General features: G+C 36.3%; 203 protein-coding genes, 4 tRNA genes, 1 rRNA gene, 4 pseudogenes and 1 riboswitch. Of the genes and pseudogenes, 155 read left to right on the top strand and 57 right to left on the bottom strand.

What is annotated here, in order from left to right; all coding sequences use genetic code 11:
• The 7 genes from BWGOE10_RS33165 to dnaA all read right to left on the bottom strand — a co-directional run.
• Positions 1 to 88 (bottom strand): 16S ribosomal RNA (locus BWGOE10_RS33165); the annotation flags it as partial.
• Positions 89 to 331: 243 nt separating this feature from the next.
• Positions 332 to 2,803, bottom strand: a complete 2,472-nt coding sequence (gene gyrA / locus BWGOE10_RS27435; protein ID WP_070145768.1) for a DNA gyrase subunit A — start codon at positions 2,801 to 2,803, stop codon at positions 332 to 334.
• Positions 2,804 to 2,891: 88 nt separating this feature from the next.
• Positions 2,892 to 4,814 (bottom strand): DNA topoisomerase (ATP-hydrolyzing) subunit B, encoded by a 1,923-nt coding sequence (gyrB, locus tag BWGOE10_RS27430; protein ID WP_070145766.1) that lies wholly within the window; start codon positions 4,812 to 4,814, stop codon positions 2,892 to 2,894.
• A 38-nt stretch (positions 4,815 to 4,852) separates the two neighbouring features.
• Positions 4,853 to 5,980, bottom strand: a complete 1,128-nt coding sequence (gene recF, locus BWGOE10_RS27425; RefSeq protein ID WP_070145764.1) for a DNA replication/repair protein RecF — start codon at positions 5,978 to 5,980, stop codon at positions 4,853 to 4,855.
• Between the two features lie 12 nt (positions 5,981 to 5,992).
• A complete protein-coding gene (yaaA, locus tag BWGOE10_RS27420) occupies positions 5,993 to 6,205 on the bottom strand; it encodes a S4 domain-containing protein YaaA (protein ID WP_025146931.1) in 213 nt (70 codons plus the stop codon).
• A 128-nt stretch (positions 6,206 to 6,333) separates the two neighbouring features.
• Positions 6,334 to 7,479 carry a DNA polymerase III subunit beta gene (gene dnaN / locus BWGOE10_RS27415; protein ID WP_070145763.1) on the bottom strand — a complete coding sequence of 382 codons (1,146 nt, stop codon included), beginning with the start codon at positions 7,477 to 7,479 and terminating at the stop codon, positions 6,334 to 6,336.
• A 182-nt stretch (positions 7,480 to 7,661) separates the two neighbouring features.
• Entirely contained in the window at positions 7,662 to 9,002 is a 1,341-nt protein-coding gene (gene dnaA, locus BWGOE10_RS27410; RefSeq protein WP_070145761.1) for a chromosomal replication initiator protein DnaA, read from the bottom strand.
• A gap of 563 nt (positions 9,003 to 9,565) precedes the next feature.
• Here dnaA and rpmH point away from each other — a divergent pair.
• The 10 genes from rpmH (at position 9,566) to spo0J (ending at position 18,622) form a co-directional block, all read left to right on the top strand.
• Positions 9,566 to 9,700, top strand: a complete 135-nt coding sequence (gene rpmH / locus BWGOE10_RS27405) for a 50S ribosomal protein L34 (RefSeq protein WP_000831901.1) — start codon at positions 9,566 to 9,568, stop codon at positions 9,698 to 9,700.
• A 76-nt stretch (positions 9,701 to 9,776) separates the two neighbouring features.
• Positions 9,777 to 10,124, top strand: a complete 348-nt coding sequence (gene rnpA, locus BWGOE10_RS27400; RefSeq protein ID WP_002089963.1) for a ribonuclease P protein component — start codon at positions 9,777 to 9,779, stop codon at positions 10,122 to 10,124.
• A 52-nt stretch (positions 10,125 to 10,176) separates the two neighbouring features.
• Complete coding sequence (spoIIIJ, locus tag BWGOE10_RS27395) at positions 10,177 to 10,944, top strand: YidC family membrane integrase SpoIIIJ (protein ID WP_002089960.1); 768 nt, start codon at positions 10,177 to 10,179, stop codon at positions 10,942 to 10,944.
• The gene (gene jag, locus BWGOE10_RS27390; RefSeq protein ID WP_070145759.1) at positions 10,941 to 11,558 is read left to right on the top strand and encodes an RNA-binding cell elongation regulator Jag/EloR; all 618 of its coding nucleotides are present in this window, start codon (positions 10,941 to 10,943) and stop codon (positions 11,556 to 11,558) included. The genes spoIIIJ and jag overlap by 4 nt, the downstream gene beginning before the upstream one ends.
• Positions 11,559 to 11,786: 228 nt before the next feature.
• A complete protein-coding gene (gene mnmE, locus BWGOE10_RS27385; protein ID WP_070145757.1) occupies positions 11,787 to 13,163 on the top strand; it encodes a tRNA uridine-5-carboxymethylaminomethyl(34) synthesis GTPase MnmE in 1,377 nt (458 codons plus the stop codon).
• Between the two features lie 58 nt (positions 13,164 to 13,221).
• Positions 13,222 to 15,111: a tRNA uridine-5-carboxymethylaminomethyl(34) synthesis enzyme MnmG gene (gene mnmG / locus BWGOE10_RS27380; RefSeq protein ID WP_070145755.1), complete on the top strand. Its 1,890-nt coding sequence runs from the start codon at positions 13,222 to 13,224 to the stop codon at positions 15,109 to 15,111.
• Positions 15,112 to 15,132: 21 nt separating this feature from the next.
• The gene (rsmG, locus tag BWGOE10_RS27375; protein WP_070145753.1) at positions 15,133 to 15,852 is read left to right on the top strand and encodes a 16S rRNA (guanine(527)-N(7))-methyltransferase RsmG; all 720 of its coding nucleotides are present in this window, start codon (positions 15,133 to 15,135) and stop codon (positions 15,850 to 15,852) included.
• Between the two features lie 105 nt (positions 15,853 to 15,957).
• Positions 15,958 to 16,830 carry a nucleoid occlusion protein gene (gene noc, locus BWGOE10_RS27370; RefSeq protein ID WP_070145751.1) on the top strand — a complete coding sequence of 291 codons (873 nt, stop codon included), beginning with the start codon at positions 15,958 to 15,960 and terminating at the stop codon, positions 16,828 to 16,830.
• Between the two features lie 186 nt (positions 16,831 to 17,016).
• Positions 17,017 to 17,778 carry a sporulation initiation inhibitor protein Soj gene (soj, locus tag BWGOE10_RS27365; RefSeq protein ID WP_002016469.1) on the top strand — a complete coding sequence of 254 codons (762 nt, stop codon included), beginning with the start codon at positions 17,017 to 17,019 and terminating at the stop codon, positions 17,776 to 17,778.
• Complete coding sequence (gene spo0J, locus BWGOE10_RS27360) at positions 17,771 to 18,622, top strand: stage 0 sporulation protein Spo0J (RefSeq protein WP_171903152.1); 852 nt, start codon at positions 17,771 to 17,773, stop codon at positions 18,620 to 18,622. Before soj ends, spo0J begins: the two co-directional genes overlap by 8 nt.
• A 20-nt stretch (positions 18,623 to 18,642) precedes the next feature.
• Here spo0J and yyaC read toward each other — a convergent pair whose 3' ends face one another.
• Positions 18,643 to 19,239 carry a spore protease YyaC gene (yyaC, locus tag BWGOE10_RS27355; protein WP_002089953.1) on the bottom strand — a complete coding sequence of 199 codons (597 nt, stop codon included), beginning with the start codon at positions 19,237 to 19,239 and terminating at the stop codon, positions 18,643 to 18,645.
• Positions 19,240 to 19,499: 260 nt separating this feature from the next.
• Here yyaC and BWGOE10_RS27350 point away from each other — a divergent pair, with 260 nt between their 5' ends.
• The 24 genes from BWGOE10_RS27350 (at position 19,500) to BWGOE10_RS27235 (ending at position 38,900) form a co-directional block, all read left to right on the top strand.
• Complete coding sequence (locus BWGOE10_RS27350) at positions 19,500 to 20,357, top strand: mechanosensitive ion channel family protein (protein WP_002089952.1); 858 nt, start codon at positions 19,500 to 19,502, stop codon at positions 20,355 to 20,357.
• A 20-nt stretch (positions 20,358 to 20,377) separates the two neighbouring features.
• Complete coding sequence (locus BWGOE10_RS27345; RefSeq protein ID WP_000436054.1) at positions 20,378 to 20,575, top strand: DUF951 domain-containing protein; 198 nt, start codon at positions 20,378 to 20,380, stop codon at positions 20,573 to 20,575.
• A 115-nt stretch (positions 20,576 to 20,690) separates the two neighbouring features.
• Positions 20,691 to 21,791 carry a redox-regulated ATPase YchF gene (gene ychF / locus BWGOE10_RS27340; protein ID WP_000524664.1) on the top strand — a complete coding sequence of 367 codons (1,101 nt, stop codon included), beginning with the start codon at positions 20,691 to 20,693 and terminating at the stop codon, positions 21,789 to 21,791.
• A 191-nt stretch (positions 21,792 to 21,982) separates the two neighbouring features.
• Positions 21,983 to 22,273, top strand: coding sequence for a 30S ribosomal protein S6 (gene rpsF, locus BWGOE10_RS27335; protein ID WP_001233782.1), 291 nt, complete (start codon positions 21,983 to 21,985; stop codon positions 22,271 to 22,273).
• Between the two features lie 26 nt (positions 22,274 to 22,299).
• A complete protein-coding gene (ssb, locus tag BWGOE10_RS27330; protein ID WP_002113227.1) occupies positions 22,300 to 22,821 on the top strand; it encodes a single-stranded DNA-binding protein in 522 nt (173 codons plus the stop codon).
• 44 nt (positions 22,822 to 22,865) lie between these two features.
• On the top strand, positions 22,866 to 23,099 hold the full coding sequence (gene rpsR, locus BWGOE10_RS27325) for a 30S ribosomal protein S18 (protein WP_000918874.1): 234 nt from the start codon (positions 22,866 to 22,868) through the stop codon (positions 23,097 to 23,099).
• 79 nt (positions 23,100 to 23,178) lie between these two features.
• Positions 23,179 to 24,111, top strand: a complete 933-nt coding sequence (locus BWGOE10_RS27320) for a YybS family protein (RefSeq protein ID WP_070145780.1) — start codon at positions 23,179 to 23,181, stop codon at positions 24,109 to 24,111.
• A 101-nt stretch (positions 24,112 to 24,212) separates the two neighbouring features.
• Positions 24,213 to 26,186: a DHH family phosphoesterase gene (locus BWGOE10_RS27315; protein WP_002068737.1), complete on the top strand. Its 1,974-nt coding sequence runs from the start codon at positions 24,213 to 24,215 to the stop codon at positions 26,184 to 26,186.
• The gene (gene rplI / locus BWGOE10_RS27310) at positions 26,183 to 26,629 is read left to right on the top strand and encodes a 50S ribosomal protein L9 (RefSeq protein WP_002123577.1); all 447 of its coding nucleotides are present in this window, start codon (positions 26,183 to 26,185) and stop codon (positions 26,627 to 26,629) included. The genes BWGOE10_RS27315 and rplI overlap by 4 nt, the downstream gene beginning before the upstream one ends.
• 27 nt (positions 26,630 to 26,656) lie before the next feature.
• Entirely contained in the window at positions 26,657 to 28,018 is a 1,362-nt protein-coding gene (dnaB, locus tag BWGOE10_RS27305; RefSeq protein WP_002016457.1) for a replicative DNA helicase, read from the top strand.
• Between the two features lie 215 nt (positions 28,019 to 28,233).
• A complete protein-coding gene (locus BWGOE10_RS27300; RefSeq protein ID WP_070145747.1) occupies positions 28,234 to 29,523 on the top strand; it encodes an adenylosuccinate synthase in 1,290 nt (429 codons plus the stop codon).
• Positions 29,524 to 29,676: 153 nt separating this feature from the next.
• Positions 29,677 to 29,752: transfer RNA gene (locus BWGOE10_RS27295), tRNA-Lys, on the top strand.
• A 13-nt stretch (positions 29,753 to 29,765) separates the two neighbouring features.
• A tRNA-Glu gene (locus tag BWGOE10_RS27290) sits at positions 29,766 to 29,837 on the top strand.
• 21 nt (positions 29,838 to 29,858) lie between these two features.
• Positions 29,859 to 29,934 (top strand) — tRNA-Asp (locus BWGOE10_RS27285).
• Positions 29,935 to 29,975: 41 nt separating this feature from the next.
• Positions 29,976 to 30,048 (top strand) — tRNA-Phe (locus tag BWGOE10_RS27280).
• 282 nt (positions 30,049 to 30,330) lie between these two features.
• Positions 30,331 to 31,038, top strand: coding sequence for a cell wall metabolism DNA-binding response regulator WalR (gene walR / locus BWGOE10_RS27275; RefSeq protein ID WP_000971867.1), 708 nt, complete (start codon positions 30,331 to 30,333; stop codon positions 31,036 to 31,038).
• A gap of 3 nt (positions 31,039 to 31,041) precedes the next feature.
• Entirely contained in the window at positions 31,042 to 32,877 is a 1,836-nt protein-coding gene (gene walK / locus BWGOE10_RS27270; RefSeq protein ID WP_070145745.1) for a cell wall metabolism sensor histidine kinase WalK, read from the top strand.
• Positions 32,874 to 34,217, top strand: a complete 1,344-nt coding sequence (locus BWGOE10_RS27265) for a YycH family regulatory protein (RefSeq protein ID WP_070145743.1) — start codon at positions 32,874 to 32,876, stop codon at positions 34,215 to 34,217. The genes walK and BWGOE10_RS27265 overlap by 4 nt, the downstream gene beginning before the upstream one ends.
• Positions 34,198 to 35,034 carry a two-component system regulatory protein YycI gene (locus BWGOE10_RS27260; protein ID WP_070145741.1) on the top strand — a complete coding sequence of 279 codons (837 nt, stop codon included), beginning with the start codon at positions 34,198 to 34,200 and terminating at the stop codon, positions 35,032 to 35,034. The genes BWGOE10_RS27265 and BWGOE10_RS27260 overlap by 20 nt, the downstream gene beginning before the upstream one ends.
• On the top strand, positions 35,018 to 35,812 hold the full coding sequence (locus tag BWGOE10_RS27255) for an MBL fold metallo-hydrolase (protein ID WP_002144575.1): 795 nt from the start codon (positions 35,018 to 35,020) through the stop codon (positions 35,810 to 35,812). Before BWGOE10_RS27260 ends, BWGOE10_RS27255 begins: the two co-directional genes overlap by 17 nt.
• 64 nt (positions 35,813 to 35,876) lie before the next feature.
• The gene (locus tag BWGOE10_RS27250; protein WP_070145739.1) at positions 35,877 to 37,064 is read left to right on the top strand and encodes a S1C family serine protease; all 1,188 of its coding nucleotides are present in this window, start codon (positions 35,877 to 35,879) and stop codon (positions 37,062 to 37,064) included.
• A gap of 53 nt (positions 37,065 to 37,117) precedes the next feature.
• The gene (locus BWGOE10_RS27245; RefSeq protein WP_002035001.1) at positions 37,118 to 37,303 is read left to right on the top strand and encodes a CxxH/CxxC protein; all 186 of its coding nucleotides are present in this window, start codon (positions 37,118 to 37,120) and stop codon (positions 37,301 to 37,303) included.
• Between the two features lie 59 nt (positions 37,304 to 37,362).
• A complete protein-coding gene (gene rlmH / locus BWGOE10_RS27240) occupies positions 37,363 to 37,842 on the top strand; it encodes a 23S rRNA (pseudouridine(1915)-N(3))-methyltransferase RlmH (RefSeq protein WP_002123590.1) in 480 nt (159 codons plus the stop codon).
• A 179-nt stretch (positions 37,843 to 38,021) separates the two neighbouring features.
• The gene (locus tag BWGOE10_RS27235; protein ID WP_070145736.1) at positions 38,022 to 38,900 is read left to right on the top strand and encodes a radical SAM/SPASM domain-containing protein; all 879 of its coding nucleotides are present in this window, start codon (positions 38,022 to 38,024) and stop codon (positions 38,898 to 38,900) included.
• 36 nt (positions 38,901 to 38,936) lie between these two features.
• Here BWGOE10_RS27235 and pepF read toward each other — a convergent pair whose 3' ends face one another.
• Complete coding sequence (pepF, locus tag BWGOE10_RS27230) at positions 38,937 to 40,754, bottom strand: oligoendopeptidase F (RefSeq protein ID WP_070145734.1); 1,818 nt, start codon at positions 40,752 to 40,754, stop codon at positions 38,937 to 38,939.
• Positions 40,755 to 40,892: 138 nt separating this feature from the next.
• On the bottom strand, positions 40,893 to 41,876 hold the full coding sequence (gene guaC, locus BWGOE10_RS27225; RefSeq protein WP_000432440.1) for a GMP reductase: 984 nt from the start codon (positions 41,874 to 41,876) through the stop codon (positions 40,893 to 40,895).
• Between the two features lie 275 nt (positions 41,877 to 42,151).
• Between guaC and BWGOE10_RS27220 the strand changes: the two genes are divergently transcribed.
• The gene (locus BWGOE10_RS27220) at positions 42,152 to 43,147 is read left to right on the top strand and encodes a lysozyme inhibitor LprI family protein (RefSeq protein WP_070145733.1); all 996 of its coding nucleotides are present in this window, start codon (positions 42,152 to 42,154) and stop codon (positions 43,145 to 43,147) included.
• A gap of 206 nt (positions 43,148 to 43,353) precedes the next feature.
• The gene (locus BWGOE10_RS27215) at positions 43,354 to 44,799 is read left to right on the top strand and encodes a DEAD/DEAH box helicase (RefSeq protein ID WP_070145731.1); all 1,446 of its coding nucleotides are present in this window, start codon (positions 43,354 to 43,356) and stop codon (positions 44,797 to 44,799) included.
• A gap of 42 nt (positions 44,800 to 44,841) precedes the next feature.
• Here the strand turns inward: BWGOE10_RS27215 and BWGOE10_RS27210 are convergent, their stop codons facing one another.
• On the bottom strand, positions 44,842 to 45,402 hold the full coding sequence (locus tag BWGOE10_RS27210; RefSeq protein WP_070145729.1) for a DUF1836 domain-containing protein: 561 nt from the start codon (positions 45,400 to 45,402) through the stop codon (positions 44,842 to 44,844).
• A 164-nt stretch (positions 45,403 to 45,566) separates the two neighbouring features.
• Here BWGOE10_RS27210 and trhA point away from each other — a divergent pair, with 164 nt between their 5' ends.
• Together trhA and galE are read left to right on the top strand one after the other, a co-directional pair.
• Positions 45,567 to 46,214: a PAQR family membrane homeostasis protein TrhA gene (gene trhA / locus BWGOE10_RS27205; RefSeq protein WP_000995373.1), complete on the top strand. Its 648-nt coding sequence runs from the start codon at positions 45,567 to 45,569 to the stop codon at positions 46,212 to 46,214.
• 184 nt (positions 46,215 to 46,398) lie between these two features.
• Positions 46,399 to 47,415 carry a UDP-glucose 4-epimerase GalE gene (gene galE, locus BWGOE10_RS27200; RefSeq protein WP_070145728.1) on the top strand — a complete coding sequence of 339 codons (1,017 nt, stop codon included), beginning with the start codon at positions 46,399 to 46,401 and terminating at the stop codon, positions 47,413 to 47,415.
• A 48-nt stretch (positions 47,416 to 47,463) separates the two neighbouring features.
• Here the strand turns inward: galE and pelG are convergent.
• A pseudogene (gene pelG, locus BWGOE10_RS30640) lies at positions 47,464 to 47,835 on the bottom strand (exopolysaccharide Pel transporter PelG); the annotation flags it as partial.
• A 303-nt stretch (positions 47,836 to 48,138) separates the two neighbouring features.
• Between pelG and BWGOE10_RS27195 the strand changes: the two are divergent.
• The 4 genes from BWGOE10_RS27195 (at position 48,139) to BWGOE10_RS27180 (ending at position 53,114) form a co-directional block, all read left to right on the top strand.
• Positions 48,139 to 48,729 (top strand): AmiS/UreI family transporter, encoded by a 591-nt coding sequence (locus BWGOE10_RS27195; protein ID WP_000542579.1) that lies wholly within the window; start codon positions 48,139 to 48,141, stop codon positions 48,727 to 48,729.
• A 116-nt stretch (positions 48,730 to 48,845) separates the two neighbouring features.
• Positions 48,846 to 49,724, top strand: a complete 879-nt coding sequence (locus BWGOE10_RS27190; protein WP_131798985.1) for an NAD-dependent epimerase/dehydratase family protein — start codon at positions 48,846 to 48,848, stop codon at positions 49,722 to 49,724.
• Positions 49,725 to 50,109: 385 nt separating this feature from the next.
• Positions 50,110 to 51,180 (top strand): nitric oxide synthase oxygenase, encoded by a 1,071-nt coding sequence (locus tag BWGOE10_RS27185; protein ID WP_070145724.1) that lies wholly within the window; start codon positions 50,110 to 50,112, stop codon positions 51,178 to 51,180.
• 365 nt (positions 51,181 to 51,545) lie between these two features.
• The gene (locus tag BWGOE10_RS27180) at positions 51,546 to 53,114 is read left to right on the top strand and encodes a BCCT family transporter (protein WP_070145722.1); all 1,569 of its coding nucleotides are present in this window, start codon (positions 51,546 to 51,548) and stop codon (positions 53,112 to 53,114) included.
• Positions 53,115 to 53,173: 59 nt separating this feature from the next.
• Here the strand turns inward: BWGOE10_RS27180 and BWGOE10_RS27175 are convergent, their stop codons facing one another.
• Positions 53,174 to 54,472: an MFS transporter gene (locus BWGOE10_RS27175; RefSeq protein ID WP_070145720.1), complete on the bottom strand. Its 1,299-nt coding sequence runs from the start codon at positions 54,470 to 54,472 to the stop codon at positions 53,174 to 53,176.
• 330 nt (positions 54,473 to 54,802) lie between these two features.
• Between BWGOE10_RS27175 and lytS the strand changes: the two genes are divergently transcribed.
• From lytS to msrB, 7 genes and pseudogenes are all read left to right on the top strand, one after another.
• Positions 54,803 to 56,572 (top strand): two-component system sensor histidine kinase LytS, encoded by a 1,770-nt coding sequence (gene lytS / locus BWGOE10_RS27170; protein WP_070145718.1) that lies wholly within the window; start codon positions 54,803 to 54,805, stop codon positions 56,570 to 56,572.
• Complete coding sequence (locus BWGOE10_RS27165) at positions 56,550 to 57,290, top strand: LytR/AlgR family response regulator transcription factor (protein WP_070145716.1); 741 nt, start codon at positions 56,550 to 56,552, stop codon at positions 57,288 to 57,290. The genes lytS and BWGOE10_RS27165 overlap by 23 nt, the downstream gene beginning before the upstream one ends.
• Positions 57,291 to 57,422: 132 nt before the next feature.
• Positions 57,423 to 57,854: an antiholin-like murein hydrolase modulator LrgA gene (gene lrgA, locus BWGOE10_RS27160; RefSeq protein WP_002113185.1), complete on the top strand. Its 432-nt coding sequence runs from the start codon at positions 57,423 to 57,425 to the stop codon at positions 57,852 to 57,854.
• 36 nt (positions 57,855 to 57,890) lie between these two features.
• Positions 57,891 to 58,583: an antiholin-like protein LrgB gene (gene lrgB / locus BWGOE10_RS27155; RefSeq protein WP_002144612.1), complete on the top strand. Its 693-nt coding sequence runs from the start codon at positions 57,891 to 57,893 to the stop codon at positions 58,581 to 58,583.
• Between the two features lie 339 nt (positions 58,584 to 58,922).
• Positions 58,923 to 59,966 (top strand): AI-2E family transporter, encoded by a 1,044-nt coding sequence (locus BWGOE10_RS27150; protein ID WP_070145714.1) that lies wholly within the window; start codon positions 58,923 to 58,925, stop codon positions 59,964 to 59,966.
• A gap of 91 nt (positions 59,967 to 60,057) precedes the next feature.
• Positions 60,058 to 60,525: pseudogene (gene msrA / locus BWGOE10_RS33600) on the top strand (peptide-methionine (S)-S-oxide reductase MsrA); the annotation flags it as partial.
• A gap of 45 nt (positions 60,526 to 60,570) precedes the next feature.
• Positions 60,571 to 61,023, top strand: a complete 453-nt coding sequence (gene msrB / locus BWGOE10_RS33595; protein WP_257209043.1) for a peptide-methionine (R)-S-oxide reductase MsrB — start codon at positions 60,571 to 60,573, stop codon at positions 61,021 to 61,023.
• A gap of 25 nt (positions 61,024 to 61,048) precedes the next feature.
• On the opposite strand, the gene BWGOE10_RS27140 is transcribed toward msrB, so the two are convergent.
• A complete protein-coding gene (locus BWGOE10_RS27140) occupies positions 61,049 to 64,165 on the bottom strand; it encodes an efflux RND transporter permease subunit (RefSeq protein ID WP_070145712.1) in 3,117 nt (1,038 codons plus the stop codon).
• 306 nt (positions 64,166 to 64,471) lie between these two features.
• Between BWGOE10_RS27140 and BWGOE10_RS27135 the strand changes: the two genes are divergently transcribed.
• A complete protein-coding gene (locus BWGOE10_RS27135) occupies positions 64,472 to 65,341 on the top strand; it encodes a TetR/AcrR family transcriptional regulator (RefSeq protein WP_070145711.1) in 870 nt (289 codons plus the stop codon).
• A 52-nt stretch (positions 65,342 to 65,393) separates the two neighbouring features.
• Here BWGOE10_RS27135 and BWGOE10_RS27130 read toward each other — a convergent pair whose 3' ends face one another.
• From BWGOE10_RS27130 to BWGOE10_RS27100, 7 genes are all read right to left on the bottom strand, one after another.
• Positions 65,394 to 66,611, bottom strand: a complete 1,218-nt coding sequence (locus BWGOE10_RS27130) for an alginate O-acetyltransferase AlgX-related protein (RefSeq protein ID WP_070145709.1) — start codon at positions 66,609 to 66,611, stop codon at positions 65,394 to 65,396.
• A gap of 12 nt (positions 66,612 to 66,623) precedes the next feature.
• A complete protein-coding gene (locus BWGOE10_RS27125; RefSeq protein WP_070145707.1) occupies positions 66,624 to 68,018 on the bottom strand; it encodes an MBOAT family O-acyltransferase in 1,395 nt (464 codons plus the stop codon).
• 215 nt (positions 68,019 to 68,233) lie between these two features.
• The gene (locus BWGOE10_RS27120; RefSeq protein ID WP_070145705.1) at positions 68,234 to 69,787 is read right to left on the bottom strand and encodes an ABC-F family ATP-binding cassette domain-containing protein; all 1,554 of its coding nucleotides are present in this window, start codon (positions 69,785 to 69,787) and stop codon (positions 68,234 to 68,236) included.
• Between the two features lie 168 nt (positions 69,788 to 69,955).
• Complete coding sequence (locus BWGOE10_RS27115) at positions 69,956 to 70,894, bottom strand: glycosyltransferase family 2 protein (protein ID WP_070145703.1); 939 nt, start codon at positions 70,892 to 70,894, stop codon at positions 69,956 to 69,958.
• A gap of 87 nt (positions 70,895 to 70,981) precedes the next feature.
• Positions 70,982 to 73,657: a YfhO family protein gene (locus BWGOE10_RS27110; RefSeq protein WP_070145702.1), complete on the bottom strand. Its 2,676-nt coding sequence runs from the start codon at positions 73,655 to 73,657 to the stop codon at positions 70,982 to 70,984.
• 346 nt (positions 73,658 to 74,003) lie between these two features.
• Positions 74,004 to 75,419 carry an oligosaccharide flippase family protein gene (locus BWGOE10_RS27105; RefSeq protein ID WP_070145700.1) on the bottom strand — a complete coding sequence of 472 codons (1,416 nt, stop codon included), beginning with the start codon at positions 75,417 to 75,419 and terminating at the stop codon, positions 74,004 to 74,006.
• Positions 75,420 to 75,513: 94 nt separating this feature from the next.
• On the bottom strand, positions 75,514 to 76,494 hold the full coding sequence (locus BWGOE10_RS27100) for a glycosyltransferase family 2 protein (protein WP_070145698.1): 981 nt from the start codon (positions 76,492 to 76,494) through the stop codon (positions 75,514 to 75,516).
• Positions 76,495 to 76,719: 225 nt separating this feature from the next.
• Between BWGOE10_RS27100 and BWGOE10_RS27095 the strand changes: the two genes are divergently transcribed.
• A complete protein-coding gene (locus tag BWGOE10_RS27095; RefSeq protein WP_070145696.1) occupies positions 76,720 to 77,997 on the top strand; it encodes a glycosyltransferase family 39 protein in 1,278 nt (425 codons plus the stop codon).
• Between the two features lie 76 nt (positions 77,998 to 78,073).
• On the opposite strand, the gene BWGOE10_RS27090 is transcribed toward BWGOE10_RS27095, so the two are convergent.
• The 3 genes from BWGOE10_RS27090 to BWGOE10_RS27080 form a co-directional block, all read right to left on the bottom strand.
• Positions 78,074 to 78,430: a DUF2304 domain-containing protein gene (locus tag BWGOE10_RS27090; protein WP_070145695.1), complete on the bottom strand. Its 357-nt coding sequence runs from the start codon at positions 78,428 to 78,430 to the stop codon at positions 78,074 to 78,076.
• A 6-nt stretch (positions 78,431 to 78,436) separates the two neighbouring features.
• Positions 78,437 to 79,165 carry a glycosyltransferase family 2 protein gene (locus tag BWGOE10_RS27085; RefSeq protein WP_070145693.1) on the bottom strand — a complete coding sequence of 243 codons (729 nt, stop codon included), beginning with the start codon at positions 79,163 to 79,165 and terminating at the stop codon, positions 78,437 to 78,439.
• A 209-nt stretch (positions 79,166 to 79,374) separates the two neighbouring features.
• Positions 79,375 to 79,887, bottom strand: a complete 513-nt coding sequence (locus BWGOE10_RS27080) for an acyl-CoA thioesterase (protein WP_070145691.1) — start codon at positions 79,885 to 79,887, stop codon at positions 79,375 to 79,377.
• Positions 79,888 to 80,186: 299 nt separating this feature from the next.
• Between BWGOE10_RS27080 and BWGOE10_RS27075 the strand changes: the two genes are divergently transcribed.
• On the top strand, positions 80,187 to 81,500 hold the full coding sequence (locus tag BWGOE10_RS27075) for an ArnT family glycosyltransferase (RefSeq protein ID WP_070145689.1): 1,314 nt from the start codon (positions 80,187 to 80,189) through the stop codon (positions 81,498 to 81,500).
• Positions 81,501 to 81,592: 92 nt separating this feature from the next.
• On the opposite strand, the gene BWGOE10_RS34105 is transcribed toward BWGOE10_RS27075, so the two are convergent.
• From BWGOE10_RS34105 to BWGOE10_RS27065, 3 genes and pseudogenes are all read right to left on the bottom strand, one after another.
• Positions 81,593 to 82,399, bottom strand: a complete 807-nt coding sequence (locus BWGOE10_RS34105; RefSeq protein ID WP_410254616.1) for a methyl-accepting chemotaxis protein — start codon at positions 82,397 to 82,399, stop codon at positions 81,593 to 81,595.
• Positions 82,397 to 82,774 (bottom strand): annotated as a pseudogene (locus tag BWGOE10_RS34100) (protoglobin family protein); the annotation flags it as partial. The pseudogene BWGOE10_RS34100 and the gene BWGOE10_RS34105, both read right to left, overlap by 3 nt.
• Positions 82,775 to 83,015: 241 nt before the next feature.
• Positions 83,016 to 83,648: a trimeric intracellular cation channel family protein gene (locus BWGOE10_RS27065; RefSeq protein WP_070145686.1), complete on the bottom strand. Its 633-nt coding sequence runs from the start codon at positions 83,646 to 83,648 to the stop codon at positions 83,016 to 83,018.
• A 496-nt stretch (positions 83,649 to 84,144) separates the two neighbouring features.
• On the opposite strand from BWGOE10_RS27065, the gene BWGOE10_RS27060 reads away from it, so the two are divergent.
• The 8 genes from BWGOE10_RS27060 (at position 84,145) to BWGOE10_RS27025 (ending at position 93,442) form a co-directional block, all read left to right on the top strand.
• A complete protein-coding gene (locus tag BWGOE10_RS27060) occupies positions 84,145 to 85,617 on the top strand; it encodes an O-antigen ligase family protein (RefSeq protein ID WP_070145683.1) in 1,473 nt (490 codons plus the stop codon).
• Positions 85,618 to 85,712: 95 nt separating this feature from the next.
• Positions 85,713 to 86,822, top strand: a complete 1,110-nt coding sequence (locus tag BWGOE10_RS27055; RefSeq protein WP_070145682.1) for a glycosyltransferase family 4 protein — start codon at positions 85,713 to 85,715, stop codon at positions 86,820 to 86,822.
• Positions 86,823 to 86,843: 21 nt separating this feature from the next.
• Complete coding sequence (locus BWGOE10_RS27050; RefSeq protein ID WP_070145680.1) at positions 86,844 to 87,584, top strand: WecB/TagA/CpsF family glycosyltransferase; 741 nt, start codon at positions 86,844 to 86,846, stop codon at positions 87,582 to 87,584.
• Between the two features lie 154 nt (positions 87,585 to 87,738).
• A complete protein-coding gene (locus tag BWGOE10_RS27045) occupies positions 87,739 to 88,938 on the top strand; it encodes an MFS transporter (protein WP_070145678.1) in 1,200 nt (399 codons plus the stop codon).
• A gap of 209 nt (positions 88,939 to 89,147) precedes the next feature.
• Positions 89,148 to 89,864, top strand: coding sequence for a LytR/AlgR family response regulator transcription factor (locus tag BWGOE10_RS27040; protein WP_070145676.1), 717 nt, complete (start codon positions 89,148 to 89,150; stop codon positions 89,862 to 89,864).
• 122 nt (positions 89,865 to 89,986) lie between these two features.
• Complete coding sequence (cstA, locus tag BWGOE10_RS27035) at positions 89,987 to 92,062, top strand: carbon starvation protein CstA (protein ID WP_070145674.1); 2,076 nt, start codon at positions 89,987 to 89,989, stop codon at positions 92,060 to 92,062.
• Positions 92,055 to 92,258, top strand: coding sequence for a YbdD/YjiX family protein (locus tag BWGOE10_RS27030; protein ID WP_070145672.1), 204 nt, complete (start codon positions 92,055 to 92,057; stop codon positions 92,256 to 92,258). The genes cstA and BWGOE10_RS27030 overlap by 8 nt, the downstream gene beginning before the upstream one ends.
• Before the next feature lie 146 nt (positions 92,259 to 92,404).
• Complete coding sequence (locus tag BWGOE10_RS27025; protein ID WP_070145671.1) at positions 92,405 to 93,442, top strand: GGDEF domain-containing protein; 1,038 nt, start codon at positions 92,405 to 92,407, stop codon at positions 93,440 to 93,442.
• Between the two features lie 111 nt (positions 93,443 to 93,553).
• Here the strand turns inward: BWGOE10_RS27025 and pdxK are convergent, their stop codons facing one another.
• On the bottom strand, positions 93,554 to 94,378 hold the full coding sequence (pdxK, locus tag BWGOE10_RS27020) for a pyridoxine/pyridoxal/pyridoxamine kinase (RefSeq protein WP_002113152.1): 825 nt from the start codon (positions 94,376 to 94,378) through the stop codon (positions 93,554 to 93,556).
• A gap of 134 nt (positions 94,379 to 94,512) precedes the next feature.
• On the opposite strand from pdxK, the gene BWGOE10_RS27015 reads away from it, so the two are divergent.
• From BWGOE10_RS27015 to BWGOE10_RS27005, 3 genes are all read left to right on the top strand, one after another.
• Positions 94,513 to 96,084 carry a GAF domain-containing sensor histidine kinase gene (locus tag BWGOE10_RS27015; protein ID WP_070145669.1) on the top strand — a complete coding sequence of 524 codons (1,572 nt, stop codon included), beginning with the start codon at positions 94,513 to 94,515 and terminating at the stop codon, positions 96,082 to 96,084.
• Positions 96,085 to 96,104: 20 nt separating this feature from the next.
• Positions 96,105 to 96,752 carry a response regulator gene (locus BWGOE10_RS27010; RefSeq protein ID WP_002123660.1) on the top strand — a complete coding sequence of 216 codons (648 nt, stop codon included), beginning with the start codon at positions 96,105 to 96,107 and terminating at the stop codon, positions 96,750 to 96,752.
• Between the two features lie 193 nt (positions 96,753 to 96,945).
• Positions 96,946 to 97,572 carry an FMN-dependent NADH-azoreductase gene (locus tag BWGOE10_RS27005; RefSeq protein WP_070145668.1) on the top strand — a complete coding sequence of 209 codons (627 nt, stop codon included), beginning with the start codon at positions 96,946 to 96,948 and terminating at the stop codon, positions 97,570 to 97,572.
• A gap of 63 nt (positions 97,573 to 97,635) precedes the next feature.
• On the opposite strand, the gene BWGOE10_RS27000 is transcribed toward BWGOE10_RS27005, so the two are convergent.
• Complete coding sequence (locus BWGOE10_RS27000) at positions 97,636 to 98,307, bottom strand: transcriptional regulator YeiL (protein ID WP_070145666.1); 672 nt, start codon at positions 98,305 to 98,307, stop codon at positions 97,636 to 97,638.
• A gap of 106 nt (positions 98,308 to 98,413) precedes the next feature.
• Between BWGOE10_RS27000 and BWGOE10_RS26995 the strand changes: the two genes are divergently transcribed.
• Complete coding sequence (locus BWGOE10_RS26995; RefSeq protein WP_070145664.1) at positions 98,414 to 99,109, top strand: YjjG family noncanonical pyrimidine nucleotidase; 696 nt, start codon at positions 98,414 to 98,416, stop codon at positions 99,107 to 99,109.
• A 40-nt stretch (positions 99,110 to 99,149) separates the two neighbouring features.
• Here BWGOE10_RS26995 and BWGOE10_RS26990 read toward each other — a convergent pair whose 3' ends face one another.
• Entirely contained in the window at positions 99,150 to 100,382 is a 1,233-nt protein-coding gene (locus tag BWGOE10_RS26990; RefSeq protein ID WP_070145662.1) for a chloride channel protein, read from the bottom strand.
• Positions 100,383 to 100,701: 319 nt separating this feature from the next.
• Positions 100,702 to 100,806, top strand: a riboswitch (SAM riboswitch).
• 91 nt (positions 100,807 to 100,897) lie between these two features.
• Here BWGOE10_RS26990 and BWGOE10_RS26985 point away from each other — a divergent pair.
• From BWGOE10_RS26985 to BWGOE10_RS26975, 3 genes are all read left to right on the top strand, one after another.
• Positions 100,898 to 102,196, top strand: coding sequence for a bifunctional O-acetylhomoserine aminocarboxypropyltransferase/cysteine synthase (locus BWGOE10_RS26985; protein WP_070145661.1), 1,299 nt, complete (start codon positions 100,898 to 100,900; stop codon positions 102,194 to 102,196).
• Positions 102,180 to 103,085 (top strand): homoserine O-acetyltransferase MetA, encoded by a 906-nt coding sequence (gene metA, locus BWGOE10_RS26980; RefSeq protein ID WP_070145659.1) that lies wholly within the window; start codon positions 102,180 to 102,182, stop codon positions 103,083 to 103,085. Before BWGOE10_RS26985 ends, metA begins: the two co-directional genes overlap by 17 nt.
• Positions 103,086 to 103,225: 140 nt before the next feature.
• Entirely contained in the window at positions 103,226 to 104,521 is a 1,296-nt protein-coding gene (locus tag BWGOE10_RS26975; RefSeq protein WP_070145657.1) for a homoserine dehydrogenase, read from the top strand.
• Between the two features lie 29 nt (positions 104,522 to 104,550).
• Here the strand turns inward: BWGOE10_RS26975 and BWGOE10_RS26970 are convergent, their stop codons facing one another.
• A complete protein-coding gene (locus BWGOE10_RS26970; RefSeq protein WP_070145655.1) occupies positions 104,551 to 105,177 on the bottom strand; it encodes a YczE/YyaS/YitT family protein in 627 nt (208 codons plus the stop codon).
• A gap of 97 nt (positions 105,178 to 105,274) precedes the next feature.
• Between BWGOE10_RS26970 and BWGOE10_RS26965 the strand changes: the two genes are divergently transcribed.
• The 5 genes from BWGOE10_RS26965 (at position 105,275) to BWGOE10_RS26945 (ending at position 109,739) form a co-directional block, all read left to right on the top strand.
• On the top strand, positions 105,275 to 106,252 hold the full coding sequence (locus BWGOE10_RS26965) for a LacI family DNA-binding transcriptional regulator (RefSeq protein ID WP_070145653.1): 978 nt from the start codon (positions 105,275 to 105,277) through the stop codon (positions 106,250 to 106,252).
• An 81-nt stretch (positions 106,253 to 106,333) separates the two neighbouring features.
• The gene (locus tag BWGOE10_RS26960) at positions 106,334 to 107,143 is read left to right on the top strand and encodes an SGNH/GDSL hydrolase family protein (RefSeq protein WP_033710565.1); all 810 of its coding nucleotides are present in this window, start codon (positions 106,334 to 106,336) and stop codon (positions 107,141 to 107,143) included.
• Complete coding sequence (locus BWGOE10_RS26955; protein ID WP_070145652.1) at positions 107,140 to 108,057, top strand: ABC transporter ATP-binding protein; 918 nt, start codon at positions 107,140 to 107,142, stop codon at positions 108,055 to 108,057. The genes BWGOE10_RS26960 and BWGOE10_RS26955 overlap by 4 nt, the downstream gene beginning before the upstream one ends.
• Positions 108,050 to 109,042, top strand: a complete 993-nt coding sequence (locus BWGOE10_RS26950) for an ABC transporter permease (protein ID WP_070145650.1) — start codon at positions 108,050 to 108,052, stop codon at positions 109,040 to 109,042. The genes BWGOE10_RS26955 and BWGOE10_RS26950 overlap by 8 nt, the downstream gene beginning before the upstream one ends.
• Before the next feature lie 19 nt (positions 109,043 to 109,061).
• Complete coding sequence (locus BWGOE10_RS26945) at positions 109,062 to 109,739, top strand: uracil-DNA glycosylase (protein ID WP_070145648.1); 678 nt, start codon at positions 109,062 to 109,064, stop codon at positions 109,737 to 109,739.
• A 43-nt stretch (positions 109,740 to 109,782) separates the two neighbouring features.
• On the opposite strand, the gene BWGOE10_RS26940 is transcribed toward BWGOE10_RS26945, so the two are convergent.
• From BWGOE10_RS26940 to BWGOE10_RS26930, 3 genes are all read right to left on the bottom strand, one after another.
• Complete coding sequence (locus tag BWGOE10_RS26940) at positions 109,783 to 110,073, bottom strand: DUF3817 domain-containing protein (protein WP_002144657.1); 291 nt, start codon at positions 110,071 to 110,073, stop codon at positions 109,783 to 109,785.
• Positions 110,074 to 110,282: 209 nt separating this feature from the next.
• The gene (locus tag BWGOE10_RS26935; protein ID WP_070145646.1) at positions 110,283 to 111,104 is read right to left on the bottom strand and encodes a Cof-type HAD-IIB family hydrolase; all 822 of its coding nucleotides are present in this window, start codon (positions 111,102 to 111,104) and stop codon (positions 110,283 to 110,285) included.
• A gap of 358 nt (positions 111,105 to 111,462) precedes the next feature.
• Positions 111,463 to 112,746 carry a purine/pyrimidine permease gene (locus BWGOE10_RS26930; RefSeq protein ID WP_070145644.1) on the bottom strand — a complete coding sequence of 428 codons (1,284 nt, stop codon included), beginning with the start codon at positions 112,744 to 112,746 and terminating at the stop codon, positions 111,463 to 111,465.
• Between the two features lie 95 nt (positions 112,747 to 112,841).
• Between BWGOE10_RS26930 and BWGOE10_RS26925 the strand changes: the two genes are divergently transcribed.
• From BWGOE10_RS26925 to BWGOE10_RS26915, 3 genes are all read left to right on the top strand, one after another.
• On the top strand, positions 112,842 to 113,834 hold the full coding sequence (locus BWGOE10_RS26925; protein WP_070145643.1) for a potassium channel family protein: 993 nt from the start codon (positions 112,842 to 112,844) through the stop codon (positions 113,832 to 113,834).
• A 6-nt stretch (positions 113,835 to 113,840) separates the two neighbouring features.
• Complete coding sequence (locus BWGOE10_RS26920; RefSeq protein WP_070145641.1) at positions 113,841 to 114,128, top strand: YwdI family protein; 288 nt, start codon at positions 113,841 to 113,843, stop codon at positions 114,126 to 114,128.
• A 63-nt stretch (positions 114,129 to 114,191) separates the two neighbouring features.
• Positions 114,192 to 114,560, top strand: a complete 369-nt coding sequence (locus BWGOE10_RS26915; RefSeq protein WP_002016371.1) for a DUF423 domain-containing protein — start codon at positions 114,192 to 114,194, stop codon at positions 114,558 to 114,560.
• Between the two features lie 31 nt (positions 114,561 to 114,591).
• Here the strand turns inward: BWGOE10_RS26915 and gerQ are convergent, their stop codons facing one another.
• From gerQ to hemQ, 4 genes are all read right to left on the bottom strand, one after another.
• The gene (gerQ, locus tag BWGOE10_RS26910) at positions 114,592 to 115,017 is read right to left on the bottom strand and encodes a spore coat protein GerQ (RefSeq protein ID WP_070145639.1); all 426 of its coding nucleotides are present in this window, start codon (positions 115,015 to 115,017) and stop codon (positions 114,592 to 114,594) included.
• A 27-nt stretch (positions 115,018 to 115,044) separates the two neighbouring features.
• Entirely contained in the window at positions 115,045 to 115,467 is a 423-nt protein-coding gene (cwlJ, locus tag BWGOE10_RS26905; protein WP_070145638.1) for a cell wall hydrolase CwlJ, read from the bottom strand.
• Between the two features lie 164 nt (positions 115,468 to 115,631).
• Positions 115,632 to 116,909 (bottom strand): serine hydrolase, encoded by a 1,278-nt coding sequence (locus tag BWGOE10_RS26900; RefSeq protein ID WP_070145637.1) that lies wholly within the window; start codon positions 116,907 to 116,909, stop codon positions 115,632 to 115,634.
• Between the two features lie 195 nt (positions 116,910 to 117,104).
• Positions 117,105 to 117,848, bottom strand: a complete 744-nt coding sequence (hemQ, locus tag BWGOE10_RS26895; protein WP_002113124.1) for a hydrogen peroxide-dependent heme synthase — start codon at positions 117,846 to 117,848, stop codon at positions 117,105 to 117,107.
• A 277-nt stretch (positions 117,849 to 118,125) separates the two neighbouring features.
• On the opposite strand from hemQ, the gene pta reads away from it, so the two are divergent.
• The gene (gene pta / locus BWGOE10_RS26890; protein ID WP_002113123.1) at positions 118,126 to 119,097 is read left to right on the top strand and encodes a phosphate acetyltransferase; all 972 of its coding nucleotides are present in this window, start codon (positions 118,126 to 118,128) and stop codon (positions 119,095 to 119,097) included.
• 142 nt (positions 119,098 to 119,239) lie between these two features.
• Complete coding sequence (locus BWGOE10_RS26885) at positions 119,240 to 119,656, top strand: hypothetical protein (protein WP_070145777.1); 417 nt, start codon at positions 119,240 to 119,242, stop codon at positions 119,654 to 119,656.
• 40 nt (positions 119,657 to 119,696) lie between these two features.
• Here BWGOE10_RS26885 and BWGOE10_RS26880 read toward each other — a convergent pair whose 3' ends face one another.
• Complete coding sequence (locus BWGOE10_RS26880; RefSeq protein ID WP_070145635.1) at positions 119,697 to 120,542, bottom strand: biotin/lipoate A/B protein ligase family protein; 846 nt, start codon at positions 120,540 to 120,542, stop codon at positions 119,697 to 119,699.
• Between the two features lie 281 nt (positions 120,543 to 120,823).
• Complete coding sequence (locus BWGOE10_RS26875; RefSeq protein WP_070145633.1) at positions 120,824 to 121,516, bottom strand: RsfA family transcriptional regulator; 693 nt, start codon at positions 121,514 to 121,516, stop codon at positions 120,824 to 120,826.
• A 289-nt stretch (positions 121,517 to 121,805) separates the two neighbouring features.
• On the opposite strand from BWGOE10_RS26875, the gene BWGOE10_RS26870 reads away from it, so the two are divergent.
• The 6 genes from BWGOE10_RS26870 (at position 121,806) to BWGOE10_RS26845 (ending at position 127,754) form a co-directional block, all read left to right on the top strand.
• On the top strand, positions 121,806 to 122,030 hold the full coding sequence (locus tag BWGOE10_RS26870) for a DUF1450 domain-containing protein (protein WP_000526076.1): 225 nt from the start codon (positions 121,806 to 121,808) through the stop codon (positions 122,028 to 122,030).
• A gap of 236 nt (positions 122,031 to 122,266) precedes the next feature.
• Positions 122,267 to 123,322, top strand: a complete 1,056-nt coding sequence (locus BWGOE10_RS26865; protein ID WP_002113119.1) for a FecCD family ABC transporter permease — start codon at positions 122,267 to 122,269, stop codon at positions 123,320 to 123,322.
• Positions 123,319 to 124,335, top strand: coding sequence for a FecCD family ABC transporter permease (locus tag BWGOE10_RS26860; RefSeq protein WP_002123700.1), 1,017 nt, complete (start codon positions 123,319 to 123,321; stop codon positions 124,333 to 124,335). The genes BWGOE10_RS26865 and BWGOE10_RS26860 overlap by 4 nt, the downstream gene beginning before the upstream one ends.
• A gap of 15 nt (positions 124,336 to 124,350) precedes the next feature.
• On the top strand, positions 124,351 to 125,163 hold the full coding sequence (locus BWGOE10_RS26855; RefSeq protein WP_000212073.1) for an ABC transporter ATP-binding protein: 813 nt from the start codon (positions 124,351 to 124,353) through the stop codon (positions 125,161 to 125,163).
• A gap of 202 nt (positions 125,164 to 125,365) precedes the next feature.
• A complete protein-coding gene (locus BWGOE10_RS26850) occupies positions 125,366 to 126,304 on the top strand; it encodes an ABC transporter substrate-binding protein (protein WP_070145632.1) in 939 nt (312 codons plus the stop codon).
• 145 nt (positions 126,305 to 126,449) lie between these two features.
• A complete protein-coding gene (locus tag BWGOE10_RS26845) occupies positions 126,450 to 127,754 on the top strand; it encodes an HD domain-containing protein (protein ID WP_070145630.1) in 1,305 nt (434 codons plus the stop codon).
• 39 nt (positions 127,755 to 127,793) lie between these two features.
• Here BWGOE10_RS26845 and BWGOE10_RS26840 read toward each other — a convergent pair whose 3' ends face one another.
• Complete coding sequence (locus BWGOE10_RS26840; protein WP_001147171.1) at positions 127,794 to 127,979, bottom strand: 2-hydroxymuconate tautomerase; 186 nt, start codon at positions 127,977 to 127,979, stop codon at positions 127,794 to 127,796.
• Positions 127,980 to 128,091: 112 nt separating this feature from the next.
• Between BWGOE10_RS26840 and BWGOE10_RS26835 the strand changes: the two genes are divergently transcribed.
• Both BWGOE10_RS26835 and BWGOE10_RS26830 read left to right on the top strand, forming a co-directional pair.
• A complete protein-coding gene (locus BWGOE10_RS26835; RefSeq protein ID WP_070145628.1) occupies positions 128,092 to 128,766 on the top strand; it encodes a site-2 protease family protein in 675 nt (224 codons plus the stop codon).
• Positions 128,767 to 128,791: 25 nt separating this feature from the next.
• Positions 128,792 to 129,301 carry a YwhD family protein gene (locus BWGOE10_RS26830; RefSeq protein WP_002113108.1) on the top strand — a complete coding sequence of 170 codons (510 nt, stop codon included), beginning with the start codon at positions 128,792 to 128,794 and terminating at the stop codon, positions 129,299 to 129,301.
• A gap of 144 nt (positions 129,302 to 129,445) precedes the next feature.
• Here the strand turns inward: BWGOE10_RS26830 and BWGOE10_RS26825 are convergent, their stop codons facing one another.
• Together BWGOE10_RS26825 and BWGOE10_RS26820 are read right to left on the bottom strand one after the other, a co-directional pair.
• The gene (locus BWGOE10_RS26825; protein ID WP_070145626.1) at positions 129,446 to 131,497 is read right to left on the bottom strand and encodes a transglycosylase domain-containing protein; all 2,052 of its coding nucleotides are present in this window, start codon (positions 131,495 to 131,497) and stop codon (positions 129,446 to 129,448) included.
• 101 nt (positions 131,498 to 131,598) lie between these two features.
• The gene (locus BWGOE10_RS26820; protein ID WP_070145624.1) at positions 131,599 to 132,324 is read right to left on the bottom strand and encodes a glycerophosphodiester phosphodiesterase; all 726 of its coding nucleotides are present in this window, start codon (positions 132,322 to 132,324) and stop codon (positions 131,599 to 131,601) included.
• A gap of 152 nt (positions 132,325 to 132,476) precedes the next feature.
• Between BWGOE10_RS26820 and BWGOE10_RS26815 the strand changes: the two genes are divergently transcribed.
• The 4 genes from BWGOE10_RS26815 to speB all read left to right on the top strand — a co-directional run bounded on the left by BWGOE10_RS26815 (position 132,477) and on the right by speB (position 136,133).
• Entirely contained in the window at positions 132,477 to 132,884 is a 408-nt protein-coding gene (locus BWGOE10_RS26815) for a MerR family transcriptional regulator (RefSeq protein WP_070145622.1), read from the top strand.
• A 5-nt stretch (positions 132,885 to 132,889) separates the two neighbouring features.
• The gene (locus tag BWGOE10_RS26810; protein WP_070145621.1) at positions 132,890 to 134,053 is read left to right on the top strand and encodes an MFS transporter; all 1,164 of its coding nucleotides are present in this window, start codon (positions 132,890 to 132,892) and stop codon (positions 134,051 to 134,053) included.
• A 186-nt stretch (positions 134,054 to 134,239) separates the two neighbouring features.
• Entirely contained in the window at positions 134,240 to 135,067 is an 828-nt protein-coding gene (gene speE, locus BWGOE10_RS26805) for a polyamine aminopropyltransferase (RefSeq protein WP_000424696.1), read from the top strand.
• Positions 135,068 to 135,260: 193 nt separating this feature from the next.
• Positions 135,261 to 136,133, top strand: a complete 873-nt coding sequence (speB, locus tag BWGOE10_RS26800) for an agmatinase (protein WP_025147017.1) — start codon at positions 135,261 to 135,263, stop codon at positions 136,131 to 136,133.
• Positions 136,134 to 136,464: 331 nt separating this feature from the next.
• Here the strand turns inward: speB and BWGOE10_RS26795 are convergent, their stop codons facing one another.
• On the bottom strand, positions 136,465 to 137,502 hold the full coding sequence (locus tag BWGOE10_RS26795; protein WP_002034865.1) for a PTS sugar transporter subunit IIC: 1,038 nt from the start codon (positions 137,500 to 137,502) through the stop codon (positions 136,465 to 136,467).
• A 234-nt stretch (positions 137,503 to 137,736) separates the two neighbouring features.
• Between BWGOE10_RS26795 and BWGOE10_RS26790 the strand changes: the two genes are divergently transcribed.
• Positions 137,737 to 138,099, top strand: a complete 363-nt coding sequence (locus tag BWGOE10_RS26790; RefSeq protein ID WP_070145620.1) for a YxeA family protein — start codon at positions 137,737 to 137,739, stop codon at positions 138,097 to 138,099.
• A 26-nt stretch (positions 138,100 to 138,125) separates the two neighbouring features.
• Here BWGOE10_RS26790 and BWGOE10_RS26785 read toward each other — a convergent pair whose 3' ends face one another.
• A complete protein-coding gene (locus BWGOE10_RS26785) occupies positions 138,126 to 139,112 on the bottom strand; it encodes a S66 peptidase family protein (protein ID WP_070145619.1) in 987 nt (328 codons plus the stop codon).
• Positions 139,113 to 139,313: 201 nt separating this feature from the next.
• Here BWGOE10_RS26785 and BWGOE10_RS26780 point away from each other — a divergent pair, with 201 nt between their 5' ends.
• From BWGOE10_RS26780 to BWGOE10_RS26770, 3 genes are all read left to right on the top strand, one after another.
• Positions 139,314 to 139,751 (top strand): DUF1934 domain-containing protein, encoded by a 438-nt coding sequence (locus BWGOE10_RS26780; protein ID WP_000744340.1) that lies wholly within the window; start codon positions 139,314 to 139,316, stop codon positions 139,749 to 139,751.
• Entirely contained in the window at positions 139,751 to 141,421 is a 1,671-nt protein-coding gene (gene argS, locus BWGOE10_RS26775; RefSeq protein ID WP_070145618.1) for an arginine--tRNA ligase, read from the top strand. The genes BWGOE10_RS26780 and argS overlap by 1 nt, the downstream gene beginning before the upstream one ends.
• Before the next feature lie 1,577 nt (positions 141,422 to 142,998).
• Positions 142,999 to 148,257 carry a Cna B-type domain-containing protein gene (locus tag BWGOE10_RS26770; RefSeq protein WP_070168316.1) on the top strand — a complete coding sequence of 1,753 codons (5,259 nt, stop codon included), beginning with the start codon at positions 142,999 to 143,001 and terminating at the stop codon, positions 148,255 to 148,257.
• A gap of 191 nt (positions 148,258 to 148,448) precedes the next feature.
• Here BWGOE10_RS26770 and BWGOE10_RS30630 read toward each other — a convergent pair.
• The 3 genes and pseudogenes from BWGOE10_RS30630 to map form a co-directional block, all read right to left on the bottom strand.
• A pseudogene (locus BWGOE10_RS30630) lies at positions 148,449 to 148,627 on the bottom strand (type I methionyl aminopeptidase); the annotation flags it as partial.
• 327 nt (positions 148,628 to 148,954) lie between these two features.
• Positions 148,955 to 150,352, bottom strand: coding sequence for a M28 family metallopeptidase (locus BWGOE10_RS26765; RefSeq protein WP_070145775.1), 1,398 nt, complete (start codon positions 150,350 to 150,352; stop codon positions 148,955 to 148,957).
• 538 nt (positions 150,353 to 150,890) lie between these two features.
• Positions 150,891 to 151,685: a type I methionyl aminopeptidase gene (gene map / locus BWGOE10_RS26760; RefSeq protein WP_070145616.1), complete on the bottom strand. Its 795-nt coding sequence runs from the start codon at positions 151,683 to 151,685 to the stop codon at positions 150,891 to 150,893.
• Between the two features lie 157 nt (positions 151,686 to 151,842).
• Between map and BWGOE10_RS26755 the strand changes: the two genes are divergently transcribed.
• From BWGOE10_RS26755 to BWGOE10_RS26740, 4 genes are read left to right on the top strand one after another with little or no spacing between them, the layout of a single operon-like run.
• Complete coding sequence (locus tag BWGOE10_RS26755) at positions 151,843 to 152,745, top strand: ATP-binding cassette domain-containing protein (protein ID WP_070145615.1); 903 nt, start codon at positions 151,843 to 151,845, stop codon at positions 152,743 to 152,745.
• Positions 152,742 to 153,476, top strand: coding sequence for an ABC transporter permease (locus BWGOE10_RS26750; protein ID WP_070145614.1), 735 nt, complete (start codon positions 152,742 to 152,744; stop codon positions 153,474 to 153,476). Before BWGOE10_RS26755 ends, BWGOE10_RS26750 begins: the two co-directional genes overlap by 4 nt.
• A complete protein-coding gene (locus BWGOE10_RS26745; protein ID WP_070145613.1) occupies positions 153,477 to 154,607 on the top strand; it encodes a sensor histidine kinase in 1,131 nt (376 codons plus the stop codon).
• Complete coding sequence (locus BWGOE10_RS26740; RefSeq protein WP_070145612.1) at positions 154,604 to 155,206, top strand: response regulator transcription factor; 603 nt, start codon at positions 154,604 to 154,606, stop codon at positions 155,204 to 155,206. Before BWGOE10_RS26745 ends, BWGOE10_RS26740 begins: the two co-directional genes overlap by 4 nt.
• 38 nt (positions 155,207 to 155,244) lie before the next feature.
• Here the strand turns inward: BWGOE10_RS26740 and BWGOE10_RS26735 are convergent, their stop codons facing one another.
• Positions 155,245 to 157,005 carry a M4 family metallopeptidase gene (locus BWGOE10_RS26735; protein ID WP_070145611.1) on the bottom strand — a complete coding sequence of 587 codons (1,761 nt, stop codon included), beginning with the start codon at positions 157,003 to 157,005 and terminating at the stop codon, positions 155,245 to 155,247.
• 170 nt (positions 157,006 to 157,175) lie between these two features.
• Between BWGOE10_RS26735 and BWGOE10_RS26730 the strand changes: the two genes are divergently transcribed.
• Both BWGOE10_RS26730 and papR read left to right on the top strand, forming a co-directional pair.
• A complete protein-coding gene (locus BWGOE10_RS26730) occupies positions 157,176 to 158,033 on the top strand; it encodes a helix-turn-helix domain-containing protein (RefSeq protein WP_070145610.1) in 858 nt (285 codons plus the stop codon).
• Between the two features lie 89 nt (positions 158,034 to 158,122).
• Positions 158,123 to 158,269 carry a quorum-sensing peptide PapR gene (gene papR / locus BWGOE10_RS26725; RefSeq protein WP_002113082.1) on the top strand — a complete coding sequence of 49 codons (147 nt, stop codon included), beginning with the start codon at positions 158,123 to 158,125 and terminating at the stop codon, positions 158,267 to 158,269.
• 16 nt (positions 158,270 to 158,285) lie between these two features.
• Here the strand turns inward: papR and BWGOE10_RS26720 are convergent, their stop codons facing one another.
• From BWGOE10_RS26720 to cls, 3 genes are all read right to left on the bottom strand, one after another.
• Positions 158,286 to 160,931, bottom strand: a complete 2,646-nt coding sequence (locus BWGOE10_RS26720) for a DUF4084 domain-containing protein (RefSeq protein WP_081338225.1) — start codon at positions 160,929 to 160,931, stop codon at positions 158,286 to 158,288.
• 158 nt (positions 160,932 to 161,089) lie between these two features.
• The gene (uvsE, locus tag BWGOE10_RS26715; RefSeq protein WP_070145609.1) at positions 161,090 to 162,043 is read right to left on the bottom strand and encodes a UV DNA damage repair endonuclease UvsE; all 954 of its coding nucleotides are present in this window, start codon (positions 162,041 to 162,043) and stop codon (positions 161,090 to 161,092) included.
• Between the two features lie 33 nt (positions 162,044 to 162,076).
• Complete coding sequence (cls, locus tag BWGOE10_RS26710; RefSeq protein WP_070145608.1) at positions 162,077 to 163,270, bottom strand: cardiolipin synthase; 1,194 nt, start codon at positions 163,268 to 163,270, stop codon at positions 162,077 to 162,079.
• A gap of 387 nt (positions 163,271 to 163,657) precedes the next feature.
• Between cls and BWGOE10_RS26705 the strand changes: the two genes are divergently transcribed.
• The 8 genes from BWGOE10_RS26705 (at position 163,658) to pyrG (ending at position 173,587) form a co-directional block, all read left to right on the top strand.
• Positions 163,658 to 165,769: a heterodisulfide reductase-related iron-sulfur binding cluster gene (locus BWGOE10_RS26705; protein WP_070145607.1), complete on the top strand. Its 2,112-nt coding sequence runs from the start codon at positions 163,658 to 163,660 to the stop codon at positions 165,767 to 165,769.
• Positions 165,770 to 165,778: 9 nt separating this feature from the next.
• A complete protein-coding gene (locus tag BWGOE10_RS26700; protein WP_081338228.1) occupies positions 165,779 to 167,062 on the top strand; it encodes an acetyl-CoA C-acetyltransferase in 1,284 nt (427 codons plus the stop codon).
• A 56-nt stretch (positions 167,063 to 167,118) separates the two neighbouring features.
• A complete protein-coding gene (locus tag BWGOE10_RS26695) occupies positions 167,119 to 167,970 on the top strand; it encodes a 3-hydroxybutyryl-CoA dehydrogenase (protein WP_070145605.1) in 852 nt (283 codons plus the stop codon).
• 72 nt (positions 167,971 to 168,042) lie between these two features.
• Positions 168,043 to 169,173 carry an acyl-CoA dehydrogenase gene (locus BWGOE10_RS26690; RefSeq protein WP_070145604.1) on the top strand — a complete coding sequence of 377 codons (1,131 nt, stop codon included), beginning with the start codon at positions 168,043 to 168,045 and terminating at the stop codon, positions 169,171 to 169,173.
• 22 nt (positions 169,174 to 169,195) lie between these two features.
• Positions 169,196 to 170,335: an acyl-CoA dehydrogenase AcdA gene (gene acdA, locus BWGOE10_RS26685; RefSeq protein ID WP_070145603.1), complete on the top strand. Its 1,140-nt coding sequence runs from the start codon at positions 169,196 to 169,198 to the stop codon at positions 170,333 to 170,335.
• A gap of 64 nt (positions 170,336 to 170,399) precedes the next feature.
• On the top strand, positions 170,400 to 171,029 hold the full coding sequence (locus BWGOE10_RS26680; protein ID WP_070145602.1) for a TetR/AcrR family transcriptional regulator: 630 nt from the start codon (positions 170,400 to 170,402) through the stop codon (positions 171,027 to 171,029).
• A gap of 165 nt (positions 171,030 to 171,194) precedes the next feature.
• Entirely contained in the window at positions 171,195 to 171,722 is a 528-nt protein-coding gene (gene rpoE / locus BWGOE10_RS26675; RefSeq protein ID WP_070145601.1) for a DNA-directed RNA polymerase subunit delta, read from the top strand.
• 257 nt (positions 171,723 to 171,979) lie between these two features.
• Positions 171,980 to 173,587: a CTP synthase gene (pyrG, locus tag BWGOE10_RS26670; protein WP_070145600.1), complete on the top strand. Its 1,608-nt coding sequence runs from the start codon at positions 171,980 to 171,982 to the stop codon at positions 173,585 to 173,587.
• 31 nt (positions 173,588 to 173,618) lie between these two features.
• Here pyrG and BWGOE10_RS26665 read toward each other — a convergent pair whose 3' ends face one another.
• On the bottom strand, positions 173,619 to 174,143 hold the full coding sequence (locus BWGOE10_RS26665) for a DUF2529 domain-containing protein (RefSeq protein WP_070145599.1): 525 nt from the start codon (positions 174,141 to 174,143) through the stop codon (positions 173,619 to 173,621).
• A 202-nt stretch (positions 174,144 to 174,345) separates the two neighbouring features.
• On the opposite strand from BWGOE10_RS26665, the gene spo0F reads away from it, so the two are divergent.
• The 14 genes from spo0F to BWGOE10_RS26590 all read left to right on the top strand — a co-directional run bounded on the left by spo0F (position 174,346) and on the right by BWGOE10_RS26590 (position 187,933).
• Positions 174,346 to 174,714: a sporulation initiation phosphotransferase Spo0F gene (gene spo0F / locus BWGOE10_RS26660; RefSeq protein ID WP_000398592.1), complete on the top strand. Its 369-nt coding sequence runs from the start codon at positions 174,346 to 174,348 to the stop codon at positions 174,712 to 174,714.
• 211 nt (positions 174,715 to 174,925) lie between these two features.
• Complete coding sequence (locus BWGOE10_RS26655; RefSeq protein ID WP_002068568.1) at positions 174,926 to 175,783, top strand: class II fructose-bisphosphate aldolase; 858 nt, start codon at positions 174,926 to 174,928, stop codon at positions 175,781 to 175,783.
• Between the two features lie 349 nt (positions 175,784 to 176,132).
• The gene (gene murA, locus BWGOE10_RS26650) at positions 176,133 to 177,422 is read left to right on the top strand and encodes a UDP-N-acetylglucosamine 1-carboxyvinyltransferase (protein WP_070145598.1); all 1,290 of its coding nucleotides are present in this window, start codon (positions 176,133 to 176,135) and stop codon (positions 177,420 to 177,422) included.
• A 183-nt stretch (positions 177,423 to 177,605) separates the two neighbouring features.
• Positions 177,606 to 178,571 (top strand): class II fructose-bisphosphatase, encoded by a 966-nt coding sequence (gene glpX, locus BWGOE10_RS26645; RefSeq protein WP_002113062.1) that lies wholly within the window; start codon positions 177,606 to 177,608, stop codon positions 178,569 to 178,571.
• 503 nt (positions 178,572 to 179,074) lie between these two features.
• On the top strand, positions 179,075 to 180,346 hold the full coding sequence (gene rho, locus BWGOE10_RS26635) for a transcription termination factor Rho (protein WP_002123767.1): 1,272 nt from the start codon (positions 179,075 to 179,077) through the stop codon (positions 180,344 to 180,346).
• A gap of 443 nt (positions 180,347 to 180,789) precedes the next feature.
• Entirely contained in the window at positions 180,790 to 181,035 is a 246-nt protein-coding gene (locus BWGOE10_RS26630) for a type B 50S ribosomal protein L31 (RefSeq protein ID WP_000643447.1), read from the top strand.
• 110 nt (positions 181,036 to 181,145) lie between these two features.
• Positions 181,146 to 181,730, top strand: coding sequence for a thymidine kinase (locus tag BWGOE10_RS26625; RefSeq protein ID WP_000281086.1), 585 nt, complete (start codon positions 181,146 to 181,148; stop codon positions 181,728 to 181,730).
• A 340-nt stretch (positions 181,731 to 182,070) separates the two neighbouring features.
• The gene (prfA, locus tag BWGOE10_RS26620; RefSeq protein WP_070145772.1) at positions 182,071 to 183,138 is read left to right on the top strand and encodes a peptide chain release factor 1; all 1,068 of its coding nucleotides are present in this window, start codon (positions 182,071 to 182,073) and stop codon (positions 183,136 to 183,138) included.
• Entirely contained in the window at positions 183,138 to 183,989 is an 852-nt protein-coding gene (prmC, locus tag BWGOE10_RS26615; RefSeq protein WP_070145596.1) for a peptide chain release factor N(5)-glutamine methyltransferase, read from the top strand. The genes prfA and prmC overlap by 1 nt, the downstream gene beginning before the upstream one ends.
• A 308-nt stretch (positions 183,990 to 184,297) precedes the next feature.
• Positions 184,298 to 185,158, top strand: coding sequence for a stage II sporulation protein R (gene spoIIR, locus BWGOE10_RS26610; RefSeq protein WP_070145595.1), 861 nt, complete (start codon positions 184,298 to 184,300; stop codon positions 185,156 to 185,158).
• Positions 185,159 to 185,207: 49 nt separating this feature from the next.
• Complete coding sequence (locus BWGOE10_RS26605; RefSeq protein WP_070145594.1) at positions 185,208 to 185,666, top strand: mechanosensitive ion channel protein; 459 nt, start codon at positions 185,208 to 185,210, stop codon at positions 185,664 to 185,666.
• 108 nt (positions 185,667 to 185,774) lie between these two features.
• Positions 185,775 to 186,815, top strand: a complete 1,041-nt coding sequence (locus tag BWGOE10_RS26600; RefSeq protein ID WP_070145593.1) for an L-threonylcarbamoyladenylate synthase — start codon at positions 185,775 to 185,777, stop codon at positions 186,813 to 186,815.
• Positions 186,816 to 186,892: 77 nt separating this feature from the next.
• On the top strand, positions 186,893 to 187,441 hold the full coding sequence (locus tag BWGOE10_RS26595; protein ID WP_002159774.1) for a manganese efflux pump MntP family protein: 549 nt from the start codon (positions 186,893 to 186,895) through the stop codon (positions 187,439 to 187,441).
• Between the two features lie 213 nt (positions 187,442 to 187,654).
• Positions 187,655 to 187,933, top strand: a complete 279-nt coding sequence (locus BWGOE10_RS26590; protein ID WP_070145592.1) for a DUF3935 domain-containing protein — start codon at positions 187,655 to 187,657, stop codon at positions 187,931 to 187,933.
• Between the two features lie 212 nt (positions 187,934 to 188,145).
• Here BWGOE10_RS26590 and BWGOE10_RS26585 read toward each other — a convergent pair whose 3' ends face one another.
• On the bottom strand, positions 188,146 to 188,757 hold the full coding sequence (locus BWGOE10_RS26585) for a flavin reductase family protein (protein WP_070145591.1): 612 nt from the start codon (positions 188,755 to 188,757) through the stop codon (positions 188,146 to 188,148).
• A 160-nt stretch (positions 188,758 to 188,917) separates the two neighbouring features.
• On the bottom strand, positions 188,918 to 189,304 hold the full coding sequence (locus BWGOE10_RS26580) for a DoxX family protein (RefSeq protein WP_070145590.1): 387 nt from the start codon (positions 189,302 to 189,304) through the stop codon (positions 188,918 to 188,920).
• Positions 189,305 to 189,690: 386 nt separating this feature from the next.
• On the opposite strand from BWGOE10_RS26580, the gene BWGOE10_RS26575 reads away from it, so the two are divergent.
• The 19 genes from BWGOE10_RS26575 (at position 189,691) to BWGOE10_RS26485 (ending at position 203,992) form a co-directional block, all read left to right on the top strand.
• Entirely contained in the window at positions 189,691 to 190,188 is a 498-nt protein-coding gene (locus BWGOE10_RS26575; RefSeq protein WP_002016294.1) for a PTS glucose transporter subunit IIA, read from the top strand.
• Between the two features lie 246 nt (positions 190,189 to 190,434).
• A complete protein-coding gene (locus BWGOE10_RS26570; RefSeq protein ID WP_070145589.1) occupies positions 190,435 to 190,875 on the top strand; it encodes a low molecular weight protein arginine phosphatase in 441 nt (146 codons plus the stop codon).
• Between the two features lie 96 nt (positions 190,876 to 190,971).
• Entirely contained in the window at positions 190,972 to 191,415 is a 444-nt protein-coding gene (rpiB, locus tag BWGOE10_RS26565; RefSeq protein WP_000869917.1) for a ribose 5-phosphate isomerase B, read from the top strand.
• Positions 191,416 to 191,481: 66 nt separating this feature from the next.
• On the top strand, positions 191,482 to 192,054 hold the full coding sequence (locus BWGOE10_RS26560; protein WP_002130064.1) for a TIGR01440 family protein: 573 nt from the start codon (positions 191,482 to 191,484) through the stop codon (positions 192,052 to 192,054).
• 253 nt (positions 192,055 to 192,307) lie between these two features.
• Positions 192,308 to 193,549 carry a serine hydroxymethyltransferase gene (gene glyA, locus BWGOE10_RS26555; RefSeq protein WP_002198768.1) on the top strand — a complete coding sequence of 414 codons (1,242 nt, stop codon included), beginning with the start codon at positions 192,308 to 192,310 and terminating at the stop codon, positions 193,547 to 193,549.
• Between the two features lie 271 nt (positions 193,550 to 193,820).
• Positions 193,821 to 194,450 carry a uracil phosphoribosyltransferase gene (gene upp, locus BWGOE10_RS26550; RefSeq protein ID WP_002139017.1) on the top strand — a complete coding sequence of 210 codons (630 nt, stop codon included), beginning with the start codon at positions 193,821 to 193,823 and terminating at the stop codon, positions 194,448 to 194,450.
• Positions 194,451 to 194,825: 375 nt separating this feature from the next.
• Positions 194,826 to 194,939, top strand: coding sequence for a DUF4024 domain-containing protein (locus BWGOE10_RS26545; RefSeq protein WP_000232963.1), 114 nt, complete (start codon positions 194,826 to 194,828; stop codon positions 194,937 to 194,939).
• Positions 194,940 to 194,965: 26 nt separating this feature from the next.
• Positions 194,966 to 195,190 (top strand): AtpZ/AtpI family protein, encoded by a 225-nt coding sequence (locus BWGOE10_RS26540; RefSeq protein WP_001171219.1) that lies wholly within the window; start codon positions 194,966 to 194,968, stop codon positions 195,188 to 195,190.
• Entirely contained in the window at positions 195,190 to 195,582 is a 393-nt protein-coding gene (locus tag BWGOE10_RS26535) for an ATP synthase subunit I (protein ID WP_000567601.1), read from the top strand. Before BWGOE10_RS26540 ends, BWGOE10_RS26535 begins: the two co-directional genes overlap by 1 nt.
• A gap of 7 nt (positions 195,583 to 195,589) precedes the next feature.
• Positions 195,590 to 196,309: a F0F1 ATP synthase subunit A gene (gene atpB, locus BWGOE10_RS26530; RefSeq protein ID WP_000399874.1), complete on the top strand. Its 720-nt coding sequence runs from the start codon at positions 195,590 to 195,592 to the stop codon at positions 196,307 to 196,309.
• Between the two features lie 56 nt (positions 196,310 to 196,365).
• On the top strand, positions 196,366 to 196,584 hold the full coding sequence (atpE, locus tag BWGOE10_RS26525; protein WP_000052064.1) for a F0F1 ATP synthase subunit C: 219 nt from the start codon (positions 196,366 to 196,368) through the stop codon (positions 196,582 to 196,584).
• Positions 196,585 to 196,713: 129 nt separating this feature from the next.
• Positions 196,714 to 197,220, top strand: coding sequence for a F0F1 ATP synthase subunit B (gene atpF, locus BWGOE10_RS26520; protein WP_070145588.1), 507 nt, complete (start codon positions 196,714 to 196,716; stop codon positions 197,218 to 197,220).
• Positions 197,217 to 197,759, top strand: a complete 543-nt coding sequence (gene atpH, locus BWGOE10_RS26515; protein ID WP_070145587.1) for a F0F1 ATP synthase subunit delta — start codon at positions 197,217 to 197,219, stop codon at positions 197,757 to 197,759. The genes atpF and atpH overlap by 4 nt, the downstream gene beginning before the upstream one ends.
• 11 nt (positions 197,760 to 197,770) lie before the next feature.
• Positions 197,771 to 199,279, top strand: a complete 1,509-nt coding sequence (atpA, locus tag BWGOE10_RS26510) for a F0F1 ATP synthase subunit alpha (protein WP_070145586.1) — start codon at positions 197,771 to 197,773, stop codon at positions 199,277 to 199,279.
• Between the two features lie 205 nt (positions 199,280 to 199,484).
• Positions 199,485 to 200,345, top strand: coding sequence for a F0F1 ATP synthase subunit gamma (gene atpG / locus BWGOE10_RS26505; RefSeq protein WP_063222513.1), 861 nt, complete (start codon positions 199,485 to 199,487; stop codon positions 200,343 to 200,345).
• Positions 200,346 to 200,532: 187 nt separating this feature from the next.
• Complete coding sequence (atpD, locus tag BWGOE10_RS26500) at positions 200,533 to 201,942, top strand: F0F1 ATP synthase subunit beta (RefSeq protein WP_070145585.1); 1,410 nt, start codon at positions 200,533 to 200,535, stop codon at positions 201,940 to 201,942.
• Between the two features lie 20 nt (positions 201,943 to 201,962).
• The gene (gene atpC / locus BWGOE10_RS26495) at positions 201,963 to 202,364 is read left to right on the top strand and encodes a F0F1 ATP synthase subunit epsilon (protein WP_000847207.1); all 402 of its coding nucleotides are present in this window, start codon (positions 201,963 to 201,965) and stop codon (positions 202,362 to 202,364) included.
• A 135-nt stretch (positions 202,365 to 202,499) separates the two neighbouring features.
• On the top strand, positions 202,500 to 203,294 hold the full coding sequence (locus tag BWGOE10_RS26490; RefSeq protein WP_070145584.1) for a DUF975 family protein: 795 nt from the start codon (positions 202,500 to 202,502) through the stop codon (positions 203,292 to 203,294).
• Between the two features lie 44 nt (positions 203,295 to 203,338).
• Positions 203,339 to 203,992, top strand: a complete 654-nt coding sequence (locus BWGOE10_RS26485) for a DUF975 family protein (RefSeq protein ID WP_070145583.1) — start codon at positions 203,339 to 203,341, stop codon at positions 203,990 to 203,992.
• A 17-nt stretch (positions 203,993 to 204,009) separates the two neighbouring features.
• On the opposite strand, the gene BWGOE10_RS26480 is transcribed toward BWGOE10_RS26485, so the two are convergent.
• Complete coding sequence (locus BWGOE10_RS26480; RefSeq protein ID WP_070145582.1) at positions 204,010 to 206,739, bottom strand: putative bifunctional diguanylate cyclase/phosphodiesterase; 2,730 nt, start codon at positions 206,737 to 206,739, stop codon at positions 204,010 to 204,012.
• Positions 206,740 to 207,046: 307 nt separating this feature from the next.
• Here BWGOE10_RS26480 and nuoA point away from each other — a divergent pair, with 307 nt between their 5' ends.
• The 15 genes from nuoA (at position 207,047) to spoIID (ending at position 221,448) form a co-directional block, all read left to right on the top strand.
• Entirely contained in the window at positions 207,047 to 207,415 is a 369-nt protein-coding gene (gene nuoA, locus BWGOE10_RS26475; protein ID WP_000179270.1) for an NADH-quinone oxidoreductase subunit NuoA, read from the top strand.
• A complete protein-coding gene (nuoB, locus tag BWGOE10_RS26470; RefSeq protein ID WP_002089729.1) occupies positions 207,406 to 207,924 on the top strand; it encodes an NADH-quinone oxidoreductase subunit NuoB in 519 nt (172 codons plus the stop codon). The genes nuoA and nuoB overlap by 10 nt, the downstream gene beginning before the upstream one ends.
• Complete coding sequence (locus tag BWGOE10_RS26465) at positions 207,921 to 209,072, top strand: NADH-quinone oxidoreductase subunit C (RefSeq protein WP_070168356.1); 1,152 nt, start codon at positions 207,921 to 207,923, stop codon at positions 209,070 to 209,072. Before nuoB ends, BWGOE10_RS26465 begins: the two co-directional genes overlap by 4 nt.
• Positions 209,073 to 209,075: 3 nt before the next feature.
• On the top strand, positions 209,076 to 210,176 hold the full coding sequence (gene nuoD / locus BWGOE10_RS26460; protein ID WP_070145580.1) for an NADH-quinone oxidoreductase subunit NuoD: 1,101 nt from the start codon (positions 209,076 to 209,078) through the stop codon (positions 210,174 to 210,176).
• Entirely contained in the window at positions 210,176 to 211,177 is a 1,002-nt protein-coding gene (gene nuoH, locus BWGOE10_RS26455) for an NADH-quinone oxidoreductase subunit NuoH (RefSeq protein ID WP_002144750.1), read from the top strand. The genes nuoD and nuoH overlap by 1 nt, the downstream gene beginning before the upstream one ends.
• 25 nt (positions 211,178 to 211,202) lie before the next feature.
• Positions 211,203 to 211,622, top strand: coding sequence for an NADH-quinone oxidoreductase subunit NuoI (gene nuoI, locus BWGOE10_RS26450; protein WP_000677191.1), 420 nt, complete (start codon positions 211,203 to 211,205; stop codon positions 211,620 to 211,622).
• Positions 211,619 to 212,143 carry an NADH-quinone oxidoreductase subunit J gene (locus BWGOE10_RS26445; RefSeq protein WP_001012819.1) on the top strand — a complete coding sequence of 175 codons (525 nt, stop codon included), beginning with the start codon at positions 211,619 to 211,621 and terminating at the stop codon, positions 212,141 to 212,143. The genes nuoI and BWGOE10_RS26445 overlap by 4 nt, the downstream gene beginning before the upstream one ends.
• Complete coding sequence (gene nuoK, locus BWGOE10_RS26440) at positions 212,136 to 212,450, top strand: NADH-quinone oxidoreductase subunit NuoK (RefSeq protein WP_000100081.1); 315 nt, start codon at positions 212,136 to 212,138, stop codon at positions 212,448 to 212,450. The genes BWGOE10_RS26445 and nuoK overlap by 8 nt, the downstream gene beginning before the upstream one ends.
• A 29-nt stretch (positions 212,451 to 212,479) precedes the next feature.
• Positions 212,480 to 214,342, top strand: coding sequence for an NADH-quinone oxidoreductase subunit L (gene nuoL, locus BWGOE10_RS26435; RefSeq protein WP_070145579.1), 1,863 nt, complete (start codon positions 212,480 to 212,482; stop codon positions 214,340 to 214,342).
• Positions 214,339 to 215,841, top strand: coding sequence for an NADH-quinone oxidoreductase subunit M (locus BWGOE10_RS26430; protein WP_070145578.1), 1,503 nt, complete (start codon positions 214,339 to 214,341; stop codon positions 215,839 to 215,841). Before nuoL ends, BWGOE10_RS26430 begins: the two co-directional genes overlap by 4 nt.
• Before the next feature lie 7 nt (positions 215,842 to 215,848).
• Positions 215,849 to 217,363 (top strand): NADH-quinone oxidoreductase subunit NuoN, encoded by a 1,515-nt coding sequence (nuoN, locus tag BWGOE10_RS26425; RefSeq protein ID WP_070145770.1) that lies wholly within the window; start codon positions 215,849 to 215,851, stop codon positions 217,361 to 217,363.
• A 215-nt stretch (positions 217,364 to 217,578) separates the two neighbouring features.
• Positions 217,579 to 217,815 carry a DUF1146 family protein gene (locus tag BWGOE10_RS26420; protein ID WP_002016201.1) on the top strand — a complete coding sequence of 79 codons (237 nt, stop codon included), beginning with the start codon at positions 217,579 to 217,581 and terminating at the stop codon, positions 217,813 to 217,815.
• Positions 217,816 to 217,866: 51 nt separating this feature from the next.
• Positions 217,867 to 218,571, top strand: a complete 705-nt coding sequence (locus tag BWGOE10_RS26415) for a YwmB family TATA-box binding protein (protein ID WP_171903151.1) — start codon at positions 217,867 to 217,869, stop codon at positions 218,569 to 218,571.
• A 39-nt stretch (positions 218,572 to 218,610) separates the two neighbouring features.
• Positions 218,611 to 219,915, top strand: a complete 1,305-nt coding sequence (gene murA / locus BWGOE10_RS26410; RefSeq protein WP_070145576.1) for a UDP-N-acetylglucosamine 1-carboxyvinyltransferase — start codon at positions 218,611 to 218,613, stop codon at positions 219,913 to 219,915.
• A 513-nt stretch (positions 219,916 to 220,428) separates the two neighbouring features.
• On the top strand, positions 220,429 to 221,448 hold the full coding sequence (gene spoIID, locus BWGOE10_RS26405) for a stage II sporulation protein D (protein WP_002184544.1): 1,020 nt from the start codon (positions 220,429 to 220,431) through the stop codon (positions 221,446 to 221,448).
• Positions 221,449 to 221,510: 62 nt separating this feature from the next.
• On the opposite strand, the gene BWGOE10_RS30620 is transcribed toward spoIID, so the two are convergent.
• Positions 221,511 to 221,606 (bottom strand): IS3 family transposase, encoded by a 96-nt coding sequence (locus BWGOE10_RS30620; protein WP_353958374.1) that lies wholly within the window; start codon positions 221,604 to 221,606, stop codon positions 221,511 to 221,513.
• Positions 221,607 to 221,619: the final 13 nt, after the last annotated feature.

Below are 221,619 nucleotides of genomic sequence, written 5' to 3'. Positions count from 1 at the left end.
ATCCAAGCTCTTAATCCATTCGCTCGACTTGCATGTATTAGGCACGCCGCCAGCGTTCATCCTGAGCCAGGATCAAACTCTCCAATAAAGTTAGTTTGTCTAGCATCTAAAAATAAAAATTGACGTTTCACGTTGTTTGTTTCGTTTAGTTTTCAAAGTTCAACATCGCGTTTCAGCGACTTTCATAATATATCATAGTATATTATTTTCGTCAACAAGTTTTTTTCGACAACTTGTATCTCTCATTTGCTGACTCTGCCTATTATATACACTTTACTATTGCTATGCAAGTATTATTATAAAAAAATAAGAGGGGGAGAAATCCCCACTCTTATTCTTCAGAAGAAACCTCTTCGCTAATTTCTTCTTCTTCATCCTTTTGTGCTTTTGCTACTGTCGCTACCTCTTGCTCATCCCCTAATCGAATTAGACGAACACCTTGTGTATTACGCCCCATTTGAGAGATTTGATCAACTGGCATACGAATAATAACACCCGCTACTGTAATTAACATAATGTCTTCTTCACCTGTTACAGACTTAACTGCTACTAATTTACCGTTCTTGTCTGTAATGTTACAAGTCTTCAGACCTTTACCACCACGACTCTGTAGTCGATACTCTTCAACCGGCGTACGCTTACCATACCCGTTCTTCGTTACGATTAAGACATTCGTATCCTCTTCAACAATTTCCATACCTACTACTTGGTCCTCTTCGCCTAGTGTAATAGCTTTTACACCAGCTGCATTACGGCCCATAGAACGTACATCCTGTTCATTGAAGCGAATTAACATACCGTTGCTTGTCCCTACGATAATATCTTTATCACCAGATGTTAAACGTACAGAAATTAATTCATCTTCTTCACGAAGCGAAATTGCAATTAAACCGTTCGTACGTATATTTGCAAATGATGAGAGCGGCGTTCTCTTAGAAATACCTTGTTTCGTTGTAAAGAATAAGAACTCGTCGTCACCAAATTCACGAATTGGAATAATAGCGTTGATCCACTCACCCTTATCTACCCCTAATAGATTAATAATTGGTATGCCTTTTGCCGTACGACTATACTCTGGAATTTCATATCCTTTTGTACGGTATACTTTACCCTTGTTTGTGAAGAATAAAATATGATCATGAGTAGACGTTGTTAATAAATGTTCAACAAAGTCATCATCATTCGTACCCATTCCTTGTACACCACGTCCCCCACGGTTCTGTGTTTTGTACGTAGAAGCCGGTAACCTCTTAATATAACCATTATGAGTAAGTGTAATTGCGATATTTTGTTCTGGGATTAAATCTTCATCCTCTATAGCTTCCATACCGCCAATTGTAATTTCTGTTCTTCTCTTATCATTAAAACGTTCTTTGACCTCCGTTAATTCCTCACGAATGATCTCAAGAACCTTCTCTTCATCTGCTAAAATTGCTTTTAACTCTGCAATCAGCTTCATTAAGTCTTGATATTCTTGTTCGATTTTTTCACGTTCTAATCCAGTTAAGCGTTGCAGACGCATATCTAAAATCGCCTGTGCTTGTTTCTCACTTAAGCCAAATCGTTCCATTAAACCTTGTTTTGCAATATCAGCTGTTTTTGAACTACGGATTAACGCAATGACTTCATCAAGATGATCTAAAGCGATTCGTAATCCTTCTAAAATATGAGCGCGCGCTTCTGCTTTCTCTAACTCATAGGCAGTACGTCTGCGGATCACGACCTTCTGGTGCTCTAAATAATAATATAAATTTTGTTTTAAATTTAGAACTTGTGGCTCTCCATTTACAAGAGACAACATGTTAATACCGAAACTTGTTTGAAGTGCTGTATGTTTATAAAGATTATTTAATAGTACATTTGCATTTGCATCGCGACGTACTTCCATAACAATGCGCATACCATTTCGATCCGATTCATCACGTAAATCTGTAATACCTTCAATTTTCTTATCACGAACTAATTCTGCAATTTTTTCAATTAAACGTGCCTTGTTAACTTGATAAGGTAGCTCAGTTACAATAATAGATTGTTTACCGTTGGCTCTCTCTTCAATTTCAACTTTAGCACGAATTATAATAGAACCACGGCCTGTCTCGTAAGCTCTTCGAATCCCGCTTCTTCCTAAGATTAAACCTGATGTTGGGAAGTCTGGTCCAGGAATATATTCCATTAATTCCGCGATAGTGATATCAGGGTTATGACTTAATGCCAACACACCGTCAATTACTTCTCCAAGTTGATGCGGTGGAATGTTTGTTGCCATACCAACCGCAATACCCGTCGTACCATTGACTAATAAGTTAGGGAAACGCGCTGGTAATACAACTGGTTCTCTTTCAGAACCATCGTAGTTATCTTGATAATCAATTGTATTCTTTGTAATATCGCGTATTAATTCCATAGAAATCTTAGACATTCTTGCTTCTGTATAACGCATTGCTGCCGCTGAATCTCCATCAACAGAACCGAAATTACCATGTCCATCAACAAGCATGTAACGTTGACTAAAATCTTGCGCCATACGTACCATTGTTTCATAAACAGCTGAATCACCGTGCGGGTGATACTTACCAATTACTTCGCCGACAATACGCGCCGACTTCTTATATGCTTTATCAGCTGTAATTCCTAAATCATTCATCGCATATAAAACCCTACGATGAACTGGTTTTAATCCATCACGAACATCTGGTAATGCACGAGACACGATAACACTCATTGCGTAATCTAAAAATGAGGTACGCATTTCATGACTAATATTAATTTCTCGAATTCGTGCTTGTTGTTGATTGTCTGACATCAACGAGCACCTCCTCTTACATTTCCGTTACACATACATTGATTTATATGTAGAAGACAGGAATACTTAGATTCCTGTCATTACTCACTTAAATATCAAGGTTTTTCACGTATTTTGCATTTTCTTGGATAAAGTTACGACGCGGCTCTACTTTATCACCCATTAAAATTTCAAATGTTTCATCCGCTTCAATCGCATCTTGAAGGGAAACTTGAAGTAACGAACGTACTTCTGGGTCCATCGTCGTCTCCCACAGCTGAGTTGGATTCATTTCCCCTAGACCTTTATAACGCTGAATCCCAGGCTTAGGTTGAGCTGGTAATTCAGCTAGTATTTTTTCAAGTTCTTTATTATTGTAAGCATATTGAATTTTTTTACCTTGTTGTACTTTAAACAACGGTGGCTGTGCGATATATATATAACCACACTCAATTATTTGACGCATATAACGATAGAAGAACGTTAATAATAGGGTACGAATATGTGCACCATCCACGTCGGCATCTGTCATAATAATTACTTTATGATAACGAGCCTTCTCAATATCGAAATCCCCACCAATATTTGTACCGATTGCTGTAATAATTGTACGCACTTCATCATTAGATAAAATTTTATCTAATCGCGCCTTTTCAACATTAATAATTTTACCTTTAAGTGGTAAAATCGCTTGAAAATGACGGTCACGCCCTTGTTTCGCAGATCCGCCGGCAGAGTCACCCTCTACGATGTAAATTTCACTGATTGCTGGATCTTTAGAAGAACAATCAGCTAGCTTCCCTGGTAAACTTGAAACTTCTAGAGCACTCTTTCGGCGCGTTAGTTCACGAGCTTTTTTAGCCGCTACACGTGCACGTGCTGCCATAGTCCCTTTATCTATAATTTTACGTGCAACATTGGGGTTTTCTAGTAAGAACTTTTCAAACGCCTCTGAGAATACAGACTCTGTAATCGTTCTCGCTTCACTATTTCCAAGTTTCGTCTTCGTTTGTCCTTCAAATTGTGGATTTGGATGCTTAATTGACACGATTGCTGTTAAACCTTCACGAACATCTTCACCAGTTAAATTACTATCCGCATCTTTTAAAATGTTATTTTTACGACCATAATCGTTAATTACACGTGTTAGAGCAGTCTTAAAACCTACCTCATGTGTACCGCCTTCATACGTATGAATATTATTTGTAAATGAATAAATATGATTTGTATAGCCTTCGTTATATTGAAGAGCAACCTCAACCTGAATCCCATCTTTTGAACCGTCAACATATACAGGTTCTTCATGAATCGGTTGTTTTGAACGATTTAAATGTTCCACATAAGATTTAATTCCGCCTTCGTAATGGAACTCTTTCTTTTGCTTATGTTCACGCTTATCTTCAATTGTCAATTTAATATTACGATTTAAAAACGCTAGCTCACGCATACGGGTAGCTAATGTATCAAATTCATATTCTGTTGTCTCTTGGAAAATCTCTGGATCGGGCTTAAAACGTGTTATTGTTCCTGTACGGTCTGTTTCACCTATTACCTTTAAATCTGCAGCCGGGATACCACGTTCATATTTTTGATAGTGTATTTCTCCATCTCGATGTACAAATACCTCTAATTCTGTTGATAAAGCATTTACAACAGATGCACCTACTCCGTGCAAACCACCAGAAACTTTATAACCGCCACCGCCAAATTTCCCTCCAGCATGAAGTACCGTCATAATAACCTCTACAGCAGGACGTCCCATTTTCTCTTGAATACCAACTGGGATACCACGACCATCATCTGTTACAACAATACTATTATCTTCTTCAATACTGACATTAATTTCATCACAATATCCCGCTAAAGCTTCGTCAATACTGTTATCAACTATTTCCCATACGAGGTGATGAAGACCTTTTCCACTTGTAGAACCGATATACATACCAGGACGCTTACGAACCGCTTCCAGTCCTTCTAACACCTGAATCTGACTTTCATCATATGCATTTTCCTGCATTTGCTTTTGTTCCATTGACACAAAGATCACCTACTTTTCCATTTAAACAGAAATTATTTTCTGTCTATTTCACAATCTACCGTGCCGTTCGTTACATGAATTGTTTTCGCTTCTTTCAATGTTTCGTGTTCAATTCCGTCGACACTCGTCGTTGTCACAAATGTTTGCACTTTTCCTTGAATTGTATTTAGCAGATGCGATTGACGATAATCATCTAATTCTGATAACACATCATCTAGTAAAAGGATTGGATATTCCTTAACCTCTGAGTATATCAATTCAATTTCAGCCAATTTTAGGGATAGTGCGGTTGTTCGCTGTTGTCCTTGTGAACCAAAGACTTGAACATTTTTACCATTAACGAAGAATTGTAAATCATCACGATGAGGACCGAGTAAAGTTGTACCCCGAAAAATTTCACGTTGTTTCACAGATTGAAAACTCTCATAGTATACTTCTTTTATTTTCGACAAATCCATTGATTCTGATACATCTACACTTGGTTTATAAACGATTTCTAACTCCTCTAATCCCCTACTAATCCCGCGATGGATTGGAGCAGCCCATTCTTGTAGTAAATGCAAAAACTCAAAACGTTTCCGCAAAATTTTCGCACCATGCTCAATAAGCTGAAGTGTAAATACATCCAACATCGTTTCCTCATTTTTACTATTTCCTTGCATCTTCTTAAGTAAATGATTTCGTTGCGTGAGTACCTTTTGATATTGGCTTAATTCATACAAATAGACCGGAGCTATTTGTCCAAGTTCCATATCTAAAAAGCGTCTTCGTACTTGAGGGCTTCCTTTTACAAGATTTAAATCTTCTGGGGCAAACATAACAACGTTCATTTCACCAATGTACTGGCTTAATTTTTGTTGTTCTAACTGATTCAACTTTGCCTTTTTACCTTTTTTTGAAATATTTAATTCTAAGGATAAAGAACTATTTCGCCTTTGTAATCTACCTTTTATATTACCATAATCCTCATCCCAACGAATGAGTTCACGATCGTTCGAAGTTCTATGGGATTTCGCCATCGCCAATACATAAATAGCTTCCATTAGATTCGTTTTCCCTTGCGCATTTTCACCAATAATTACATTGACTTTATCCTCAAAGGAAAGCTCTAAATGCTCATAATTGCGATAGTTTTTTAATTGTATTTCTGTAATAAACAAAGGGATCCCCCTTTATGATTGAACTTGGAAAGTTCCGCTTCCCGGAATTTCAACAATATCATTTGCATATAACTTTCGGCCTCTTCTATTTTCAAGTTCTTGATTCACGTATACTTCATATTCTTGTAAGAACCATTTTACAGCGCCGCCTGTATCAATTACATCAGCTAACTTTAAAAATTGTCCTAGTGTAATGTATTCTGTTGAAATCTTAATAAGTTTCATAAAATCGCTCACTTTCTGAAAGTGTTCATTCTTTCATTGTACTAAATAAACTAGCATTAGGAAAGTAATACCCTACAAATCAAATAAGGGTCACTAGTACCTTTACACTAGCAACCCTCAACCCTTACTTAGTAAGTACGTACCGGTAAAATTAATTGAATGATGGAATCATCATTCGCTGTGCGAATTAAAAACGGTCTCATCGCTCCAGTAAAACTAACTTTAATTTCTGTACTATCTAAAGCTTTTAATGCGTCCATCATATATTTTGCACTAAAAGATATTTTTAATTCTTCTCCATCTACATTTTCACATTGAACCTCTTCTACTACTTTTCCGATTTCTGGTGCATTCGAAGAAATCTCTAACATCTGTTGTTCTAATGTTGATAATTTAACAACGTTGTTACGACCATCTCTTGCTAATAGCGACGCACGATCAATTGCTTGTAAAAATTCTTTCGTATTTACAAAAATATCAGTCTTACTCTCGGCTGGAATTAAACGCGTTGTATCTGGATAATTCCCTTCTAACAATCTTGAGAAGAATAATAAATGTTTTGTACGGAATAATACTTGATACTCCGTAATAACGATATCTACCATTTCTTCAGATTCATCTAGAATTTTACTTAATTCACTTAAGCTCTTACCAGGAATAACGACATTCGCTTGAAATTCATCGGCAATATTATACCCTTCGATTTTCGCTTTACGAAGTGCTAGCCTGTGACTATCTGTTGCAATGCAAGTTAGCTCGCTGTTATATACCTTCCAGTTTACACCTGTCAAGATTGGTCTTGTTTCAGAACTTGAAACTGCAAATACTGTTTGACGAATCATGTGCTTTAGTAAATCTGTTGGAACCTTAAATACATGATGTTCTTCGATTTGTGGTAATAACGGATATTCAGCAGCATCTAAACCATTTAAGTTGAACTCTGATTTTCCAGATTTTATTTTTGTCATAAAATGATTTTCTACAGAAATTTCGACAGTTTCTTTAGGTAATTTTTTTACGATTTCACTAAAATACTTTGCTTGTAAAATAATACTTCCTGATTGTTCAATTTCTACAATTTCTTTTCCAGCATCTTCGACTGGGATAAATGATTCGATAGAGATGTCTGCATCACTACCTGTTAAAGTAACTCCTTCTTCCGTTGCTACAACTTTAATCCCTGTAAGAATTGGAATTGTTGTACGAGAAGAAACTGCCTTCATTACATCTTGTACACTTCTTACAAGATAGTCTTTTTGTATTGTAAAACGCATAACGAAAAACCTCCGGTAAGTATAAGATTTTATTTATTTAATAAAGATAAAAAAGTAGTAGTAATAGTACTAGGTCCTGTGGATATGTGGATAACCCTGTTTAAAGATGTAAAAACAGTCTATCTACATGTGGATAGACTGTGCGTAAAATAAGCTAAGTTATTCACACTATTCATCTACTACTATTTTAAAATATCCTTAATTTCTTCAACGTGTTTTTGTAATTGAGTATCCGTTTTTAATAGCTTCGAAATTTTTTCGTGAGCATGGATTACTGTTGTATGATCGCGGCCACCAAATTCTTCACCTATTTTTGGCAAAGATGAGTCCGTAAGTTCACGTGATAAATACATCGCAATTTGGCGCGGGAATGCAACGGATTTTGTCCGTTTTTTTGCTTTGAAATCATCTAACTTTACTTGATAGACGCCCCCAACAGCTTTTTGAATATCAGAAATAGAAATAATTCTAGGTATAGAGTTTGGAATAATATTTTTAAGCGCTTCAGCCGCTAAATCAGCATTCATATCTTTATTAATTAAAGACGAATAAGCTACAACTCGAATAAGTGCACCCTCTAGTTCACGAATATTTGAATCGATTTGATTTGCGATATAAAGCATAACTTCATTTGGTATATCAAGACCTTCTGCTTTTGCTTTTTTACGTAAAATTGCGATTCTAGTTTCTAGATCTGGTGGCGTAATGTCCGTAATTAACCCCCATTCAAAGCGAGAACGAAGGCGATCTTCTAAAGTTGGGATTTCTTTTGGTGGTCTATCGCTTGAAATCACAATTTGTTTACTTTCTTCATGTAACGCATTAAATGTATGGAAGAACTCTTCCTGTGTTTGTTCTTTTCCAGCAAGAAATTGAATATCATCTATTAATAAGACATCTACATTACGATATTTATTACGAAAATCGACAGCTTTATTATCACGAATTGAGTTAATAAATTCATTTGTAAATTTTTCAGATGATAAATATACAACTTTTGCATTCGGGTTGTGTTCAATTACATAATGCCCAATTGCGTGCATTAAATGTGTTTTTCCAAGTCCAACGCCCCCGTAAATAAAGAGCGGATTATAGGCTTTAGCTGGTGCCTCGGCTACAGCTAAAGAAGCAGCATGTGCAAAACGATTACCAGAGCCAATAACAAATGTATCAAATGTATATTTTGGGTTTAACATACTCTGTGGTAAGTGATTAGACTCATCATGTGCGTGTTTTTGCTTAACAGAAGGGAGATCTATATCCTCTTCTGCCTGACTTTGGGGAATGATAAAACGAATAGCTAGTTTTGCCCCTGTTAAATCATAAAGTGTTTCGGAGATTAGTTCCGAATAATGAGATTCTAGCCAGTCACGAGCAAATTCATTTGGAGCTGTGATAGTTAATACATCTTTTTTCAAGTTATGAGCAGTTGTTGATTTTAACCAGGTTTCATAACTTGGCTTGCTTACCTTTTTTTCTAATTCTTTTAAGGCATTATTCCATAAATCAGAGATATTTTCCAAAGGTGTCCCTCCTTTACAAAGATGGTAAAAGAATAAGGTTGCGCAATAATTGTACAACCTGCAAATATTTTCAATGCATATTTATACGAAACGTATTTTAAAATATAAAAACGTCGTTAGTATCCGAGAGAGAGTTTTCGACAAAAAAACAAATGTGGACAACTATTTACCCACATGTGATTTAAACTATCCACATGTTATACACAAATTGTGGATAAAATAAAGGTGTGGAAAACTTATTCAAAGTGAAAACACAACTATAATATCAAAAAAAAGCAGCTATAGCAATGAATTTAAGAAAGTTATCCACAAAATCAATACCTTGTGGAATAAACTTGTCCACAATACGATATACTGTGTAAAAGTAAAAAAAGAGTTTGTGGATACAAAAAAGAGAAAATATATTTATCCACAAGGAAATGTAGGGACTGTGAAAAAGTGTGTGAATAGGTTAAAAACGAATATTTGATGAAAATTTCGAGAACCATTGACATTTTCCTATTTGATTTACTATAATTTATTAGACTGTCTTTAACAGATATTCCTCAGGGAGGTGTCATATAATGAAAAGAACTTACCAACCAAATAAACGTAAGCGCAGCAAAGTACATGGTTTCCGCAGCCGTATGAGCACAGCAAACGGACGTAAAGTGCTAGCAGCTCGTCGTCGTAAAGGAAGAAAAGTATTATCTGCGTAGACCACTGATCGTTCAGTGGTCTTTTTTTCTAATAATAATGAGTTTCCGCTGATGAAATACAGGAGTGTCAATTGATATGAAGAAAAAAAACCGTATAAAAAAGAATGATGAATTCCAGGCCGTTTTCCAAAAAGGACAATCGAATGCCAATCGCCAGTTTGTTGTATACAAATTAGATAAAGAAAAACAGCCGCATTTTCGCATTGGTCTTTCTGTTAGTAAGAAAATAGGAAATGCAGTAGTTCGTAATCGAATTAAGCGTATGATTCGCCAATCGATTATAGAATTAAAAGATGAGATAGATTCTGGAAAAGATTTTGTTATAATAGCAAGGAAGCCTTGTGCAGAGATGACATATGAAGAGTTAAAGAAAAGCTTAATTCATGTCTTTAAACGCTCTGGTATGAAAAGAATAAAAAAGTAGCGTAAGGAAATGAATTACACTATATACATACCGAAACAAGGAGGAGCAGGCTTTGAAAAAGAAAATAGGTTTATTAGCCATGGTTATTATGCTAATGGCAATTGCTACCGGCTGTAGTGAAACAAATCAGCCGATTACACCGAAAAGCACTGGGATTTGGAATGAATATTTCGTATACCCGCTTTCTCAGTTAATCACGTATTTTGCAGAATTATTTGGTAGTAATTACGGTTTAGCAATCGTTGTTACAACTCTTATTATTCGTTTTGCATTATTACCATTAATGATTAAACAAACGAAGAGTACGAAAGCAATGCAGGCGTTACAACCAGAAATGGTGAAATTAAAAGAGAAATATAGTTCTAAAGATCAAGCAACACAGCAAAAACTACAACAAGAAATGATGCAGTTATATCAAAAGAATGGTGTAAACCCATTAGCAGGATGTTTACCAATATTTGTTCAGATGCCTATTTTATTCGCGTTTTATCATGCGATTATGAGAACAACAGCAATTAGTGAACATACATTTTTATGGTTCGATTTAGGACAGGCGGATCCGTTCTATATCCTTCCAATTGTTGCAGCTATTACGACGTTTATTCAGCAAAAGCTTGCAATGGCAGGAACAGCTGGACAAAATCCGCAAATGGCAATGATGATTTGGCTTATGCCAATTATGATTTTAGTCTTTGCAATTAACTTCCCAGCAGCACTATCATTGTACTGGGTAGTTGGTAATATCTTTGGTATCGCTCAAATGTATATGATCAAAGGGCCTGAGATTAAGGCTAGTAAGGCAGGAGGATCAAGCAAGTGAGTATAATTACTGCTAAAGGACAAACAGTCGAGCTGGCAGTACAAGATGCTTTAAGACAATTAAATGCTTCGAAAGATCGAGTAGATATAAAAATTATCGATGAGGGTAAGAGGGGATTCCTAGGTTTATTTGGGAATCGCCCCGCTGTAGTAGAAGTTGTATTGAAAAAAGATCCAATCCAAGAATGTGAAGAATATTTAAAAAATGTTATTCAAAATATGGGTGTGGAAGTTGAGATTAGAAAAATTGTAAAAGGACGCGAAGTTGAATTTACAATTTATGGTGATAACATTGGCGTTTTAATTGGTAAAAGAGGTAATACATTGAACTCTTTACAGTATTTAACAAAACTTGTTGCGAATCGTAATACAAAGCAATATATTGGTATTACACTGGATGCTGAAAACTATCGTAGTAAAAGAAAAAATACGTTAGAATCGCTTTCCTATCGATTAGCAAAACAAGTAGTGAGTACGAAAAAAAGAGTTGTTCTAGAACCAATGCCTTCTTTTGAACGAAAAATTATTCACCAAGCATTATCTAATCATCAAAATATCATTACAACTTCTGAAGGGAAAGAACCACATCGGTATGTTGTAATATCTTCCAAGTGACCGGTTACTCAATTGAGTGCCGGTTTTTTTGAGGCGAAAATAAATGTGGATAACTAAAAAAACACTAAACTTATCCACTGTGAATAAGTTTAGTGTTTTTTACATAAGGACATAATAAAATGAGTTATTATTCTTTTGTAGATAGGTTCGTTATGGTATCCTAATAATTTAGTGACGGAAAAAATTCATGTTGAAATAGAGATAAATAAGCAAGTGAGGTGAAAGGACATGGAATTTGATACAATTGCCGCAATTTCCACAGCACTTGGGGAAGGTGCAATTGCCATTGTTCGAGTAAGTGGGGATGATGCGATTGAGAAAGTCGATCGTATTTTTAAAGGGAAGGATTTAACACAGGTTTCTTCTCATACGATTCATTATGGTCATATTGTTGATTTAGATACAAATCAAGTTATTGAAGAAGTTATGGTGTCCATTATGCGTGCACCAAGGACTTTTACGCGTGAAAATATAGTAGAAATTAACTGTCATGGTGGACTTGTTTCGGTAAATAAAGTATTACAGCTTATTTTAGCACAAGGAGTACGACTGGCAGAGCCTGGTGAATTTACAAAACGTGCTTTTTTAAATGGACGTATTGATTTGTCACAAGCAGAAGCTGTTATGGACTTAATCCGTGCGAAAACGGATCGTGCTATGAATGTAGCGATTAACCAAATGGAAGGACGATTATCTAAATTAATCGGCTATTTGCGTCAAGAAGTATTAGAAACATTAGCTCATATTGAGGTGAATATAGATTACCCAGAATATGATGATGTAGAAGAGATGACGCATAATATTTTAATTGAAAAAGCTACACATGTCCGTGCTGAAATTAAAAAGATATTAGAAACATCGAAGCAAGGAAAGATTTTACGTGAAGGTATTTCTACCGCGATTATCGGTAGACCTAACGTTGGGAAATCATCGCTATTAAATAGTCTTGTTCAGGAGAAAAAGGCAATTGTAACTGATATTGCAGGAACAACTCGTGATGTTATTGAAGAGTACGTTAATGTGCGTGGTGTACCACTTAAACTTATAGATACAGCCGGAATTCGTGAAACGGAAGATGTTGTTGAACGAATTGGTGTAGAGCGTTCAAAAGAAATGATGAGCCAAGCAGACTTAGTGTTAGTTGTAGTTAATTATAGTGAGGCTTTAACAAATGAAGATGAGGATCTATTCCGCGCTGTACAAGGAAAAGATTTCATTGTCATTGTAAATAAGACAGATTTACCGCAAGAAATTGATATGGAACGTGTTACAGATTTAGCGGTAGGCAATCGTGTTATTACAACATCTCTAATTGAGGAGAAAGGAATAGATGAGCTTGAAAAGGCAATAGCTGATTTATTCTTTGAAGGAACAATTGATTCTGCGGATATGACATACGTGTCTAATGCGAGACATATCGGATTATTAACACAAGCAGGAAAAACAATTAGTGATGCAATTGAAGCGATAGAAAATGGTGTTCCGATTGATATGGTTCAAATTGATTTAACAAGAACGTGGGAAATACTTGGTGAAATTACTGGTGATACTGTCCATGAAAGCTTAATTGACCAATTGTTCTCTCAATTTTGTTTAGGAAAATAAAGTGAAACTTTAATCAGAGATGCTTTAGCGAGATAGAGGTTATTAGGAGGAATAAACAATGGGATACAATGCCGGTTCATACGATGTCATAGTAATCGGTGCAGGTCATGCAGGATGTGAAGCTGGTCTTGCGGCAGCACGAATGGGCTCAAAAACATTAATGTTAACAATTAACTTAGATATGGTAGCGTTCATGCCATGTAACCCTTCTGTTGGTGGACCAGCAAAAGGGATTGTTGTTCGTGAAATTGATGCATTAGGCGGAGAAATGGGACGCAATATTGATAAAACACATATTCAAATGCGTATGTTAAATACGGGTAAAGGACCGGCTGTACGCGCGCTTCGTGCACAAGCTGATAAATTCTCTTACCAGCATGAGTTAAAGAAAACAATTGAGGAGACACCAAACTTAACGTTGTTTCAAGGTCTGGTAGAGCGTTTAATTGTTGAAGATGGTGTATGTAAAGGGGTAATTACACAAGCTGGTGCTGAATACACAGCGAAAACAGTTGTAATTACAACGGGAACATTTTTACGTGGTGAGATTATTATGGGAGATTTAAAATATTCAAGTGGTCCAAATAATCAGCAACCATCTATTACGTTATCTGAACACTTAGAGGAACTTGGTTTTGATCTTGTTAGATTTAAAACAGGTACACCTCCGCGTGTAAACAGCAATACAATTGATTATAGTAAAACAGAAATTCAACCAGGTGATGATAAGCCACGTGCTTTCTCTTTTGAAACGACAAAATTTATTATGGATCAAATTCCATGTTGGTTAACATATACAAGTACAGAAACACATCGTTTAATAGATGAAAACTTACATCGCTCAGCTATGTATTCTGGTATGATTAAAGGAACAGGGCCTAGATATTGCCCTTCAATTGAAGACAAGGTAGTAAGATTTAATGATAAACCACGTCATCAAATTTTCTTAGAGCCAGAAGGACGTAATACGCAAGAAGTATATGTACAAGGTTTATCGACGAGCTTACCAGAAGATGTACAGCGTGCAATGCTTAGAACAATTCCTGGCCTGGAAAATGTTGAAATGATGCGTACGGGTTATGCAATTGAATATGATGCAATTGTACCAACGCAACTATGGCCAACACTTGAAACGAAAAAAATTAAAAATTTATATACAGCAGGACAAATTAATGGAACTTCTGGTTACGAAGAAGCGGCAGGACAAGGACTTATGGCTGGAATTAATGCAGCGTGTCGTTCTTTAGGTAAAAAAGAAGTTATTTTAGGGCGCGCTGATGCATATATTGGGGTCTTAATTGATGATCTTGTAACAAAAGGCACAAATGAACCATACCGTTTATTAACGTCTCGTGCAGAATATCGTTTATTATTACGCCATGATAATGCAGATCTTCGTCTAACTGAGGTTGGGCGTGAAATTGGTTTAATTAAAGAAGATCGTTATGAGAGATTTACAAATAAAAAACTACAAATTGATCAGGAAAAGGAACGGTTAGAGAGTATTTTTATTAAACCGCACCCTGAAGTTCAAGAATTAATTCGTAGTATTGGTGGAAGCGAATTGAAAGATGGAATACGTGCAAGTGACTTATTACGTCGTCCAGAGATGACATATGAGCATATCCATCTTTTAGTACCAAGTGAATTAGAATTAAATGATGAAATTACAGAACAAGTTGAAATTCAGATTAAGTACGAAGGATATATTGAAAAGTCTTTACAGCAAGTAGACCGTATGAAGAAAATGGAAAACAAAAAAATCCCTGTGGATATTGATTATGATGCGATTTCTAGCCTTGCCTCAGAAGCGAGACAGAAATTGAAAGATGTTCGTCCACTTTCGATGGGGCAAGCTTCACGTATTTCTGGCGTAAATCCAGCTGATGTTTCCATTTTACTTATTTACATTGAACAAGGAAAAATTGCACGAGTATCGAACCAATAAATAGTAAGGAGATATTGCTAGATGAACATAGAACAATTTCAATCTATGCTAGAAGAGAAGGGTATTTCCCTCTCTTCTAGACAGTTAGAGCAGTTCAAAATCTACTTTGAAACGTTAGTAGAGTGGAATGAAAAAATGAACTTAACGGCTATTACGGAGAAAGAAGAAGTATACTTAAAACACTTTTTTGATTCTGTTACAGCAGCTTTTTATTATGATTTTTCGAAACCATTTTCTATTTGTGATGTTGGAGCAGGAGCTGGATTCCCAAGTATCCCTTTAAAAATCTGTTTCCCGCACTTAAAAGTAACAATTGTTGATTCATTACAAAAACGTATTAATTTCTTAAACCACTTAGCGCAAAAGTTAGAATTAAGTGACGTTGCATTTTGTCATGATCGTGCTGAAACATTTGGTAAAAAAGAAGGTGTACGTGAAGCATACGATATTGTAATGGCACGTGCAGTTGCACGTCTTTCTGTATTAAGTGAGCTATGTTTACCACTTGTAAAAGTAGGAGGAACATTCATTGCAATGAAAGGTGCAGCAGCGAACGAAGAAATCGAGAATGGCAAGTATGCTTTAGAGGTACTTGGCGGAGAATTAAAAGAAATGTTTACGTTCCAATTACCGTTTGAAGAAAGTGAGCGTAATATTTTATTAATCGAGAAAAAGCGCAAGACACCAAAGAAATATCCACGCAAACCGGGAACGCCCAATAAATTACCTATTGAAAAATAAATCTTATTAGACGTAAGATTAAATTATATAAATGAAAACGTAAATGTTTCATAGGAAACATTTTATGTAGAACAGTCAATAGGCCTAAAAGGTGGTGGAATATGTATGAAAAATACGTTTTCTCGTTTATTTGGCTTTGGAGATAAAGAGAGCGAATTCGAATTACAAGACGAAAGCCATGAAGAAATAGATAAAAAGGTATATGAAGAAATACAGGAAATTCCGATAGTAAACATTACCCCTAACCGTTATCAACCACGAACAGTTTTTGACGATGCACGTATTGATGAGCTAGCGTTAACGATCCGTACACATGGGCTTATCCAGCCGATTGTTGTGAGACAGTATGAGGATGATAAGTACGAGATTATTGCCGGGGAAAGGCGTTTCCGCGCAGCAACAAAGTTAGGGTGGGAAAAAGTTCCTGCAATAATAAAGAATTTAAATGATACTGAGACAGCTTCTGTAGCTTTAATTGAAAATTTGCAGCGTGAGGAATTAACAGCAATCGAGGAAGCTGTGGCATATCAAAAGCTGATTGAGTTACATAATTTAACACAAGAAGCATTGGCACAACGACTTGGAAAAGGACAATCGACAGTCGCAAATAAATTGCGATTATTAAAGTTGCCTGAAGAAGTCAAAGGTGCATTATTAGAAAAAAGTATTACAGAACGGCATGCCCGCGCCATTATTCCTTTGAAAAATGAGGAATTACAACTGAAGGTTTTACAAGAGATTGTGGAGAAGCAATTGAATGTAAAGCAAACAGAAGAACGAATTGCAAAGTTACTAGAAGAAGTAAAACCAAAGCGCAAAGCGAAGCAAAAAGCAGTAAGTCGAGATGCGAGAATTGCTATGAACACAATTAGACAATCATTACAAATGGTTGCTAACAGTGGTTTGAATGTTAATTCTGCAGAAGAAGAGTTTGATGAATACTATCAAATTACGATTAAAATTCCGAAGAAAAAATAATTACGTGCTAGAGACCTTATCCTATTGGAGAGGTCTCTTTTACTATATTTTCTTGTTAAAGCAAGAAGGAGTTTAGAAATAAATTTTGAAGTTTAATAAGGACGTAAAAGAAAAACTTTTATTTCATGTTACAATAAACATAATTATTTCTAGAATAAGAAAGAAAGGTTGAAAGTAGGTGACATCATGGGAAAAATCATTGCTATTGCTAATCAAAAAGGCGGTGTTGGAAAAACAACAACATCCGTTAATTTAGGGGCTGGATTGGCACAAGTAGGAAAAAAAGTCCTTCTCGTAGATATTGATGCTCAAGGAAATGCAACGACTGGTGTAGGAATTGAAAAGTCTGAATTAGATCAATGTATTTATAATGTTCTTGTAGAAGATGCAGATGTTCAAGGCGCTATACGGAAAACCGCAACTGAAAACTTAGATGTTCTACCCGCTACAATTCAATTGGCTGGTGCTGAAATTGAATTGGTACCAACCATTTCCCGGGAAGTACGCTTGCAAAGAGCATTACAGCCAATTCGTGATGAATATGAGTATATTATTATTGACTGTCCCCCATCCTTAGGGTTATTAACGATTAATGCATTAACAGCAGCAGATTCTGTTATTATTCCTGTACAGTGTGAATATTACGCGCTGGAAGGGTTAAGTCAGCTATTAAATACAGTTCGACTTGTGCAAAAGCATTTAAATAAAAATTTAGCAATTCAAGGTGTATTGTTAACGATGTTGGATGCTCGTACAAATTTAGGAATTCAAGTTATAGATGAAGTGAAAAAATACTTTAGGGATAAAGTATATCGTTCGATTATTCCTCGTAATGTTCGCTTAAGTGAGGCACCAAGTCATGGAAAACCAATTATGCAGTATGACGCTAAATCAAGAGGAGCAGAAGTATATTTAGATTTAGCAGAGGAAGTGATTGCAGGTGGCTAAGGGATTAGGAAGAGGAATCAATGTGTTTTTTCCAGATTTAGATGTGAAAGAAGAAGAAACGATTCAGGAGATTATCGTAACTGAATTAAGGCCGAATCCATATCAACCACGTAAACATTTCAATAAAGAAGCGATTCAGGAATTAGCGGCTTCTATTAAAGAGCACGGTATATTGCAACCGTTAATTGCTCGAAAGAGTATTAAAGGATATGAAATAGTTGCAGGTGAAAGAAGATATCGTGCTGCTAAAGAGGCCGGACTTGAGAAAGTGCCTGCTGTTGTAAGGCAATTAAATGAGCAGCAAATGATGGAATTTGCTTTGCTTGAAAACTTACAACGAGAAGATTTAAATCCTATGGAAGAGGCAATGGCATATCAGATGTTAATGAACGAGCTAAATGTAACACAAGAACAATTAGCAAAACGTCTGGGTAAAAGCAGACCTTATATCGCAAATTATACTCGTTTGTTAAGCCTCCCTTCATTCGTTCAAGATATGATTGCAAACGGTGAGCTTTCAATGGCTCATGGAAGAACTTTACTTACAATAAAAGATGAAGAACAGTTGAAATCTTTATTGAAGCGAATTGAAAAAGAAGGACTGAATGTTCGCCAATTGGAACAAATTGTCCAGGAAATTAATCAACGTGTTTCACGTGAAACACAACAAGTGAAAAAAGAAAGAAATATATTTTTTGTAGAGCGTGAAACGTTTTTAAGAGAAAAGTTTGGTACGGATGTAAAGATCAAAGAAACGAAAAAAGAAAAAGGTAAAATCGAAATCGAATTTTTTAATAAAGAAGATTTAAATCGAATTTTAGAATTATTATCAAAGGAAAATTAAAAAGCAAACCATCTTATTGTTTATAGATGGTTTGCTTTTTTTAATGCAGATAATTTTTGGTCTGTTTCTTTTATACTTTGTGCAATTACATCAGCCATCTTCATGACTAAACTTAGTCTCGTATTTTGAAGTACGAAAAACTCCATGAAACCATTTAAATTTACGATGCCATGTATGTGTAAATCACCAATTTCAGGTAATTTCTTGTTCATCGCAGCTCCAGGTTTACTAGGGCCCTTTCCGGTAGTTATAGAACCGATACTTTGAGATTTCCCTAAACATGCATCAACAGCAATAATAAATGAAGTAGGATTTTCTTTCTGTATATTCTGAATTTTTTCTTCTAAATTTAGTGCATGTATTGGTTCATCTAGTGTGCCGAATACTTGAAGATTTTTGATTTCAATTTGTTCTAGTTTAGTACCGACTAACGGACCAAGTGCATCACCAGTGGAACGGTCTGTTCCGATACAAACGAGAATGAGTGGCATATTAGTCTTAATGGGAATATGAGAAAGTAAGAAATTACTGATTGTCTCAGAGGCTTCTAAGTCATGATGCATAACATTTTGAGTTTCTTTTTCAAAAAAAGGTAAGCGAAAACTTCTAATATTCATGAAGCACCCATCCTTTTAATAAATTTTCACAATATGTTATATGGTGTGTGAAATGGAAAATTATAAGTGCATACTTTTTACAAACTGTGAATGAAAACGGAAATAATAGTACTAGTATATATATATTCGTCTCATTTTATACCTGAATAGAAGTTAACAAATGGAATTAAAGTCATAAATTTTTTTCAGAAATCAGAGAGAGTTCTGATACAATAAGAAGGATAACTAAAAAGAAATTTTAGCTGGAGAGGTAGAGGGACATGGATTTAGCGTTGAAATGGTTTGAGTCCATTGATTGGACGAATATAGGTGTGAAATCACTAAAAATAATCGTTATTTTAATACTTGGTGCAATCGTTGTGCGAGTTGCAAGGGCAATTGTACGAAATGCGTTTCGTATGGGAAGTCGTTCGCCGATTCAAATTTCAGAACGTCGTACAGTTACGGTAGCGAAGTTGCTTGAAAATATTGTGGCATACGTTGTTATGTTCATTATGTTAATTGCGATTTTAGGTGTGTTTGATATTAATGCGTCAGGTCTATTAGCCGGTGCTGGGGTAATTGGTTTAGCAGTCGGTTTTGGTGCGCAAAGTTTGGTTAAAGATGTTATTACAGGATTATTTATTTTGTTAGAGGATCAATTTTCAGTAGGTGATTATGTAAGAATAGGTCAATTTGAAGGAACCGTTTTGGAAATAGGACTACGTACAACGAAGATGAAAAGCTGGACAGGTGAAATTCATATAATACCAAATGGTAGTATTGTACAAGTAACGAACTTTTCCGTTAGTAATAGTGTAGCATTTGTTGATGTATCTATTTCTTATGAAAGTGATATAGTACGAGCGGAGCAAGTTATTGAAGATTTATTAGTGGAATTACCAGAAAAATATGAGAAAATGGTAACAACACCTCAATTGCTAGGTGTTCAAACATTGGCAGCGTCTGAAGTTGTATTACGTGTTATTGCTGAAGTTGAGCCGATGCAGCATGCAGTTATTGCGAGGGCTCTTCGCAAAGAGATTAAAAATCGTCTTGATTTACATGGGATTGAAATTCCATACCCACGTATGGTTTTATATAGTCGCGAAGAATTAGTTAGTGAAAAAGCAATTTAATAGTGGGAGGGATTTAGAGAATGGAGCAAAAGCAATATAACTTGTACGATGTTGTGGAAATGAAGAAAGCCCATCCATGTGGTGAAAATCGCTGGAAGATTATTCGTATGGGAATGGATATCCGCGTTAAGTGCGAGGGGTGTGACCATTCGGTAATGATTCCTCGAAGAGAGTTTGATCGTAAGGTAAAAAAAATACTTGTGAAGCATGAAGAATAGTGAAAAAGCAACAGCTGCAGTAGACAGCCGTTGCTTTTTTTCATTTAGTGGAAACTTGTCATTTTTTTCGTTACTATCTATAATGATGAAAGATTGAGACATAGGAGTGAAAAATATGGGATTAACGGCTGGGATTGTTGGATTACCTAACGTAGGGAAGTCCACTTTATTTAATGCAATTACACAAGCAGGAGCAGAATCTGCGAACTATCCATTCTGTACAATCGATCCAAACGTAGGGATTGTAGAAGTACCAGATGAGCGCTTAAATAAATTAACGGAATTAGTAGAACCGAAAAAAACTGTTCCGACTGTATTCGAATTTACTGATATCGCAGGTATCGTAAAAGGTGCGAGTAAAGGTGAGGGGTTAGGAAATAAATTCTTATCTCACATTCGTCAAGTAGATGCAATTTGCCAAGTTGTTCGTTGTTTTGAAGATGAAAATATTACGCACGTTTCAGGAAAAGTAGATCCAATCGATGACATTGAAACAATCAACTTAGAGCTAATCTTAGCGGATTTGGAATCTGTTGATAAACGTATCGAACGAGTTGCGAAGTTAGCAAGACAAAAAGATAAAGAAGCTGTATATGAGCATGAAATTTTAGTTCGTTTAAAAGAAGCTTTTGAAGAGGGAAAACCAGCTCGTACTGTTGAATTTACAGAAGAGCAAATGAAGATTGTTAAAGGCCTTCATTTACTTACAACGAAAGAAATGCTATACGTAGCAAACGTAAGTGAAGATGATATTATGGATCCTTCTGAAAATAAATATGTACAAATGGTAAAAGAATTTGCTGCAAATGAAAATTCTCAAGTTATCGTTGTATGTGCAAAAATCGAATCAGAAATCGCTGAGTTAGACGAAGAAGAGAAAAAAGTATTCCTTGAAGAACTAGGTATTGAAGAATCTGGTTTAGATCAATTAATTCGTGCTGCATATGACTTATTAGGACTTGCTACTTACTTCACAGCTGGTGTGCAAGAAGTGCGTGCATGGACGTTTAAACAAGGTATGAAAGCACCACAATGTGCTGGCGTAATTCATACAGACTTTGAGCGTGGATTTATTCGCGCAGAAACAGTTTCTTATGATGATTTAATGACAAACGGTTCTATGACAGCTGCAAAAGAAGCTGGAAAAGTACGTTTAGAAGGAAAAGAGTATATCGTAAAAGACGGAGATGTTATGCACTTCCGCTTTAACGTTTAATTTAATATTTCCTAGGAAAAATAAAGATATGAACTTGGCAAATATATTATATGTTTGCCAAGTTTTTTACGTATTGGTGAGTTGATTCATATAACTTACTATGATATAATCTAAACTCGTGAGTAATTACTATAAATTAATTGCTCCTTGCCCATTATGGGCCGTTTAGACCAAAAGGAGGTGAAAGTGTAATGAGAAAGTACGAAATTATGTACATCATTCGTCCTGGCGTTGAAGAAGAAGCTCAAAAAGCTTTAGTTGAACGTTTTGCAGGTGTTTTAACAAACAATGGTGCAGAAATCATTAACACGAAAGAGTGGGGTAAGCGTCGTTTAGCTTACGAAATCAACGACTTACGTGAAGGTTTCTACATGATCTTAAACGTGAACTCTAACTCAGAGGCGATTAACGAATTCGACCGTTTAGCTAAGATCAACGAAGATATCCTTCGTCATATCGTTGTTAAAGAAGAAGAAAAATAATTGATATATAAGGGAGAGTGGTTCGATTGATGAATCGTGTTATCCTCGTTGGTCGTTTAACTAAGGACCCTGACTTACGTTACACGCCCAATGGTGTTGCAGTAGCTACTTTTACGTTAGCTGTGAATCGCGCATTTGCGAATCAACAAGGTGAGCGTGAAGCTGACTTTATTAATTGTGTAATATGGCGTAAACAAGCAGAAAACGTGGCAAATTATTTGAAAAAAGGTAGCTTAGCAGGCGTAGACGGACGTCTTCAAACTCGTAATTACGATGGACAAGATGGTAAACGTGTATATGTAACAGAAGTTCTTGCGGAGAGCGTACAATTTTTAGAGCCGCGTAATGGCGGTGGGGAGCAACGTGGTTCATTCAATCAGCAACCATCAGGAGCTGGTTTCGGTAACCAAAGCTCTAACCCATTTGGTCAATCTAGTAATCCAGGTAACTCAGGTAACACTGGTAACTCTGGATTTACGAAGAATGACGATCCATTTTCGAATGTTGGTCAACCGATTGACATTTCGGACGACGATTTACCATTTTAATGGTATGAATCGGCTATTTTTAACAAAGAATGGAGGGAATAGACATGGCAGGACGCAAAGGTGGACGTGCGAAACGTCGTAAGGTGTGTTTCTTCACATCTAACGGCATCACTCGCATTGACTATAAAGATGTTGATTTATTAAAACGTTTCGTTTCTGAGCGTGGTAAAATTTTACCTCGTCGTGTAACAGGAACAAGCGCAAAATACCAACGCAAACTTACAGTTGCAATTAAACGTGCTCGTCAAATGGCACTTTTACCATATGTTGGTGAATAATAGCGTATGAAATGCACAGTAGAGTCGGACTCTACTGTGCATTTTGCTATGCTTTTCTTTTTGAAAGAGAGGTTAGATGATGAAAAGTACGAAATTTATTACTGAGGGTGCAGCGTTATTGGCGATATATGCAATTTTATTGCTGATATCTATGTATGTTCCGATTTTAGGTACAGTTGCAATATTTGCGTTGCCGTTACCATTTATATTATTAACAGTAAGATATAAACTATCTAATGTATTCATGATTTTTGTAGCGGCGCTTTTTGTTACAGTTATCGTGAGTCAACCAATTAGTCTCATAAAGACAGTGATGTTTGGATTAGTAGGTGTTGTATTAGGATCTATGTATAAAAAAGGGAAAAAACCAGTGGAGATATTAATAGCTGGAACACTTGCATATTTAATTGGTATGATGCTCATTTATGTGGGGAGTATAAAGTTTTTTAACATAGATTTAATGAAGCAAATGCAAAATATGTTTAAAGAAAGTATGGTACAAAGTGAAAAAATAGCAAATGCTGCTGGTATGCCAGTTAGTAAGGAACAAAAAGAGTTGTTTGCACAAATGAATGATATACTACAAACGTTATTTCCAAGTATACTTGTGCTAGTTTCTGTATGTTTTTCTTGGATCACAGTGCTAATATCAGGTAGTGTTTTGAGAAAATTAAAGTACGACGTGACACCTTGGCCTAAATTTAAAGATATACAATTGCCAAAGAGTATTGTCTGGTATTACGTCATATTTATTTTGCTATCAACTTTCATAAAAGTTGAACCAACATCATATTTACATATGGTATTTTCTAATCTATATGTAATCTTTGCGTTGCTGCTTGTATTGCAAGGATTAACGTTTATCACCTTTTTAGCACACAAAAAAGGTTTTACGAAAGGCGTTCCTATTATTAGTTTTATCGTATGTATGTTTATTCCAATGCTGTTTCCTCTTGTGACAATCTTAGGTATAATTGATTTAGGGATTTCATTGCGTTCTAAAATGCAATGAAAAACAAAGGGATAAAACAGCATTTTTATGCTGTTTTAAGGTGTTTAATCTGTTTAACTAACTAGAAATTGAGTTGGTTTTACGTTATAGGAGTTGTATACATGCCTGAATTTTATAAGAAACAGTGGTTTTTATATCCTGTTTACGTATTGGCATTTTTTGTGTTGGTGCTAATCTCGATTCTTTGTTATTTTCACTTAATTATGGGGATAGCCGCCTTTTTTATTTTTAGCATCGTTTTCTTTTTAGTTATACGATTTGAACTTAACTTTCAAAGGAATTTTGAAAAGTATACGACAGATATGATTACTAGGGTAAAAAAAGTGAGTAACGAAGCATTCAACCAGATGCCAATCGGTATATTGTTATACAATAAGGAGTATGGGATTGATTGGGCAAATCCTTACTTGTCTTCATGTTTGGGGCAACATGCATTAGCTGGGTGGCATCTGTACGATGTATCAGAAACATTACTCCTTTTTATTAAAGGAGAGACTTCTGACGATATAGTATCTTTAAATAGTCGAAAGTTCCGTGTGTTTGTAAGGAAAGAAGAAAAACTAATTTATTTTTTTGATGTAACTGAGCAAACAGAGATTGAAAAAATGTATGAGGATCAGCGCACCGTTTTAGCTGTTATTTATTTAGATAATTACGATGAAGTTACACAAGGGTTAGATGATCAATTACGCACGAATATAACAAGTCTTGTGACGTCACGTCTAAATGAATGGGCCGTTAAGTATGGTGCATATTTGAAACGTGCATCTTCAGAAAGATTCTTCGTTGTACTAAATGAAAGTATTTTAGCGCAAATGGAGAAAGGGAAATTTAGTATTTTGGATCAAGTGCGTGAAGAAACATCAAAAAGGAATATACCACTTACGTTAAGTGTTGGTGTTGGCTCGGGTGATTTACCTTTATCGGAGCTTGGAGCGATGGCTCAATCTGGTTTAGACCTTGCGTTAGGACGAGGAGGAGACCAAGTAGCTATTAAACAAGCAACGGGTAAAGTTAAGTTTTACGGTGGCAAGACGAATCCGGTCGAAAAGCGTACTCGTGTACGTGCTAGAGTTATTTCACATGCATTAAAGGATTTAGTATTAGAAAGCAGTAATGTCATTATAATGGGGCATAGAGCCCCTGATATGGATGCGATTGGTGCAGCGATTGGTATTTTAAAGGTAGCTCAATTAAATGAGCGCAAAGGATATATTGTATTAGATGAAAATGATTCTGATAAAGGAATCAAACGTTTGATGGATAAAGTGAAACAAAATGAAGAGTTATGGTCACATTTTATTTCACCAGGGCAAGCGATGGAATTTGCAAATGATGATTCATTACTTGTTGTTGTTGACACGCATAAACCTTCAATGGTGATGGAGGAAAAACTGTTACATAAGATTGAAAATGTAGTGGTTATTGACCATCATCGCCGCGGGGAAGATTTCATTGAAGATCCGTTGCTTGTTTATATGGAGCCATACGCTTCTTCAACGGCAGAGCTTGTTACAGAATTACTTGAGTATCAACCGAAAAATTTAAAGATGACAATGTTAGAAGCAACGGCATTGTTAGCTGGTATTATTGTTGATACGAAAAGTTTTACATTCCGTACAGGCGCTCGCACATTTGATGCCGCTTCTTATTTACGCTCGCATGGCGCAGACACTGTACTTGTACAAGAACTTTTAAAAGAAGATATGGGTCAGTATTTACGAGTTGCAAAAGCCATTAAAAATGCGTACATTTATAAAAATGGAATTGCGATTGCTAAAGTTGATGGTGATGAATATTATGACCAAGTACTTATTGCACAATCAGCAGACACATTATTGACAATGACAGGTATCATTGCATCGTTTGTTATTGCAAAACGTGGAGAAAATTTCATTGGAATTAGTGGTAGATCTTTAGGTGAATTGAATGTACAGCTAATTATGGAGAATTTAGGAGGTGGCGGGCACTTAACAAATGCAGCCACACAAATGAAAAATGTTACAGTAGATGAAGCGGAGGAGAAGCTTCGATTTGTTATTGATGACTATTTACAGGGAGGCACACAATCATGAAAGTAATTTTTCTAAAAGACGTAAAAGGTAAAGGTAAAAAAGGAGAAATAAAAAACGTACCAGACGGTTATGCAAATAATTTCTTACTAAAACAAGGGTTAGCTGCCGAAGCGACAAACAGCAGTATGAAAATTTTAGATGCTCAAAAGCGCAAAGAAGAAAAAGACGCAGCGGCAGAAGTTGAGAATGCAAAAGAGCTGAAAGAAACATTAGAGAAATTAACTGTAGAAGTAAAGGCGAAATCTGGAGAAGGTGGCCGCTTATTTGGTTCTATCACGAGTAAACAAATTGTAGATGTAATGCAAAAGTCACACAAGATTAAACTTGATAAACGTAAATTTGAAATGGATGATGCAATCCGTGCATTAGGTTATACAAACGTCACTGTGAAATTGCATCCGCAAGTAACAGCAACAGTAAAAGTTCATGTTAGTGAACAATAAAAATAAATTAAGCAAGGAGGATTGCGCATGAGTGATGTAATGGCTGATCGTACCCCTCCGCATAATATAGAAGCTGAGCAGGCAGTCTTAGGTGCCATATTAATTGATCAGGATGCGTTAACGTCAGCATCGGAACTATTGGTACCTGACTCATTTTATCGAACGAAACATCAAAAGATTTTTGAAGTCATGCTTGGGTTGTCTGATAAGGGAGAACCAATTGACTTAGTAATAATGACATCAGCGATGGCCGATCAAGGATTACTAGAAGAAGTTGGTGGGGTTTCTTATCTAGCAGAATTAGCAGAAGTTGTTCCAACAGCTGCTAACGTAGAATATTATGCACGCATCATCGCTGAAAAGGCGCTTTTACGTCGTTTAATTCGAACGGCGACTCATATTGTATCGGATGGATACGAGAGAGAAGATGATGTGGACGGCCTTTTAAATGAGGCTGAGAAAAAAATATTAGAAGTATCTCATCAAACAAATGCAAAAGCATTTCAAAACATTAAAGATGTTCTTGTAGATGCTTATGATAAAATTGAACTTTTGCATAATCAAAAAGGTGAAGTTACGGGAATACCAACTGGATTTACTGAATTAGATAAGATGACCGCAGGTTTCCAGCGAAATGATTTAATCATCGTGGCGGCGCGTCCATCGGTAGGGAAAACTGCATTTTCATTAAATATCGCACAAAACGTAGCGACAAAAACGGATGAAAATGTAGCGATTTTTAGTTTGGAGATGGGCTCTGATCAGCTTGTTATGCGTATGCTTTGTGCAGAAGGAAATATTGATGCGCAAAGACTTCGTACCGGTTCATTAACTTCTGATGATTGGGCGAAATTAACAATGGCGATGGGTAGCCTTTCTAATGCTGGTATATATATTGATGATACACCAGGGATTAAAGTAAATGAGATTCGAGCAAAATGTCGTAGATTAAAGCAAGAACAAGGTCTTGGGATGGTTTTAATTGACTATTTACAGCTTATTCAAGGAAGTGGGAAATCAGGAGAAAACCGTCAGCAGGAAGTATCTGAGATTTCTCGTACATTAAAAGGGATTGCACGTGAATTGCAAGTACCTGTTATCGCCTTGTCGCAGTTATCTCGTGGTGTAGAATCTCGTCAAGATAAACGTCCGATGATGTCTGACATTCGTGAATCAGGAAGTATCGAGCAGGATGCTGACATTGTAGCCTTCCTATATCGTGAAGATTACTATGATCGTGAAACAGAAAATAAAAATACAATTGAAATTATCATTGCAAAACAACGTAATGGTCCGGTAGGTTCAGTAGAGCTTGCGTTTGTTAAGGAATTTAATAAATTCGTCAACTTAGAACGCCGCTTTGAGGATGGACATGCACCGCACGCATAAAGGCAGTATAAAAAAGAAACGCATTTCTTATAATAAGATGTGTTTCTTTTTTTTTATATGAAAGATAGGGCTTTCATAAGGTGAATATGTAATTCTTACGAACGAAAACGTTTTTCGATAAAAAAATGTTCGCTTTTTGGTTGACTTCTTTTTCTGTTTTGGTACAATTATATTGTTTGAATAGATCGTTTGAAAATCGCGGAGGTGCTTTAATAATGTCTTCAGTAGTAGTTGTAGGAACACAATGGGGCGACGAAGGAAAAGGTAAAATCACTGATTTTCTTTCTGAGCATGCGGAAGTAGTTGCAAGATATCAAGGTGGAAATAACGCGGGACATACAATTGTTTTCGGCGGAGTTAAATATAAATTACACTTAATTCCATCTGGTATTTTCTATAAAGAGAAAATTTGTGTAATCGGAAACGGCTTAGTAGTAGATCCGAAAGCATTACTTGAAGAGTTAAAATACTTACACGATCGTGGTGTAAGTACTGATAATTTACGTGTAAGTAACCGTGCGCACGTTATTTTACCTTATCACTTAAAACAAGATGAGTTAGAAGAAGCGAGTAAAGGTGATAACAAGATCGGTACAACGAAAAAAGGTATCGGTCCTGCATATATGGATAAAGCTGCTCGTATTGGTATCCGTATGGCTGATCTTTTAGACCGTGAAGCATTTAAAGAGAAGCTTGAGCGCAATTTAGTGGAAAAAAATCGTTTGTTTGAAAAAATGTACGATACAGAAGGTTTCAGCGTAGAAGAAATCTTTGAAGAGTACTTCGAATACGGACAACAAATCGCACATTACGTATGCGATACATCTGTCGTATTAAATGATGCACTAGATAACAATCATCGTGTATTATTTGAAGGTGCACAAGGTGTTATGCTTGATATCGACCACGGTACGTATCCATTCGTTACATCTTCTAACCCAATTGCTGGTGGTGTAACAGTTGGAACTGGAGTTGGTCCTGCGAAAGTTACTCGCGTTGTAGGTGTATGTAAAGCATATACAAGCCGTGTAGGTGATGGTCCATTCCCTACGGAACTTAATGATGAAATCGGTCATCAAATTCGTGAAGTTGGTCGTGAATACGGAACAACAACTGGTCGTCCGCGCCGCGTGGGTTGGTTCGATAGCGTTGTTGTAAGACATGCACGTCGTGTTAGTGGTTTAACAGACTTATCATTAAACTCTATCGATGTATTAACAGGTATCCCAACTCTTAAAATTTGTGTTGCTTACAAATACAATGGCGAAGTTATCGATGAAGTTCCAGCTAACTTAAACATTTTAGCGAAATGTGAGCCTGTATATGAAGAGCTTCCAGGTTGGACAGAAGATGTTACTGCTGTGAAATCATTGGATGAACTTCCTGAAAATGCAAGAAAATACGTAGAGCGTGTTTCTGAATTAACAGGAATCCAATTATCTATGTTCTCAGTTGGACCAGATCGTAATCAAACAAATATCGTTCGTAATGTATACGAAGCTTAATTGATATAAGAAATTGATTTTTTTAAGAAAAAACTCATGTTCTCATGAGTTTTTTCTTATCTTTTATAAAAAATAAAAAAAGGTATTGCAAAAACAAAAGATAACATGTTATGATATGTCTTGTCGTCACGAAAATATGACGTTGGTGAGTATGAGCCATTAGCTCAGTTGGTAGAGCATCTGACTTTTAATCAGAGGGTCGAAGGTTCGAATCCTTCATGGCTCACCATTTTATTTTTCGTGGCCCGTTGGTCAAGTGGTTAAGACACCGCCCTTTCACGGCGGTAACACGGGTTCGAATCCCGTACGGGTCATGTTTTTTTATGTTCATTTTTGGTCCCGTGGTGTAGTGGTTAACATGCCTGCCTGTCACGCAGGAGATCGCCGGTTCGACCCCGGTCGGGACCGCCACTTTTGTTTATACCACCATTAGTGGTTTTATATATAGTTTTGGCTCGGTAGCTCAGTCGGTAGAGCAGAGGACTGAAAATCCTCGTGTCGGCGGTTCGATTCCGTCCCGAGCCACTCTCAGGATATTAAGTGGGCCCACTTAATATCCTTTTTATTTTGTCCAGTTTTACAAAAGTGGGTAGTTATTTTACAATAGAATAAGGAGCCTCTAGCAGTTGAAGCTAGAGGTTTTTCTATAGATCGTATAGGATTCCGTGTAAAAGTGGATGATACATGAGTCTATGAGAATAGAGGAGAAATACTTAGACTAAGATTGTTGTCATATAGGAACATACTATAGAAACACCAATATGTTTGAGGATTATTGATCATATTTTTATAAGGAGGAAATAGACGATGATGGGAAAGAAAATTTTAGTAGTTGATGATGAAAAGCCGATTGCGGATATTTTGAAGTTCAACCTAGAAAAAGAAGGTTTTGAAATTGTAATGGCGCATGATGGTGATGAGGCGATTGAAAAAGCAAATGAAGAACAGCCAGATATGGTTTTATTAGATATTATGTTACCGGGAAAAGACGGTTTAGAGGTATGTCGTGAAATACGTAAAAGCTCAGAAATGCCAATTATTATGCTTACAGCAAAAGACTCTGAAATTGATAAAGTATTAGGGCTTGAGCTTGGGGCGGATGATTATGTAACGAAGCCATTTAGTACGAGGGAGTTGCTTGCCCGTGTGAAGGCGAATTTACGTCGTCATCAGCAGGGTGGTGCTGCAGAGAAAGAAGAAAATACTGAAATGGTTATTGGACCAATCGTTATCAATTCGAATGCTTATAGTGTAACGAAGCGTGAAGAAAGCATTGAGCTTACACATCGTGAATTTGAATTACTACATTATTTAGCGAAGCATTTAGGTCAAGTTATGACTCGTGAACATTTATTACAAACAGTTTGGGGTTATGATTATTTTGGAGATGTACGTACAGTAGACGTAACAGTACGTCGTTTACGTGAAAAAATTGAAGATAATCCAAGTCATCCTACTTTAATTGTAACTAGACGCGGGGTAGGGTATTACTTGCGTGACCCAGAACAGGAATAGTATATGAAGAAAGTTGGTTTTTTTCAATCTATTCATTTAAAATTTGTGCTCATATATATGCTGTTAATATTAATAGCAATGCAAGTAATTGGTGTATATTTCGTTAGGGAATTAGAAAAAAGCCTTGTAAAAGGTTTTCAAGATTCCTTAACGCAGCAAACAAATTTACTTTCTTATAACTTGAAGCAAGAGTTTGTAAAAGAACGTCCTAAAGCAGAATCAGTAGATAAAGCTATTAATGATTCGATTCAAAAATTTGCATCGGATCGTAAGAGAGATATTCAAGAAATAAGCGTAATTGATTCTACTAAAAAATTAATGGCAATTTCAGACGCGTCTAAGCAAAATAAAGTAGGACGAACGTCAGCAGACACAGCTGTACAAAGGGTAATGGTACAAAAAAAACCAGAGTCAAAGGTTGAGAAAGACGTGAAAACAGGTCATCGGGTTCAAGTGATGATTACTCCTATTCTAAAAGAGCAAGAAGGAGAGGTACTTGGCGTCATTCGTATTGTTGCATCTATGGAAGATGTGTATAAACAAATGAAAGATATAAACCAAATTTTCGCAACGGGGACAGTAATTGCTTTACTAGTAACAGCTGTACTTGGAATTTTATTGGCTCAAACAATTACGAGACCAATTTCAGATATGCGGAGACAAGCAATTGAAATGGCAAAAGGAAACTATTCGAGAAAAGTAAAAGTGCATAGCCATGATGAAATTGGACAACTAGCATTATCTTTCAATAATTTATCAAAAAAATTACAACAAGCCCGCTCTTCAACAGAGAGTGAGAGACGCAAATTATCATCTGTTTTATCACATATGACAGATGGAGTAATTGCTACTGATCGAAAAGGCGACATCATTTTATTAAATGATCCTGCGGAAAAAATGTTAAATGTTTCGCGTGAAACGGCATTAGATCAATCTGTCTTAGAAGTGTTAGGGATACAAGAAGAATTTACGCTGGATCATTTATATGAAGAACCTGATTCAGTTTTATTAGATTTTAGTACGAGGAATGAACCATATATTTTACGTGCTAGTTTCTCTGTCATTCAAAAAGAAACAGGGAAGGCAAATGGTTTAATTGCTGTATTATATGATGTAACGGAGCAGGAGCGTATAGAGCGAGAGCGTCGTGAGTTTGTTGCGAACGTATCTCATGAGCTAAGAACACCGTTAACAACAATGCGCAGTTACTTAGAAGCACTTACGGATGGTGCATGGCAAGATCCGAATATCGCACCGCAATTTTTAACGGTTACACAAGAAGAAACAGAAAGAATGATTAGACTTGTAAATGCGTTGTTACAACTATCTAAACTAGATAGTACAGAACATCGCTTAATGAAGGAATGGGTCGACTTTACTGATTTCTTTAATAACGTTATCGATCGCTTTGAAATGTCTAAAGAGCAAAATGTAAGCTTCAAACGATCTTTCTCTAAAAAATCTCGATTTATTGATATGGATACAGACAAAATTACACAAGTTTTATATAACATTATTTCCAATGCATTAAAATATTCGCCAGAAGGTGGCACAGTAACATATCGCCTGCGTGACCGTGGTGAGTTATTAGAAATTAGTGTGAGTGATCAAGGAATGGGTATCCCGAAGGAAAATGTAGATAAAATATTTGAACGTTTTTACCGTGTAGATAAAGCTCGCTCAAGACAAATGGGTGGTACAGGTCTTGGATTAGCCATTGCGAAAGAAATGATTGAGGCACACGGCGGCTCAATTTGGGCGAAAAGTGAGGAAGGAAAAGGAACAACTATTTATTTCACACTGCCAATGGCAACTGATGAAGAGGACGATTGGGAATGAGTATGGAAAACTTTAAAACGATAGTTTTAATTAATTTAGTTGTTATTAGCCTATTTCTTACTTTTAACTTATGGACATATGTTCCTGATTCTACTTCTATGCAAAATACAAAGTTCGTTCAAGGTAACGAAGATATAAATCCGATAAAGATTTCGGAGGTTGTTCGCCCATCCTCTGTAATCGTTCATAAAGAGAAAAATCATTATGTGAGTGAAAACAAGAGTAATGTGGATTTAATTTATAGAATTCTTGAAAATGGAGAGTTACATGATTTAAAGGAAATAACAGGGACAGTTCCTAAAGGTGATTTTCTTTCGTATGTACATGGAGAAGAAAAAATCGAATTTGTTTTTCCTACAAACATTCCACTGGGTACGATTAAAAGTATGTTTAATTTTAAGGATAAAAACATAGAAGGTAATAGGAGTTTCAATCGTATTATAATTGACCCTTCTCGAAGTAAGGACCAAGAAATTAAAATTAGTTTTGTTTCCTATGATACTTATCCTTATCGTAAAATATATGAAGCAAAATTGAGTGGTGTTTACGTAAAGGATGTTATAAATGCTCAAAATCAACTTATAACAGTCGCGAGACCGTATTTTGAATATCAAATAAGTGATAGAAAAAAACTTTACTTACCAGATGGAATTACGGAATTAAGTGAGGTAGAGTATTTTGGATCTAGGTTAGATGAGGATACATTTAAAAATGCATTATTTAGTGATCCACGTTATTTAAGCCCTATTTCTGAGAAATCAAAGAAAACATTTACAGATGGTATACGTTCTATGGAAATTGATCAGTCAAATGCAATGTTGAAATACAAAAACTCCGCTGTACATAGTGATGAATCTATGGATAATGCAGCACTTTTACAAAAAAGTTTTGACTTTGTAAGTGGGCATAGTGGTGCGTTAAAACTCTATCGTTTTGATTATATTAATAAGGGGAAAACGTCCTTCCGTTTTTATGAGGATGGGTTGCCTGTATTTAATAGCGATGGAATGGCGGAATTAAAGCAAGCATGGGGTTCAGGTGAAATCATGCAGTATGAAAGATCCTTTTTTGATCCAAGTTTCAAATTGCCTAGTAAACAACTAACAACTTCTCTCGCATCGGGTCGTACAGTGATGACATCATTAGAGAATAATCCGCAAATTGATAAAAATTCAATTCAGGATGTTGGAATTGGTTATAAGTTATCATTGGAAGATTCCATCAACGAAGGAAAAAACATTATTTTAAAGCCAATATGGTATGTAAAATGTGAAGAAAATGGTAAGCAAAAAATATTTGAATGGAGTGAGGGGGGACTAAATGGATTGGGATCGAATTAAAACCATATTTATTGTGACCTTTTTTGTTTTAGATCTCTTTCTTATCTTTCAGTTCATTCAAAAGCAAGATAGTAATCAATTGGAACTTGTGACAGAAACAAAAATTGATCAACAATTAAAAGAGTCTAAAATTACTATGGGGAGTTTTCCTAAAGAGCCGAAAAAAGAGTCGTTTATTATGGCGAAAAATAAAAGCTTTAAGGAAGAAGATGTGCAGTCTTTAAAAAATCAAACAGTGCATCTGCAAGAAGAATATAAGATAGAAAGTAAGTTGAAAGAACCATTTTTAAATGCAAAATCGTTATCAAAGGACAAGTATAATGATTTCTTAAAAAGCTACGTGCTTGATGGGCAGAAATACGAGTTTGGGGCAATGAAAGATTCAAAAATTTATTTCTTTCAAAAGTATAAGGATAAGCCGATTTTCTACAACAATCATGCAATGATTGTTGTAGATTTGAATGAAAAAAATGAGCTTGTTTCGTATACACAAACAATGTTAACGGATTTGAAGGAAATGGGCGAAAGTGAAAAAACGAAAGAACAAGAAATTATCACTGCTCAAACAGCTTTAGAAAATATATATGTAAAAAATAAAATTGCAGAAAATACGCACGTGAAAGAGGCGCAGATTGGATATGCGACTCTAGCTGAATCTTCTTCTAATATACAAGTGCTTGCTCCAACGTGGAACTTAAAGACAGAGCAGAAAAAGGACTATTTTGTGAATGCAATTGAAGGACAAGTTATGGAATTAGGGGAAACTCAAGTGCCGGAAGAACATAATGGAGTGAGAAAGAATGAGTATGCACTTTAGTGTACTTGCAAGTGGGAGTACAGGGAATATGCTATATGTAGGAACAGATGAAAAAAAATTGCTCGTCGATGCAGGTTTAAGTGGTAAAGCTACAGAGGCCTTATTTAAGCAAGCTGAACTGAATATAAATGACATATCAGGTATTCTTGTAACACATGAGCATAGTGACCACATTAAAGGATTAGGTGTATTGGCGCGTAAATATGATTTACCTGTTTATGCGAACGAGAAAACATGGAATGCAATGGAACATTTAATAGGTAATATCCCAACTGATCAAAAATTCATTTTCTCAGTAGGAGACGTGAAAACATTTGGGGATATTGAAGTTGAATCATTTGGTGTTTCTCATGATGCGGCAGAACCGATGTTTTATGCTTTTCATAACAATAATAGAAAGTTAGCTCTTATTACAGATACGGGATACGTAAGTGACCGTATGAAAGGTGTTATTAAGGGAGCGAATGCTTTCGTATTTGAAAGCAATCATGATGTGGAAATGCTTCGTATGGGACGCTATCCATGGAGCATTAAAAGACGCATATTAAGTGATGTAGGTCACGTTTGTAATGAGGATGCTGCATTAGCGATGGCGGATGTTATTACAGACGAGACAAAACACATTTATTTAGCGCATTTAAGCTTAGATAATAACATGAAAGAATTAGCGCGTATGTCTGTATCACAAGTGTTAGAAGAAAAGGGTTTTGGAGTGGGAGAAGCCTTTGAAATACATGACACAGATCCAAAAATGCCTACGAAAATTCAATACGTATAATTCTTCATTTTAGTAAACAATAAAGGTGAATATAGTTGTTTTTTAGGAAGATAGGTGAACAAATATGTCCTTTATTGATGAAGAAAAGTATCGTATAAAACGTGCAGGGAAAAAGAAGCATAAAGGTATCGTCATTTCTAGCATAGCGGGAACAATTGTAGGGGCTTCATTATTTGCATTTGGAGCCCCTTTATTTTCAAATCATGCCGGTAAGCTTCCGCAAGCTGAAGCGAGTGAAAAAAATATGGCTGAGGCTCAAACTGGAAGTGTTCCTGTTAAACAGATTAGCTTTGTAGACGCTGTTGATCGAGCTTCAGAGGCTGTTGTTGGTGTTATTAATATTCAACGAGACGATTTTTCAGAGGCTGATTCGGAAGCTGGTACAGGCTCTGGTGTGATTTATAAGAAAACAGATGGACATGCGTATATTGTAACGAATAACCACGTTGTTGCTGGGGCGAATCGTATTGAAGTGAGCTTAAGTGACGGTAAGAAAATTCCAGGTAAAGTATTAGGAACCGATGTAGTCACAGACTTAGCGGTACTAGAAATAGATGCGAAGCATGTGAAGAAAGTGATTGAAATTGGCGACTCTAATACCGTTCGTAGAGGAGAACCAGTTATTGCGATTGGAAATCCACTTGGGCTACAATTTTCTGGGACTGTCACACAAGGTATTATTTCGGCTAATGAGCGTATTGTTCCTGTAGATTTAGATCAAGATGGACATTACGATTGGCAAGTAGAAGTATTGCAAACAGATGCTGCAATTAATCCAGGTAATAGTGGTGGTGCACTTGTAAATGCAGCAGGGCAATTAATTGGTATTAACTCAATGAAAATTGCAGCAAAAGAAGTAGAAGGAATTGGACTAGCTATTCCGATTACAAGAGCCGTCCCTGTTATGAATGAACTTGAGAAATACGGTAAAGTAAAAAGACCTTATGTTGGGATTGAACTAAGATCATTAAATGAGATTCCGAGTTACTATTGGTCAAAAACGTTACAATTACCAGGTAACGTAACAGAAGGAGTATGTGTTTTAGATGTGAAAAGTCCTTCTCCAGGTACGGATGCGGGTCTTAGAGAACATGATGTTATTGTGGCGGTAGATGGAAAAGCGGTGCACGATATTATTGGGTTCCGCACGGCCTTATATAATAAAAAAATTAATGATAAAATGACCCTTACGTTTTATCGTGGTACAAAACGAGCGACAACAACGGTGAAATTAGGCATTCAAAAGTATTAAAAACAGGAGGGCCTACCTCCTGTTTTCTATTGTAGAAAAGTGAGGTGAAGAATATGAATTTACCTTGTTGTTTAGAACATGTTGAATTAGCATTAGATATCATTGTGGATGAGTGTGAAGTTGCACCGGTTATCAACAATGTGGATAACTCTAAAGAAGAGAAAAAAACATGTGAATTTTGTCAAAATGAGGCGACATATGTTGTATCGAACACAGATTCTCACACAATATGTGGGTAACATTTGTGGATATGTGGATAAGTACTGTGGATAACGTGTTTGTAAGGTGGGGAATAGATGTGAATATCTCGATTATTTCAATCGGAAAATTAAAAGAAAAATACTTAAAACAAGGTATAGCAGAATACTTAAAACGATTATCTTCGTACGCAAAAGTAGAAGTAATTGAATTGCCAGATGAAAAGGCACCAGAAAATTTAAGTGCAGCAGAAATGTTAATTGTAAAAGAAAAAGAAGGCATACGTATACTGGATAAAATTTCTGATGATACGCACGTCATTGCATTAGCAATAGAAGGAAAACAAAAATCATCAGAAGAGTTTGCAGCAAGTATAGATCGCCTTGCTACATATGGAAAGAGCAAAATCACATTTGTAATTGGTGGATCACTGGGGCTTAGTTCTGAAGTAATGAAGCGCTCAAACGAATCTCTTTCTTTCTCGAAGATGACATTACCACATCAATTAATGCGATTAGTATTGCTTGAGCAAGTGTATAGAGCATTTCGTATTAATCGTGGTGAACCGTATCATAAATAAATTTTTCATTTGTATATAAAGAGTAAAAAAGACCATTGGACAAAAATCACCGATGGTCTTTTAAACATTAATGAATGGTATATAGATTTCCTAAAATAAGTATGTTTCTATTTTTAAAAAAATATGCTGTAATATGAAGAGGAAAAAGTATAAGTAGTCAGAGAAGTGAGGAATTAAAGGTGAAGAAGTTTAAGAAGTTTTACTTGGAGATTACGAGTGTATGTAATCTTGCGTGCAGCTTTTGTCCGCCGACGGAAAGGCAGAAGCAATTCATTTCTGTAGAGGATTTTGCTAAAAGATTAGACCAAATTAAACCTCACACAGACTACATTTATTTGCACGTGAAGGGTGAGCCGTTGCTCCATCCAAAAATAGATCAACTATTAGATTTAAGCCATGAAAAAGGGTTTAAAGTTAATATTACAACGAACGGAACGTTAATTAATAAGAGAAGGCATAGACTGTTAAATAAGCCTGCGTTAAGACAAATGAATTTTTCACTGCACAGTTTTGATGGACACCCAGGTTCGCAAGATAAAGAGGGCTATGTAAGGAGTATACTTTCCTTCATTAGAGAGGCGACAAGTCAATCGGATTTAATTGTTTCGCTAAGATTATGGAATTTAACTCAGGACAATAAAACGAATCTTGAAATTCAGCGGAATAGAGATTTATTATCTATTATAGAAAATGAATTTGATCTTTCTTATAAAATTGAAGAGAAGCTTACACCAGGAAAAGGTATAAAAATTGCGGAACGTGTATTTATTAATCAAGATTATGAATTCCAGTGGCCGGCATTACATGAAGAAGAGGATGATGGAAAAGGATTCTGTCATGGTCTTCGAAATCAAGCAGGTATTTTAGCGAATGGAACGGTTATTCCTTGTTGTTTAGATGGTGAGGGAATTATTAATCTTGGAAATATTAATAATGATTCATTCTCTAATATTATTGAAGGCGATAGAGCGAAAAATATTGTAGATGGATTTTCAAAAAGGGTCGCAGTAGAAGAACTATGTAGAAAGTGCGGATACCGCAAAAGATTTGGAAAGTAAATATAGAATAAGCCCTCATAAAGCGAGGGCTTATTTTTATTCTTGATAAGAACGCTCTAATTCATCAATTAAGGAACCGACGTAAGAAACAGCTTTACGGATTGCATCTGGTTTTGACATGTCTACTCCAGCGTGTTTCATTAATTCAAGTGGTTTCATTGTACCGCCTGCACGGAGTACATCAAGCCAGCGATCAACAGCAGGTTGTCCCTCTTCTTTAATCATTTGAGCTACAGTAGTAGATGCAGTTAAGCCCGCAGAATATGTGTAAGAATATAAGCCCATATAATAGTGAGGTTGACGCATCCATGTTAAACCAGCGCCTTCATCAATTTCTACCGAATCTCCCCAGAATGTCGAAAGGACCTTTGTTTTTATTTCAGTTAAAGTTGTAGCTGTGAGTGCTTGCCCTTCTTCTGCTAGGGTATATACTCGTCTTTGATATTCTCCCTCAAGTAGATGGGTAACGAAGTTGTGGTAATATGTGCCGAGTAGTTGCAGAATAACCCATCTGCGCATTCTCTTATCGTCGGTAGTCGCTAGTAAATGCTGGGCTAATAGTAATTCATTCATCGTTGATGGTGCTTCAACAAAATACATAGATGGACGTACATTCATAATGCGCTGATTTTTATTGGCTAAATAAAAATGACCAGCATGTCCAAATTCATGAGCTAATGTGAAGCATCCACGCATCGTATTTTGCCATGTAATTAAAATGTAAGGATGGGAAACATACGGGCTAGAGCAGAAAGCACCTGTTGATTTTCCGATATTATCTGCAAGGTCTACCCATCTTTCCTTAAAGCCCGTTTCAATAATCGTATTATATTCAGGTCCTAATACTTTTAAAGATTTTTGAATTAATTTACCAGCTTCTTCGTATGTGATGGTTGGATTAAATTCAGGATCTAACGGTGCGTGTAAGTCACAGAAAAGCATTTGATCAAGCCCTAATACTTTCTTTTTTAAATCTGCAAAACGGCGCATATGAGGCGCTAATTCGTTATAAATAATATCTAGTTGGTTGTTATACATTTCAAGTGGAACTTTTTGAGGTTCTAAAAGCATATGGGTAACGGACTCGTACTTGCGTAAACGAGAAAGCGCCACTTGTTTTTTTACTTCAGTAGCATACGTTGTTGCAACTGTATTTTTATATCGTTTCAATGTGGAAACAAATGATGAATATGCTTTTCTGCGTATATATGCGCTTGGAGAAAATTCATAGTTACTTTCAAATAATGCAAACGATACAGGTAAATCATTTCCTTGTTCATCTTGTATAGAAGAGAAATCCATATCGGCTAATTTAGTCATGCCGTAAATTTTGTAGGGAGAACTATGAACTTCGCCGAGTGCAGCAAGAGCTTCTTCTGTTTCAGGAGAGAGCGTGTGTTGCCTTTTTTGTAGTATTTCTAGTAACGATTTACGGAAAGGCTCAAGTTTTGTTTCCTCAGTTAAATATTTTTCAATTGTTCCTTCTTCAAAGGAGAGAATTTCATTATGAATAAAGGATAGTGCGGTATGTACTTTCGTCCCTAAAGCGGACATTTTGGAAGAGTTCGCTTGAATAACTGAATCTGTACGATCAGCGGATTCTTTTAAATTTGCATATGCGCCGAGTTTTGTTAACTTCATTAAAAGCTCTTCTTCTAAAAGTAGGCAATTTAATAAGGTAGCGGGGCTAGTGTGTAATTGTCCTTTAAATGCATCAAGTTTTTTTATATCGTCTGTTAATACACGTAATGCAGTTTCCCACTCTTTATCAGATTCGTATAAATCAGAAAGGTCCCATGTCAATTCAGTAGAGACTTCCGCGCGAATAAGGCGTTTCTCAATTACATTTTTCATTTGTTATATCCCCCTTATTAATAAGTATCTAAAAATATGATACTAGAAAATTCAGTAAAATGAAAATATTTTACATTTTTATACATGAAAAAGAAGGACAAGCATAAAAATGCTTGTCCTTCGAGTTAAATTTAAAAATTAATATACTTTATCACCGTTGAAAATAGAGTTTTTCACGACTACATAATCTACAGTACGAATTGAGTCTAACTTTGTTCCACCGGCGTAAGAGATAGAAGATTGAAGATCTTGTTCCATTTCGATTAAAGTGTCTTCTAAAGAACCTTTATGCTCAACGAACATTTTCTTACCTTCAACGTTTTTCTTCTCGCCTTTTTGGAATTCAGAAGCTGAACCGAAGTACTCTTTATAAAGTTTGCCGTCTTTCTCGATTGTTTCCCCTGGAGACTCTTCATGACCAGCGAATAGAGAACCGACCATAACCATAGTTGCTCCAAATCGAATTGATTTAGCTACATCACCATGCGTACGGATACCACCGTCAGCGATAATTGGCTTACTTGCAGCTTTTGCACACCAGCGAAGTGCAGCTAACTGCCAACCACCAGTTCCAAAGCCTGTTTTAATTTTAGTAATACAAACTTTACCAGGTCCAATACCAACTTTTGTTGCATCAGCACCAGCGTTTTCTAATTCTCTTACCGCTTCTGGAGTTCCGACGTTTCCAGCGATAACGAAGCTTTCTGGTAAATGTTTTTTAATATGTTGAATCATGTTGATCACAGCATTAGAGTGACCATGTGCGATATCGATTGTAATGTATTCAGGTGAAAGTTGCTCAGCAGCTAATTGTTGTACGAATTCGTATTCGTCTTCTTTAACACCAACGCTGATTGAAGCAATTAATCCACGTGATTGCATATCTCTAATGAATGAGATTCGTTTCTCTGGTTGGAAACGATGCATGATATAGAAGTAATTATTTTCAGCTAAATAAGTTGCGATTCTTTCATCTATAATCGTTTGCATATTTGCAGGTACGACAGGTAATTTAAATTTATGTTTTCCTAAAGTGACAGTTGTATCACATTCAGATCGGCTGTTTACAATACATTTTGCAGGAATTAATTGAATGTCTTCATAGTCAAATACGTTTTCCATCATTTACACCCCTAAAATACGAATATTTTATTTTTATTGATTAAAAATGTTCGTCCATAGGATAATTTATATCATTTTTAGTAAGAAGTCAAAGATTTTCTTAACATTTTTAAAAAAAGAAGCCAATATATTTTAAAAATAACGTTAAAAACGAATTTAAATAGATTTCTTATGCGTAACGTTCGTTTATAAAAAAAAGTAAGGAAAATTGCGATAATTGCATAAGATTGTATGTATGCTTCTTATTTTGAGCGAGGGGGACTGGGGGAAATACTATGAAAAAGTTAATACTAACAATAGGAATAACTTTGTTGGTTGTTGCCGGATGTAGCAATAATGATGCCTTTGATAAGGCAAAGAAACAAGGGGATTTAGCATTGGAAAATAAAGAATACGATAGAGCAGTCGCATCTTTTGAATTAGCATTAAAAGAAAAGAAGGATGATCGGGAAATAAGGCTGAAGATGAATCAAACGAATAAAATGATTGAAGCATTACAGGAAAGTAATATAGACCGAGCAATTTCGTTATTGAGGGAAATTGAAAATGGTTCTGTTAGTCCAGTTATATTAGCTAAACAAGCAAAAGAAAAACGAGAAGTTTTAGCTAATCAAAAAGGTGAGGAAGAAAAATATAAGCAAATGCTCGCTAAAGTAGAGGAGTTAAAAAACGAGCAGAAGTTTGCGGATGTAAAAAATCAACTGAATGTAATTATTAGGGAAACGAAAGGAAAAGAGCAGTTTAAAGTATATTATCAAAATGCGAATGAACAAATCACACAGATTGTGCCGAGGACAATTGATGTAGATAAAACAAAAGATGAGAAGTCTAAGGAGGAAAAAGTAAAAGAAGAAAATAAAAATGAAGGGAAGCCGAAAGTAGAAGAGCCTAAGAAAGAAAGAGTTATTGCCGGTGAAAGGGAAAAATATATTAGTAAATTAAATAGTATTGAGGAGAGTTTGAAGAAATTCGATTATTTATATGAGAATGGGATTACAACTGAAATGAAAGAAGGAGAGGGAAGAAGATACGAAGCGTGGGATGCAGCTTTAAATGAGATTTATGCTGTTTTGAAAAAGCAGCTTTCTACGGGTGAGATGAACACTTTAAGAGAGAAACAACGTGAATGGATTACGTATCGAGATCAAAAAGCAGAGGCAGCTTGGAATGAATCCGGACAGGGAACATTGTCAGGTTTAGCAATTATTTCATCGAAGGTAAATAGTACGAAGGAAAGGTGCTATCAGTTAGTTGAACAGTATATGAAATGATAGAGGTTTATTTTTATAATGAAATAATATTTTTATAAATTTTTTGAAATAGAAAATCCTTTTGTTTAGTCAGGCGAATCACGAATGATTCGCCTTTTTATGTGAGCTTTCAAGTATAATGAATAAGGTGATAATAACGTATATGATGATTCATTGATAGGAAAAGCGAAAAAAGAAAATAATACAGAATAAAAAGAGGTTAATATATGAGTAAAAAAAGTTTTGCTGATTATGCATTAAGTAAAGAAATTGTAAGAGCACTTACTGGTTTAGGATATGAACATCCAACGGAAGTGCAAGGAGAGGTTATTCCAGTTGCCTTGCAAAAGAAAGACCTTGTCGTGAAATCACAGACTGGAAGTGGAAAAACCGCTTCATTTGGCATACCACTTTGTGAAATGGTGGAGTGGGAAGAGAATAAGCCACAAGCTTTAGTTTTAACACCGACGAGAGAGCTTGCGGTGCAAGTAAAAGAAGATATTACGAATATAGGCCGCTTCAAAAGAATTAAGGCTGCTGCAGTTTATGGTAAATCTCCATTTGCACGTCAAAAATTAGAGTTAAAGCAAAAAACACATATTGTAGTTGGGACTCCTGGCCGTGTGTTAGATCATATTGAAAAAGGTACTCTTTCTTTAGCGTGTTTGAAGTATTTAGTTATTGATGAAGCAGACGAAATGCTGAATATGGGCTTTATCGATCAAGTAGAGGCAATTATTGACGAGTTACCTACAAAACGAATGACAATGTTATTTTCGGCAACACTTCCAGAAGATGTTGAAAAGTTATCTCGTAAGTATATGGATTCGCCAACGCATATTGAAATTAAGGCTGCCGGGATTACAACAGATAAAATTGAACATACACTTTTTGAGACGAGAGAAGAGGAGAAGCTTTCACTTCTTAAAGATGTAACAACGATTGAGAATCCAGATAGTTGTATTATTTTTTGCCGTACACAAGAAAATGTAGATCACGTATTTAAACAGTTAAATCGCGTTAACTATCCTTGTGACAAAATACATGGTGGTATGGTACAAGAAGATCGTTTTGAAGTTATGGACGATTTTAGAAAAGGAAAGTTCCGTTATTTAGTAGCGACAGACGTGGCGGCTAGAGGAATTGATATTGATAATATTACACATGTTATTAACTATGATATTCCATTAGAAAAAGAAAGTTATGTACATCGTACGGGAAGAACGGGACGAGCTGGTAATAAAGGAAAAGCTATTACATTCATAACACCGTATGAAAATAGATTTTTAGAAGAGATTGAGGAGTACATCGGCTTTGAAATTCCAAAGGCACTTGCACCTTCAAAAGAAGAAGTTATGAAAGGGAAAGCAGTATTTGAGGAAAAGATACATGCTAAACCAATTATAAAGAAAGATAAAAATGCGGACCTAAACAAAGGAATTATGAAATTGTACTTTAATGGCGGGAAGAAAAAGAAAATTAGGGCGGTAGATTTCGTCGGTACAATTGCTAAAATTAAAGGTGTTACAGCAGAAGATATAGGAATTATTACAATACAAGACAATGTTTCTTACGTTGAAATATTAAACGGAAAAGGACCACTTGTTTTAAAAATCATGAAAAACACAACGATTAAAGGGAAACAATTAAAAGTTCATGAAGCAATTAAGTAAACAAAAAAACTATCCACTTCAAACAGGTGGATAGTTTTTTGTTTAAGATTCTTTGAGATCATCAACTAATTTTTCTGCTAAACGTCTATACATATTACTCATAGTCACGAAGGATGTTAGTAATAAAAACTTTTCTAGTGTTGGATCTTCTAAGGAAGAAACCTCGTTTACTTCCGTAACACGCTTATTTACGTCTTGTTTAAAGCTTTCTACATTGGTTTCAGTAAGAGAAAGATAATCTTTATATAGAGTATTTAATTCGAATGTATCATCGTTTATTAACGGTGCATTTATATTTTCTAAGGAGCTTTTTATATCATTAATGGAAAGTGCTCCTTTTAATTGATAAATTAAGCTGATTAAAATCATATGTTCTTTTGAATACTTTTTATTTTTGATAGGGATGAATAGTTTCCCTTTTGCGTAATTGTTAATCATTGTTTTTGTTAATACTTTTTCATCATCATTTCTCGTTGTATCCGCATAAGTATTCTCAAATAGTTGGACAACTTGGTCTACATATAAGTCGACATTTGGGATATCCTCAAGTTTAATATTTTTTTCTAAATGTAATGATTCAAGTAATTTATTTATATTTTCCACGTAGAACCCCTCACTTTTATAACTTAGTGGAACTTAATGTTTAGTATGTCTTTAAATATGGTATTACGAAACAAATGAAATGTAAATGTTGACCCGTATGAATAATATATATATAATTATAAGTAGTTATTAAAACTACATGTAATTATATGAGGGGTGTTTATATGAATGCTTATGTAAGAGAACCAGTTAATGCATTTACTCACTTAGGAGGAGCTGTATTATCATTTATTGCATTATTAGCTATGATTGTGAAAGTTTCTGTTAAGATGCCATCTTTTGCTGCAATTACAGCTGTTATTTTATTTGGTATCGGGATGATGGTACTTTATATGGCATCAGCTGTGTATCATAGTGTCGTAGCCAGTGAACGTGTTATTTATTTCTTTAGGAAGCTAGATCATTCTATGATTTTTATATTAATTGCAGGTACATATGCACCCTTTTGCTTAATTACATTAAATTCGGCAAATGGTTTACTATTATTTTGCTTAGTTTATGCAACGGCGATTTGTGGTATTGTTTTTAAAATGTTTTGGTTTAATTGTCCAAGATGGTTATCGACAGCAATTTATCTTCTGATGGGTTGGTTAATTGTTCTATTCTTTGCACCGCTAGCTGAGAATTTAAGTACAGGAGGTATTATTTTCTTAGTACTTGGAGGCATTTTTTATACAATTGGTGGGTTTATTTACGGTGCGAAGCCAAAATGGTTGGAGTTTAAATATATGGGACACCATGAAATTTTTCATGTCTTTGTATTGTTAGGTAGTCTTGCGCATTTTCTAAGTGTATATTGTTACGTAATTTGATCAAAAAACGCCACGCGATGTCTGTTATGTGGCGTTTTTTTATTACCTGATTGGAATCGTGTATTGTACAAAATAAGTGTGGGATAAAATGTAAGTTTCTGTGTTCGCATAATAAACATACGATAAGAAATATGTGATATACTTTGAGAAGTTTATAATGAATGAAATATGGAGGACTATAATTATGGCAATACTTGTAACAGGTGGAGCAGGATATATTGGTAGTCATACATGCGTAGAATTACTAAAAAACGGTTACGAAATTATAGTAGTAGATAATCTTTCGAATAGCTCGGTAGAGTCTATAAATCGAGTGAAAGAGATAACAGGAAAACAGTTTAAGTTTTATAAAGAAGATATTTTAAATCGAGAAGCACTTGATACGATTTTTGAAGAAAATACAATTGAAGCTGTTATTCACTTTGCAGGCTTTAAGGCTGTAGGGGAATCAGTAGCAATTCCATTAACGTATTATCATAACAACATTACAAGCACATTAGTGCTATGTGAAGTGATGCAGAAGCATGATGTGAAGAAGATGATCTTCAGTTCATCTGCAACAGTGTATGGTATCCCAGAAACATCACCAATTACGGAGGAGTTTCCATTAAGTGCAACAAATCCATATGGTCAAACGAAATTAATGATTGAACAAATTATGCGTGATGTAGCATTTGCGGATGCAGAATGGAGTATCGCATTACTTCGTTATTTCAACCCATTTGGTGCGCATGAAAGTGGACGTATTGGAGAAGATCCAAACGGAATTCCAAATAACTTAATGCCATATGTAACACAAGTAGCAGTAGGTAAGCTAAAGGAATTAAGTGTATTTGGAAATGACTATCCAACAAAAGATGGCACGGGTGTCCGTGATTATATTCATGTTGTAGACTTAGCCAATGGCCATGTAAAGGCGCTTGAAAAGGTACTTGGCACTACTGGGATAGATGCATACAATCTCGGTACAGGTACTGGTTATAGTGTGTTGGAAATGGTTGAAGCATTTGAAAAGGTTTCGGGCAAAGAAGTTCCTTATAAAATTACGGAGCGTCGCCCTGGTGATGTGGCAGTATGTTTTGCCGATGCATCGAAAGCGAAGCGTGAATTAGGATGGGAAGCAAAACGCGGATTAGAAGAGATGTGTGCAGACTCTTGGAGATGGCAATCAAATAACAAAAATGGCTATCTAGAAGTTTAATAAATAAATAAAAATGACCTTTTTGCGGGAGCAAAAGGTCATTTTTATTTATTTATTTCCATTAAGTTTATTAGCAAATTTAGTAAAGAAAGTTCGTCGTTTTATAGGAGCATTTGACTGACAAAACGTGTAGTAATCAATATCTTTAATGTAAGTAAAGAGCCTAGAAATAGCATATAAGAATGTAATAGAAGATCCGCGTGCAAAACTAATACCGTAACCATTGAACCCAAATGGAAGTAGAAGAAGACTTAATAACAGGTTTGCAAAAAAGAACAGGGCTGATGTTCGAAATGCCCCTTTACGATCTTCAAAATATAAGAGTAGTAACGTGATAACAAGGACCATCCCGTTTGCATAAGCACCAATTATAGTCAGCTGCAAAATAGAGTATTCAAGTGTTACGTTCCCAGATTGAGATAGGGAAAATGTATCACTCTACTAATTTTTTATAGAAATAAAAAACGTAATATTGAAAAGAATTTCAATACTTGTATCATGGTTAGAGTACGTTTATAATCAAGGAATCCTATTTAATGTTCTGATAGGGTTATTTATTATTGAAAGCGTTTTAAATACGTTCTTCTTTAAGGTAGGAAGTCTGACTTATTCAGATTAAAAATTATGTATGTAGTTTTAAATAGGAAGAAAAATAATAAAGGATCACTTTATATTGTGGGGAGGTTAAAAGTGTGAAAGGGAAAGACTTTCACACGAATATATATGGGTTACGTGGGATTATTACTTTCAGGTGCAGCTTTATTTTTAAATAGTCTTGTTATATTGGGCAAAGTAGAGATGAAAAGCGCAGGTGTTTTTAATTTATTTGTGGGGGCACTACAAATTATCATTCCGTTCTATTTGATTATGATTTCTGATCAAAGTAACTGGACGGTATATTCATACGCAGCTACTTTTCTATTTGGTTTAACTTATTTATATGTAGGCGTTACTTTTATTAAAGGAATGGATAGTAGTGGACTAGGCTGGTTCTGTATTTGGGTAGCAATTATTGCTTTATTCTATATGGTTGTTTCATTTGTTCAATTCCACGATGTTGTTAATGCTTTAACATGGTTTATGTGGGCATTACTTTGGTATTTATTCTTTGTATTAAATGCACAAAAAAAGAATATCAATCAATATCTTGGCAGAATTGCCTTTGTACAATCATGGGTAACATTGACGTTGCCTTCACTCTTTTATTTTATGGGAGTATGGGGCGAGGGATTCGTATATGAACTGTGGGTTTATGTATCAGTAATTTCTATTTTATATTGCTGCTATTGTATTTTTAAATATCGAGTACGTTAAAGTATCGTATGTAAGAAAGCATGGAATCTTGATAATGATTCCATGCTTTTTGTTTATAGTCAGGTTTATAATTAAGGTGGTATTTTACAATATTCGATTTTATAAAATAGGGGATGATGAAAGTGAAAAAAGTGTTGGTTCTAGGGGGAACAAGATTTTTTGGTAAGCAATTAGTAGAAGCACTTTTACAAGAGGGACACGATATAACAATTGCAACACGAGGATTTACGGAGGATTCTTTTGGGGATACGGTAAAAAGAATTGTAGTAGATAGAGAAGACGAGAAATTATTGGAAGAGCGTTTAGAAGGTAAGAGTTATGATATTGTATACGATAACTTATGTTATAGCCCGAACGCCGCGGAAATTATATGTAAAGTATTATGTGGTAAAGTGAAAAAATATGTTATGACATCTTCAATGGCTGTCTATGAGCCTGCGCTAGGCCTATTAGAAGAGAACTTTAATCCGTACGAGTATGCAATCACGTATGGAAATAGGAATGATTTTAATTATAGTGAAGGTAAGCGATTAGCCGAAGCAGTGTTGTTTCAACATGCAACATTCCCGGTCGTTGCAGTACGTTTTCCGGTTGTTATCGGAGAAAATGATTATACGAAAAGATTACAATTTTACGTTGAACATGTTGTGAAACAAGAGCCTATCGTTGTGGATCATGTAGATGGAGAGTTGTCATTTATACATGAAAAAGAAGCAGGAGAGTTTTTAGCTTGGTGTGGGATGGAAAACATGGAAGGACCAATGAACGCTTGTAGTAACGGGGTAGTTTCTACTGAAGAAATTATTCGTTTCATAGAAGAGATAACGGAGAGAAAAGCGCTCATTCAAGAAGCAGGAGACAATATAGCTCCTTATAATGAGGTAACTAATTGTACGCTACATAATGGGAAGGCTCGTGAATTGGGATTTCCGTTCCGAGAGCTGAAACTAGAAATGAAAAATGTTTTACACCATTACATAAATACAACGAAGTAATCATAAATCCCCCGGTGGCAAGCCGGGGGATTCTGGAGGATTTCGACAATACTAGTTTTACATTACCAAAGTTACCTTACATGCATGATGAATGCTAATGTGTTACACCAATGTATGGATCTAGTTCATCATAGTCATATGAAAGATTGGGCAATTGAAATGAAGACGTGAAATTACCTCCTTTCCACCTAAAAAGTTGGTGCAGGTCAAAATAGTTTACTTAAGTCAAAAATACACTTGTTTTTTCGGAAGTCAACAAAAATTCTAAAAATTTTCTGAAAAATATCACGATAAAAGTAACACTTTTGATTTCGTTTGTGACTCGTATCCTTTTTGCTTATACTGTAAAGTAGTAGTGTCTTGTTGAGATAGAAGGAGATTGTTTATGAGCAAAACGAAACAATTAATAGAGGAAGCAAGTAATTTTATTACCGTTTGCTATAAGGAACTTAATAAAGAGCAATTAATAAAAGAGCGTATGAAGGAAATTTTAATAGAGATAGAAAAGACTGGCACGTATGAGCATACATTTGAAGAGCTTGTTCATGGATCACGAATGGCATGGCGTAATAGTAATAGATGCATTGGGAGATTGTTTTGGAGTAAGATGCACATATTAGATGCGCGTGAAGTAAATGATGAAGAAGGTGTATATAATGCATTAATTCATCATATTAAATATGCGACGAATGATGGAAAAGTTAAACCGACAATTACGATTTTTAAGCAATATCAAAGTGAAGAGAATAATATACGACTTTATAATCATCAATTAATTCGATATGCAGGATACAAAACGGAAATGGGAGTGATTGGTGACTCACACTCCACCGCACTTACCGATTTATGTCAAGGTCTTGGGTGGCAAGGAGAAGGTACACATTTTGACGTATTACCGCTTGTATTTTCTGTTGATGGAAAAGATCCTGTATATAAAGAAATTCCTAAAAAAGAAGTGAAAGAGGTACCAATTGAACATCCAGAGTACCCAATTTCATCACTAGAAGTAAAATGGTATGGGGTACCGATGATTTCAGATATGCGTTTAGAGATTGGCGGTATTTCTTATACAGCAGCCCCGTTTAATGGATGGTATATGGGGACTGAAATTGGTGCTCGTAATTTAGCGGATCATGACCGTTATAATTTGCTTCCAGCAGTTGCAGAGATGATAAATTTAGATACTTCCAGAAATAGTACGTTATGGAAAGACAAAGCGTTAATTGAGTTAAATATAGCTGTTTTACATTCTTTCAAAAAACAAGGGGTTAGCATTGTAGATCACCATACTGCCGCCCAGCAATTTCAGCAGTTTGAGAAGCAAGAAGTTGCTTGTGGACGGGTTGTAACTGGCAACTGGGTATGGTTAATTCCTCCGTTATCACCTGCTGCAACTCATATTTATCATAAACCGTATCCAAACGACATTCTAACGCCTAATTTCTTCCATAAGTAGTTTGTAATATAAAGGTATCAATCATGAAATTTTAATTTTTTTTAATTCCTATTAGATAGCAGTTGGAAGCCTTTACTTCTAGCTCTTTTGGCACGCCCTTTTTTGAAACGGCCAGTTCCTTGTGTTATAATCAAATTTCTGTTTCGAAGACCTTATAGAAATATAAGGTCTTTTGTTTTGCATTTTTATGTAAGAGGAATAAAATATTCTTTTAAAATAAGAAGGATTTAGCATATTTTTAGGGACAACATAAGTGTGTGTGAAATCATTAAAGCATTATACTTATATAATTATTGTGTGTGGAATATAAACAATAAAACATAATGAAGTTGTTTTTTTAGATTGCTGAGGAAGGAGGAAGGTAAATGAGGATGAAGAGTCAAAAAACGGATTGGCCTGTATTTCTTATTAGTGGTGGCTCACTTTTATTATTTGTAATTGCAGTTATTTTAAATAAAAGTTATGTAGAGGGAGTCATTAATAGCAGTTTTGCAGCTTCAATTAAATATTTTGGTGCCTTTTGGCAGGTTTTATTAATTGGTACATTTATTGTTGCGATGTGTATGGCGTTCTCGAAATATGGGAGAGTTAAACTTGGGGGATTAGAAAAACCTGAGATTAGTACGGCAAAATGGCTCGCTATTATTATGTCTACATTACTTGCCGGAGGTGGCGTTTTTTGGGCAGCAGCAGAGCCAATGTATCATTTGATGACGGTGCCACCAATACATGAAGGTATATCTGCTGGAACGAAAGAAGCAGTCATGCCTGCTTTAGCACAAAGTTATATGCACTGGGGTTTCTTAGCATGGACGATTTTAGGGACAATTAGTGCAGTAGTTATGATGTATGGGCATTATCATAAAGGTATGCCGTTAAAACCTCGAACGCTTTTATATCCTATTTTTGGGGAGAAATTGCGAAAGAGTTTTCTTGGAACGATGATTGATGTATTTGCAATTATTGCGGTAGCTGCAGGAACAATTGGCCCAATCGGATTTTTAGGATTACAAGCAAGTTATGGCTTACAAGCATTATTTGGAATTCCTGATGTGTTTACTACTCAATTAGCAATTATTATTTGTGTAGTGGCCGTTTCTACTATATCTGCGGTAACGGGAATTAATAAAGGGATTCAAATAATAAGTGATTTAAATGTTAAACTAGCGATTTTATTGATGGTGTTTGTGTTATTCTTTGGACCAGGTGGATTTATTATTGATTCATTTGTTTCTTCGTTTGGATTTTATATAAATGAGTTTATACCAATGAGCACATATCGCGGGGATACAGGTTGGTTAGGATCTTGGACAATCTTCTTCTGGGGATGGTTTATTGGATATGGACCGATGATGGCAATTTTAGTGAGTCGAATTTCAAGAGGAAGAACGATTCGAGAAATCATCGTTGCAATTGGAATTATTGCACCTATTATTACAACGTTTTGGTTTACGATTTTGGGAGGATCAGGTGTGTTTTATGAGTTAATGAAGCCTGGCTCTATCTCGGCTGCATTAAGTGAATCTGGAATGCCAGCAGCGATGATGGCAATTACAGGGCAATTGCCACTATCTAATATTATTGGACCAGCATTTCTTTTATTAACAATTTTATTTGTAGTAACAACAGGAGATTCAATGGCTTATTCCATTTCAATGGCAGTGACTGGAGATGGAGATCCTAGAATTAGCTTGCGAATTTTTTGGTCGCTTATTATGGGAGCAGTTGCAGCAATTCTTTTATATATGGGAGAAGGAAGCATTAATGCATTACAATCTTTCATTGTAGTGACAGCTGTTCCGGTATCAATTCTGTTATTCCCGATGCTATGGTTAGCTCCTAAAGTTGCAGGGGAATTAGCATTGAAGCAAGGCATTATACAAGAAAAAGATAAAACTGCTTTCTTATTCCAGAAAGCTAGTAAATCAAAATAAATGATAAACAAACATTAAAAAGAGGAAGCATCTTAAATGAGATGCTTCCTCTTTTACGTTTAGTCTAACACTTTTCCCTTTGTTTCTGGTACACATAATAGCATTGTAATCAACCCGATTGGATAGATGATAAAGATCAGAGACAATGCTCCAAGTAGATTGCCACCCGTAGCGAGTAATCCAATAATAACCGGCCCAAATCCAGCTAATCCACGCCCTGTGCCGAAAATAAAGTTTTCCGCTGTGGAGCGAGCTTCGGCAGGATAGTTTTCAGCTAAAATTGCTCCGAATCCTCCCATCATTCCATTTGCAAAGAATCCAAGTAGGGCACTTCCCCATAACAATGATGTCGCATCTGTGAATAGGAAGAAGTAAATGAAGCAGTATATAGTACCGCCAATATAATATAATGAAAATGTTTTGCGGCGGCCAATTTTATCAGCTAGAATACCAAAGGTTGCAATTCCAATTAGCATACCAATAGTAGAAATGAACATCCAACCGCTTGCTTTTGCTAATGTATAGTTATATTTATTCGCTAAAATAGTTGGCATCCATGTGAAAATGCCATAATATCCGAAGTTCTGGATAAATGACATAATAATAAGACCAATTGTTGTTATTGTTACTTTTTTACTTGCAAATAACTTTCGAAGTGGGAACTTTTTCATATTTTTTAGTTGTTCCGCTTCAATAGTTGTCAAATTACCTTCAGCTTCCTTCTGGAGCAATTCCTTTTTGTAACGTTGCTTTTGCTCCCATATTTTCGGTTCGCTTAAACTTTTACGGACATAAACAGCTAATAAAGCGGGAATTAATCCAAATAAGAAAACAGCTCTCCACCCAAAGTGCGGGACGATAAATGCTGGAAGGATTGAAGCAACCAGGACGCCAAATTGCCAGCCAAGTGCAACAACTGATGTCGCTTTAGCACGCATTTCTTTAGACCACGTTTCTGTTACGATGGCCATTCCAATCCCGAATTCACCACCAACGCCCATTCCAACTAAAAAGCGAAGAATTAATAATTGCCAATAATCTGTTGCGAAATAAATAAGTGCAGTTGCTAGTGAAAATAGTAAGATTGTAAAGGCCATTGTACGGATACGACCGAATAAATCAGCAATAAATCCAAATAAATAGGAACCAATTAACATCCCAATTGTTGTGGCTAATGTTAAGTTCCCTCCCTCGACAGGGCTAAGATGAAATTCTTTTAGAATGTAGACAAGTACGAAAGATAAGAGCAACATATCTAATCCTTCTGCTGCATATCCTAGCGCAGAACCAAATAATGTTTTATATCTTTTCTCTTTCGTCTCCTCTGTTGTTGGTTGTACATCAGTAGTAATGTTCATTATTACTCCTCCTTATTTTCTTCTACAGTCGCTATGGAAGAATAACAAAAGGCCTTCTCACCTGATATGATGAGAAGGCCAAAAAAAGCATACGTATCCCTAAAAAAAGAACATACGTATATTATATTCCGACTTCCTTCTCAACCTCACGGGGTTGGGTTAAAGGACTGTATTATATTACTTTATTTTTAGCACTCTTCTATTAGATTGTCAAATAAAGAGGAGATTGTTATGTGTAAAATATTTCAAAAAACATTTCATTCTCCTTGACGCACGCTTCATTATTTTCCCATAATAAAACTAACTAATATAAAAAGGAATGAATCACAGATGCTAAATTTAGTACTTATGATGATTGAACGCGTCGGACTTATTGTTATTTTAGGATTTTTACTTTCTCATATTAAAACGTTCCGGCGTCTTCTTCATAAGCAAGATGGATATGTAGATAAGTTTAAGCTCATTTGTATTTTTTCAGTGTTTACAATTGTGAGCAATTACACAGGGATTGAAATAGCAGGAAATACTATTATGAATGAAAATTGGTTACAAGGTGTTTCATCATCCAGCACAATTGCGAATACACGAATTATGGGTGTGGGAATTAGTGGGTTGCTTGGCGGTCCTATCGTCGGAATTGGAGTAGGTTCTATTGCGGGTATTCATCGTTATATGCTTGGCGGGACGACGGCAGTAAGTTGTGCAATCTCATCAATTTTGGCTGGGATTATAACAGGTTATATTGGATACATCTTCAAAAAATATAACCGTACTATTACACCTAAATTTTCTGCGGTTTTAAGTGTTTTTATCGTTACTTTAGAAATGCTTATGATTCTATTAATGATAGAAAATGGACTTAGTGTTGTGAGAACAATTGCGCTACCGATGATTCTTGTAAATAGTTTTGGCAGTTTTATTTTACTTTCGATGATACTAGCTATTTTACGACAAGAAGAAAACGCAAAAGCTTTACAAACGCATAAAGTATTACGAATTGCTGATAAGACGTTACCATATTTCCGCCAAGGGTTGACGGAAGAGTCCTGTAAACATGTGGCACAAATTATTCACCGCTTTACGGGAACAGATGCGGTATCCTTAACAGATACAGAGAAAATCTTAGCTCACGTTGGATTAGCATCAGATCATCATATTCCTTCACACAGTTTAATAACAGGTTTATCAAAAGAAGTATTAAAAACAGGGGAAATAATGAAGGCGAAATCACGTGAGATTATTAATTGTCAACATGAAGGGTGTCCATTACAAGCGGCAGTTGTTATTCCATTAACTTCACATGGAAATACGATTGGAACATTAAAACTTTATTTTAAAAACTCTAATCAATTAAGTCGTGTTGAAGAAGAGTTAGCGGAAGGGCTAGCGAAAATATTCTCCACACAGCTTGAGTTAGGTGAAGCTGAGTTACAAAGTAAGTTATTGCAAGATGCCGAAATAAAAGCGCTGCAAGCACAAATCAATCCGCATTTTTTATTTAATGCAATTAATACAGTGTCAGCTTTATGCCGAACAGATGTAGAGAAGGCGAGAAAATTATTATTGCAGCTTAGCGTTTATTTTCGTTGTAATTTGCAAGGGGCACGACAATTACTTATTCCATTAGAACAAGAGTTGAATCATGTACATGCATATTTATCGTTAGAGCAAGCGAGATTTCCGAATAAGTATGAAGTGAAGATGTACATTGAAGAGGCACTAAAGGTGACTTTAGTTCCACCATTTGTCCTTCAGTTATTAGTTGAAAATGCATTGCGCCATGCTTTTCCGAAAAAGCAGCCAGTGTGCCAAGTCGAGGTACATGTGTTTGAAAAAGAAGGAATGGTTCACTTTGAAGTGAAGGATAATGGACAAGGGATTGAGATTGAACGTCTAGAGCAATTAGGAAAAATGGTAGTTCCATCAAAGAAAGGGACTGGAACAGCTTTATATAATATTAATGAACGACTTATCGGGTTATTTGGGAAAGAGACAATGCTTCAAATTGAAAGTGAATTAGAGCAAGGGACAAAGATCCTCTTTGTAATTCCGAAAAAAGTAGAGGAGGAAAAACGGAGTGTTAAAAGTATTAGTAGTTGATGATGAAATGTTAGCACGGGATGAATTGAAATATTTATTAGAGCAAACAAAAGAAGTAGAGATAATCGGTGAGGCGGATTGTGTAGAGGATGCATTAGAAGAATTAATGAAAAACAAACCAGATATTGTTTTTCTAGATATTCAGTTATCTGATGATAACGGATTTGAAATCGCAAATATATTAAAGAAAATGAAAAATCCACCTTCAATTGTTTTTGCTACTGCATATGATCAATATGCGCTGCAAGCATTTGAAGTAGATGCATTAGATTACATTTTAAAGCCATTTGATGAAGAACGTATCGTACAGACATTAAAGAAATATAAAAAACAAAAGCAAATAAAATTAGAAACAAAGCAAGACATAAAGAGTGTAGATGTAACGACCGAGATGCATAAATTAGCATTACCAATTGAGGAATCAATTGTACTTGTTAACATTGAAGATATTATTTATGTAGGGCTTGTAGATGGGAAAGTAACTGTAAAGACAATGAAAGAAACATATGTAACACATGATACGCTTGTCATTTTGGAAAAGAAATTACCACAAACAATTTTTATGCGTGTTCATCGTAGTTTCGTTGCTAATATTAATCATATTTCTGAGATACAGCCGTGGTTTAATTCGACTTATAACTTAATTATGAAAGAGGGATCCAAAGTCCCGGTTAGCCGTACATATGCAAAAGAACTTAAAAAGCTGCTCCGTATTTAAGGAGCAGCTTTTGTATTTCACCGTAGGATTATTGTAATTGGCTGTTTATATTTTACATCCCGCTATGTAAACGCTTACTTCGGTGTTTATATCCTATAAAATAAAGGTACCAAATCAAAAGAGGTGGCCAAAATGAGCACAAAAAAAGTATATGGATTTCTATCACAAATATTCGTTTTTTCAGCTATTATGTTAGTTTCTAATATTATCTCAACCCATTTACCAATTCCGATGCCTTCATCAGTAATCGGGTTAGTCGTTTTATTTAGTCTACTATGTTTAAAGGTTATTAAATTGGAGCAAGTTGAATCACTCGGAACAGCTTTAACAGGTATTATCGGATTCCTTTTCGTCCCATCAGGTATTTCAGTTATTAACTCTCTTGGTGTAATGAGCCAATATTTCGTACAAATCCTAACCGTAATCGTTGTCGCAACAATTATTTTACTTGCTGTAACAGGTTTATTTGCACAATTGATTTTAGGTAAAGATGACAAAGAAACAAAAGATACAAAAGAGTTGAAAGTTGTAAACAAAGGAAGCAAACACGGAAAAGTCGCGTAACTATTTTAGACCATACATGGTTAGGAGGTAATGAACATGACAAGCACAATGACTCCATATTTCGGAATCGTCGTTTCATTAATTGCATACGGAATCGGAACATTTTTATTCAAACACTCAAAAGGATTCTTCTTATTTACACCACTATTCGTAGCAATGGTATTAGGGATTGTATTTTTAAAGGTAGGTAACTTTACCTTTGAGGAATATAATACGGGCGGAAAGATGATTAGTTTTTTCTTAGAGCCAGCAACAATCGCATTTGCAATTCCATTATATAAACAAGTTGATAAGTTAAAAAAATATTGGTGGCAAATTTTATCGGCTATCGTGGTTGGGTCTATTTGTTCAGTGGTTGTTGTGTTCATTGTCGCAAAAGCAATTGGTTTAGATACAGCTGTAATGAACTCAATGTTACCGCAGGCAGCAACAACAGCAATTGCATTACCAATATCTGAAAGTATCGGTGGTATTCCAGCAATTACATCATTTGCAGTTATCTTTAATGCAGTTATCGTATACGCATTAGGAGCTTTATTCTTAAAAACATTTAGAGTTAAACATCCGATTGCTAAAGGTTTAGCTCTTGGGACAGCAGGACATGCGTTAGGGGTTGCAGTAGGTATCGAAATGGGTGAAGTAGAAGCAGCTATGGCAAGTATCGCTGTGACAGTAGTTGGTGTTGTAACAGTAGTTATCATTCCGATGTTTATGCCATTCATTGGGTAATATAACTTACTAAAAAAATTATAAAAGCAAGCTATTTGTAGGGCGGATTTCTACTGATAGCTTGCTTTTTATGTTACAGTATTGGTAAGACCTATTTTTATAAGGATAAAAGTTTCCTTAAATCTTCATTAATACTATGCATAATGCGTTTTGAAATAGGTCATTGTATTGTAAAATAAGAAGTAACATAATATATTAGCAAAATTAACGGGCGGTTAGGATTAAAGATAAATTGCTCGCAATGGCTTTAATATTAAAGGATAATTATAAGTAGAGAACAGAGAGAGATCTACTTGTTAACGTTTTACTTTATAGGACAGGAGAGAGTACTCGTCGATTATGCAAATAAAAAACCTGTTTCAAAGCAAAGGATTTCAGAGGTTAATCGTATTAGTATTACTTGCTCTCATATTGTATGGGATGCAAAGTATGTTAAATTTAATTTTAATTACGTTTATGTTGACGTATTTAATGGATCGATTCCAAAAGTTTATTTCTCGTAAATTAGATCATTTCATGCCAATTAATCGGAAAATTATTATAGCGCTTTTATATGTAATGTTAGTGGCGGGAATTGCAATTACGCTATTTAAATATTTACCGGTATTAACAATACAAATTTCACAATTGATTTATCAATTCAATGTATTTTTAAGAAATCCACCTGATAGTGAATTAATTAAGTATGCAGTTAATGCTGTTAATCATATGGAGCTTTCTAAATATGTAGGGCAAGGCGTAGACATTTTGTATAAATCTATTACGAATGTTGGGAAATTTGGCCTTCAAGTTTTACTTTCTGTAATTTTAAGCTTATTTTTCCTACTTGAAAAAGCACGTATCGTTGCTTTTACTTCGAAATTTAAAGAAAGTCGACTTGCAATTTTCTATAACGAAATAGAGTATTTCGGAAAGAAATTTGCACGTTCATTCGGAAAAGTAATCGAAGCACAATTTTTAATCGCAATTGTTAACTGTGTTTTATCTGTTATCGCATTATGGATATTAGGATTCCCGCAATTACTAGGTTTAGCGTTAATGATTTTCTTGCTTGGTTTAATTCCAGTAGCAGGTGTTATCATTTCGTTATTCCCACTTTGTATGATTGCTTACAATATCGGCGGTATTATGTATGTCGTTTATATTTTAGTTATCGTAACAGTAATTCATGCGCTTGAAAGTTACGTATTAAATCCGAAGTTTATGTCGCAAAAAACAAATTTACCGATTTTCTATACGTTTATGGTATTAATCTTCTCAGAACACTTCTTAGGTGTATGGGGACTAATTATCGGTATTCCTATCTTCATTTTTTTATTAGATGTCTTAGATGTGACAAGTGATGAAATGGAGAAAGACGTTGAAAAAAATAAAGTGAAGTAAAGAAAAAGCATCGATGTTCGATGCTTTTTCTTTTATAACATTATGTTTCTTATGCCATACTGTAAGGAGAATATAGAATAGGGGTGAAATAATGGCTGTAAATGAAAAGGTAGAGTTAGCTACATTTGCTGGTGGGTGCTTCTGGTGCATGGTTTCGCCATTTGAAGAGATGGAAGGGATTATACAGGTTGTTTCAGGCTATACAGGTGGCCATAAAGAGGATCCAACGTATAAAGAAGTATGCTCGGAAACAACTGGGCATTATGAAGCAGTACAAATTACATTTGATGCAAATAAAATGCCGTATGAGGAGTTGTTAAATATATATTGGAGACAAATTGACCCGACTGATATAGGGGGACAATTCCACGATCGTGGACAGTCTTATGAAACGGTGATTTTTTATCATAATGAGGAACAACATAAAAAGGCAGAGGCTTCAAAAGAAGAGCTCGAGAAAAGTGGGCATTTTTCGAAGCCAATTGCGACAAAAATATTGCCGGCTGCTACGTTTTATCCAGCTGAAGAATATCATCAAGGATATCATAAGAAAAATACATTCCGTTATGAGCTATACCGTAAAGGTTCAGGTCGTGATGCCTTCATTAAAAATCATTGGCCAAAGGACAACGCTCATTTAAAAGACAGGTTAAATGAGATGCAATTTTATGTAACACAGGAAAATGGGACAGAACCGCCATTTCGAAATGAGTATTGGAATCATAAAGAAGAGGGTTTATATGTAGATATCGTTTCGGGTGAACCGTTATTTACTTCTTTCGATAAATTCGATAGTGGATGTGGATGGCCGAGTTTTACGAAACCAGTTATGTCAGCTAGTGTGGAAGAAAAAATGGATGTTAGCCATAATATGACGCGTACTGAAGTGAGAAGTAAGGCAGGGGATTCACATCTTGGGCATGTATTTCCAGATGGCCCAGGACCAAATGGCCTGCGTTATTGTATTAATTCAGCAGCTCTTCGTTTTATTCCAAAAGAAAATTTAGAAAAAGAAGGATATGGTGATTGTCTAATCCTGTTCGGAAATAAAAAATAACCTCGCTAATTGCGAGGTTATTTTTTTATTTTACTTTTTTCTTTTTAAATTTGCTTAGTGCTTCATAAACGATTGGAACAATAAGAAGTGTTAATAACGTTGAACTTGTTAATCCACCGATTACTGTTACACCAAGTCCTTTAGAAATTAAGCCGCTACCTTCAAATCCTAATGCAAGCGGGATAAGAGCCCCAATTGTTGCAATTGCAGTCATTAAGATAGGACGTAAGCGTGTTGCACCAGCTTCTAATAATGCGTCACGTGTTGATAGGCCGTCATTTTCTTTATGAATAACACGGTCAATGAGCACGATTGCGTTCGTTACAACGATACCAATTAGCATAAGAGCCCCAATCATCGCAGATACACTTAACGTTTCGCCAGAGATTAATAAGGCAACGAGTGCACCAATGATTGTGAATGGTAGCGAGAATAAAATTGCGAATGGTGCAAGGGCACCACCAAATGTAACAACAAGAACGAAGTATACAATGGCAATCGCAGCTAACATCGCTAAGCCAAGTTGTTTGAATGATTCTTGAATATCTTGTGTAACACCGCCCGTAGAAACATCTACACCAGAAGGAAGATCCATTTTATCTACTTCTTTTTGAACAGCGGCAGATGCTTTTGAAACGTCATCAGATGTTAATTTTGCACTAACTTCCGCATAAACACGGCCATCACGATGTGTTACTGTGTTAGAAGTTTCACCTTCTTTTACAGTCATAACATCTTTAACAGCAACTTCATTACCAAGTGGTGTTGTAATTTTACGATTTGTTAAATCATCGATTGTTTCATAATTTTGTTTTTCAGCTTCGACATATACATTGATATCTTTACCGTCTTTTTTAATTGTTGTTAGAACAGGGCGATCATGTTGATTAGAAAGTCCCATTCCAATTTGAGCAGCAGTTAGCCCCATTTTACTTAACTTTTCTTGATCTGCGACCAAAGTATATTCTGCATATGTTTTTGCAACACTAGAGTCTATATCTTTTAAATCTTTATTTTTCTTCATGATATTTTGAATGTCTTTCACGACAGGCTTAATTTCTTCAGAGCTATCTCCATAAACGTATAGTTTAATTTCGTTACTACCGCCACTTGCTCCGAAATCTTGGTTTTTCCATTCGCCTTTTCCAGACATATTTTGTAAATCTTTAACGACTTGTTCTTTCTCTTTTTCAAAGTTTTTCGTATCGTTATCATATTGAACGAAGAACATTGCTTGATTTGTTTGACCAGGGCTCATTGGGTTTTCGCCGCCTAATGAGAATTGAATCGTTTTGACGTCTTTTTTATCTTGGAAATGCTTTTCAGCTTTCGTTGCAATTTTTTCAACGTCGTCTAACGTTTGACCTGGCTCAGGTTTGTACGTTGCGATAATCATTTTTTCTTCTTCAGATGGTAAGAAGCTGACACCGATAATTGGTACAAGTGCAAGACTACCAATTAATAGAAGGACAGCGATACTTGATGTGATGATTTTATGATTTAAAGCCCATTCAAGTATACGTTTATAGCCGTTTGCTAATTTGCTTGGTTTTTCCTCATGATGTACTTCTTTTTCTCGCATGCTTTCCTTCTTAAATAAGGAATGTGCTAGCATCGGCACAATTGTAACTGCCACAAGTAAGGAAGCAAGTAGGGCAAAAACAATTGTTAAAGCAAATGGTAAGAACATTTCACCAATCATACCCTTTACAAGCCCAAGAGGTAAGAATACAGCGATTGTTACAATTGTAGAAGACATAATTGGGATAAACATTTCTTTCGTAGCTTCACGAATTAAATCTTTTCCACGTAATTTTTCTTCTGATAACGACATACGTCGATAAATATTTTCAATAACAACAATGGAGTCATCGACGACACGTCCGATAGCGACTGTCATTGCTCCAAGTGTCATAATGTTAAGCGTAATATCCATTTGTTTTATGACTAAAACTGCAATTAATAGAGAAAGTGGTATAGAAACGACAGAGATTAGCGTTGTTCGAATGTTTCGCAGGAACAACATAATAATAACAATCGCAAAGATAGCACCAAAGATTGCTTTGCTAAGCATTGTTTCGACTGATTTTTCAATAGGCGCACCTTGATCAAATGTTGAAATAATCTCTAAGTCTTTATATTTTTTCTCAAGGTCTTTTACTTTATCTTTAACTGCATTTACAACATCAACTGTATTCGCATCAGCAGCCTTCACAATTTGAATTCCAATTGCTTCTTTTCCATTTGTTCGAGAAATAGACTCTGCTTTTCCGACTTCTTTAATATCAGCAATGTCTTCTAATGTAACCGTTGGTATGCCGTTCATAGTGGCTGGATTCATTTGTGGTGCTTGTGTTCCAGCACCAGCATTTTGATTACCTTGACCATTCGGTGATGAAGGGATAGCTGGAATTTTTAATTCTTTTAATGCTTTAATTGTTGTAATGTTACCATCTACAACAACTGATTTTTCCGTATCTTTAAATGTATATAAGCCAAGTGGTAACGATACGTCCGAACCTTTAATCATATTTTTTACCGTATCTTCACTTAAACCTAATTCTTTCATCTTATCTTTTTTGAAGACAAGCTGTACTTCGTCTACTTGTTGACCTGCGATTTGAACAGATGCGACACCATCAAGTCCTTTTAATCCAGGAACAACATTTTTTTCTACATTTTCTGTTAAGGCAGCTAAAGATTCATTTTTACTCGCTACGCTTAATGAAATAACAGGAAAGGCATTAAAGTTTACTCGTGAGACTTTCGGGTCTTTCACACCTTCTGGCAGTTTCACGTTTGCGAGCGATTCTTTAATTTCCGTTTCGGCTTTTTCCATATTTTTATCAAAATCATATTCTACCTGAATAGAAGATGCATTTTGATAAGATGATGAACTAACAACGTTTACACCGCTTAAATTTTGGAGTTGCCCTTCCATTGGTTTTGAAATTTTATCAGCTACTTCTTCTGGTGTAGCACCAGGATAAACCGTAGTTACTGTTACAATAGGCGTTGTAATATCAGGGATTGTTTCTAACTTCATATTCATCCCAGAATAAATGCCTGCAATGGTAACAATAATGGTTAGTAGCCAAACCGCGAACTTATTTTTTAACGAGAAATTAATGAGTTTGTTCATGTTTGCGCTCCCTTTTTATTGTATTGACCAACTGGTCAGTCTAATACATAATATAACTGACTGGTCGGTCAGTCGTCAATGAAAAGAGATGGTATAATAAAGTGAAACTGTAAGGAGAGAGATTTTTTTGTTATTTCTTACTGAATCATTAGCTTTTATTAATTGAGCTTCTATATAGATAGTAGGCCTCAAAATAATTTTTTTGTCCCATTAAATTTTTGGATAGGGGTCTTGCTACTTGCTAATATAAGACTGAATTGAATTTAAATTTACATAAGATGCGAAATTAAGTTTAGGAGAGAAGATATGAAAGAAAAAGAGCGCTTAATTATAGAGATGGCTATGAAGTTATTTGCGACTAAGGGTGTAAATGCAACGCCAGTACAAGAAATTGTCACAGCTTGTGGTATATCAAAAGGGGCTTTTTATTTGTATTTTAAATCGAAAGATGAGCTTTTATTAGCGACACTTCGATATTATTATGACAAAATCCAAAAGAAAATGCTGGATATTGAAAAAGAATCGTTATTACCACGTGAAAAATTTGAAAAACAATTATATTTTCAGTTTACTGATGTGCAAAAACATAAAGAATTTATTATTATGCATGCAAGAGAAAATGCCATTCCATTTAATAAAGAAGTAGAAGAGTTTATGGTGCGGATGAAGTTAGAATCTCATGCATTTTATCGGAATAGCCTACTGTCTATTTATGGTGAAAAGATCAGTCCATACTTATTAGATTTGGTAATTATGGTGGAAGGGATATGCCACGGTTATTTACAATTAATTATTTTAAATGAACCGGAAATAGATTTCTCTCATGTTTCTTCATTTATTTTAAAAAGAGTAGACGATTTAGTAGAAGGGCTTCTAGACTCTTCGGAGGAACCTGTTTTAAATGAAGAAAAGATTGGGGAGTTATTTTGTAGCTCAGAGCTTATTAAAGAACAAGTGAAAGAGCATTTTTTAAATGAAATTATTATATTAAAACGAACATTAGCTGATCAACTGGAAAATGATGAGGTTTTAGTTACTTTAGACGTTTTAGAATCCGAAATGAGAGTTCAAAATCCGAGAATTCCAGTTATTCGAGGGATGTTAGCGAATTTGGAAGCGTATAATGATTTGAATGATTTTAGATTGAGGTTAGCCCGATATTACTATATAAATTGAGACTGTAATCAGTGGGATTGAAGTCCCACTGATTACAGTTGAAAATAAGTTTTTATTTTACATTTTGAAATTTATACATATCACCATAAACGTTGGTGTCATTGTATATAAACAATACAATATCTGCATTTTGTTCTTCTATTTGCTGTTTCACACTTTTTCCTTGAGTGTAACGAGGATCAATAAAAGTTGTTTTAGCAAAATTACGTGCAAATAAAGGATATGTAGCATCAGCATACGAATCTTTTAAGATAACAATGTGTAAATCGTTGTCTGCCTTTTCATTGATGATGTTTATTTCAGGGAAATCCGTTTGATAAACACTAGCATATCCAGGGGCAGGAATATCTTTTTCTTTTCCGTAAAACTGAGCCATAGATTCCTTAGCAGTATCCTCTTTAATAGCACCATAGTAAACTGTGTAGTCGTCCCAAGATTCACCCGAATTATAATGGACATATGGAATTTGTACAGATGAAGTATCAATTAAGCGGTACAATTGATTATTCCAGCTACCAACAAACTTTCCTTTCGGTTTTTCCCAGTTAATGGTGTAGTCATCTTTCTTTATTGGTTGTCCTTTATATTTGTTTGAATGAGAATTAATAAAATTCATCGTATCCTCATATGCATAAAAGGCACCTTCCATATTCCAATGATGGTCTGTAGTTAAATACATTCGTTCTAGTTCTTTGTTGGTAAATCTTTCTTTAAACATTGGTAATACATCAATAATAGGGAATTTAGTTTCTGCCAATCTCTCAGCAAGGTGATCCCTAAGTATTTGTTCGTACCCAAGATTTAGGTAAGAGGGAAGCTTATATTGTAACGCTGTTTGCTTACTAGGAACTAAAGAAAAATAAAATTCTGTTTGTGGAAAATCTTTTTTCAAAGTATTTAATTCATGAACCCCAGCATCAACATCATTTAAATGATTTTCCATATTAGGCCTATTAAAAATAAATTGATCGTTTGTAACATGAATGTTGTTTACGAATGTTCGATTCATAGACAGTTGGAACTTTATATAACTTTCAAGAAAGAAATCTCTAGGTCCAATATGATCTGTAAAATGTGTTTCGATACCTTTAAATAATTCTCCAGTTTTTATAGTGGAAGCACTTACAGCAGGTCTAATTGCTAAGTTTCTGTTCTCAAATTCAGAAAATGTCTTTTTATCTATAAGGATAACTTTTGCTGTCCAAATGCCCACTCCAAAAATAACTGTAAGAAACCCCATTATTAAAGTGAGGTTTTGAAATTTCTTCATAGTGAACCTCCTTTAAAAACGGAAATAAATAAATGGATTATAAGTTGCATTTGTTAGGAATACTAAAACAATGACTAAAATACTTAAATAATAAATTGGCGATAAAACAGCAAATCTTTTTGTTGATAACACTTTTTGTAACCATGGAAATACGGGCGCTGCAGTAATAATAGCTAATAGGAAAATGCCCCAATAATTCATTATATAGAAATAACTATTAATGTCTGTTAACGGACCGTTAAATCCGAACATGGATTTTAAAAATTCAAGGCAATAACTGAAATTATCTGCGCGGAAAAATACCCATCCAATAATAACTAAAAACATAACGTAAATATGTTGGAGAGGACTCCATAATTTTTGAAGTAGGCTTTCAAGTCCTGCTTTTTCAAGTGCAATTAGAATTCCATAATAAATACCCCAAATCATAAAGGTCCAACTGGCACCATGCCAAAAACCGGTTAATCCCCATACGATGAAGAGATTACGATAAACTTTCCAAGTTGTAACACGATTTCCTCCAAGAGGAATATAGACATAATCGCGGAACCAAGAACCGAGCGAAATATGCCAACGACGCCAAAATTCGGAAATGGATTTTGAGATATATGGATAATTAAAGTTTTCTAGAAAATCAAATCCAAACATCTTTCCTAATCCGATGGCCATGTCACTATATCCAGAAAAATCAAAATAAATTTGTAGCGTATAGGCAATGGCTCCCATCCAAGCTAATGATACACTCATATCAGAAGGATTCATTGCGAAAATCTCATCGGCTATAGCACCTAATTGGTTAGCAATTAAAACTTTTTTCCCCAAACCAATAATAAAACGGCGAACTCCTTCAGAGAATTTTTCGGCATCAACAGTTCGCTGGTGTAATTGGTGAGAAATTGTATTATAACGAACAATTGGTCCTGCTACTAATTGTGGAAATACAGTAAAGTATAAAGCCAAATCAAAGATATTTCGTTGAGCATCGACTTTTTTCTTATAAATGTCGATAATATAACTCATCGCATGGAACGTGAAAAATGAAATACCAATTGGTAAAGGTATTTTTTCAAGAATGATATTGGTATGGAAGATAGAATTAATATTATCCACTAAAAAGTTTGCGTATTTAAAATATCCTAAAATAGCTGTGTTCATTACAATTGCAAACGTTAATAATAGTTTTCTTTGCCCATTTGTGAAGCGACTATTCCCTAATAAGATACCAAACCAATAGTTAACAAAGATAGAAAACAGCATTAGGAAAACATAAATGGGTTCGCCCCAAGCATAAAATACTAAACTAAAAAATAATAAAACTATATTTTGTAGTTCTTTGCGTACAGCATAATAAATTAAGAGTACAGCGGGTAAAAATAAACATAAAAAGACAAGGTTACTAAATACCATTTCAATTAATTCCTTTCCTATTTTATCTAAATGATACCAAAATTCTCTTCGGAATGTAAGATTATAAAATTAAGGGTATAATTTACATTTTTAATTTCTTTATATTGTGAGAGGTTCTCGTAAGTGGTGAGAGAGAGAAAAAATCTTTGTTTATAAAAAAAGACCGTCCCTAAATATCTATTAGGAACGGCTCTTTTTTACTGACATGAAATAATTTAGTTGTTTTTTTCTGCCCACTCTTCAACATTCCAAGTTTTTGTGATCCAGCCTTCATAAAATTCTGGTTCGTGACATACAAGAAGGATTGTCCCTTTATATGCTTTCAGAGCTTTTTGAAGTTCTTCCTTTGCTGTAACATCAAGATGGTTTGTTGGCTCATCGAATAGGATCCAGTTACTTTCTTCACCCATTAGCTTACATAAACGAACTTTTGCTTGTTCGCCACCACTTAATTGATTTAGCGGGCGAGAGATATGCTCATTTTTTAATCCGCATTTTGCTAACATTGCACGAATTTGATGTTGGTCCATGCTAGGGAATGTGTTCCAAACATCATCAATTGGTGTTATATTATCCGCTTTTACTTCTTGCTCAAAGTATGCAGGCTCTAAGAAGTCACCAAGACTCGTTTTACCGCTTAAAGGTTTAATTTTTCCTAAAATTGTTTTTAGTAATGTTGATTTACCGACACCATTACATCCAACAATGGCAATTTTTTCACCGCGTTCAATTGTCATTGTTAGTTTTGGTAGTAATGGGTGTGTATATCCGATTTCTACATTTTCACCTTCAAAGACGAAACGGCTACTTGCACGACATTCTTTAAATGAGAATTCTGGCTTAATTGCTGTTTCAGGACGATCAATACGCTCCATGCGATCAAGTTGTTTTTGACGACTCTTTGCACGACCTGTCGTTGAATAACGAGCCTTGTTCTTCGCAATAAAGTCTTCTTGCTTTTTAATAAACTCTTTCTGTTTTTCATAAGCATTTATATGTTGATTTTTATTAATTTCTGCTAGTTCTAGGAATTTTTCGTATGTCGCAGTATAGCGCGTCATTTTTGTAAATTCTAGATGGAAAATAACATCAACGCATTTATTCATAAATTCCGTATCATGAGAAATTAATAAGAATGCATGTGGATATTCTTTTAAATAATTCGTTAACCAATGAATATGTTCAACGTCTAAATAGTTAGTAGGCTCATCGAGTAATAACACTTCTGGTTGCTCAAGTAATAGTTTGGCAAGTAATACTTTTGTACGTTGCCCACCACTTAGTGCTGAAACATCACGATCTAAACCGATTGCATTAATTCCAAGACCTCTTGCTGCTTCTTCAATTTTCATATCTAGTAAATAGAAACCACCTGCTTCGAGAGCATCTTGTATTTCCGCCATCTCCTCAAGAAGTGCCTCTAATTCTTCTGGTGTTGCAGTTCCCATTTTTTCTGCAACTTCATTTAAAGCTTTTTCTTTTTTAAATAAAGGTAAAAATGCGTCAGCTAATACATCACGAATTGTGCGACCAGGTGTTAAAATTGTATGCTGGTCTAAGTAACTGTAATTTGTACCAGGTGTCCATTCTACACGGCCCTCATCATGGATAAGTTGACCAGTAATGATATTCATAAATGTTGATTTACCAACACCGTTTGCACCGACCAATCCAACGTGCTCACCTGCTAGTAATCGCATAGATACATCTTTAAATAATGTACGATCGCCAAATGTATGTCCTAGTTTTTCTACTGTTAATAAGCTCATAGTATCCTCCGTCCAACTTGAAATAGTACCTTGAATCATGATACTAAATTCTTTTGTATAATGCTATCATTTCAAAATGTATATTTTTTCAAGGATTATTTTGCGTTAATTTTTTTGGGAAATATAATAGTAAAAAAGTTACTTCTATTTACAGAAGTAACTTTTTTACTAAGCTTCTTGTTTTACTTTACTAACTTTTTTTTCTGCTACAATGAAATGTGGTCTACGCTTTGTTTCATAATAAATACGACCGATGTATTCACCGATAACCCCTAGGAAAATGAGTTGAATACCACCGATAAATAATATTGCAGAGATTAATGTAAAGTAACCTGGTACATCGACGCCGCTAACGGTAATTTGAATAAATGTAGTGATTACATATAAAACGGCTAAAAGCGTTGTTAATAATCCAAGGTATATAGATAATCGCAATGGTTTATTGTTAAATGAAATTACACCATCTATCCCGTAATTTAATAACTTAGAGAAAGTCCATTTACTTTCTCCATCAGAACGTAAAACATTTTCGTATTCAATAATTTGTTCTTTGAAACCGATCCAAGAAAATAAACCTTTTGAAAAACGATTGTATTCAGTTAGAGAGAGTAATGAATCGACTGCACTTCTACTTAAAAGTCTAAAATCACCGATGCCATCTACTAGTTCAATATCAACGAATTTATTCATGACTTTATAATATAAGCGAGAAACGAAAGAGCGTACTGGTGAATCACCCGTTCTAGTCCGCTTTGCAATTACTTGATCATAGCCGTTATTATAGCCGTCTAACATATCTTTTATTAGTTCGGGTGGATGTTGTAAATCAGCATCCATAATAACCACAGCGTCGCCTGTAGCGTACTTTAGACCTGCAAGCATAGCAGCTTCTTTTCCAAAATTCCTACTAAATGATATATAATGCACAGTTGAGTCTGAATCGGCTAGGTCACGTAGAATTTCTAGTGTATTATCTTTACTTCCATCATTGACGAAAACAAATTCATAATCAGTAGTTAGTTTATGAATTTCAAGAGAAGTCTCTGAATAGAAAGCTCTGAGTACCTTCTCCTCATTATAACAAGGTACTACTATTGAAAGGGTCATGTTAGGACCTCCTTAGGTGTAATTTTAAACTGGGCATGAAGTAAAAGCTGAAGCAATTATCTTCAACTTTTACTGCACTTTATTTTACTAACTTTTTTTAAAACGACTTTTAAATTTTGTATATCGATCCTTATCTCCAAGAACTAGAAGCGAGATACAAATGATAAATGAAATGATAGAAATAACGAGACCCATTTTGAAATAAGGTGTGACGTATTTCATTTCAACTACATGCTGCCCTTTTGAAATAGGAACACCAATAAAGGAAGAATTAGCCTTCGTAAACTCAGTTTCTTTACCGTCAACCTGTATTGACCATCCTTTACTATACGGTACAGATAAATATAGTAATCCATCTTTAGTAGAATTAATATTACCTTTTAAGTAGTTACCTTTATAGTAAATATTTTGTAGGCTATTTTCTTTTAAAGTATTCACTTTTTTCGGGACAGTTTTATAGTTGGTACTGTTGACTTGTAAGTCTTTCAACTCGTATTGACCAGGAGTAGGGATAGAAATGATTAGCTCAGTTGGCTTCGCATCTTTTCCTAAATTGTAAACAAATCTTTCTAACGGGTAAGCATAAGCTCCATCTTCATTACCTTTTATCATAGATTTGTCATTCACAGTAACCCCAAATGATTCCTTATTTATATTTCTAATTTTAATTTCAACAAGGAGATCACCTAACATATCGGTATTATCAACAGGTACTATTATACGCCCATTTTCATGAACATTGAGTATATCTTTCTCTTTATCTATATTTTCCCACTTAATTTTATTTGGATTAATCTTAATTTGTTTTGAATCTAGCTGTTTTGTATTAAATTGTTTTAACGGAAGACTTCCAACATTATCTACAACTACAGCATCTAATAAAAGTTGATCTCTCTCGGCGAAATTAAGTTTTGAAAATTCTTCATCACTTATTCCAGCTTCGTATACATAGCCTAATGGTAGTGCAAATTCGTTTTTATAAATGTTGTAAGGACCTACTTGTTGTAAATATTTATAACCATACGGAATATCAGCTTTATTAGCACCTTCACTTAATACATAATATTTTACCCCTAGCATGTTCTCAAGGAATAGTCGTTTATCTAACTGGAAGAACATAGATGGACTATCATATCCTTGGAAAACATTGTACTTATTTTTCATAAAGTCATGAACATCACGATTGACTAAGCTTTGATAAGTACTTGTACCATGATAACCTTGCAGCACCGGTGTATTCTTATAATTATTGTTTGGATTGATAATTCGATAAAAATCTTTATCTTGATTTTGTATATAACGAATTGCGTCAATTTCATCCTTATTATCGAGACCCGGACCATGTAATGATTCTTTTGTTGCGCCTGCTTGATTAAAGTGTTTACTAAGAGCAATATCTGAATAGACGTAATTAATACATATTACATTGACCAGTACATTTAATATAATGAAAGATTGTAAGGCTATTTTTGACAAATAGCGCCATAGTAATATTGTAATAATAGATAAAACAGTAGTACCAATTAAAATTTTATCAATCGTTTCTAGTGGTTGTTCGTTTATATTTACTTTTCTATAGAATGCGTAAATAAATAACGTTGTCGCTAGCAAAGGACCTATTAAATAGTTGACCTTCTTTCTGTGAAGTAGCATCCAATCTAAAATGTAAGCTGAAGTTTGCGCAACCACAAATGCAAATAGGTAAAACCATCTGTATTGCATAGCAGAAAAGCCATTAAATACGGAATACGTATATGGAAGCATATATAGAACTAACATAAACCCAGTAAAGAGTAACTTATTTGTGACAAGTTTATTGCGTATTAGAAGCGCGCTAGTAACAAGGAAGAGGATGAAAACTGGGAATGCGAGCTGATAATCCTCTGTATTATTAATGAAAAAGATACTTTCCATTAAGTTTTTATAAAACGTATCTTCAAAAAATAATGGAATAGTAAATTTTGTAGCTAGTCGATCGGAACTAAATACCCCATTTACAGATGGTATAAAGCAAACAGCGGCTAAACCTAGTGATAAAGAATATAGGGAAGCAATTCTAATATAATAAGTTATAAATGTTTTAATTGTTTTGTTCTGCTGTGTAGCGAAATATTGGAAAAAGGCATAAATATAGATGAAAATACTAGTAATGAAGGCGAAATAGAAATTTGATGCAAGCATAAGTGCTGTTGCAAACAGGAATAATCCCTTTTTTCGCTCTAAAATATATTTATCCAGTCCCCATATTACTAAAGGTAAAAACACTATAGCATCTGCCATGAAATCCCATAATAAAGAATGGCGAATAAAAGTCACACATCCTCCATATATAATGGCAGAAATGAAAGAAGAAAAAATAGTTTTATTATGATAACGTAAAGAACCATACATGAATAACATCGCTAATGTACTTTTTAAAATACTCATATATAGCTTCATCTCAAAGATTTGGTCAAAATTTAGTTTAGGAAGTAGAAGCGTAAGCCAGAAAAATGGTGCTGTACTATAGTAATAACTAAATTCTCCGAATAAATCTCCACCTAAGCCATAATCCCAAGACCAAAATAAATTCCCATCTTTAAATGCATGTTGTAAAAGGAATGTAAAGAAGCTGAATTGTGATAATGCATCTCCCGTACTAGAAAATACACTGTCTGATTTTAAGAAAAAGTAATGAAAAGCAAATGCACATATTATTAATAATGGAATGATAATAAGTGTGCTTTTAGTAAAAAATGTTCTTTTATTTACCTCTGAAGTCATTAAATGAATAAGCCTCCTCAATACAATTATTAAGATCTAATCCGTATTCTCCATATTTAGATATTGTTTTATAATGAAGAAAAACTATGGATGAATCGACGATTTTTAACGGTAGTAATAAAGTTTTCTGTTGTGTAATTTATGGTGTAACGAGTTAATGTTTGTATAGAAGATTAACTGCGAATTGCTTTAATACTAGGTGTTGTACATCTAGGGCTGTTCGTTTCCAAGTATAATCATTCCAGAAAGGCAAGTCAATTTAAGATATAGATTAAAAACAGGGCTCATTCTAAGTGAAGAAGATAAAATAAAAACTTCAAATTAAATTTGAAGTTTTTATTTTTATTTATTTTCGAGCCAGCTTTTTATTTATAAATCCTAAAATCAATCCACGTATTTGTGGGTCAATGGCAAGACCGATAATACCGTACAATATACCAGTAAGTGTTAAAGCTATTAGTGGCGGTAAGTTAATTAATGCTGTACGGTATATTGCGTAACTGATTATAAACGCTAGTGCATTGAATATTATTCCTTTGAATAGTAATGAAAAACCTTTACGAACGAATAAAGTAAATCCGATTAATAATGTAATCTCGGTAATGATCGCAGCTGCCGCAGCTCCCATCATTCCAAATTGGCTGCCTAATGCGATGTAACTTATGATAGCGACAGCTAATCCAATTCCCATCGTTGTCGCACGCTTCCACTGTTGACCAATAGTTGTTAAATTATCAGCAAGTGGATAGTTGATAGATTGTAAAATAACCATAAAGGCTAAGATTGCAAGAGCATCACCAGCTGGTGCATATTCTTCGCCTAATAAAGTAACAATCCAAAAACTTGGATCGGCGATAAATGGAATCGAGATTCCCATCCCTAAGAAAGACATAAGTTTTAATTCGAACTGAGATAGCTTTCTATGTTCATCAATATTCTTTTCATTTCCAAAAGCAAATAACTTTGGGTAAAAGGCAGCTGCAATCACACCAGGTATTTGATAAAGTACAGCAGGTATTTTCGATGCAGCGCCAAAGAATCCAACTTGCTTATATGTCGAAACTTTTTCTAATATAATGGGTCCTAACTGTGGTAAAAGCATAATGATGATCCCATTAATTGTGAAAATAAGCAGTTGATCTAAAATACCTTTGTCCCAGCCTTTATGAACTGTTGTATGGCGGAGCACCATTATGAAGGCGATGACTCCTGTTATAAGACTAGAGACCCCGTACATGGCAGCGACCATCATAAGTGACCATTTAAATGACATTCCTAGTAGAAGCGCAGCTGCGGCTGTTACACCTTGTAGTACAGAAATAATCGCTGTAAATTGCATACGTTCTGTCACTTGGAAATAAGCCATTCCAACACCTTGTAAAGTTGCTCCAAACATTGTCGGTAGTACAACCCAATATACCATCGCACGTAAATAGGCATCAGCATAGAAGAACTGGGCAAAAATAGCAAAGAGTACGGAAATTACGATAGCTAATACTAAACGAATGCGTAAATAACTGCTGATCAGTACACTAATGTTAGCATCACTTCTCGTTCCTTCACGCATAAACGTATGTGTCAAACCTGCATCTGTGAAATAACAAATAACAGCGGAAACTGCTAATGCAGTTGTAAACATCCCATACTCATCTGGTGAAACGTACCTTGCAAAGAGAATTGTTGCGATAGCAAGTACAAATCGAACAGTAATATTTCCTACAAATAGGTAGGAGGCATTTTTAAGGATTTTATTTGTTTTCATGGAAAAAAGACCTTTCTATTCTTTAGGACACGATTCGTCCCATTTATAAGTTTGATTTGTTTATGGAAAGAGAGAATAGTACTATATTTTCGGTTTAAGAAAACAGAAATTTAATTCGTACAAACCAAAGCATTGCATATAGTTTTTTACTACGCTTTCCGTTTTTTGAATAGATTTTACGGCAATATTTCTTTATATCTTTTTTGATTAATTGAACTTGGGAATTATCTAATTGAGAGTTTTCTTTAATGTATATACAAGCATTATTGATAACCGTATAAGGGAATAAATAAGTCTCAAGAATCTCAATAAGTGACTGAGGGTCTTTCGTAATGAAGTCTTGAGATTTATTATGTACCCAGTCTTTCATACGATTGAATACTTCCAGTTCTTTAGTTGTTTTTAATTCGTAATCTTTATATTTAGAAGAAAGATTTCCTTCTGATAAGATTCTATAATATGTTAAGTATTCATCGACATAGCATACATTTGTCACACTCATTAGTTTAAATAAAAACTCCAAGTCTTCTCCCCAGCTACATCCTGGTGTAAAACGGATATTATGATTCATTGCGATAGAGCGTTTGAAAATCCAAGTACTTGTTTGAGCAACAACTTGGTGTGTTAAGAATGCTTTTGCCATATCACCTTTAATAAAGTTTGTTGTATGCTCAACCTTTTCGCCTGTTTCTTCGTAGAAATTCATATAACCACAATAGCACGCGTCCATGTTGTTTTTATGCATACTCTCGATTTGTTTCTCAATTTTAGTTGGATGCCATAAGTCGTCACTATCAAGGAAAGCGACGTATTCTCCGCTAGCATTTTCAATCCCTGTATTACGAGCTACTGAAACACCTTGGTTTTTTTGGTGAACGTATTTTACTTGACCCGGATATTTTTCTGCAAGATTTTTTACGATAGAAGGTGATTGATCTTTACTTCCATCATCTACAATTACAATTTCAATGTTTTTATATGTTTGATCTAGTATTGACTGCATCGTTTCTTCAATATATTTTTCTGTGTTATACAGGGGTATGACAACAGAAACAAGTTGTTTTTGTTCCATCATAGAATTTTTATCTCCTCAAATTTTTTATGTCTTGCACCATATATACAAGCCTTTTGAAAGGAAGAAGATTACAAGAACATCTGTATCAGTTTAACGCATATAAACTTTGTAAATCAACTTTCTATTATTGTACTTTGTATAAAAAGTATTTATTATAGAATATATTGTCTTGTAAAAATATAGAAATGTAATTTGAAAATTATGTATTTGAAGGGAGAAGATGAGATGTTAAGGCGATTTACTCGCAAATCTAATGTAATCCTTTTAGGGATTATTATGATAGTCGGTTTTGCGCTTCGTTTTGCAACTTTACAAACACATGGTGCAGATTTGACTATAGCTAGCGATGATATAGGTTATCAAAAAACGGCAACTATTTTATTGGAAACAGGAATGTTAACATATCATGAGCCGGATAAACCAACTATTCATATTATGCCAGGTTTTCCAGCGTTTTTAGCTACTGTATTTTACTTTTTTGGAAATGGTAATGAAGGCCTTTTTGTAGCTAAATTAATTATTATCCTATTAGGGGTACTTAGTATTTTACTAACTTATAAGATTGGTACTTATTTATTGAATCCCGCTGCAGGATTAATAGGTGCTTTCTTATTAGCTGTGTATCCTCCAGAGATTGTTATGGAAAATTTAACTTTAACAGAAGGACCGTTTTTATTCTTTTCATTGGGATTATTATATTGGAGCTTAAAATTAGCTGATACTCATAAAACGAAACATTTTCTAATTGTATTAATTTTCTACTTTTTAGCATTGTACTTACGCGTACAAGTTGCTTTATATCCAATACCATTATTTATATATCTCTTAATGAAGCGCTATCCATTCCGCGTTATGATGAAGCAAGCGATTATAAGTATAGGAATAGGACTTATCGTACTTGGACCATGGTGGGCCCGCAATTACATTCAATTTGATAAATTTATTCCACTAACTGCTGGGGCAGGGAATCCGTTATTACTTGGAACGTATCAAGGGAAAGGTTACCCAGAAGGTAAGAATATGGCAGAACTTGAAATAGAATTACACGCAAAGTACCCTAACCTGGAAGCACATGAATTTATGGAATTAGAAGAAAAAATAGCGAAAGATAAAATGAAAGAATGGTGGAAAACAGATAAGAATTCCATGATAGAGAGTTATTTAATCTTGAAGCCAGAAATTATGTGGAAAAAACCGTATTATTCTATAGAGCATAATATTGAAGTATTCAATGTTTCTGCAAAGGATATGAATGAAATACATAATTTTATTAAGACGATGTTCTTAATATGTACAATACTTTCATTTATCTTCCTTTTAAAAAGGTGGAGAGAGACTACATTTTTATGGTCAATCCTTTTACTGCAAACAGCTTTAACATGCTTTTATGCTGCATATGAAAGATATGCCTTACCATTAATCCCATTCTTATTTATTATAATTGGAGTAGGGACCGTGGCAACGGTTATGAAAATTAGTAAACTATTAATTAGAAACAAATAGTTTGAAATGAAAAGCCCCTTGATTCTTAGAAGAATTAAGGGGCTTTTTGCATATATTAGTATTTAAATAGAAAAAATTATTCGTTATCTGTTTCAGTTTGCGTTACGTTTAATTTTTGCTTTAATAATGCATAATCTTGCGTTAATGTTACAAGTTGATGGTGTAGCTTAGAAATTTTTCTTGTTAGGTCAAAAATTAAGATGAAACAGAATAATAATCCAAATAAGAATAAAATGGATGGTGGATATTCTACTTTTAATAGTTTTCCAATCCAATTTATAATTTTATCAGTAGAACTTAAAATAGCCATTGCAACACAAACAAAAATCCACAAAATAGCATATTTTGTTTCTAAAGTCCCGCGACGAATAGAATTAATAATTAAGAAGAATAATAACAAAATAAAGATGAATGAAAAGGTAATTATATGCATTCACTATCAACCTTTCACGATTTTTTGCATCAATATAGCAAGGCTTACTTTAACCATGTAATATGCAGATTTAAGAGGTGTGATGGAAGATTGTCCACCTTGTCGCTCTTGCATATTTACAGATATCTCATTAATGCGAAGTTTTTTCTTTTTTAAATGAATAAGGACTTCTGGCTCTGGATAATCTTTTGGATAATTGTGTGCAAAAATCTTAATTACTTCTCGATTGATAGCACGATATCCAGAAGTTGGATCCATAAATGTTTGTTTCGTTAACACTTTCAATAGGGCAGTAAAATAAAAAATACCGATTCTTCTTGAAATACTACCTTTATAAGCTGTTTTTTCTGTAAAGCGTGAACCTAGCACCATATCGCATTGGTCTTCAGCAATAGGCTGTATAATTTTGTATAAATCATCCGGATTATGTTGTCCATCAGCATCGAACTGAATCGCAATATCATATCCATTCTCATATGCGTATTTATAGCCAGTTTGTACAGCCGAACCGATGCCCAGATTATATGGTAAATTAATAAGATGAACAGGGAAATTTTTTACGATTTGAGCTGTTTTATCTTGTGAACCATCATTAATAACGCAAATGCTTAATCTTGTAAAATGTTGTTTTAGTTCTAATAATCTTGTTAATGTATCTGCAATTGCTTCTTCCTCATTATATGCTGGAATAATAATTAACGTTTTTGGTATTGAAATTGGTACCTCGATAGACATTATCGCACCACCCCTTACATATTTAACTACATTATGGTTATTTTTAAACAACTTTACTTAATATACCATTAGTAGTATAAGGAAATAAAGGAAAAACTGATGGGTGATTTTAGGAGGGGGCCACTGAATATGAAGGCAAGAGATAATATTTTTTATAATAAAAAATACATGCAAGGAAGAGCCCGTGCATGTATGATGAGAAGATTATGTTAAATATTCCAAGGCTTACTTAAAGTTAAAACTTCAGCCATCTCTTTACTTTTTAAACGTCCCTTTTTTCGATTTTTCGCGCGTTCTAAACCGGTTGTGTGTAACCAATGTTCTTCCTTAGTTTCAGGGAGTACTTGTGGTACGGACGAAGGCTTTCCATCTTTTATTGCCACAAATGTAATGAAGCAAGTAGCAGCAATTCTACGTTCGCCTGCTAATAAATTCTCTGCAATTACTTTTACGAAAACTTCCATTGAAGATTTTCCTGTATAACATACAAATGCTTCATAACAAACAGAATCTGCTTGGTGAATTGGAGTTAAAAAATCAACGGAATCGATAGATGCTGTTACGCAATGTTTGCGGCTATGTCTCGCAGCTGCAATTGAAGCAATACTATCAATTTCTGCTAATAATTTTCCCCCGAAAAGTGTTTGGTGATTATTTAAATCGTTCGGAAAAACACGTGTTGTTTTAATTGCTTTTGATTCTCGCATGAATTTCTTTTCCATATATTCAGCCCCTATAGTCTGTTTTCAATCAGAATGAAATGTATAAGTGGAGTACTCATATTAGATACTTAATGAAGTAAAGTGTATTCTAAAAGATGATTAGTTAAACTTCTGTATTTGTATTCATGTAACTGAAAGAAAATTTATTTTATCTAAAATGTAGTGTAAAAGAGGATTCGCTTACATTGCAAGTGAAAAAGTAATGACTATGTATTTGTCATAGAAATTCCCTATTAACCTTGTGCCTATTCATGATAGAATCGTTTTGTTATGAATGGAAGTAGAGGTGCAATGGACATATGAATCATATAAGAACAAATTTTTCGTCTTTCTTCAGTAAAATAATGATTGGTGCGACGCTCGCACTTTTTGTCTATAGTTGTTGGTCGGCTTTTGAAACAAGTAAGCAATTTTTTGGAGGAAGTACAACAAGTATTACAATCGTATTAGTGATTTTTATTATTCTTATTTTGTTAATAGCATCGATTTTGCAATATCGTTTTACAGATAAGCAATTTCTTATTTTTCTTATAAGCATATCTATAGTTGCAAGACTGATTACAGTTCTATTTGTAGACAGTCCGATGATAGGTGATATGAAAGCTATGTATGAGTCTGCAAAGCAGATTGCAGTTGGCAATAATATAGAGAATATAGCACAGTTACCTTTTATTATTTATGAATCGATCATCATTCGTATATTTGGTGATACGGTATTCGCTTTACAACTATTTAATATTTTATTTTGTACAGGAACTGCATTTTTCATTTATCGCATTGCGTCAAGGGTCTTTGGAGAAGAGTGTGGTCGTATTGCATCAATGTTTTACGCTTTATATATTCCAAATATATTTATGAGTTCTGTATTAACGGCGGAATCACTCGCAATATTTTTATTTTATTGTGCTTGTTACATATTTTTATATAAGGGATTAGATCATCCTTATATGTGGGTAATTTCAGCCATTTTATTTGCGCTTAGCAATATGATTTTCCCAATGGGGTTATTTTTACCTATTTTTATAGCTGTATATGTGCTGTTAATTGAATTATTTCAATCAGGGGCGAAACAAAAATTACTATTAAAAATGATAGGATTCCTTATTGTATTTTATAGTACTCATTTTGGTGTGAGTTATGGTATCAAGATGATGGGAATGTCACAGTATACGATTTCTAATCAGACTTATGTTCAATCTGTTTTAATTGGAAAAAGTCAAAATGAAGAAAAAACATCCAAAAATCAAAGTGTAAAAGAGCACATTGATCAAGAGTTAAAAGAAATGGAAGTAGAAAGATTTAAACTGTTAAAACCAGTTATTAACCAGCTTTCAGACGAGGGAATAAATTCTATTATTTTTAAATGTGAAAAGCTTATATATATAGTGGTGACATTGTTTATGGCCATAGCTTTATTACATTTTCTAATCAAGAAACAACAAAATGAAGGATATATGTTGTTTGTATTATTAATTACCGGATATGTATCGTTAAGGCTCTTTCAAGTAGATATGGCATATTATAATATTATTATGCCAGCTTTGTTTATCTTACAAAGCTTTGGTGTTTATATGAGTTATTTTTATTGCCAAAAGATATTTTTCAGAAAATAAAAGAATCCATTTTGGATTCTTTTTTTTGTAGATGGATGATGAGGATGAATACAAAGTGGAGATGAAGAATATCCACTTTGTATCGATTCGCCTTATCGGTTTAGTTCTAGTTGTAAATTATCCGCCGTTAAGGCCATTTTCGAGGAATCGTCTTGAATACTCTTCATTACTTGTGAGATAGTTTCTAATTCATTTTCAATTTTTTTATTTTGTTCTTTAGAGTTAGACATATCTTTTACGATTTCTTGGAAATATTGATCTGTCGCATGCATACTATCTGTCCCTTCAGATACGAGAGAGCTTATTTGTTCCACGGAAGAAGAGACGTGTATAATTTGTTCATTAGTTTTTTCAACGAGTTTTGTAACGTTGGAAATTGATTCTTTCGTTTGCTCTGATAACTTTCGGATTTCTCCCGCTACGACTGAAAAACCTTTACCAAATTCGCCAGCATGTGCAGATTCAATAGCAGCATTTAATGCTAGTAAATTTGTTTGCTCGGCGATTGATTTTACAATATCAATGATTTCGTTAATTTTGTTAGAAATATCAAGAAGTTCACGAGTATCAGTAATGATAGTTTCCATATTCGTTTGGATGCTTTCCATTCGTTTGTTTTGCAGATTTAATTGTTCTTTTCCTTTATTGGCCTTTTCTTCTGATGTCGTAGCTAATGATGTACCTGTTTTTGCAATTCCTACGATACTCTCCGATTTAGATGTTAACTGTTGAATAGAAGAGCTTGTTTTTTCAGATACTGCCGCTAGTTCTGTTGCGATATGTGTAATCGTCATAGCTGTCAGTTCTTTTTCTTTTTCATGTTCTTTTTGGATTCTTTCATATTCGGATTCATAAGCTGCAATAACAAGTTCTTGTTCTAATGCGAATAATTTATTTATTACGTTTATAGAATGAGAAAAATCGTCTATCGTTGAAATTTTCGTTTGCAAAATCTTCATGACGGAGCGGAATAATTCTTGATACGCAGCAGTATACCATTTTCTATGTAAACCAATTTGTACGTGCCTTTTTGCAATTCTAACACGTTGTTCAATAAAATCTTCATTCATATTCCCGCTGAACAATTCTTTAATATGTGTCTTTAAAGTTTGTTTTAATTTGGGGATAGAGCTGTAGCGTTCAATAACAGCAATTAAATTAGGTTGTTTTGTGATGTTGGTGTAGAATTTCTCTGTTATCCAATCTATTTCCTCATAAATAAATGGCTGTAATACTTTAACAATTTGTAAATCTTCCTTTGAAATATGTAGCATATCCATTTGAGTTTTTAGTTCAGAATTAGCAGGCACGTTAAAGATGATTTGTTGGCCTTTGCTTAATTCAATTATACTGGTGTTTGTTTTATTTTTTTTTAAAAACCCCAAGCATCATTCTTCCCCCTGTTTATAAAACGTTTTCATTTTTTGTTCTAATGTAATTATATATTTTTATATACAATTACTCTATAGTATGTGGAATTGTATATAAATTAAGAGAATTCTATGTAGAATTCTCTTAATGGCCTTTATTAATTTTTGCATGTGTTTTAAAGAAAACTGGGAAATGTACATTATATATTACGGTGACTACACGAATAACGAATGTTATTAATAAACAAACATAGAAAGCTAATACGTGTGCCCCTATTGCATGTGTAATTAAGAAACTAACTGCTCCTAAAATAGAAGCAATTGCATATATCTCTTTTCGGAATACATACGGGATATCTTGAGCACAAATGTCACGTAAAATACCGCCCCCAATACCTGTAATAACTCCCATTGAAACGACTAAAAACGAGGCGTCAACGTGATGTGACATCGCTGCATTTGCACCAATAGCTGTAAATACACCTAAACCAACCGCATCAGAAAGCATAATAACAACTTGAAGTTTATTAATACGCTCAAAAAACATACATGTGAATAATGCTGATAGTACACTTACGAAAAAGTAAATGGGTTTTACAAATGCGACAGGAGGCAGGTTACCAATCATAATATCACGAATAATACCGCCGCCGAGCGCAGTAGCTACAGCTAAACAAAGGACACCAAATAAATCTAGATCTTTTTTCAAACCAACTAATGTACCAGAAATGGCAGCGGCGATAATGCCAAGAAACGTAAATATATCGATTAATAACATGGCTTTAATTCCTTCCTCTTAAAGATGTTCCAGAGAAAAAATATACACTAAAGTTTTGGAAATAACAATTACTTTTCGTTACATGTAGAAAAATGGATGAAATAGCTAAAGAAAGCGTTTGAAAATGCTTGATAAGTAGCAATGAAGTAAAGCAAAAAAGTACGGGAAGATTCATTGCATAGTTTTTTTGATGTAGCTTAGTTGGAGGGATGGTACAATAGGAGAAGTCCGTTTTGTACATCTGTATAAAATGATAAAAAAATATTTTTGTGCTGTCGAAAATAAGTGCATATGTGTTAGATAGTTTTTATAGGGATAGGGAAGGATAGCTAAAGGACAATGTTTTCGGTTACTAATAATGCTGGATTTGACTAGTTTCGGCATGAAAAATAGTTCTCAATTTAAATATGAGTTATGTTATAATTGCTAGGTGTGTTTAAACAGTATAAAACTATGATTAAAAGATAATGTAAAGATTTTGTATGGAGGTCTTGGAATGTTAGCAAATCAAGCTAGGGTTAGATTTGAGCATTTTTTGCTCTTTTTTATTATTTTACAGCCTGTTTTAGATTTATTAACGTCTCTTAGCATCATTTTATTAAAGTCAAATGCCACTGTTGGAATTTTGGTCAGATTTCTTATTATGGCTGTTGGTGGTATTTACATTTTAATTCAGGCAAAAGAGAAGGAAAATAGGAAGTTTTTAATTTACTTAATATTATTAGCAGTAGTTTTAGGTCTAGGATTTATTAATAATAAACTAGTTAAGAATCCTATTGTACTTAGTGAAGAAGTTAAGTTTGTTGCGAAGGCATTATATATATATATTATGCTAGCGTCATACATTTTAGCTTTAAAATCATTGAAAAAGACAGTAAATATTAGTGATAAAGTCAGAAATAGCATTGTATATTCTACATTAATCATTAACGCTATTATGGTTATTTCTATTTCGACATCTACAGACTTTGGTAGTTATCAATGGATGAAAGTTGGTTCCCGAGGGTGGTTCTATGCAGGTAATGAACTAGGGTCAATCTTAGCTATTATTTTCCCTATTGTAGTACTATATTCTATTCAAAAAACAAAGAGCGTGAAACACGTTTTATATTGGATTCCATCGCTGTTAATGATTTACTCTTTAATTCAAGTTGGTACGAAAGTAGGAATGGGCTCAATTGGTGCTACGTTAGCGGCAGCAATCGGGATTATTGTACTACAATTATTATTTGATAGAAAAAATCCGAACAAAAAGTCTCTTGTACTTAATGGATTAATTGCTATTGTCCTATTAGCTGGTGTTGTCGGAACGTTTAAAATGACGCCATTAGCACAAAATATGGGTATTCATAATAACTATTTATCAGAACAAAATGTAGCACAGCAAGATCAAAAAGAAAAAGAAATTGAAGAGAAAATAAAAAAAGAAAAAGAAATTAAAGAAAAAGAAGAAAAGCATCATAAAGTTGAGAAGCCAGAAGAAAAGGCGAAGGTAGAAGCGGAAGTTAAGAAAGAGCTTGAGAAAGAGCAAAAGAAAGAAAATCAAGAGAATCTTATTTTCAGTGGACGTCAAGTATATGAAGAAAGACATAAGCAGTTCTTTAAAGAAGCGCCAATGTCACAAAAGTTATTAGGAATGGGTTATGCAGGTAACTTTAAGTATAATGAACAAAAAGAGCCAGATCCGAAGCTAATCGAAATGGACTTCCATGATTGGTTTTATGATTTCGGAATTATTGGTTTTGCGTTAATGATGATTCCATTTATTTATTACGGCTTAAGAATCCTACTAGCATTTGTTACAAGATTTAAGGAAATATTTAATGTGAAATATGGAATGATTACAGCAAGCTTATTATTAGCATTAGGTATTGCATATATTGCAGGACATATTTTGACAGCACCAGGAGTCGGGATTTACTTTGTAGTGGTGTTAGCTTATCTAATCGTAGATCTAGAAATTGAATGATAAAAATAAAAGCTAACTTTTGTTAGCTTTTATTTTTTAGTACAGTAAAATATAGATAGATGGAAATGTAGCGAGGATTTAAAGGAGGAAAAAATATGAGGATATTGCATATGAATGCAGGAGCAGAAGATGGTGGAGGAAAAACACATATTATTTCACTGCTCGATCAGTTTCCGGATGGTGAAGTAGAATTAGCAGTATTTGAAGATGGAATTGTTGCGAAAGAAGCAAGAGAGCTAGGGATAAAAGTTCATGTGTTTTCACAAAAATCTCGCTATGATTTATCCATTTTAAAAAACATAAGTGAATTCATTAATAAAGAAAAATTTGATGTAGTTCATACACACGGTCCTAGGGCGAATTTCTTTGTTTCTCTAATGAAGAAGAAATTCGCGGCAAAATGGGTAACGACAATTCATAGTGATCCATTTCAAGACTTTACTAAACAAGGCTTAAAAGGCTGGATTTTCACTAAGTTAAATTTGAAAGCTTTAAAAAATATAGATTTATTTTTTGTTGTAACGAATAGGTTGAAAAAAAGCTTAGCGGCATTAGGTATTTCAAATGAAAAGATGCATGTTATTTATAACGGGATTGAATATGATCAGGAAAAAGCAGATGGCTATAATAAAAAGGAAATGTTTAATATTGACGAAGATGTGTTTACGGCAATCCAAGTAGCGCGTCTGCATCCTGTTAAAGGACATGAAGTTTTATTCGATGCGTTACAACAAACGAAATTGGAAAAAATTAAAGTGTTATTAGTTGGTGATGGGCCGTTAGAAGGAGAATTAAAGGCATTAGCTACTGAAAAAGGGATTAATGATAAAGTTGAATTTTTAGGGCATCGTCAAGATGTGAAACAATTATTTGCTTCATCACATATCAATTTGTTAACTTCCCATAGCGAAGGATTTCCATTAGTTTTATTAGAAGCGGCAAATCAACGTGTACCATCAATTGTGACTAGAGCAGGAGAAATCGAACCGTTAATTGCAGATGAAACTTATGGATGGATTGTACCAACTGGTGATGGCAAGGCATTGGCATCGGCATTAGAAGAGGCGTATGACAAGTGGAAAACTGGAGAGTTATCAGTAATGGGCAAGCATATTTATGAGCATGCTACTATGAACTTCTCACTTCAAAAATTATATGAAGATACGAAAGAAACATATAAGCAATTAATAGCGAAAAACCTTTAATGATAGAGAGGATAGTTAAATATGTCAGTACAAACGGTTGATATTCTAGGTGTTCCTTTCTCTACAATGACAATGGATGAAACGATCCAGCATTTAAAGAAGCAACTAGAATTAGAGCAAACTCATACTTTTCAGGTAGTAACAGCGAATCCTGAAATTGTTATGTGCGCAAAAAAGGATGAAAAATTCCATAAAACATTATTAAATACAGATTTAATTACACCCGATGGTATCGGGGTTGTTAAAGCAAGCGGTATGCTTGGTACACCGTTAAAAGAGCGTGTGGCAGGTTTTGACTTAATGTGTAATTTATTTGCAAAGTTATCAGAAGAGAATAAATCAGTATCTGTTTTCTTATTAGGTGCAAAACCACATGTTGTACAAGCCGCGGCTGATCATTTAACGAAGACATATTCAGCTGCATCTATCGTGGGTATACAAGATGGATATTTTAAACAAGAAGAAGAAGAGAATATTGTTTCTCGTATTCAAGAAGCAAAACCAGATCTATTACTTGTTGCGCTTGGCTTCCCAAGACAAGAAAACTTTATCCAAAACAATAAGCATCGTTTAGAAACGAAAATGGCTGTTGGAGTAGGCGGTAGTTTGGATGTGTGGGCCGGAGAGGTAAAACGTGCGCCAAAATGGATTCAAGCTATTAACTTAGAGTGGTTTTACAGATTATGTAGTAATCCAACACGCTGGCGTCGTCAGTTAGTACTAGCTGAGTTTTTAAAAGAAGTAATGCGTTCAAAAAAGTAGCGGGATATCGCTACTTTTTTTATTTGTTCATTTTTGATAAACATTTTATTTTTTGGGAATGATGAAGGAGAATTTTTTATACGAAAGTATTTTACTTATACAATACACACATGTAAAATGATGTGTAAAGACACCTGTGTAAGGAGGACTTCTTGTGAGCAAGGTAAAAGAAATTTCAAAGCGAAAGCTACTTGGTATAGCAGGGCTTGGCTGGCTATTTGACGCAATGGATGTTGGAATGCTTTCATTTGTAATAGTGGCGTTGCAAAAAGAGTGGGGATTAAGTACTCAAGAGATGGGTTGGATAGGTAGTATTAACTCAATTGGTATGGCTGTAGGGGCGCTCGTTTTTGGGATACTATCAGATAAAATAGGACGGAAATCGGTCTTTATTATTACATTATTACTATTTTCTATTGGTAGTGGCTTAACGGCTTTAACGACGACACTCGCGATGTTCCTCGTTTTACGTTTTTTAATTGGTATGGGACTTGGCGGGGAACTTCCAGTTGCATCTACCCTTGTATCGGAGAGTGTTGAAGCGCACGAACGTGGGAAAATAGTTGTACTATTAGAAAGCTTTTGGGCTGGTGGTTGGTTAATCGCAGCTCTTATCTCATATTTTGTTATTCCTAAATACGGTTGGGAAGTTGCTATGGTATTAAGTGCAGTTCCAGCGTTATATGCTTTATATTTAAGATGGAATTTACCCGATTCTCCAAGGTTCCAAAAGGTTGAAAAAAGGCCATCTGTTATTGAAAATATAAAATCGGTTTGGTCTGGAGAATATCGTAAAGCAACAATTATGTTATGGATTCTATGGTTTTGTGTTGTCTTTTCCTATTATGGAATGTTCCTTTGGTTACCTAGTGTAATGGTACTGAAAGGCTTTAGTTTAATAAAAAGTTTTCAGTACGTACTCATTATGACTTTAGCTCAACTTCCAGGATATTTCACAGCTGCATGGTTTATTGAACGTCTTGGTCGTAAATTTGTATTGGTTACGTATTTAATTGGTACAGCATGTAGTGCTTATGTGTTCGGAATTGCGGATTCATTAACAGCATTAATAGTGGCGGGGATGTTACTATCCTTCTTTAATTTAGGTGCCTGGGGTGCATTATACGCTTATACACCGGAACAGTATCCAACAACTATTCGCGGTACAGGTGCAGGAATGGCGGCGGCATTTGGACGTATTGGTGGTATTCTTGGACCATTATTAGTAGGGTATTTAGTTGCTTCACAAGCTCCACTATCGCTAATATTTACGATTTTTTGTGGATCAATTTTAATTGGGGCACTTGCTGTAGTTATACTTGGTCAAGAAACGAAACAGAGGGAATTAGTATAAAGTGAAATTTTAGTCAGTGGGTGTTTTGTCCATCAATCACTAATTATTAGCTCGCACCAATCGGGATAAAAGAAAAGGGGAACCAAAGTGGTTTCCTTTTTTCTGTTTTTTTAGATAAATAATGGTATAGTAAGAAAAAGGGATTGTTTCTTACTAAAGCGAATGTATACAACAAGACATATGGGCAAAGGAATTAGGTGGCTGGATAAATGAAAATCTTACTTATCATGAAAGAAGCAGAAGAGCGAAGAAAATTAGTTGAGAACTTTACTGAAAATATTCGAAATGTAGAATGTTTTGAAGCGGAAACTGGAACAGAATCTTTGCTAATAATGAAAAAACATACACCTGATTTTGTTTTTTTAAATTCGCAATTAATGGATGGTACTGGTTTTGAATATTCGAGTTTGTTAAGAGAAGTGAATTGTTATACGAAATTTATTTTTATTGGTGAGGATATAGAAGAGGCAATTACAGCTTTTCGTTTCCAAGCGTTTTATTATTTATTACGACCATTTCGTGAAGAAGATTTACAATTCATTTTATATAAAATGGGAAAAGAACAAGGTGAGAAAGCAAAGAGTCATTTGCGTAAACTACCGATAGAAGGCCATGAGGGGATTAGATATGTTTTCCCAGAAGATATTGTATATGTAAGTAAAAATAAGGAAAACAAAACCGTTTCAATTTATACAACAAATAATCATTATATTTCAACATATACACTCCAGGAATTAGAAAATAAACTAAATACATATGATTTTTTACGTGTACATAAAAGCTATTTAATTAATATGTCATATGTACAAGAACTTAAACCTTATTATAATGGCACGTATAATTTGTATTTAGACAGGTACGATGAGCAACCGATTCCAGTAAGTCGCAATTATGTAAAACGACTTCGAAATAAAATTGAACTGTGACAAGTAATGAGAGAATTTTAACATGATAATCTAGAAATCCTTCATGATAAGGAGGATTTAAGTAAAGTATTCAGAAAATTTAGTACAATCTCCACTAAGAAGTAGTAATGGGGGGATTGTATGTGAAAACGTTGAAGTCAATTTTACTTTGGGGGGTTATCGCAGCACTAGGAGCATCTGCTTTTGGTGTAATAGCGTTATCTCAAGGTGAAACAATTAATGCTGTATGGCTATTAGTTGCTGCTGTATCAGTGTATGCGATTGCTTATCGCTTTTATAGTAGATTTATAGCGAGGAAAGTTTTCGGTCTAGATAATAATAGGCAAACACCTGCTCATACGTTAAATGATGGGAAGGATTACGTTCCGACAAATAAATGGGTTTTATTTGGCCATCACTTTGCAGCGATTGCAGGGGCAGGTCCTTTAGTAGGACCAATTTTGGCGGCACAGATGGGATATTTACCTGGGACAATTTGGATTATTGTTGGAGTAGTTATTGCTGGAGCTGTACAGGATTTTGTAATTTTATTTGCTTCAATGAGACGTAATGGTAAATCATTAGGAGAAATGATTAAAGATGAGATTGGTCCTGTTACAGGATTAATTGCAATGATTGGTATTTTAGGTATTATGATCATTTTATTAGCGGTATTAGCTTTAGTAGTTGTGAAGGCGCTTGTTGGAAGCCCATGGGGAATGTTTACAATCGCAGCAACGATTCCAATTGCTATTTTAATGGGAGTTTATATGCGTTACATTAGGCCAGGACGTGTAGGAGAAGGATCAGTAATTGGTATTATTCTACTAGTCTTATCTCTTATTGGAGGACAATATGTAGCAGAAAATCCGACGCTTGCAAGTATGTTTACTTTTAGTGGTGAGACAATTGCTATTATGCTTATCGTATATGGATTCATTGCATCAGCATTACCAGTTTGGATGCTTCTTGCACCACGCGATTATTTAAGTACATTTTTAAAAATAGGAACGATACTTGGATTAGCAATCGGTATTTTAATTGTAGCACCAGATTTACAAATGCCAGCAGTTTCACAATTTATCGATGGAACAGGTCCTGTTTTCTCAGGTAACTTATTCCCGTTCTTATTTATTACGATTGCCTGCGGTGCTGTGTCTGGATTCCATGCTCTCGTTTCATCAGGTACGACGCCGAAAATGATTGAACAAGAAGGTCATGCACAGCCAATTGGTTATGGAGCAATGTTAATGGAGTCGTTTGTAGCAGCAATGGCTATGATTGCAGCTTGTGTATTAACACCGGGAACTTATTTTGCAATTAATAGCCCAGCGGCACTAATTGGAACTGATGTATCACAAGCAGCTCAAGTTATTTCTTCGTGGGGATTTGCTATTACACCAAATGAATTAAAAGAACTTGCTGTTAATGTCGGAGAGCAGACCATTCTATCACGTACAGGTGGTGCACCAACATTAGCAATTGGTATGGCATATATATTTTCACAAGTAATGGGCGGAACGGCGATGATGGCATTTTGGTATCATTTTGCTATTCTTTTTGAAGCACTATTTATTTTAACAACGATTGATGCAGGAACGCGTGTAGGACGATTTATGATTCAAGATATTTTAGGGCATGTATATAAGCCATTCGCGAAAACGGATTCTACATTAGCGAATGTAATAGCAACAACGTTATGTGTATTAGGATGGGGGTATTTCTTATACCAAGGGGTAATAGATCCGCTTGGTGGAATTAATACATTATGGCCACTTTTCGGTATTGCAAACCAAATGTTAGCAGGTATTGCATTATTACTTGGAACGACAATCTTGTTCAAAATGGGAAAAAAGGCATATGTTTGGGTGACACTTATTCCAACTGTCGGATTGCTTATTGTAACGATGACAGCAGGTTATCAAAAGCTATTTCATGAAAATCCTAAAATAGGATTTCTATCACACGCAAAGGTGTTTCAGGGAGCATTAGATGAGGGGAAAGTGTTAGCACCAGCTAAAAATATTGCTCAGATGAAGCAAATTATTTTCAATGATTATATTGATGCGGCGCTTTGTGGAATTTTTATGATAGTTGTAATTGCTGTATTAATTTCTGCGCTTCGAATTTGGATTCAAGTATTAAGAAATAAGCCGATGCCGTTACAAGAGGCGCCATATATTCCAAGAGACGAAAGTGAGTCGAGGAACTATGCTTAAAAGATTACGGAAGGTATGGGGAAAGAGAAAGCAATTTATTAGTTTACTTGTCGGAGTTCCAAGTTATGAAACATATGTAAATCATATGAAAGTACATCATCCAGAAGAGGAAATCCTATGTCGAAAACAATTTTTTGCTGAGGCACAAGAAGCTAGGTTTAATGCAAAAGGCGGAAAAATATCACGATGTTGTTAATGGAAGGGGCGAAATTTCGTCCCTTTTTTATTTTGTTGTTCCACGTGGAACAACAAAATAAAAAAGTTTGGGAATTATAGGGATTTCGTAATACAATAACATATGGAAAGGGATAGATGGAAAAGAAAAAGTAGGGAGATTATTTTATGTTCAGAGATCTATTTGTAAATATGACAATTATTCTTTCCTTTATCTTTGTAGGTGGTCAGCTTTTAAGAGATAAGCCATTAAAAGAGGGATTCTCTTTTGGACAGAAATGTGTAGTAGGTATTTTTACTGGGATATTAAGTGTATTATTAATGCATTTTGGTGCACATATTGAAGATAGCATGTTGGATTTACGTTACTTGGCTGTTATTTTGGCAGTTATAATTGGGGGGCCGATAGCCAGTAGTATAACAGTTGCTATCATTTTAATAACTCGGCTACTTTTTACTGATTACTCTTTAGCCTCTGAATTGGCTTGCTATACTATCGTGGCAATAGGGCTTGGAATTACCTTCATTTGGCGGATGAAATTTTCTATATTCACAAAATGGATATGGTTTAATGTGTACAGTCTGTCTATTTTAATAATACCACTTTCTATTTTATTTAAGGATATATCCGTAGTGGTATTATATATAGTTTGTAGCATTGTTGCGGCATACATCACATTTGTAAGTGCAAGTTACGTATTGCAATCGAATGAATTATTTCAAACGATGGACGCATTAACGAATCTAGGGAATGTAAGGCAGTTTGATTTAGAGATGAATCGTCATATTGGTAACAAACATATGAAAAATGATTCACTTTGTTTATTACTTATCGATATTGATCACTTTAAGTATATAAATGATACATACGGTCATCCTGCTGGGGATGACGTATTAAAACAAGTAGGGCGTATTTTATTAGAGAATGGGCCATTCCCTAATTTGGTTTTTCGAAAGGGTGGCGAAGAGTTTGCCCTGTTGTTACCAAAAAAGGGATTAGCATTTGGAACTCGTATAGGGGAACAAATTCGACTAGCTGTTGAAAAGCATTCATTCCAACTGCAAAATGGGGAAAAAATTAAAATTACAGTTTCTGTTGGGCTTTCAGAGTATAAAAAATCACCTGAGCAATTTATTCAATCAGCGGATGATGCGTTATATTATTCAAAAAGAAATGGTAGAAACAAGGTTAGTTCAGCATCATAGGAATTAGGGGATTACTTTAAAACATTTCTACAAAGTAATTAAAACCGACAGAACAATAAATGTTCTGTCGGTTTTAATATGTTTTTAAAGTTATGAATAAAAAGCTTTATGTTAGACAAGTTCTTTCGGTGCAACGAATTTGCGGTATGCACCGTGATGTGTTGGTCCTACATATTCGTTAATCTTAAATGAATGACGAATTGCAGCTGTGATGAATTCTTTCGCAGTTTTTACCGCTTCTTTCACAGTCTTTCCTTTTGCAAGTTCTGCTGTAATTGCAGCAGAATATGTACAACCTGCACCGTGTGTATTTGTCGTATCGATCTTTTCTGATTCTAGAAGATCGAATGTTTCGCCGTCATATAACACATCAATAGCAGTTTCTGTGCCTAGTTTGCTACCACCTTTAATCAGTACGTATTTAGCACCTAAAGCATGGATTTTTTTTGCAGCTTCTTTCATGTCCTCAAGAGAATTAATTTTCACACCACTTAATTGATATGCTTCAAATAAGTTTGGCGTTACAACTAATGCTTTTGGAACAAGAACGTCACGTAAGCAATCGTTTGTTTCAGGATGTAATGCTTCGTCTGCTCCTTTACATACCATAACAGGATCAACTACTACATTTTCGAAATTGTGCTTTTCAATTGTTTCCGCAACCATTTCGATAATTTCTACAGATCCAAGCATACCTGTTTTTAAAGCATCTACGCCAACACCTTCAATTGTTGTCTCTAATTGTGGTTTTAATGTAGAAGCCGCAATTGGGAATACGTTATGTGCCCAACCATTATGTGGATCCATTGTCACGATTGTCGTAAGAGATGTCATTCCGTATACACCAAGTTCTTGGAATGTTTTTAAATCTGCTTGTATACCAGCACCGCCACTTGTATCAGAACCAGCGATTGTAAGTGCTTTGTTTAATGTCATTAGGAAAGCCCCCTTAGGTGATATAATGAAAACTACGTTTTCACTATTATATCAATGTTACGAATAAGTACAAAGTGAAAAGTAGATGATTTATGTTAAGTGCTATTTAAAATCTTGTATGTAGGAGACGAATTATGTTTCAAGAGAATCGTACAAATGAATTAGTTATATTAAAAGAGATTGCAGAAACGTTGAATACCTCAAATGATACATATCACGTACTTCAAGCTGTGCTGGAAAAGCTATTGAATGTAACTGGTTTAACGACAGGATGGATTTTCCTTGCGGATGAAAATGGTAGGTATACGAAATTAATTGATTACCAATTACCAGAGGGATTGAGATTCGAAAATAAACGACCGATGTGTGAAGGGAATTGCTGGTGCTTGCATCGCTTTGTGGAAGGGAAATTAGAGCGAGCAGTTAATATTATTGAATGTAAGAGAATTAATAATGCGGTTGAATACAACTGGGGAGATACAGAAGGGATTGTGCATCATGCGACAGTACCGCTCAAAGCAGGTGGAGACGAATTTGGCGTATTAAATGTAGCCAGCCCAGGTAAAACGCATTTTTCTGAAGAGGAATTAGTACTATTACAATCAGTTGCTTTTCAAATTGGAACAGCATTAAAGCGTACGAAATTGTATGAAAATGAAAAGAGAAGAGCTCATTATTATGTAAAGTTAGAACGTTTTATTCAAGCTTTAAGGACAATTCATAAATTTAATGCATTGCCTGAGGAGATTGTAAAGCAAATAGGGGGCTTATTTCTATGGGAGCAAGTTGCATTCTTTATTAGAGAAGAAAATGAACTAGCAGTGAGAGCTTCTTATAAGAAGGATGAACTACAAGATGATTTGAAGGCGGCAGCACAGGAAGCGTTGGAAAAAGAAGAGTCTGTCTTGTTGAAGCGTCAGGTTGGTAATATAGAGTATCCCAATAGGGCAGTTATCGCTATTCCGATACATATTCAAAATCATATATTTGGAGTATTAAGTGTAAGTTCTAATAATGGAGAATTTGATATAAATACGATAGATGTAGTACAAGCGTTAGCAAATCATATTTCATTAATGATAGAGAACTTAAGATTAAATGAAAAACGCCGCGAACTTGTACGAATGGAAGAGCGTAATCGTTTAGCTAGAGATTTACATGATTCTGTTTCACAAAAGTTGTTTTCATTAACGTTTATGACGAAAGGCGCTGAAGCTGTCTTAAAGGGTCAAAATGAAAAGGTAGATCAGTCTTTGTATGAGATGCGTGAATTAGCACAAGGTGCCTTAAAGGAAATGAGGACATTAATTTGGCAGCTCCGTCCGGCTGGATTAGAGAAAGGGTTATTACCAGCTTTAAAGCAGTATGGTGAAAGTTTAGGATTGAAAATTCGGGAACAAGTTACAGGTGTGCGTGATTTGCCGCGTGTAGTAGAAGAAGCGCTATGGCGAATTGGACAAGAAGCTTTAAATAACGTAAGTAAGCATGCGAATGTAAGAGAAGCGACGATTTATTTCAAAGTGACGGAGAAAAATGTATCATTAGAAATAGTCGATCAAGGAAATGGGTTTGTAGAAAAGGATATAAAAGAGAAAAAATCACTCGGTATGACTACGATGCGTGAAAGAGTAGAATTAGTTGGTGGAACAATTAAAATTGTAAGTAGTAAGCAGCGGACGAGTGTAAAAGTAAATGTACCATTATGATGTGAAAATGAGGGAAGTTTGTGAAAATAAAAGTATTGTTAGTTGATGATCATACAGTTGTTTTAAAAGGATTGGCATTTTTTCTAAGCACACAGGAAGATTTTGAATTAGTTGGGGAAGCAAACAATGGGAAAGACGCGTTGGTGAAAGTAGGCGAAACGAGTCCAGATGTCGTATTAATGGATTTATATATGCCTGAGATGGATGGAATTGAGGCAACAGCTTGTATTAAAAAAGAATATCCAAATGTGAAAGTAATTGTATTAACTAGTTTTTCTGATCAAGCTCATGTATTGCCGGCACTAAAAGCTGGGGCGAGTGGTTATATTTTAAAAGATATAGAACCAGATCAGCTTGTTGAAGCTATTCGAAGCGCGTATAAAGGTAATATTCAATTACATCCAGATATAGCAAATGCCCTTCTTTCTCAAACATTACCACAGGAAGAGAAAGAAGAAGAACCTTCCGTTCAAGTGGATGTGTTAACAGCGAGAGAAAATGAAGTATTGCAGCTATTGGCGAAAGGGATGAGTAATAAAGAAATCGCTTCTGTTTTAGTTATTACAGAAAAAACGGTAAAAGCTCATATGAGTAGTATTTTGAGTAAGTTACATTTATCCGATCGCACACAAGCAGCATTATATGCAGTGAAAAATGGAATTGTATAAGACGAAAGTCGTAAGACCTAGTTCGCCTTTAGAAGGTGGACTTTTTTTATGGAAAAATACGTCTATGTGAGGACGAAATTGTCTTGATATAAAGATAAAATGTATTTGTAAGCAACAACAATTACAAGGGAGTACCCTTTTTTCGTAAGTAATATATAACAACATAAGAGTGAGTAGTAGGAGGAAAAGAATCATGGCAACAGTTTTATTTGTAAAAGCAAACAACCGTCCAGCGGAACAAGCAGTAAGTGTGAGATTATACGAGGCATTTTTAGCAAACTATAAAGAAGCACATCCAAATGATACAGTAGTAGAACTTGATTTATATAAAGAAGAATTACCATATGTAGGCGTAGATATGATTAATGGTACATTCAAAGCAGGTAGAGGATTTGACTTAACAGAAGAAGAAGCAAAAGTGGTAGCAGTTGCCGATAAGTATTTAAATCAATTTCTAGAAGCTGATAAAGTAGTTTTCGGTTTCCCATTATGGAACTTAACGATTCCAGCCGTATTACACACGTATATTGATTATTTAAACCGTGCTGGTAAAACGTTTAAATATACACCAGAAGGTCCAGTTGGACTTATTGGAGATAAGAAGATTGCTTTATTAAATGCACGCGGCGGCGTATATTCTGAAGGACCAGCAGCTGAAGTAGAAATGGCTGTTAAATACGTAGCAAGCATGATGGGCTTCTTCGGCGCAACAAACATGGAAACAGTAGTTATTGAAGGACATAACCAATTCCCAGATAAAGCAGAAGAAATCATTACAGCAGGTCTTGAAGAAGCGGCTAAAGTAGCAAGTAAATTTTAATTAAAAACATAATCGTCACTCAAAAAAAGTAGCATTAACATGTAAACGTTAATGCTACTTTTTTTATATTTTAAGTTCATCAGCCAGTTTTTCTAATTGAATTCGACTTTGTATGTAATAGGTTCTTCCTTCTTTTTTTAAGTAGTTTTGCTGGCAAAACTGGTTTAATACATATAAAAGATGGCGGTAACTGACGTTTAAGTATTCTGAGGCCTCAGTATGTTTTTCGGTATAGCAATTATTTTGTTCCGTTAATAGAATAAACGCAGCTAATCGATTTTCGAACGGATAACTATAGTTTTTGGCGTAATTTTCCGTTCGGGTAATTGTTTTTTCTCCAATAAATTTGCATAGTTTCTGTAGAAAAGTAGCATCTTGCAATAAAAGATGCTGACAATTTTTAAGAGGAAGCGCTAAGCAAATACAATCTTCAATTACCTCAACCGCTTTCGTAACGGATTCTACGCCAATTAACCCTAATTCCCCAATGAACGAAGGTGCTTGAATAAAGTTAATTAATGAAACCTTTCCGTTTTTGTGACTCATATATATTTTGGCTTTCCCAGAAATTAAGTAATAGAGATAAGGGAGGTCGATTCCCTCATTACAGATCATCTCTTTCTTTTGAAAAGAATGCAGTTCTACATATGGTAAGACATTAAAGGAAAAAAGAGTATGAAATTGGTGAATTTGCATGTGTTGATAAATTTCTTTCTCATTTTTGCTGATTTTCATATTTTCACCCCTGTTTGTAGTATGAGATATCTCCTATTATTTTTACAAGGAGGAATGATACGATTTATGTAAATTTGTTTTTGTAGAAAAGAGAGTGTTAGGGTTTATGAAAAAATATAAAACATTGCTATTTGATGTAGATGATACATTACTAGATTTTCAAAAGGCTGAGAAAATCGCCTTACGGATGCTTTTTGAAGAGAAGGGGCTTATTTTAACCGATGAAATAGAGGATCGTTATAAAAAAATAAATAAAAGCCTTTGGGGTTCTTTTGAAAAAGGTGAAATAACGCGAAATGAAATTATAAATACACGATTTTCCATTTTGTTTAAAGAGTACGGGGAAGAAGTAGATGGGATATTATTCGAAAATAATTATCGCAGCTATTTAGAAGAAGGAAACCAACTCATGCAAGGTGCGTTTGAATTTATAAATCAAATTCAAAGTGAGTATGATTTATATATAGTGACAAACGGTATTTCTAAGACGCAAGATAAACGTTTACGTAATGCAGGATTACATTCATTGTTTAAAGATATTTTTGTTTCTGAAGATACGGGATTCCAAAAGCCGATGAAAGAGTATTTTGATTATGTTTTTGAACGGATTCCTAATTTTTCTCCTGAAGAAGGGCTTATTATTGGAGATTCATTAAGTGCTGATATTAAAGGTGGATATGTAGCAGGAATTGATACTTGTTGGTTTAATCCAGAAAAGAAATCAAATGATAGCGAGATTGTGCCAACATATGAAGTGCATAATTTTGAAGAGTTATACGCGCTATTAAAGCAGCATGTGTAATAAAAATAGGCAGTGGAACTTTTGTCCCTACTGCCTATTTTTATTCGTTTGTAGCTTCGTTGTTTTTAGGAAGTGGAAATGCATTACCAATCGCTGCCGCTCCAAGCATTGGTAATAGTAAATTGAGCGGGAAAAACATGAGCAATAATAATGTTATAGCTATTGGTTTTCTTAATGCATAGCTTGAAATAGCTGTCGTGACGATGGCTACAGAAGATATTGGATCTATAGGCAGAATAGAAGCTATAGCGTATCCGATACTTGATCCAGCAAATATAATTGGGAAAATATGTCCGCCGCGCCAACCCGTATTTAAACAAACGGCAGTAATACATAATTTTAAAACTCCTGAAAGAAGTAGTACCCAGAAGGATAAATGGCTCCATTCAACGACTAAATCTTTTAATTGATGTTCCCCTGAAAATAACGTGTACGGGAGAAAAGTTCCTGTAACCCCTAATAAAATACCGCCTATAATTCCAAGTGATACCTTGTATTCCCTGAAGGGATGGATTAATTTCTCTAATGCGAATTCTAATTTGAAATAAAAGAAACCAACTATAGCACCAATGCTAGCAAGTGGTAGAAAGGCGATCCATTCATTAAGAGCAAGAGACCCTTCCCCAAAATCAACAATAAAGGATCCACGATTATCGAGTTTACTAAGCAATAAGTAAACGGAAAAACCGGCAAAAGTGGTAGCTAAATATACAATTGCTTTTTTTCCTTTCGAAAATTCATTAATTTGCTCACCCTCATTTTCATTCGGAGCTAAATAACCGAATAATGGTGCATTAAAAATTACACTTAAAGTAGCACCAATTCCAACCTCTGTTAGTTCATTCATTCCCTTTAAAGCAAAATTAAAGCGATCTCCTACCCATGTACAAAGTCCACCGATAATTCCAACAAGTGCTGCTTCTGGGCCTAAACTAGCTCCAAATATTAAAACGATAATCGCAGTTAAAGTAGCTTTATGTACAAAACTGTATTCGATTCTACCTGTTTTTTTATATTCAGCCATCACTTCGGGCATAAGACGTGGATATGTACCGAAATATTTTTGTGTTAAACCAACGAGGATACCACCGATGATTGTTACACAAATGGTGTAATAAGGCGGAGAAGAGAAAATAGTAGGTAAGTATCCCCAAATAAAGTGAATTCCGATATTTATTGTAACTAAAAATAACCAGACTGTAGCTCCTACTATAGAGCCTAAAAGAATGCCATATAGGACGAGTATATAGTGCATGTCCTTTTTATTTGTCATGTTGTACCTCCGTTATGTAAGTTTTCATGCAGAAAGGATTAAATGTGCTAGTGTGAAATGAATTGAATATATATAGTATCTTTTTGAGGGTTTGGCTTATTCAATATATTGAAATCTCATGAAAATTTGAAACCAACGCGGTTAAACCACTTATTTAATTCTATATATTGATCGGAGTTTTTAAAAGGTCTTTTTCAAATGAATATGGAATATATTTCTTTTGTTGTTTATATTAAATTCCTCACATTTAATTTAGAACATTCAGAAAAACCATTTGACATCAGGAAATTATTGCTATAAAATCAACGGTAATTGCATAGTCTTATCAAGAAAAGGTGGAGGGACAGGCCCGATGAAACCTTGGCAACAGCCGTATAACGGAATTGTGCCAAATCCTGCAGGTAATAATCCTGAGAGATAAGAAAGAACCTTAGAGCGTGTTTTCAAACTGCTCCTTTCTTGTTTTCAGGGAAGGGGCAGTTTTTTATTTTGCATAAAGGAAAGGAGAATGAGAGATGGGAGAATCATGGGGGAAAGGAACGATTTGTGTGCAAGGTGGCTATACGCCAAAAAATGGTGAGCCGCGTGTTTTGCCACTTTATCAAAGTACAACGTATAAATACGATACGTCAGATGATTTAGCAGCACTATTTAATTTAGAGGCAGAAGGATATATATATACGCGTATTGGAAATCCTACTCTAGCTGCATTTGAGCAGAAGTTATCAGATTTAGAAGGTGGTGTAGGGGCTGTTGCAACAGCTTCTGGGCAGGCAGCTATTATGCTTGCGGTTTTAAATATTTGCAGTAGTGGAGACCATTTACTTTGTTCTTCAACTGTTTACGGAGGAACGTTTAATTTATTTGGAGTGAGTTTGCGTAAACTTGGCATCGATGTTACGTTCTTTAATCCTAATTTAACGGCAGATGAAATTGCGGCACTTGCTAATGATAAGACAAAACTCGTTTATGCAGAATCATTAGGAAACCCAGCAATGAACGTTTTGAATTTCAAAGAACTTTCAGGGGCAGCAAAAGAATTAGAAGTACCTTTTATCGTTGATAATACATTAGCGACGCCTTATTTATGCCAGGCATTTGAACATGGGGCAAATATCATTGTCCATTCTACAACGAAATATATTGATGGCCATGCAAGTTCTCTAGGCGGCATTGTAATAGATGGAGGGAACTTCGATTGGACAAATGGAAAATACCCTGAGCTTGTCGAACCTGATCCGAGTTATCACGGCGTAAGCTATGTTCAAAATTTTGGAGCAGCAGCGTATATTGTGAAAGCACGCGTTCAGTTATTAAGAGACTACGGAAACTGTATGAGCCCATTCAATGCATATATTAGCAACATTGGCCTGGAAACATTGCATTTACGAATGGAGCGTCATAGTGAAAATGCTCTCGAAGTTGCTAAGTGGCTTGCTAATCATGATCGCATTGAATGGGTGAATTATCCAGGGTTAGATAGTAATGAAAATTACTCGTTAGCACAAAAGTATTTGAAAAAAGGTGCTAGTGGAGTTTTAACATTTGGTATTAAGGGCGGATTAGAAGCAGCAAAAGAATTTATCGCAAATGTAAAACTTGCAACTCTTGTAACGCATGTAGCTGATGCAAGAACTTGTGTAATACATCCTGCTAGTACGACGCACAGACAATTAAGCGCAGAAAATCAGCGTTTAGCTGGTGTTACATCTGATTTAATTCGTTTATCGGTCGGTATAGAAGATGTTTCTGATATTATTGCAGATTTAGAAGCGGCGCTAGTCGGAGGCAAACAACATGCCGATCATAATTGATAAAGATTTACCAGCTCGCAAAGTATTGCAGAAGGAAAATATTTTTGTAATGACGAAGGAGCGAGCAGTAACACAAGATATACGTGCTTTGAAAATTGCTATATTAAATTTAATGCCTACAAAGCAAGAAACAGAGGCGCAATTACTTCGTTTAATTGGAAATACACCGTTGCAATTAGATGTTCATTTACTTCATATGGAATCGCATCTGTCTCGCAATGTAGCGCAGGACCATTTAACGAGCTTCTATAAAACATTTCGTGATATTGAGAATGAAAAATTTGATGGACTCATTATTACAGGAGCACCAGTTGAAACTCTTTCTTTTGAAGAGGTAGATTATTGGGAAGAGCTTGGACGTATTATGGAGTATTCAAAAACGAATGTAACATCGACGCTTCATATTTGCTGGGGGGCACAAGCAGGTTTGTATTATCACTATGGTGTGCCGAAGTATCCTCTTGCGGAAAAAATGTTTGGTGTATTTGAACATGAGGTTCGCGAGCAACATGTGAAATTGTTACAAGGGTTTGATGAAGTGTTTTTTGCTCCGCATTCTCGTCATACAGAAGTACGAGAGAGCGACATTGAAAAAGTGAAAGAATTAACGTTATTAGCCAATTCTGAAGAAGCAGGTGTTCATCTTGCTATTGGGCAAGAGGGAAGGCAAGTTTTCGCACTCGGACATAGTGAATATAGTTGTGATACGTTAAAGCAAGAATACGAACGGGACTGCCAAAAAGGGTTAAATATTGATGTGCCAAAAAATTATTTTAAACATAATAATCCAGATGAGAAGCCGCTTGTTAGGTGGAGGAGTCATGGGAATTTATTATTCTCTAATTGGCTGAATTATTATGTGTATCAAGAAACCCCTTATATATTGTAAATAAAGATTGTGTAACACGTGGTAGCGTTTTCTTTGTAAAGATTAACCTTTATTTTTCCGAATGTTCTAAATTAATTGTTTTTATAATTTTTCGTCTATATAATTCATCTAAACACAATTTTTGAGGGGTGGACAGTATTATGAAAGAAATTCAAGTGGGGTTATTAGGTCTTGGGACAGTTGGTAGTGGTGTAGTTCGTATTATTACAGATCATCAAGAACGACTTATACACCAAGTAGGTTGTCCAGTGAAAGTAACGAAAGTATTGGTGCAAAACATTGAGAAAGAGAGAGAGGTCGACGTGCCTTCTACTCTATTAACACAAAATGTGAATGAAATTTTAGATAATCCAAATATTGATGTTGTCATCGAAGTAATGGGTGGCATTGATGATGCAAAAGCATATATTTTGCAAGCTTTAAAGAGCGGGAAGCACGTTGTGACTGCAAATAAGGACTTAATGGCATTACACGGAGCGGAACTCTTAGCGGTAGCAAAAGATAACAAGGCTGATTTATTTTACGAAGCAAGTGTAGCTGGAGGGATTCCAATTTTACGAAGCATCGTAGAAGGACTTTCTTCAGATCTTATTACGAAAGTAATGGGAATTGTAAATGGAACAACAAATTTTATTTTGACGAAAATGTCAGACGAAGGGAGAGCATATAACGACGTGTTAAAAGAAGCTCAGCAGCTTGGATTTGCAGAAGCAGATCCAACATCAGATGTAGAAGGTTTAGATGCAGCAAGAAAAATGACGATTTTGGCTACTCTCGGTTTCTCTACAAATGTAGAGCTTGGAGACGTGAAGGTAAAAGGGATTACTTCTATTACAGCAGAAGATATTGAATATAGTAAGAGCTTAGGTTATACAATTAAATTAATTGGCCTTGCAAAGCGAGATGGCGAGAAATTAGAGGTTACAGTTGAGCCAACTTTACTTCCAAATGCACACCCTCTTGCGGCAGTGCAAAATGAATATAATGCTGTCTATGTGTATGGTGAAGCGGTAGGAGAAACGATGTTTTATGGTCCGGGAGCAGGAAGCTTACCGACAGCGACAGCTGTTGTTTCTGACCTAGTTGCTGTAATGCAAAATATTAGGTTAGGTGTAACAGGAAATAGTGCTGTAGTCCCGCAATATCAAAAGGTACTAAAAGAGCCAGATGAAATTATCGTGAAAAAGTTTTTAAGACTTCATGTGAAAGACGAAATTGGTGTATTTGCAAAAATTACATCATTGTTCTCTGAACGCGGTGTTAGTTTTGAAAAGATTATTCAAATGCCACTTGAAGAGAAAGGGAAAGCAGAAATCGTGATTGTAACACATCGTGCTTCTCTTGCGGATTATGAGTACATTCTACATACATTGCAATCGTATGAAGAAATAGATTGTGTGAAAGCAAATTATCGAATTGAAGGAGATGCTAAGTAGTATCTCTTCTAATAAAATAAAAAAACCTATTAAGCGGCTTGCTTAATAGGTTTTTTTCTATTTAAAATCTGCGTACCGACTTGAATAAATGCTTGAATAATCCAACCTGTTGTAAAGGATAAGATAATTGTTCCAAAATAGATTGGCCCATCTAATAAGAAGCTTAATGTTAAAAATAAAAAAGCTAATGAAATTTCTGTTCTTCTAAATGTCCATTTCTTTTTCTCAGCGACAGTTAAAACGAAAGCCTCTTGAGGTGCTGCGCAAAGGTTTGTAGAGACGTAAAGACCAATTCCGGCTCCGATGAATAGATTTCCACAAATAAGTGTTATATATTTTGGAAGAGAGCGGATAGCGTCCATAATAGTCATAATAGAACCAACCCAATCAACAAAAAGAGAAATAAGAATCATTGTGACAATTGTGCCGATTGTAATTTGTTTTTTGTCCCAAAAGAGTACGATCAGGGTAAAAACAAAGTTAATCATGAAAATCCAAAAACCAATACTTATCCCAAAATTTTGATATAGTGCAATAAAGAAGGAATCATAAGGGCTAAGTCCAAAGGAAGTAATTGTCGTCATCATATTAATACCGATGGCGAGAATGAGTAAACCGCCAATGAAAAATATATATTCTAATTTGAATCGAAGCATAGTTGTATATCCTTTCAAAATGTATTTGCTAGGAAAGGATATATTGTGGAAAGCTTACCAGGTCAAGGGAGAATTTTTGTGAGAAAGGGAAAATGAGATGACTAATATAAGAAAGATTGCTGAACTTGCTGGGGTATCTGTTTCAACTGTTTCACGTGTACTCAATAATCATCCGTACGTGAATGAACAGAAACGAAAAGAGATTTTAGCGATTATAGAAGAATTAAATTATACGCAAAATGTGAATGCTATTCATTTAGTGAAAGGAAAAACGAATGTAATTGGCGTTTTATTGCCGCACGTAAATGATCAATATTACAGTGCCATTATTGGGGGGATATCAAAGGAAACCGCAAAGAAAAATTATAATATGATGCTTTGCCAGACAAATTATAGCGAAGAAAAAGAGCTTGAAATTTTACATATGTTAAAAATGAAAAAGCTTGATGGAGTAATTATATGTTCACGGACAAATAATAAGGAAAAACTTGAAGAGTATACGAAGTTTGGTCCAATTGTGATGTGTGAAGAAATAGATTCGAATTTCATTTCGAGTGTACATATTGATTACTACAAAGTATTTTTGCGCGGGATGAAAAGCTTAATAGATGCTGGTCATACACGTATCGGATATTGCATTGGAAGAAGTAATAGTATTAATAGCCAGAGGCGAAAAAAGGCGTATGAGGATTCACTTCAACGGATTGTTGTAACACCGTTAGATGCCTGGAAGTTTAAGGGCTGTTTTACGGTGGAAGATGGGCGCAATGTAGTCAGGGAATGGGCTAGTATGTCTGTAAAACCGACGGCGTTTCTTGTATCTTGCAATCATATTGCTGCAGGAATGGTAACGGAGGCGAAAAAACAAGGAATTCGTATCCCAGAGGATATTACGATTATCGGATGTGATGATCAAGAGGTGGCAGATATATTAGGTATTACGACGATTTCGCATTCTAGTAAAAATGTTGGTGTAAAGGCATTTGAATTATTATATGAAAAAATTAATGATGAAGAAATAGAAGTGAAACATGTAGAGTTATTACCAAATTTGGTAGATAGGGAAACGACATAATAAGGAAGGTGTGAAAATCGCTTTTCGAAAATCCGTTTGGTATAATTATGGACAATCTATAGGGGCTAAAGGGGTTTTGATATGAGATCAAAATTAGTAAAAGTAATTCTACTCATTACAATTGCGTCTTTCTGTTTATTTGCATATGGTTTTGTTTCGGGTGTGAATGATGTATTAAATCCGAAAGCTTCCAAATTAATTACGAAGACTGACGTAGTGGCAAAAGAGAAAAAGAAAACGGGAACGTTACAAATAGTTAGTTTAGGTGATTCGTTAACGCGAGGCGTTGGTGATAAAGAAGGAATTGGCTATATTGGACGAATGAAAGAGGATTTACAAAAAGATTATAAACAAAAAGTTGCACTAACCAATTTGGCAGTTAGTGGCGCAAAAATGCCGGATTTATTAAAACAATTAGAGGGTAGCGGTGCTCAGTATTCAATTAAGCAAGCAGATGTAATTGTTTTAACAATTGGAGGAAATGATTTGTTCCCAGGATGGGAATCGCTCGGAAAGATAGATTTAGAGACGTATCGTCCTGATACGGAAACGTTTCAAAATGAAGCGAAGAAAATTATAGAAGAAATTCGTAAATTAAATACAGATAGCCCTATTTTTTGGCTAGGTTTATACAATCCTTTTGAGGATGTGGAAGATTTAAGGGGTTCATCAAATATTGTTGTTGATTGGAATGCTTCTTTAGAGAAGTTAGCATTAAATGATAAAAATGTATATATTACACCGACATTTGATTTATTCCAAAATCGCGGAAAAGATTTATTATACTCCGATCATTTTCATCCGAATGAAGTCGGCTACACATATATGGCAGAGCGATTAGTCCAAAACGTCGTAAGTAAACTAAAACTAGAACAAGGAGGGATAAAATGACGATGATACTTTCCGTACGAGACGTGAAGAAGGTAATTGGAAAGAAGACACTTGTAGAAGACATTTCATTTGATGTAAAACAAGGAGAAGTGTTTGGCTTTTTAGGGCCGAACGGAGCTGGGAAAACGACAACAATTCGAATGTTAGTCGGACTGATTAAAGCGACAGAAGGTACTATTTCTATTGGTAGTTATTCTATTAAGGAAAATTTTAGAGAAGCGATGCGTCAAATTGGAAGTATCGTTGAAAACCCAGAGCTTTATACATATTTAACGGGATGGGAAAACTTAAAGCAATTTGCGCGCATGCTTGGTGATATATCAGATGAACGTATTATTGAAATTGCAAAAATGGTTCATTTAGATGAGCGTATTCACGATAAGGTAAAAACATATTCCCTTGGTATGAAGCAGCGCCTTGGAATTGCGCAGGCGCTACTTGGAAACCCGAAATTGCTCATATTAGATGAGCCGACGAATGGTTTAGATCCGGCTGGGATTAGAGAACTTAGGGAATTTATACATAAGCTTGTAAAAGAAGAAAATATGAGTGTATTTATTTCGAGTCACTTGCTAAGTGAAGTGCAAATGATATGCGACCGTGTTGCTATTATTCATAAAGGGAAAATAATAACAGTTGCACCTATTGAAGAGTTGATCAAAACAGCGAGTGATCGTGTGGAATGGGTCGTTACACCGATTTCCAAAGCGAAAGACATGTTAGACGCTGCTGAAGAGGTAGAGGAAGTTAGTATAGAAGATGAGCGTTTACTATGTCGTATGGATGTTGCGTCTATTAGTGTTTGGAATAAGCACTTTGTAGAAAACGAGATAGATGTACATAGCGTCAAAGAGCTTGTATTTACGCTAGAAGATTTATTTATTGAACTCACAAGGGGTGAGCAACATGCGTGAATTTGCGAATCTTATTTTAAATGAATCAGAAAAGATTTATCGTAAGAAACGGATTGTTGTTGTCATGCTTATTTTAGCAATCTTGATTCCACTTTTTGTGTATGCTCAGTATCGTGAAATAGAAACGACGCAAAAAAGGCTTGGTACGACCGATTGGAAAGTATCATTACAGCAACAAATTGTTGATTCACAAAACCGCTTGAACAATTCTAGATTGCCAGAAGAATGGCGAGATTGGTTAAAAGTAAGAGTGGAACAGCAACAATATTATTTAGATCATAATATTAATCCGACTGCGCCAGGGGCACCAACATTTGTGAGGGCGTTTATTGAACAAGGAATAACGTTATTTATTCCATTGCTCGTTATGATTGTCGCCATTGATATTGTTTCAGGAGAACGAAGCGATGGTACGATGAAAATGCTTCTGACGAGGCCGATTCGGCGCTGGAAAATACTCCTTAGTAAATATGTGACGATGCTATTTTTCATTTCGCTCATATTGCTTCTTGTCGGTTTGTTTGCTTACGCATTATCAGGGCTTGTATTTGGATACTCTGGATGGAATTTACCTGTTTTAACTGGATTTGTTATTGATAAGGAAACATTGAATACGAACTTTGTACATCTCATTCCGCAGTGGCAATACATTTTAATGGCTTACGGACTAGCTTGGTTTGTTGCTATCGTTGTTGGAACTATATCATTTATGGTTTCCGTTTTAATTCGTAATACACCAGCTGGCATGGGCGTTATGTTAGCTGCGTTAATTGCAGGCGGCATTTTAAGTTCATTCGCAACGTCTTGGGAAGGTGCGAAATACATTTTTAGTGTCAACTTATCGCTAACGGATTATTTATCAGGAAAACTGCCTGCATTACAAGGATTATCAATGGGGTTTTCGTTAATGAATTTAACGGTTTGGGCAGTAGTATCTCTTATCATTTCATTTGTAGTATTTACAAGGCAGGATATGGTGAATTAATTGGATAGGAAGTGAAGGCATGGAAAACATTTTGCAGAATGATTGGGGACCATTACTGGGGTCAGAATTTGAGAAAGAATACTATCAAGCTTTAGCTAACTTTTTAAAAGAAGAGTATGAGGAGCTTGTGATTTATCCAAAGAAAGAAGATATCTTTAACGCTCTTCAGTATACAAGTTATGAAAATACAAAGGTCGTTATTTTAGGACAAGACCCATATCATGGACCGAATCAAGCGCATGGTTTAAGCTTTTCTGTACAACCTGGCATTAAAACGCCACCGTCATTGCTAAATATGTATAAAGAACTTCGAGATGAATACGGTTATGAAATTCCGAATAACGGTTATTTAGTAAAATGGGCGGAGCAAGGAGTATTATTATTAAATACTGTATTAACGGTTCGTCAAGGTGAAGCAAATTCTCATAAAGGAAAAGGATGGGAGCATTTCACAGATCGCGTAATTGAGCTATTAAATGAACGTGAAAAGCCAGTTATTTTCATATTATGGGGACGCCATGCTCAGGCGAAGAAAAAGTTAATTACGAATACGAATCATCATATTATCGAGTCCGTACATCCAAGTCCATTATCAGCAAGACGAGGTTTCTTTGGAAGTAAGCCGTACTCTAAAGTAAATGAGATTTTATCTAACATGGATGAAAAAGAAATCGATTGGCAAATTCCGAATATATAAACGCAAAAAAGGTAGCTAACAATTGTTAACTACCTTTTTACTATTACTGTTCATTTTTTAGTTTTGCATCTAGTACAAAAGTACCAAATGGGATAACTGATGCAACAAGTGCACCAAGTGCCCATAAAATTGTTTTACGGTGTACGATTGTTACTTGAATTACCGCAAAGATGAATAATATGAATAAAACGCCATGAGCCATACCTGTAATTTTAACAGCTGTTGCAAACCCTGCAAAATATTTTAATGGCATTGCTACAAATAATAGTAATAGGAAAGAAATCCCCTCAATTAAGCCGATTGCTCTTAATCGTCCGATTGGTGTAGATAACATGAAATAGCCTCCTTTAACGTATGCTTGTATATAGTAAATTTGTATTCTTTTTCAAAATAAAATAGTCTATTTTGTTTCATTATATACAAAAAGAAATTTTACACTACGAGAATAGTGCAAAGTTCAAAATATAGTCACAAAAGCAATGTAATTTAAATAAAAACCTATTTGAAGTATTTGACTTCAAATAGGTTTTATGAATGAAAATATTAAACAAGCACTTCGCTTTTTAGTACAAATTTCTCTACAACTTTAGCAACACCATCGTTCATATTTGTATCTGTTACATAGTTTGCAATTTCTTTAATATCATCTGGTGCATTGCCCATTGCAACGCCAAGACCGGCAAATTCAATCATCGCTTGATCGTTATAGCTATCACCCATTGCGATAACTTCTCCGCGTTTAATACCAAGTTTTTGGATTAATTGGTTTAAGCTCGTTCCTTTTGTAACACCATATTCAGTGAATTCTAAGAAGAATGGTTTAGAGCGCATAACGCTTAATTGACCTTCTAGTTGTTTTTGTAGTTTCTTTTCTACTTCAACAAGGCGTTCAGCTTCTTTATTCATTAATACTTTTACTACAGGCTCTTTAACAGCAGCTTTAAAATCATCTACTTTAATAATCGGCATACCAGTAATTTCTCCCTCAATTTCAGTATACGGATTATTTTCTTCTGTTACGATATCATCGCCAATATAAGTATGAATCCATACATCTTCAGTTTTACTAATTTCAAATAGGTTGTGAACGATTTCAGGAGATAGCGTGCTACTAAAGATTTCTTCATTTGTTTTACAGTTAATAATTTTTGCGCCGTTAAAAGATAGAATGAAGCTACCGTATTCTTCTAAACGAAGTTCTTTTGCAACATTGCGCATACCAAACGTTGGACGCCCAGAAGCAAGTACAACTTTAACTCCTTGCTCTTGTGCTGTCATTAAAGCCTCTTTCGTACGAGGCGAAATTGTATGGTCATCGCGTAATAAAGTATCATCTAAATCTAAAACAATCATTTTATAAGTCATATAGAAAATTCCTTTCTTTGTTGGAATAGAAATAAATTTTTATGAAGATAGTGGGGAATATATAGTAAGACATCGAACCTCTTTACATGAAATTAGGAGAAGTTCTGCATTGTTAGTATAAATTATCATGAGCGTGTTGCCCATGATAATTTATCCCGCATCAACGGGCAGTAAGACTCCCACCTCAAAACTCAGCTGGAGCAAAGAAGTTAGGTGGGAGATCAACTGTCCGTAAACGCCCGATTGGTTCAACTAATAATCAGTGGGGGGATGAACAAAGCCCCCACTGATTAAAGTTTCACTTTATCATTATCGTAACAACTCTACAGGTAGAGTGCAATAATGGAAGTTTTCCAATTTACGATAGTTGTTTTTCGTGCGAACGAGAAAATAGTATTTCCAGCAAGATAGCCATTACAGATCCAAGAACGAGACCGTTACTTAGAAATGATGCTAAAAATGGCGGCAACGTAGAAAATGCTCCGGCTGGAACGAACATAACTCCGATTCCTGTAAAGATTGAAAGACCTGCTACTTTAAATAATTGTTCTTTATTTTGTACAGTGTCATATTCGCGAAAAGCGAGACCAATCATGCTTGCAAATACAGGGTAAATCGCAGCATACCCAACTGCGACGGGGATTGCTGCAAAGAATGAAGTAATCTTTGGGAATATACTAACAAGAATGATAAAGCTTGACCCTAACATAAATGGGAGGCGTTTATAAATATTGGTTGTTGCGATAAATCCTGCTGATCCAGAAATGGCAACAGGACCAATGGCTGAAAACAGACCACCTAGTAATTGATTTATTCCTGTTATAATGCCAGCTTGTTTGAAGCGATTCTCCGCGGCATCTTCTTCATATTTAGAAACAACCTTTTGTACAACGCGAATACTTGCTAACATATTTGTTAGAAGTAATAGTGTGACGAAAACTACCGTAATTGCCATGTTCCATTCAATGCGAGGCATTCCGAAAACAAATAGAGATGGAAGACGAATTATATCTGTCACAAGTGTTACTGGATTAGATAATCCGAAGCACGCAAATAATATCCAGCCGCAGACGATACTGAAAAGAACGGAATATTGTCCAATAATAGGTAGCTTCATAATGAAAAAAGATAGTAAAATAACAATGAGTGAAAGAATAAATACCTTTGGCTGTACTTCTGTATGTTGTCCATCAAGGCCAAACATGCCTTTTAAGAAGGAGCCACTAAGTTGTGCGACAAGAAGGAATAAATACGTTCCAATTACTGTCGGTGTAAAGTAACGAACTAGTTTATCGATAAGTCCAAAAACACTAAGAATAATACAAATGATGCCACTTAATAGGAAAGCGTACTGAAGGACCTTAAGTGTTTCATTACTTGATCCAAATAATACGACACCTAAGCTTGCATAAAGGGAGAAAATTCCCCACCAAAGGCCTGCAGGACCTTCTTGAATAGGAAGTTTGTGACCAAATATAGCTTGCAGTAGGCCGGCAAAACCGAGAACAAATAATGTCCTTTGTACAAATGCGATAGCTTCAGCACCATCGAGACCGTAACTAGTTGCGACACTAATTGGTACAATAAGACTTCCAGCTAAAATAAATAGTGCCCATTGTAAGGCAGAAAGAAATAGCTTCATTATATCAACCTCTTTCATAGATTCCGTTTCTAGTATATACGTATTTCATTTCCTCTGGCAAAGATTGTAGATAGAGAAAAGAGTTGAAACATAATATGAATGCACGTAAGCAATTATGGATAGCAGTTATATGTATGACCTTTGTTGTAATTCTAGGAACGCTAGGATTTATGACAATTGAAGAGATTAGCTTGTTTCAAGCATTTTGGATGACGATGATTACGGTATTAACTGTTGGATATGGTGATGTAGTGCCTGTAACACAGGCAGGGAAATTTTTTGCGCTCCTTATTATACCTGTTGGCGTCGGTATCGTTACGTATGCAATGGGGGTAATAGCAGCTATGATCATTGAGGGGAATTTATTTCATGCGGTGCGGAGGAAAAAGATGGATAAACAAATAGCGCAGTTACAAAATCATATTATAGTATGTGGTTGCGGTAGAGTAGGGCTTCAAGTTGTACATGAATTACAGGAAAAGAAAATTCCGTTTGTAGTTGTGGATAAAGATGAAAGTATATTTGAACAGGAAAAGCTTCTATATGTACATGGAGATGCAACTGAAGATCAAGTGTTACATAATGCGGGAATTTCGAAGGCAGCGGGTCTAGTGGCTATCGTAGCAAACGATGCTGAAAATGTATTTATTACATTAACGGCAAGAGGGCTTAATGATGCAATTAAAATTGTAGCAAGAGCTGAAAAGCCAGAAACAGAAGAGAAATTACGGCGCGCTGGTGCAAATAAAGTTATTAATCCATCTAGTATGGCAGGAATTCATATAGCAAAAGGTATTGCTAATCCGTTAACAGTTCATTATATTGATACAGTATTGTATGGAATAGAGCAATCATTTGTAATTGAAGAAATTCAAGTTGGTAAAGATTCTATCTTAGTCAGTAAATCGTTACTAGAGAGTAATGTGAGAAATCAATTTGATGTAACAATTTTAGCGATTTTAAGAGATGGGGATATTATCCATAATCCAACGGGGCAGGAAAAACTACAAGAACATGATATGATAATAGTATTTGGTTCAGTGGAGAAACTGGGGCAATTTGAGAAAGAACTACAAAGTAAGAGGTGACAAGGAATGCAAGTATCTAGCGATAAGGTTTTAAATAAAATGGCGAATGAAATTGCAAAGGCAAAAAGTAGTGAAGGACAAAAATCAAAAGAGCATTTATTAGTTGTGCGTGCATTATGTGATTTATTATTAGATGAACAAGTTGAGCCTTCTACGTATAGGGAACCACAAGTTCAATCACGAATAATCGGATCTCAGCCTATAACAACAGTTCAACCGGTTATGCCAGTTTCTGGAGAACCTGTGTATATAAAAGAAGAAGGTGCAAATGGTAATTCTTTATTTGATTTTTAAGGATTAAATCGTTTGGATTATATGTGAAAATTGCTTATGATAAAAATAAAAAGGGGAATTAAGATGAAAATTTTCTTTTTACTAGGTTGTATTGCAGCAGGATTATCTGTTGCATTAGGGGCTTTTGGAGCACATGGTTTAGAAAATAAAATTTCTGCAAAAATGTTAGAAGTGTGGAAGACGGGCGTTACATATCAAATGTTTCATGCAGGTGGCTTATTTGTAGTTGCTCTATTAATGGACAAAATGCAATCATCACTTTTAAGCACTGCAGGTTGGCTTATGGTAGCTGGGATTATTATGTTCTCAGGCAGTCTTTATGCATTAAGTACAACAGGTATTAAATTCTTTGGCCCAATTACACCTCTTGGTGGTGTAGCGTTTATTGTGGCGTGGATTTTAGTCGGAACTGCAGTTGTAAAAGGGTTATAAAAAACAAAAGCTGGCATTTGCCAGCTTTTTTTTATGGTCTTGGAGCATAAGTTGCTTGTTGACCAGGTAAATACGTAATTTCTCCTGGGAATTCTACATAATCTAAATAAATCATTAGTAGTAAAAAGCGTTTTCCAGATTTCGGCTCACTAATAACGATATGATCACGGCCAGCTGCCTCGATAATCCCTGTATAAGATTGTGTACCAAGCGAACTACCACGTTCATAAGTCATTACAACTGTAGCTGGCTTACCTTTGTTTAAACGAAGGATATTTTCAATATAAGATTGCTCTAGTGGTAACATACCTTGAGAAACTGCCAATTGAGCCTGAGCAGCTTGTTGTTGCATCGCTTGCTGTTGCTGCTGCCCAGGGGGCATTTGTTGCGGTTGTACATAAGTTCCAGATGGTTGATAAAAACCTGTTCCATAGTATGGATTTTGTTGCTGTGCCATTCAAAAATCCCTCCTCATTTTCATTCCTTAATATACGCCTGGACAATCCTCACCGGATGGTTGGAAGAAGCAGTGCTTTTTAAAACGTCCAGAATTTTGTTGGTCATACCAAGTTGGTGGGCAAGGACCTTCAGGTCTGAAAAACCATAAAGCGAAATTTGCAGGCCAAAAACGTTGTCCTTGAATGGTACGCCTTGCTAAGGCAATGTCTTGTTCTCGTGCTCGTTGATAAAAATACCCTTTTTGAGTAGCTTCAAAACCACCAGGATTTTGATAAACCATCTGACGTAAGTTCCGTACTTTTTTAAAATCTAAACAATTTCCGCGGACGCGATTTACACCGACATTTCCAACCATTAGCATGCCTTGTTGCCCTTCTCCTTCAGCTTCAGCACGCATGAGTCTAGCTAATAACTTTACATCTTCTTCTGTATAAGCAATAACACCCATTATGTGTCACCTCTCTTTTTGGAATACCCTTTGGAAAGAGGCTTTTTCTAGATGAAGTGTGGAACAATTACTAGTTCATACGTATGAGAAAAAGGACGCAGATATGACAACCAAACGAAGTTTTACATCTAGAGGGGAAAATAAAAAAAGCTAGCTTTTCATCATTAAAATACTTTAGACCATAAGTTTGAGAAGAAATCGCCAATTGAACGCATTGTTAATACGAACCAATTTGCTTTTTCTACTTCTTCAGTCGTTTTTGCAGTAACTTTCATACTTTTATTTCCGTCTAAGAAACCGTATTTATCAGTTGATTCTAAAACGATTGAACCTACTTTTGCATCTTTCTTAATAGGAGCAACTAAATGCCCATCTTCAGCAAGTGATTTATCTGCTTCAGTAGAAATTTTGTAAGGTGATTTGCTACCTTTTGCAGTAACTACTGTCACTTCTTTTTCTGGTGCAACTGTTATGTAGTCTTCTTTTCCTTTTACTACAGAAATTTTGTTATTTTTATCTACTTTTAATTTCTGTTTTTCGAAGTTATTAAACCCGTATTCAATTAATGCACGAGATTCTGTGAAACGCTCGTCCATTGATTTTGTTTTAATAATAACTGAAATAAGGCGTAAATCACCACGTTTTGCTGTAATGGTGAATCCATATCCAGCTGTATCAGAGCTTCCTGTTTTTAAACCATCTGCTCCTTCATAAGAGAAAGCAGCACCTGGTAACATCCAGTTCCAATTTTCCATACGAATGGGTTTCGGATGATTATCTGGGAAGTTTCTAAATCTTTGTTTTGTATCCTCTAGCATTTCTGGATACTTTGTAATAATTGTTTTTGAAAGAATACCCATATCGCGAGCTGACATGGAGTTTTCTCCATTCGGATCAGTTCCTTCAGGATGTTTGCCTTTTAAATCAGCGTTGTTTAACCCAGTAGCGTTTACAAATTTATATTTCTTTAACCCTAGTTTTTTCGCATGTTCATTTGCAAGATTTAAGAAGTTCTTTTCACTTCCTGCAAGTAATTCTGCTAAAGCAATACTAGATCCATTCGCAGAGAAGATAACGATAGAATGATATAATTCTCTTACAGTATATTGGCGTCCCTTTTCGAACGGTACGTTAGAGAATTCATTATTACGTGAAACTTCATAAGCGTAATCGGAAATGTTTACTTTCGTATCCCAAGTGATTTTTCCTTCTTTAATTGCTTCTAATACGGCATAAACAACAATTAATTTTGACATACTAGCGATAGCTAGTAATTCATCTGGATTTTGTTCATGCAGTATTTTTCCTGTATCTGCATCAAATAGAAGTGCAGCAGCTGCCTCTATATGTATTTTTTCTTCCGCATGGGATCTTGTTACTCCTAAGGAAGAAAATGACAATAGAAACAATAGTAAAATAGACAAGATTTTCTTCATATACATTATCACCTTCGCATCGTTATTAGCATATAGCTCGTATCATTTTAGCATAAATTTGGATGTGAAAAGGTTACAATCTTACAAGAAATTTGAAAAGAATTTGTCGATTTTTGTTCAAATTTGCAGAGAAAAGAAGTTTTTTGCAGGTAAATGTAGAGGTAATAAAAAAAGGAACGAAATTCGTTCCTTTTTTTTATATTATATGTGTAAAAATGTTGTTACTTTTTCGCTTGGTAAAATGTTTCCGACAAAGAATGTTCCGAATTCACCGTAGCGAGCACTTACTTCATCGAAGCGCATTTCATATATAAGTTTCTTAAATTGCAGAACATCGTCAGCGAATAATGTTACGCCCCACTCAAAATCGTCGAATCCGACTGACCCTGAAATTACTTGGCGTACTTTACCTGCGTATTGGCGACCGATTTTGCTATGACTGTACATAAGTTTCTTACGTTCATCCATAGGAAGCATATACCAGTTATCATTACCTTGGCGACGCTTATCCATTGGATAGAAGCAAATGTGATTTGCTTTCGGTAACTCAGGATATAAGCGAGCTAAGACTTGTGGGTTTTGGTATGGGTCTTCATCAGCTGGAAGATAGTTGCTTAGTTCAACAACAGATACGTAAGAATATGCAGGAACTAAATATTCAGCTAATGTTGTTTTATTTAATTCTGTTTCGATTTCATTTAACTCTTCCATTGTTGGACGTAAGATCATAAGCATAATATCTGCTTTTTGACCAACAACTGTATACATTGCATGACTGCCTTTTTTTGCAGTAGCTACTTCGTTCCATTTTTCAACGACATTTAAAAATTCAGACACTGCTTGTCCGCGTTCGTCACTAGATAATGTTTTCCATGCTGCCCAATCAATAGAACGTAAATCATGTAAACAATACCAGCCATCTAACGTTGTTGTTGCTTCACTCATTCTATTCACCTCAGTTAATGATATTTTACACGTTAACTATAGCATATATAGGATTAAAAACATCTAAATAAAGTTTCGGTGCATAAAACTGTCACATTTATATTTACTGGAAAACGGGAGAAGATAAGGCTTAAGTAGGCTTTATTTTCCGGCTGAATTTTATGAAAATATAATCATTTTCGTTTTATCTATTTTTTGGGAGCTATAAGTTTAAAATATAGCTGAAAAGAAGTATTCTTAAAGGTAGAGTTTTTAACATTTGTAGGAGGGTTTATTCGTGAGCAATTTATTTACAGCAGTAAAAGAAAAAGTGCAAGGAAAAGGCATTTCTATCGTACTTCCTGAAGGAACTGATGAAAGAATTTTAGGCGCTGCAGAGCGTTTAGCAAAAGAAGAGTTAGTAAAACCAATTTTAGTTGGTAATAAAGAAGAAATTAGCGCAAAAGCTGCTAGCATGAACTTAACATTAGCAGGCGTTGATATTTACGATCCAGCTACATACGAAGAGATGGATGCAATGGTAGCATCTTTCGTTGAACGCCGTAAAGGTAAAGCAACAGAAGAAGATGCTCGTAAAATTCTTAAAGACGAAAACTACTTCGGTACAATGCTTGTATACATGGGCAAAGCACAAGGTTTAGTAAGTGGTGCAGCTCACTCTACAGCTGATACAGTTCGTCCAGCACTTCAAATTATTAAAACAAAACCAGGCGTTACAAAAACTTCAGGCGTATTCATCATGGTACGTGAAGAAGAGAAGTATGTATTCGCTGATTGTGCAATTAACATTGCACCAAACAGCCAAGATTTAGCTGAAATTGGTATTGAAAGTGCGAAAACTGCTGAACTATTCGGTATTGACCCACGTGTTGCTATGTTAAGCTTCTCTACAAAAGGTTCTGCGAAATCTCCAGAAACAGAAAAAGTTGTAGAAGCAACTCGCATTGCAAAAGAAATGGCTCCTGAATTAGCTTTAGATGGAGAATTCCAATTCGATGCTGCATTCGTACCATCTGTAGCTGAGAAGAAAGCTCCAGGTTCTACAATTAAAGGTGATGCTAACGTATTCGTATTCCCAAGCCTAGAAGCTGGTAATATCGGCTACAAAATCGCTCAACGCTTAGGTAACTTCGAAGCAGTGGGACCAATCTTACAAGGTTTAAACATGCCTGTAAATGATCTATCTCGTGGATGTAACGAAGAAGAAGTGTACAAGTTAGCTTTAATTACAGCAGCTCAAGCACTTTAATTCTATAATGAATTAATATGAAAAAAGACCACCCTATTTCTTTTGAAATGAGGGTGGTCTTTTTTGTTTATCCTTTAAAAATTAAGTAGTTTTAAATCTTTAAGGAATATATATAATTTTAATAATAGGGGGAGGGATGAAAGTGACAGTACACCACTTTATTGCGGCAAATAAAGAACTACCAGTAGGGGATTATGGAATGATTGAAGGGGATTTTATAACGATTGTGAAACTAGAAATGTACTATGAGCCAATCAAAAAACACTTTCATAAAATGTTCGTATATGAAATGGGTGGATATTTAGGGAGACTGGGGGAAGGTGTGAAAGTATTATTTCATTATATAAACAGCAATTTAAACGATGGTGAAGAAATAGAAATCTACAGTTGTTTAGATGGGGAAGAGGAACATGAGAAAGATGATAAGCTAGACATTACAATTGATTTGAAAAACCTTCAATTCGGCAAGCACATTAAGTTAAATAAGAAAAAATATATTGAACAATTAGGAGAAACATTTTTCTTAGAAGATAAGCAATTTGTTGTGGTGAAAAAATAAAAGCATGTATATAAAAAAACCGTCGCTATAGCGACGGTTTTTATTTCTCTAAGCCAAGTGCTTTATTGTTACGATCAATAATACGTTGTAAATTTGTCTCGTATAAAGGAACTTCATCTACTGTTAGCTGAGATGGTGTTAACTTTAGAGCAAATTGCTGCAGTGTTTTTAAAAGGCGCATCATTAAATCTTGCACTGTAATTGTTTCGCCAAGTAATTCAGATAGTGAAGCCATCGTACTCGGCACAATTTCAGGATAAGTAAATCGTGTTTCTTCGCCTTGAATTGCTACGTTGTAAAAATCACGAACGAGTGCGGCACGCTCAGATCCGCTTCCTGTCGCACATAAGTAAATTTGTACAGCAACGCCTCCGCGAATACGACGCTGAGAAATACCAGCAAATTTTTGATCGCGAATGCTCAAATCATAGCTACCAGGACAATAAGAACCAACAATTTCTTTTGCCTCGATAGTAACATCGTAATCTTTTAACATTTCCTTAATTAAATGCCACATCGTATCGTATCCAAGATCGATGTCGATACCTTTTTCTGTTTCTTGGAATAAAAGTGATACGTTTAAAACACCTTCATCAAGTACGACAGCCAGTCCACCGGAATTACGAACGATAACATTGAAGTCGTTTTCTTTTAAAAAGGAAATACCTTCTTCTAAATGTGGTAGGCGTGAATCTTGAATGCCAAGAACAATTGTATTGTGATGAACCCAAGAGCGCATTGTTGCAGCGGATAGACCATTTCCAATACTTGTGCATAACGTGTCGTCCATTGCGAATGACTGAAGTGCATGGAATGTTGGTCCTAAACTAGACTGATCTACAATACGCCACTCTGGCTGAGATAAAATCGAACGGGAATTGCTCATATAACTAACCCCTTATTTATAAAATGACAACCTCTATTATAGCAAAAAATGAAGAAAGGGGTTTTCTCGGATATAAAGTGAAACTTTAATCAGTGGGGGGGTTTTTCATCCCCCACTGATTATTAGCCTTCACCAATCGGGCGTTTACGGGCAGCAGGGCTCCCACATAACTTCTTTGCTCCAGCTGAATTTTGAGGCGGGAGTTTTACTGCCCGCAAATAGCGGGATAAAGGGGGATTTTGAAGTGAAAGAATAAAAAGGATGCATTGCATGCATCCTTTTTATTCTGCAATTTTTTCTAAGTTACCGTTTCGATCCATGCGGAAAGATGTTTGTGAGCGTTCCTCATCATCCATTACTGCTAATTTACGAGCACGGTTCATAATATTCATAAGTGTTTCGTAATCCTCTTGTACAGTATGAGATTGTTGTTCTAATTTTTCTAGTTTCTTTTCTAGTTCTTCATTTCGCAAGATTTGCGCTTTAATTTCTTGTTTCAATCTCGTATTCTCGTTTTCAAGAGCTGTTATTTTTATATTTGAAGATCCAACTGTTTGTAAAAAGTAAATAACATCTTGCATTGTTATTGAGCTTTTTGGAGCAGGGACAGTCGGCTCTTGATATGGAATAGCTTCTGTATATTGAACAGCTGTTTCATACGGTACGTGTTCTTCATAATCAGTTATCGCCCCTGAAGCTGGTGGTGTATAAAGTAAACGTTTTTTTGCTTGTTCACCGCCCACAGCACGCATTTTATCTTTACGATGTTTTTTTGCTAGTTGAAGAGCTTGTTCATAGCTATAGCGAACAACAGCATTCCAGCGGAAACCACAAGCAGCAGATGTGCGATTTAGCTGATCTCCTACTTCTTCAAAAGCATTTAATTGAGTACTTCCTTCTCGAACATGGCGAAGCACCGTTTCAGCAAGTAATAAATCGTCCTCGTCTGTCCAAGCATCTTGTCTTACTTTCATAGATTCAACTCCCTTTCTTTTTATGAACTTCCTATTTTTATAATGGGCAAAAAAATGAGCTTTTATACAAAGCTTTTAAAAATATGGTAGATTTCAATGAAGAGAAGAAATGTGGCTATGAATGATGAAAGCTTTTGAAGGAGAAAATATAAAAAATAGGTAGCCTTATATAGGAATAGAGCTACGCCCGGAGACTTGCAACAAGCTTCAAAGAGCGGTAAAATACCATTTAGTGTTTATTTTTAAATGTACTTGTGAAAAGTTTAAAATAGAGGAAGTGTTATATATAATGGGAAACGAATTTCGTGTGTGCGATGATTGTCAGGCGACGAATGTTAAAACGCTGATTCCGAAGTTAAAAAAAGTAGATTCATGTGCAACGATTGAAGTTGGATGTCAGTCTTACTGTGGTCCTGGTCGTAAAAAATCATTCGCATTTGTAAATAATCGTCCAGTTGCAGCTCCAACAGAAGATGAATTAATTACAAAAATTGAAGTAAAGTTAAATAAGTAAGAAAAAGAAGAGTGAACAGATTACTCTTCTTTTTTTATGTCCATAAGATAGCGCTTTGTATGAATTCGTATTTCAAAATAATGGTTGACAGTCTTTTGACGTGGTAGGTAGAATAGAAAGTATCTGATTCTGAGAATCATTATCATGAGAGTGTCAATTCACCTAATTTTTTTATTATTATTTGAGAATAAATTTCATTTTATTAAATATATGTTGTTGGTTAGGATGGTTGAGGGATGGAAGCGAGCGCAAGGAGTATAGAACAGCAAGATGTGAATGTTAAAGAGATTAAGAGCAGACCGCTCGTTGCTTCTATTATTTTAATAGCAGGCACAATTTTGTTAGCTTTAAGCATGGCAGTTTCTATTTCGTTTGGTGCAGCAGATATTAGTTTAAAGACCGTTTGGCAAGCTGTATTTCAGTTTGATGGGTCTATCACGCATCATAACGTAATTCAAGAACTTCGCATGCCTAGAGCAATAGGGGGCGTAGTTGCAGGTGCCTTTTTAGCGGTATCAGGAGCAATTATGCAAGGTATGACACGAAATCCACTTGCATCCCCATCGTTAATGGGGATTACAGATGGTGCTGTATTCGGGATTGCAATTATGTATGCATTTTTCCCTAATTCACCTTATTTAATGTTTGTTATTGCATCTTTTATTGGAGCTGCGTTTGGAGCGAGCATTGTATATGGTATTGGGTCTTCTTCACCAGGTGGATTAACGCCTGTGAAATTAGCTTTAGCTGGTGCGGCGATTAGTGCTTTATTAGGGGCAATTTCATCTGGAATTGCATTGTATTTCAACCTTGCCCAAGAGGTAAGTATGTGGAATGCAGGCGGTGTTGCTGGAGTGAAATGGCAAAGTATTAATATGTTAGTACCGATTGGTCTTGTTTGTCTCGTTATAGCAATTATGATGTCGAGGTATATTACCATTTTAAGCTTTGGTGAAGAAATTGCGATTGGACTTGGTCAAAATACGACATTAATTAAATTTATCGGAACAGTACTTGTTCTTGTATTAACAGGTTCTGCGGTTTCTATGGCAGGATCGGTTGGATTCGTTGGACTTGTAATTCCGCATATGACTCGTTTCCTTGTAGGCTCAGACTATAGATGGGTTATTCCATGTTCTGCAGTCTTAGGTGGATTGTTAATTGAATGTGCAGATATGTTATCTCGCGTTATTAATCCACCATTTGAAACGCCAATTGGAGCAATTACAGCGCTAATTGGAGTTCCATTCTTCCTCTACTTAGCACGTAATGAAGGGAGAGGAAAAATGTGAGGACGAGCGTCTTAACAAAAAAGAATATTTCTATTTTAACGATTTTAGTAGGATTAATCGTTGCTGTATTTTTAGTAAGTTTAAATACAGGAACATTTAAAATTCCTCCAATAGATGTATTAAAGTCACTGGTTGGATTGGGTGCAGAAGATCAATCTGTTATTTTATTTGAATTTCGTATGCCGCGTATGGTTATTGCTATATTAGTTGGTTCTGCATTAGCTATGTCAGGTGCAATTTTGCAAGGGTTATCACGAAATCCACTTGCTGATCCAGGTATTATAGGTATTAACGCTGGAGCGGGATTAACAGTTGTTGTATTCGTCTACTTTTTCTTTGGAAAAGTTGGAACAGGTACATTTTTATCTGTATTTATCCTTCCATTCTTCGCGCTAGTTGGTGCGATATTAGCAGCGGTTATTATTTATTTACTAGCATGGAAAGACGGCGTTTCATCCACTCGATTAATTCTTGTTGGTATCGCTGTTGCAGCCGGATTTGGTGCTGTTAGTTTAATTTTTTCTATGAAGATGACATCGAATGACTTCCGTTTTGCAACGATTTGGTTGGCAGGAAGTTTATGGGGAACAGATTGGAAGTTCGTACTAAGTGTACTCCCATGGATGGTTATTTTCTTACCACTTGCCATTAGTAAAGCGCACATATTAAATGTAATGAATTTAGGCGACTCTACAGCAGTTGGCCTTGGTGTAAACGTAGAAAAGGAAAGACGTAAATTATTATTTATTGCAGTTTGTTTAGCGGGTGCATCTGTCGCTGTTGCGGGCGGCATTGGTTTTATCGGTTTAATGGCTCCGCATTTAGCGAGAAGCCTCGTTGGTGGTAAACATCAAATTATGTTACCAACGGCTGCATTAATAGGAACGTTCTTACTTTTATTTGCAGATGTAATTTCAAGAAGTGTGTTACCAACTTCAGAAATACCGGTCGGTCTTGTTATTTCTGTAATTGGCGCACCATATTTCATATATTTACTTATGAGGACAAAATAAAGGGAGGCTTTTTGTATGGCAACTTTAGCAGTTGATGCGGTATCTGTTGGCTATAATGAAGGGTTAATTATAGATGGATTAACAGTTGAAATTCCGGAAGGGCAAATTACAACGATTATTGGACCAAATGGTTGTGGGAAATCTACATTATTAAAAACGGCTTCTCGTATTTTGAAAGCAAAACGAGGTACTGTTTATCTTGATGGAAAAGCAATTGAGAAACAGCCAACGAAAGAAATCGCAAAGAAAATGGCGATTTTACCACAAACTGCAGAAGTGCCAACAGGCCTTACTGTGTTTGAACTTGTTTCATATGGACGTTTTCCTCATCAAAAAGGATTCGGAACATTGAAAGAAGAGGATTATCGCTACATTCATTGGGCACTTGAAGTGACGGGGATGACAGAATTCGCAAATCGTCCAGCAGAAGCTTTATCAGGTGGTCAGCGTCAACGTGTATGGATTGCGATGGCTCTTGCACAAGGAACAGATTTACTCGTGTTAGATGAACCAACAACATACTTAGATATGGCTCATCAACTTGAAGTATTAAACTTACTGAAGAAGTTAAACAAAGAAGAAGGCAGAACGATTGTTATGGTTATTCACGATTTAAATCATGCTTCTCGTTTCTCAGATCATATGATTGCATTAAAAGCTGGGAAGTTAATGAAACAAGGAACGCCAGATGAAGTTATGACAAGTGAAACGCTTCGTAACGTATTTGAGATTGAAGCTCAAATCGTTCCATGTCCAGTAAACTGTAAACCAATTTGTTTAACATACGATTTAGCGATGATTAATAATCAATTGCGTAAAAAAGCATAATTAATAGAATTTCCCCCTCTTAAAGAGGTAAGAGGGGGAGTTCTAATGGACGTTGAGCTTCTTACTTATGAATGGGAAGTTGAACGCCCGTTAGAACGGGCTATAAACAACAATTAATAAAAATATATTAATTAAATGTTGTTTTCGTTTCTTATAGTTACATGCAAATTATAAGAGAAATACAGCTAGAAGGAGTGGGAATATGAAGAATTTTAAAATGGCACTGTTAGCAATGGTACTAGTTGTTACTTCTGTACTATTTGCAGCTTGTTCTAACAAAGAAGAAGAAAAGAAAGCAGATGCGAAGACTGAAGAGCGCACTGTACAACACGCAAAAGGGGAAATTAAAATCCCTGCAAATCCAAAGAAAATTGCTGACCTTAGTGGTTCAACAGAAGAATTATTAATTTTCGGTATGAAACCGATTATTACTGCAAATACAACACAAGAAAAAATTGATGGACATATTGCGAAGAAATTAGAAGGTGTAAAACCAGTTGGTTCTGCTTGGGGAGATAAAATTAACATCGAAGCAGTAGCTGCTGCAAAACCAGACTTAATTATTGTAAACAATCGTCAAGAAAAAATTTATGATCAATTATCTAAAATTGCACCAACAGTTATGTTAAAAACTCCATTAGACCAATGGCGTCCAAAATTCGAAGAAGTAGGTCAAATCTTAGGTAAAGAAAAAGAAACAAAAGAATGGTTCAAAAAGTATGATGAAAAAGCAAGCAAATTACATGACAAAATCATCGCTAAAACTGGTGATGCAACATTCATGAAAATGGCTGCATATCCAAACGCATTCCGCGTATACGGTGACTACGGTTACGGTAGCGTAATCTTTAATGACTTAAAATTACCAGCAGTTAAAGGTACACCAACTGATAAACCGCTAGTACAAGTACAAAAAGAAGCTTTAATCGATTACAACCCAGATTACTTATTCGTATTTACAACGGGTGATGGTTCTCAGCGTCTAAAAGAATTCCAAGAAGAATCAATTTGGAAAAACATGAACGCTGTTAAAAACAACCACGTATTTACAATTAGCAATGAAGACCTAAACAAAGGATACTTCCCACTAGGTAAAGAAATGATCTTAGACGAAGTTGCTGAGTTTGTTTTAGGAAAATAATATATAAAAAGAAATCACTTTTACTTCGGTAAAAGTGATTTCTTTTTATATAAAGGCAATTAATACAGTCTTTCATTTCTTTCTGTTTCCTATATCGTTTATAATATATAGTAAGAATGCAGTAAAGAAAGGGGGATGTCGGAAGGTGGTATATTTAAACGACAAACTCAGCGAAACAAAAGTGTTTAAAGACCCAGTACATAAATATGTGCACGTGCGTGATCGTGTTATTTGGGATTTAATCGGAACGAAAGAATTTCAACGCTTGCGCCGTATTAAGCAGCTTGGAACGACATTTTTTACATTTCACGGTGCAGAGCATAGTCGCTTTACTCATTCGTTAGGTGTATATGAAATTATTCGTCGTATGATTGATGATGTGTTTGATGGCAGACCAAATTGGAATGCTGAAGATAGATTGTTATGTTTATGTGCGGCATTACTTCATGATGTCGGTCACGGCCCATTTTCTCACTCGTTTGAAAAAGTATTTTCGTTAGATCATGAGAAATTTACGCAAAAGATTATCGTTGGTGATACGGAAATTAATCGTGTGTTAAGCCGTGTGGATAAGGATTTTCCGCAAAAGGTAGCAGATGTAATTGCGAAAACATCTACTAATAAATTAGCGATTAGTATGATTTCGAGCCAAATTGATGCCGATCGTATGGATTATTTATTAAGAGATGCATATTTTACTGGTGTAAAGTATGGGAACTTTGATATGGAACGTATACTGCGTGTCATGCGCCCGTACGGTAATCAAGTTGTCATTAAAAATAGTGGTATGCATGCTGTAGAGCATTATATTATGAGCCGTTATCAAATGTATTGGCAAGTATATTTTCATCCGGTAACACGTAGTGCAGAAGTAATTTTAACGAAGATTTTACACCGAGCTAAAGCACTGCATGAGAAGTATTATGCGTTTAAAAATCATCCTGTTCATTTCTATTCTTTATTTGAAGAAGAAGTGACAGTAGAGGATTATTTAAAGTTAGACGAGAACGTAATGTATTATTACTTCCAAGTATGGCAAGACGAAGAAGATCCGATTTTAAGTGACTTATGCCGTCGTTTTATGAATCGAAATCTATTTAAATATGTAGAGTTTACAGATAAGCACGGTCTAGATAATTGGATGGAGCTAAGTAGCTTATTTAAGAAGATTGGACTAGACCCAGAGTATTATTTAGTTGTTGATTCAACATCAGATTTACCGTATGACTTTTACCGTGCAGGAGAAGAAGAAGAGCGTCTGCCAATCTTACTTCTTATGCCGAACGGGGAACTTAGAGAGCTTTCGCGTGAATCGGATATTGTTGAGGCGATTACAGGTAAGAAGCGAACGGATCAAAAGCTATTCTATCCGCATGATTTAATCTATGAAGATGGAAGAAAAGGAAAATATAAAGAGAGAATTATCGAGTTGTTAGAAGGAAAGAAATAAGAAGCAGCTAAGAGCTGCTTCTTATGAAAAAACTTGAAATTATTTGTCGCTTAAGCGTTTTCCGCCAACTGCATAATGGTTTTTAGACATTTCTTCGATGAAAACAACGATGTTTTCTTCAGGAGCACCAGTTGTTTCGCTTACTGCTGCTGTTACTTTCTCAGCAAGAGCTTTCTTTTGTTCTTCTGTGCGTCCTTCTAGCATTTTCACTGTTACGTATGGCATGTACAATCGCTCCTTTTATGTAAGTTACACTCTTATTATAGCGGATTATGAGGAAGAACAATCAGAAAAACAAATAATTTCTTTTTTTGACATATGGAAGAGGAGATGAATTATGGATCAGTTATTTAGATACCCGTTGCAACAAATTCCATTGGTAGCAATGGCGATTATTATTGCGCTATCTGTGCATGAATTTGCACATGCGTATGTTGCATATAAATTTGGAGACGATACAGCGAAAAAGCAAGGACGTTTAACGTTATCACCGATGGCTCATTTAGATCCTATCGGTATGATTGCTGTACTAATTCTTGGATTCGGTTGGGCAAGACCAGTACCTGTTAATCCGTATAACTTTAAAAGACCGCGTCTGGCGGGAATATTAGTTTCTATTGCGGGACCGATAAGTAATTTAATTTTAAGTGCAATTGGTTTAATAATTTGGTATAGCTTAATAACGTTTGGTGTGTTAGATGCGATTCCACCTGCAGTAGCAGATACGCTGGGTCAATTCTTCCAGATTTTTATTATGCTTAATATTGTTTTACTTGTATTTAACTTATTACCAATCCCGCCACTTGATGGTTATCGCGTTGTGGAAGATTTAGCACCAGCAAATATTCGTGCGAAAATGACACAGTATGAAAAGTATGGAGCAATTGCGTTATTAATTCTTGTTATTACACCGCTTAGCAATTACACAATTCAACCTATTTTCAATGTTGTTATTCCATATGTATTAGTGTTTTTACAAAGTATCATTGCGCCTATTTTCGGGCTCCTATAATTATTAAGCGAGGAGGAATTTACATATGACAGAGAAAAAGAAAAAAATCGGTTTTAATATCGTGAAGAATGACTCAACAGATGGACATGGTGGTTTTGGTGTTGGGGCATTAAGCCTAGAAAATATTTCTCCTGTATTTGTTGATGTATTAGAGAAAACTGCGTTCGTTGATATCGGTGCGATGCATGCGCGTAGTACAGTAGAAAAAGGTATTAAATTTTTAACAAATAAAGATGAAGTTCCAAACGGAAAACCATTTTGGCTTGTTTGGGTAACGATTGAAAGAACACCAAACGGTGCATATTACGCAGGTGTAACTGCTTGTGAAATGACAGTTGATCGTGAAATTCGCCGCGGATATAAATCACTTCCAGAGCATGTAAACAAAATGGATAAATCACTAAAGCGTCACATCATGATCGATCATATGGATGAATCATCTAAAAAAGTACTTGGTACATTCTTAAAAGAGCATAATGAAGCAATTTGGAACGAATCTAGTGAAGAATTGCGCCGTGCATTATTAGGTGAATAAAAGAAAAGGATGTCTCATTAGTCGATTTTTGACTAGTGAGACATCCTTTTTATTTTGTGAATAGGAATATGGGATATGAAAATATATCAACGATTCAACAAGGAATATCGATTTACCGAAAAAGAATGACAATAACCTTCTTTCTTACCACGGGAGATATTTCTTCCACCAACCCGTCTTTTTCTTCTCTTCACTAACCTTTTCAAACTCTTCTTTATCATCAACGTGATCCATACAATATTCAGTTGGCTCTGTACCTTTTGCGAAATACATTTTCACAGAAATGGGACAATTTTTTGTAGCAATCTTACCGTTTTCAGGGTTAACGTCGACAGCAACAACGTCTGTTGGTTGTTTGAAATCTTTTTTAGGCTGTCCATCTAATCCTTTTTCCATTGTATCGGTCCATATTTTTTTCGCGTATCCTTGTTCTGCTACGTTTGAAATGGATTTAGGTTGATCGTATCCAATCCAAACCCCTGTTACAAGTTGCGGGGTAAATCCAATCATCCAACTATCAGTTTCTGTAGAACCAGATTTCCCGGCATATGTTCTTGATAGTTTTGATAACATCGATTGACCGGTCACAGCGGCATAACTGCTTAGTTTTTTATTAAACATACCTGTCATCATTTCTTCCATCACAAAGGCTTTGCTTTTATCTAGAACTTGTTTACTTTCTAAATGAGCGTCGTATAGCATATTTCCTTCATGATCAACGATGCGCCTTATAAAGATTGGTTTTACTTCTTTCCCGCCGTTTGCAAACATGCTATAAGCATTGACCATTTCAATTGGTTTTACAGGAGATGTGCCAAGAGCAAGAGACGGAACATCTTTTAATGCGCTATTAATACCGAATTGTTTCGCTGTTTTTGTAAGAATGTCTTCGCCTAAAAATAGGTTCGTCTTCACAGCATATACGTTATCAGAAACGGCGAGTGCTTGTGCCATGGTCACAAAATCGTCTGCATAATAGTTTTTATAGTTTTTCGGTTTATATTTGGAAACACCGTCACCTAAAGTGAATACAGTGTATTCGCTTTTTAAGCGCGTAGCAGGGGTAAATCCTCTTTCTAAGGCTGCATAATATAGGAACGGCTTAAAGGTAGAGCCGGGCTGACGAGCGGCTTGCGTAGCTCTGTTAAATTGACTCGTATTATAATCAGTTCCACCAACAAGGGCAGCCACTTCACCCGTTTTTGGATTCATAGAGACGAGGGCAGTTTGGATGTTTGTTGTTTCAGGTATATGATTTTTTACAGCTTGCTCTGCTACAGATTGTAATTTAGGGTCTAGCGTTGTATAAATACGTAAGCCACCTCGCTGTAAGGCTTGCTCATCTAATCCGATGTCACGAAGAAGAGAAGCTTGTACGGCATCTTGGAAATAAGGTGCAATTTCTGTGACTTTTTTCGTATCCAATGAGGCAAAAGTAAGTGTTTCCTTTTTTGCCGAGGTAGCTTGTTGTTTTGTAATATAACCTTGTTCTACCATTTCATCTAGTATGAGAGATTGACGCCCTTTAGCGCGCTCTTCTTTTAAAAAGGGAGAGTAGAAGCTAGGTCCTTTCGGAATGCCTGCGAGCATACTAGCTTCTGCTAATGTTAATTCTTTTGCAGTTTTATCGAAATACAGGCGGGAAGCAGCTTCGATTCCGTAAGCACCATGCCCGTAATAAATTGTATTTAAATACCCTTCTAAAATATGATTTTTATTATAGTTCACTTCAAGACGAACGGTATACATTGCTTCTAATAGTTTACGCTTCCACGTTTTATCATGGTCTAAGTATAGGTTACGAGCATACTGTTGTGTAATAGTACTAGCACCTTGTACTTTTGCCATTGCTTTTAAATCGGCAACAATGGCACCAGCAATGCGCTTCATATCAAAGCCGTGATGTTTGTAAAATCGTTGATCTTCAATAGATAGTGTCGCCCCTTTTACATAAGGAGAAATTTCATCAAGAGATACATTATAGCGTTTTTGCATTTCATTATTTTGTCCTATAACAGTGTCATCATTAGCGTAAAAGACACTCGTTTGCGGAACCGCAATAGGGGGAGGTCCCATAATTTTTGCAGCTATAATGATAATAAAAAAGGAAAAAACGAAAAAAAGAACACAAGAAAACATTACGGTGAAGAAAAGACGTTTATATTTTTTAAGTTTTGGATTCATAGTTTGATCCATCTTTTTCAGCCCCTCATTAATACAAGCATTATTGTATTAGTATTGAGGGTTTTCGTTTATTTTAAACAATGAAATTTCCAAAATAAAAAGAGCCCCTTCATTTAAGAAAGGAGCTCAAAAGCACGCGCTGGCCAATCAGTAATAATAACATCTACGCCATAATCAATCATAGTTTGTAAATCTTTATATTCATTAATGGTGTAAGGGCGAAAAACGTATCCCTGCCCCTGTGCTAATTGGACAAACTCTTTCGTTAATAATTGAAAGTTTGGATGTAATCCAGTTGCCCCACGTTTTTTTGCTTCAGCAATAGGATCTGCAAGTGGTGTATCGTACAAAATCGCTCTTGGAATTTCTGGAGCAATTTCTGCTAATAATGAAACGGAATCGTGGTTAAATGATGAAAATGCAATTTGATTGGATAGATGATATTCACGAACAAGAGCAACAACTTTTTCTTCAATATTTGGATAATGAAGAACATCTGTTTTTAATTCAATGTTCAGTTGTAAACTTGTTGTAGAGAGCCAAATAAATACTTCTCGTAACGTTGGAATTTTCGCCTCCTGGAAAGAAGGATCTTTATGGCTACCAGCATCTAAAACTTGTAATTCCTCTACAGTCTTCTCAGAAACGAGTCCCACGCCATTTGTTGTACGGTCCACTGTTTCGTCATGAATAACAACTAGTTCACCATCTTTTGATAGATGAACATCGAGTTCAATTCCGTGAGCACCAATGCGTTCAGCCTCTTGGAAGGCAATCATCGTATTTTCTGGGTGTGTTCCTTTTACCCCGCGATGAGCGAAAATAAGTGGTTTATTCATGTGAAAATCTCCTTATCATCTCTTTTTCTTCATTATGAAACTGCCTTGGGAAAAATACAATTGAATAGGACAAACATTTACAAAAGTCTAACAGTTGCATAAAAGTTAACGTTAACGTAAAATGTAATAATCAAGTGAAGGGAGGAATAAACATGTATAAAATTGATGAAGTAACAAAGCAAGTTGGTTTAACAAAGCGTACACTTCGTTATTATGAGGAAATTGGTTTAATTCATCCCCCAGAACGCAGTGAGGGGAATATTCGTCTGTATACAGATGAGGATATTGCAAGAATTAAAAAGATTGTGGAAGCGAAAGAAGTGCTAGGAATTACGCTTCAAGAAATGCAACATTTCTTATCGTTAAAAGAAAGAATGGAACAAAGAAGAAATAGTGAAAATCCTCGTGACCGTGAAGTTATTCATGAGATTAAAGAGATGCTTGAAAAACAAGTGCAAACGTTAGACGAGAAGATGGAGCAAATGCAGCGCGTGAAGGCGGAGTTAGAAGATAGTTTAAGCCGAGCAGTTACATTTTTAGAGAATACAAAAGGAGAGTAATCAAAATGGAGAGCAAACAAAAATTAGGGAGATTGATTACAGTGGTGGCTACCTTCCTTGCCTTTTCAGGTATAGGGGTAGTCGACCCAATTTTACCAAGTATTGCTGAACAAATTGGTGCATCGCATTGGCAAGTCGAGATGTTATTTACAGCATATATTTTAACGATGGCAATTATGATGTTACCAGCTGGAATATTTGCATCAAGATTTGGTGACAAACGAATGATGACGATTGGTCTTGCGATTGTGACTGTATTTGCATTTATATGTGGTATATCGCAAACGATTGCTCAATTATCTCTTTTCCGTGCAGGCTGGGGATTAGGAAATGCGATGTTCTTCGCAACGGCGATGACATTATTAATTGCATTAAGTAAAGAAGTTCATGAAGCAGTAGGATTATATGAAGCAGCTATCGGTTTAGGGATGGCAGGTGGCCCATTATTAGGTGGTATATTAGGTGGACATTCTTGGCGTTATCCATTTTTCGCAACGAGTATTTTAATTTTCTTAGCATTTATTTTAGTATTCTTTTTTGTAAAAGAACCAGAGCGAAGAGTGAAGCGTAAAGCAGCAGGCGTAGGTGAATTACTTAACCTGGTGAAGTATAAACCGTTTATGCAAGGTGCCATTTCAGGGATGTTATACTACTACGGATTTTTCGTTGTGTTAGCATATTCACCACTGATTATGCATTTATCTGCTATTCAATTAGGATTTGTATTTTGTGGATGGGGATTAGCATTAGCTTACGGATCAGCAATTTTAGCGCATAAGCTAGAAGGTAAATATGAACCAAAAACATTGTTGAAAGGTAGTTTACTCGTATTTGCGATTTTCTTAATTGCACTATTCTTCGTTAAAATCATGTGGTTACAAATCGTGTTAATCGTTCTATCAGGATTAGCATCAGGATTAAATAACGCGTTATTTACAAGTTATGTAATGGATATTTCACCTTATGAAAGATCTGTTACATCAGGTGTTTATAACTTCGTTCGTTGGTTAGGAGGCGCGATTGCTCCAATTTTATCAGGAGTCATCGGTCATACAGTTTCACCACAAAGTCCGTTTTTAGTCGGTGGAATTGTTGTGTTAGTTGGTTGCGTAATAATCTTAATTCCGATTCGTAAACCGGTAGAAATAGAGACAAAAACCCTTTCTTAAGAAAGGGTTTTCTTTCCTATTACAGAGCAAACCCTTTTCGCATATATGTTAGAACCCTCTGACTAAAATATATTTTCGGTATTTTTGTACTTTTAACTATACTTTTTGTATGTTTTGTTTTATTTTTGTTAGGGGACATTAATGATGTCCCTATTATAAATTTGCATTGAAAGGCGTGATTGTACGATGGAACTATGGTTCACTGAAAAACAAACAAAGCATTTTGGAATTACGGCGCGTATTAACCGCACATTACATACGGAGCAAACAGAATTCCAAAAACTTGATATGGTTGAAACGGAAGAGTTCGGAAACATGCTTATTTTAGACGGCATGGTTATGACGACAGAAAAGGACGAGTTCGTTTATCATGAAATGGTAGCGCACGTACCTTTATTTACACATCCAAACCCTGAAAACGTATTAGTTGTTGGCGGTGGTGATGGTGGCGTTATTCGTGAAGTGTTAAAACACCCAAGCGTGAAGAAAGCAACTCTTGTTGAAATTGATGGAAAAGTAATTGAGTACTCTAAGCAGTACTTACCATCAATTGCAGGTGCATTAGATAATGAGCGTGTAGAAGTGAAAGTAGGAGACGGTTTCCTACACATCGCAGAAAGCGAAAACGAATATGACGTAATTATGGTAGATTCTACTGAGCCAGTAGGCCCAGCAGTAAACTTATTTACAAAAGGCTTCTACGCTGGAATTTCAAAAGCGTTAAAAGAAGATGGTATTTTCGTTGCCCAAACGGACAACCCTTGGTTTACACCAGAACTAATTACAACTGTGTTTAAAGACGTAAAAGAGATTTTCCCAATTACTCGTCTATACACAGCAAATATTCCGACGTATCCAAGTGGACTTTGGACGTTCACAATCGGATCGAAAAAACATGATCCATTAGAAGTAAGCGAAGAGCGTTTCCATGAAATCGAAACAAAATATTACACAAAAGAATTACACAATGCAGCATTTGCATTACCGAAATTTGTTGGCGATTTAATTAAGTAAGAAAATCGAGTTTGAACAAATAAAGTGTAAGTAGTTCATTTAAGGTGTTTGTCCAGAAGACTTGAACATGCTAGCTACTTACACTTCTGTAAAGAAGACCCCGGTAAATCGAGAAAGAGGAGCTGTATGCTCCAAATTTGAGAAATAGTGAAAGGTTGGGATACCTTAAGTTCCACATGAGGAGGAAAAGAATATGCGTTTTGATGAAGCTTATTCAGGTAAAGTATTTATTAAAAGTCATCCAAGTTTTGAAGAGTCAGAGGCAGTTATTTACGGGATGCCAATGGATTGGACAGTAAGTTACCGTCCAGGATCTCGTTTTGGCCCTGCACGTATTCGTGAAGTATCGATTGGACTAGAAGAATACAGTCCATATCTAGATCGTGAACTAGAAGAAGTAAAGTATTTTGATGCGGGTGATATTCCATTACCATTTGGGAATCCACAGCGCAGCATAGACATGATTGAAGAATATGTAGCAAAACTATTAGATGCCGGTAAGTTTCCACTAGGTCTCGGCGGAGAGCACTTAGTGTCTTGGCCAATTTTTAAGGCAATGGCAAAAAAATATCCGGATTTAGCAATCATCCATATGGATGCTCATACTGACTTACGTGAGTCATATGAGGGAGAGCCTTTATCCCACTCTACACCAATTCGTAAAGTGTGCGATTTAATTGGTCCGGAAAACGTATATTCTTTCGGTATTCGTTCTGGAATGAAGGAAGAATTCGAATGGGCAAAAGAAGTAGGCATGAACTTATATAAATTTGACGTATTAGAACCGTTAAAAGAAGTATTACCGAAACTTGCAGGACGCCCAGTCTATGTCACAATTGACATTGACGTATTAGACCCAGCTCACGCTCCTGGAACAGGAACATTAGAAGCTGGAGGTATCACATCTAAAGAACTATTAGAGTCCATCGTAGCAATTGCAAATTCAAATATAAAAGTAGTCGGAGCAGACTTAGTAGAAGTAGCTCCAGTCTACGATCATAGTGATCAAACACCAATCGCAGCAAGCAAATTCGTGCGGGAAATGCTGCTCGGTTGGGTTAAATAAAAGCGTAGGCAGCTCGCTCAGAATCGCAGGTCATTGGAACGCTCGACCGAGAAGCGCTTTTGGCTTCGAACGAGAGTGTGAAATGGCCTGCGATTCTAGCCGTTGTAGCTAGATAAAGTAAAAGCCTCCTAGACGACTAGGAGGCTTTTACTTTTGTCGTTATGTGTCGGTAAGTCGATATCCTTTGTCGAAACGTCGATATAATGAAAGTTATGTTTGATATATTTTAATTTGCATCGATATATGCGGAGTTGCGTTCGATATAAGTTCACTTGCCGTCAAGCGACATCAAAAAAGAGCTATTCTCAAACGATGAGAATAACTCTTTTTCTTATGCAACTTTCTCTTCCGAAGTAATGCCGCGAATTTCATCAGCAGAACGGATTGGATATTTGCGGAACACAATGGAACCGACGTATCCAACAATAGTGGTAACGATTCCACATAATACGGCAGCAATCGTTACTTTTATTACATCATTAAATCCGAACAATACGAGAAGTCCTGGAATTGGTGATGCTGTCCCTGGTGCATTATTAACGAGCTGGAATAGCGACGTAATAATACCGGCAAGCGCACCGCCAACAAAGTTCGTCATATAGATAGGAATTGGGTTTGCTGAGACAACATCGGCTTGTGTTAACGGCTCGATTGCCACAGCGATTGTATCTTTCTTTGAACAAATTTTTAGTCGTTTAAAGAAAATAAAGTTCATTGGGGCAGAAGCTGCTACGGCAAGACTACCAATTGCCATTGGTAAACCTGTTAATCCAAGCATTGCAGTTAGTGCCATAGAACTTAATGGAGATGTAGAAATAACTGTGATTAATCCACCAAGCATAATACCCATAATGATAGGACTTTCTGTAGTTGCAACTGAAATCATAGAACCGATTTTACCGAGAGTGGCGTTAACGAGCGGATCCATAAGCATGGCCATTCCACGTGAAATTGGTGCGGCAATAAATAAAATTGCTAAAAATTCTACACCAGCTGGTAATTTCTTTTCGAGAAATTTCACGACGAAGGCACAAACGTATCCAGCGAAAAATCCTGGTAAAATACCAAACCCACTAGTAGCTATACCGATTAAAACAGCGTATACGGGTGAAACACCGATTGCTAATGCTACTAAAATCGCCGCTGCGACACCGCTCATACTACCAGAAGCTTCTCCTACTGATTGTAAAAAGTCATTATGAAACATTTCTCCACCGATATAACGGTGAAATGCCTCAATAAGAAAACTCGCGATTGCTGCATTAGCTAAAGCACCCATTGCTTTCATTCCGTAAGGAGCACGGTAACTAAAAAGTGTAAATAGACAGAGTACAACAAGTAATAGTGCTAAACCTTGCAAGATAGCCATTTGAAAACTGTCTCCTTTGATTTTTGTAATAAAAATTCGTATCATTCAATAATAATATAAAAGTTTGTTAAACGGAAAAACTTTTTGCCCGGAAATTGCTGTAAGGTGAAAAAGTCTTACAATAATGTAAGGGAAGTGTAAGACATTTCGATAGAGTATAGTATGCATTTTTTCGTATAATACAGGTATGGACATACGGTTAGTGAGAAAGAAGTAGAAACAGGAGGCGCATTTATGAAATTGGTAATAAAAGTTTTAGCTGTGTTCGCCATTATTTTAGGGGGAACGGCATATTATTTAAACACAAAAACAGAAGGTGTACACGCTTTTGTAGACAACTTCTTTTCAAATAAAGAAATACAAGATTATTATGCAGTTATAGATAAAGGTGAGAAAAAAGACGATGAATATTTGTATACATTTAAAGGGTATACAGAAGACGGAAAGCTACAAGTTATTAAAAGAATGGTGAATCGTGAACTGCACACGGGTGATTTTATAAAAATTTATGCAAAAGGTATGCAAGGAAAAGGGTGGGCTGAAGTCCCGAAAGAGTCAATTCCACAAAAGGCATTGCAAAAAATAGAAAAAGTATAAAAGGAGCGAATCGTTCGCTCCTTTTTTTAGTGCGTTAAAATGGTGATAGATTTATTTTCTTTGCTAGAAGTGATTTTTGCTCTTCCGCCAATTGGAAAAGTGAAAATAGGAGTTGTATGTCCAAAACTAGCATTTGCAATGATAGGTATATGTTTAAGTTCTACCTTTGAAGCAATCATTTCTTGAATGTCTGCTATCGTACATTCTGCTCCTTTTTGCATTCTTCCTATGACAATGCCTTTTACATGTTCAAAGTCAGGTTGCTGCATAAGAGAATGTAAATATCGATCAAAAGTTTTAAGGGTAGCTTTTTCTGTTAAACTATCCTCTTCAAGAAATAAAATTTTGTCCTGTAAGATAGGCATATATGGTGTACCTTGTAGTAAATTAAATGTGCTCATATTACCACCAATAATATCTCCTGTAGCTTCTCCTTCTTGAATTGAAACATATCCTTCATTTTTAATAAATTCTCGATTTCCCTGATCAATATACCAAGAATCATCGCTCCATGTTTCAGCCGGCAATATTTCAATAGGCTCATTAGAAGTTAAGCTTTTTAAAAAGTAATCGGTCGTATAATCGAGGCCTTTCTCCATCCCAAATGAAGAGAAGTGAGGACCTGAATATGTAACTAAGCCTGTTTTAGCATAAATCGCGTTAGTTAAAGCGGTAATATCAGAATAACCGCAGAAAATTTTCGGATTTTCATGAATTAAATTATAATCGAGGTATTTTAATAAACCGTTAGAGTTGTATCCTCCAAGCGTCGTCAAAATTGCTTTTACATTAGGGTCTCTAAATGCTTCATGAAGATCTTGAACTCGTGAAGAAATAGAGGATGAAGAAAAGCGATCTATTTCTTCAGCATTTTTTGAGAATGTAACTTGAAAACCCATATCGTTCAATCTTTCTGTAGCAAGCTCTCGGTTCGCATTTGAGACAATACTTAAACTACAAGATGGTGAAATAACTCTTATTTCATCACCTTTTTTTAATTTTGTTGGTAGCACCAAATTCACCCCTTTAAATGAAAGAATATTTAGATTTAAAAAAATTTTAACATATGAAATAAAGTGAAGGTGAATTATTTTTTGAAAAGGAGTTTTCCTGATTTTTCAGCAGACAGACAGAGTCTTTTTTTGATATGATAGGAAAAGTGATTTATTATAAGTAGTATTTAATATCTATAACATTTGAAAGGTGTGCAAGACGTGAAGAAACAACTTGCAGGCTTGCCGGTACACGTTCATTTCGTAACAGAAATCCGTGAAGGGGCGAGGAAGGAAACCGTTGCTTTTGAAGCAAATGGTCAATACTATGTAAAAGGTCAAGGTACATATATAACATTCCAAGAGCCGAACGAACAAGGCGAAGTGAAAACAATTATTAAAATTCAAGATGAACAAGTTCTCATTATGCGTTCAGGTGCTATTTCTATGCGTCAGACGCATGTGAAAGGTGAATGGACAACTGGTACGTATACGAGTGAACTTGGTACGTTTGCATTGCAAACGAAAACTGATAACGTTCTTTTTAAATGGTCGGATGAAAAGAAAAAAGGACAACTCTTCTTAACGTACGCATTGCTTCTAAGTGAACAAGAAGCTGGCAGATATACAATTACAATTAATTTGAAGGAGGCAAAATAATGAATTCTTTAGAACAAGTAAAAGGATTGATTAAAGAAGAAATTCAAGCCGCTGTATTAAAGGCTGAATTAGCAACAGAAGAACAGATTCCAAACGTTGTATTAGAATCTCCAAAAGACAAAACAAATGGTGACTTCTCTACAAATATGGCAATGCAACTTGCACGCGTTGCGAAAAAAGCACCTCGTATGATTGCAGAAGAATTAGTTGCAAACTTCGATAAAGCAAAAGCTTCTATTGAAAAAATTGAAATCGCTGGTCCTGGTTTCATTAACTTCTACATGGATAATAGCTACTTAACAGACTTAATCCCAACAATCGTCAACGCTGGTGAAGCATACGGTGAAACGAAAACTGGTAAAGGTGAAAAAGTACAAATTGAGTTCGTATCTGCGAATCCAACAGGCGACCTTCACTTAGGACATGCACGTGGTGCGGCAGTAGGTGACACTTTATGTAACGTATTAGCAAAAGCAGGATATGATGTATCTCGTGAGTACTACATTAATGATGCTGGTAACCAAATTCATAACTTAGCTCTTTCTGTTGAAGCTCGTTACATGCAAGCTTTAGGTTTAGAGAAAGAAATGCCAGAAGACGGTTACCATGGTGCGGATATCATTGGAATCGGTAAACGTTTAGCTGAAGAATTTGGTGATCGTTATGCAAAAGCTGATGCAGAAGAAAGCTATGAATTCTATCGTTCATACGGTTTGAAATATGAGTTAGCAAAACTTCAAAAAGACTTAGGAAGCTTCCGTGTTAACTTCGATGTGTGGTTCTCAGAAACATCATTATACAAAAACGGAAAAATTGATCAAGCTCTTGCTGTATTAAAAGAGCGTGACGAAATCTTTGAAGAAGGCGGAGCAACTTGGTTCCGTTCAATGACTTACGGTGACGACAAAAACCGTGTATTAATTAAAAATGACGGTTCTTATACATACTTAACGCCAGATATCGCTTACCACCGTGATAAATTAGAGCGTGGTTTCGATAAGCTAATCAACATTTGGGGTGCTGACCACCACGGTTACATTCCTCGTATGAAAGCTGCTATTCAAGCGCTAGGTTACGATAAAGAAACACTTGAAGTAGAAATTATCCAAATGGTACAGCTGTACCAAAATGGTGAAAAAATGAAAATGAGTAAGCGTACAGGTAAAGCAGTTACACTTCGTGAGCTTATGGAAGAAGTAGGCGTGGACGCAATGCGATACTTCTTCGCAATGCGTAGCGGTGATTCTCATTTAGACTTCGATATGGACTTAGCTGTATCAAAATCTAATGAAAACCCAGTATACTATGCACAATATGCACATGCTCGTGTATGCAGTATTCTTCGTCAAGGTGAAGAGTTAGGATTAGCTACAGGCGGAGATGTAAATTACAAACTTGTTACTTCTGAAAAAGAAGTAGAGTTACTGAAAAAACTTGGTGAATTCCCAGCTGTAGTTGCGGATGCAGCGCAAAAACGTCTGCCACACCGCATTACAAGCTATGCATTTGAATTAGCAGCAGCGTTACACAGTTTCTACAATGCAGAAAAAGTATTAAACCAAGATAACTTAGAATTAAGTAAAGCTCGTTACGAATTAATGAAAGCAGTACGCACTACACTTCAAAATGCATTAGCAATCGTAGGAGTATCTGCACCAGAAAAAATGTAATAGACAAAAGAAAAGATGCTTATTTTTGTTTAGAAGTGATATACAAGTTGATATAAAAACATCTAATCAGTCTATAGACTGATTAGATGTCAAAGAAAGAAGACTGACGAAAAGCCGTATGGCTTGATAATAGGAAGTTGAAACAGAAAAAGAGATGGCAAAGCTATCTCTTTTTCTGCGCCAATTTTCTAATCTAAATATATGTGACAAATATATGTTATGGTGATGAAGTGAAAATAGTAAAATACCAATTAACTATTGATTTTTAGGAGCGATTCTAGAATAATAGACTGCTGGGGGTAACTTTATCAAAAATCCATATATGTATTATTAGTTGTTGGAATGTTACTAGGAAATGGTGTGATTGTTGTAAAAAACATTGTTACAGCTATGCCAAATACTAAAATAACAATTCATCTAACCAATTAGTAATTAATCTTGAAAACTTCCAACTTAGTCAAGAAACTAGGGATGGTATGTTTAAAATAGTACATATAGTACAATTAAAGTTTTCATGATTTGATAAAAAAAATGAAAGGATATAAATCTCTCGGTTTTGATATTATCATCATATATAAGCTCATTTTAATTCTTCGACATAGCCATGGAACCCATTAGGCAAAGTGTTTTTTCTCGACACTCATTTATATACTCCAAAAATAAAAAGGCTGAATTTCGTATTTCTATACGATTTACATGAAATCAGTTGACAATCATACTCTTTTTTAGTTACCCCAAAATTCGGCCCATTGTATTTAAATTTGGAGAATATGACTTTCATCTTGCATAGGCAAACAATACTTCATCCAGAGCGTTTTTAATTATATAATGCTGGCGGTAGAACGCTTTTTGTTCTACTTGTTTCGGTGTGTAGGTTGGCTGTGTAATTAAACACCAAACGTTTTAACATATGGCCAATTTCACCTCAACTCATAATGGCAGAAAATGCATCTTCAATAACATTTTTTAGAATACGAGTATCCTAGCATGTTTCACAATCGTAATCTTCCTCGGCTGATATGCTAATTTCGATTATAGATGGTACTTCTTGTTATTCTTTAGGAGGATAAGTAAGGAAGTTGACCAAATGCATATTTACTGTGAAGTAGCTAGGCCATACTTGCCGGTAACGAATTTTTCGGTATTTATAGAGCGAACGTTTGCATTGGGTTTGGAGAAATTCCGGAAATTTTACAGCATAATAAGACGACAATGGCTGTCATGAGCTTTATCGTGAGTGCTTTTCAAATTGTCTCCTTCTAACTTTGAAGTTATTCTGTGGTCCGTTCATGTGTACTTGTAATTTGAATTTCTTTATCAAAATTTGTCCTGTATCTGTTTTTGTTAAACAGTATATACGAGAAATGAAACGTCAGAGAAATTAGATGAATCTATATAAGAATCAAACTGCAAGTTTCTAAGTAATAGAAGGGTTGAAAAAAGAGAAAAAGATGATAATAGCTATCGAAAATATTTAAGTAAAGTGGCTTAATGACATTGAATAATAGAATCTTTGTCATAGTATGCTTGTACCAGGATCTATCTATTTTTAATTTTATAGGAGGATAACATAAAATATGTATTTAAAAAGAGTTACTTCGATTTTTTCGATTATAATGATTTTCATGTTTACTATAGGTCAGAGTTTGCTACCTATAGTAGCAAATGCACAAGAGCTAAACACAGCAGGACTTGTGGATAGTTTTCAAATTGGTAAAACAAATCTAAGTACCACAGAACGGACTAAAGTAACTGTAAACTTCAGTGAAAAAGATGGACTTAGGCTGAAGCCTGGAGACACACTAACATTAACACTGCCTCCAGAATTAAAAGGATTAGATAGGGAGTTTCCATTAGATGACTATGGTACTTGTAAAGTCACTGCAGGTACTGTGGTATGTACATTTAATGATAGAGTGAGTACATATGAAAATATTCAAGGGTATTTAAACTTTTTCGTGGAAGCTACTAATGTAGGAACGGATCAAAAGAAAGAGATTGAAACCAATTTTGGTACAAATGTAGATAAGCAATCTGTAACAATTACCGGCTCAAGCGGTGGTGGTGGTACAGATCCTGGAAAGCCACCGTTTTTTTATAAAACTGGTGATATGAACTCAGGTAAGGACGATGAAGTACGTTGGTTCTTGAATATAAACTTAGCTAAAGAAGAGTTAAGTCGTGATATTGTTGTGACTGATAATTTACAGGAAGGTCAAACACTTAATAAGGATAGTTTCTATATAATTGTAGATGATGATTTAGGTCGTCGATCTTTAACGCTACAAGAGCTTGAAGGGCAAGGTTACGGAATAATTACCTTTACCGGGGACAAATCATTTAAAGTTGTGCTTAATAAGGATAAAGCACGTCTTGCCTCCTTTTCGATTGGTTATACATCTACTATAACGGAAGCTGGGAAGACGCAAGATTTTTTTAAGAATGATTATACGATTGATTACCAAGTTTTAAACGAAGAACCAGTTACTGAATCGGGTACTCATCCAGTCGAAAATATGACAGCTGGCGGTGGTGCTACCGGTAACAAGGTCCCAAAAGGAAAGCTGAAAATTATTAAACATATTGAAGGAAATAAAGAAAAAGTAATCCCGAATGTTTCGTTTAAGTTGTATAAAGAGTCTGGTGAACAAGTTGGGGGCGAGTATACAACAAATGAAAAAGGGATAGTTGAAACTCCTCAATTATCACCAGGTAAATATTATGTACAAGAGGTTTCAGCTCCAGACTATATTGATTTCGATCCTCAGAAAAAAGTAGAGTTTGAAATAAAATCAGATGATGAAAATGGAGTCGAACTGGATATTCCAAATAAAGTGAAAACTACATCTGTTTCAGGAACGAAGATGTGGAAAGGCGATAACGAGAAAGATCGTCCAAGTTCAATCAAAGTAGAATTACTACAAAATGAGAAAATAGTAGACACGAAAGAAGTAACAGCGGCGGATGGTTGGAAATACAAATTTGACAACCTAGCAGCTTATGATGCAAATGGAGTAGCGTACAAGTATGAAGTAAAAGAACAACCGATAGATGGATACACAACAGAAGTAAATGGTTATGACATTACAAATACAAAAATGGTACAAACAACCAAAGTAGAAGGAACGAAAACATGGAAGGACGGAAATGCGGAAGGTCGTCCGACGATGATTAAAGTAGACTTACTACAAAACGGTACAGTGATTGCGACGCAAGAAGTAAGCGAAGCAACAGGCTGGAAATATGAATTTAAAGATTTGGCGATAAACGATGCAGACGCAAAAGCATATAAGTATGAAGTGAAAGAACAAGCAGTAGACGGATACGAATCAAAAGTCAATGGTTATGACATCACGAATACAAAAGTAGGCAAGACATCAGTTGCAGGAACGAAGACGTGGAAAGGTGGCACAGAGGAAGAGCATAAAGCCATCAAAGTAGACTTACTACAAAACGGTACAGTGATTGCGACACAAGAAGTAAGCAAAGAAACAGGTTGGAAGTATGAATTTAAAGATTTAGTAGCGTTCGATGAAAATGGAAAAGCATACAAGTATGAAGTGAAAGAACAACCGGTAGATGGATACGAATCAAAAGTAAATGGTTATGATATCACGAATACAAAAGTAGGTAAGACATCAGTTTCAGGAACGAAGACGTGGAACGATAACAATGCGTCAGATCGTCCGAAAACCATCAAAGTAGATTTAGTACAAAAAGAAACAGTGATTGCGACGCAAGAAGTAAGTGAAGCAACAGGCTGGAAGTATGAGTTTAAAGATTTAGCAGCGTATGATGAAAATGGAGTAGCATACAAGTATGAAGTGAAAGAACAAGCAATATCAGGATATGAATCAAAAGTCAATGGTTATGACATCACAAATACAAAAGTAGGCGAAACAAAAGTAGAAGGAACGAAGACATGGAAAGACGATAATGCGAAAGATCGTCCGACAATGATCAAAGTAGACCTTTTACAAGATGGTAAAGTAGTAGACACAAAAGAAATAACAGCAGCAACAGAATGGAAGTACACATTTGAAAACCTCCAAGCATATGATGCAAACGGAGTAGCATACAAGTATGAAGTGAAAGAACAAGCAGTAGATGGATACAAACCGGAAGTCAACGGTTATGACATCACAAATACAAAAGTAGGCGAAACAAAAGTAGAAGGAATGAAAACATGGAAAGACGATAACGCGAAAGATCGTCCGGAAATGATTAAAGTAGACTTACTACAAAATGGCCAAGTAATCGCAACACAAGAAGTAACAGAAGCAAGCGGTTGGAAGTATGAATTCAAAGATTTAGCGGCATACGATGCCGAAGGCAAGGCATATAAGTATGAAGTAAAAGAACAAGCAGTAGATGGATATCAATCCAAAGTAAAAGATTATGACATTACAAATACAAAAGTAGGCCAAACAAAAGTAGAAGGAACGAAGGTATGGAAGGACGGAAATGGTGAAGGACGTCCAGAAACAATCAAAGTAGACCTACTACAAAATGGCAAGGTAATCGATACAAAAGAAGTAAGCGCAGCAAGCGAATGGAAATATGCGTTTACAGATTTAGTGGCATACGATACCGAAGGTAAGGCATATAAGTATGAAGTAAAAGAACAACCAGTAGACGGATATCAATCCGAAGTAAAAGGTAATGACATTACGAATACAAAAGTAAGTAAGACGAAAGTAGAAGGAACGAAAACATGGAAAGACGATAATGCGAAAGATCGTCCAACAATGATTAAAGTAGATTTACTACAAAATGGTAAAGTAGTAGACACAAAAGAAGTAAGCAAAGCAACAAATTGGAAGTACACATTTGAAAACCTCCAAGCATACGATGCAAACGGAGTAGCATACAAGTATGAAGTAAAAGAACAAGCAGTAGACGGATATCAAACAGGAGTATATGGTTATGACATCACGAATACTAAAGTTGGCCAAACAAAAGTAGAAGGAACGAAAACGTGGAAAGACGATAATGCGAAAGAACGTCCGACGATGATTAAAGTAGACTTACTACAAAATGGCCAAGTAATCGCAACACAAGAAGTAACAGAAGTGACAGGCTGGAAATATGAATTCAAAGATTTAGCGGCATACGATGCCGAAGGTAAGGCATATAAGTATGAAGTGAAAGAACAACCAGTAGATGGATATCAATCCGCAGTCAAAGGATATGACATCACAAATACAAAAGTAGGCGAAACGAAAGTAGAAGGAACAAAGACGTGGAACGATAACAACGCAACAGATCGTCCGAAAGCAATTAAAGTAGACTTACTACAAAATGGTAAAGTAGTAGACACAAAAGAAGTAAGCAAAGCAACAAATTGGAAGTACACATTTGAAAACCTCCAAGCATACGATGCAAACGGTGTAGCTTACGAGTATAAAGTGAAAGAACAACCGGTAGACGGATACAAATCTGAGGTAAACGGTAATGACATCACAAATACAAAAGTAGGCCAAACAGAAGTAGAAGGAACGAAGACATGGAAAGACGATAATGCGAAAGATCGTCCGAATATGATCAAAGTAGACTTACTACAAAATGGCCAAGTAATCGCAACACAAGAAGTGAGCGCAGCAAGCGAATGGAAATATGCGTTTAAAGATTTAGCAGCATATGATGAGAATGGTGTAGCTTACAAGTATGAAGTGAAAGAACAAGCAGTAGACGGATATCAATCCGAAGTAAAAGGATATGACATCACGAATACAAAGGTTGGTCAAACAAAAGTAGAAGGAACGAAGACATGGAAAGACGATAATTCATCAGAACGTCCTTCAATGATTAAAGTAGACTTACTACAAAATGGCCAAGTAATCGCAACACAAGAAGTGAGCGCAGCAAGCGAATGGAAATATGCGTTTAAAGATTTAGCGGCATATGATGCCGAAGGAAAAGCATATAAGTATGAAGTGAAAGAGCAACCAGTAGATGGATATCAATCCGAAGTCAAAGGATATGACATCATGAATACAAAAGTAAGCCAAACAAAAGTAGAAGGAACAAAAATGTGGAAAGACGATAATGCGAAAGAACGTCCGAAAGCAATTAAAGTAGACTTACTACAAAACGGTAAAGTGATTGCGACGCAAGAAGTAAGCAAAGCAACAGGCTGGAAATATGAATTTAAAGATTTAGCAGCATATGATGCAGACGGAAAAGCATACAAGTATGAAGTGAAAGAACAAGCAGTAGACGGATATCAAACAGAAGTACATGGTTATGACATCACGAATACAAAGGTTGGTCAAACAAAAGTAGAAGGAACGAAAACGTGGAAAGACGATAATGCGAAAGAACGTCCTTCAATGATTAAAGTAGACTTACTACAAAATGGCCAAGTAATCGCAACACAAGAAGTGAGTACAGCAAGTGATTGGAAATATGCGTTTAAAGATTTAGCAGCATATGATGCTGAAGGTAAGGCGTACAAGTATGAAGTGAAAGAACAACCAGTAGCGGGATACAAATCCGAAGTAAATGGTTATGACATCACGAATACAAAAATCAAGGACGAACCAGGTGTAGATCCAAAAGATCCAAGTACAGATCCAAAAGATCCAAGTACAGATCCGAAAGATCCAAGCACAGATCCGAAAGATCCAAGCACAAATCCAAAAGATCCAGGTACAGATCCAAACACAAATACAGACAAAAATAGCGATTCAAAAGTTCCACCTACTACAGAAAATGATAAGCCAACATTACTTCCTAACACAGGAGGAACATCAACAGAAATGATTTCAATTCTTGGAGGTATGGTATTGTTCCTTTTAGGTGGAATTCTATTCGCTCGTCAGCGAATAAAATAATAAAAAAGCTTTAGATTATTGATTACACCGTAATCTGAGTAGCAGACAAATTAAAGAATTACTATTGATATTACGCCCTTTAGGAAAGTATTCAAAAAAACTTCACGATAAAGTGAAGGGAAGAATGCAACCTGAAGGGTTTTTTTATAGAAAAAAGAGAACAGTTTCAAATTGGACTCAATCAGTGGCCCAATAATATGGTCAGCTTTCATAGAGATAAGCGGCTCTAAAGCGATAACAAAACCGCTGTTAAGAAGTCTATTATCCATTGGACCATAAGATTAGAATGTGGTGTGGTATCTCATGTAATTTAAGATCAATGACCGTGTTCCGTTAAGTTTTGGATGAATGCATAGCCATTTTTATGGCTAATTTAGAAATAGTATTTTGTAAAGCTTTGTTCGTGAGTAGCTGCAGCAGCGTTTGTTTCAGGAATAAAAGCATTAGTTCCTGAAATTCAAGTTAAAGTTAACACACCTGTAAGAATAATTTTTTCATAATGGAAAAGCCTCTTTATTAGATGTAATCACTATTATTACAATTTATTATACATGATAAGCTGTGCAACAAATATACCTTTATGTATATATTGCGATTTTTTGTTCTCTATGATAATGCCATGTAATAAATATGCTTTTATACATATTTATTTTTCCTTAATAAAAAGCCACCGATTAATCGGTAGCTTGAAATAGTATTAAGCAGCTTTTTGTCCTGTTTTCACAGTAGGTTGAAGACTATTATAAACACTAGTTCCAATGACTTCTAATGCCATTTTCATACGTTCTGGTGAAATGTTCTCAAATACGTTATCTTGAGGGGTGTGATATACCTTTTCGATATGATAGATTAATGGATTCCAACTATCGACGCCCATCCAAATAAATAGTGCAGAAGGGATACCAACTTCAGCAAATGGTACGTGATCACTAGAGCCAAATTTTCCTTGAAGAACGAGATCATTATTTAATTGTTTACCTGCTTGTAAGGCAGCATCTGTTACAAGGTTTGTTGAGCCATCAGGAGTCATTGCATATAAATTCTTTGCTTTATCATAATTTGTTGCAACCATGTCTGCGTTAAAGACACCTAAAATTCGATCGCGTTCTTTTTGGGACAGACTATTAACATAATAATCAGAGCCAAGTAAGCCAGTTTCCTCAGAACCAAAAGCAATAAAACGAATTTCTTTATCAGTTTCTACATTTTGAAAAGCACGAGCTAATTCTAATACTAATCCTGTACCAGAAGCATTATCATTTGCCCCAGGTGCCCCAACGACACTATCATAGTGTGAACTTACAACGACAGCTTTTTCATTACCTGTACTATTTTTTGGTTTCTTTTTTGCGATGACATTTAGGGATGTTAAATTAGATTCATGTCTCGCTTTTAGGGAAAGCATTGTTGTCTCTTTTTTAGCGATTTCTTCTTTAAATGCATTTCCTTGAGCATAAGCAAGACCAAAGACAGGGATAGACTGATTTTTAGTTAAGCGAGGATTGAAGGTTTGTCCGTAGTTTCCACGACCTCCAATTAAGCTGTATAAAAGAACACCTTTTGCCCCTTTACTAACAGCATTTTCAACTTGTTTATTATAGTCTGCTACTGTTGTTCCTTTTTCAAATAAAACAATTTTTCCATTTACCTCATTTGGAATATCTTCTAATTTTGTTCCACCTTGAACAAAGATAAGGGGAGCTGTAACAGCTTCTGTAGAAATTAGTGCATTCGGAGCAGCGCCAGCTTGCCAATTACGCTTTGTCCCTAATGGTGATTCGATAAATCCAACGTATTGATCCGGCACTTGAAAGGGCTGATACTCTACTTCATATCCCAATGATTTAAGTTTCATACCAACATAGCGAGAAGCCCATTCTTCTGATTTTGTACCACCTGGACGGGGACCGATTGTTTCGGATAAGAAACGGATATGCTCGATGGCGCGGTTTGCATCAACTTGTTTTGTAATAGGTGGAGTCTGTGTAATTTCTGACGTGGAATCAGCTTTTGCTTGTCCGATTGGAGCTAAGCTAACGGCGAGTGATACAGCAAGCAAGGAGCTTACTATTTTTTGTTTCAGTGATTTTCTCATTTTTTCCTCTCCCATTCTTCTATTCTCTCTGACTGACAAAAGAAGACGGTTAACGACTTTATTTTACCTTTATATGTATGAATTTTCAATAAATGTATGTTGAGAAATAAAAAACGCTATATGCATATTTGCATATTTTTAGCGGAGATATGTATGCTATCATTTTAAATGAAGGATCGCTTTCTGTTCTGAAGGCTCCTACATTGCATGAATCTAGTGTACCCAAACTTTAGATTATGTAGGGAAAAGGGATCCGTTATAGGATTTCTTTTCTTTTGTTTGAATCATGTGATGATAACTATGTTTCCGCATTTCATAATTATCATCAGTGATATATGTAAGGCATCCATATGAAAATACGAGGCTGTTCAAGGGTTTTCCGTACTTTTGGACAGCCTCACCCCGTTAAAAAGGTGATACTTTGATGTATCACCTTTTTATTTTTATAAGCTTTCTGTTTATGGGGATGTTACATACTTAAAAATAATAAAAAACAGCCGCTTTAGTAGAAGGAATCTACAAAACGGCTACTTTTTTATTATAGTTGAGTTAAAATAATTGGCTCGCCACGAGTGACGACAACTGTATGTTCACATTGTGCAACAAGGCTTTTATCTGGTGTAACGAATGTCCAACCATCATCACCGCGCTCAATAATATGATCAGCTTTCATAGAGATGAATGGTTCTACAGCGATAACAAGGCCGTCTTTTAGAAGTGCATTATCCATTGGATCATAGTAGCTTAAGATGTGATTTGGGGCTTCGTGTAAGCTAAGACCAATGCCGTGACCAGTTAAGTTTTGAATAACGTTATAGCCACTTTTATGTGCAAAGTTAGAAACAGCACGACCAATTTGATTTTGTTTTGAGCCAGCTTTTACTTTTTTCATCGCTTCCCAAAAAGAGTCTACTGCTGCTTGGCAAAGTTTTTCTTTTTCTTCATCTTCTCCAAGAACAAATGAGATACCTGTATCTGCATAATAGCCGTCAAGTGCTGCCGATACGTCTACGTTTACTAAATCGCCTTCTTTTAATACACGATCGCCTGGAATGCCGTGAGCAACTTCTTCGTTTACACTAATGCAAGTTACACCTGGGAATTTATATTCTTTTTCAGGCGCTGAAATAGCACCGTTTTCGTCTAATACTTTTTTACCAATTAAATCAAGCTCTTTCGTTGTCATACCTGGCTTCGCTTGTTTTTTCATTTCTTCGCGTGCAAGTGCAACGATGCGGCCGATTTTTCGTAAACCTTCTAAATCTTGTTCATTACGAATAATCATGAAAACCACTGTCCTTCCTCGAATATATGTCTTATCCGATTGTATCATGTTTGTTTTTGTACTGCTACTCGCGTGCGGTATGCAGGCTGATTCCTCTCATAAAGAATACATGACAATTGTCATATTGATGTCATGACGCATCATACTGTTTCCTAACTTTTCCAGAGCATACAATGTAAATATAAGAAACGGCGGAGGTGGAGAGATGGAAAAGATTATTGAAGTAAATGGTGTTTCTAAAACATTTAAACATAAAAAAGCAGTAAATAACGTTTCATTTCATGTAAATAAAGGGCAAATAGTAGCATTACTCGGCCCGAATGGTGCGGGGAAAACAACGACAATTTCAATGATGCTCGGGTTGAAAGATCCGACAGAAGGGACTGTCTCTATATTTGGAAAGGGTCCAAAGCATAGGGATGTTCGTAATAGCCTCGGTGCAATGTTGCAAGAAGTAAGCGTTATTGACAGCATCACAGTAGAAGAGGCAATTGAGTTATTCCGTAGTTATTATACGAATCCAGTAGCGAAAGAAACATTACTTCAGCTATCGAATTTAGAATCAGAGCGAAAGCAAAGATGTGAAAAGTTATCAGGTGGTCAAAAGAGAAGGTTGAATTTTGCACTCGCACTTGCGGGAAATCCAGATTTATTATTTTTAGATGAACCAACTGTAGGGATGGATATTACGTCTCGAAAAATGTTTTGGGAAACGATTCGAAAGTTAGTAAGTGAAGGGAAAACGATTATTTTAACGACGCACTATTTAGAAGAAGCAGATGCGTTAGCGGACCGCATTTTATTATTCGCAAACGGAAAAATTATCGCAGATGGTACGCCGGATGAAATGAAAGCAACGATTTCTCGAAAAACGATTTCATTTTATTCGAAAGAAAATATTCCTATGGACTTGTTAGAGGAATTACCACACGTAACAGGAGTACAGTCAAATGACGGGCGATTTATATTAACGACAGAGGATACAGACGCCACATTACAAGCAATTTATCAAAAGAACTTACCTGTAACAGATATTTCAGTTGAGCGCGGGAGTCTTGATGAAGCATTTGAACAGTTTGTCGCAAATCAGAAGGGGGAAATCGCATGAGAGCATTATGGATGCAATGTAAAATAGAGGTTTTACGTACGTTCCGTAATAAATTATTTATCTTTTTCTCATTATTAATGCCAGTTATGTTTTACTACATTTTCACAAACGTTATTCAAGTACCACAAAACGGAGATGCTTGGAAAGCTCATTATTTAATTTCAATGGCGACTTTCAGTATTGTAGGGACTGCACTTTTTAGTTTCGGTGTGAGACTTTCTCAGGAAAAAGGGCAAGGATGGACACATCTTTTAAAAATTACACCACTTCCAGAGGGAGCATATTTAGCAGCAAAGATTATTGCTCAAACAGTAGTGAATGCTTTTTCAATCTTAGTTATTTTTATGGCAGGAATATTAATTAATAATGTCGAGTTAACAGTAGGTCAATGGATTGGTGCCGGATTATGGTTATTATTAGGCGTGACACCATTTTTAGCACTCGGAACAGTAATAGGTTCAATCAAAAAGGCGGATGCAGCTGCTGGCCTGGCTAATATTTTAAATATGAGCTTAGCTGTAGTTGGCGGATTATGGATGCCAATTGAAGTATTCCCAAAAGTATTAAGAACTATTGGAGAATGGACACCAACATATCACTTCGGAAGCGGGGCATGGGATATTGTAGCTGGAAAATCAATTGGATGGGAAAATATCGCGGTACTAGGAGGTTATTTCCTTATATTTGTTGTAATATCAATATATATAAGGAAAAGACAGGAAGCGGTATAAATGATAGAGAAGAAGAGGTTTGAAGTTTTTCCGAAACAGATGGGTTTCTTCCCGTATATGTGGCTCGTGTATTTATTATTTCCAATCTATAATTTAACGCAAGTATCAGGATGGAAGCTTGTAATAGGGATCGGTATGTTGATAGTTTTCACCGTCACATACCGTCAACTTTATTTTGTTGAGAAAACGTTCATTTTGTGGGCGTGTATTCAAATGATGCTCACCTTCTCATTTGCTCTATTTTATAATCCTTTCATGATATTGTTTGGATATTTCACGGCGAGTGCGATGGGATTTGCGCCAAGTAAGAAAGCGTTTCGCGTGTTGTTATGTTTATTAGTTGCAATGCTTGGAATTTTTATATTTGTAAATATTAATCAACTAACAATTCCAAGTTTAGTGAACATTGTTCCTATGTTTATTTTAATGCTTCTTACGCCATTTGGGATGCGTAATTTTAATCAAAAAAAGATGTTAAAGAACCAATTAAACGAAGCGAACGAGCAAATTAAAGATTTAGTAAAACGTGAAGAGCGCCAGCGAATTGCAAGAGATCTTCATGATACGTTAGGACATACGTTATCCCTCATTACCCTAAAAAGTCAGCTCGTGGAGAAGCTAATTGTGAAGAATCCAGAGCGTGCAAGTGTGGAAGCGAAGGAAATTACACAAACATCCCGTACAGCTTTAAAGCAGTTGAGGGAATTAATTTCTGATATGCGCATGATTACAGTAGAAGAAGAGCTTGAACAAATAAAAGCGATCTTACAAGCAGCTAATATTGAACTAGAAGTGAAGCAGGAAGCGAGTGCGAGTTCGTTATCACCAATTGAAAAAAATATTTTAGGAATGTGTTTACGTGAGGCCGTGACGAATGTTGTAAAACATAGTAAGGCGACGCGGTGCGCAGTTGCTGTATTGGAATCACAAGGTGAATTAATTTTGACAGTAGAAGACAATGGTATTGGTTTAGCGGATCAAAACCAAGATGGAAATGGTATTCGCGGTATGAAAGAGCGAATTGCTCTTATTGATGGGTTTGTTGAACTAAATACGATAAATCCAGGAACGCTGTTAACAGTAAAGGTTCCAGTTGTCATTAGAACAGGAAAAGATGAGGTGAGGGTATGATTCGAATTATTATTGCGGAAGATCAACGGATGCTTCGTGGCGCATTAGGGGCCCTGCTTGATCTAGAAGATGATATGGAAGTCATCGGGCAAGCTGCGAACGGGGAAGAGGCATTAAAGTTAATTGAATTGCTAAAACCGGATGTAAGCATTATGGATATTGAAATGCCGATTCAAAGTGGGTTAGATGTTGCGGAAACTTTAAAGAAAGAAAAATCATCATGCAAAGTAATGATTTTAACAACATTTGCACGACCGGGCTATTTTGAAAGGGCAATGAAAGCTGGTGTGCACGGATATTTATTAAAAGATAGTCCAAGTGAGGATTTAGCTTCGGCGATTCGTAACGTAATGAAAGGGAAACGAGAGATTTCTCAAGAGTTAATGTTTGGCTTATGGCAAGAACAAAATCCGTTATCAGATCGTGAAAGAGAAGTGCTGTTACTTGCGAAAGAAGGAAAGACTGCAAATGAAATTGCGAAGACACTTTATCTTTCACCTGGCACAGTTCGTAATTACATTTCTGAAGTATTAACGAAACTTGATGCGAAAAATAGAATTGAGGCAATTACAATTGCGGAAGAAAAGGGATGGATATAAAAAGAAGTTTACCTATAGTCGGTAAACTTCTTTTTTACTTATTGTCCTTTTTGTACTTCTACTACTTTATTAATTTTCGTTAGAGTTTTATATCCGTGTGCTTGAAATGCTTTTTCAAATTCTGCTGCTGTCGTATTTCCATATAAATCTTTTGCAGCTTGTACAATGTGAGATTGAAGTGATTCAAAATCTTCTGCTGAAGTTGCGTAGTTTTGTAATGCGCGCATAACGACTTTACTTACTTTTTCATTGCCTTGTTTTTGAACAGAAATGCCGTTAAATGCTTTACCTTCAGCTAATTGATATAATACATGGCTAATGATTCCTGAATTCACGTGAGATTCTTGATCATTTCCATCATTATAGAAATCTTGTAAGTTTGTATATAGTTTGTTGCCGCCGTCACCAATTTCCCTTGGGATGTCACGAATTGTTAGACCACCTAACGTATCACCCATAATCCAATTTCCTTTATCTTTCTTTACGTAATATTCTATTTGTGTACCCCAGAAGTCTGCTAGACCTTCATTTAGCGCAGATGTTTCAGCACTTGGATATCGCACAATTTTATTTTTCGTCGTACCACTAAATACAGCATGTCCAAATTCATGGGCTGTTACGTCAAGAGCAGAGGTTAATTTTCCATTTAGCCCGTCACCAAAGACCATTTGATTCCAACCTGGATGCCAAAATGCATTTACATAGTTTTCTTTTACACTATCACTAGCTTCAGTAGAATCAAATCCGTGGACGCTAGCAACAACTTTTGAGTCTTTATTATCGTAACTTTTCAGATTATGTTCTTTCTTAAAATAGTCGTAAATATCGCTCATATTTTTCATAACACCAGCTGCTTCTTTATCTAAGAAGTTAGAGTTATCGCTTGAAATAAGTGTCCCTGGATAACCAGCTTGGCTATCGCCACCAAGGGAATCAGCATAGTTTGCGTTGTAAATATAAATACCATTTCCGCGGGATAAATCAGCTAAATAAAATTTTCCATCAGAGCCCTTCGCAATATTAAATAATACATTTTCTTGTAGCGCATTTTTCCCAGTTCCTTGTTCTTTCGCTGGTGATAGTTTAGGTGCTGTTACTTGATTAATAGTTTTATTCTCTTTATTTTTAATAAACTTTTCTTGGAAAAGTACTTCACCAGTTTGTAAGTCCATGATTGTATTTCCGTTTATAACTTGTTCATTGTTTTCATAAGTAAATGTAAGGACCGTTGCGTATGTATAGTAGCCATCATTTTTCTTATAAACTACCGTTTCGCTAGAAAATTCTGTTTCTGTCACATCACTTGGAATTTGAAGCATATTGCGTAATTTAGATTTTACTTCATTTTTCGACAAAAAATTTGTTATAGTAAGATTAAGTTGTTGGTCTAAATTTTGGGCAACTTTACCACTAACAGTTGTAATTACTCCATTTTTATCTACTTTTACAATGAGATCTTGACCATATACTTTATAGTTTTTGTATGTTTGTGCAAGGCGTAATTCGGTTTGATTTTCTTTTGTTTCTTTATTTGTAGGTTGAAAATCGACATTCTTTTCAGTAGTAACTTGCTCTTGTTGAGCTTTAGCCCCATTTACCTCACCTTTCAAATACTTTTTAGCAATATTCTCTTTTGTATCGTTTTGAGGTTGTGTTAATTTTCCGATTGTTAAACCAGGCTGAGCAATTTCAACTTTTACTTCATTTTTATCTAATTCTTGAGCGTGAATAGCTTCTGTTGATAAAGGACAAAGAAGACCGAATGTAACGAAAGCACTAGCAAGTTTTCTATAATTCATCTATAACACTCCTAATCTTGTATTGTGTATGTGAGATGAATTGTATGAGGAATTTGCCGAATTTTATATATATTATGCATTATTTCATATCAAAAATTGTCGAATGCACATTATTGTAGTGGTATGACAACTTAAAAAATTAGATTGTTATAATGGGATGGTGAGCAAGTATGCACGCAGAAAAACTGGGAAGCGAAATAAAGAAAATTAGGGTAATGAGAGGATTAACACAGAAACAACTCTCCGATAATGTATGTCATCAATCGGAAGTGAGCAGAATTGAATCGGGCGCGGTATACCCAAGTATGGATATACTGCAAGGTATCGCAGCGAAGTTACAGGTTCCCATTATTCATTTTTATGAGGTACTCATTTATTCCGATATCGAGAGGAAAAAGCAGTTAAAAGATCAAATCATTATGCTTTGTAAGCAAAAGAAATATAAAGAAATTTATAATAAAGGATGGAATGAACTGAAAAAGGAAGAATATCATCCCGAGCTTCAGCAATTTCTTCAATGGCAATATCATGTAGCTGCTTACATATTGAAAAAAATTGATTACGAATATTGTATTTTAGAATTAAAGAAATTGCTCAATCAACAATTGGCAGGAATAGATGTATATCAGAATCTTTATATTGAAAACGCAATTGCAAACATTTATGCTGAAAATGGCTATTTTAAGAAGAGTATTGAGTTATTTGAAGATATATTAAAACAATTAGAGGCATTACATGATAATAAAGAGTTTGATGTGAAGGTGAGACATAATCATGCAAAAGCATTATACTTAGATAATCAATACGAAGAAGCGCTATGTCACGCAAATAAAGCCATTGAACTATCGTGTCGAATTAATAGTATGGCATTGATTGGACAGTTATACTATCAAAAAGGTGAATGCCTAGAGAAGCTAGAGTATGATAGGACAGAGATTGAAGATGCTTATGAAAAAGCTTGCTTCTTTTTCGATATATTAGGAATCCATGCGTATAAAGAATCACTTATAAAAAAAATGAAGAAATAAAAAAGACCTAAAAAACAAATATGCATAATTGCATAAGATGTGGATAAATTTTTATGATATATTTAAAGAAAAAATGCGGGTGATGGAATATGAAAAAACTACTTATTGGTAGTCTATTAACGTTAGCAATGGCATGGGGTATTTCATTAGGAGATACAGCTTTAGAGAAAAGTCAAGTAATTTCTCATAATGATCAAGAGGTACAATTAGCTTCAGATATACCTTTTGAGTATTAAAAAACAACCGTCTTACTTAGACGGTTGTTTTTTCGTGGAGTAACATCCAAACATCTTTACTAGAAACAGGTTTGCTAAAGAGGAATCCTTGAATGTGGTCACAGTTTTGTTCGTGTAAAAACTTCCATTGTGCTTCTGTTTCTACACCTTCCGCAATAACTTCTAACTTTAATTCTTTTGATAGCTTAATAATGGAAGCGATAATCGCTTCTTCTAAAGGGCTATTTGTAATTCCACAAATAAATTCTCGAGCAATTTTTAATGTATTGATTGGATATTTCGTTAAATAAGCTAAAGAACTATAACCAGTTCCAAAGTCATCAATTGAAATTTGAATACCGAGATTTTGAAGTTCTTCTAGTTTGGCAATTACAGAATGATTTTGATTAACCGCGATACTTTCTGTAATCTCAATATCTAGCGCTTCCGGCTTTAATTCTGTTTCTTCCAAGATTTTTGAAATAGTTGATATTAAATCTGCATGATTAAATTGAACAGCAGATAAATTTACACCAACCTTTAAGTGAGAAAATCCTTGGTTATGCCACTTTTTTGCTTCTAAGCAGGCGGTACGCAAGATCCAATTACCAAGTTCAATAATAAATCCTGTTTCCTCTGCTAGAGGAATGAACTGGGCAGGTGATACAATTCCGAGTTTTGGATGTTTCCAGCGAATTAATGCCTCAAAACCGATAATTTGTTTTGTTTTTGTGTTTACTTGTGGCTGGTATTCAAGGGAAAATTCATTTTGTTGTAGTGCTTTTGAAAGCTCACCTTCTAGGAAGTGTAGTTCATTTTGCGCAACACTCATTTCTTTTGAGAAGAAAATGAATCTATTTTTTCCATTAGCTTTTGCTCGATACATAGCCATATCTGCATTTTTCATTAATTCGGTTACATCGGTTCCGTATTCCGGAAACATTGCAATTCCGATACTCGGTGTGACAGAAAGTTCTTCATCTTTAATGAAGTAAGGCTTATTTAAGATAGTTAAAATTTGTTCGGCTATAAAAGTAGCACTTTTTTCAGAGTACATATCTGGTAATAGGATCGTAAATTCATCTCCGCCTTGGCGGGAAACGATGTCTTTTGAACGCAAACATCCACGTAATCTTTTTGCTACTTCAATTAATAATAAATCCCCGACATCATGGCCGAGTCGATCGTTAATTTTTTTAAAGCGATCTAAGTCAAGGAACATGACCGCAACGTCATTTGCGCTATTTTGAGCTGTATTTAAAATGGTTTTTAAATCTTTTTCGAATTTCCGGCGATTCGGTAGTCCTGTAAGTGCATCATGGAAAGCTAAATGTTCTACTTGTTTTTGTTTTTCATATAAGGTAGTAATATCACGCGCGATACCAAACATCCCAACAACTTCTTTCTTTACAAAAGTAGGGATGAGCGTAATGTGAAGGTAATAATAATAGCCTTCTTTTTCTTTTGTACGAACTTCCAGAGCTTGTGGTCTACCTTCTTTTGTAATTTGTAAAGATTTCTTCACTAATTCATGATCTTGTGAATCAATGAAGTGTAGAAGAGAATAACTGGTTACCTCACAATAATAGGCTGTAAATAAACTTTCACAAGCCTTATTAGATTGTTGGAAAATCCCGTTCATATTTAAAGAAAAAACAGCATCAGGATGATCTTCAAATAAAGATTTATAACGTTGTTCACTTTTTGATAGTGCAGATGCACCTTCTTCAACTTTGCCTTCTAGTCGTGTAGTCAACTTTTCGTACGTATCGATTAACACTTGATTATCTTTCCACATGTAAAGTTGTCTTAGGAATAATAAGATGAGCGATAATATTAGACCGATTAACATGAACTTATCATCCCAAGGCTGAATGACAATAAAGGAAAAAGTAATGATTATACTAAAATAAGGTAATATAAAGCGTACATAATCGAATCGATAATATTTCGTTTTCGTTTCATGTTTCATTGGTCTATCCCAAATGTATAGTATGGAAGATAAACCAATTAATAAGATTGAAGCGGTATGTATTAAATAAGAGATTTCAGCAGAAGTTTTCATTCCTGAGTTTAATTGAAACAGGTGTATATATCCGTAAACAAGTATGATAGTGAAGCCAATAATTAATGAAATTCTACTAGAAGAATACTTTTCTCTTCTATATAGGCTAATAACGGCGTAAATTACTAATGATTGCGCAATGAAATATCCAATTAAAACCCACGTATCCGTTGTTAACATACGAAAGCTTGAAATGTCTAAAATAAAGGTTAAGGTAAAGTAAATATTCATAATAACAATAAAGATGCTATCGAATGAAAATTGAGCAAGACCCCTAATGGAGTAATGTTTTATAAACTTTATAGCAAATCCAGAAAAAAGCAAAATATATTGTATGATGAAAAAAGGTAGTGCTTTATATGAGAATATAACTTGATCATAAATAGAAAGTGAATGAAGAAATAAAGTTATTTCCATAATTAGTCCACATAGGCAAGTACATAGTAGTAAAATCCAAAATAGTTTGTCACCGCTTTTCATCTTCTTAATTGCTTTATATAAGCAATAGCAAGAAAAGAGTGCAGCAAAACAAAATAAGAAAAGGATTCCAATTTCTTTTATATTCAAGTTCTTAGGGATAAGGAATATCCAAAGAGAAAATATAATTTTATACATCATGACAAATTTTACATATTTTTTTGATCAACCATATAATGGCTCCGTTTCAATAAAGTTGAATCAAAGGGGGAAAATGCTAATTTAAATAATAGCATATAAAACAGGAGCTTTTTTACTATAAGAAATACTTTTTGAAAAAAATAGCGCAACGTTACAATTTACCATTGTAGTGTTGCGCCTTTTATTCTTTTCACTCCCCTTATAGAAGAGAGTTCTTCTATTAATTGAAGAAGTGCTAAATCCTTTTGTTTGCTTTCAATCATAATATCGAAATTACGATCAACTTTTTTTGCAATGTGCAAAAAGGGTTTAATAAATTCTAAATCAATATAATCTGAGTGGGCCCTAAATTCTTTTTCTGATTTAGGAGAAGAAATATGAACTTTAGGTGGGGTATTTGTATGTGACCAAGTTTTAAATATCATAGGAAGTAACTCTTCTAGCGGTTCATTACAAAGGTTCGCTACGTGATGATGATAATCGAACACGAAAGGGATTTTTTCTTTTTGACAAATAGCCAAAGTTTCAGAAGTTGTATATGTTTTATCGTCATTTTCAAGAGTCATTTGTCTTTTTATATAGTAAGGAAGTTTTTGTATGTTTTCATGAAAACGCTCGATTGCCTTCTCCTTATTTCCATACGCGCCACCTACATGGATATTAATGTAGGAAGAATCTGCAATTCCCATAGCATTTAACACGTTATAATGATAGGTCATATCTGTAATTGCATTAGTTGTAATATGTGATTTGTCGCTTGTAAATAGTGTGAATTGATTGGGATGAAAACTTACGCGTAAATTGTGTTCTTGAATTAGTGCTCCTATTTTACGCCATAGTGGAGCAAATAGTTGAATGTAATCAAATTCAACTTCAGGATGTGTTGCAAGCGGGACGATAGAAGATGATAAACGATATAATGGAATTTCGTGTGCAATATTGTAATGAAGGATACGTATTGTGTGTTCTAGATTTTGCAGTGTAACATTATATAATTTATCTTCACGCTCTTGTTTTTTTAGTTTTTTCCAGCTTGTAAATGTCATTGTTTTGGCAGGCGAACAGTCCCATAATGCCGTAGCGTGCGAGACATATCCAAATCGCATTATCATATGTGATGCACCTCTTTAGCTCTTGAAATTTTCCTATAAGAAGAAAGCGAGTATCGTTCCTATCCACTCTTTTCCACGATCAATAATAGAAAGCGGGCTGACATCTTTAAAGGAAAGTAATGAGGAGCTTCTCAAATCTTCCTCGAATTTGTTTTTTACTTCTTGTATGAAATGTTTGTCATATAAAAGGCAGTTAATTTCATGGTTACTATATAAACTTCGCATATCAAAATTAGCAGTTCCGATATCACAAATATGATCGTCTACTATAATAATTTTTGCGTGGAAAAATCCTTGCTGAAAAGCGTAAATATTACAACCAGCTTGTATTAACTTTCGGCAATATGGGAATTTTGCTTCTCGAACGAGGGCGTGATCAGCCTTTTGTGGAACGAGAATAGTTATTTGAACCCCACGTTTTCGCGCTTTTAATAATGCATTCATAATTTTTTTTCCAGGAATAAAATATGGTGTACCGATAAAGAGTTCTTTTTTCGCGCTTTCGATTAAATGTAAAAATGTATTTTGTAAATAGGCACCATCAGTAGGGATGAAACGATGTAGAACGGTCCCTGGTTGTTGCGTAGGAAAATAAAGAGATGAATCTAATAAATTTTGGTCTGTATCGTCGAGCCAATCATGTAAAAATTGTTTTTGTAAATCTTGTATCCCTTCTCCTGTAAGACGTAAATGATAATCTCTCCATAACCCTAACTTTTGATTATGCCCTAAGTATTCCTCGCCAATATTAAATCCACCAATATAACCAATTTTCCCGTCAATAACTGTAATTTTTCTATGGTTTCTTTGATTTGCAGAAAAGAAAGGAAAAGGAAATTTCACTTTGTGACAAAATGAAAAAGAAACACCATGCTTTTGTAGGGAGTAAATTGCTTCTTTTGATAAATAATGACTTCCAAACCGGTCGAGTAAAAGTCGTACTTCAATTCCTTCTTGTGCTTTATCGATAAGTAACTTTAAAAACGTACGACTTATGTCATCGTTTTTTACAATAAAAAATAAAACGTGCACATGGTGTTTAGCTTGTTTTATATCAGTAAAGAGAGCATCGTACAGATCATTTCCGTATGTATAAAGGCGAAAATCACTTTGACGTAAAGGGAAAGAACGAGAACGTACACGCTTTAAATGAACAATTCTCCCGTATGAAAGGTCGATTGTAATCCAGAGAGCGCTGCCTAATAACAAGAGAGATAAGAAAAACATAAGTAAATTCCCTCCTTCACGGTCTTTTCACCATCAGTTTTTTACAAATCAAAAATTCACTTTATCCCACTATTTGTGGGCAGTAAGACTCCCACCTCAAAATTAGGGTGAAACCAAGAAGTTGGGTGGGATTCGGGCTACCCGTAAAAGTCCGATTAGTGTGGGCTAATAATCATTGGGTATGAACAGCCCTGCCGATTAAAGTTTCACTTTATAGTTTCACCGAAATAAACAGCTTTATTAAAAAATGTGTTGTTGTATAACAAAAAACTGTTGACTGAATGCTCACTCATTATATAATGGGAATAGGAAATACAATTCAGAAAATTATATATTTTCGAAGATTCTAAAAAGGAAGAGGGCTTACAAAGAGAGGGGTAGCATAAAATGAATAGCTTACTAATCATTAATTGGCTGGCTGCCATTGCTGTTATTGCTTATGCGGGATATTTGTTTGTATATCTTATACGAACGAGGATGGCCTACATACAATTAGGAAAAAAGATTGAATTTGACCGTCGTTTTAAAGAGCGTTGGGATCTCCTTAAGGTCAATGTTTTCGGTCAGAAAAAGCTGCTGAAAGATAAAAAGAGCGGCATCATTCACGTTATGTTCTTTTACGGATTTATTCTTGTCCAATTTGGAGCAATTGACTTCGTTTGGAAAGGGCTCGCACCAGGATCGCATCTTCCACTTGGACCACTATACCCTGCATTTACATTCTTCCAGGAAATTGTCACACTCGTTATTTTAATTGCAGTCTTTTGGGCTTTTCATAGACGCTATGTTGAAAAGCTTGTTCGTTTAAAACGTAATTTCAAATCAGGTCTTGTCCTTATCTTTATCGGTGGCTTAATGATTTCTGTGCTACTTGGTAATGGGATGGGAATTATATGGCACGGTGAGGAGCTTTCATGGAGTGAACCAATCGCTTCTGCAATCGCTTACGTTTTCTCGGGGATAAATGAAATCGTAGCCATTTCAGTGTTCTATTTCTCTTGGTGGGTGCATTTACTTATTTTGTTAACGTTTTTAGTTTATGTACCACAATCAAAACATGCGCATTTAATTGCTGGACCAGTTAACGTATTTTTTGGTCGTCTTTCAAATCCAGGAAAACTTGAAAAAATCGATTTTGAAGATGAAACGCAAGAAACATTCGGTGTTGGTAAAATTGAAGACTTTAGACAAAATCAACTTATCGACTTATATTCTTGCGTCGAATGTGGTCGTTGTACAAATATGTGTCCGGCAACAGGAACAGGGAAAATGTTATCACCGATGGATTTAATTTTAAAACTTCGTGATCATTTAACTGATAAAGGAGCAGCGGTAACATCAAAAGCACCGTGGGTCCCAGTTGTTGCTTTTAATAATACACAAGGAAATCAGTTAGCGATGATGGCAGCTGGAAAAGGACAACAAGAATCAGCGGCTACAGCGCTAGCGTACGATCCAAGTTTAATCGGAGATGTTATTACAGAAGAAGAGATTTGGGCATGCACAACGTGCCGTAACTGTGAGGACCAGTGCCCAGTTATGAATGAGCATGTTGACAAAATTATTGATTTACGCCGCTATCTCGTTTTAACAGAAGGAAAAATGGATGCGGAAGCGCAGCGTGCAATGACAAACATTGAGCGTCAAGGGAATCCGTGGGGACTGAACCGTAAAGAGCGTGAAACATGGCGCCAAGGTGATGATGAAGTAACAGTTCCAACTGTAAAGGAGAAATCAAAAGCTGGCGAAGAGTTTGAATACTTATTCTGGGTTGGATCAATGGGTTCGTATGACAACCGCAGTCAGAAGATTGCGATATCATTTGCGAAGCTAATGAACGAAGCAGGCATTTCATTCGCAATTCTTGGTAATAAGGAAAAGAACTCTGGTGATACACCGCGCCGCCTTGGAAATGAATTTGTATTCCAAGAAATGGCGACTAAAAATATTGAAGAATTTGAAAAAGCAGGAGTGAAGAAAATCGTTACGATTGACCCTCATGCTTATAACACTTTTAAAAATGAGTACCCGGATTTTGGCTTACAAGCAGAAGTCTATCATCATACAGAATTACTAGCCCAGTGGGTGAAGGAAGGACGTTTAAAACCTGTCCATTCTATTGAAGAGACAGTTACGTACCATGATTCCTGTTACTTAGGAAGATACAACGAAGTATACGAAGCACCGCGCGATATTCTAAAAGCAATTCCAGGTGTAAACCTTGTAGAAATGGCGCGTAACCGTGAAACGGGAATGTGCTGTGGTGCGGGTGGCGGATTAATGTGGATGGAAGAAACGACAGGCTCTCGTATTAACGTGGCTCGTACAGAACAAGCACTAGCTACAAAACCATCAATCATCGGTACAGGATGTCCATATTGCCTAACGATGATTAGCGATGGTACGAAAGCAAAAGAAGTAGAAGAAACAGTTCAAACTCTGGACGTAACAGAGATTTTAGAACGCTCAGTTATCGGACGGAAGAAAGAAGCAATCTAGTTTTTGGGAATGCATCCAACTTTAGAAAGAGGTGCAATAATTGCACCTCTTCTCAACGCAAGGATACCGAGCGAGCGCTCGGTGCTAAAAAAAGAAATGGGGGAAAGAAATATGAATAAAACAGTTATTTTAAGTGCTGCAAGAACACCGGTTGGAAAATTTGGGGGAACTTTAAAAGACGTGAAAGCAACAGAACTTGGAGGAATCGCAATTAAGGCAGCGCTTGAAAGGGCGAATGTTTCTGCTAGTGATGTTGAAGAAGTTATATTTGGAACGGTTATCCAAGGAGGGCAAGGACAAATTCCATCACGCCAAGCAGCAAGAGCGGCTGGAATTCCTTGGGAAGTGCAGACAGAAACAGTAAATAAAGTTTGTGCATCAGGACTTCGCGCGGTTACGTTAGCGGATCAAATTATTCGTACTGGTGACCAATCACTGATTGTAGCTGGTGGAATGGAATCGATGAGTAACAGCCCTTATATTTTACGAGGGGCAAGATGGGGATACAGAATGGGTAACAACGAAGTTATTGATTTAAACGTTGCAGACGGTTTAACATGCGCATTTTCAGGTATACACATGGGTGTTTATGGCGGAGAAGTTGCGAAGGAAGATGGAATCTCTCGCGAAGCACAAGATGAATGGGCATATCGTAGCCATCAACGTGCGGTTTCAGCACATAAAGAGGGGCGTTTTGAAGAGGAGATTGTACCAGTAACAATTCAGCAAAGAAAAGGCGATCCTATCGTCGTGGCTAAGGATGAGGCGCCGCGTGAAGATACAACGATTGAAAAATTAGCGAAATTAAAGCCTGTATTTGATAAGACGTCAGCAGTGACAGCAGGTAATGCTCCGGGACTAAATGATGGCGGTGCTGCACTTGTATTAATGAGCGAGGACAGAGCGAAGCAAGAAGGAAGAAAGCCATTAGCGACAATTTTGGCGCATACGGCGATTGCAGTAGAATCGAAGGATTTCCCAAGAACACCAGGTTATGCAATTAATGAATTGCTGAAAAAGACAGGTAAGACAATTGAAGAAATAGATCTATTTGAAATTAATGAGGCATTTGCGGCGGTAGCAATTGCAAGTACAGAAATCGCAGGGATTGATCCGGAAAAATTGAATGTAAATGGCGGTGCTGTAGCAATGGGGCATCCAATTGGAGCGAGCGGAGCACGTATTATCGTTACACTTATCCATGCACTGAAGCAGCGCGGTGGCGGAATTGGAATTGCTTCTATTTGTAGCGGTGGCGGTCAAGGTGATGCAGTGATGATTGAGGTTCATTAATTTATGTTCAGGAAATTTTTGGTTTATTAACAACTTATATTAAGGGGGAAGAAAGAATGGGTGTACAAAAAATAGTTGTAATTGGTGCAGGGCAAATGGGTTCAGGTATCGCACAAGTGTGTGCAATGGCAGGCTATGATGTGAAAGTGCAAGATTTAAAGCAAGAGCAGTTAGACCGAGGGCTAGCTGTTATTTCGAAAAATTTAGCCCGTCAAGTAGAAAAAGGCCGTATGAAGGAAGAAGAGAAAGAAGCGACTTTAAATCGTCTTACATGGACGCTCGATTTAAATAGTGTCAAAGAAGCGGATCTTGTTATTGAAGCAGCTGTTGAGAAAATGGATATTAAAAAGAAAATTTTTGCGAATCTAGATGAAATCGCTCCAGAACACGCAATTTTAGCGACGAATACGTCATCTCTACCAATTACGGAAATTGCAGCGGTAACGAAACGTCCTGAGAAAGTAATCGGCATGCACTTTATGAATCCAGTTCCAGTTATGAAACTCGTTGAAATTATTCGTGGTTTAGCTACAGATGATGCAGTTTATGAAACGATTGAAGATATTACGAAAAAAATCGGAAAAGTGCCAGTTGAAGTAAATGATTTCCCAGGATTTGTATCGAATCGTATTTTATTACCGATGATTAACGAAGCAATCTATACGTTATATGAAGGTGTAGCGACGAAAGAAGCAATTGATGACGTAATGAAACTCGGTATGAATCATCCAATGGGTCCTCTTACATTAGCTGATTTTATCGGTTTAGATACATGTTTATACATTATGGAAGTGTTGCATGAAGGATTAGGAGATAGTAAATATCGCCCATGTCCATTATTACGTAAGTATGTGAATGCAGGATGGTTAGGACGTAAAACGGGTCGTGGTTTCTACGTTTACGAATAAATTCCTCCCTTTATTAAAGTAGTGGTCTGACCAAATTATTAAAAAGATATATAGCAAACGGAGGCGAAGTACATGAATTTTCATTTTACTGAAGAGCAACAAATGATGAGGAAAATGGTTCGAGATTTTGCGCAGAAGGAAATAGCTCCCTTTGTTCCTAGTATGGAACAAGGGGTGTTCCCAAAAGAGATTTTGCAAAAGATGGGTGAGCTTGGACTAATGGGTATTCCAGCGCCTGCAAAATATGGCGGGGCAGAAATGGATTTTATTTCTTACATTCTAGCGATTGAAGAAATTTCAAAGGTAAGTGCAACGGTTGGTGTAATTTTAGCTGTACATACGTCAGTTGGAATGAATCCGATTTTGTATTTCGGAACAGAAGAACAGAAGCAGAAATATGTTTCTAAACTGGCGACTGGTGAATATTTAGGCGCATTTGCTCTAACAGAACCGAATGCAGGATCAGATGCAGGTAGTTTGAAATCAAGAGCTGTAAAGAAAGACGATCACTACATCATTAATGGATCGAAAGTCTTTATTACAAATGGTGGTGAAGCAAGTACATATATTGTCTTCGCGTCTACAAATCCAGATGAGGGGAAAAGCGGGATTTCAGCATTTATAGTAGAGAAAGATACACCAGGCTTAATCATCGGAAAAGATGAGCATAAGATGGGTCTTCTTGGTTCTCGTACAGTGCAACTTACGTTTGAAGATATGAAAGTGCCGGCCGAGAATTTACTTGGTGAAGAAGGACAAGGATTTAAGGTGGCAATGGCGAATTTAGATGTTGGGCGAATTGGAATCGGAGCGCAGGCATTAGGAATCGCGGAAGCGGCGCTTGCATGTGCGATTGATTATGCGAAAGAGCGTGAGCAATTCGGAAAGCCAATTGCGGCGCAGCAAGGACTCGGATTCAAACTTGCAGATATGGCGACTAGCGTAGAAGCAGCGCGATTACTTGTATACAGAGCAGCATCGCTAAGAGCACAAGGATTACCATGCGGTAAAGAAGCTTCTATTGCGAAATTATTTGCTTCTAAGACAGCTGTTGAAGTTGCGATTGAAGCGGTGCAAGTATTTGGTGGTTATGGTTATACGAAAGATTATCCAGTAGAAAGATTTTTCCGTGATGCGAAGATCACACAAATATATGAAGGAACGAGCGAAATACAAAAGCTTGTAATTAGTCGAGCTTTATAAAAAGGCAGAGGGGGAGACGGGAATGCATTTTAAATTATCAGAAGAACATGAAATGATAAGAAAAATGGTTCGGGATTTTGCAAGGAATGAAGTAGCACCGACAGCAGCAGAGCGTGATGAGGAAGAGCGATTTGATCGTGCTTTATTCGATCAAATGGCAGAGCTTGGTTTAACCGGTATTCCGTGGCCTGAAGAATACGGCGGAATTGGAAGCGATTACTTGGCGTATGTAATTGCCATTGAAGAGTTATCTCGTGTCTGTGCTTCTACAGGTGTAACGTTGTCGGCACATACTTCACTTGCTGGATGGCCAATTTTTAAATTTGGAACGGAAGAGCAAAAACAAAAGTTTTTGCGCCCAATGGCTGAAGGGAAGAAAATTGGTGCATATGGCTTAACAGAACCAAGCTCTGGATCAGATGCTGGTGGAATGAGGACGACTGCAAAGCGAGATGGAGACCATTACATTTTAAATGGTTCGAAAATCTTTATTACAAATGGCGGCATTGCTGATATTTATGTTGTTTTTGCATTAACAGATCCTGAGTCGAAGCAGCGCGGCACGAGTGCATTTATTGTGGAGAGTGATACGCTAGGATTTTCAGTTGGGAAGAAGGAAAGTAAATTAGGAATCCGCTCTTCGCCAACGACTGAAATTATGTTTGAAGACTGCCGTATTCCTGTAGAGAATCTGCTAGGGGAAGAGGGCCAAGGATTTAAAGTTGCGATGCAAACGTTAGATGGCGGCCGTAATGGTATTGCGGCGCAAGCGGTCGGGATTGCACAATCCGCTTTAGATGCTTCTGTAGAATATGCAAGAGAACGTCATCAGTTTGGGAAGCCGATTGCGGCGCAACAAGGAATTGGCTTTAAACTTGCAGATATGGCAACGGATGTAGAGGCAGCGCGTCTTTTAACATATCAAGCGGCTTGGCTTGAATCTGAAGGGCTTCCGTACGGGAAAGAATCAGCGATGTCAAAAGTATTTGCAGGTGATACAGCGATGAAGGTAACGACTGAAGCAGTACAAGTATTTGGTGGTTATGGTTATACGAAAGATTATCCAGTAGAGCGTTATATGCGCGATGCAAAGATTACACAAATATATGAGGGAACACAAGAGATTCAAAGGCTTGTAATTTCTCGTATGTTAACGAAGTAGGAACGAAAGCGTAGGTATTTTCCTACGCTTTTTACTTCCAAAAATAATAGAGAGAGGTGAAGGGATGGTTAAACATAATGTACATGCGTCAGTGAAAGATGAAAAATTAGTTGCGTTAAGGCGTGAACAAATGATTAAAGGTGCGGTGCAGCTGTTTAAGCAAAAAGGATTCCCGCGTACAACAACGAGAGAAATTGCGAAAGCGGCTGGATTTAGTATCGGAACACTTTATGAATATATTCGCACAAAAGATGATGTATTATATTTAGTTTGTGATAGTATTTATGAACATGTAAAAGAGCGATTAGAGGAAGTAGTGTGTACAGAGAAGGGAAGTATAGAAAGCTTAAAGATAGCGATAACGAATTACTTTAAAGTGATGGATGAACTGCAAGAAGAAGTATTAATTATGTATCAAGAGGTACGTTTCTTACCGAAAGAATCACTCCCATATGTATTAGAAAAAGAGTTTCAAATGGTCGGGATGTTTGAGGATATTTTAGAGCAGTGTACGGAAAATGGGACATTTACACTAAATAAAAAGGAAATACAGCTTCTTGCACATAATATTTTCATACAAGGACAAATGTGGGGATTTAGACGCTGGGCCCTGCAAAAACTGTATACTCTCGAAGAATATACAGAAATGCAAATTAGGTATGTACTGCAAGGAGCACATATGTCTCCGAAATAAAGAATGGACAAATTATAATTTTATTGCCCGCAAATAGCGGGATAAAAGTTTCCCGTTTTTTTTGTAGCATATTTGTGCGACTTTTGTTTATAATGAATAGTATGGATTTTTTTAAGCAGACCGTTGTATATAAGGTTATATTTGAAGAAAGGAAGTGCCGCATAAGTGAATTTTAAGCAATATTCACCAGAAGAGCTAAAAGAATGTTCAATGATTGAAGTTGTACATAGCGTTTTAGGGGATAAAAGACAAGCAACGACATTCAACGAGTTGGTTCAAGAAATCGCTCAAGTGCTGGGACTATCTCAAGAACAAGTTAATACGAAACTCGCACAATTTTATACAGATTTAAACATCGATGGACGTTTCATTAATTTAGGTGAAAATCGTTGGGGGCTACGTAGCTGGTACCCATATGAGCAAATTGATGAAGAAATTCTGCCTCAGCCAAAACCGAAGAAGAAACGCAAAGTTGAAGAGGACGGTTTTGACGACTACATTGAAGAAGATGATGTAGAAGATGATGTAGAAGAAGTAGAAGAAGATGTAGAAGATTTGGACAAGGTTCTTGAAGACGAAGACGCAGATGATGAAGATGATGATCTTGATGATTTAGAAGAAGATGATGAAGACTTCGCAGAAGAAGAACTTGAGTACGATGAAACTGAAGAAGAAGAAGAGGAAGAGCGGTAGTTCTTGACTTTTCATTATCGTCCATGTAGAATCATTTTTGGGCTCTTTAAAAAAAGACGATAATACTTTTAAAGTGTAAATATAAAAGAAAATTGCTCCCTACTTATTACTTTATGTGATGAGGGGAGCAATTTTCTTTTTTGTTTTTTGTTTAGAAAATAAAAAGAGCCTAACAATAAGATAGATACAGTGTTATCTACATACGTTGCGCTTTGCAACGGTGATTATATAACAACGAAGTAGAAGGGAGTATTTTCATGACTAAGTATATTTTTGTAACAGGCGGTGTAGTATCGTCTTTAGGAAAAGGTATTACAGCAGCATCTCTTGGAAGACTTTTAAAGAATCGTGGTTTAAACGTAACTATTCAAAAGTTTGATCCATACATTAACGTAGACCCAGGGACTATGAGCCCATACCAACACGGTGAGGTATTCGTAACAGATGATGGTGCAGAAACGGACTTAGACCTTGGTCACTATGAGCGTTTCATTGACATCAACCTAAACAAATACAGCAACGTAACAACAGGTAAAATTTACTCTTCAGTTCTTCAAAAAGAGCGTCGTGGTGAATATTTAGGAGGAACAGTTCAAGTTATTCCTCACATTACTAACGAAATTAAAGAGCGCGTATACCGTTCTGGTCGCGAAACAAATGCAGACGTTGTTATTACAGAAATCGGTGGAACTGTTGGTGATATTGAGTCTCTGCCATTCTTAGAAGCAATTCGTCAAATTAAGAGCGACATCGGTCGTGACAATGTAATGTACATTCACTGTACGTTAATCCCGTACTTAAAAGCAGCGGGTGAAATGAAAACAAAACCAACGCAACATAGCGTTAAAGAGCTTCGCAGCTTAGGTATTCAACCAAATATTATCGTTGTTCGTACAGAACTACCTGTTTCTCAGGACATGAAAGACAAGCTTGCATTATTCTGTGACATCGATACAAAAGCAGTTATCGAAGCACGCGATGCAGATACTTTATATGCGGTTCCATTATCTCTTCAAGAACAAAACATGGACCAAATCGTTTGCGATCACTTAAAATTAGACAATCCAGCTGCAGATATGACAGAGTGGACTGCGCTAGTTAATAAAGTGCGTAACCTTTCTAAGAAAACAAAAATCGCTCTTGTTGGTAAATACGTAGAGCTTCAAGATGCATACATTTCTGTTGTAGAAGCACTTCGTCATGCAGGTTATTCATTCGACACAGATGTAGAAGTTAAATGGGTAAACGCTGAGCACGTAACAGCAGAGAACGTAAAAGAATTAGTTGGCGATACAGATGGTATCCTTGTACCAGGTGGCTTCGGCGATCGTGGTGTAGAAGGTAAAATCGTTGCAATTCAATATGCTCGTGAAAACAAAGTTCCATTCTTAGGGATTTGTCTAGGTATGCAACTTGCATCAATCGAATTTGCACGTAACGTATTAGGATTAGAAGGAGCTAACTCTTCTGAAATTAATCCTGACACACCTTATGCAATTATCGATTTATTACCAGAACAAAAAGATGTAGAAGATTTAGGTGGTACACTTCGTCTTGGTCTATATCCATGTAAGCTTTCTGAAGAAACAAATGCTTACAATGCTTACAATGAGCCGGTTGTATATGAGCGTCATCGCCATCGTTATGAGTTCAACAATCAATTCCGTCCAGATATGGAAAAAGCAGGATTTGTATTCTCTGGTACAAGCCCAGACGGTCGTCTAGTTGAAATCATCGAATTAAAGGACCACCCTTGGTTCGTGGCAGCACAGTTCCACCCAGAACTTGTATCTCGTCCAAACCGTCCACAACCATTGTTCCATGACTTCGTAAGTGCTTCTATTACGAATAAAGAGAGCAAGTAATGAAAAAAGCGCCTGAAATAGGGCGCTTTTTTTAATATTCATTTAACATTTCATCAATTGTAAATTTCAATCCGTGATAAGCAAATAAAGCTATAATTAAACTTGGGAACCCGTAGCGGTTACCTTCATCATCTGGAATAAGACCCTTTAACAGTTTTGTATCAATATGTACATCTGTATATTGTTCTAACGATTCGGGACCTTCGTGAACAGCTGAGATACCGACGATAGATTGACCTTCTTCTTGAAGTTTTTTGGCAATCGTCACAACCTCTTCATCTGTCGAAAAACGACTAATAAGAAGTACGCGGTCGGCAGAAGTCACTGCCGCCAGTTCACCGTTTTCTATTAAACGTTTTGCTTGTTTCATTGGTTCGGCGCCAAATAATGCTTCTGAAACAATACCCTCCATTTCGTTTGTACCATGCAAGTAAATGAAGCCGTCGCCAACTAACGCCTGGGCAAGTAGACGAGCGCTATCTTCTATATTCATTTCCTCTTTTTGAGAAATTCTGGAGAAATATCCACTTAATTGAGTCGAGAAAATTTTTAACATGTTGTTGCTCCTTTCTTTCGTGTTAGCTGGTTCTCATTATAGCTTATTTTTTTTGGAAAGGGGAAATAGTAGGGTGGCATAACAAAATAGGAAACGGTAAAATAAGAAAGAATAGGAAGGGATTTGGCAAAGAGTAGCGAAAATAAACCGATAAGATATAAGAAGCTTTAAATCTTGTACTTACACAGAAAGGTTGGGAGTTATGGAAGGGAAAATTTTAATCGTTGATGATCAATATGGTATTCGTGTTTTATTGCATGAAGTGTTCCAAAAAGAAGGTTATCAGACGTTCCAAGCAGCGAATGGATTTCAAGCTTTAGATATCGTTAAAAAAGATAATCCAGATTTAGTAGTGTTAGATATGAAAATCCCAGGTATGGATGGTATAGAGATTTTAAAACATGTAAAAGAAATTGATGAGAGTATTAAAGTGATTTTAATGACTGCTTATGGAGAATTAGATATGATTCAAGAAGCGAAAGATTTAGGAGCTTTAATGCACTTTGCTAAACCTTTTGATATTGATGAGATTCGTCAAGCGGTGAGAGATCAGCTTGCTGTAGAGGCGTAAAAAATGAATTTTTTATAAAAAATATGGAAAAAAGCGTTTACATGGACTATTGAGCAGGTGAATACGGTTGAGTTTTTGAGTACAAGTTGTTATCCTATTGAGTGTAGAAAGAAGTCCGGTATGTAAATATACATATTTTACCTTATTCTGGTCATACTACCAGCGATAAGAACTTATCGGATACAAAAAACGTTTTTTAGGAGGATTCACCATGCCTTTAGTTTCTATGAAAGAAATGCTAAACACAGCACTAGAAGGAAAATACGCAGTTGGTCAATTCAACATGAACAACTTAGAGTGGACTCAAGCTATCTTAGCTGCTGCGGAAGAAGAAAAATCTCCTGTAATCCTAGGTGTATCTGAGGGTGCAGCTCGTCATATGACTGGTTTCAAAACAGTTGTAGCTATGGTTAAAGCTTTAATCGAAGAAATGAACATCACTGTTCCTGTAGCGATTCACCTTGACCATGGTTCAAGCTTCGAAAAATGTAAAGAAGCAATCGATGCAGGTTTCACATCTGTAATGATCGACGCTTCTCACCACCCATTCGAAGAAAACGTTGAAACTACTAAAAAAGTGGTAGAATACGCACACGCTCGTAACGTATCTGTTGAAGCTGAGCTTGGAACAGTTGGCGGACAAGAAGACGACATCATCGCTGAAGGCGTAATTTACGCTGATCCAGCAGAGTGTAAGCACCTTGTTGAAGCAACAGGTATCGATTGCCTAGCTCCAGCTTTAGGTTCTGTACACGGTCCTTACAAAGGTGAGCCTAACTTAGGATTCGCTGAAATGGAACAAGTTCGTGACTTCACTGGCGTACCTTTAGTATTACACGGTGGTACTGGTATCCCAACTGCTGATATCGTAAAAGCTATTTCTCTAGGTACTTCAAAAATTAACGTAAACACTGAGAACCAAATTGAGTTTACAAAAGCTGTTCGTGAAGCATTAAACAAAGACCAAGAAGTTTACGATCCTCGTAAATATATTGGACCTGGCCGCGACGCTATCAAAGCAACTGTTGCTGGTAAAATGCGTGAGTTCGGTTCTAACGGTAAAGCGTAAGAATAAAATTCCGTTTTGGAAACCGTCTAGTCTTTTAGACGGTTTCCTTTCGTTGTATAATGAAAGCGTGAACAAGTCTAAAGATTTTATAAAATGAATTTTTGGTTTGTGAATATAGAAAATAATGTGCATAGTCCTATTAATAAATGTGGTAAGTATCTGAATTGAGAAATTTGATTCGATGAATAGTTAATCTTCATCTATTTGTACAGCAGGGGAGCTACAGGTGATGGTTTTCTACTTATTGAGTTTGGATGGAAAGAGGGATTGAGATTCTTAAGGGGGAATCTTCTACTTCTCCTTATTAAAGAAGTAGAAGATAAATACATTCACAAGAAGGGAGCTCAATATGGAAAAGTTGCTAATTGAAGGCGGAAGAGCTTTAAATGGAACAATTCGCGTGAGTGGTGCAAAGAACAGTGCTGTTGCACTAATTCCAGCGACAATTTTAGCAGATACTCCAGTAACTATCGGTGGCGTTCCTAATATTTCGGACGTGAAAATGTTAGGAGACTTACTAGAGGAAATTGGAGGGAAAGTAACTTATGGGCAGGAAGAAGAGATGGTAGTCGATCCTTCTAACATGGTTGCGATGCCTTTACCAAATGGAAAAGTGAAAAAATTGCGCGCCTCTTATTATTTAATGGGTGCAATGCTTGGCCGTTTTAAAAAAGCTGTTATTGGGCTTCCAGGTGGATGTCATTTAGGGCCACGACCGATTGATCAGCATATTAAAGGGTTTGAAGCGTTAGGGGCACATGTTACAAATGAACAAGGTGCCATTTATTTAAGAGCAGATGAACTACGCGGGGCACGTATTTATTTAGATGTTGTTAGTGTAGGAGCTACGATTAATATTATGCTAGCGGCTGTACGAGCGACAGGTAGAACTGTTATTGAAAATGCAGCGAAAGAACCAGAGATTATTGATGTAGCTACATTGTTAACGAGTATGGGAGCGCGTATTAAAGGTGCTGGTACAGACGTAATCCGAATTGATGGTGTGGATTCTTTACACGGTTGTCACCACACTATCATTCCAGACCGTATTGAAGCTGGTACGTATATGATTTTAGGAGCAGCGTCAGGAGGAGAAGTAACAGTTGATAATGTTATTCCTCAGCATTTAGAATCCGTTACTGCGAAGCTAAGAGAAGCTGGTGTTCAAGTTGAAACGAACGATGACCAAATTACAGTGAATGGCAATAGAAGGTTAAAAGTAGTTGATGTAAAAACGCTTGTATATCCCGGGTTTCCAACAGATTTACAACAGCCGTTTACAACGCTTTTAACAAAAGCGCATGGAACAGGAGTTGTAACTGATACAATTTACAGCGCGCGTTTCAAGCATATTGATGAATTGCGCCGTATGAACGCGCAAATTAAAGTAGAAGGCCGTTCAGCAATTGTGACTGGACCTGTTTTATTGCAAGGTGCGAAGGTGAAAGCGAGTGACTTACGAGCTGGTGCGTCCCTTGTTATTGCGGGTTTAATGGCAGATGGCATTACAGAAGTAACAGGACTTGATCATATTGATCGAGGTTACGAAAATATAGTAGACAAGCTTAAAGGGCTTGGTGCAAACATTTGGAGAGAACAAATGACAAAGCAAGAAATTGAAGAAATGAAGAATGCATAAAGTGAAACTTTAATCAGTATGGGGTATCCCACGCCGATTATTAACCCTCACCAATCGGGATAAGGTGGTGATACTTCCGTTAATGGGGAGCGAAGGATCACTACTAACGGAAGTACACTTTATAGAGAAACAAGGTTCACAAAATACGGCAGAAATATAAAGACTTAAAGGAGAGGGATTATCGTGGAAAGAAGTTTATCTATGGAGTTAGTACGTGTAACAGAGGCTGCAGCATTATCATCAGCGCGTTGGATGGGGCTCGGAAAAAAAGACGAGGCAGATGGTGCAGCAACATCAGCTATGCGTGATGTATTTGATACAATTCCGATGAAAGGTACAGTTGTAATTGGCGAAGGTGAAATGGATGAAGCGCCAATGCTATATATCGGAGAGAAATTGGGTACAGGATATGGACCACGCGTAGACGTTGCAGTTGATCCTTTAGAAGGGACAAATATCGTAGCGGCTGGCGGCTGGAATGCGCTTGCTGTTATTGCAATTGCAGATCACGGCAATTTGTTACATGCTCCTGACATGTACATGGATAAAATAGCGGTTGGTCCAGAAGCGGTTGGTGCAGTTGATATTGACGCACCTATTATCGACAACTTACGTGCAGTTGCGAAAGCGAAAAATAAAGATATCGAAGATGTTGTAGCGACAGTTTTAAACCGTCCACGTCATCAAGCAATTATCGAAGAAATTCGTAAAGCTGGTGCTCGTATTAAATTAATTAACGATGGAGATGTAGCTGGAGCAATTAATACAGCATTTGACCGTACTGGTGTAGATATTCTATTCGGTTCTGGTGGGGCGCCCGAAGGAGTATTAGCTGCGGTTGCATTAAAATGCTTAGGTGGAGAAATTCACGGGAAGCTCTTACCTCAAAACGAAGCTGAATTAGCTCGTTGTAAAAAAATGGGTATTGAAGATATCAATCGTATCCTTCGTATGGAAGACTTAGTAAAAGGTGACGATGCAATCTTTGCAGCAACAGGTGTAACAGACGGAGAACTATTACGAGGCGTTCAATTTAAAGGTAGCGTCGGAACGACACAATCCCTTGTTATGCGTGCAAAATCAGGCACAGTACGCTTCGTAGACGGACGTCATAGCTTAAATAAAAAACCGAATTTGGTTATTAAATAAAAAGCGTAAGCAGCTCGTTCAGAATGGGAGGGGGATGGAGCTTCTGACGTAGAGGCTCTTTTTGCCTCGCAGGAAGAAGTGAAGCCACCGACCATTCTAGCTGCTGAAGCTGGATTAAATAAAAAGTGCAAGCGGCTCGTTCAGAATCGCAGGGCATTGGAGCTCCTGACGAAGAGGCGTTTTTTGCCTCGCAGGAAGAAGTGAAATGACCGGAGATTCTAGCCGCTGGAGCTGGATTAAATAAAAGCAGAAATGCCTTATCTATTCTTCTTTATAATAAGGTGAGTAGAAAAAAGTAAGAAATATAAAAGGCGAAGACAAATTTTCTTGTCTTCGCTTCTTGTATTTGTGTTTCAACGTATTGATTAAAACTAGATAAAAGGGTTACAATAGTGAATATTATCCTACTTGAACTTATTGCCTTTCATTATTATTTATTTGCCTTCCGTATTTTTTCCCTTTACCCATGTGAAAAGAGAATAACGTTAAAGTGTGGTGTCTGAATGAATTTGTCAATTGCAGCATTAGAAAACATGAAATTAAAAGAGTTATACGAGCTTGCGAAAGAATTTAAGATTTCGTATTACAGCAAGTTAACGAAAAAAGAGCTGATTTTCGCCATCTTAAAAGCTCGAGCAGAAAAAGAAGGTTTCTTTTTCATGGAAGGCGTATTAGAAATTATTCAATCAGAAGGATTTGGATTCCTACGTCCTATCAACTACTCTCCAAGCTCAGAAGATATTTATATCTCGGCTTCGCAAATTCGTCGTTTCGATTTACGTAATGGAGATAAGGTTTCTGGTAAAGTACGACCTCCGAAAGAAAATGAACGCTATTTTGGATTATTACAAGTTGAAGCTGTAAACGGAGATGATCCAGACTCAGCAAAAGAGCGTGTGCATTTCCCTGCATTAACACCGTTATACCCAGATCGCCAAATGAAATTGGAAACGGAAACGAAAAAGTTACCGACACGCATCATGGATTTAATCGCACCAGTTGGATTTGGACAACGTGGTTTAATTGTCGCGCCTCCAAAGGCTGGTAAAACAAGTCTGTTAAAAGAAATTGCACACAGTGTCACAACAAATCATCCGGAAGCAGAATTAATTGTACTTTTAATTGATGAGCGTCCAGAAGAAGTAACAGATATTGAACGTTCTGTTAAAGGTGATGTTGTAAGTTCTACTTTTGATGAAGTGCCAGAGAATCATATTAAAGTAGCTGAGCTTGTATTAGAGCGTGCAATGCGTCTTGTAGAGCATAAAAAAGACGTTGTCATTCTAATGGATAGTATTACCCGTTTAGCGCGTGCTTACAACCTTGTTATTCCGCCAAGTGGTAGAACTCTATCAGGTGGTATTGATCCAGCTGCTTTCCATAGGCCAAAGCGTTTCTTCGGTGCTGCACGTAATATCGAAGAGGGCGGTAGCTTAACAATTTTAGCAACAGCGCTTGTTGATACAGGTTCTCGTATGGATGATGTAATTTACGAGGAGTTTAAAGGAACTGGAAATATGGAACTTCACTTAGATCGCTCATTAGCTGAGCGCCGTATCTTCCCAGCGATTGATATTCGTCGCTCTGGTACGCGTAAAGAAGACCTATTAATTCCAAAAGAACATTTAGACAAGCTGTGGGGTATTCGTAAAACAATGCGTGATACACCAGACTTTGTTGAAGGTTTCTTACGTAAACTTCGTCAAACAAAGACAAATGAAGAATTTTTACAAAACATTGTTGCAGACTCAAAAAGGTATGTAACAACTAAGTAAAGGGAAAAGATTGGGACTCGCTTATTTCGTAGTAAGCGAGTTTTTTATGTTTTTAAGGGAATATTAGAGAGAGTAATATATGGGAAAAATTTTGTTTTTTGAGATGAAAATCATATTTTGTGCGAGAGAACCTTAGCCAATCAGAGCTAAGCGAGCCGCCTCCACTTTTAGGTAATATCCAGCTTCAGCGGCTAGAATCTCCGGTCATTTCGCTCTCTCGCTCGAAGCAAAAAGCGCTTCAAGGTCGAGAGCTTGAAGTGTCCTGGATTCTGAGCGAGCCGCTTGCGCTTTTAATTTTTAAAAAGACAAAAACAGGTAGTTGCAAAATGGAGTTAGCCTTGTTATAATTTCATCATATGTGTTTCATCAATATAGTTGTGTAAGCAGCTGAAGATGAAAAACTCTGTTTCGAAAATGATTCAGGGCGGAAGGAGATGAAAAGAATGAAAGCAGGAATCCATCCAAATTACAATAAAGTTGTATTTATGGACACGAACACTGGCTTCAAATTCTTAAGCGGGTCTACAAAAGGCTCTAGCGAAACTGTTGAGTGGGAAGATGGTAACACTTATCCATTACTAAAAATTGAGATCAGTTCTGATTCTCACCCATTCTACACTGGACGTCAGAAGTTTGCTACTGCAGACGGACGTGTTGACCGCTTCAATAAGAAATACGGTATTAAGTAATAAAGAACATAAAACAGGCAAGTGTATGTATTCGCTTGTCTGTTTTTTTTGCGAAAATATTAAACCTTTACCCTACTTTGGATTAGGAAAGTAGATGAAAGGAGAGCTCAATGTACTTAATGAATCAAAATGGTTGGATTGAAGTGATTTGCGGGAGTATGTTTTCTGGGAAATCAGAAGAGCTCATCCGCCGTATACGCCGTACGCAATTTGCGAAACAACATGCGATTGTATTTAAACCATGTATTGATAATCGTTATAGTGAAGAAGATGTTGTATCACATAATGGATTAAAGGTTAAAGCAGTTCCTGTTTCAGCTTCAAAAGATATATTTAACCATGTAACAGAAGAAATGGATGTTATTGCAATCGATGAGGTACAATTTTTTGATGGGGACATTGTGGAAGTGGTGCAAGTATTGGCAAATCGTGGCTATCGTGTCATTGTAGCTGGATTAGACCAAGATTTCCGTGGTCTACCATTTGGACAAGTTCCTCAGCTGATGGCGATTGCTGAACATGTAACTAAATTGCAGGCAGTTTGTTCTGCATGTGGATCTCCTGCAAGTCGTACGCAACGTTTAATCGATGGAGAACCAGCGGCATTTGATGATCCAATTATTTTAGTTGGGGCTTCAGAGTCGTATGAACCACGTTGTCGTCATTGTCATGCAGTACCTACAAAACAAAGATAAATGAAACTCGCTATGTAGAGCGGGTTTTTTTCGAAAATAGATGAAGATTGGTGGCCAGCTCTTCGTGTCTAAGAACCTCCGCTATTCAAGGTGAAGCGAGAGCACCTTAGCCAATCAGAGCTGAGCGAGCCGCTTGCGCTTTTAATATTATCTAGCTCCAGCGGCTAGAATGGTCGGTGGTTTCGCTTCTTCCTGCGAGGCAAAGAGCGCCGCTCTGTCAGAAGCTCCAACCTCCTCCCATTCTGAGCGAGCCGCTTGTGCTTTTAAATATAATTTGCGTTTTTTTGATTAAGTACCATATACTATTTGTATTAGATACTAGGATGTAGAGGTGAATGGTGTGTTAGATCGTTTGCAAGCTGTAGAAGATCGTTATGAGAAGTTGAATGAGTTGTTAAGCGACCCGGAGGTTATTAGCGATACAAATAAGCTTCGTGAGTATTCAAAAGAGCAATCTGATATTCAGGACACGGTAGAGGTGTACCGTGAGTATAAAGAGGTTCGTGAGCAATTACGAGATGCAAAAGCAATGTTAGAAGATAAGTTAGACGCTGATATGCGTGACATGGTAAAAGAAGAGGTTTCTGAATTAGAAGGACAAGAGAAAACATTATCAGAACGTCTGAAAATTTTACTTGTTCCAAAAGACCCTAATGATGATAAAAACGTTATCGTTGAGGTTCGCGGTGCTGCTGGTGGCGACGAGGCGGCTTTATTTGCTGGTGATTTATATCGTATGTATAGCCGTTATGCTGAGGTGCAAGGTTGGAAAACTGAAATTATCGAAGCGAGCTATACAGAGTTAGGTGGATATAAAGAGATTATCTTTATGATTAACGGTAAAGGTGCTTTCGCGAAGCTGAAATTCGAGAATGGTGCTCACCGTGTACAACGTGTTCCTGAAACGGAATCTGGTGGACGTATTCATACATCTACAGCAACTGTAGCTGTATTACCAGAGGCAGAAGAAGTAGAAATTAATATTCATGAAAAAGATGTTCGTGTTGATACGTTTGCTTCTAGTGGTCCTGGTGGACAAAGCGTTAATACAACGATGTCAGCGGTACGTTTAACACATTTACCGACTGGTGTAGTTGTATCTTGTCAGGATGAGAAATCACAAATTAAGAATAAAGAAAAAGCGATGAAAGTATTACGCGCACGTGTTTATGATAAGTTTAGACAAGAAGCGCAAGCTGAGTATGATCAAAACCGTAAACAAGCTGTTGGTACGGGAGATCGTTCAGAGCGTATTCGTACGTATAACTTCCCGCAAAACCGTGTTACAGACCATCGAATCGGTTTAACGATTCAAAAGCTAGATCAAATCCTACAAGGTAAGTTAGATGATTTCATCAATGCCTTAGTGATGGAAGATCAGGCGCAAAAGATGGAGGCAGCTGAGTAATGCGTGTCTATGAAGCCCTGAAATGGGCTTCTTCTTTTTTACAGGAAAATGGACGAGATGAAAATGCGGGAGAAATTGTCCTTTGTCATGTATTAAAGACGAACAGAACAGGAATGCTCATGAATATGCGTGAAGAAATAACTGCGGAACAAGAGAAAAGTTTTGCAGAATTTATCCACAAGCACGTAGAAGGTATTCCGATCCAATATATGCTCGGTTATGAAATGTTTTATGGCCGATCATTCTTTGTAAATGAAGAGGTATTGATACCAAGACCGGAAACAGAGGAGCTTATAGTTGGAGTGCTAGAGAGAATTGAGCGCCATTTCGGTAATGAGGAGCTTCACATAGCGGATATTGGAACAGGTAGTGGAGCAATTTCTATTACGCTCGCTTTAGAAAATAAAAATCTTCATGTGTATACAGTAGATATCGCACAGGAGTCGATTGAAGTTGCAAAAGAAAATGCAAAAACTTTAGGGGCGGATGTAACCTTCTATCACGGCGATTTACTGTCTCCGTTTTATGAAACAGGTCAGAAGTTAGATGTTGTGGTTTCCAATCCTCCGTACATACCAGAGGAAGATTGGCGTGGTCTTTCTACTGTTGTGAAGGAGCATGAACCGAAGCGTGCGCTTGTTGGTGGGGAAGATGGACTAGATTTCTATCGTCGTTTTATGGAGGAATTGCCGAATGTATTACAGAAAAAGGCGATTGTGGCGTTTGAAATTGGTGTAGGGCAAGGTGAAGATGTGAAAGCATTATTACAGCAAACTTTCCCGCACGCTCAAGTTGAAGTTGTATTTGATATTAATGGAAAAGATCGCATGGTATTTGCAGAGATGGAGTAAGGCATAAGCCTTACTCTATTTTTTGTATAAAAAATTCGTAACTACTCAGCCATACATTTCATTTAGAATTTTGGTAAGGAGTATTATTCCAGCGAAAATACGCACCTTATTACCCATAGAAAGTTATTTTTATTTTTTAGCATATAGATTGCTGTCATAAAGATAAAAAGGGACATACACCTTGCTGCCAGTCCCTCTCGCCCATTAAAAAAATGCTTTTCTATCGGTTTTTTATATAGATTTTGAATTTAATAGTTTAGAAAGAAGTAACTCTGTCCACACTGTTTCTAGAGGGGACGGTGGAGGAAATGAAAAAACAAGTTATTGCTTACTTTCTTTTATTATTAATTGGTGCACAGTTACTTGTGCAGTTTGGATATATGAAAGCTGATGCAAAAGGGCCTACTGTTATTCCGAAAGAGGCCGTTCGATTACGTATTTTAGCTAATAGTGATTCTGATAAAGATCAGGCATTAAAACGTAAAGTACGTGATGAAGTGAAAGCGCAAATTGATGGATGGGTAGCAGATTTAACGTCATTTGAAGAAGCTCAAAAAGTAATTCAAAATCATATTCCTGAAATTGAAAAGACAGTGGAGAATACGCTGAAAAGAGAAGGAAGTAAAGAGGCGTTTCAAGTGAAATTCGGTAAGAATGTGAAGTTTCCTACAAAGGTATATGGGAATTTTATTTATCCGGCAGGAGAATATGAAGCGGTACTTATTACAATTGGAAAAGGTGAAGGTGCAAACTGGTGGTGTGTGTTATTTCCGCCGATGTGTTTCTTAGATTTTTCAAGTGGTACAGCTGTAAGGAAAGAAGAACATGTTGTGAAAGCTGAATCTCCTGAAGAGGAGCAGGTGAAACAATCAGATGAGGAAGTAGAGGATGTACCGGAGAAGAAAGAGGATAAGGTGAAAGAAACAAAAGTAGTGAAGCCGGAAAAAGCTGAAAAAGTAACAGCCCAGGAAAAGAAAGTAGTAAAACATGAAACGCAAGTAGAAGAACAGCCTGTAAAAAAAGTAGAAACAAAAACTGTGGAAAAAGTGGAGAAACCTGTGGAGCAAAAACAAGAAAAGCAAAATGAGTATGTAACAGTAGAAGAGGAAGAGAAACCAGAGGTTAAATTATTTATCGTCGAAGCTTTTACAGCTTTATTCTCTAAATAGTACTATTAATAAATCCTTCCTCATATATATCAATGAGGAGGGATTTACTATGAAGAACGTGTATTTTGCTACGAAAGCAGATGTAGAAAGATTGCATTCTTTTTTCGGACAAGCTAATAAAAAAGATGATAAAATAAATGAGTTGTACGCACAATTTATGATCTTGGAAGAGGCGGGAGAAATACGAGCGGTAATTGGATATGAACAAAGTGGAGAAAATGCACTTATCCGTTCTTGTTTATTCACACCTAATGTGGATAAACAGACTTTCTTATATTTTTTTGAAATGTTTTTGCAGTATATGAAAGAAAAAGATATTCGACAATTGTACTTACTCACAAATCATCCACAATCTGTGACAATCTTTCAGTTTTTTAACTTTGTCATTATAGAGAAAGAGAAAGTGCCAGAGGGAATTCGACAGTTAGAACACTTTTGTAAAAATATAAAAGAGCTAAATGCAATAATACTAAATTGTCAGCTATTCACAAAGTTATCCACGGATTAACAAGGTTTATCCACATTTTGTGGATAAACCTTGTTTGTCTTTTGGATAAATCTCATAGTAAACTAAAAATAGACAAGTATTTCATGGTAGAAAAGGACGTGGGAAAAAATGCATACAAATATGTGGATTGTGGATAATGTTGTGGAAAGAAAAAAATATTATCCACAATTAAAAGAAGCAGCGAGATTATTAAGAGAAAATGAAGCGGTGGCCTTCCCGACGGAAACGGTATATGGGTTAGGAGCAAACGCAATGGATGATGAAGCGATAGCGAAAATTTTTGAAGCAAAAGGGAGACCGAGCGATAATCCACTGATTGTCCACATAGGAACAAAATCTCAGTTAGATGGTATTGTAAGAGAAATTCCGCCGGTTGCAGAAAAGTTAATGGAACATTTTTGGCCAGGACCATTAACAATCATTTTACCGAGAAAAAAAGGGATTTCAGAGAGGGTCACGGCAGGACTTAATACAGTCGGAGTGAGGATGCCGGATCATCCAGTAGCGCTCGCTCTTCTTGAAGAGGCAAACGTGCCTGTTGCGGCACCGAGTGCGAATCGTTCAGGACGCCCAAGTCCAACGTTAGCTTCTCATGTATATGAAGATTTAAATGGAAAAATTGCTGGTATTGTTGATGGCGGGGCAACAGGAGTAGGAGTTGAATCAACTGTAATTGATTGTACGAGCGAGGTTCCGACGATTTTACGTCCAGGTGGGATTACGAAGGAGCAATTAGAAGCAGTGATAGGAAATGTTTCTTTAGATCCAGCTTTAAAGGATGAGAAAGAAAAACCGAAATCACCTGGAATGAAATATACACATTATGCACCGAAAGCGCCACTTAGTATTGTTGAAGGGTCCCGTGAGTTTATTCAACGTATTGTGGATGAGAAAAAGAAAGAAGGATTTAAAGTAGGTGTCTTAACGACAGAAGAGTATCAGCGTGTGTATAGTGCAGATATTGTATTGTCTTGCGGTGTGCGAAGCGATTTAGCCAGCGTTGCGACTAAGTTATATGATGTGCTTAGAACGTTTGATGCAAGTGAAGTAGATGTCATTTTTAGTGAATCATTCCCAAATGAAGGAATAGGAAATGCAATTATGAATCGTTTAACAAAAGCTGCGGGACATCATATTATCACTGAATGATAATGTACCTTTAGCAAACAGAATATTTCTCCTCGGATAAGCATATTGTGAAGTAGCACGTCCGAGGGGGGATATGAATGACACTTGAACAATTAATACCTTTAATAATTATGGCATTTGCCCTGGGGATGGATGCATTTTCAGTGAGCCTCGGTATGGGGATGGTAACATTAAAGTTAAGACAAATCCTTTATATCGGTATGACGATTGGGATATTTCATATTATTATGCCATTTATCGGAATGGTATTAGGACGTTTTCTATCAGAGAGGTATGGGGATGTCGCGAATTTTGCAGGAGCTATTTTATTAATTGGGCTAGGGTTTTATATCGTATATTCGTCTATTTTAGAAGGGGAAGAGACTAGAACTGCTCCAATTGGAATTAGTTTATTTGTATTTGCATTTGGTGTCAGTATAGATAGTTTTTCAGTAGGTCTTAGTCTTGGAATTTACGGAGCAGAGACAATTATTACGATATTACTATTCGGACTAATAAGTATGTTACTAGCTTGGATGGGTTTATTGCTTGGTAGCCATGCCAAAAATATGCTTGGCACATACGGTGAAATAGTAGGTGGTATTATTCTTGTTGGATTTGGATTATATCTCCTTTTTCCTATATAATTTTATACGAAGGTGGAAAATATGAATAGGTTGCTGAAATGGTATGTCGTATGTATAACTTTTTTTCCAAGGTGGTTACGTAGGCTTATCTTTTGGGGCATTATTTTGCAAATTGCGGTTTTAGGTTGGGTTAAATTGATTCGTGAATGGTGAGTTAATTCCTTTCTGTGCATTTGAAGACAATACGCCGCAAATATAGAAAGGGTGGTATAAATGACGAGATTAAAACAAGTTTTTGGTATTATTATTAGTTTTTTTGTTTTTTGGTTTAGTATGCTCGGTGTACAAATGTTTGCTGAGTTTTTAGATATCGAATCATTAAAATTTGTTGCAGGAAAAACGGAGGCGGCGCGTGCCTTTTATTCTCCGTATCCATTCGTAATTGTTTTCCTTATTACATTACTTTCTTTATATTTCTTTGTTATAAAGCTTGGTAAATCTAAAAAAGGGAAATTACCTGCAATAGAGGAGAAGAACGAAGAATTACAATAAAAAAATCCCCCGCTTTAAGCGGGGGATATTATGTTTGAGTGATGAAAGACTCCAATGCCCTATGATTCTGGACGAGCCGCCTCCACTTTTAGGGTGATATCTAGCTCCAGCGGCTAGAATGGTCGGTGGCTTCGCGTCTTCCTGCGAGGCAAAAAGCGCCTCTACGTCAGAAGCTCCATCCTCCTCCCATTCTGAGCGAGCCGCTTCTGCTTTTAAATTGGCCTTACTAATTCAAATTGTTCTCCTAGTTTTGCGTAGTTGTGTCCTGCTAGGCGGCTTATTGGTTTTAGTTCTTCGGCGTGAATTCGGCCGTTTTCGTATAAGTGTTCTGCGACGTGGAAGCGAACGACACGGCCAATTAGTAGGTCACAAGCTGGAGAGTCTTCGGTTCCACCGAGCGGGATAGCGCGTTCTAATACGCATTCCATTCGAATGTTTGCTTCTTTCACCCCTGGTACTGAAATGACATCACTGTCGATCGGTGTTAGTTTTGCCAATTCGATTTCACTTTCATTAGGAGGTAGGTTGGCCGCTGTTTCGTTAATTGCTTCTACGTAAGATTCATCAGAAATATGTACGACAAATTCGCCTTTTTCGATTGTGTTTCGGGAAGTGTCTTTCGGTTTTCCTTCTTTTCGTTGTACTGAAACCGAGATAAGTGGTGGATTGGCAGCGACGATATTGAAATAACTATATGGCGCACCGTTCAATACACCATCTTTAGTTACAGAAGTAACGAATGCAACAGGACGTGGAATAATACTTCCTGTTAGTAATTTGTAATTATCTTTTTCGGTTTGTTCGTTTGGATTAATGGATAACATGTTGTAATCCCCTTTCTAAATATGAATACTTATTGTTTGTTTACAAGATACCAATGGGAATCTCCTGCTGAAAATAATATTTTTTTGATGATGTAAAAAGAGATTACCTCAATTTGAAGTAATCTCTTTTTTTGTGAATATCTCGAAATAGAGATAAATATTAAAGTAAAACGTAAGCGCCAGGGCCGATTAAAGCTACACCAACTGCAACAGCGATTAACATTAAATTATACTCAAATCCGTTTTGTGTTACCCAGTAACCATTTTTTCCGTGAACTGTGAAGATTGCTATTAACATTGTTCCTACGATAAATAATGAACCAACTACAGTGAAAATACCTGCTGCGAATAAGAAACCACCTAATAGTTCAGTTGCACCAGCCATAAATGCCATAAATACACCAGGGCGTAAACCGATTGATTCCATCCAGCCACCTGTTCCTTTCAGGCCGTAACCACCAAACCAACCAAATAATTTTTGAGCACCGTGACCCATGAATGTAATTCCTATAATAAGACGAATAATAAGAAGACCGATATCCATCATTTTAAAAACCTCCTAAAAGTTATTTACTTACCTTATGTAAGTAACGATAAAATAGTTACTTACTTTAGTCAAGTGGATTTCAACAAAAATTTGAAAGAAATTTTACAAATTAACAACAAAAAATAAAATGTAGTAAAGACCTCTAGACAAGTAAGTGAAAAAAAGAGAAAATATAAGTAGAATTTAACTTCTCATTGTTATTCAGACAATCAGAATTGACTGGAATTTTGTGAGGCGCTACAATAAGAGTCTAGTAGTAATGACATGATTTATTTCGAAAGCGTTTTTACAGTATAACATTCGAAGTATGAAGTCTTACGTGTATTTCGATCTTGAATAGAGATTGCCCTATAAACTTTTAGGTAAATTATAAGGAGGACTATCCTATGTTTAAAAAATTATTCGGTTTTGGTTCAAAAACAAATGAAGAAACAATCGTAGCTCCATTAACTGGAGCAGTGAAAAATATTGAAGAAGTACCAGATCCAGTATTCGCTGGTCGTATGATGGGTGACGGTGTTGCAATCGATCCTACTGAAGGTGTAGTTGTATCTCCAGTCGATGGTGAAATCGTACAATTATTCCACACGAAACATGCTATTGGAATTAAAGCGAAAAACGGTACAGAAATTTTAATCCACGTTGGATTAGAAACTGTAAAAATGGAAGGTGAAGGTTTCGAAGCTCACGTTTCTGAAGGACAAGCTGTAAAAGCTGGAGATAAATTAATCTCATTCGACTTAGAATTAATTCGTGAAAAAGCGAAAAGCACAATTACTCCAATCGTTATTACAAACACAGATGCAGCTGAGTCTATTAAGACAACTGTAGGTGTAACAGCTACAAAAGGTTCAACAGAAGTAATGAAAGTTACAATGAAATAATTATTGTATGAAAGGAATCTGTTTCGTATGAAATGGATTCCTTATTTCGTTTTGTAGTGTGTTCATTATGTATGGTAAAATACTTTGGGCACTTGGAAATAGGGTTTCACATATATGTGGATAAGGCGCATTTTTCTTAGAAAAAATATAAGAGAAATGCGCCTTTCGTATATTCACATTTCTTTTGTTCTATTCTAATGTACGCTATGATAAATGGTAGGAAACAGAAAAAAGGGGTGGGTTTAGATGAAACGGGTGTTATTTGTTTGCACTGGAAATACATGCCGTAGTCCGATGGCTGAGGCTTTGCTTCGTCATTATGGAGAAGGTAAATTTGAAGTGCAATCTGCTGGTGTTTTCGCCTATCCTGGAAGCGATGCATCGGTACATGCAAAGGAAGCTTTAGCTGAAAAAGGAATTGTAATCGATCATGCTTCACAGCAGGTAAACGATGCTTTGGTTGATTGGGCGGATATTGTAGTAACAATGACGGAAAACCATAAGCAAATTGTACTTGGGCATTATCCGAGTGTTGAAAAGAAATTGGATACATTATATGGATTAACTGAGGGTGTAAGTAAGGATATTTCAGATCCGTTTGGCGGATCGCTTTCTATTTATAAAGAAACGTTAGAAGAGATGGAAAAACTTGTACAAACTTTACTGAAAAAACATTCAGAAGGTTGATGTTTCGTGTATAATACGATATTGGAGATCACTTCGTTCCTTTAAGGTAGCGAGTGTGAAATGAAGATAATTGATTGAAACTTTGGAGGGGTAAAAATGAAAGTAGTAGTAGCATCTGATCACGGCGGTATGAATATCCGTAAAGAACTTGTAAGTTTATTAGAAGAGTTAAATATTGAATATATTGATTTAGGTTGTGAATGTGAAGCTGGTTCTGTTGATTACCCTGATTTTGCGTTTCCAGCAGCAGAAATGGTCGCGAATGGTGAAGTGGATCGCGGCATTTTAGTTTGCGGGACAGGCATTGGTATGTCAATCGCAGCAAACAAAGTAAATGGTATTCGTTGTGCATTAGTTCATGATACTTTCAGTGCGAAAGCGACGAGAGAGCATAATGATACTAACATGTTAGCAATGGGCGAGCGTGTAATTGGAGCTGGTCTAGCACGTGATATCGCAAAAATTTGGCTAACAACTGACTATGAAGGTGGCCGTCACGAAAACCGCGTAGGAAAAATTAAAACGTACGAAACAAAGTAATAGATTCTAACTATAAGTAGTATGAAATATAATTTGGTGAACCAACCTGTGAAAGGAAGAGGCGTAATGACAGAGATCGTAAAGGTAAGAGAACAGCTGCAAATGTCGCTTTCTGATTTCCAAGAACAAGCCACGCTGCAAAGTGGCCAAATTTTTGTAGTGGGGTGTAGCACGAGCGAAGTGCTGGGTGAAAGAATTGGAACATCAGGAACGATGGAAGTGGCAGAGGCGATTTTTTCTGAATTAAAACAATTTCAAGAACGAACAGGTATTGAATTGGCGTTTCAATGTTGTGAGCATTTAAATCGTGCTTTAGTAGTCGAGAGAGATGTAGCGATGAAATATCAATTTGAAATTGTAACAGTTACGCCTGTTAGATCAGCAGGTGGTGCATTAGCGACGTATGCGTATCACAATTTTAAAGATCCGGTAGTAATTGAGTTTATTAAAGCAGATGCAGGAATGGATATCGGCGATACATTTATCGGTATGCATTTAAAGCATGTAGCTGTACCGGTTCGTACAAGTGTGAAGGAAATAGGAAGTGCGCATGTAACGATGGCGAAAACACGTGGGAAACTAATAGGTGGAGCACGTGCTGTTTATGCGGCAAATGAGGAAGCTATTCCTTGCCGTTAAACATGAAAAATTATAAAGTCTTATAACAGCTTTATATCGAAAGGTAAAAGGTATGTAGTCTGACTTTATAATAGAAGAAAGAAAAGACCAATTTTGGTCTTTTTTTTTCTTTTATGATATAGAAAGTCATGTTAGAATGTAGTTGAAAACATGAAGGTTCGAAAGAATTACAACCTGAATTTTCGTTTTTTCTGAATAAATGAGAAAAAACTATTGGGAATTGATGTAATTCGTTCAGAAAAGGGGGATTTTGGTGGATCATTTAAAACGTCAAGATGAAAAGGTATTTGCTGCAATTGAGGCAGAACTAGGAAGACAGCGTTCAAAGATTGAGTTAATTGCTTCGGAAAACTTCGTAAGTGAAGCAGTAATGGAGGCGCAAGGTTCTGTTTTAACGAATAAGTATGCTGAAGGATATCCTGGAAAACGTTACTATGGTGGTTGTGAACACGTAGACGTAGTAGAAGATATCGCACGTGATCGCGCGAAAGAAATTTTCGGCGCAGAGCATGTAAATGTTCAACCACATTCTGGTGCACAAGCGAACATGGCAGTATACTTCACGATTTTAGAGCAAGGCGATACAGTACTTGGTATGAATTTATCTCATGGTGGTCACTTAACACACGGAAGCCCTGTTAACTTCAGTGGAGTACAATATAATTTCGTAGAATATGGCGTGGATGCTGAATCTCACCGTATTAATTACGATGATGTATTAGCAAAAGCGAAAGAACATAAACCAAAATTAATCGTTGCAGGTGCAAGTGCATATCCTCGTGTTATCGATTTCAAACGATTCCGTGAGATTGCAGATGAAGTGGGCGCATACTTTATGGTTGATATGGCACATATCGCTGGTTTAGTAGCTGCTGGTTTACATCCAAACCCAGTACCACATGCACATTTCGTTACAACGACAACACATAAAACATTACGTGGTCCACGTGGTGGTATGATTTTATGTGAAGAGCAATTTGCAAAACAAATTGATAAATCAATCTTCCCTGGTATTCAAGGTGGTCCACTTATGCACGTAATTGCTGCAAAAGCTGTTGCATTTGGTGAGACACTACAAGATGAGTTTAAAACATATGCACAAAATATCATTAATAATGCGAACCGCTTAGCTGAAGGTCTTCAAAAAGAAGGACTTACACTTGTTTCTGGCGGAACAGACAATCATTTAATCTTGATTGATGTTCGTAACTTAGAAATTACAGGTAAAGTAGCAGAGCACGTATTAGATGAAGTTGGTATTACAGTGAACAAAAATACAATTCCATTTGAAACAGCAAGCCCATTTGTAACAAGCGGCGTACGTATCGGTACAGCAGCTGTAACATCTCGTGGTTTCGGTTTAGAAGAAATGGATGAAATTGCGGCACTTATTGCTTATACATTAAAAAATCATGAGAATGAAGTTGCATTAGAAGAAGCAAGTAAGCGTGTAGAAGCGTTAACGAGCAAATTCCCAATGTATACAGATCTATAATAGATTGAAAAAGACTGCTGAAACGTAATTGTTTTGGCAGTCTTTTTTGTGGACATATATTATTTTTAAAGTATGTATACAAATGATGAATAAATTTTGGCGATATAATGAAGGATACAGCTCCCATAATTGGTAAAGATACTAGATAGATTCATTCTAATTCACGATTTTACCAAATTTGCCCTTGAATATTAGTAGCGTTTTCTTTACAATCGTAAATAGTGTAAAAAAGCGTGAAAACGCATGAATATCATCTAAAGGAGAGATTCACATGGGAAAACTGTATGTATTTGATCACCCGTTAATTCAACATAAGATTACATATATTCGCGATAAGAATACAGGTACGAAAGATTTTCGTGAATTAGTGGACGAAGTAGCAAGCTTAATGGCTTTCGAAATTACTCGCGACCTTCCACTTCAAGACATTGAAATTGAAACACCTGTAAGCAAAGCGACAACAAAAGTGATCGCTGGTAAAAAACTTGGTTTAATTCCGATTTTACGTGCAGGTTTAGGAATGGTTGATGGAATTCTGAAATTAATTCCAGCAGCAAAAGTAGGACACGTTGGTCTATACCGTGACCCTAAAACATTGCAACCGGTAGAATACTATGTGAAACTTCCAACGGATGTAGAAGAGCGTGACTTTATCGTACTAGATCCGATGCTAGCAACAGGTGGTTCTGCGGCTGAAGCAATTAATTCTCTGAAAAAGCGCGGTGCAAAGCAAATTAAATTAATGTGTATCGTAGCTGCTCCAGAAGGAGTAAAAGTAGTACAGGAAGAGCATCCTGATGTTGATATTTATGTAGCAGCATTAGATGAGAAGCTAAATGACCATGGTTATGTAGTTCCAGGTCTTGGTGATGCTGGTGACCGTTTATTCGGAACGAAGTAAGACAACAGACGAGAGGGGAGTCCCCGCTCGTCTTTTTTTTCGCCCTGAGCGTGCGGGGGAGGGGGAGGTAAATATACAGGGTCTATACAACATAAGTTGCATACACATCACATATAATATAGAAGTCTTACGTCTTGGGAACACTATATTATGGAAGGAAAGCGCTATATCTTAAAAATATAATAGTGACAAACTTGTGAACATTTTCTTCTATTATAAAGAGAAAACTGTTAGAAATTGCATATCTCTAACCAGTATTTAGAAGGGGAACGTTTTCATTTTTGGGAGGAAATGACTAATACTCAAATTTTTTGATTTTTTACGATTTCTCGTTGACACTGTTAATACCCTATTGTATGCTAACAACGGGGATAGATGGTAGGGCTTTCAGTGACAAAAATGCATCTATTCCGTGACGAAAATGTAAACTTTTTATTTTGTATAGAATTTATGCAGAAAAATGAGTTATTATTAACACATCGTGAATGAGGGTTACATATTGGAGGGATGAATCCTTGCAAAAAAACGATCGCAGCCATATAAAAGCGTATGCTTTAATGTCAGGAATTCTTGCTCAGTTAGTTGGTTCTATTCTTATTGGAATCTTTGGTGGGCAATGGATTGATAATAAGGTTGGAACGTTTCCATTGTTTCTTATTATAGGGTTATTACTCGGGTTAGGAACAGGGGTATACGCAATGATTCGACTCATTCGACATTACTATTCGGGAGAGCAATGATGATAGACGTACATGGACTTGTCCAAAGACAAAAGAAATATATGTACTACTTGCTTGCGCTTCTAGTGCTAGGATGGGGATTTACCTCTTACAAGGATGTATTTCTTGGACTGATTATCGGAACGATTTTCAGTTTTCTTAGTTTGCGCATCATTGCACGTAGAACAGACAAGCTATTAGATCGCGTAACAAATGGAGAAAACGTGAAATTTAAAGCAACGGCGGTAAGTACATATTCAAGATTCGCCACGATTGGGTTATTAATTTTATTTGCAGCCAAATATCAAGAATTAATTGCGATGTGGGGCTTAGGTGTAGGATTGCTGACAGGATACCTTGTCATGATCATAGATTTTCTTTATTTAGAGTATACGAGCAGGGAAGAGAGGTGAATTACTAGTGGAACACGGTAAATTAGTTGAATTTCTAGGTTTAACGTTCGATTTGTCATCAGTTATGATGGTTACTGTAGCAGCAGTTATTGTTTTCTTAATCGCTGTTATCGGAACTCGCAGCTTAGCGCTTCGCCCAACCGGGATGCAAAATTTCATGGAATGGGTGTTTGACTTCGTGAAAGGGATTATCAATAGTACGATGGACTGGAAAACAGGTGGACGTTTCTTAACGCTTGGCGTTACGCTTATCATGTTTATCATCGTATCGAACTTCCTTGGTTTACCATTCATGTATTCAACAGTTGAGGCTGGCGAACATATTGCATGGTGGAGATCACCAACGTCTGATCCAGCAGTTGCATTAACATTAGCCGTGATGGTAGTTACCCTCACCCATTATTATGGAATTAAGATGAAGGGTACGAAAGAATATGTTAAAGGTTATTTCCAACCTATGAAATTCTTATTCCCATTAAAGGTTATTGAGGAGTTTGCTAACACATTAACGTTAGGTCTTCGTTTATTTGGTAACATTTATGCAGGTGAAATCTTATTAGGATTACTTGCTAAGTTAGGCGGGGCATCATTCCTTGGAGCATTAGGTGCACTTGTACCGATGTTAGCATGGATGGGATTCAGTGTGTTCGTTGGATCAATCCAGTCATTTATTTTCGTAATGTTAACGATGGTTTATATGGCTCATAAAGTAAGCCATGACCATTAATATAATTTAAGTAAGAAAAAATTTATTTTTTTATAATACAAAGGAGGACAAATTAAATGAGTTTAGGTGTAATCGCAGCTGCAATTGCAATTGGTTTATCAGCATTAGGTGCAGGTATTGGTAACGGTCTTATCGTATCACGTACAATCGAAGGTGTTGCTCGTCAACCAGAATTAAAAGGCGCACTTCAAACAATTATGTTCATCGGGGTTGCATTAGTTGAGGCACTTCCAATTATCGGTGTAGTTATTGCTTTCATCGTAATGAACAAATAAGGGAGACTCCCCTTACATAGATGGCGAAGAGTGTTTTTTTGAACTTTCTTCGCCATTGCTTTATGAACGAAACGTATGTCTTTTTTTTTCATATGATCAATTTAGATATTTTGAAGGGAGTGAATCCTTGTGCCAACTTTATTATTAGGGGCTTCCATTCCATTTGGAACGATTGCTTATACATTGTTCATTTTCTTACTTCTATTAGTAATGCTACGCAAATTTGCGTGGGGTCCTTTAATGGGAATTATGAAAGAACGTGAAGAGCATGTTACTAATGAAATCGACGCTGCAGAAAGAAGTAACGCTGAAGCGAAGAAGTTAGTAGAAGAACAACGTGAAATGTTAAAACAATCGCGTGTTGAAGCACAAGAGTTAATCGAAAGAGCGAAGAAACAAGCTGTAGATCAAAAGGATGTTATTGTTGCTGCTGCGAAAGAAGAAGCAGAATCAATTAAAGCATCTGCTGTACAAGAAATTCAACGCGAAAAAGAGCAAGCGATTGCTGCTTTACAAGAACAAGTTGCTTCTTTATCTGTTCATATTGCTTCTAAAGTAATTGAAAAAGAATTAAAAGAAGAAGATCAAGTGAAGTTAATTCGCGATTATATTAAAGAAGTAGGAGAAGCGCGATGAGCAATGGGATTGTAGCAAAACGTTATGCTGTCGCTCTTTTTAAAATTGCAAAAGAAAAACACGTATTAGAAATGTTTGAAGAGGAATTACGCCTTGTACAAAACGTTTTTACAAAGAACGGAGAACTACATAGCTTTTTAACGCAACCGAACATTTCAAAAGAGCAGAAGAAAGCGTTTCTTGCGAACGTATTCGCATCTGTTTCTGAATCTATTTTAAATACGTTATATATTTTAATTGATAACAAGCGTATTGATATCCTACCTGAAATTGCAAATGAATATGTTGTTCTTGCTAATGAAGAACGTAACGTAGCGGATGCAACTGTATATTCTATTCGTCTTCTATCAGAAGAAGAAAAACTTAACGTTGCAGAAGCATTTGCAAAAAAAACAGGAAAAGATGCAATTCGCGTGAAAAATGTTGTGGATGAAGATTTACTAGGCGGCATTAAAGTACGCATTGGAAATCGCATTTACGACGGAAGCTTACAAGGAAAATTAGCACGTATTCAGCGTGAATTAATGAAGAATAGATAGGGGTGAAGCACATGAGCATCAGAGCTGAGGAAATTAGCGCACTGATAAAGCAACAAATCGAGAACTATCAGTCTGAAATCGAAGTTAGTGATGTTGGTACAGTTATCCAAGTTGGTGACGGTATCGCGCGTGCTCATGGTCTTGATAACGTTATGGCTGGTGAACTTGTAGAGTTCTCTAACGGCGTTATGGGACTAGCACAAAACTTAGAGGAAAACAACGTAGGTATCATTATTTTAGGACCTTACACAGAAATCCGTGAAGGTGACGAAGTTCGTCGTACTGGTCGCATTATGCAAGTACCAGTAGGAAAAGAACTAATCGGTCGTGTTGTAAACCCATTAGGTCAACCAGTTGATGGTTTAGGCCCAATCAATACAACAAACACTCGTCCAATCGAAAGTCCAGCACCAGGTGTAATGGATCGTAAATCTGTTCATGAGCCACTTCAAACAGGTATTAAAGCGATCGATGCTCTTGTACCAATTGGCCGTGGTCAACGTGAGTTAATCATCGGTGACCGCCAAACAGGTAAAACAGCAGTTGCACTTGATACAATCATTAACCAAAAAGATGAAGATATGATTTGTATCTATGTAGCTATCGGACAAAAGGAATCAACTGTACGTAACGTAGTAGAAACACTACGTAAGCACGGTGCATTAGATTACACAATCGTTGTAACTGCATCAGCTTCTCAACCAGCTCCATTATTATACTTAGCTGCTTATGCTGGTGTAACAATGGGTGAAGAGTTCATGTACAATGGTAAACACGTATTAGTAGTATATGATGACTTGTCAAAACAAGCAGCGGCTTACCGTGAGCTTTCATTACTATTACGTCGTCCTCCAGGTCGTGAAGCATATCCAGGGGATGTATTCTACTTACATTCTCGCTTATTAGAGCGTGCAGCAAAATTAAGTGATGCAAGAGGCGGCGGTTCTTTAACTGCACTACCTTTCATCGAAACACAAGCAGGGGACGTATCAGCTTACATCCCAACAAACGTAATTTCTATTACGGATGGACAAATCTTCTTACAATCTGACCTATTCTTCTCTGGCGTACGTCCAGCGATCGATGCGGGTACTTCTGTATCTCGTGTAGGTGGATCTGCTCAGATTAAAGCGATGAGTAAAGTATCAGGTACACTTCGTCTTGACCTTGCATCTTACCGTGAGTTAGAAGCGTTCGCTCAGTTCGGTTCTGACCTTGATAAAGCAACACAAGCGAAATTAAACCGTGGTGCTCGTACAGTTGAGGTATTAAAACAAGGATTACACAAACCGTTACGTGTAGAGAAACAAGTTATCATTCTTTACGCTTTAACACGTGGATTCCTAGATGATATCCCAGTAGTAGATATCACTCGTTTCGAAGAAGAATTCCATGCTTGGTTAGATTCAAATGCAGATGACTTATTAAGCGAAATCCGCACAACTAAGAAACTTGCGGATGACGACAAATTTGCAGCAGCAATCAATGGATTTAAAAAAGTATTCGTAGCTTCTGAATAATAAATAAAAGTGAAGCCGATTGTGGCTTAGCTAGATCATATAAAAGGCATCTCAAAATTTGAGATTGCTAACGGTTATGTAAAGGAAAAGAGTAGGTGCACCTATTCTTTTCCTTCAATCATGAGCAAGAATATCTTGCAACGTAGATTAGAAAGAGGATTCTTACTAATCGTGCCAACTTCTGGAAAAAAGGTGGTGAAAACCTGTGGCATCTTTACGCGATATAAAAGCGAAGATTACCTCGACAAAGAAAACGAGCCAAATTACGAAAGCGATGGAGATGGTATCTGCATCTAAGTTAAACCGTGCAGAGCAAAATGCTAAATCTTTCGTTCCGTATATGGAAAAGATTCAAGAAGTAGTAGCGAGCATTGCGCAAGGAAGTAAAGGGATTAATCATCCAATGCTAAATGCGCGTCCTGTAAAGCGTACAGGATACATCGTTATTACATCTGATCGCGGACTAGCAGGTGGTTATAACAGTAACGTATTACGTACAGTAAGTAACGTAGTTCGTGAACGTCATAATATGGATTCAAACCAATATTCAATTATTGTGCTTGGACGACTAGGACGTGATTATTTAAAACGTCGCGGCTTTAACATCATTGATGAAGTAGTTGGATTATCTGACCACCCATCATTTACTGATATTAAAGATCTTGCTTCTCGAGCAATTGCGATGTTCGCGGATGGTGCTTATGATGAGCTGTACATTTACTACAATCATTATGTAAGTAAAATTTCACAAGAAGTAACGGAAAATAAAATTTTACCGCTTACTGATGTGGCGTCTGACAAACCGACGACAGCTTATGAATTCGAACCTTCTGAAGAAGAAATTTTAAAAGTATTATTGCCACAATACGCAGAAAGCTTAGTGTACGGTGCATTACTAGACGGTAAAGCAAGTGAGCACGCAGCGCGTATGACAGCAATGAAGAGTGCTACAGACAACGCAATGGAAGTTATCGATTCACTTACACTTTCATTCAACCGTGCGCGTCAAGCAGCGATTACGCAAGAAATTACGGAAATCGTTGGTGGAGCAGCAGCGCTAGAATAGTAATAAAAAGCGTAGGTGGCTTGCTCAGAAGGGGTGAAATGACCGACCCTTCTAGCCACCGGAGCTAGATTCAATAAAAAGTGGAAGCGGCTCTGTCAAAAGAGTCGCGTAAGCTAAACTAATAAAAATTAAAAGCCGACTTCTCTTAGAAAGCTGGCTAATTAAAAGAAAGCTAGGAGGGAACCCGATGAATAAAGGGCGCGTTACGCAAATCATGGGTCCGGTTGTAGACGTTAAGTTTGATGGCGGAAAGCTACCAGAAATCTACAACGCCCTTACGGTAAAACAAAGCAACGAAAACGGAGCAAGCATTAACTTAACATTTGAAGTTGCACTTCATTTAGGTGATGACACAGTTCGTACAGTTGCAATGTCTTCCACAGATGGACTTGTTCGTGGCACAGAAGTAGAAGATACTGGTAAAGCAATCTCTGTACCAGTTGGTGATGCAACACTTGGTCGTGTATTCAACGTATTAGGTGATGCAATTGACTTAGATGGTGATGTTCCTGCCGATGTACGTCGTGATCCAATTCACCGTCAAGCACCTGCATTCGAAGAACTTTCTACAAAAGTAGAAATTCTTGAAACTGGTATTAAAGTAGTAGATTTACTTGCTCCTTACATTAAGGGTGGTAAGATCGGTCTATTCGGTGGTGCCGGTGTAGGTAAAACAGTATTAATTCAGGAATTAATTAACAACATCGCACAAGAACACGGTGGTATCTCTGTATTCGCTGGTGTAGGTGAGCGTACTCGTGAAGGTAACGACTTATACCACGAAATGAGCGATTCTGGCGTAATTAAGAAAACTGCGATGGTATTCGGACAAATGAACGAGCCACCTGGAGCACGTCAACGTGTTGCATTAACAGGCTTAACAATGGCTGAACATTTCCGTGATGAGCAAGGACAAGACGTACTATTGTTCATCGATAATATCTTCCGTTTCACGCAAGCAGGTTCTGAAGTATCTGCCCTTCTTGGTCGTATGCCATCTGCGGTAGGTTACCAACCAACACTTGCAACAGAAATGGGTCAATTACAAGAGCGTATTACATCTACAAATAAAGGATCTATCACGTCTATCCAAGCGGTATACGTACCAGCCGATGACTATACGGATCCAGCACCAGCTACAACGTTCGCTCACTTAGATGCAACAACAAACTTAGAGCGTCGTTTAACACAAATGGGTATTTACCCAGCCGTAGATCCATTAGCATCTACATCTCGTGCACTTTCTCCAGAAATCGTAGGAGAAGAGCATTATGAAGTAGCTCGTAAAGTACAACAAACTTTACAGCGTTATAAAGAGCTTCAAGATATCATCGCTATCCTAGGTATGGATGAGTTATCTGAAGAAGATAAGTTAGTTGTACATCGTGCTCGTCGTATTCAATTCTTCTTATCTCAAAACTTCCACGTAGCTGAACAGTTTACAGGTCAAAAAGGTTCTTACGTACCTGTAAAAAATACAGTTAGTGGCTTCAAAGAAATTCTAGAAGGAAAATATGATGACCTTCCAGAAGATGCATTCCGTCTTGTTGGTAGCATTGAAGAAGTTATTGAAAACGCGAAGAAAATGATGGCGTAAGGCCTTAGGAGGGACGAATTATGAAGACATTTCCAGTCAGTATTGTAACTCCTGATGGACCGGTTTACGAAAAAGAAGTAGAAATGGTAAGCGTAAAAGCAGAGAGTGGGGAAATGGGGATCTTACCAGGTCACATTCCAACTGTTGCACCATTAAAAATTAGTGCGGTTCGTCTGAAACATGGTGGACACACTGATTATGTAGCAGTAAGCGGTGGCTTTATCGAAGTTCGTCCAGATAAAGTAACTGTATTATCATCATCTGCTGAAGAAGCAAACCATATCGATATCCATCGTGCAAATGAGTCGAAGCGTCGCGCTGAGCAACGTATGCAAGATAAACAAGCACATGTTGACTTTAGACGTGCAGAAATGGCCTTGCAGCGTGCTGTGAACCGTTTAAACGTTTCCGATATGAAATAAAAATCCGTGAGGGCTTCGCCTTCACGGATTTTTTTGTTGTTTATGAATAAATTAACAAAAATGGTATAATTATATTGTGGTTTGTATAAGTAGAGAGTATATGACAACTTATATTTTTATAAAGGAGATGAACAAATGATCGGTGAAATGAAACAAGAAGCATTACATTCCTTGAAGGGGAAATGGGGCTTAGGTGTTGGATCGACGATTTTATATCATATTATAAGTTACGTCGTTTCAATGGCTGTAATGCTTATACTATTAATTCCAGGAGTTATAATATTTCTTTTAGTGACTATTTCAACTGGTTCAATTGAAGAAGAAGCGATGCCAATTGGAGCTAGTATTACGTTTGGGATTTTTTATTGCCTTATGATAATTTTAAGTTGTGCAGCTTATGGTATTACTTCATACGGTTATACGAATGTGTTTCTACAAATAAGTAAACGAGAAGATGCTAGAGTAGATTATTTATTTGAAGGATTTCGTGGTTTTAAAAGAATGATGAAAACAATGTGGGCTATGCTTGCACTTTTGTTATATACAGGTACGTGGGTTCCGATGCTTGGAATGATTGTATTTGGGATATTAGGCTTTTTTGATGAGAATGCCAACCCATCTTTCATAATCGCTTTCTTTGTTTTACTAGCTATTTCGATCATTGTAATGGCTGTTCTGTATTTTTCATATTCGATGACGTATTATGTGATGGTTGAAAAACCAGAATATAGTGTTTCGCAGGCGATGAAAGAAAGTAAGAACCTTATGAAGGGACATAAACTAGATTTATTTCTTTTATGGCTTAGCTTCATAGGATGGGCTATCTTAGCGATTTTTACTCTTGGAATAGGATTTCTTTGGCTTAGTCCATATGTAGGTACAACGACAGCGCATTTTTATCGCTATATTGCAAAAGGTGAATTGCAGTAGGTACGTGCTATACTAATAGAATTGTTATGTATAGGAGGCTAATTATGATTAGTGATTTAAAAGGAGAAGCGCTAGACTCGCTAGAAGGAAAATGGGGCTTAGCTGTTGGGGCAACATTACTTATTTCGATTCTTACTTCAGCTTTTAGTTTTAGTATTCAGTTCATTCTCTCTCAGGTTTGGGAGTGGAAAGAAGTGAATAGCTCACTTTCAATAGATGTTATTACAATACTGTTGGTGGGGCCTTTAACGCTAGGGGGTTATTGTTTAGCACTACATATAATTCGTGAAAAAGAAGCGCGTATTGGGCATATATTCAGATGGTTTACAGAAGGAAGTAAGTTTATAAAGTCATTTTTATTATATATAGTAGTAAACATTTATATTTTCTTATGGTGCTTACTATTTATTATTCCAGGCATTATTAAATCATTTTCTTATGCAATGACATATTTTATAATAAATGATCATCCTGAGTATTCAATAAATCAAGCTATTACAGAAAGCCGTCGTATGATGGATGGACATAAAATGGAGTATTTCATTTTATGTTTAAGTTTTATTGGTTGGTTTATATTAAGTTGTATTACGTTAGGGATTGGATTCCTATGGTTGATTCCATATTTTTATACAACAACAGCAGCTTTTTACGAAGAGATTGCAGAAGAATATTACGAGAAAAGAATTCCAACACTTTAAAAAACACCCAGTGTGAACTATTGGTTCATACTGGGTGTTTTTTGTAGGAATTTTATAAACTGTTTACTTGTTAGAGGTTTACTGAAATAGTAACCTTGCATGTATTTACAGTTGTTTTTTTGCAGAAACTTAAGCTGTTTTTCTGTTTCAATTCCTTCAGCAACGACAGAGAGATTTAAAGTGTTTGCAAGAGAAAGGATAGTGGAAACGATGGCTCTTTCTTCAGGCCGATGATCGGCAAGTTGTGTAAATTCTTTTGGTACTTTTAATGTATCGATAGGGAAAATTGATAAATAAGCAAGAGAAGAGTAGCCGGTACCGAAGTCATCAATGGACGTTTGAATACCGTATTCTTTTAATTGCTTTAGTCTCGATAATGTTTCTTTTTCATCAATCATCGCAATTCGCTCTGTTAGTTCAAGTGTTACATCTTTCGGGTCAATTTTAACGTCCTTTAGTATTCGTGAAATATTTTCGATTAATTGATTTTGTTGAAATTCTTTCGCTGATAAATTGACACTCATTTTTAAGGTTGTGTATCCAAAACTTTGCCATATTTTTAGTTGAAGACAAGATTCTCTTAACACCCAATGCCCAAGTGGGATGACCTGCGGAGTCTCTTCCACAATTGGAATGAACTCACATGGTGAAATGTCACCTAGGAGCGGGTGTTTCCAACGTATTAACGCTTCAGCACCGATAATTTTATTTGTTGTCGTATCAATTTGTGGTTGATAGACGAGATAAAATTCGTTGTTTACTAAAGCAAGTGGTAAATCTTTTTCGATTCGAGCTTTTCGTTCCATTTTTTTATATAGCTCTTTTGTATAAAGAGAGCTACCGTTTTTTCCTTTATTTTTTGTTTCGTACATGGCCATATCAGCATGTTGCAAAATGGATAATGGATCTTCACCTGCTTCTGGGTATATGGCAATCCCGATACTTGGTGAGATTTGTAAATGTTGATTTTCGATTTCGAACGGTTCATTCATAGCTGATACAATCATATCAGCTATTTCTTGTATATCTTTATCTTCTTTGTAATCTTCTATAAGAATTGTGAACTCATCCCCAGCTAACCGAGCGAGTTTCATATTTGCTGTTGATATTCGTTCTAGTCTTTTTGCTACAGCAATTAAAAGGAGATCTCCTATTCGGTGACCGAGAGTGTCGTTAATGACTTTAAAGCGATCTAAATCGAGAAACATGACAGCGAAAGGTATTTGTGATGTTTTTGCTCGCATAATGGCCTTCTCCAATTGTTGATGGAATGAACGGCGATTTGCAAGTTCAGTTAATGTATCATGATACGCTAGGAAATTAATTTGTTCTTGTTGTTGTTTACTCTCTGTAATATCTTTAATCATTAAATATACTCCAGAAATATGCTCCTTTAAAAAGATAGGAACAGCCGTAACATTCAAATAGTAAATGTCTCTGTTTGTATGATACGCCCGTACTTCTAAAGAAATAGATTTCCCTTTTTTTACGTGATGAAAGGCAGTAATGATTTCTTCCAAATCTTCTTCATACATAAGTGAATAGTACGGTTGGTTTAATAATTCATTCGTTTGATAACCGAGTAAAGTAGTTCCAGCGTTGTTCACATTGAGGAAATTACCGTACAAATCTAATGTGAAAATTGGATCTGGATGATGCTCGTATAAAGATTTAAACATTTGTTGGTTATGATATAACTCATTTTTTTGTTCTACTAAATCTTCTGTACGTAGTTCGATTTGTTTCTCGAGTTCTAAGCTGAATTGCATTTGTGCTAGCAATAATATTTTATTTTGTCTTCGAACTAACGTATGGCGTATGAGAACGAAGGAGAAAGTTACCATAAGCCCAATTACTACGATAGGTGCAAAAACATTTTCGACTAATATAAAAACAATAAGCATCACGACAGAAATATACGGTAATGATAATCGGATTGATTCACCAAATTGAGGCGTTAGTAATACTTGTTCTTGTTTTTCAGGCTCTTTTGTATGAAGTATACAAGCGATTGCTACCAATAATAAGGTTACTTGATAGAATGGAGCAACTGTGAACATAGAGTGCTCAGGCTGGAAGTATTTTATATAAGCATAAATAGCATCCGTAGTAGCATACAAAATTAAAGCACTGCCAAGAAGAGCGCCAACTTGTTTTGGTAGTAAGAATAATGGCCTGAATAAAAGGTTGATTCCTATTAAAAGAAAGAGTAAATCAGCCATTGGATACGTGAGTTGAACAAACATGTCGATATAGGATGTTGTAAAAATATGAATGGTTCTTTCAATAAGCAAATAGTAGCTTAAAGTAAATTGAGCTGTAACAATAATACAAATATCACATATCGTAAAAAGCTGTTCCAATAAGTCTCGACCATAAATAATTTCATATAGAAAGGCAAATGCAAAGCTAATTAAAAATAATAAGTAAAAAAAGTCTGATGGATCAACGAATGTATAGTAGTCATGCAGAATTAAGCGTTGATAAGCAACTACTATATCACCGATGAAATAAGAGAAGGATCCGATAGTTAATGTTATCCAAAAAAAACGAGATAACCCTTGTTTTATATTTGAAAAATAAAATATATAACTGCAAATTGTAATATCCATTAATATGGTACTTATCCCAGTTAATATTTGAAATGGGAGTGCGTACTCATATAAAAAGGACATTGATACGTAATGAATAGCTATATACAACAATGAAATGCTTATAAGAATACTTACATGTGTTTGTTTTTTCATTTATATCACCCACTGTATATACATAAGAACCACCTTTTTTTAGTTTATGTTTTTTAGGATTGCTTGAAAAATATATAGAATTTCTATATTTATTTTACACATTTATAAGGAGTTGTAAAAATAGATTTGCTCAGCAAGTATTAATTGTTGTTTCTGTTCCCAATATATCGACATAGGAATTTGAAGTTTGCTATAATGAATTAAATAGTTGCATTATTTAGAAAAATTTAAAAATAATAAATAATGCAAGTAAGACATATTGTTTACTATGTGAACTTGTTCTTAATTCAGGGGGGAGGGTTTCACAATGGCAAGTGTATATGAAAATAGTTATATGATCGTTTTGATTTTCTTGCTATTAGGTATATTGCTGCCGGTAGTGGCTCTTACATTAGGGAAAATGCTGCGTCCAAATAAACCGAGTGCAGCGAAAGCGACGACGTATGAGAGTGGGATTGAGCCTTTCCATGATGCCAATATTCGGTTTCATGCTCGTTATTATATTTTCGCTTTATTGTTCGTCATCTTTGATGTAGAAACTTTATTTTTATACCCATGGGCTGTTGCATATGACAAGCTTGGTTTATTTGCACTGATTGAAATGCTCATTTTTGTTGTGATGTTGCTAGTTGGATTAGCGTATGCTTGGAAAAAGAAGGTGTTACAATGGTTATAAATTTTGAGGAATTACACCCACAGGAGCGAGCGGAATTAGAAAGAAATATCTTTTTTTCTACATTGGAACAGTTGAAGGGATGGGCGCGGAGCAATTCTTTATGGCCGATGACATTTGGACTGGCATGCTGTGCGATTGAAATGATGGGAGTAGGTTCATCACATTACGATTTAGATCGATTTGGGTCATTTTTTCGGACTTCACCAAGACAATCGGATGTCATGATTGTGTCAGGAACGGTAACGAAGAAAATGGCGCCTATTGTTCGGCGCTTATATGATCAAATGCCTGAACCAAAGTGGGTAATTGCGATGGGATCTTGTGCAACAGCCGGTGGTCCGTATGTGAATTCGTATGCTGTTGTGAAAGGTGTAGATCAAATTGTACCAGTTGATGTGTATATTCCTGGATGCCCTCCAAATCCTGCTGCTTTAATTTATGGAATTAATAAATTAAAAGAAAAAATTCGTTACGAGGCGAGGACCGGGAAGCAGGTGACGAATAAATGAGTGATCCAAATAAAGACTTAGAAAGTATGAAAAGAGAGGCAGCCCGTCATGCGAAAGAGGAAGCGCGAAAACGTCTTGCTGCGAAACATGAGGCAGAAATGTCTAAACTTGAAGGAGAACATCGAGAAAAAGAGAAAGCGCTACCAAAAGATAAGGGGATTAATGTAGAAGAAGCGAAGGCGGAAGCCGCAGCAGCTGCAAAAGCAAAAGCAGCGGCACTAGCGAAGCAAAAGCGAGAAGGAACAGAAGAAGTAACGGACGAAGAAAAAGTCAAAGCGAAGGCGGAAGCCGCAGCAGCTGCAAAAGCAAAAGCAGCGGCACTAGCGAAGCAAAAGCGAGAAGGAACAGAAGAGGTAACGGACGAAGAAAAAGTCAAAGCGAAGGCGGAAGCCGCAGCAGCTGCAAAAGCAAAAGCAGCGGCACTAGCGAAGCAAAAGCGAGAAGGAATAGAAGAAGTAACGGACGAAGAAAAAGCAAAGGCAAAGGCTGTAGCAGCTGCAAAAGCAAAAGTAGCTGCATTAGCGAAGCAGAAAGCCTCGCAAGGTGATGGGGATTCTGGAGATGAGAAAGCAAAGGCAATTGCAGCCGCAAAAGCGAAAGCCGCTGCAGCGGCAAGGGCAAAGGGAGCTGTAAATGAGATAGAAGATGAACCGCAGCAGGAAGAGCCATCAGTTAACCAACCATATTTAAATCAATATGTGGAGGTTGTTAAGGAGAAGATAGGGGAATATGCATTAGTAGATTCCTATATTAATAAGCTGTCAAAAGATGTTCCAACTCTTGTGGCGGATCCTTCAAAATATTATGAAGTGATGGAATTGCTACGATTCCATGAGGGACTTGCTTTTGATTATATGTCAGAGCTACATGCGACAGATTTTGTGACACATATGGAAGTGTATGTTCATTTATTTTCATATGGAAAGAAACAGTCAGTAGCAGTGAAGGTAAAGCTAGATAGGGAAGCACCGCAAGTAGAATCGGTGACGCCGCTTTGGAAAGGGGCAGATTGGCCGGAGCGTGAAGCGTATGATTTGCTTGGTATTGTGTTTAAAGGTCATCCTAATTTATCTCGCATTTTAATGCCGGATGATTGGGTAGGGTATCCGCTTAGGAAAGATTATGAACCGTATGATGTGGAGGTGTAGCTTGTGATCCGTACGGAAGAGATGCTCTTAAATGTAGGACCGCAGCACCCGAGTACACATGGTGTGTTTCGGCTTGTAATTAAGATTGACGGGGAAATTATTAAAGAGGCTACACCGGTTATCGGGTATTTGCATCGCGGAACAGAAAAGATCGCTGAGAGCTTGCAATATACGCAAATTATCCCGTATACAGATCGAATGGACTATTTATCAGCGATGACGAATAATTACGTCATTTGCCACGCTGTAGAGACGATGATGGATCTTGAGATTCCGGAGCGTGCTGAATATTTACGGGTGCTTGCGATGGAGCTTGGGAGAGTTGCGAGTCATCTCGTCTGGTGGGGAACGAACTTGCTTGATATAGGAGCGGTTAGTCCATTTTTATACGCATTTCGTGAACGAGAGATGATTATAAATTTATTAAATGAATTGTGCGGTGCAAGGCTTACTTTCAACTATATGAGAGTCGGTGGCGTGAAGTGGGATGCACCAGACGGCTGGATTGAAAAGGTGAAAGAGTTTGTTCCGTATATGAGAGAGCAGTTGGAAGGTTATCACGACCTTGTTAGCGGAAATGAAATTTTCTTAAATCGTGTGAAAGGCGTTGGTGTATATAGCGCGGAAGAGGCGATCTCGTATTCTTTAAGCGGCGCAAATTTGCGGTGCACGGGAGTAAACTTTGATCTTCGCAAAGATGAACCGTATTCTATTTATGATCGTTTTGACTTTGATGTTCCTGTTGGGAGCACGGGAGATGCTTGGGACCGCTACGTTTGCCGGATGAAGGAAATTGAGGAGTCATTAAAAATTATTGAGCAAGCAGCCCAGCAGTTCCCGAAAGACGGCGCTGTGCTGGCGAAAGTGCCGAAAATTATTAAAGCACCTAAAGGAGAAGCGTTCGTCCGTATAGAGTCACCGCGGGGAGAGATTGGCTGTTATATTGCTAGTGATGGAAAGAAAGAGCCGTACCGCTTGAAATTTCGCAGACCGTCTTTTTATAATTTGCAAATCTTACCGAAGTTATTGAAAGGTGAAAACATCGCCAATTTAATTACGATTTTAGGTGGGGTTGATATTGTACTTGGGGAGGTTGACGGCTAATGATTGAGACGCTCTTACAATCACCTTCAAGCTGGACGAATTTCTTCATTTTTTTCGGATTAGCGGTGCTTCTATTATTTGCAGTCCTTGGCTTCGTTACATACGGTATTTTGGCAGAACGGAAAGTGATGGGATTTATGCAAGGGCGGATTGGACCAAACCAAGTTGGGGGCCGGTTCGGTTTATTACAAACGGTAGCTGATGTTTTGAAATTATTATTAAAAGAAGATAGCATTCCGAAGGCTGCAGATAAACCGTTGTTTATATTAGCGCCTGTTATTGCATTCGCACCAGCATTTATGGTACTTGCGGTTATACCGTTTACTGATAAATTTCAGTTCGCGGATATTGGCGTAGGATTACTGTATTACATTGCTGTTTCTGGGATTACGACGATCGGCGTTGTAACCGGGGGATGGGCATCAAATAATAAATACTCCCTTCTAGGAGGGATGCGTGCGGCGGCGCAAATGATTTCTTATGAGATTCCACTTGTGATGAGTGTAATTGGCGTCGTTTTGTTAGCTGGTAGTCTTAACTTGAATGAAATTGTAGCGGCGCAGGAGAAGGTATGGTACATTTTCGCCCAGCCAATCGGTTTCGTCATTTTCTTAATCGCGGCAGTTGCAGAGCTAAATAGGACGCCGTTTGATTTACCAGAAGCGGAGTCAGAACTTGTTTCAGGATACCATACGGAATACTCAGGGTTTCGCTGGGCATTTTTCATGCTTTCAGAGTATGTATATTTCTTCGGGATGGCATCTTTAATTACAGTACTCTTTTTAGGTGGATGGAACCCAGTTATGTTCCTTGGATTTATCCCAGGAGCCGTATGGTTTGCTTTGAAATTTAGCAGTGTAGTCTTTCTACTAATTTGGTTCCGCGTTACGTTCCCGCGTATAAGAGGTGACCAATTAATGGAATTTGGCTGGAAAGTATTATTGCCGATTGCACTTGCAAATATTTTCTTAACGGCATTGATTAAGGAGTTGTTCTTCTAATCTATAAAGGGGGTGCCAGTAAGAGATGAAAGGACTATTTAAAGGTTTAAAATATACGCTTAGTAATTTGAGTAAGAAAAAGGTGACGTATGATTATCCGAATCAGCCGTTGCCATTACCAGATCGCTTTCGGGGTATTCAAAAGTTTTATCCGGAGAAATGTATTGTTTGTAATCAGTGTTCCAATATTTGTCCGACAGATTGCATTCAATTAACGGGAAAAAAACATCCTGATCCTACGAAAAAAGGAAAAATTATCGACACGTACGATATTAATTTTGAAATTTGTATTCTTTGCGATTTATGTACAGAAGTTTGCCCGACAGAGGCGATTGTAATGACAAATAACTTTGAACTCGCAGAGTATTCACGTGATGATTTATTTAAAAATTTGCAGTGGCTTGACGAGAACGACGAGAACGTCAGGAAGGAGAATAAAGCATGAATGGCGAGTTTGTAGCTTTCTTTATATTATCCTTGTCTGCGATTATCGGCGGCGTTCTTATGCTGAATTTAACGAAAGTAATGCATATGATGCTGGCTCTTGTACTTACGTTCCTTAGCATTGCAGGTTTGTATTTTCTCTTATCGGCTGAATTTATCGGTGTTGCACAAATTTTACTTTACTCTGGTGCGATCACTATTATTATGATTTTTGGCATTATGTTAACGAAACATAACGCGGAAAACGAATCGCGCCTTACTCTTCGAAAATGGATTATCTTCTTTGCGGTTGTAGCATTTGGAGCAGTTATGTATTTCGCTGTTAATAGTATCGATTTTTCAAATCAAAGCACACAAGGAAGTTTACCTCTCCATGAAAACAACACACTTCAAATCGGTACACTTCTCTATTCAAAATATATTATTCCATTTGAGTTAACTTCAGTTATTTTACTTGTAGCACTTGTAGGAGCGATTATCCTTGCGAAGAAGGATGAGGGAGAGGAGGATTCCCATGAGTAGCGTTCCGGCTTCTGCGTATTTAACACTTGCGATTATTTTGTTTTGCATCGGCTTATTTGGGGCTTTAACAAAGCGAAATACAGTAATTGTATTAGTTTGTATCGAATTAATGCTTAACGCGGCCAATTTAAATTTAGTAGCGTTTAGTAAATTAGGCTTGTTTCCGAATTTAACAGGACAAATTTTTTCGCTGTTTACGATGTCTGTAGCAGCAGCGGAGGCAGCGGTAGGGCTTGCAATTTTGATTGCTTTGTACCGTAATCGCCCGACAGTTCATGTAGATGAGATGGATACGCTCAAAGGATAGCATTGTGACCGAAAAGGGGGAAGGAAACAATGATCGATTATGCATGGCTCATACCGCTTTTCCCGCTTGTTTCGTTTGTGTTACTTATTGTGTTCGGGAAGAAAATTAGAGAGGGAAGTAGTGTACTAGGTATTTTCTTTACCTTTCTCTCTTTTATATCCGCGGTAGTGGTACTAATAGAACGGTTTTCATCCGATACGGTGAAGCATAAGTGGGTATGGCTTAGGACAGGAGATATAGATATATCATTTGGTTTTGAAGTTACCGCATTGGGAGCTTTAATGTTATTTATCGTTACACTTGTAAGTTTTCTTGTACATGTGTACTCAAAAGGTTATATGAAAGGTGACGAAAGGTTACCAACCTTTTATGCATATTTAGGGCTCTTTACATTTGCGATGCTTGGGCTTGTTATATCGACGAATTTATTACAGCTTTATATATTTTGGGAGTTAGTCGGCCTTGGTTCGTTTTTACTTATCGGTTTTTATTTCTTTAAAGAAGAAGCGAAGGCTGCTGCGAAAAAGGCTTTTATTATGACACGCATTGGGGATGTTGGGCTATTTATTGGGATGATTTTAATTTTTTGGCACGCAGGTAGTTTTGAATATGACGCGATCTTTAAAGCGATTCATACGGGTGACCTCTCTCCTTCTATGATTACAATAACGGCGATATTAATTTTTATCGGTGCGATGGGGAAATCGGGTCAGTTTCCGCTTCATACATGGTTGCCAGATGCAATGGAAGGACCGACGCCTGTTTCGGCGCTTATTCACGCGGCAACGATGGTTGCAGCCGGTGTATATTTAGTAGCAACGATGTTCCCGCTATTTTCAGCAAGTGCGGTAGCGATGCAAACTGTGGCAATCGTTGGGGCTTTCACCGCAATCTTTGCGGCCTCTATTGGTCTAGTGCAAACTGATATAAAGAGGGTTCTTGCTTATTCTACAGTTAGTCAGCTCGGTTATATGATGCTTGCGCTAGGCTCTGCTGGTTATGTAGCTGGCGTCTTTCATTTAACGACACACGCCTTTTTTAAAGCACTATTGTTCTTGGCTGCAGGGAGTGTAATTCATGCAGTGCACACGCAAAACATTAATAAAATGGGCGGTTTACAGAAGAAGATGAAAGTAACCGCTGCGCTGTTTTTAATCGGTACACTTGCAATTAGTGGTGTTCCTCTTCTTTCCGGATTTTTTAGTAAAGATGAAATTTTAGCGGCGGCTTGGATGAATGGCAATTACTTTCTATTCGTTTTAGCAGTAATTGCAGCATTTCTAACAGCATTTTATATGTTCCGTCTATACTTTCTTGTCTTTACAGGGGAAACGAAGACGAAGGAAGAGGTGCATGAATCACCTCGCATCATGACGTATCCGATGATTGTCCTTGGTGTTCTTGCGGTAGTGGCAGGTTATATAAATACACCGTGGTTCGGAACGTTTCTTGGGGATTGGCTTACGAAAGATATAGGATTTCAGGTGAAGGAATTGCATGGGCCTGTCTGGATTATGGTTGTTGCGACGCTCGTTTCATTTGCGGGAATTGCCCTTGCATATTTCATATATGGTAAGAACTCTATCTCTAGAGATTGGGCCGGCGGTGAAGGGACGTCTCTTTATAACCTTTTGAAAGAAAAATATTATGTGGATGAACTATACAATGTGACGGTGCTTCCTATTACGAAAGGAATCGCTCATGTGCTTCGCTTATTTGAAGTATACGTTGTAGAAGGAATCGCAGTTTTAATTACTGGATTGGTTAAAGGTATGAGCGGCATCGGATCACGGCTTCAAAACGGGAATGTACAAGTGTATGGAACTGTAACAGCAGTTTCGCTTGCAGTGCTCCTAATTATTTTGTTATATACGGGAGGGGATTTACGGTGAATGGATTGCTATTAACGTTCTTCATTTTTTCCCCGCTTTTAGGAATTCTCTTGCTTTTATTAACGCCGAAACGAGAATCGCGTACAGTGCAGGCGCTTGGTTTATTTGGAACGGCGCTTCCATTTGGAATTGCTATCGTCCTTGCTTGTACATACGCTTCAGGAAAGAGTTTATCGATATTTGATGAAAAAGTGAAATGGATTAAATTTGGGGATTTCACAGCAGTGGACAAAAGGTGGTTTTCAATTTATTACGAGCTTGGTATTGATGGTTTATCGCTTGTAATGATGGTGCTCACAGCCCTTCTAGCGATGCTTGCAGCTATTGCAGCATTTTCTATTAAAAGAAATTTGAAAGCATTCTACATGCTGTTACTCATGCTAGAAATAGGGATGCTCGGTGTCTTCACTGCTCAAAATTTAATGCTGTTCTTCATCTTCTTTGAAATTACGTTGCCACCAATGTTTTTATTAATTGGCAAGTGGGGGAAATTGTCGAGTGAAAAGGCTGCATATAGTTATTTAATATATAACGGTATTGGATCAGCTATTTTACTTATCGTTTTCTCGGTTTTATTTGCGAAAACAGGTACAACAAATATTGCGGAGCTTAAAGAAATATTAACGAGTGTAGGTGCTGGGGGAGGAATGGCTGTCTCAAGTAGCTTACAGTTCGGCTTGTTTCTTGCCATAATGATTGCTTTTGCGATTAAACTCCCTGTTTTCCCTTTGCATCGCTGGATGGTCAATGTGCACATTGAAGCGCATCCTGCTGTAGTTATGCTTCATGCGGGGGTTTTGCTGAAGATTGGTGCGTACGGTATGATTCGCTTCGGGAAGGGGCTATTCCCAGAATACTTTCGTGAGTTTGCAACGCTAATCGCGATTTTAGGGGTAATTAATTTATTGTATGGGGCCTTTCTAGCACTCATCCAAACGGACTTTAGAAAGGTGCTTGCTTACTCTAGTATTTCGCATATGGGCATTGTATTAATGGGTCTTGCGGCGTTAAATGCACCAGGTACACAAGGATCGCTGTTCCAAGTTGTGTCTCACGGTTTAATTGCGGCGTTACTCTTCTTCTTACTTGGCATCATTGAAGAGCGTTTCGGGACTTCGGATATTACAGCACTTGGTGGACTTGCAAAAAGTGTTCCAGTGCTTAGCGGTTTCTTCCTAGCGGGCGGTATGGCATCGCTTGGAATGCCAGGGATGTCTGGATTTGTTAGCGAATTCCTTGCCTTTCTCGGTCTATTCCAAGGGAAACCGGTTATCGCCGCTGCGGGTGTACTTGGAATTATTTTAACCGCTGTATACGTATTAAGAGCGATACTTCAAGTGACATTTGGTAAGAAAGAATGGGAAGCGAAATCTGATATACACGGATGGGAGTACATTCCTGTTATAGTGCTTATCGTTTGTATTATTGCAATTGGAGTAATGCCAGAACTAATAGGGGATCCGCTTCAAACTACATTGAAAACATTGGGGGTGAAGTAGGATGGATATGAACACGTTACTTAGCTTATCATGGCATCTCATGGTACCAGAATTCATTATTCTCGGGGCTGCCATCCTTCTTTCCATATGTGATTTGTTTTTTAAGCTGAACCATAGGTACGTAGCGATTAGTGCAATTGTCGCTGTCTTGTTAGCGATAGTGTCATTAATTTTGCTATACAGCGAACGGGCAGGAGATATTTTAAATGGATCGTTTGTGCTAGATGGATTTTCAAAAGGGTTTAAAACGTTGTTGTTAGGTGGAGCAGCTCTCGTTTTATGTATGGCAATGAGCGATGACAAGAAGGAGCCTATTCAAGACAAAGGAGAATATTATTACTTGTTTTTAATGGCGCTCCTAGGAGCGATGTTCATGGCTTCTAGCGTTGATTTCATCACATTGTTCGTTGGTTTAGAACTGCTCTCGCTTTCTTCGTATATTCTAGTAGGAATCCGAAAGAGAAACCGCGCATCAAATGAGGCAGCGATGAAATACGTCATTAACGGAGGAATTGGAACAGCAATTACACTCTTTGGAATGAGCTACTTATACGGTATTACAGGGTCGACCAACATAGTGGAAATGCAAAAGGCATTTACGCAAGGATTGGCCGGGGGCATTCAGTTATTGTTAGCTCTTGCATTTCTACTTTTGCTCGTTGGACTCTCATTCAAAATTGCAACAGTTCCATTTCATATGTGGGCACCAGATGTGTATGAGGGAGCGGCTACACCTGTCACTGCTTTTCTCGGAACGATTTCTAAAATTGCTGGTTTTCTACTCATTACGCGTTTGTTTCTTATGGTGTTTGCAGGTGTGGCAATCCAAGGAGACGCACAATCTTTGTACGGGCGCATGAGTATATACATTGCGGTACTAGCTAGTATTACGATGATTGTTGGGAACGTAGTAGCATTAAAGCAATACAACGTAAAACGTCTATTTGCCTATTCAGGTATCGCGCATGCTGGGTATTTGCTAGTCCCTCTTGTAGCGCTATCACAGTTTACGATGGATAGCATGTGGTTTTATATGCTTGCATATATGCTTATGAATATAGGAGCATTTGCAATCATCCACGGATTAATCTTACAAAATGATAAGGAAAATATGACGATTTTCACAGGGTTATATAAGCGATCCCCATTTACAGCTATAGCGATGACGGTCTTTATTTTATCATTAGCTGGAATACCGGGGACAGCAGGTTTCATTGGGAAAATTAACATTTTTTTAGGGGCACTTCATGTTGAACCTGCTCATTACGTATTAGCTTCTATTATGATGGGGACAACAGTTGTTTCATTCGTATATTACTTCCGGATATTACAGCAAATGTTTTTCCGCACGGGAGAGACAGAAGAAAAGCTCCGGTTACCGTTAAATATAAAGATTGTCATGAGTCTTTGCGCAATTTCAATTGTAATACTAGGGATTATGCCGATGATTGGTTACAATTTCTTCTATGAATATTTTCCATTAATGAAAGATTTCTTCTTCTTAGGGAACGTGGTACAATAGTAAAAATAAAAGGTGTAGAGTCCATACTCTACGCTTTTTATTTTGGAGTAACAGCAAACGAAAACACCTATAGGTATATGTTTTTTAACAGAAAATTACGATGTAAAATGTAAGATGCTTATTTGTGTGTGAAAAAGTGTGGCTCCTACTTATTTATGGTATCGTTTTTTACATTTTGAGTAAGTAGTAGCCAAGCAAAAAAAGGGGTCGATTTTTTGGCACATCTTTTAGGGCAACAAGCACTGATTGCCATTGTTTCGCATTTATTGTTTATTACCATTACGTGGTGGGCCTTACAAGGTATTCACATTGAGCGCTTAATGAAGTCTGGGAAAGTGATGCAGACGAGAGTATTACTTATCCTAATTACAATTGCAATTGGGACATCTGTAAGTAACTTTTTCCTTGATTATTTAGGCTATTCAAAGAGTTTAACGTATTTAGTAAAGTAAGTTGTATAGAACCTCATATCTCCGTTAACAATGGGGATAGGGGGGATGAAATTGAAGTTTAAAGCCATTCTTATTATTGCCTTAAGTGTTGTTTTATTTTTGGTTGGATATAGAGAGATGAAACCTATAAGCGATGAACAGAAAATGGAGAGCATGATTGCAGCTTTAGAGAAAAATGATGCAAAAGTAGAGCGGTGGTCATGGTTAGCGCGAGAAACGAAAACAATTTCTAATATACATACGTTTCAAAAACTGTTAAACGATGTGAAGGAAGAGGCAAACATCGAAAGTTGGGAATTAGAACAATCTCCAGATGGATATAAAGCTACATCCTATAAAAAATCTTCTTCACATGAAGAACGAATAGTAGTAACTTGGAGTAAGGAAAATAATAAAGAAAACACTTTTATTATTTTTGAAGTAAGCGGGGCGAAATGGGACCCAAAGTACGTTCAGAGAATGAATAAAATTTTTAGCGAAAAACCTATAATTTACACTTGTGTTCAAGGTGTACTGAATGATAAGATTGAAGGTGTTTTGCAAAATAAAACCAATCAGGTTTTGAAAGATCTTTCAGCAAGAGCGATCGAGCAGATAGAAGAAAGAGCATTTGTATCAGTCTCCGCATATAATAAAAAGTGGAATGACGCTCTTTCAACAAATAGAGAGAAAATAAATGTGCAAATAGCAATACGTTCTACAAACAACAAAGATACAATTGTGGTTGGCACACCGATCATAACTTCTGAGTATTGAGTGAATAGATACTGAAAAAAGGACACGGAGGGGAATAATTTGGAAAAGATCATCGTCCGTGGCGGAAAGCGGTTAAGCGGCACAGTGCGTGTTGAGGGCGCAAAAAATGCTGTATTACCTATAATCGCTGCAGCCCTATTAGCGAGTGACGGAAAGAATGTACTATCTGAAGTACCAGTATTATCTGATGTATACACAATTAACGAGGTATTACGTCATTTAAATGCTGAAGTCGTATTTGAAAATAACCAAGTAACAATCGATTCTTCTAAAGAATTAAACATTGAAGCACCATTTGAGTATGTACGTAAGATGCGTGCATCTGTTCAAGTAATGGGACCATTATTAGCACGTAACGGTCGTGCTCGTATTGCACTTCCTGGTGGATGTGCAATTGGTTCACGTCCAATTGACCAACATTTAAAAGGCTTCGAAGCAATGGGAGCGAAAGTAAAAGTTGGTAACGGATTTGTTGAGGCACACGTAGAGGGAGAACTAAAAGGAGCTAAAATTTATTTAGACTTCCCAAGCGTAGGCGCGACAGAAAACATTATGTCTGCAGCTACATTAGCAAAAGGGACAACAATCCTTGAAAACGCAGCGAAAGAGCCAGAAATCGTTGACTTAGCTAACTTCTTAAATGCAATGGGAGCGAAAGTACGCGGAGCTGGAACTGGAACGATTCGTATTGAAGGCGTTGAAAAATTATTTGGTGCAAACCACCCTATTATTCCTGACCGTATTGAAGCAGGAACATTCATGGTTGCAGCGGCAATTACAGGTGGAGACATCTTAATTGAAAATGCTGTGCCTGAACATTTACGCTCAATTACAGCGAAAATGGAAGAAATGGGTGTTAAAATTATTGAGGAAAATGAAGGTGTACGTGTTATCGGCCCAGATAAGTTAAAAGCGGTTGATATTAAAACTATGCCTCATCCAGGTTTCCCAACAGACATGCAATCACAAATGATGGCATTATTACTACATGCTGATGGAACAAGTATGATTACAGAAACGGTATTCGAAAACCGCTTTATGCACGTTGAAGAATTCCGTCGTATGAATGCTGATATTAAAATCGAAGGTCGTTCTGTAATTATGAACGGTCCAAGTAGCTTGCAAGGAGCTGAAGTAGGCGCAACTGATTTACGTGCTGCAGCAGCATTAATCTTAGCTGGTTTAGTATCAGAAGGTTATACTCGTGTAACAGAGTTAAAACATCTTGACCGCGGTTATGTAGATTTCCATAAGAAATTAGCTGCATTAGGTGCAACTATTGAACGTGTAAACGAAAAAGTAGAAGAAGTGAAAGAACAAGAAGTTTCTGATCTTCACGCTTAATTGAAGTAGTCTCTATGTCTTTTGACATAGGGGCTATTTTTTTTTGGGTTATTACTGTTATAGTCAATAAATTCTATACTTATGCACGTCTCAGTAAAAATATTTAGAAAATTTTCGTTTTACTTCGTTATTTGCGGTCAGTAAAACTCCCGCCTCAAAATTCGGCTGGAGCAAAGAAGTTAGGCGGGAGCCCTGCAGCCCGTAAACGCCCGATTGGTGAAGGCTAATAATCAGTGGGGGATGAACAACCCCCCCACTGATTATAGTTTCACTTTATACCGATACCCCCAAGTATGTTCTAAAAGATCCCGTATTTCCATAAGAATGAAAGGAATCCAACTTTATCCCGCTATTTGCGGTCAATAAAACTCCCACCTCAAAATTCGGCTGAAGCAAAGTAGTTAGGTGTGAGTCGGGCTGCCCTTAAATGCCCGATTGGTTCAACTAATAATCAGTGGGGGATGAACAAAATCCCCCACTGATTAAAGTTTCACTTTATATTGGGGGAATAGGATGAAATTTTCAAAGCCACTTTTCATTACAGTAGCGCTCTTAATAGCGCTCGTTATCATTGTACCTGCTGCTCTTGTTATTCCGTTTGCGAAAGCAAAAGTAGGGGAAGAAGCAGCTTCTAAAACTCCTCCAGCGATAGAAAGTATACCAGCTCCAGGGAAAGTGGATACAGCGGTTCAAGTTGCTGTATACCGTGATCAGCAGAAGAAGGTAGAAACATTACCTATGGAGGAGTATGTGGCCGGTGTAGTAGCTTCTGAGATGAATGCCAGCTTTGAAATAGAGGCGCTAAAGGCGCAGGCATTAGCAGCAAGAACATTTGTAGTGCAGCGTATGCTAAGCGGTGGTAAGAAAAACAATGCGGACGTGACAGATACAGTGAAAGATCAAGTGTACAAAAGCAAAGAGGAATTGAAGAAACAATGGGGTAATAACTACGAAAATAATTTAAAGAAAATTGAGGAAGCCGTTTCGAAAACCGCAGGACAAGTTTTAACGTATGATGGAAAACCAATTTCAGCATCCTTCTTCTCAACGAGTAACGGACGAACAGAAAATGCAGCTGATTATTGGGGAAATGATTATCCATACTTAAAGAGTGTAGATAGTCCGTGGGATCAAGCCTCTCCAAAATTTACGAGTGAGCAAAAATTCACAGTATCTGATTTTCAAAAACGTCTCGGTGTGAAAGTACTAGCAAACGGAAAGGTTGGTAATATTAAAGACCTTACGGAAGGAAAGCGAGTAAAGGATGTAGAGTTCCAAGGGAAAACATTAACAGGAAAACAAGTTCGTGAAAAGTTAGATTTACGCTCCTCAGACTTTACGTGGAAACAAGAAGGGGATAACATCACCGTTACGACGAAAGGATTCGGTCACGGCGTCGGTATGAGCCAGTACGGTGCGAATGGCATGGCAGTGGAAGGTAAGAAATATACAGATATCGTCGCTCATTATTATAAAGGCGTTGAAATAAAGACGATGAATGATTATGAAGGAAAGTTAATGGTGAAAAAATAGAACGCAAAAGAGACCGTCTCAAAATGGACTTATCCCCGTCAAGTAGACAACTGTAAAAAAGACTATGCAGCCATCGAAATTCGATATTCGATCGGAGCTCGATGATTGAGTCGTTTTTGGAATCGTTTGTAGTTATAATGATAGATGTATGTTTCAATTGCTTGAATTAGT

Origin of the sequence: Bacillus mycoides (genome assembly GCF_001757995.1) — a bacterium.
Taxonomy (GTDB): domain Bacteria; phylum Bacillota; class Bacilli; order Bacillales; family Bacillaceae_G; genus Bacillus_A; species Bacillus_A mycoides_B.
Note: the sequence above shows the minus strand (reverse complement) of the source record. Positions and strands in the feature narration are given on the sequence as shown.

Coding starts and splice junctions, on each gene's coding strand:
- lytS (WP_070145718.1), top strand. CDS start 54,803: ATGCTAAATTTAGTACTTATGATGATTGAACGCGTCGGACTTATTGTT.
- BWGOE10_RS27025 (WP_070145671.1), top strand. CDS start 92,405: ATGTTCAGAGATCTATTTGTAAATATGACAATTATTCTTTCCTTTATC.
- BWGOE10_RS27320 (WP_070145780.1), top strand. CDS start 23,179: ATGAAAAGTACGAAATTTATTACTGAGGGTGCAGCGTTATTGGCGATA.
- BWGOE10_RS27350 (WP_002089952.1), top strand. CDS start 19,500: ATGGATTTAGCGTTGAAATGGTTTGAGTCCATTGATTGGACGAATATA.
- BWGOE10_RS26490 (WP_070145584.1), top strand. CDS start 202,500: ATGATCGGTGAAATGAAACAAGAAGCATTACATTCCTTGAAGGGGAAA.
- BWGOE10_RS27075 (WP_070145689.1), top strand. CDS start 80,187: ATGAATCATATAAGAACAAATTTTTCGTCTTTCTTCAGTAAAATAATG.
- BWGOE10_RS26720 (WP_081338225.1), bottom strand. CDS start 160,931: ATGATGTATAAAATTATATTTTCTCTTTGGATATTCCTTATCCCTAAG.
- BWGOE10_RS27135 (WP_070145711.1), top strand. CDS start 64,472: ATGAAAGAAAAAGAGCGCTTAATTATAGAGATGGCTATGAAGTTATTT.
- BWGOE10_RS27000 (WP_070145666.1), bottom strand. CDS start 98,307: ATGAAAATCAGCAAAAATGAGAAAGAAATTTATCAACACATGCAAATT.
- acdA (WP_070145603.1), top strand. CDS start 169,196: ATGCATTTTAAATTATCAGAAGAACATGAAATGATAAGAAAAATGGTT.
- murA (WP_070145598.1), top strand. CDS start 176,133: ATGGAAAAGTTGCTAATTGAAGGCGGAAGAGCTTTAAATGGAACAATT.
- upp (WP_002139017.1), top strand. CDS start 193,821: ATGGGAAAACTGTATGTATTTGATCACCCGTTAATTCAACATAAGATT.
- soj (WP_002016469.1), top strand. CDS start 17,017: ATGGGAAAAATCATTGCTATTGCTAATCAAAAAGGCGGTGTTGGAAAA.
- BWGOE10_RS26920 (WP_070145641.1), top strand. CDS start 113,841: ATGCAAGTATCTAGCGATAAGGTTTTAAATAAAATGGCGAATGAAATT.
- cls (WP_070145608.1), bottom strand. CDS start 163,270: ATGTTTTTCTTATCTCTCTTGTTATTAGGCAGCGCTCTCTGGATTACA.
- BWGOE10_RS26445 (WP_001012819.1), top strand. CDS start 211,619: ATGAATGGCGAGTTTGTAGCTTTCTTTATATTATCCTTGTCTGCGATT.
- rpiB (WP_000869917.1), top strand. CDS start 190,972: ATGAAAGTAGTAGTAGCATCTGATCACGGCGGTATGAATATCCGTAAA.
- BWGOE10_RS26535 (WP_000567601.1), top strand. CDS start 195,190: ATGATAGACGTACATGGACTTGTCCAAAGACAAAAGAAATATATGTAC.
- lrgB (WP_002144612.1), top strand. CDS start 57,891: ATGACAAGCACAATGACTCCATATTTCGGAATCGTCGTTTCATTAATT.
- BWGOE10_RS26935 (WP_070145646.1), bottom strand. CDS start 111,104: ATGACTTATAAAATGATTGTTTTAGATTTAGATGATACTTTATTACGC.
- rplI (WP_002123577.1), top strand. CDS start 26,183: ATGAAAGTAATTTTTCTAAAAGACGTAAAAGGTAAAGGTAAAAAAGGA.
- BWGOE10_RS26930 (WP_070145644.1), bottom strand. CDS start 112,746: ATGAAGCTATTTCTTTCTGCCTTACAATGGGCACTATTTATTTTAGCT.
- speE (WP_000424696.1), top strand. CDS start 134,240: ATGGAACTATGGTTCACTGAAAAACAAACAAAGCATTTTGGAATTACG.
- BWGOE10_RS27055 (WP_070145682.1), top strand. CDS start 85,713: ATGAGGATATTGCATATGAATGCAGGAGCAGAAGATGGTGGAGGAAAA.
- walR (WP_000971867.1), top strand. CDS start 30,331: ATGATGGGAAAGAAAATTTTAGTAGTTGATGATGAAAAGCCGATTGCG.
- BWGOE10_RS26690 (WP_070145604.1), top strand. CDS start 168,043: ATGAATTTTCATTTTACTGAAGAGCAACAAATGATGAGGAAAATGGTT.
- BWGOE10_RS26585 (WP_070145591.1), bottom strand. CDS start 188,757: ATGTTATCCATTAATCCAAACGAACAAACCGAAAAAGATAATTACAAA.
- BWGOE10_RS26880 (WP_070145635.1), bottom strand. CDS start 120,542: ATGAGCAATTCCCGTTCGATTTTATCTCAGCCAGAGTGGCGTATTGTA.
- galE (WP_070145728.1), top strand. CDS start 46,399: ATGGCAATACTTGTAACAGGTGGAGCAGGATATATTGGTAGTCATACA.
- BWGOE10_RS26765 (WP_070145775.1), bottom strand. CDS start 150,352: ATGAGAAAATCACTGAAACAAAAAATAGTAAGCTCCTTGCTTGCTGTA.
- atpA (WP_070145586.1), top strand. CDS start 197,771: ATGAGCATCAGAGCTGAGGAAATTAGCGCACTGATAAAGCAACAAATC.
- nuoI (WP_000677191.1), top strand. CDS start 211,203: ATGAAAGGACTATTTAAAGGTTTAAAATATACGCTTAGTAATTTGAGT.
- rnpA (WP_002089963.1), top strand. CDS start 9,777: ATGAAGAAAAAAAACCGTATAAAAAAGAATGATGAATTCCAGGCCGTT.
- atpD (WP_070145585.1), top strand. CDS start 200,533: ATGAATAAAGGGCGCGTTACGCAAATCATGGGTCCGGTTGTAGACGTT.
- BWGOE10_RS26625 (WP_000281086.1), top strand. CDS start 181,146: ATGTACTTAATGAATCAAAATGGTTGGATTGAAGTGATTTGCGGGAGT.
- BWGOE10_RS26925 (WP_070145643.1), top strand. CDS start 112,842: ATGAATGCACGTAAGCAATTATGGATAGCAGTTATATGTATGACCTTT.
- papR (WP_002113082.1), top strand. CDS start 158,123: ATGAAAAAACTACTTATTGGTAGTCTATTAACGTTAGCAATGGCATGG.
- BWGOE10_RS27180 (WP_070145722.1), top strand. CDS start 51,546: ATGAGGATGAAGAGTCAAAAAACGGATTGGCCTGTATTTCTTATTAGT.
- rho (WP_002123767.1), top strand. CDS start 179,075: ATGAATTTGTCAATTGCAGCATTAGAAAACATGAAATTAAAAGAGTTA.
- BWGOE10_RS26545 (WP_000232963.1), top strand. CDS start 194,826: ATGGTAGGGCTTTCAGTGACAAAAATGCATCTATTCCGTGACGAAAAT.
- BWGOE10_RS27265 (WP_070145743.1), top strand. CDS start 32,874: ATGAGTATGGAAAACTTTAAAACGATAGTTTTAATTAATTTAGTTGTT.
- BWGOE10_RS27090 (WP_070145695.1), bottom strand. CDS start 78,430: ATGCATATAATTACCTTTTCATTCATCTTTATTTTGTTATTATTCTTC.
- BWGOE10_RS26755 (WP_070145615.1), top strand. CDS start 151,843: ATGGAAAAGATTATTGAAGTAAATGGTGTTTCTAAAACATTTAAACAT.
- BWGOE10_RS26995 (WP_070145664.1), top strand. CDS start 98,414: ATGAAAAAATATAAAACATTGCTATTTGATGTAGATGATACATTACTA.
- BWGOE10_RS26605 (WP_070145594.1), top strand. CDS start 185,208: ATGAAGAACGTGTATTTTGCTACGAAAGCAGATGTAGAAAGATTGCAT.
- BWGOE10_RS26485 (WP_070145583.1), top strand. CDS start 203,339: ATGATTAGTGATTTAAAAGGAGAAGCGCTAGACTCGCTAGAAGGAAAA.
- BWGOE10_RS26695 (WP_070145605.1), top strand. CDS start 167,119: ATGGGTGTACAAAAAATAGTTGTAATTGGTGCAGGGCAAATGGGTTCA.
- BWGOE10_RS26840 (WP_001147171.1), bottom strand. CDS start 127,979: ATGCCATACGTAACAGTGAAAATGCTAGAAGGACGCACAGAAGAACAA.
- BWGOE10_RS26945 (WP_070145648.1), top strand. CDS start 109,062: ATGGAAAACATTTTGCAGAATGATTGGGGACCATTACTGGGGTCAGAA.
- uvsE (WP_070145609.1), bottom strand. CDS start 162,043: ATGATAATGCGATTTGGATATGTCTCGCACGCTACGGCATTATGGGAC.
- BWGOE10_RS26560 (WP_002130064.1), top strand. CDS start 191,482: ATGACAGAGATCGTAAAGGTAAGAGAACAGCTGCAAATGTCGCTTTCT.
- BWGOE10_RS26680 (WP_070145602.1), top strand. CDS start 170,400: ATGGTTAAACATAATGTACATGCGTCAGTGAAAGATGAAAAATTAGTT.
- yaaA (WP_025146931.1), bottom strand. CDS start 6,205: ATGAAACTTATTAAGATTTCAACAGAATACATTACACTAGGACAATTT.
- BWGOE10_RS26795 (WP_002034865.1), bottom strand. CDS start 137,502: ATGGCTATCTTGCAAGGTTTAGCACTATTACTTGTTGTACTCTGTCTA.
- BWGOE10_RS26595 (WP_002159774.1), top strand. CDS start 186,893: ATGACACTTGAACAATTAATACCTTTAATAATTATGGCATTTGCCCTG.
- BWGOE10_RS26700 (WP_081338228.1), top strand. CDS start 165,779: ATGCATCCAACTTTAGAAAGAGGTGCAATAATTGCACCTCTTCTCAAC.
- map (WP_070145616.1), bottom strand. CDS start 151,685: ATGATACAATCGGATAAGACATATATTCGAGGAAGGACAGTGGTTTTC.
- BWGOE10_RS26990 (WP_070145662.1), bottom strand. CDS start 100,382: ATGACAAATAAAAAGGACATGCACTATATACTCGTCCTATATGGCATT.
- BWGOE10_RS26580 (WP_070145590.1), bottom strand. CDS start 189,304: ATGATGGATATCGGTCTTCTTATTATTCGTCTTATTATAGGAATTACA.
- pdxK (WP_002113152.1), bottom strand. CDS start 94,378: ATGACATTAAACAAAGCACTTACAATCGCTGGTTCTGATACAAGTGGC.
- BWGOE10_RS26630 (WP_000643447.1), top strand. CDS start 180,790: ATGAAAGCAGGAATCCATCCAAATTACAATAAAGTTGTATTTATGGAC.
- spoIID (WP_002184544.1), top strand. CDS start 220,429: ATGAAATTTTCAAAGCCACTTTTCATTACAGTAGCGCTCTTAATAGCG.
- nuoB (WP_002089729.1), top strand. CDS start 207,406: ATGGTTATAAATTTTGAGGAATTACACCCACAGGAGCGAGCGGAATTA.
- lrgA (WP_002113185.1), top strand. CDS start 57,423: ATGAGCACAAAAAAAGTATATGGATTTCTATCACAAATATTCGTTTTT.
- metA (WP_070145659.1), top strand. CDS start 102,180: ATGCCGATCATAATTGATAAAGATTTACCAGCTCGCAAAGTATTGCAG.
- BWGOE10_RS26865 (WP_002113119.1), top strand. CDS start 122,267: ATGGAAGCGAGCGCAAGGAGTATAGAACAGCAAGATGTGAATGTTAAA.
- BWGOE10_RS26835 (WP_070145628.1), top strand. CDS start 128,092: ATGGATCAGTTATTTAGATACCCGTTGCAACAAATTCCATTGGTAGCA.
- BWGOE10_RS26790 (WP_070145620.1), top strand. CDS start 137,737: ATGAAATTGGTAATAAAAGTTTTAGCTGTGTTCGCCATTATTTTAGGG.
- BWGOE10_RS27260 (WP_070145741.1), top strand. CDS start 34,198: ATGGATTGGGATCGAATTAAAACCATATTTATTGTGACCTTTTTTGTT.
- BWGOE10_RS26745 (WP_070145613.1), top strand. CDS start 153,477: ATGATAGAGAAGAAGAGGTTTGAAGTTTTTCCGAAACAGATGGGTTTC.
- BWGOE10_RS26875 (WP_070145633.1), bottom strand. CDS start 121,516: ATGAAAGTAAGACAAGATGCTTGGACAGACGAGGACGATTTATTACTT.
- BWGOE10_RS26955 (WP_070145652.1), top strand. CDS start 107,140: ATGACGATGATACTTTCCGTACGAGACGTGAAGAAGGTAATTGGAAAG.
- BWGOE10_RS27245 (WP_002035001.1), top strand. CDS start 37,118: ATGAATTTACCTTGTTGTTTAGAACATGTTGAATTAGCATTAGATATC.
- BWGOE10_RS26730 (WP_070145610.1), top strand. CDS start 157,176: ATGCACGCAGAAAAACTGGGAAGCGAAATAAAGAAAATTAGGGTAATG.
- atpH (WP_070145587.1), top strand. CDS start 197,217: ATGAGCAATGGGATTGTAGCAAAACGTTATGCTGTCGCTCTTTTTAAA.
- yyaC (WP_002089953.1), bottom strand. CDS start 19,239: ATGAATATTAGAAGTTTTCGCTTACCTTTTTTTGAAAAAGAAACTCAA.
- BWGOE10_RS27120 (WP_070145705.1), bottom strand. CDS start 69,787: ATGAGCTTATTAACAGTAGAAAAACTAGGACATACATTTGGCGATCGT.
- spoIIR (WP_070145595.1), top strand. CDS start 184,298: ATGAAAAAACAAGTTATTGCTTACTTTCTTTTATTATTAATTGGTGCA.
- BWGOE10_RS26820 (WP_070145624.1), bottom strand. CDS start 132,324: ATGAATAAACCACTTATTTTCGCTCATCGCGGGGTAAAAGGAACACAC.
- prmC (WP_070145596.1), top strand. CDS start 183,138: ATGCGTGTCTATGAAGCCCTGAAATGGGCTTCTTCTTTTTTACAGGAA.
- ychF (WP_000524664.1), top strand. CDS start 20,691: ATGGGATTAACGGCTGGGATTGTTGGATTACCTAACGTAGGGAAGTCC.
- BWGOE10_RS26830 (WP_002113108.1), top strand. CDS start 128,792: ATGACAGAGAAAAAGAAAAAAATCGGTTTTAATATCGTGAAGAATGAC.
- mnmG (WP_070145755.1), top strand. CDS start 13,222: ATGGGATACAATGCCGGTTCATACGATGTCATAGTAATCGGTGCAGGT.
- BWGOE10_RS26705 (WP_070145607.1), top strand. CDS start 163,658: ATGAATAGCTTACTAATCATTAATTGGCTGGCTGCCATTGCTGTTATT.
- BWGOE10_RS27030 (WP_070145672.1), top strand. CDS start 92,055: ATGCTTAAAAGATTACGGAAGGTATGGGGAAAGAGAAAGCAATTTATT.
- rpmH (WP_000831901.1), top strand. CDS start 9,566: ATGAAAAGAACTTACCAACCAAATAAACGTAAGCGCAGCAAAGTACAT.
- BWGOE10_RS26985 (WP_070145661.1), top strand. CDS start 100,898: ATGGGAGAATCATGGGGGAAAGGAACGATTTGTGTGCAAGGTGGCTAT.
- BWGOE10_RS27040 (WP_070145676.1), top strand. CDS start 89,148: ATGAAAATCTTACTTATCATGAAAGAAGCAGAAGAGCGAAGAAAATTA.
- dnaN (WP_070145763.1), bottom strand. CDS start 7,479: ATGCGTTTTACAATACAAAAAGACTATCTTGTAAGAAGTGTACAAGAT.
- hemQ (WP_002113124.1), bottom strand. CDS start 117,848: ATGAGTGAAGCAACAACAACGTTAGATGGCTGGTATTGTTTACATGAT.
- BWGOE10_RS26770 (WP_070168316.1), top strand. CDS start 142,999: ATGTATTTAAAAAGAGTTACTTCGATTTTTTCGATTATAATGATTTTC.
- BWGOE10_RS27250 (WP_070145739.1), top strand. CDS start 35,877: ATGTCCTTTATTGATGAAGAAAAGTATCGTATAAAACGTGCAGGGAAA.
- BWGOE10_RS27345 (WP_000436054.1), top strand. CDS start 20,378: ATGGAGCAAAAGCAATATAACTTGTACGATGTTGTGGAAATGAAGAAA.
- BWGOE10_RS27130 (WP_070145709.1), bottom strand. CDS start 66,611: ATGAAGAAATTTCAAAACCTCACTTTAATAATGGGGTTTCTTACAGTT.
- atpC (WP_000847207.1), top strand. CDS start 201,963: ATGAAGACATTTCCAGTCAGTATTGTAACTCCTGATGGACCGGTTTAC.
- BWGOE10_RS26740 (WP_070145612.1), top strand. CDS start 154,604: ATGATTCGAATTATTATTGCGGAAGATCAACGGATGCTTCGTGGCGCA.
- nuoH (WP_002144750.1), top strand. CDS start 210,176: ATGATTGAGACGCTCTTACAATCACCTTCAAGCTGGACGAATTTCTTC.
- gyrA (WP_070145768.1), bottom strand. CDS start 2,803: ATGTCAGACAATCAACAACAAGCACGAATTCGAGAAATTAATATTAGT.
- BWGOE10_RS27190 (WP_131798985.1), top strand. CDS start 48,846: ATGAAAGTGAAAAAAGTGTTGGTTCTAGGGGGAACAAGATTTTTTGGT.
- BWGOE10_RS27050 (WP_070145680.1), top strand. CDS start 86,844: ATGTCAGTACAAACGGTTGATATTCTAGGTGTTCCTTTCTCTACAATG.
- atpE (WP_000052064.1), top strand. CDS start 196,366: ATGAGTTTAGGTGTAATCGCAGCTGCAATTGCAATTGGTTTATCAGCA.
- BWGOE10_RS26810 (WP_070145621.1), top strand. CDS start 132,890: ATGGAGAGCAAACAAAAATTAGGGAGATTGATTACAGTGGTGGCTACC.
- BWGOE10_RS26480 (WP_070145582.1), bottom strand. CDS start 206,739: ATGAAAAAACAAACACATGTAAGTATTCTTATAAGCATTTCATTGTTG.
- BWGOE10_RS27125 (WP_070145707.1), bottom strand. CDS start 68,018: ATGGTATTTAGTAACCTTGTCTTTTTATGTTTATTTTTACCCGCTGTA.
- gyrB (WP_070145766.1), bottom strand. CDS start 4,814: ATGGAACAAAAGCAAATGCAGGAAAATGCATATGATGAAAGTCAGATT.
- BWGOE10_RS26570 (WP_070145589.1), top strand. CDS start 190,435: ATGAAACGGGTGTTATTTGTTTGCACTGGAAATACATGCCGTAGTCCG.
- pepF (WP_070145734.1), bottom strand. CDS start 40,754: ATGAAAAATGTAATTGAGAAACGCCTTATTCGCGCGGAAGTCTCTACT.
- cwlJ (WP_070145638.1), bottom strand. CDS start 115,467: ATGGGTGTTATTGCTTATACAGAAGAAGATGTAAAGTTATTAGCTAGA.
- BWGOE10_RS26965 (WP_070145653.1), top strand. CDS start 105,275: ATGACTAATATAAGAAAGATTGCTGAACTTGCTGGGGTATCTGTTTCA.
- BWGOE10_RS27140 (WP_070145712.1), bottom strand. CDS start 64,165: ATGAACAAACTCATTAATTTCTCGTTAAAAAATAAGTTCGCGGTTTGG.
- BWGOE10_RS26970 (WP_070145655.1), bottom strand. CDS start 105,177: ATGCTTCGATTCAAATTAGAATATATATTTTTCATTGGCGGTTTACTC.
- speB (WP_025147017.1), top strand. CDS start 135,261: ATGCGTTTTGATGAAGCTTATTCAGGTAAAGTATTTATTAAAAGTCAT.
- BWGOE10_RS27110 (WP_070145702.1), bottom strand. CDS start 73,657: ATGACTTCAGAGGTAAATAAAAGAACATTTTTTACTAAAAGCACACTT.
- BWGOE10_RS26960 (WP_033710565.1), top strand. CDS start 106,334: ATGAGATCAAAATTAGTAAAAGTAATTCTACTCATTACAATTGCGTCT.
- BWGOE10_RS26735 (WP_070145611.1), bottom strand. CDS start 157,005: ATGAATTATAGAAAACTTGCTAGTGCTTTCGTTACATTCGGTCTTCTT.
- BWGOE10_RS26870 (WP_000526076.1), top strand. CDS start 121,806: ATGGGAAACGAATTTCGTGTGTGCGATGATTGTCAGGCGACGAATGTT.
- BWGOE10_RS27065 (WP_070145686.1), bottom strand. CDS start 83,648: ATGTTATTAATCGATATATTTACGTTTCTTGGCATTATCGCCGCTGCC.
- BWGOE10_RS26915 (WP_002016371.1), top strand. CDS start 114,192: ATGAAAATTTTCTTTTTACTAGGTTGTATTGCAGCAGGATTATCTGTT.
- BWGOE10_RS27100 (WP_070145698.1), bottom strand. CDS start 76,494: ATGATGGAACAAAAACAACTTGTTTCTGTTGTCATACCCCTGTATAAC.
- gerQ (WP_070145639.1), bottom strand. CDS start 115,017: ATGGCACAGCAACAAAATCCATACTATGGAACAGGTTTTTATCAACCA.
- nuoN (WP_070145770.1), top strand. CDS start 215,849: ATGAACACGTTACTTAGCTTATCATGGCATCTCATGGTACCAGAATTC.
- BWGOE10_RS26665 (WP_070145599.1), bottom strand. CDS start 174,143: ATGTTAAAAATTTTCTCGACTCAATTAAGTGGATATTTCTCCAGAATT.
- BWGOE10_RS26465 (WP_070168356.1), top strand. CDS start 207,921: ATGAGTGATCCAAATAAAGACTTAGAAAGTATGAAAAGAGAGGCAGCC.
- BWGOE10_RS26815 (WP_070145622.1), top strand. CDS start 132,477: ATGTATAAAATTGATGAAGTAACAAAGCAAGTTGGTTTAACAAAGCGT.
- BWGOE10_RS26750 (WP_070145614.1), top strand. CDS start 152,742: ATGAGAGCATTATGGATGCAATGTAAAATAGAGGTTTTACGTACGTTC.
- BWGOE10_RS26655 (WP_002068568.1), top strand. CDS start 174,926: ATGCCTTTAGTTTCTATGAAAGAAATGCTAAACACAGCACTAGAAGGA.
- BWGOE10_RS26825 (WP_070145626.1), bottom strand. CDS start 131,497: ATGGATCAAACTATGAATCCAAAACTTAAAAAATATAAACGTCTTTTC.
- BWGOE10_RS27300 (WP_070145747.1), top strand. CDS start 28,234: ATGTCTTCAGTAGTAGTTGTAGGAACACAATGGGGCGACGAAGGAAAA.
- BWGOE10_RS27175 (WP_070145720.1), bottom strand. CDS start 54,472: ATGAACATTACTACTGATGTACAACCAACAACAGAGGAGACGAAAGAG.
- BWGOE10_RS27150 (WP_070145714.1), top strand. CDS start 58,923: ATGCAAATAAAAAACCTGTTTCAAAGCAAAGGATTTCAGAGGTTAATC.
- BWGOE10_RS26590 (WP_070145592.1), top strand. CDS start 187,655: ATGACGAGATTAAAACAAGTTTTTGGTATTATTATTAGTTTTTTTGTT.
- BWGOE10_RS26940 (WP_002144657.1), bottom strand. CDS start 110,073: ATGTTATCTACACCAATCGGACGATTAAGAGCAATCGGCTTAATTGAG.
- spo0F (WP_000398592.1), top strand. CDS start 174,346: ATGGAAGGGAAAATTTTAATCGTTGATGATCAATATGGTATTCGTGTT.
- BWGOE10_RS27185 (WP_070145724.1), top strand. CDS start 50,110: ATGAGCAAAACGAAACAATTAATAGAGGAAGCAAGTAATTTTATTACC.
- rpsF (WP_001233782.1), top strand. CDS start 21,983: ATGAGAAAGTACGAAATTATGTACATCATTCGTCCTGGCGTTGAAGAA.
- BWGOE10_RS26850 (WP_070145632.1), top strand. CDS start 125,366: ATGAAGAATTTTAAAATGGCACTGTTAGCAATGGTACTAGTTGTTACT.
- trhA (WP_000995373.1), top strand. CDS start 45,567: ATGAATGCTTATGTAAGAGAACCAGTTAATGCATTTACTCACTTAGGA.
- BWGOE10_RS27115 (WP_070145703.1), bottom strand. CDS start 70,894: ATGACCCTTTCAATAGTAGTACCTTGTTATAATGAGGAGAAGGTACTC.
- argS (WP_070145618.1), top strand. CDS start 139,751: ATGAATTCTTTAGAACAAGTAAAAGGATTGATTAAAGAAGAAATTCAA.
- BWGOE10_RS26575 (WP_002016294.1), top strand. CDS start 189,691: ATGTTTAAAAAATTATTCGGTTTTGGTTCAAAAACAAATGAAGAAACA.
- BWGOE10_RS27085 (WP_070145693.1), bottom strand. CDS start 79,165: ATGTCTATCGAGGTACCAATTTCAATACCAAAAACGTTAATTATTATT.
- BWGOE10_RS27315 (WP_002068737.1), top strand. CDS start 24,213: ATGCCTGAATTTTATAAGAAACAGTGGTTTTTATATCCTGTTTACGTA.
- BWGOE10_RS26855 (WP_000212073.1), top strand. CDS start 124,351: ATGGCAACTTTAGCAGTTGATGCGGTATCTGTTGGCTATAATGAAGGG.
- rsmG (WP_070145753.1), top strand. CDS start 15,133: ATGAACATAGAACAATTTCAATCTATGCTAGAAGAGAAGGGTATTTCC.
- BWGOE10_RS27215 (WP_070145731.1), top strand. CDS start 43,354: ATGAGTAAAAAAAGTTTTGCTGATTATGCATTAAGTAAAGAAATTGTA.
- BWGOE10_RS27060 (WP_070145683.1), top strand. CDS start 84,145: ATGTTAGCAAATCAAGCTAGGGTTAGATTTGAGCATTTTTTGCTCTTT.
- BWGOE10_RS27080 (WP_070145691.1), bottom strand. CDS start 79,887: ATGGAAAAGAAATTCATGCGAGAATCAAAAGCAATTAAAACAACACGT.
- dnaB (WP_002016457.1), top strand. CDS start 26,657: ATGAGTGATGTAATGGCTGATCGTACCCCTCCGCATAATATAGAAGCT.
- BWGOE10_RS26600 (WP_070145593.1), top strand. CDS start 185,775: ATGCATACAAATATGTGGATTGTGGATAATGTTGTGGAAAGAAAAAAA.
- pyrG (WP_070145600.1), top strand. CDS start 171,980: ATGACTAAGTATATTTTTGTAACAGGCGGTGTAGTATCGTCTTTAGGA.
- noc (WP_070145751.1), top strand. CDS start 15,958: ATGAAAAATACGTTTTCTCGTTTATTTGGCTTTGGAGATAAAGAGAGC.
- walK (WP_070145745.1), top strand. CDS start 31,042: ATGAAGAAAGTTGGTTTTTTTCAATCTATTCATTTAAAATTTGTGCTC.
- nuoK (WP_000100081.1), top strand. CDS start 212,136: ATGAGTAGCGTTCCGGCTTCTGCGTATTTAACACTTGCGATTATTTTG.
- BWGOE10_RS26950 (WP_070145650.1), top strand. CDS start 108,050: ATGCGTGAATTTGCGAATCTTATTTTAAATGAATCAGAAAAGATTTAT.
- BWGOE10_RS27255 (WP_002144575.1), top strand. CDS start 35,018: ATGAGTATGCACTTTAGTGTACTTGCAAGTGGGAGTACAGGGAATATG.
- nuoA (WP_000179270.1), top strand. CDS start 207,047: ATGGCAAGTGTATATGAAAATAGTTATATGATCGTTTTGATTTTCTTG.
- BWGOE10_RS27095 (WP_070145696.1), top strand. CDS start 76,720: ATGTTAAGGCGATTTACTCGCAAATCTAATGTAATCCTTTTAGGGATT.
- BWGOE10_RS27015 (WP_070145669.1), top strand. CDS start 94,513: ATGTTTCAAGAGAATCGTACAAATGAATTAGTTATATTAAAAGAGATT.
- rpsR (WP_000918874.1), top strand. CDS start 22,866: ATGGCAGGACGCAAAGGTGGACGTGCGAAACGTCGTAAGGTGTGTTTC.
- BWGOE10_RS26900 (WP_070145637.1), bottom strand. CDS start 116,909: ATGTATATGAAGAAAATCTTGTCTATTTTACTATTGTTTCTATTGTCA.
- BWGOE10_RS27220 (WP_070145733.1), top strand. CDS start 42,152: ATGAAAAAGTTAATACTAACAATAGGAATAACTTTGTTGGTTGTTGCC.
- BWGOE10_RS27195 (WP_000542579.1), top strand. CDS start 48,139: ATGGGTTACGTGGGATTATTACTTTCAGGTGCAGCTTTATTTTTAAAT.
- BWGOE10_RS27105 (WP_070145700.1), bottom strand. CDS start 75,419: ATGAAAACAAATAAAATCCTTAAAAATGCCTCCTACCTATTTGTAGGA.
- BWGOE10_RS27005 (WP_070145668.1), top strand. CDS start 96,946: ATGGCAACAGTTTTATTTGTAAAAGCAAACAACCGTCCAGCGGAACAA.
- BWGOE10_RS26975 (WP_070145657.1), top strand. CDS start 103,226: ATGAAAGAAATTCAAGTGGGGTTATTAGGTCTTGGGACAGTTGGTAGT.
- nuoL (WP_070145579.1), top strand. CDS start 212,480: ATGATCGATTATGCATGGCTCATACCGCTTTTCCCGCTTGTTTCGTTT.
- mnmE (WP_070145757.1), top strand. CDS start 11,787: ATGGAATTTGATACAATTGCCGCAATTTCCACAGCACTTGGGGAAGGT.
- guaC (WP_000432440.1), bottom strand. CDS start 41,876: ATGGAAAACGTATTTGACTATGAAGACATTCAATTAATTCCTGCAAAA.